The 222937-nt window shown below is 71.1% G+C and carries 208 protein-coding genes and 2 pseudogenes (1 of these 210 cut by a window edge); 114 read left to right on the top strand and 96 right to left on the bottom strand.

The annotated features are described in order from the left end of the window. Nucleotides 1–540, top strand: the 3' end of a protein-coding gene (groL, locus tag ACZ7M7_RS37410; protein WP_369271854.1) for a chaperonin GroEL. 1083 nt of this gene lie to the left of the window's left edge; only the last 540 of its 1623 coding nucleotides appear in the window; its start codon lies off the left edge, out of view; the stop codon is at nucleotides 538–540. 104 nt (nucleotides 541–644) lie between these two features. Here groL and ACZ7M7_RS37405 read toward each other — a convergent pair whose 3' ends face one another. Further along, the gene (locus tag ACZ7M7_RS37405) at nucleotides 645–1058 is read right to left on the bottom strand and encodes a cupin domain-containing protein (RefSeq protein ID WP_383606995.1); all 414 of its coding nucleotides are present in this window, start codon (nucleotides 1056–1058) and stop codon (nucleotides 645–647) included. A gap of 238 nt (nucleotides 1059–1296) precedes the next feature. Here ACZ7M7_RS37405 and ACZ7M7_RS37400 point away from each other — a divergent pair, with 238 nt between their 5' ends. The 3 genes from ACZ7M7_RS37400 (at nucleotide 1297) to ACZ7M7_RS37390 (ending at nucleotide 4938) form a co-directional block, all read left to right on the top strand. Continuing rightward, nucleotides 1297–2424, top strand: coding sequence for an NADH:flavin oxidoreductase (locus tag ACZ7M7_RS37400; protein ID WP_383627033.1), 1128 nt, complete (start codon nucleotides 1297–1299; stop codon nucleotides 2422–2424). 28 nt (nucleotides 2425–2452) lie between these two features. Beyond that, nucleotides 2453–3313 (top strand): metallophosphoesterase family protein, encoded by an 861-nt coding sequence (locus ACZ7M7_RS37395; protein WP_472124894.1) that lies wholly within the window; start codon nucleotides 2453–2455, stop codon nucleotides 3311–3313. 149 nt (nucleotides 3314–3462) lie between these two features. After that, nucleotides 3463–4938: an MFS transporter gene (locus ACZ7M7_RS37390; protein ID WP_472124891.1), complete on the top strand. Its 1476-nt coding sequence runs from the start codon at nucleotides 3463–3465 to the stop codon at nucleotides 4936–4938. Nucleotides 4939–4948: 10 nt separating this feature from the next. On the opposite strand, the gene ACZ7M7_RS37385 is transcribed toward ACZ7M7_RS37390, so the two are convergent. The 5 genes from ACZ7M7_RS37385 to ACZ7M7_RS37365 form a co-directional block, all read right to left on the bottom strand. Then, complete coding sequence (locus ACZ7M7_RS37385) at nucleotides 4949–5518, bottom strand: hypothetical protein (RefSeq protein WP_472124889.1); 570 nt, start codon at nucleotides 5516–5518, stop codon at nucleotides 4949–4951. 152 nt (nucleotides 5519–5670) lie between these two features. Next, entirely contained in the window at nucleotides 5671–6546 is an 876-nt protein-coding gene (locus ACZ7M7_RS37380; protein ID WP_472124886.1) for a hypothetical protein, read from the bottom strand. A 231-nt stretch (nucleotides 6547–6777) separates the two neighbouring features. After that, nucleotides 6778–7311: a DinB family protein gene (locus ACZ7M7_RS37375; RefSeq protein WP_472124884.1), complete on the bottom strand. Its 534-nt coding sequence runs from the start codon at nucleotides 7309–7311 to the stop codon at nucleotides 6778–6780. Nucleotides 7312–7337: 26 nt separating this feature from the next. Continuing rightward, on the bottom strand, nucleotides 7338–7541 hold the full coding sequence (locus ACZ7M7_RS37370) for a DUF397 domain-containing protein (protein ID WP_472124882.1): 204 nt from the start codon (nucleotides 7539–7541) through the stop codon (nucleotides 7338–7340). Next, entirely contained in the window at nucleotides 7525–8364 is an 840-nt protein-coding gene (locus ACZ7M7_RS37365) for a helix-turn-helix domain-containing protein (protein WP_472124879.1), read from the bottom strand. Before ACZ7M7_RS37365 ends, ACZ7M7_RS37370 begins: the two co-directional genes overlap by 17 nt. 116 nt (nucleotides 8365–8480) lie before the next feature. On the opposite strand from ACZ7M7_RS37365, the gene ACZ7M7_RS37360 reads away from it, so the two are divergent. After that, a complete protein-coding gene (locus ACZ7M7_RS37360) occupies nucleotides 8481–8870 on the top strand; it encodes a hypothetical protein (RefSeq protein WP_472124876.1) in 390 nt (129 codons plus the stop codon). Nucleotides 8871–8902: 32 nt separating this feature from the next. Here ACZ7M7_RS37360 and ACZ7M7_RS37355 read toward each other — a convergent pair whose 3' ends face one another. The 4 genes from ACZ7M7_RS37355 to ACZ7M7_RS37340 all read right to left on the bottom strand — a co-directional run bounded on the left by ACZ7M7_RS37355 (nucleotide 8903) and on the right by ACZ7M7_RS37340 (nucleotide 12375). Then, nucleotides 8903–9436 carry a DinB family protein gene (locus tag ACZ7M7_RS37355; protein WP_472124874.1) on the bottom strand — a complete coding sequence of 178 codons (534 nt, stop codon included), beginning with the start codon at nucleotides 9434–9436 and terminating at the stop codon, nucleotides 8903–8905. A 26-nt stretch (nucleotides 9437–9462) separates the two neighbouring features. Continuing rightward, a complete protein-coding gene (locus ACZ7M7_RS37350) occupies nucleotides 9463–10323 on the bottom strand; it encodes an aldo/keto reductase (RefSeq protein ID WP_472124871.1) in 861 nt (286 codons plus the stop codon). A gap of 43 nt (nucleotides 10324–10366) precedes the next feature. Next, nucleotides 10367–11314, bottom strand: a complete 948-nt coding sequence (gene murQ / locus ACZ7M7_RS37345) for an N-acetylmuramic acid 6-phosphate etherase (RefSeq protein WP_472124868.1) — start codon at nucleotides 11312–11314, stop codon at nucleotides 10367–10369. Nucleotides 11315–11454: 140 nt separating this feature from the next. After that, nucleotides 11455–12375 carry a MurR/RpiR family transcriptional regulator gene (locus ACZ7M7_RS37340; RefSeq protein WP_472124866.1) on the bottom strand — a complete coding sequence of 307 codons (921 nt, stop codon included), beginning with the start codon at nucleotides 12373–12375 and terminating at the stop codon, nucleotides 11455–11457. Nucleotides 12376–12438: 63 nt separating this feature from the next. Between ACZ7M7_RS37340 and ACZ7M7_RS37335 the strand changes: the two genes are divergently transcribed. Continuing rightward, the gene (locus ACZ7M7_RS37335; RefSeq protein ID WP_383607261.1) at nucleotides 12439–12837 is read left to right on the top strand and encodes a hypothetical protein; all 399 of its coding nucleotides are present in this window, start codon (nucleotides 12439–12441) and stop codon (nucleotides 12835–12837) included. Beyond that, complete coding sequence (locus tag ACZ7M7_RS37330; protein ID WP_472124863.1) at nucleotides 12834–13103, top strand: DUF4031 domain-containing protein; 270 nt, start codon at nucleotides 12834–12836, stop codon at nucleotides 13101–13103. The genes ACZ7M7_RS37335 and ACZ7M7_RS37330 overlap by 4 nt, the downstream gene beginning before the upstream one ends. Before the next feature lie 42 nt (nucleotides 13104–13145). Here ACZ7M7_RS37330 and ACZ7M7_RS37325 read toward each other — a convergent pair whose 3' ends face one another. The 4 genes from ACZ7M7_RS37325 to ACZ7M7_RS37310 form a co-directional block, all read right to left on the bottom strand. Beyond that, the gene (locus ACZ7M7_RS37325) at nucleotides 13146–13619 is read right to left on the bottom strand and encodes a carboxymuconolactone decarboxylase family protein (protein ID WP_472124860.1); all 474 of its coding nucleotides are present in this window, start codon (nucleotides 13617–13619) and stop codon (nucleotides 13146–13148) included. An 86-nt stretch (nucleotides 13620–13705) separates the two neighbouring features. Continuing rightward, a complete protein-coding gene (locus ACZ7M7_RS37320) occupies nucleotides 13706–14143 on the bottom strand; it encodes a PPOX class F420-dependent oxidoreductase (RefSeq protein WP_472124857.1) in 438 nt (145 codons plus the stop codon). A gap of 40 nt (nucleotides 14144–14183) precedes the next feature. Further along, nucleotides 14184–15302, bottom strand: a complete 1119-nt coding sequence (locus tag ACZ7M7_RS37315) for a GNAT family N-acetyltransferase (protein ID WP_472124854.1) — start codon at nucleotides 15300–15302, stop codon at nucleotides 14184–14186. Nucleotides 15303–15330: 28 nt separating this feature from the next. Continuing rightward, nucleotides 15331–15993 carry an HD domain-containing protein gene (locus tag ACZ7M7_RS37310; RefSeq protein WP_451167427.1) on the bottom strand — a complete coding sequence of 221 codons (663 nt, stop codon included), beginning with the start codon at nucleotides 15991–15993 and terminating at the stop codon, nucleotides 15331–15333. Between the two features lie 414 nt (nucleotides 15994–16407). Here ACZ7M7_RS37310 and ACZ7M7_RS37305 point away from each other — a divergent pair, with 414 nt between their 5' ends. After that, nucleotides 16408–17103, top strand: a complete 696-nt coding sequence (locus tag ACZ7M7_RS37305) for a copper homeostasis protein CutC (RefSeq protein ID WP_472124851.1) — start codon at nucleotides 16408–16410, stop codon at nucleotides 17101–17103. A gap of 456 nt (nucleotides 17104–17559) precedes the next feature. Here ACZ7M7_RS37305 and ACZ7M7_RS37300 read toward each other — a convergent pair whose 3' ends face one another. Beyond that, nucleotides 17560–19608, bottom strand: a complete 2049-nt coding sequence (locus ACZ7M7_RS37300; protein ID WP_472124848.1) for a HelD family protein — start codon at nucleotides 19606–19608, stop codon at nucleotides 17560–17562. 267 nt (nucleotides 19609–19875) lie between these two features. On the opposite strand from ACZ7M7_RS37300, the gene ACZ7M7_RS37295 reads away from it, so the two are divergent. Together ACZ7M7_RS37295 and ACZ7M7_RS37290 are read left to right on the top strand one after the other, a co-directional pair. After that, the gene (locus ACZ7M7_RS37295) at nucleotides 19876–20055 is read left to right on the top strand and encodes a hypothetical protein (RefSeq protein ID WP_328880869.1); all 180 of its coding nucleotides are present in this window, start codon (nucleotides 19876–19878) and stop codon (nucleotides 20053–20055) included. Nucleotides 20056–20164: 109 nt separating this feature from the next. Beyond that, nucleotides 20165–21184 (top strand): annotated as a pseudogene (locus tag ACZ7M7_RS37290) (glycosyltransferase 87 family protein); the annotation flags it as partial. On the opposite strand, the gene ACZ7M7_RS37285 reads toward ACZ7M7_RS37290, so the two are convergent. Continuing rightward, nucleotides 21172–22815, bottom strand: a complete 1644-nt coding sequence (locus ACZ7M7_RS37285) for a DNA repair helicase XPB (protein ID WP_383606907.1) — start codon at nucleotides 22813–22815, stop codon at nucleotides 21172–21174. The pseudogene ACZ7M7_RS37290 and the gene ACZ7M7_RS37285 sit on opposite strands and share 13 nt — an antisense overlap. Nucleotides 22816–22956: 141 nt before the next feature. Between ACZ7M7_RS37285 and istB the strand changes: the two genes are divergently transcribed. Further along, the gene (gene istB / locus ACZ7M7_RS37280) at nucleotides 22957–24174 is read left to right on the top strand and encodes an IS21-like element helper ATPase IstB (protein WP_383606904.1); all 1218 of its coding nucleotides are present in this window, start codon (nucleotides 22957–22959) and stop codon (nucleotides 24172–24174) included. Here istB and ACZ7M7_RS37275 read toward each other — a convergent pair. From ACZ7M7_RS37275 to ACZ7M7_RS37265, 3 genes are all read right to left on the bottom strand, one after another. Then, a complete protein-coding gene (locus ACZ7M7_RS37275; RefSeq protein WP_383606901.1) occupies nucleotides 24152–24367 on the bottom strand; it encodes a hypothetical protein in 216 nt (71 codons plus the stop codon). The two genes, istB and ACZ7M7_RS37275, sit on opposite strands and share 23 nt — an antisense overlap. Nucleotides 24368–24463: 96 nt before the next feature. Next, complete coding sequence (locus ACZ7M7_RS37270) at nucleotides 24464–24592, bottom strand: hypothetical protein (protein WP_362388351.1); 129 nt, start codon at nucleotides 24590–24592, stop codon at nucleotides 24464–24466. Between the two features lie 176 nt (nucleotides 24593–24768). Then, nucleotides 24769–27306 carry a helicase-associated domain-containing protein gene (locus ACZ7M7_RS37265; protein ID WP_472124844.1) on the bottom strand — a complete coding sequence of 846 codons (2538 nt, stop codon included), beginning with the start codon at nucleotides 27304–27306 and terminating at the stop codon, nucleotides 24769–24771. 210 nt (nucleotides 27307–27516) lie between these two features. On the opposite strand from ACZ7M7_RS37265, the gene ACZ7M7_RS37260 reads away from it, so the two are divergent. The 3 genes from ACZ7M7_RS37260 to ACZ7M7_RS37250 all read left to right on the top strand — a co-directional run bounded on the left by ACZ7M7_RS37260 (nucleotide 27517) and on the right by ACZ7M7_RS37250 (nucleotide 30883). Continuing rightward, a complete protein-coding gene (locus tag ACZ7M7_RS37260) occupies nucleotides 27517–29127 on the top strand; it encodes a substrate-binding domain-containing protein (protein ID WP_472124841.1) in 1611 nt (536 codons plus the stop codon). Nucleotides 29128–29202: 75 nt separating this feature from the next. Then, nucleotides 29203–30216: a hypothetical protein gene (locus ACZ7M7_RS37255; RefSeq protein ID WP_472124838.1), complete on the top strand. Its 1014-nt coding sequence runs from the start codon at nucleotides 29203–29205 to the stop codon at nucleotides 30214–30216. Between the two features lie 175 nt (nucleotides 30217–30391). Continuing rightward, entirely contained in the window at nucleotides 30392–30883 is a 492-nt protein-coding gene (locus ACZ7M7_RS37250) for a hypothetical protein (protein ID WP_472124835.1), read from the top strand. Nucleotides 30884–30965: 82 nt separating this feature from the next. Here the strand turns inward: ACZ7M7_RS37250 and ACZ7M7_RS37245 are convergent, their stop codons facing one another. Beyond that, nucleotides 30966–32735 carry a helix-turn-helix domain-containing protein gene (locus ACZ7M7_RS37245; RefSeq protein WP_472124832.1) on the bottom strand — a complete coding sequence of 590 codons (1770 nt, stop codon included), beginning with the start codon at nucleotides 32733–32735 and terminating at the stop codon, nucleotides 30966–30968. Between the two features lie 225 nt (nucleotides 32736–32960). Between ACZ7M7_RS37245 and ACZ7M7_RS37240 the strand changes: the two genes are divergently transcribed. Both ACZ7M7_RS37240 and ACZ7M7_RS37235 read left to right on the top strand, forming a co-directional pair. Further along, nucleotides 32961–33977 carry an ArsR/SmtB family transcription factor gene (locus ACZ7M7_RS37240; protein WP_472124829.1) on the top strand — a complete coding sequence of 339 codons (1017 nt, stop codon included), beginning with the start codon at nucleotides 32961–32963 and terminating at the stop codon, nucleotides 33975–33977. A 69-nt stretch (nucleotides 33978–34046) separates the two neighbouring features. Then, on the top strand, nucleotides 34047–34673 hold the full coding sequence (locus ACZ7M7_RS37235; protein WP_451167405.1) for an HAD family hydrolase: 627 nt from the start codon (nucleotides 34047–34049) through the stop codon (nucleotides 34671–34673). Here the strand turns inward: ACZ7M7_RS37235 and ACZ7M7_RS37230 are convergent. Then, on the bottom strand, nucleotides 34649–34900 hold the full coding sequence (locus tag ACZ7M7_RS37230; RefSeq protein WP_383606885.1) for a hypothetical protein: 252 nt from the start codon (nucleotides 34898–34900) through the stop codon (nucleotides 34649–34651). The genes ACZ7M7_RS37235 and ACZ7M7_RS37230 overlap by 25 nt on opposite strands. A 164-nt stretch (nucleotides 34901–35064) precedes the next feature. Here ACZ7M7_RS37230 and ACZ7M7_RS37225 point away from each other — a divergent pair, with 164 nt between their 5' ends. Further along, on the top strand, nucleotides 35065–35448 hold the full coding sequence (locus tag ACZ7M7_RS37225) for a cold-shock protein (RefSeq protein ID WP_328426909.1): 384 nt from the start codon (nucleotides 35065–35067) through the stop codon (nucleotides 35446–35448). Nucleotides 35449–35560: 112 nt separating this feature from the next. On the opposite strand, the gene ACZ7M7_RS37220 is transcribed toward ACZ7M7_RS37225, so the two are convergent. The 4 genes from ACZ7M7_RS37220 to ACZ7M7_RS37205 all read right to left on the bottom strand — a co-directional run bounded on the left by ACZ7M7_RS37220 (nucleotide 35561) and on the right by ACZ7M7_RS37205 (nucleotide 39332). Continuing rightward, nucleotides 35561–36421, bottom strand: coding sequence for a 1,4-dihydroxy-6-naphthoate synthase (locus ACZ7M7_RS37220; protein ID WP_383626985.1), 861 nt, complete (start codon nucleotides 36419–36421; stop codon nucleotides 35561–35563). Then, nucleotides 36411–37184 carry a futalosine hydrolase gene (locus ACZ7M7_RS37215; RefSeq protein WP_472124824.1) on the bottom strand — a complete coding sequence of 258 codons (774 nt, stop codon included), beginning with the start codon at nucleotides 37182–37184 and terminating at the stop codon, nucleotides 36411–36413. The genes ACZ7M7_RS37220 and ACZ7M7_RS37215 overlap by 11 nt, the downstream gene beginning before the upstream one ends. Then, entirely contained in the window at nucleotides 37154–37627 is a 474-nt protein-coding gene (locus tag ACZ7M7_RS37210; protein WP_383606875.1) for a DUF2771 domain-containing protein, read from the bottom strand. Before ACZ7M7_RS37210 ends, ACZ7M7_RS37215 begins: the two co-directional genes overlap by 31 nt. 277 nt (nucleotides 37628–37904) lie before the next feature. After that, entirely contained in the window at nucleotides 37905–39332 is a 1428-nt protein-coding gene (locus tag ACZ7M7_RS37205; protein ID WP_472124821.1) for an MFS transporter, read from the bottom strand. 324 nt (nucleotides 39333–39656) lie between these two features. Here ACZ7M7_RS37205 and ACZ7M7_RS37200 point away from each other — a divergent pair, with 324 nt between their 5' ends. Further along, nucleotides 39657–40583: a DUF3027 domain-containing protein gene (locus ACZ7M7_RS37200; RefSeq protein WP_383606869.1), complete on the top strand. Its 927-nt coding sequence runs from the start codon at nucleotides 39657–39659 to the stop codon at nucleotides 40581–40583. Nucleotides 40584–40626: 43 nt separating this feature from the next. On the opposite strand, the gene ACZ7M7_RS37195 is transcribed toward ACZ7M7_RS37200, so the two are convergent. From ACZ7M7_RS37195 to ACZ7M7_RS37175, 5 genes are all read right to left on the bottom strand, one after another. Beyond that, nucleotides 40627–41175 (bottom strand): Uma2 family endonuclease, encoded by a 549-nt coding sequence (locus ACZ7M7_RS37195; RefSeq protein WP_472125089.1) that lies wholly within the window; start codon nucleotides 41173–41175, stop codon nucleotides 40627–40629. A 147-nt stretch (nucleotides 41176–41322) separates the two neighbouring features. Beyond that, on the bottom strand, nucleotides 41323–41583 hold the full coding sequence (locus ACZ7M7_RS37190) for a hypothetical protein (protein ID WP_472124818.1): 261 nt from the start codon (nucleotides 41581–41583) through the stop codon (nucleotides 41323–41325). Next, nucleotides 41580–41927, bottom strand: a complete 348-nt coding sequence (locus ACZ7M7_RS37185) for a hypothetical protein (RefSeq protein ID WP_472124815.1) — start codon at nucleotides 41925–41927, stop codon at nucleotides 41580–41582. Before ACZ7M7_RS37185 ends, ACZ7M7_RS37190 begins: the two co-directional genes overlap by 4 nt. 64 nt (nucleotides 41928–41991) lie before the next feature. Then, nucleotides 41992–42849, bottom strand: coding sequence for a helix-turn-helix domain-containing protein (locus tag ACZ7M7_RS37180; protein ID WP_472124813.1), 858 nt, complete (start codon nucleotides 42847–42849; stop codon nucleotides 41992–41994). Nucleotides 42850–43057: 208 nt separating this feature from the next. Continuing rightward, complete coding sequence (locus ACZ7M7_RS37175; RefSeq protein WP_472124811.1) at nucleotides 43058–43531, bottom strand: ATP-binding protein; 474 nt, start codon at nucleotides 43529–43531, stop codon at nucleotides 43058–43060. Between the two features lie 156 nt (nucleotides 43532–43687). Here ACZ7M7_RS37175 and ACZ7M7_RS37170 point away from each other — a divergent pair, with 156 nt between their 5' ends. Beyond that, nucleotides 43688–44563, top strand: a complete 876-nt coding sequence (locus ACZ7M7_RS37170) for a helix-turn-helix domain-containing protein (RefSeq protein WP_472125086.1) — start codon at nucleotides 43688–43690, stop codon at nucleotides 44561–44563. Beyond that, nucleotides 44560–44778 carry a DUF397 domain-containing protein gene (locus ACZ7M7_RS37165; RefSeq protein ID WP_472124809.1) on the top strand — a complete coding sequence of 73 codons (219 nt, stop codon included), beginning with the start codon at nucleotides 44560–44562 and terminating at the stop codon, nucleotides 44776–44778. The genes ACZ7M7_RS37170 and ACZ7M7_RS37165 overlap by 4 nt, the downstream gene beginning before the upstream one ends. On the opposite strand, the gene ACZ7M7_RS37160 is transcribed toward ACZ7M7_RS37165, so the two are convergent. Next, nucleotides 44775–44990: a hypothetical protein gene (locus tag ACZ7M7_RS37160; RefSeq protein WP_472124806.1), complete on the bottom strand. Its 216-nt coding sequence runs from the start codon at nucleotides 44988–44990 to the stop codon at nucleotides 44775–44777. The genes ACZ7M7_RS37165 and ACZ7M7_RS37160 overlap by 4 nt on opposite strands. A 139-nt stretch (nucleotides 44991–45129) precedes the next feature. On the opposite strand from ACZ7M7_RS37160, the gene ACZ7M7_RS37155 reads away from it, so the two are divergent. Next, nucleotides 45130–45861: a DUF7873 family protein gene (locus ACZ7M7_RS37155; RefSeq protein ID WP_472124803.1), complete on the top strand. Its 732-nt coding sequence runs from the start codon at nucleotides 45130–45132 to the stop codon at nucleotides 45859–45861. Nucleotides 45862–46330: 469 nt separating this feature from the next. Here the strand turns inward: ACZ7M7_RS37155 and ACZ7M7_RS37150 are convergent, their stop codons facing one another. Next, complete coding sequence (locus ACZ7M7_RS37150; RefSeq protein WP_472124800.1) at nucleotides 46331–46987, bottom strand: contact-dependent growth inhibition system immunity protein; 657 nt, start codon at nucleotides 46985–46987, stop codon at nucleotides 46331–46333. A 21-nt stretch (nucleotides 46988–47008) separates the two neighbouring features. Beyond that, nucleotides 47009–49063: an RNase A-like domain-containing protein gene (locus ACZ7M7_RS37145; RefSeq protein ID WP_472124797.1), complete on the bottom strand. Its 2055-nt coding sequence runs from the start codon at nucleotides 49061–49063 to the stop codon at nucleotides 47009–47011. 287 nt (nucleotides 49064–49350) lie between these two features. On the opposite strand from ACZ7M7_RS37145, the gene ACZ7M7_RS37140 reads away from it, so the two are divergent. Further along, nucleotides 49351–52479 (top strand): sacsin N-terminal ATP-binding-like domain-containing protein, encoded by a 3129-nt coding sequence (locus ACZ7M7_RS37140; protein WP_383606838.1) that lies wholly within the window; start codon nucleotides 49351–49353, stop codon nucleotides 52477–52479. Nucleotides 52480–52507: 28 nt separating this feature from the next. Here ACZ7M7_RS37140 and ACZ7M7_RS37135 read toward each other — a convergent pair whose 3' ends face one another. Beyond that, nucleotides 52508–52738, bottom strand: coding sequence for a DUF7683 domain-containing protein (locus ACZ7M7_RS37135; RefSeq protein WP_383606836.1), 231 nt, complete (start codon nucleotides 52736–52738; stop codon nucleotides 52508–52510). 187 nt (nucleotides 52739–52925) lie between these two features. Here ACZ7M7_RS37135 and ACZ7M7_RS37130 point away from each other — a divergent pair, with 187 nt between their 5' ends. Both ACZ7M7_RS37130 and ACZ7M7_RS37125 read left to right on the top strand, forming a co-directional pair. Next, complete coding sequence (locus ACZ7M7_RS37130; RefSeq protein WP_383606833.1) at nucleotides 52926–53705, top strand: calcium-binding protein; 780 nt, start codon at nucleotides 52926–52928, stop codon at nucleotides 53703–53705. Nucleotides 53706–53899: 194 nt separating this feature from the next. Then, nucleotides 53900–54820, top strand: coding sequence for a hypothetical protein (locus tag ACZ7M7_RS37125; RefSeq protein WP_472124793.1), 921 nt, complete (start codon nucleotides 53900–53902; stop codon nucleotides 54818–54820). Between the two features lie 97 nt (nucleotides 54821–54917). Here ACZ7M7_RS37125 and ACZ7M7_RS37120 read toward each other — a convergent pair whose 3' ends face one another. Then, entirely contained in the window at nucleotides 54918–57314 is a 2397-nt protein-coding gene (locus ACZ7M7_RS37120; protein WP_472124790.1) for a cation-translocating P-type ATPase, read from the bottom strand. Between the two features lie 103 nt (nucleotides 57315–57417). After that, nucleotides 57418–57714 carry a DUF2530 domain-containing protein gene (locus ACZ7M7_RS37115; RefSeq protein WP_383606825.1) on the bottom strand — a complete coding sequence of 99 codons (297 nt, stop codon included), beginning with the start codon at nucleotides 57712–57714 and terminating at the stop codon, nucleotides 57418–57420. A 148-nt stretch (nucleotides 57715–57862) separates the two neighbouring features. Here ACZ7M7_RS37115 and ACZ7M7_RS37110 point away from each other — a divergent pair, with 148 nt between their 5' ends. Beyond that, nucleotides 57863–59314 (top strand): NCS2 family permease, encoded by a 1452-nt coding sequence (locus ACZ7M7_RS37110; RefSeq protein ID WP_472124787.1) that lies wholly within the window; start codon nucleotides 57863–57865, stop codon nucleotides 59312–59314. A gap of 26 nt (nucleotides 59315–59340) precedes the next feature. Here the strand turns inward: ACZ7M7_RS37110 and ACZ7M7_RS37105 are convergent, their stop codons facing one another. Next, a complete protein-coding gene (locus tag ACZ7M7_RS37105; protein WP_328426929.1) occupies nucleotides 59341–59523 on the bottom strand; it encodes a ribbon-helix-helix protein, CopG family in 183 nt (60 codons plus the stop codon). 155 nt (nucleotides 59524–59678) lie between these two features. On the opposite strand from ACZ7M7_RS37105, the gene ACZ7M7_RS37100 reads away from it, so the two are divergent. Both ACZ7M7_RS37100 and ACZ7M7_RS37095 read left to right on the top strand, forming a co-directional pair. After that, nucleotides 59679–60116 carry a MarR family winged helix-turn-helix transcriptional regulator gene (locus tag ACZ7M7_RS37100; RefSeq protein WP_328426930.1) on the top strand — a complete coding sequence of 146 codons (438 nt, stop codon included), beginning with the start codon at nucleotides 59679–59681 and terminating at the stop codon, nucleotides 60114–60116. A gap of 24 nt (nucleotides 60117–60140) precedes the next feature. Continuing rightward, entirely contained in the window at nucleotides 60141–61496 is a 1356-nt protein-coding gene (locus ACZ7M7_RS37095; protein ID WP_383626954.1) for an MFS transporter, read from the top strand. 57 nt (nucleotides 61497–61553) lie between these two features. Here the strand turns inward: ACZ7M7_RS37095 and ACZ7M7_RS37090 are convergent, their stop codons facing one another. Beyond that, nucleotides 61554–62072: a GNAT family N-acetyltransferase gene (locus ACZ7M7_RS37090; protein WP_383606815.1), complete on the bottom strand. Its 519-nt coding sequence runs from the start codon at nucleotides 62070–62072 to the stop codon at nucleotides 61554–61556. Nucleotides 62073–62097: 25 nt separating this feature from the next. On the opposite strand from ACZ7M7_RS37090, the gene thpR reads away from it, so the two are divergent. Continuing rightward, nucleotides 62098–62670 carry an RNA 2',3'-cyclic phosphodiesterase gene (gene thpR / locus ACZ7M7_RS37085; RefSeq protein WP_383606812.1) on the top strand — a complete coding sequence of 191 codons (573 nt, stop codon included), beginning with the start codon at nucleotides 62098–62100 and terminating at the stop codon, nucleotides 62668–62670. 145 nt (nucleotides 62671–62815) lie between these two features. Here thpR and ACZ7M7_RS37080 read toward each other — a convergent pair whose 3' ends face one another. The 3 genes from ACZ7M7_RS37080 to ACZ7M7_RS37070 are packed head-to-tail and all read right to left on the bottom strand — an operon-like array spanning nucleotide 62816 to nucleotide 64735. Then, nucleotides 62816–63805: an aldo/keto reductase gene (locus tag ACZ7M7_RS37080; RefSeq protein WP_383606810.1), complete on the bottom strand. Its 990-nt coding sequence runs from the start codon at nucleotides 63803–63805 to the stop codon at nucleotides 62816–62818. A gap of 30 nt (nucleotides 63806–63835) precedes the next feature. Next, complete coding sequence (locus tag ACZ7M7_RS37075; RefSeq protein WP_472124781.1) at nucleotides 63836–64498, bottom strand: maltokinase N-terminal cap-like domain-containing protein; 663 nt, start codon at nucleotides 64496–64498, stop codon at nucleotides 63836–63838. 12 nt (nucleotides 64499–64510) lie between these two features. Continuing rightward, nucleotides 64511–64735, bottom strand: coding sequence for a hypothetical protein (locus ACZ7M7_RS37070; RefSeq protein ID WP_472124779.1), 225 nt, complete (start codon nucleotides 64733–64735; stop codon nucleotides 64511–64513). On the opposite strand from ACZ7M7_RS37070, the pseudogene ACZ7M7_RS37065 reads away from it, so the two are divergent. Further along, nucleotides 64678–65046, top strand: a pseudogene (locus tag ACZ7M7_RS37065) (DUF4111 domain-containing protein); the annotation flags it as partial. The gene ACZ7M7_RS37070 and the pseudogene ACZ7M7_RS37065 sit on opposite strands and share 58 nt — an antisense overlap. Here ACZ7M7_RS37065 and ACZ7M7_RS37060 read toward each other — a convergent pair. After that, a complete protein-coding gene (locus ACZ7M7_RS37060) occupies nucleotides 65034–65708 on the bottom strand; it encodes an SGNH/GDSL hydrolase family protein (RefSeq protein ID WP_472124777.1) in 675 nt (224 codons plus the stop codon). The pseudogene ACZ7M7_RS37065 and the gene ACZ7M7_RS37060 overlap by 13 nt on opposite strands. A gap of 136 nt (nucleotides 65709–65844) precedes the next feature. Between ACZ7M7_RS37060 and ACZ7M7_RS37055 the strand changes: the two genes are divergently transcribed. From ACZ7M7_RS37055 to ACZ7M7_RS37045, 3 genes are all read left to right on the top strand, one after another. Beyond that, nucleotides 65845–66819 carry a WD40 repeat domain-containing protein gene (locus ACZ7M7_RS37055; protein ID WP_472124774.1) on the top strand — a complete coding sequence of 325 codons (975 nt, stop codon included), beginning with the start codon at nucleotides 65845–65847 and terminating at the stop codon, nucleotides 66817–66819. A 97-nt stretch (nucleotides 66820–66916) separates the two neighbouring features. Further along, complete coding sequence (locus ACZ7M7_RS37050) at nucleotides 66917–67546, top strand: hypothetical protein (RefSeq protein WP_472124772.1); 630 nt, start codon at nucleotides 66917–66919, stop codon at nucleotides 67544–67546. After that, complete coding sequence (locus ACZ7M7_RS37045) at nucleotides 67543–68094, top strand: hypothetical protein (RefSeq protein WP_472124769.1); 552 nt, start codon at nucleotides 67543–67545, stop codon at nucleotides 68092–68094. Before ACZ7M7_RS37050 ends, ACZ7M7_RS37045 begins: the two co-directional genes overlap by 4 nt. A 144-nt stretch (nucleotides 68095–68238) precedes the next feature. Here ACZ7M7_RS37045 and ACZ7M7_RS37040 read toward each other — a convergent pair whose 3' ends face one another. Continuing rightward, nucleotides 68239–69051, bottom strand: coding sequence for a TetR/AcrR family transcriptional regulator (locus tag ACZ7M7_RS37040; protein WP_383606789.1), 813 nt, complete (start codon nucleotides 69049–69051; stop codon nucleotides 68239–68241). Nucleotides 69052–69152: 101 nt separating this feature from the next. Here ACZ7M7_RS37040 and ACZ7M7_RS37035 point away from each other — a divergent pair, with 101 nt between their 5' ends. Further along, a complete protein-coding gene (locus ACZ7M7_RS37035; RefSeq protein ID WP_383606787.1) occupies nucleotides 69153–70142 on the top strand; it encodes an ATP-binding cassette domain-containing protein in 990 nt (329 codons plus the stop codon). Continuing rightward, nucleotides 70139–70960: an ABC transporter permease gene (locus ACZ7M7_RS37030; protein WP_383606784.1), complete on the top strand. Its 822-nt coding sequence runs from the start codon at nucleotides 70139–70141 to the stop codon at nucleotides 70958–70960. The genes ACZ7M7_RS37035 and ACZ7M7_RS37030 overlap by 4 nt, the downstream gene beginning before the upstream one ends. Before the next feature lie 63 nt (nucleotides 70961–71023). Here the strand turns inward: ACZ7M7_RS37030 and ACZ7M7_RS37025 are convergent, their stop codons facing one another. Continuing rightward, nucleotides 71024–71200: a hypothetical protein gene (locus tag ACZ7M7_RS37025; RefSeq protein WP_472124765.1), complete on the bottom strand. Its 177-nt coding sequence runs from the start codon at nucleotides 71198–71200 to the stop codon at nucleotides 71024–71026. 104 nt (nucleotides 71201–71304) lie between these two features. On the opposite strand from ACZ7M7_RS37025, the gene ACZ7M7_RS37020 reads away from it, so the two are divergent. Beyond that, nucleotides 71305–72876: a cellulase family glycosylhydrolase gene (locus ACZ7M7_RS37020; RefSeq protein ID WP_472124762.1), complete on the top strand. Its 1572-nt coding sequence runs from the start codon at nucleotides 71305–71307 to the stop codon at nucleotides 72874–72876. Between the two features lie 138 nt (nucleotides 72877–73014). After that, complete coding sequence (locus tag ACZ7M7_RS37015) at nucleotides 73015–74109, top strand: serine hydrolase domain-containing protein (protein ID WP_472124759.1); 1095 nt, start codon at nucleotides 73015–73017, stop codon at nucleotides 74107–74109. Nucleotides 74110–74166: 57 nt separating this feature from the next. On the opposite strand, the gene serC is transcribed toward ACZ7M7_RS37015, so the two are convergent. After that, entirely contained in the window at nucleotides 74167–75285 is a 1119-nt protein-coding gene (gene serC, locus ACZ7M7_RS37010) for a phosphoserine transaminase (protein WP_451167364.1), read from the bottom strand. Nucleotides 75286–75465: 180 nt separating this feature from the next. On the opposite strand from serC, the gene ACZ7M7_RS37005 reads away from it, so the two are divergent. The 3 genes from ACZ7M7_RS37005 to ACZ7M7_RS36995 all read left to right on the top strand — a co-directional run bounded on the left by ACZ7M7_RS37005 (nucleotide 75466) and on the right by ACZ7M7_RS36995 (nucleotide 80982). Next, complete coding sequence (locus ACZ7M7_RS37005; protein WP_472124757.1) at nucleotides 75466–78348, top strand: FAD-binding and (Fe-S)-binding domain-containing protein; 2883 nt, start codon at nucleotides 75466–75468, stop codon at nucleotides 78346–78348. Nucleotides 78349–78747: 399 nt separating this feature from the next. Next, nucleotides 78748–79872: a lipid II:glycine glycyltransferase FemX gene (locus ACZ7M7_RS37000; protein WP_472124754.1), complete on the top strand. Its 1125-nt coding sequence runs from the start codon at nucleotides 78748–78750 to the stop codon at nucleotides 79870–79872. Between the two features lie 147 nt (nucleotides 79873–80019). Next, nucleotides 80020–80982, top strand: a complete 963-nt coding sequence (locus ACZ7M7_RS36995) for an EamA family transporter (RefSeq protein WP_472124751.1) — start codon at nucleotides 80020–80022, stop codon at nucleotides 80980–80982. Nucleotides 80983–81854: 872 nt separating this feature from the next. Here ACZ7M7_RS36995 and ACZ7M7_RS36990 read toward each other — a convergent pair. Further along, entirely contained in the window at nucleotides 81855–82838 is a 984-nt protein-coding gene (locus tag ACZ7M7_RS36990; RefSeq protein WP_472124748.1) for a hypothetical protein, read from the bottom strand. Nucleotides 82839–83076: 238 nt separating this feature from the next. Between ACZ7M7_RS36990 and ACZ7M7_RS36985 the strand changes: the two genes are divergently transcribed. The 8 genes from ACZ7M7_RS36985 to ACZ7M7_RS36950 all read left to right on the top strand — a co-directional run bounded on the left by ACZ7M7_RS36985 (nucleotide 83077) and on the right by ACZ7M7_RS36950 (nucleotide 93283). Further along, complete coding sequence (locus tag ACZ7M7_RS36985) at nucleotides 83077–83871, top strand: TIGR03084 family metal-binding protein (RefSeq protein WP_472124745.1); 795 nt, start codon at nucleotides 83077–83079, stop codon at nucleotides 83869–83871. Further along, nucleotides 83868–85565: an acyclic terpene utilization AtuA family protein gene (locus ACZ7M7_RS36980; protein ID WP_472124742.1), complete on the top strand. Its 1698-nt coding sequence runs from the start codon at nucleotides 83868–83870 to the stop codon at nucleotides 85563–85565. Before ACZ7M7_RS36985 ends, ACZ7M7_RS36980 begins: the two co-directional genes overlap by 4 nt. Next, on the top strand, nucleotides 85562–87160 hold the full coding sequence (locus ACZ7M7_RS36975; RefSeq protein ID WP_472124739.1) for an acyl-CoA carboxylase subunit beta: 1599 nt from the start codon (nucleotides 85562–85564) through the stop codon (nucleotides 87158–87160). Before ACZ7M7_RS36980 ends, ACZ7M7_RS36975 begins: the two co-directional genes overlap by 4 nt. A gap of 108 nt (nucleotides 87161–87268) precedes the next feature. Further along, nucleotides 87269–89110: an acetyl/propionyl/methylcrotonyl-CoA carboxylase subunit alpha gene (locus ACZ7M7_RS36970; protein ID WP_472124737.1), complete on the top strand. Its 1842-nt coding sequence runs from the start codon at nucleotides 87269–87271 to the stop codon at nucleotides 89108–89110. An 82-nt stretch (nucleotides 89111–89192) separates the two neighbouring features. Next, the gene (locus ACZ7M7_RS36965) at nucleotides 89193–90326 is read left to right on the top strand and encodes an acyl-CoA dehydrogenase family protein (protein ID WP_383606753.1); all 1134 of its coding nucleotides are present in this window, start codon (nucleotides 89193–89195) and stop codon (nucleotides 90324–90326) included. Between the two features lie 37 nt (nucleotides 90327–90363). Beyond that, nucleotides 90364–91941 carry a 4-coumarate--CoA ligase family protein gene (locus tag ACZ7M7_RS36960; RefSeq protein WP_472124734.1) on the top strand — a complete coding sequence of 526 codons (1578 nt, stop codon included), beginning with the start codon at nucleotides 90364–90366 and terminating at the stop codon, nucleotides 91939–91941. Then, entirely contained in the window at nucleotides 91938–92672 is a 735-nt protein-coding gene (locus ACZ7M7_RS36955; RefSeq protein ID WP_472124731.1) for an enoyl-CoA hydratase family protein, read from the top strand. The genes ACZ7M7_RS36960 and ACZ7M7_RS36955 overlap by 4 nt, the downstream gene beginning before the upstream one ends. After that, nucleotides 92660–93283, top strand: a complete 624-nt coding sequence (locus ACZ7M7_RS36950; protein WP_383626909.1) for a TetR/AcrR family transcriptional regulator — start codon at nucleotides 92660–92662, stop codon at nucleotides 93281–93283. The genes ACZ7M7_RS36955 and ACZ7M7_RS36950 overlap by 13 nt, the downstream gene beginning before the upstream one ends. A 15-nt stretch (nucleotides 93284–93298) precedes the next feature. Here the strand turns inward: ACZ7M7_RS36950 and ACZ7M7_RS36945 are convergent, their stop codons facing one another. Further along, the gene (locus ACZ7M7_RS36945) at nucleotides 93299–94759 is read right to left on the bottom strand and encodes a serine/threonine-protein kinase (RefSeq protein ID WP_472124728.1); all 1461 of its coding nucleotides are present in this window, start codon (nucleotides 94757–94759) and stop codon (nucleotides 93299–93301) included. 275 nt (nucleotides 94760–95034) lie between these two features. Beyond that, the gene (locus tag ACZ7M7_RS36940) at nucleotides 95035–96135 is read right to left on the bottom strand and encodes a citrate synthase 2 (protein WP_383606738.1); all 1101 of its coding nucleotides are present in this window, start codon (nucleotides 96133–96135) and stop codon (nucleotides 95035–95037) included. 289 nt (nucleotides 96136–96424) lie between these two features. Here ACZ7M7_RS36940 and pdxH point away from each other — a divergent pair, with 289 nt between their 5' ends. The 3 genes from pdxH to ACZ7M7_RS36925 all read left to right on the top strand — a co-directional run bounded on the left by pdxH (nucleotide 96425) and on the right by ACZ7M7_RS36925 (nucleotide 99400). After that, a complete protein-coding gene (gene pdxH, locus ACZ7M7_RS36935; protein ID WP_383626903.1) occupies nucleotides 96425–97093 on the top strand; it encodes a pyridoxamine 5'-phosphate oxidase in 669 nt (222 codons plus the stop codon). A gap of 327 nt (nucleotides 97094–97420) precedes the next feature. Beyond that, nucleotides 97421–97831: a RidA family protein gene (locus ACZ7M7_RS36930; protein ID WP_383606732.1), complete on the top strand. Its 411-nt coding sequence runs from the start codon at nucleotides 97421–97423 to the stop codon at nucleotides 97829–97831. Nucleotides 97832–97969: 138 nt separating this feature from the next. Then, the gene (locus ACZ7M7_RS36925; RefSeq protein WP_383606729.1) at nucleotides 97970–99400 is read left to right on the top strand and encodes a PAS domain-containing protein; all 1431 of its coding nucleotides are present in this window, start codon (nucleotides 97970–97972) and stop codon (nucleotides 99398–99400) included. 28 nt (nucleotides 99401–99428) lie between these two features. On the opposite strand, the gene ACZ7M7_RS36920 is transcribed toward ACZ7M7_RS36925, so the two are convergent. After that, nucleotides 99429–100184 (bottom strand): SIS domain-containing protein, encoded by a 756-nt coding sequence (locus tag ACZ7M7_RS36920; protein WP_383626900.1) that lies wholly within the window; start codon nucleotides 100182–100184, stop codon nucleotides 99429–99431. Nucleotides 100185–100427: 243 nt separating this feature from the next. Here ACZ7M7_RS36920 and ACZ7M7_RS36915 point away from each other — a divergent pair, with 243 nt between their 5' ends. After that, on the top strand, nucleotides 100428–101120 hold the full coding sequence (locus ACZ7M7_RS36915; protein WP_383606723.1) for a metal-dependent transcriptional regulator: 693 nt from the start codon (nucleotides 100428–100430) through the stop codon (nucleotides 101118–101120). Between the two features lie 623 nt (nucleotides 101121–101743). Beyond that, on the top strand, nucleotides 101744–102613 hold the full coding sequence (locus tag ACZ7M7_RS36910) for an alpha/beta fold hydrolase (RefSeq protein ID WP_472125083.1): 870 nt from the start codon (nucleotides 101744–101746) through the stop codon (nucleotides 102611–102613). Nucleotides 102614–102706: 93 nt separating this feature from the next. Here ACZ7M7_RS36910 and ACZ7M7_RS36905 read toward each other — a convergent pair whose 3' ends face one another. The 3 genes from ACZ7M7_RS36905 to ACZ7M7_RS36895 form a co-directional block, all read right to left on the bottom strand. Continuing rightward, a complete protein-coding gene (locus tag ACZ7M7_RS36905) occupies nucleotides 102707–104299 on the bottom strand; it encodes a transporter (protein ID WP_472124723.1) in 1593 nt (530 codons plus the stop codon). Beyond that, on the bottom strand, nucleotides 104296–105063 hold the full coding sequence (locus tag ACZ7M7_RS36900; protein ID WP_427845441.1) for an ABC transporter ATP-binding protein: 768 nt from the start codon (nucleotides 105061–105063) through the stop codon (nucleotides 104296–104298). Before ACZ7M7_RS36900 ends, ACZ7M7_RS36905 begins: the two co-directional genes overlap by 4 nt. A gap of 97 nt (nucleotides 105064–105160) precedes the next feature. Beyond that, nucleotides 105161–105823: a bifunctional DNA primase/polymerase gene (locus tag ACZ7M7_RS36895; protein ID WP_383626898.1), complete on the bottom strand. Its 663-nt coding sequence runs from the start codon at nucleotides 105821–105823 to the stop codon at nucleotides 105161–105163. A gap of 490 nt (nucleotides 105824–106313) precedes the next feature. Here ACZ7M7_RS36895 and ACZ7M7_RS36890 point away from each other — a divergent pair, with 490 nt between their 5' ends. Continuing rightward, nucleotides 106314–107699, top strand: coding sequence for a transcriptional regulator (locus ACZ7M7_RS36890; RefSeq protein WP_383606710.1), 1386 nt, complete (start codon nucleotides 106314–106316; stop codon nucleotides 107697–107699). Between the two features lie 203 nt (nucleotides 107700–107902). Beyond that, complete coding sequence (locus ACZ7M7_RS36885) at nucleotides 107903–109729, top strand: hypothetical protein (protein ID WP_472124719.1); 1827 nt, start codon at nucleotides 107903–107905, stop codon at nucleotides 109727–109729. A gap of 40 nt (nucleotides 109730–109769) precedes the next feature. On the opposite strand, the gene ACZ7M7_RS36880 is transcribed toward ACZ7M7_RS36885, so the two are convergent. Further along, nucleotides 109770–111077, bottom strand: coding sequence for an ABC transporter substrate-binding protein (locus ACZ7M7_RS36880; protein WP_472124716.1), 1308 nt, complete (start codon nucleotides 111075–111077; stop codon nucleotides 109770–109772). Nucleotides 111078–111194: 117 nt separating this feature from the next. On the opposite strand from ACZ7M7_RS36880, the gene ACZ7M7_RS36875 reads away from it, so the two are divergent. Both ACZ7M7_RS36875 and purU read left to right on the top strand, forming a co-directional pair. Further along, nucleotides 111195–111695 carry an SCO4402 family protein gene (locus ACZ7M7_RS36875; protein WP_383606701.1) on the top strand — a complete coding sequence of 167 codons (501 nt, stop codon included), beginning with the start codon at nucleotides 111195–111197 and terminating at the stop codon, nucleotides 111693–111695. Nucleotides 111696–111774: 79 nt separating this feature from the next. Next, nucleotides 111775–112656: a formyltetrahydrofolate deformylase gene (purU, locus tag ACZ7M7_RS36870; protein WP_472124713.1), complete on the top strand. Its 882-nt coding sequence runs from the start codon at nucleotides 111775–111777 to the stop codon at nucleotides 112654–112656. A gap of 167 nt (nucleotides 112657–112823) precedes the next feature. On the opposite strand, the gene ACZ7M7_RS36865 is transcribed toward purU, so the two are convergent. Both ACZ7M7_RS36865 and ACZ7M7_RS36860 read right to left on the bottom strand, forming a co-directional pair. Beyond that, a complete protein-coding gene (locus ACZ7M7_RS36865; RefSeq protein ID WP_472124710.1) occupies nucleotides 112824–114095 on the bottom strand; it encodes a zf-HC2 domain-containing protein in 1272 nt (423 codons plus the stop codon). A 104-nt stretch (nucleotides 114096–114199) separates the two neighbouring features. Next, entirely contained in the window at nucleotides 114200–114784 is a 585-nt protein-coding gene (locus ACZ7M7_RS36860) for a sigma-70 family RNA polymerase sigma factor (RefSeq protein WP_328426972.1), read from the bottom strand. 347 nt (nucleotides 114785–115131) lie between these two features. Here ACZ7M7_RS36860 and ACZ7M7_RS36855 point away from each other — a divergent pair, with 347 nt between their 5' ends. Together ACZ7M7_RS36855 and ACZ7M7_RS36850 are read left to right on the top strand one after the other, a co-directional pair. Beyond that, the gene (locus ACZ7M7_RS36855; protein WP_328880941.1) at nucleotides 115132–115512 is read left to right on the top strand and encodes an STAS domain-containing protein; all 381 of its coding nucleotides are present in this window, start codon (nucleotides 115132–115134) and stop codon (nucleotides 115510–115512) included. 177 nt (nucleotides 115513–115689) lie between these two features. Further along, nucleotides 115690–116202 (top strand): EF-hand domain-containing protein, encoded by a 513-nt coding sequence (locus ACZ7M7_RS36850; RefSeq protein ID WP_383606690.1) that lies wholly within the window; start codon nucleotides 115690–115692, stop codon nucleotides 116200–116202. Nucleotides 116203–116205: 3 nt separating this feature from the next. On the opposite strand, the gene ACZ7M7_RS36845 is transcribed toward ACZ7M7_RS36850, so the two are convergent. Then, nucleotides 116206–117714 (bottom strand): class I adenylate-forming enzyme family protein, encoded by a 1509-nt coding sequence (locus ACZ7M7_RS36845; RefSeq protein WP_472124706.1) that lies wholly within the window; start codon nucleotides 117712–117714, stop codon nucleotides 116206–116208. Between the two features lie 156 nt (nucleotides 117715–117870). Here ACZ7M7_RS36845 and ACZ7M7_RS36840 point away from each other — a divergent pair, with 156 nt between their 5' ends. The 3 genes from ACZ7M7_RS36840 to ACZ7M7_RS36830 all read left to right on the top strand — a co-directional run bounded on the left by ACZ7M7_RS36840 (nucleotide 117871) and on the right by ACZ7M7_RS36830 (nucleotide 120853). Then, a complete protein-coding gene (locus ACZ7M7_RS36840) occupies nucleotides 117871–119004 on the top strand; it encodes an acyl-CoA dehydrogenase family protein (RefSeq protein WP_427845475.1) in 1134 nt (377 codons plus the stop codon). Nucleotides 119005–119007: 3 nt separating this feature from the next. Beyond that, nucleotides 119008–119883 carry an acyl-CoA dehydrogenase family protein gene (locus ACZ7M7_RS36835; protein ID WP_472124703.1) on the top strand — a complete coding sequence of 292 codons (876 nt, stop codon included), beginning with the start codon at nucleotides 119008–119010 and terminating at the stop codon, nucleotides 119881–119883. Between the two features lie 493 nt (nucleotides 119884–120376). Next, nucleotides 120377–120853 carry an ATP-binding protein gene (locus tag ACZ7M7_RS36830; protein ID WP_383606678.1) on the top strand — a complete coding sequence of 159 codons (477 nt, stop codon included), beginning with the start codon at nucleotides 120377–120379 and terminating at the stop codon, nucleotides 120851–120853. Between the two features lie 399 nt (nucleotides 120854–121252). Here the strand turns inward: ACZ7M7_RS36830 and ACZ7M7_RS36825 are convergent, their stop codons facing one another. Beyond that, nucleotides 121253–122179, bottom strand: a complete 927-nt coding sequence (locus ACZ7M7_RS36825) for a cyclase family protein (RefSeq protein ID WP_383606676.1) — start codon at nucleotides 122177–122179, stop codon at nucleotides 121253–121255. A gap of 96 nt (nucleotides 122180–122275) precedes the next feature. Between ACZ7M7_RS36825 and ACZ7M7_RS36820 the strand changes: the two genes are divergently transcribed. The 4 genes from ACZ7M7_RS36820 (at nucleotide 122276) to ACZ7M7_RS36805 (ending at nucleotide 126894) form a co-directional block, all read left to right on the top strand. Beyond that, nucleotides 122276–123187: an SDR family NAD(P)-dependent oxidoreductase gene (locus ACZ7M7_RS36820; protein ID WP_472124699.1), complete on the top strand. Its 912-nt coding sequence runs from the start codon at nucleotides 122276–122278 to the stop codon at nucleotides 123185–123187. Between the two features lie 142 nt (nucleotides 123188–123329). After that, nucleotides 123330–124481: an acyl-CoA dehydrogenase family protein gene (locus ACZ7M7_RS36815; RefSeq protein ID WP_472124697.1), complete on the top strand. Its 1152-nt coding sequence runs from the start codon at nucleotides 123330–123332 to the stop codon at nucleotides 124479–124481. Beyond that, nucleotides 124481–125530 carry an alcohol dehydrogenase catalytic domain-containing protein gene (locus ACZ7M7_RS36810; protein ID WP_383626877.1) on the top strand — a complete coding sequence of 350 codons (1050 nt, stop codon included), beginning with the start codon at nucleotides 124481–124483 and terminating at the stop codon, nucleotides 125528–125530. Before ACZ7M7_RS36815 ends, ACZ7M7_RS36810 begins: the two co-directional genes overlap by 1 nt. Before the next feature lie 110 nt (nucleotides 125531–125640). Next, the gene (locus ACZ7M7_RS36805; RefSeq protein WP_472124694.1) at nucleotides 125641–126894 is read left to right on the top strand and encodes an MFS transporter; all 1254 of its coding nucleotides are present in this window, start codon (nucleotides 125641–125643) and stop codon (nucleotides 126892–126894) included. On the opposite strand, the gene ACZ7M7_RS36800 is transcribed toward ACZ7M7_RS36805, so the two are convergent. Beyond that, nucleotides 126802–127821, bottom strand: a complete 1020-nt coding sequence (locus ACZ7M7_RS36800) for a GlxA family transcriptional regulator (RefSeq protein ID WP_472124691.1) — start codon at nucleotides 127819–127821, stop codon at nucleotides 126802–126804. The genes ACZ7M7_RS36805 and ACZ7M7_RS36800 overlap by 93 nt on opposite strands. Nucleotides 127822–127892: 71 nt before the next feature. Between ACZ7M7_RS36800 and ACZ7M7_RS36795 the strand changes: the two genes are divergently transcribed. Beyond that, nucleotides 127893–129200, top strand: coding sequence for an MFS transporter (locus tag ACZ7M7_RS36795; protein ID WP_383626872.1), 1308 nt, complete (start codon nucleotides 127893–127895; stop codon nucleotides 129198–129200). A 53-nt stretch (nucleotides 129201–129253) separates the two neighbouring features. Here ACZ7M7_RS36795 and ACZ7M7_RS36790 read toward each other — a convergent pair whose 3' ends face one another. The 6 genes from ACZ7M7_RS36790 to ACZ7M7_RS36765 all read right to left on the bottom strand — a co-directional run bounded on the left by ACZ7M7_RS36790 (nucleotide 129254) and on the right by ACZ7M7_RS36765 (nucleotide 138108). Then, on the bottom strand, nucleotides 129254–129874 hold the full coding sequence (locus tag ACZ7M7_RS36790; RefSeq protein WP_472124688.1) for a flavin reductase family protein: 621 nt from the start codon (nucleotides 129872–129874) through the stop codon (nucleotides 129254–129256). Between the two features lie 76 nt (nucleotides 129875–129950). Next, a complete protein-coding gene (locus tag ACZ7M7_RS36785) occupies nucleotides 129951–130790 on the bottom strand; it encodes an enoyl-CoA hydratase/isomerase family protein (protein ID WP_472125080.1) in 840 nt (279 codons plus the stop codon). A 55-nt stretch (nucleotides 130791–130845) separates the two neighbouring features. Next, nucleotides 130846–133071: an acetate--CoA ligase family protein gene (locus tag ACZ7M7_RS36780; RefSeq protein WP_472124683.1), complete on the bottom strand. Its 2226-nt coding sequence runs from the start codon at nucleotides 133069–133071 to the stop codon at nucleotides 130846–130848. Nucleotides 133072–133203: 132 nt separating this feature from the next. Then, nucleotides 133204–134574 carry a flavin monoamine oxidase family protein gene (locus tag ACZ7M7_RS36775; RefSeq protein ID WP_472125077.1) on the bottom strand — a complete coding sequence of 457 codons (1371 nt, stop codon included), beginning with the start codon at nucleotides 134572–134574 and terminating at the stop codon, nucleotides 133204–133206. A 408-nt stretch (nucleotides 134575–134982) separates the two neighbouring features. Further along, nucleotides 134983–136188 carry a flavin-containing monooxygenase gene (locus tag ACZ7M7_RS36770; RefSeq protein ID WP_472124680.1) on the bottom strand — a complete coding sequence of 402 codons (1206 nt, stop codon included), beginning with the start codon at nucleotides 136186–136188 and terminating at the stop codon, nucleotides 134983–134985. A 282-nt stretch (nucleotides 136189–136470) separates the two neighbouring features. Next, nucleotides 136471–138108 carry a subtype B tannase gene (locus ACZ7M7_RS36765; RefSeq protein WP_472125074.1) on the bottom strand — a complete coding sequence of 546 codons (1638 nt, stop codon included), beginning with the start codon at nucleotides 138106–138108 and terminating at the stop codon, nucleotides 136471–136473. 183 nt (nucleotides 138109–138291) lie between these two features. Here ACZ7M7_RS36765 and ACZ7M7_RS36760 point away from each other — a divergent pair, with 183 nt between their 5' ends. From ACZ7M7_RS36760 to ACZ7M7_RS36735, 6 genes are all read left to right on the top strand, one after another. Beyond that, nucleotides 138292–138738: a DoxX family protein gene (locus ACZ7M7_RS36760; RefSeq protein WP_383606645.1), complete on the top strand. Its 447-nt coding sequence runs from the start codon at nucleotides 138292–138294 to the stop codon at nucleotides 138736–138738. A 13-nt stretch (nucleotides 138739–138751) separates the two neighbouring features. Further along, nucleotides 138752–139150, top strand: a complete 399-nt coding sequence (locus ACZ7M7_RS36755) for a Zn-ribbon domain-containing OB-fold protein (RefSeq protein ID WP_472124677.1) — start codon at nucleotides 138752–138754, stop codon at nucleotides 139148–139150. A gap of 23 nt (nucleotides 139151–139173) precedes the next feature. After that, entirely contained in the window at nucleotides 139174–139812 is a 639-nt protein-coding gene (locus ACZ7M7_RS36750; protein WP_472124674.1) for a GNAT family N-acetyltransferase, read from the top strand. Between the two features lie 302 nt (nucleotides 139813–140114). Further along, nucleotides 140115–141416, top strand: a complete 1302-nt coding sequence (locus ACZ7M7_RS36745; protein WP_472124671.1) for an RNA-guided endonuclease InsQ/TnpB family protein — start codon at nucleotides 140115–140117, stop codon at nucleotides 141414–141416. A 64-nt stretch (nucleotides 141417–141480) separates the two neighbouring features. Next, the gene (locus ACZ7M7_RS36740) at nucleotides 141481–142353 is read left to right on the top strand and encodes a GNAT family N-acetyltransferase (protein WP_383626851.1); all 873 of its coding nucleotides are present in this window, start codon (nucleotides 141481–141483) and stop codon (nucleotides 142351–142353) included. A gap of 109 nt (nucleotides 142354–142462) precedes the next feature. Further along, a complete protein-coding gene (locus ACZ7M7_RS36735; RefSeq protein ID WP_472125071.1) occupies nucleotides 142463–144040 on the top strand; it encodes a serine/threonine-protein kinase in 1578 nt (525 codons plus the stop codon). Nucleotides 144041–144049: 9 nt separating this feature from the next. On the opposite strand, the gene ACZ7M7_RS36730 is transcribed toward ACZ7M7_RS36735, so the two are convergent. Genes ACZ7M7_RS36730 through ACZ7M7_RS36720 form a run of 3 tightly spaced genes read right to left on the bottom strand, consistent with a single transcriptional unit; the run spans nucleotide 144050 to nucleotide 146375 of the window. Further along, nucleotides 144050–144718: a pyridoxine/pyridoxamine 5'-phosphate oxidase gene (locus tag ACZ7M7_RS36730; RefSeq protein WP_472124668.1), complete on the bottom strand. Its 669-nt coding sequence runs from the start codon at nucleotides 144716–144718 to the stop codon at nucleotides 144050–144052. A 36-nt stretch (nucleotides 144719–144754) separates the two neighbouring features. After that, complete coding sequence (locus ACZ7M7_RS36725) at nucleotides 144755–145180, bottom strand: pyridoxamine 5'-phosphate oxidase family protein (RefSeq protein WP_383606630.1); 426 nt, start codon at nucleotides 145178–145180, stop codon at nucleotides 144755–144757. Between the two features lie 22 nt (nucleotides 145181–145202). After that, complete coding sequence (locus ACZ7M7_RS36720) at nucleotides 145203–146375, bottom strand: thiolase C-terminal domain-containing protein (RefSeq protein WP_383606627.1); 1173 nt, start codon at nucleotides 146373–146375, stop codon at nucleotides 145203–145205. A gap of 91 nt (nucleotides 146376–146466) precedes the next feature. Here ACZ7M7_RS36720 and ACZ7M7_RS36715 point away from each other — a divergent pair, with 91 nt between their 5' ends. Both ACZ7M7_RS36715 and ACZ7M7_RS36710 read left to right on the top strand, forming a co-directional pair. Next, on the top strand, nucleotides 146467–147663 hold the full coding sequence (locus ACZ7M7_RS36715; protein ID WP_472124665.1) for an acyl-CoA dehydrogenase family protein: 1197 nt from the start codon (nucleotides 146467–146469) through the stop codon (nucleotides 147661–147663). Further along, nucleotides 147660–148145, top strand: a complete 486-nt coding sequence (locus ACZ7M7_RS36710; protein WP_472124662.1) for a nitroreductase/quinone reductase family protein — start codon at nucleotides 147660–147662, stop codon at nucleotides 148143–148145. The genes ACZ7M7_RS36715 and ACZ7M7_RS36710 overlap by 4 nt, the downstream gene beginning before the upstream one ends. Here ACZ7M7_RS36710 and ACZ7M7_RS36705 read toward each other — a convergent pair. Next, nucleotides 148140–148766, bottom strand: a complete 627-nt coding sequence (locus ACZ7M7_RS36705; RefSeq protein ID WP_472124659.1) for a LysE family translocator — start codon at nucleotides 148764–148766, stop codon at nucleotides 148140–148142. The genes ACZ7M7_RS36710 and ACZ7M7_RS36705 overlap by 6 nt on opposite strands. A gap of 82 nt (nucleotides 148767–148848) precedes the next feature. Here ACZ7M7_RS36705 and ACZ7M7_RS36700 point away from each other — a divergent pair, with 82 nt between their 5' ends. After that, nucleotides 148849–149301 carry an Lrp/AsnC family transcriptional regulator gene (locus ACZ7M7_RS36700; RefSeq protein ID WP_274240023.1) on the top strand — a complete coding sequence of 151 codons (453 nt, stop codon included), beginning with the start codon at nucleotides 148849–148851 and terminating at the stop codon, nucleotides 149299–149301. Nucleotides 149302–149369: 68 nt separating this feature from the next. On the opposite strand, the gene ACZ7M7_RS36695 is transcribed toward ACZ7M7_RS36700, so the two are convergent. Continuing rightward, nucleotides 149370–150017, bottom strand: a complete 648-nt coding sequence (locus tag ACZ7M7_RS36695) for a TetR family transcriptional regulator (RefSeq protein WP_369271723.1) — start codon at nucleotides 150015–150017, stop codon at nucleotides 149370–149372. A 122-nt stretch (nucleotides 150018–150139) separates the two neighbouring features. Here ACZ7M7_RS36695 and kbpA point away from each other — a divergent pair, with 122 nt between their 5' ends. The 3 genes from kbpA to ACZ7M7_RS36680 all read left to right on the top strand — a co-directional run bounded on the left by kbpA (nucleotide 150140) and on the right by ACZ7M7_RS36680 (nucleotide 154185). Next, nucleotides 150140–150889, top strand: coding sequence for an AfsK-binding protein KbpA (gene kbpA, locus ACZ7M7_RS36690; protein WP_472124655.1), 750 nt, complete (start codon nucleotides 150140–150142; stop codon nucleotides 150887–150889). Between the two features lie 234 nt (nucleotides 150890–151123). Then, nucleotides 151124–153493, top strand: a complete 2370-nt coding sequence (gene afsK, locus ACZ7M7_RS36685; protein WP_472124652.1) for a protein serine/threonine kinase AfsK — start codon at nucleotides 151124–151126, stop codon at nucleotides 153491–153493. A gap of 176 nt (nucleotides 153494–153669) precedes the next feature. After that, nucleotides 153670–154185: a hypothetical protein gene (locus ACZ7M7_RS36680; RefSeq protein WP_472124650.1), complete on the top strand. Its 516-nt coding sequence runs from the start codon at nucleotides 153670–153672 to the stop codon at nucleotides 154183–154185. 1 nt (nucleotide 154186) lies between these two features. On the opposite strand, the gene ACZ7M7_RS36675 is transcribed toward ACZ7M7_RS36680, so the two are convergent. The 3 genes from ACZ7M7_RS36675 to ACZ7M7_RS36665 are packed head-to-tail and all read right to left on the bottom strand — an operon-like array spanning nucleotide 154187 to nucleotide 156541. Further along, on the bottom strand, nucleotides 154187–154963 hold the full coding sequence (locus ACZ7M7_RS36675; protein ID WP_472124647.1) for an enoyl-CoA hydratase/isomerase family protein: 777 nt from the start codon (nucleotides 154961–154963) through the stop codon (nucleotides 154187–154189). Beyond that, a complete protein-coding gene (locus ACZ7M7_RS36670; RefSeq protein WP_383606602.1) occupies nucleotides 154960–155376 on the bottom strand; it encodes a Zn-ribbon domain-containing OB-fold protein in 417 nt (138 codons plus the stop codon). Before ACZ7M7_RS36670 ends, ACZ7M7_RS36675 begins: the two co-directional genes overlap by 4 nt. A gap of 7 nt (nucleotides 155377–155383) precedes the next feature. Then, a complete protein-coding gene (locus tag ACZ7M7_RS36665) occupies nucleotides 155384–156541 on the bottom strand; it encodes a lipid-transfer protein (protein WP_383626834.1) in 1158 nt (385 codons plus the stop codon). A gap of 95 nt (nucleotides 156542–156636) precedes the next feature. On the opposite strand from ACZ7M7_RS36665, the gene ACZ7M7_RS36660 reads away from it, so the two are divergent. After that, nucleotides 156637–158235 carry a FadD3 family acyl-CoA ligase gene (locus ACZ7M7_RS36660; protein WP_472124643.1) on the top strand — a complete coding sequence of 533 codons (1599 nt, stop codon included), beginning with the start codon at nucleotides 156637–156639 and terminating at the stop codon, nucleotides 158233–158235. An 18-nt stretch (nucleotides 158236–158253) separates the two neighbouring features. Here ACZ7M7_RS36660 and ACZ7M7_RS36655 read toward each other — a convergent pair whose 3' ends face one another. The 3 genes from ACZ7M7_RS36655 to afsR form a co-directional block, all read right to left on the bottom strand. Next, a complete protein-coding gene (locus ACZ7M7_RS36655) occupies nucleotides 158254–159621 on the bottom strand; it encodes an O-antigen ligase family protein (protein ID WP_472124640.1) in 1368 nt (455 codons plus the stop codon). Between the two features lie 169 nt (nucleotides 159622–159790). After that, nucleotides 159791–159982, bottom strand: a complete 192-nt coding sequence (gene afsS / locus ACZ7M7_RS36650; RefSeq protein WP_383606590.1) for a regulatory protein AfsS — start codon at nucleotides 159980–159982, stop codon at nucleotides 159791–159793. A gap of 241 nt (nucleotides 159983–160223) precedes the next feature. Next, nucleotides 160224–163184, bottom strand: a complete 2961-nt coding sequence (afsR, locus tag ACZ7M7_RS36645; protein WP_451167287.1) for an SARP-family global regulator AfsR — start codon at nucleotides 163182–163184, stop codon at nucleotides 160224–160226. Nucleotides 163185–163393: 209 nt separating this feature from the next. On the opposite strand from afsR, the gene ACZ7M7_RS36640 reads away from it, so the two are divergent. Continuing rightward, nucleotides 163394–164626, top strand: a complete 1233-nt coding sequence (locus ACZ7M7_RS36640; RefSeq protein WP_427845403.1) for an amidohydrolase family protein — start codon at nucleotides 163394–163396, stop codon at nucleotides 164624–164626. A gap of 57 nt (nucleotides 164627–164683) precedes the next feature. Here ACZ7M7_RS36640 and ACZ7M7_RS36635 read toward each other — a convergent pair whose 3' ends face one another. Beyond that, entirely contained in the window at nucleotides 164684–165583 is a 900-nt protein-coding gene (locus ACZ7M7_RS36635; protein ID WP_472124636.1) for a hypothetical protein, read from the bottom strand. A 315-nt stretch (nucleotides 165584–165898) separates the two neighbouring features. Between ACZ7M7_RS36635 and ACZ7M7_RS36630 the strand changes: the two genes are divergently transcribed. From ACZ7M7_RS36630 to ACZ7M7_RS36605, 6 genes are all read left to right on the top strand, one after another. After that, the gene (locus ACZ7M7_RS36630; protein WP_472125068.1) at nucleotides 165899–166807 is read left to right on the top strand and encodes an LLM class F420-dependent oxidoreductase; all 909 of its coding nucleotides are present in this window, start codon (nucleotides 165899–165901) and stop codon (nucleotides 166805–166807) included. Between the two features lie 12 nt (nucleotides 166808–166819). Continuing rightward, nucleotides 166820–167590 carry an SDR family NAD(P)-dependent oxidoreductase gene (locus tag ACZ7M7_RS36625; protein ID WP_472124633.1) on the top strand — a complete coding sequence of 257 codons (771 nt, stop codon included), beginning with the start codon at nucleotides 166820–166822 and terminating at the stop codon, nucleotides 167588–167590. 117 nt (nucleotides 167591–167707) lie between these two features. Next, nucleotides 167708–168826 (top strand): LLM class flavin-dependent oxidoreductase, encoded by a 1119-nt coding sequence (locus tag ACZ7M7_RS36620; RefSeq protein ID WP_383606576.1) that lies wholly within the window; start codon nucleotides 167708–167710, stop codon nucleotides 168824–168826. Nucleotides 168827–168963: 137 nt separating this feature from the next. Continuing rightward, nucleotides 168964–170694, top strand: coding sequence for an N-acyl-D-amino-acid deacylase family protein (locus ACZ7M7_RS36615; protein WP_383626822.1), 1731 nt, complete (start codon nucleotides 168964–168966; stop codon nucleotides 170692–170694). Beyond that, a complete protein-coding gene (locus ACZ7M7_RS36610; protein ID WP_472124630.1) occupies nucleotides 170691–172154 on the top strand; it encodes an aldehyde dehydrogenase family protein in 1464 nt (487 codons plus the stop codon). Before ACZ7M7_RS36615 ends, ACZ7M7_RS36610 begins: the two co-directional genes overlap by 4 nt. Nucleotides 172155–172216: 62 nt before the next feature. Next, nucleotides 172217–173014 carry an alpha/beta fold hydrolase gene (locus ACZ7M7_RS36605; RefSeq protein WP_472124628.1) on the top strand — a complete coding sequence of 266 codons (798 nt, stop codon included), beginning with the start codon at nucleotides 172217–172219 and terminating at the stop codon, nucleotides 173012–173014. Nucleotides 173015–173029: 15 nt separating this feature from the next. On the opposite strand, the gene ACZ7M7_RS36600 is transcribed toward ACZ7M7_RS36605, so the two are convergent. Continuing rightward, nucleotides 173030–173422, bottom strand: a complete 393-nt coding sequence (locus ACZ7M7_RS36600) for a nitroreductase/quinone reductase family protein (protein WP_472124625.1) — start codon at nucleotides 173420–173422, stop codon at nucleotides 173030–173032. A 111-nt stretch (nucleotides 173423–173533) separates the two neighbouring features. Here ACZ7M7_RS36600 and ACZ7M7_RS36595 point away from each other — a divergent pair, with 111 nt between their 5' ends. Both ACZ7M7_RS36595 and ACZ7M7_RS36590 read left to right on the top strand, forming a co-directional pair. After that, a complete protein-coding gene (locus tag ACZ7M7_RS36595) occupies nucleotides 173534–174361 on the top strand; it encodes an endonuclease/exonuclease/phosphatase family protein (protein ID WP_472124622.1) in 828 nt (275 codons plus the stop codon). A gap of 51 nt (nucleotides 174362–174412) precedes the next feature. Beyond that, complete coding sequence (locus ACZ7M7_RS36590) at nucleotides 174413–174865, top strand: hypothetical protein (RefSeq protein WP_472124619.1); 453 nt, start codon at nucleotides 174413–174415, stop codon at nucleotides 174863–174865. Nucleotides 174866–174974: 109 nt separating this feature from the next. On the opposite strand, the gene ACZ7M7_RS36585 is transcribed toward ACZ7M7_RS36590, so the two are convergent. Further along, nucleotides 174975–176498: a CehA/McbA family metallohydrolase gene (locus tag ACZ7M7_RS36585; protein WP_472124616.1), complete on the bottom strand. Its 1524-nt coding sequence runs from the start codon at nucleotides 176496–176498 to the stop codon at nucleotides 174975–174977. Nucleotides 176499–176724: 226 nt separating this feature from the next. Between ACZ7M7_RS36585 and ACZ7M7_RS36580 the strand changes: the two genes are divergently transcribed. The 3 genes from ACZ7M7_RS36580 (at nucleotide 176725) to ACZ7M7_RS36570 (ending at nucleotide 180894) form a co-directional block, all read left to right on the top strand. Further along, nucleotides 176725–177576 (top strand): LLM class F420-dependent oxidoreductase, encoded by an 852-nt coding sequence (locus tag ACZ7M7_RS36580; RefSeq protein ID WP_383606557.1) that lies wholly within the window; start codon nucleotides 176725–176727, stop codon nucleotides 177574–177576. 63 nt (nucleotides 177577–177639) lie between these two features. Continuing rightward, nucleotides 177640–180252, top strand: coding sequence for a bifunctional FO biosynthesis protein CofGH (locus tag ACZ7M7_RS36575; protein WP_383606554.1), 2613 nt, complete (start codon nucleotides 177640–177642; stop codon nucleotides 180250–180252). A gap of 90 nt (nucleotides 180253–180342) precedes the next feature. Next, on the top strand, nucleotides 180343–180894 hold the full coding sequence (locus ACZ7M7_RS36570) for a hypothetical protein (RefSeq protein ID WP_451167272.1): 552 nt from the start codon (nucleotides 180343–180345) through the stop codon (nucleotides 180892–180894). 51 nt (nucleotides 180895–180945) lie between these two features. Here the strand turns inward: ACZ7M7_RS36570 and ACZ7M7_RS36565 are convergent, their stop codons facing one another. Further along, entirely contained in the window at nucleotides 180946–181452 is a 507-nt protein-coding gene (locus ACZ7M7_RS36565) for a DUF2165 domain-containing protein (protein WP_472124613.1), read from the bottom strand. 109 nt (nucleotides 181453–181561) lie between these two features. Here ACZ7M7_RS36565 and ACZ7M7_RS36560 point away from each other — a divergent pair, with 109 nt between their 5' ends. Further along, complete coding sequence (locus tag ACZ7M7_RS36560; RefSeq protein WP_472125065.1) at nucleotides 181562–184543, top strand: tetratricopeptide repeat protein; 2982 nt, start codon at nucleotides 181562–181564, stop codon at nucleotides 184541–184543. On the opposite strand, the gene ACZ7M7_RS36555 is transcribed toward ACZ7M7_RS36560, so the two are convergent. The 3 genes from ACZ7M7_RS36555 to ACZ7M7_RS36545 are packed head-to-tail and all read right to left on the bottom strand — an operon-like array spanning nucleotide 184479 to nucleotide 186111. Continuing rightward, complete coding sequence (locus tag ACZ7M7_RS36555) at nucleotides 184479–185114, bottom strand: class I SAM-dependent methyltransferase (protein ID WP_472124610.1); 636 nt, start codon at nucleotides 185112–185114, stop codon at nucleotides 184479–184481. The genes ACZ7M7_RS36560 and ACZ7M7_RS36555 overlap by 65 nt on opposite strands. Then, nucleotides 185111–185302 (bottom strand): DUF397 domain-containing protein, encoded by a 192-nt coding sequence (locus tag ACZ7M7_RS36550; protein ID WP_472124607.1) that lies wholly within the window; start codon nucleotides 185300–185302, stop codon nucleotides 185111–185113. Before ACZ7M7_RS36550 ends, ACZ7M7_RS36555 begins: the two co-directional genes overlap by 4 nt. After that, nucleotides 185299–186111: a helix-turn-helix domain-containing protein gene (locus tag ACZ7M7_RS36545; RefSeq protein ID WP_383606539.1), complete on the bottom strand. Its 813-nt coding sequence runs from the start codon at nucleotides 186109–186111 to the stop codon at nucleotides 185299–185301. Before ACZ7M7_RS36545 ends, ACZ7M7_RS36550 begins: the two co-directional genes overlap by 4 nt. 114 nt (nucleotides 186112–186225) lie before the next feature. On the opposite strand from ACZ7M7_RS36545, the gene ACZ7M7_RS36540 reads away from it, so the two are divergent. The 3 genes from ACZ7M7_RS36540 to ACZ7M7_RS36530 all read left to right on the top strand — a co-directional run bounded on the left by ACZ7M7_RS36540 (nucleotide 186226) and on the right by ACZ7M7_RS36530 (nucleotide 188984). Beyond that, complete coding sequence (locus tag ACZ7M7_RS36540; RefSeq protein WP_472124604.1) at nucleotides 186226–186660, top strand: ATP-binding protein; 435 nt, start codon at nucleotides 186226–186228, stop codon at nucleotides 186658–186660. A 224-nt stretch (nucleotides 186661–186884) separates the two neighbouring features. Then, nucleotides 186885–187694, top strand: a complete 810-nt coding sequence (locus ACZ7M7_RS36535; RefSeq protein ID WP_472124601.1) for a helix-turn-helix domain-containing protein — start codon at nucleotides 186885–186887, stop codon at nucleotides 187692–187694. A 174-nt stretch (nucleotides 187695–187868) separates the two neighbouring features. Next, on the top strand, nucleotides 187869–188984 hold the full coding sequence (locus ACZ7M7_RS36530; RefSeq protein WP_472124598.1) for an ADP-ribosylglycohydrolase family protein: 1116 nt from the start codon (nucleotides 187869–187871) through the stop codon (nucleotides 188982–188984). A gap of 842 nt (nucleotides 188985–189826) precedes the next feature. Here the strand turns inward: ACZ7M7_RS36530 and ACZ7M7_RS36525 are convergent. Together ACZ7M7_RS36525 and ACZ7M7_RS36520 are read right to left on the bottom strand one after the other, a co-directional pair. Then, complete coding sequence (locus ACZ7M7_RS36525; protein WP_383606527.1) at nucleotides 189827–191395, bottom strand: sodium:solute symporter family protein; 1569 nt, start codon at nucleotides 191393–191395, stop codon at nucleotides 189827–189829. A 126-nt stretch (nucleotides 191396–191521) separates the two neighbouring features. Next, entirely contained in the window at nucleotides 191522–192307 is a 786-nt protein-coding gene (locus ACZ7M7_RS36520; protein WP_472124595.1) for an SDR family oxidoreductase, read from the bottom strand. A 93-nt stretch (nucleotides 192308–192400) separates the two neighbouring features. Here ACZ7M7_RS36520 and ACZ7M7_RS36515 point away from each other — a divergent pair, with 93 nt between their 5' ends. Beyond that, nucleotides 192401–193240: a hypothetical protein gene (locus ACZ7M7_RS36515; RefSeq protein WP_472124593.1), complete on the top strand. Its 840-nt coding sequence runs from the start codon at nucleotides 192401–192403 to the stop codon at nucleotides 193238–193240. Nucleotides 193241–193254: 14 nt separating this feature from the next. Here ACZ7M7_RS36515 and ACZ7M7_RS36510 read toward each other — a convergent pair whose 3' ends face one another. Both ACZ7M7_RS36510 and ACZ7M7_RS36505 read right to left on the bottom strand, forming a co-directional pair. Further along, nucleotides 193255–195111: an MFS transporter gene (locus ACZ7M7_RS36510; protein ID WP_472124590.1), complete on the bottom strand. Its 1857-nt coding sequence runs from the start codon at nucleotides 195109–195111 to the stop codon at nucleotides 193255–193257. A 197-nt stretch (nucleotides 195112–195308) separates the two neighbouring features. After that, nucleotides 195309–197957: a D-alanyl-D-alanine carboxypeptidase gene (locus ACZ7M7_RS36505; protein WP_472124588.1), complete on the bottom strand. Its 2649-nt coding sequence runs from the start codon at nucleotides 197955–197957 to the stop codon at nucleotides 195309–195311. Nucleotides 197958–198210: 253 nt separating this feature from the next. On the opposite strand from ACZ7M7_RS36505, the gene ACZ7M7_RS36500 reads away from it, so the two are divergent. The 3 genes from ACZ7M7_RS36500 (at nucleotide 198211) to ACZ7M7_RS36490 (ending at nucleotide 200607) form a co-directional block, all read left to right on the top strand. Beyond that, nucleotides 198211–198966: a GOLPH3/VPS74 family protein gene (locus ACZ7M7_RS36500; RefSeq protein WP_328881031.1), complete on the top strand. Its 756-nt coding sequence runs from the start codon at nucleotides 198211–198213 to the stop codon at nucleotides 198964–198966. 377 nt (nucleotides 198967–199343) lie between these two features. After that, complete coding sequence (locus tag ACZ7M7_RS36495; RefSeq protein ID WP_472124585.1) at nucleotides 199344–200201, top strand: helix-turn-helix domain-containing protein; 858 nt, start codon at nucleotides 199344–199346, stop codon at nucleotides 200199–200201. Nucleotides 200202–200415: 214 nt separating this feature from the next. Next, nucleotides 200416–200607 carry a DUF397 domain-containing protein gene (locus tag ACZ7M7_RS36490; RefSeq protein WP_383606510.1) on the top strand — a complete coding sequence of 64 codons (192 nt, stop codon included), beginning with the start codon at nucleotides 200416–200418 and terminating at the stop codon, nucleotides 200605–200607. 141 nt (nucleotides 200608–200748) lie between these two features. On the opposite strand, the gene ACZ7M7_RS36485 is transcribed toward ACZ7M7_RS36490, so the two are convergent. From ACZ7M7_RS36485 to ACZ7M7_RS36475, 3 genes are all read right to left on the bottom strand, one after another. Continuing rightward, nucleotides 200749–201621, bottom strand: coding sequence for a MerR family transcriptional regulator (locus ACZ7M7_RS36485; RefSeq protein ID WP_472124582.1), 873 nt, complete (start codon nucleotides 201619–201621; stop codon nucleotides 200749–200751). Between the two features lie 69 nt (nucleotides 201622–201690). Then, nucleotides 201691–202194, bottom strand: a complete 504-nt coding sequence (locus ACZ7M7_RS36480) for a glutathione peroxidase (protein ID WP_383626788.1) — start codon at nucleotides 202192–202194, stop codon at nucleotides 201691–201693. A gap of 10 nt (nucleotides 202195–202204) precedes the next feature. Continuing rightward, nucleotides 202205–203188, bottom strand: a complete 984-nt coding sequence (locus ACZ7M7_RS36475; protein WP_472124578.1) for an ArsR/SmtB family transcription factor — start codon at nucleotides 203186–203188, stop codon at nucleotides 202205–202207. Nucleotides 203189–203259: 71 nt separating this feature from the next. Between ACZ7M7_RS36475 and ACZ7M7_RS36470 the strand changes: the two genes are divergently transcribed. From ACZ7M7_RS36470 to ACZ7M7_RS36455, 4 genes are all read left to right on the top strand, one after another. After that, nucleotides 203260–204504 (top strand): MFS transporter, encoded by a 1245-nt coding sequence (locus ACZ7M7_RS36470; RefSeq protein ID WP_472124575.1) that lies wholly within the window; start codon nucleotides 203260–203262, stop codon nucleotides 204502–204504. Between the two features lie 55 nt (nucleotides 204505–204559). Then, nucleotides 204560–205903, top strand: coding sequence for a sensor histidine kinase (locus ACZ7M7_RS36465; RefSeq protein WP_472124572.1), 1344 nt, complete (start codon nucleotides 204560–204562; stop codon nucleotides 205901–205903). Beyond that, nucleotides 205867–206511: a LuxR C-terminal-related transcriptional regulator gene (locus tag ACZ7M7_RS36460; RefSeq protein ID WP_383606494.1), complete on the top strand. Its 645-nt coding sequence runs from the start codon at nucleotides 205867–205869 to the stop codon at nucleotides 206509–206511. Before ACZ7M7_RS36465 ends, ACZ7M7_RS36460 begins: the two co-directional genes overlap by 37 nt. 151 nt (nucleotides 206512–206662) lie before the next feature. Continuing rightward, the gene (locus tag ACZ7M7_RS36455; protein WP_383606491.1) at nucleotides 206663–207496 is read left to right on the top strand and encodes an SAM-dependent methyltransferase; all 834 of its coding nucleotides are present in this window, start codon (nucleotides 206663–206665) and stop codon (nucleotides 207494–207496) included. A 46-nt stretch (nucleotides 207497–207542) separates the two neighbouring features. Here the strand turns inward: ACZ7M7_RS36455 and ACZ7M7_RS36450 are convergent, their stop codons facing one another. Next, nucleotides 207543–208109: a CGNR zinc finger domain-containing protein gene (locus tag ACZ7M7_RS36450; protein ID WP_472124569.1), complete on the bottom strand. Its 567-nt coding sequence runs from the start codon at nucleotides 208107–208109 to the stop codon at nucleotides 207543–207545. A gap of 107 nt (nucleotides 208110–208216) precedes the next feature. On the opposite strand from ACZ7M7_RS36450, the gene ACZ7M7_RS36445 reads away from it, so the two are divergent. Continuing rightward, complete coding sequence (locus tag ACZ7M7_RS36445; RefSeq protein ID WP_472124565.1) at nucleotides 208217–209089, top strand: alpha/beta fold hydrolase; 873 nt, start codon at nucleotides 208217–208219, stop codon at nucleotides 209087–209089. A 159-nt stretch (nucleotides 209090–209248) separates the two neighbouring features. Further along, on the top strand, nucleotides 209249–210154 hold the full coding sequence (locus tag ACZ7M7_RS36440; RefSeq protein WP_472124562.1) for a hypothetical protein: 906 nt from the start codon (nucleotides 209249–209251) through the stop codon (nucleotides 210152–210154). A gap of 7 nt (nucleotides 210155–210161) precedes the next feature. On the opposite strand, the gene ACZ7M7_RS36435 is transcribed toward ACZ7M7_RS36440, so the two are convergent. After that, a complete protein-coding gene (locus ACZ7M7_RS36435; protein WP_451167239.1) occupies nucleotides 210162–210365 on the bottom strand; it encodes a hypothetical protein in 204 nt (67 codons plus the stop codon). 47 nt (nucleotides 210366–210412) lie between these two features. Next, on the bottom strand, nucleotides 210413–210634 hold the full coding sequence (locus tag ACZ7M7_RS36430; RefSeq protein WP_328881042.1) for a hypothetical protein: 222 nt from the start codon (nucleotides 210632–210634) through the stop codon (nucleotides 210413–210415). A gap of 426 nt (nucleotides 210635–211060) precedes the next feature. Here ACZ7M7_RS36430 and ACZ7M7_RS36425 point away from each other — a divergent pair, with 426 nt between their 5' ends. From ACZ7M7_RS36425 to ACZ7M7_RS36410, 4 genes are all read left to right on the top strand, one after another. Continuing rightward, nucleotides 211061–211639 (top strand): hypothetical protein, encoded by a 579-nt coding sequence (locus ACZ7M7_RS36425; RefSeq protein WP_472124559.1) that lies wholly within the window; start codon nucleotides 211061–211063, stop codon nucleotides 211637–211639. Between the two features lie 405 nt (nucleotides 211640–212044). Next, nucleotides 212045–212512 carry a DUF5990 family protein gene (locus tag ACZ7M7_RS36420; protein ID WP_451172970.1) on the top strand — a complete coding sequence of 156 codons (468 nt, stop codon included), beginning with the start codon at nucleotides 212045–212047 and terminating at the stop codon, nucleotides 212510–212512. Between the two features lie 393 nt (nucleotides 212513–212905). Next, nucleotides 212906–213109: a cold-shock protein gene (locus tag ACZ7M7_RS36415; RefSeq protein WP_149830319.1), complete on the top strand. Its 204-nt coding sequence runs from the start codon at nucleotides 212906–212908 to the stop codon at nucleotides 213107–213109. Nucleotides 213110–213351: 242 nt separating this feature from the next. After that, nucleotides 213352–214845 carry a DEAD/DEAH box helicase gene (locus ACZ7M7_RS36410; RefSeq protein ID WP_472124556.1) on the top strand — a complete coding sequence of 498 codons (1494 nt, stop codon included), beginning with the start codon at nucleotides 213352–213354 and terminating at the stop codon, nucleotides 214843–214845. Between the two features lie 886 nt (nucleotides 214846–215731). On the opposite strand, the gene ACZ7M7_RS36405 is transcribed toward ACZ7M7_RS36410, so the two are convergent. The 4 genes from ACZ7M7_RS36405 to ACZ7M7_RS36390 all read right to left on the bottom strand — a co-directional run bounded on the left by ACZ7M7_RS36405 (nucleotide 215732) and on the right by ACZ7M7_RS36390 (nucleotide 218398). After that, nucleotides 215732–216151 carry a hypothetical protein gene (locus tag ACZ7M7_RS36405; protein WP_472124553.1) on the bottom strand — a complete coding sequence of 140 codons (420 nt, stop codon included), beginning with the start codon at nucleotides 216149–216151 and terminating at the stop codon, nucleotides 215732–215734. A gap of 1280 nt (nucleotides 216152–217431) precedes the next feature. Beyond that, the gene (locus ACZ7M7_RS36400; protein ID WP_472125063.1) at nucleotides 217432–217518 is read right to left on the bottom strand and encodes a hypothetical protein; all 87 of its coding nucleotides are present in this window, start codon (nucleotides 217516–217518) and stop codon (nucleotides 217432–217434) included. A 14-nt stretch (nucleotides 217519–217532) separates the two neighbouring features. Beyond that, entirely contained in the window at nucleotides 217533–217628 is a 96-nt protein-coding gene (locus ACZ7M7_RS36395; protein WP_472124550.1) for a DUF4259 domain-containing protein, read from the bottom strand. A 305-nt stretch (nucleotides 217629–217933) separates the two neighbouring features. Continuing rightward, nucleotides 217934–218398, bottom strand: coding sequence for a hypothetical protein (locus ACZ7M7_RS36390; RefSeq protein ID WP_472124548.1), 465 nt, complete (start codon nucleotides 218396–218398; stop codon nucleotides 217934–217936). A 245-nt stretch (nucleotides 218399–218643) separates the two neighbouring features. Here ACZ7M7_RS36390 and ACZ7M7_RS36385 point away from each other — a divergent pair, with 245 nt between their 5' ends. The 5 genes from ACZ7M7_RS36385 (at nucleotide 218644) to ACZ7M7_RS36365 (ending at nucleotide 222756) form a co-directional block, all read left to right on the top strand. Continuing rightward, a complete protein-coding gene (locus ACZ7M7_RS36385) occupies nucleotides 218644–218973 on the top strand; it encodes a hypothetical protein (protein WP_472124545.1) in 330 nt (109 codons plus the stop codon). Nucleotides 218974–219173: 200 nt separating this feature from the next. Beyond that, nucleotides 219174–219815 (top strand): HAD family hydrolase, encoded by a 642-nt coding sequence (locus ACZ7M7_RS36380; RefSeq protein WP_472124542.1) that lies wholly within the window; start codon nucleotides 219174–219176, stop codon nucleotides 219813–219815. A 126-nt stretch (nucleotides 219816–219941) separates the two neighbouring features. Beyond that, nucleotides 219942–221129, top strand: coding sequence for a helix-turn-helix domain-containing protein (locus ACZ7M7_RS36375; protein WP_472124539.1), 1188 nt, complete (start codon nucleotides 219942–219944; stop codon nucleotides 221127–221129). Nucleotides 221130–221429: 300 nt separating this feature from the next. Further along, nucleotides 221430–221864 carry a DUF6415 family natural product biosynthesis protein gene (locus ACZ7M7_RS36370; protein WP_472124536.1) on the top strand — a complete coding sequence of 145 codons (435 nt, stop codon included), beginning with the start codon at nucleotides 221430–221432 and terminating at the stop codon, nucleotides 221862–221864. Nucleotides 221865–222261: 397 nt separating this feature from the next. Then, complete coding sequence (locus ACZ7M7_RS36365) at nucleotides 222262–222756, top strand: hypothetical protein (RefSeq protein ID WP_472124533.1); 495 nt, start codon at nucleotides 222262–222264, stop codon at nucleotides 222754–222756. Nucleotides 222757–222937: the final 181 nt, after the last annotated feature.

Here is a 222937-nt window from a genome sequence, read left to right as displayed (position 1 = left end):
AAGCTGCAGGAGCGCCTGGCGAAGCTCGCCGGCGGTGTCGCGGTCATCAAGGCCGGTGCCGCCACCGAGGTGGAGCTCAAGGAGCGCAAGCACCGCATCGAGGACGCCGTTCGCAACGCGAAGGCGGCCGTCGAGGAGGGCATCGTCGCCGGTGGTGGCGTGGCCCTGCTGCAGGCCTCCCAGGTGTTCGAGAAGCTGGAGCTCGAGGGTGACGAGGCGACCGGCGCCAACGCCGTGAAGCTCGCGCTCGAGGCCCCGCTGAAGCAGATCGCCGTCAACGGTGGTCTCGAGGGTGGCGTCGTCGTCGAGAAGGTGCGCAACCTGACGGTCGGCCACGGCCTCAACGCCGCGACCGGCGAGTACGTCGACATGATCGCCGAGGGCATCATCGACCCGGCGAAGGTGACGCGTTCCGCGCTGCAGAACGCCGCGTCGATCGCCGCGCTGTTCCTCACCACCGAGGCCGTCATCGCCGACAAGCCGGAGAAGGCCGCCGCGCCTGCCGGTGGCGGTATGCCGGGCGGTGACATGGACTTCTGAGCCTCTTCGCAAGAAGGCTCGGACCCGGTCCGTCCATAGCGAGGGCGGCACCCCCTGTTACGACAGGGGGTGCCGCCCTCGGGCGTTTGCTCACCCGGCGATGGTCATCCTGGCTGGGCAGCCCGGAGGTGTCGGCGTTCGGCCAGTTCCTCCGCGCCGACCACGGTCAGAACCGGGGAGCCAGGCGGCGCGAACATGGTCACCACCAGCTGCGACTGCGCGTCCGGAAGGTTGTTGGCGCCCTGGTAGTGGATCACGTCACCCCCGGGCTCGAACAGGGCGTCACCGGCCTTGAGCACCCGGGGCGGCTGCCCCTCCAGCTCAAAGAGGATCTCGCCCTGGGTCACGTAGCCGAAGAGCGGCCCCGGGTGCCGGTGCGGCGGCGCACCCGGGTCACCCGGCGCCAGGGTGACCCGGATGGTCCTGGCCTCGGCGCCCGCCGGAATCCGGGCCGCCGCCTCCGGCAGGGTGTTGATCACCTCGACGCCCGGGGGCAGGTGTGCGTGCTCAGCGCTCATGTATTCCTCCAAACAGGGAGTGTCCGCAGAAAGGACCGGACCGCCTCCCCGTCTGTGACAGTCCGCTCCCTGAACGCAGCCGAGCCCGGCCGCGCCGCGCTGTGTGTGGCCGGGGTCACGGCGTATGGGGCGTGATGCGGAATACGCAGCCTTCGGCGAGCAGTTCCTTAAGAAGGTGCAACAATGCGCGTGCACATACTGACCGGTTTACCGATCCCGCTTCCAAGGAGCTCCCCACGTGACCGTCACCGAGCCCACCGCCTCCCGTGCGGCCCAGATCCTGTCCCGGCCGACCGTGATCAACGGTCTGACCGTCCCCAACCGCATCGCGATGGCGCCGATGACGCGGATGTTCTCCCCGGGCGGCGTGCCCGGCGAGGACGTCGTGTCGTACTACTCGCGCCGCGCCGCCGCGGGCGTCGGTCTCATCGTCACCGAGGGCACGTACGTCGGGCACGACTCGGCCGGGCAGAGCGACAGGGTGCCGCGCTTCCACGGTGCGGACCAGCTGGCGGGGTGGGCGAAGGTCGCCGAGGCCGTGCATGCGGCGGGCGGCACGATCGTGCCGCAGCTGTGGCACATCGGCATGGTGCGCAAGCAGGGCCAGCCGCCCTACGCCGAGGCCCCCGCCGTCGGCCCCTCGGGCCTGCGCATCGGCTCCGACGAGCCCACCGGAAAGGCGATGACCCAGAGTGACCTCGACGATGTCATCGACGCGTTCGCCCAGGCCGCCGCGGACGCCGAGCGCATCGGCTTCGACGGCGTGGAGCTGCACGGCGCCCACGGTTACCTCGTCGACCAGTTCCTGTGGGGCGGCACCAACCGCCGTACCGACGCGTACGGCGGTGACCCGGTCGCCCGTACGAAGTTCGCGGCGGAGATCGTGGCCGCCGTACGCGAGAAGGTCTCCGCGGACTTCCCGGTCATCTTCCGCTACTCGCAGTGGAAGCAGGAGGCCTACGACGCCCGGCTCGCCGAGACCCCCGAGGAGCTGGAGGCCATCCTGACCCCGCTCGCCGCGGCCGGCGTCGACGCCTTCCACGCCTCCACCCGCCGCTACTGGGTTCCGGAGTTCGACGGCTCCGACCTCAACCTCGCCGGCTGGACGAAGAAGCTGACCGGCAGGCCCACCATCAGCGTCGGCTCGGTCGGCCTGGACGGCGAGTTCCTGGGCGCGTTCGTCGGCCAGGGCTCCGGGCTCAAGGGCATCGACGATCTGCTGGACCGTCTGGAGGCGGAGGAGTTCGACTTCGTCGCCGTCGGCCGGGCGCTGCTCCAGGACCCCGAGTGGGCGGCGAAGGTGCTGGGCGGCCGCTTCGAGGAGCTGGCGCCGTATGACGCGGCGTCGCTGAAGACCCTGAGCTGAGGCCCAACCAGCCGCTACTGTCGGAGAGATGAGGATCCTTCATCTCTCCGACACCCACATCGAACGGGCCGACGCCCCCAACGCATACGGCGTCAATGCCACCGACTCGCTCCGCCTGATGCTCGCCGAGCTGAGGCATGTGCGGGGCGTCGACGCGATCGTCGTCACGGGGGACATCGCGGACGACGGTGCGGTGGAGGCGTATACGGCCGTGAAGGAGCTCGTGGGCGAGTTCGCCCGCGGCCTGGGCGCGCCCGTGTTCTACACCACCGGCAACCATGACGAGCGCGGCGCCTTCGGGAAGGTGTTGGGCAGCGGCCACCCGGAACCGGAGGTGGTCCTGGAGTCCGAGGCGGGGGAGCGGGCGGCCGTGAGCACCGTCGGCGGCCGGCGGTTCATCACGCTGGACTCGCTGGTGACGGGGAAGGTGTACGGCCGTCTGAGCGCGGCTCAACTCGACTGGCTGAAGGCTGTGTTGAGCACCCCGGCCGAGCAGGGCACCGTCCTCGCCCTCCACCACCCACCGATCGCCCTCGACATATCGGCGACCCAGCCGCACTTCGGCCTGCGCGACCCGGCCGAGCTCGCGACGGCGATCCGGGGTAGTGACGTACAGGTCGTCCTGACCGGGCACTACCACCTCCAGCTCCTCGGCTTCCTGGCCGCGGTGCCGGTCTGGGTCACCCCTGGTGTCGTGAACCGCATCGACCTCACGGCGGCGCCCGGCACGGAACGCGTGGTGCGCGGGGCCTCGGCGTCGCTGGTGGAGCTGGGCGGGGCGGACGGGCCGCTGTTCCACACCTTCCATGCACGCGATCCCCGGGCGCACGAGACGGTGTACGAGTTGGACGAGGAGCGGACGCGGGCGTTCGTGGAGCGGGGGGCCTGAGCCAGGTGCCCGCCTGACCTGGGTGATCCGAGGCGATCTCGGGCGGTCCGGGGCGTGACCTGCATCGCTTGAGTAAGTCAATCAACTGACTTAAGGTTGCCTTGGTCAATTACGTACCTTCACGTTCGTACGCCGACGGAGGCCCCGCCATGTCCCACGCCCCTGCCCCTGCCGCCGAGGCCGGGGGCGGTGCCCCGCCGAGGCCTGACGCCGTGGTGGCGGTACTGGCCTTCGCCGGCATCGTCGTCTCGCTGATGCAGACCCTGGTCATCCCGATCGTCCCCGAGCTGCCACGCCTGCTCGACGCCCCGGCGTCGGACACCGCCTGGGCGGTCACGGCGACGCTGCTCGCCGCCGCCGTCGCCACGCCGGTGATGGGGCGGCTCGGCGACATGTACGGCAAGCGGCGGATGCTGCTGGTCAGCGTCATGCTGCTGGTGGCCGGTTCCGTGGTCTGTGCCCTGAGCGACGCGCTGGTCCCGATGATCGTCGGACGGGCGCTCCAGGGCCTGGCCTCCGGTGTGATCCCGCTCGGCATCAGCATCATGCGCGACGAACTCCCCGCCGAGCGCCTCGGCTCCGCGACCGCCCTGATGAGCGCCTCCCTCGGCATCGGCGGCGCGCTCGGGCTGCCCGCCGCGGCGCTCATCGCGGACAACTTCGACTGGCACATGCTGTTCTGGACGTCGGCCGGCATGGGTGTCGTGGCGCTGGTGTGCGTGGTGCTCTTCGTGCCCGAGTCGAAGGTGCGCACCGGCGGGCGCTTCGACCTGGTGGGCGGCGCAGGGATGGCGGCCGGACTGGTCTGCCTGCTCCTCGGCATCTCCAAGGGCGCCGACTGGGGCTGGACCAGCGGTACGACGCTCGGTCTCTTCGTGGCGGCCGTCGTCGTCCTGGCGGCCTGGGGCTGGTGGGAGCTGCGTACCGAGCAGCCGCTGGTGGATCTGCGGACGACCGCCCGGCGTCAGGTGCTGGTCACCAACCTGGCCTCGATCGCGGTGGGCTTCGCGATGTTCGCGATGAGCCTTGTCATTCCGCAGCTCCTCCAGCTCCCCGCGCAGACCGGCTACGGTCTCGGCAAGTCGATGCTGGTCGCGGGCCTGTGCATGGCCCCGTCCGGTCTGGTGATGATGGCGACGGCACCGGTGTCGGCGGCCATCTCGCGGGCCAAGGGACCGAAGGTCACGCTGATGATCGGCGTCCTGATCGTCGCCGTGGGCTATGGCCTCAACATCGTCCTGATGTCCGAGGTCTGGCACTTCGTCCTGGTCGCCTGCATCATCGGCGCCGGCGTCGGGTTCGGCTACGGCTCGATGCCCGCCCTCATCATGAGCGCCGTGCCCGCGTCGGAGACGGCCGCCGCGAACAGCCTCAACACGCTGATGCGCTCCCTCGGTACGTCCACGGCGAGCGCCGTCGCGGGCGTGATCCTCGCCCAGATGACGACGAACCTCGGCGGGTACGCCCTCCCGTCCGAGAACGGCTTCAAGGTGGTCCTGGCGGTGGGCGCCGGGGCGGCGTTGCTGGCGTTCGTGGTGGCGTCGTTCATTCCGAAGGCGGAGCCGGCTGCCGTCAAGGAGCCCGTGGCGCAGGCGGCGGCGCCGGCGGGAGCGGCGGCCAAGTAGTGGCTGCCGGCTACAGGTTGCCCAGCGGCTCGATGTCGACCTTCACCGGCGTGCCCCACACGCGCAGCACCTCGTAATCGGTGAACTCGTGCACGAGCCGGTAGGCCATGGCGGGGCGCGGCCCGCGACGCTGGGCGGCGATGTACAGCTCGGCCTCCCGGCGGTCGCGGCGCGGCGTCCCGCACAGCTGCCACTCCTGCCCGTTCCACAGCTCCGGCAGCCAGCGCTGCTGGGGCTGGGGGCGGTCGCCGCGGACGCCGTAGCGGGACGGGGCGGTGTCGGAGGGGCGCGGTGCTGCGGGGCCACCGTTGTACTCGGCGCGGCGGGCGGCCCGGCGGCGGGTCTCGCAGAGCAGGCAGAGGTCCTGGGCGTTCTCGTCGACCGGGCCGTTCGGGTGCTCTGGGCAGCGGGTGGTGGGGGCGGCGCCGGTGACGCTCTCGTCGAGGAGGTCGAGGGCACGGCGGAGGTCGGCCTTGACCTCGTGGAGTCTGGCGTCCGGGGTGTCGGCGGTGAGGGATTCGCCGTGCTCGCCGAGGAGGCGGAGGGCTCGGCCGAGGGCGGTGAGCTGGGCGTGGTTCATGCAGTGGCTCCGGGGCTTGCGGGGGCCCTGGTCAGGTGCCTCCTTGTGTCATGAACTCGTCGTGAATCGCCGACGGGCCGGACGGAGTGCGTAACGGTCCATGTGAAAACCGTACACACCTGCTGGTGTGTGCAGTGGATTCCGGGTGTTCGTCACAGGCCTGCCCCCTGTCGGCGTCGGGACATCGCGGCACGGATCTCCGCCGCGTGGGCTTGGATGGCCGAGGAGTGCAGGGCTGCGTTGTCGCGGCCGGAGGCGCGTTCACCCCGGCACGCCCCGCAGGTGCCGCCCGGCAGGGCCTCCGGACGGCCGGGCACTCCGCAGTTCGCGCACTCCAGGATGCGGCGGGGAGGACGTGGGGCCGGTGCGTGTTCGGGTGGGAGCTTGTCGGTCAGGCGGCGGCGGAGGAGGGCGGCCGGGTGGTGGACCGGGGTGGGGAGCCCGGTCGTCAGGGCGCGGAGTACGTCCGTGTCGGTGGCGCCTCGGGCGTACCAGTCGGCGACCAGAGGCGCGAGACGCGCGCATTCGGCCTCCGAGAGCGACAACGCCGGGACTTCGCGGCCGAGGGCGGCCAGGAGGATGTGCGCGCGGGAGCGGGTCGGGCGGGGGCTGTGATCCGGGGGCTCCTGCGGTACGTCACCCCGGGTGAACGTCGCCCACCAGTCGTCGTCGCGGGCGGTACGGGTGAACCACGATCGGGTGATCCATCGCGAGCTGCCCTCCCCGGTGATCCGTTCGCGGCCTCGGCGCAAGTGGCCTGCCCGCTGGAGGTTGTTGAGGGCGGTGCGGAGGGCGCACTGTCCGTACGGGAGCTGCTTGGCCAGCGTCTTTACGGAGATGTCGGCGCCGTCGGGGAGGCGGTCGATGTACGCGGCGATGGCGGCTTCGCGGGGTGGGAGGGCGGCGAAGTCGTGGTTCGTGCGGGGGTGTTGATCGGGCGCGGAGCGTTTGCCGTAACCCGGGTTCGCCATCGGGTGCGGGGACGCGTGCGCGGGCAGGGAGGCAGCACTAAGCTTGGCTTCAGCCATGCGATCGAACTTGTCCTTCGATCTCGTAGGTCAAGCCCCCGCCGGTGTTGGTAGCACCTGGTGGGGGCTGTTCGTTATGCGGGCACGCTAGATGATCGTGACTGTGCGTGGCAAACCGAACGCATCACGTCAACTCGCTGGGTGGGAGGGTGGGTTGAGGCCCTCCCACCATTCCTCGGAAAGAGGGCTCGGGGCTGGTCGCTTGAGCTTCGGGCCGGCTCTGGCGGTACGTCAGCCCATGCTCTTCGCGCCGTCCAGGGCCTCGCGGATGATGTCGGCGTGGCCGGAGTGCTGGGCCGTCTCCGCGATGATGTGCAGCAGCACCCTGCGGGCCGACATCCGAGCCCCGGGCTCAGTCCAGGGAGCCTTGGGCAGCGGATGGGTGACGTTCAGGTCGGGCAGGGCCGCGACCAACTCGTCCGTCCGGTGGGCCACTTCGTCGTACGCCGCCAGTACGCCTTCCAGCGTCTCGCCGGGCAGCATCCGGAACTCGTCGGCCCGCTTGGCCCAGTCGGCCTCGGTCATGGCGGTGAAGTCGGGCATCGCCGACGGGCCGTCCAGGATGAAGTCCGCCCAGTGCCGCTCCACCGACGTGACGTGCTTGACCAGGCCGCCGAGGCACAGCTCACTGGCCGTGGTCCGCTCTGCCGCCTGCTCGTCGGTGAGGTCGCGGGTGGTGAAGCGCAGGAAGTGCCGCTGCTTGACCAGCGCCTCCAGGAGGTCGGCGCGCTCGTCGGTGACGGTTTCGTTCGTGGTCTCCATCATGAGACCTACGGTAGGAACCCTTTAGGTCAGTTTCTGACCGCGTTGACGAACGCCGCCCAGGCGGAAGCCCGGAACACGAGCTTCGGGCCGTGGGGGTTCTTGGAGTCGCGGACGGGGACGAGGGCGGGGTGGCCGTCGGCTACCTCGAGGCAGTCGCCGCCATCCCCGCCGCTGTGGCTGGACTTGTGCCAGGTGGCCGTGCTCAGGTCGTAGTCAGGGATGTTCCTCATGGGCGTAATCCTGCGCCAACGCCTCGATGAGGGCTAGGGACTTCTCCGGCGAGTGTGCGGAGGCTGCGAGGAGCTCGAAGGTGAACCTCAGGTGGGCGGCGGTGGCCGGGTCGTCCTCCAGCCGTCCCGTGCCGACGCCCTCGAAGTACACCAGCGGAGGGGCGTCCTCGAAGTCCATTAGCTTCAGGGGGCCCTGCATCGCCATGTGCGCTCCCGCGCTGAAGGGCAGTACCTGCATAATGACGCGGCCCCGTCGGGCCAGGTCCGCGACGTGACGCAGGGCTTCCGCCATCACCGCTCGGCCGCCGGCCACCCTACGCAGTGCTGCCTCGTCAAGCACCGCCCACAACAACGGTTCTGTTGGGTCGTCGAGTAGTCGGGTCCGGGCCATCCGGGCATCCACCCGCTCATCGACGCTCTCCTCCGGCGCTGTTGGGCCATACGCGCGTGTCACAGCCCGTGCGTACCCGCGCGTCTGGAGCAACCCGGGGATCAGCATCGGCGCGTACATCCGGATCGCCACGGCCCCCGCCTCCGCCTCCGCCGCCTCCGCGAAGTGCTCGGGATAGCGAGACCTGGCCGAAGCCCTGCAGTTCCGCTGGAAGAAATCCCCCGTCCCCAGCGCCTCATCCAACACCCGCGCCTGATCCGGCTGTATCCGCCGCGTCCCGGCCTCCAACTGACCGACGAACGAGCCGCTCGCGAACAGCCGTTGGCCCAGCTGCTCCTGGCTCAGCCCCGCCTTCTCGCGCGCATGGCGCAGCTCCGCCCCCAGTAGCGCCCGCGGCGATGACGACGGGTCGAGGTCCTTCGGTCCTGGCATGTGCAACTCCCGGTCCACCGGACGTGGTTGTTGGGACGTCCCGTATGGCCAGGTTAGGCACACGACCGACACGCTGTGTTGCGAATCGCAAACTCAGCGTGGACGTGGAGGCAAGGGTGCGGTCGACCGAAGAAGTCGTGGTGTCCCTGAGGGAGGCCCTGGTGGGCGCCGGCGTTGTACTGCCGTCTCTGTGCGTGGATCCGGTGACCGGCGCCGGTGACGAGCCGTTCCCGCTCGTGGATCTCGGGCGCTGCAACGTCCGTGTCGCCGAGAAGCTCGCGTCCGTGGTGCGCGGGGAGCGGCCGGTCGTCGGCAGTCATGCCGTGGACGCGCGGGACGGGCGCATCGGCGAGGTCAGGGGGCACGTGGGCGGCAGGGTGCAGTTGCGACCCGTAGGGGGTGGGCGGGAGTGGGACTGTCCCATGGAGGCGCTGGAGGCCGCACCGCGGGCGGAGGTGTTGCGGGCGCAGGTTCAGAGCGCCAACCGGGAGGGCCGGCTGCCCTGAACCAGCCGCGGTGCGACCACGTACCCGTCCGGTCAGCCCATGCTCTTCTGGCCGTCGAGCGACTCCCGGATGATGTCGGCGTGGCCGGCGTGCTGGGCCGTCTCGGCGATGATGTGCAGCAGCACCCTGCGGGCCGACCAGTGGGCGCCGGGCTCGAACCACGGGGCCTTGGGGAGCGGGTGGGAGGCGTTCAGGTCGGGGAGCTTGGCCACCAGCTCGTCGGTTCGGTGAGCCACTTCCTCGTACGCCGCGAGTACTCCTTCCAGCGTCTCGCCGGGCAGCATGCGGAAGTCGTCCGCCCGTCGGGCGAAGTCGGCCTCGGTCATGGAGTCGAAGTCGGGCATCGCCGACGTGCCCTGCTCGATGAAGTTCGCCCACCTGCCTTCCGTCGACGTGACGTGCTTGATCAGGCCGCCGAGGCACAGCTCGCTGGCCGTGGTCCGCTGTCCCGCCTGTTCGTCGGTGAGGTCGCGGGTGGTGAAGCGCAGGAAACTCCGGTGCTTGGCCAGCGTCTCCAGGAGGTCGGCGCGCTCGTCGGTAACGGTGTTGCTCGTGGTCTCGGTCATGGGACTCACGTTAGGAACCATTTAGGTCAGGTACTGTCCGCCTTGCCGAACGGGGCAGACTTCCGCGTCAGACGGTCGTACTGGTCCTGGGTGAGCCGTACGGCGGCGGCGCCGACGTTCTCCTCCAGGTGCGCGATGCTGCTCGTCCCCGGGATGGGGACGATCACCGGGGAGTGGGGGAGGAGCCAGGCGAGGACGACCCGGGTCGGGGTGGCGTCCAGTTCCTTCGCCACCGCGGCGATCTCGGCCGTCGCCCCCGACTGTCCGGCGGCGACCGGCCGCCACGGCAGGAAGGCGATGCCCGCCTCAGCGCACGCTTCGAGTACGGGCTCGTGCTCGCGGTCGAGGAGGTTGTAGCGGTTCTGCACGCTCGCGATCTCCGTGACCGCGCGCGCCTCGGCGAGTTCGGCGACGTTCACCTCGGACAGGCCGATCCGGCCGATCTTGCCCTCGTCGCGCAGGTCGCGCAGGGCGCCGAGCTGGTCGGGGAGGGGCACAGCGGGGTCCAGGCGGTGCATCTGGAGCAGCTCGATGCGGTCGAGGCGGAGGCGGCGCAGCGCCTCGTCGACCTGGTCGCGCAGGTCGGCGGGCTCGCCCGCGTGCCGCCAGCCCTCGCCCGAGGTGGTGTGGCGGATGCCGACCTTCGTGGCGATCACGAGGTCGGCCGGGTACGGGTGGAGCGCCTCGGCGAGGAGATCCTCGTTGGCGCCCCAGCCGTACAGGTGCGCCGTGTCGATCAGCGTGACGCCGAGCTCGACGGCCCGCCGGGCGACCGCGACGCATGCGGCGCGTTCCTCAGCGGTGTCCGACCCCAGACGCATCGCGCCGAACCCGAGCCGTCGTACTTCCAGATCGCCGCCGATGCGGAACGTCTTCGGTGCCGTCATGTGGCCACGCTAACAGGGGAGTTGATACGACGGGCGCGCTCGGTCAGTGGCTCTCCGCCCGCCCGGCCGCGCCCATCGCCACCCGCAGATGCCCCTTCGCCGCGGCGAGGAGCCCGGTGGCCGTGGGGCCGTCCACCGCCGCCAGGAGGATCAGGATCGCCGTCTTCACCTCGCCACCCGCCTCGGTCAGGGCGCGTTCGATGTCGGTGTCGTCGGCGCCCGTGGCCAGGGCGACGATGCGGTGGGAGCGGGCTCGTAGCTTGTCGTTGGAGGCTCGCACGTCGACCATCAGGTTTCCGTAGGTCTTGCCCAAGCGGATCATCGTGATCGTCGAGAGCATGTTGAGGACCAGCTTCTGGGCCGTGCCCGCCTTCAGGCGTGTCGAGCCGGTCAGGAGTTCCGGGCCCACGACGATCTCGATGCCGTGCTCGGCCGCGGATGCCAGGGCGCTGTCCGGGTTGCAGGACAGGCCGATCGTCAACGCGCCCTGCGTGCGGGCGTGTTCGACCGCGCCGATGGCGTACGGCGTACGCCCGGAGGCGGAGATGCCGACCACCGTGTCGATGGGGGTGAGCGCGAGGGCGTCGAGATCGGTGCGGGCCAGGTCCTTGGAGTCCTCGGCGCCCTCGACCGAGACGATCATGGCCTCGGGGCCGCCCGCGATGAGGCCGACGACCTGCGAGGGGTCGGTGTTGAAGGTGGGCGGGCACTCGGAGGCGTCGAGCACGCCGAGGCGTCCGGCGGTGCCCGCGCCCGCGTAGATGAGGCGGCCGCCCCGTGCCATCCGTTCCGCGACGGCGTCGATGGCGGCGGCGATCTGGGGGAGGCGCTGCGCGACGGCGGTGGGTACGGCCGCGTCCTCGCCGTTCATGAGCCGGGCGATGTCCAGGGTGGGGAGGCGGTCGATCTCGGCGAGCTCGGGGCGGAACGCCTCGGTGGTCAGGGTCTCCAACTCGGCGCGAAGCTCACGGGGGTTGGATGCGGAGGTCATGAGAGACGGCTCTTTCTGAGGTACGGAGTGCTGTCTGACGCCCGGGGGAGCGGGGCTGTGTTCAATGTGCGGCTACCGCCGCGCGGGCGCGACCGGCCACGACGGTCCCGCAGACGACCACACCCCTCCGGTCCTGCGGTCTAACGACGGTGCCGGTGCGCCAGCGCCTCGTAGGACGCGGCCAGCGCGGGCGCCGCCGTGTCGTACGTCCGCTGGGCGACCCCCACGAACAGGCAGTCCACGACAAGCAGCTGACTGGTACGGGACGACATCGCGGCGGGCCGCAACTCGCTCTCCCGGGCCGTCGACGTCGTGAGGATGTGGTCGGCGTACTGGGTGACCGCCCCGTCCGGACGCCCGGTGATGGCGACGGTCGTCGCCCCGTGCTCGAACGCGACGCGCAGCGGCTCTATGACGTCCCCGGTGGACCCGGAGTGGGTGATGGCGATCGCCACGTCACCCGCGCGCAGCTGCACCGCGTTCGTCACGGCGAGGTGCGGATCGCTGTGCGCGTGGGCTATGAGCCCTATCCGCAGCAGCTTCTGGGCGAGGTCCTGGGCGACCAGCCCGGACGCCCCGACGCCGTACACGTCGATCCGGCGGGCGGCGGCGGCGGCCGATACGGCCGCGCCGAGCTGGGCGGTGTCGAGGCCGGCGGCCGTGTCGGCGAGGGTCTGCTGCTCGTCGTAGGCGAGCTTGGCCACCACGTCCGCGATCGGGTCGTCCACCGCGATGTCGGTCGTTATGGCGGGGGAGCGGCCCGACTGCTGCTGGGCGGCCAGGCCGGCGAGGGCGAGGCGCAGATCGCGGTAGCCGGGGTAGCCGAGGAGCCGGGCGGTGCGCACGACGGTGGCCTCGCTGGTGCCGGTGAGTTCGGCCAGGCCGGTGACCGTGAGGGCAGCGCATCCGGCAGGATCGTTCGCGACCGCTTCGGCGACGCGCTGCATGGAGCGGGTCATCGACGGGGCGAGCGTGCGCACCTTGGCCGCGAGGGCGGCGGGCGCCGGGGCCGGACCGGTCGGCCCCGCACGCCCGAAAGTTTCCTTCACGTCATTGGTCACCTTTGAAAAATATTTCCACCCCGTGCCGTGGTCAAGAGTGCGCACAATAGGACCATGGAACCCATCAGTCCGCTCAGCCCGCTGGAACAGGCGCTGCACACGGCCCGCGCCCTCGTGCTCGCCGACCTGGTCGCGGGCGAGGTCGCCGAGGCGGACGTCGTGTCGCTGGTCGAGGAGTCGGTCGTACAACGGCGTTGGTGGGTGGAGCAGTGGCCGGACGGCGTGGAGTTCGTGGCCGGGCTGGTCGCCCAGGACGTGCAGGACGCGCTGCTGGACCGGTTCGGGCGCTGGCCGCTGTGCCCGGTGTGCGGCGCCGGCGATCCGCATGCGCTGGAGGTCGAGCCGGAGCTGGGGCCCGATCCGCACTGGGTGTGCCACAAGGCGGGGGTGAAGGTCGCGGCGGTGGGGTCGCTGGGGGCGGCCGGCGCGGGCGGGGCGCAGCCCTCGGGAGAGAGCGCGTGACGATCTACATCGACCCGCCGACCTGGCCGGGGCACGGGCGGATGTGGTCGCACCTCGTGAGCGACCTGTCGTACGACGAACTGCACGTGTTCGCCGACGGTTTGGGCGTGCCGAGGCGGGCCTTCGAGCGGGACCACTACGACGTCCCGTCCCACCGCTATGCCGATGCGGTGCGGGCGGGTGCCGTGGAGGTCAGCAGCCGTGAAGTGGTGCGGCTGTTGCAGGGGGCGGGGTTGCGCAGGCCGAAGGGGCGGGAGGCGGGCTGACGCCCCCCTGACCGCCCCCTGGGCCGGCGGGATGGGTCCCGGCTACGCGAACTGGCCGGGCTGGTAGTCGCCGGCGGGCTGCTGGATGAGGACGTTCATCCGGTTGAAGGCGTTGATGAGGCCGATCAGGAACACCAGAGAGGCGAGCTGCTCCTCGTCGTAGTGCTTGGCGGCGTTGTCCCACACCTCGTCCGAGACCCCGCCGGCCGCGTCCGCGATGCGCGTGCCCGCCTCCGCCAGCTCGAGGGCGGCGCGCTCGGCCTCGGTGAAGCAGGTGGCCTCCCGCCAGGCCGCGACCATATTGAGACGCAGCCAGTCCTCGCCCGCGGCGACCGCGTCCTTGCTGTGCATGTCGGTGCAGAAGCCGCAGCCGTTGATCTGGCTGGCGCGGAGCGTCACCAGGTGCTGGGTGGTGACCGGCAGTGTCGAGTCGTGCACCACCTTGCTCGCCGAGGTGATGTGCTTGATGACCTTGCCGGCGCTGGGGATTCCGAAGATGTTCAGTCGGGCGCTCATGGCCAACTCCCTTGCCGTTCGTCGGTGGTTACACAGCTATGACGGACCGGCTCGGAGCAATGTGACATGCGTGGGTGTGACCTGGGTCACGGCTGAGGGTTCGGGGCGGAGTGCTCGGCCCGGCGCATGGGGTACCAGGTCTCCCCGGCAGGCCGGGGCGGGTCCGACAGGTTCCAGCTCCATGACAGCGTCGGCGTGATGCGCAGGTAGTGGCCGGGTCCCACCATGCCGACCCGCTCCACGGGACCGTCCGCGACGCCGTACACCCGGATGCCGCGGGCGATGAACGGCTCGACGGAGACCATGTCGTCCACGACGAAGGCCACCTTGTCGCGGCCGCGGACGACATTGCGGAACTTGCGGGTGCCGAGGACCTCCTCGCCGGGCCCGCCCACCCAGAAGTGGGTCCCGTCGAACTCCAGGGCCACCGGCACCACGTCGGGCTGCTCGTCCGCGCAGAGACTGGCGAGACGGGCCAGAGGGTTCGAGGTGAGGTAGGCGATCTCCTCGGCGGTGAACGACATGGCGGCTCCCTGCGGCGGTGCGGGTCGGCTCCGGCCCAGGCTAGGCGGCCGAGGGGTGCCCGCGACGGACGTAGAGCCGCAGGGAGTGGTCCATGTCGTGCTGCTCCTGGACCGCCCGCTCCTCCTCGACGGTCGTGCGTACGTATCCGGCGCGGGAGACGACGCGCTGCGACGGGACGTTGTCGTCATCGATTGCCGCGCGAAGAAGGCGTACGTCGTCCCGGGCCAGGGCCCACTCCGACAGCGCGCTCAGCGCTTCGCTCGCGTAGCCGCGTCCGCGGACGCCCTCCACGAGGTCGTAGCCGACCTCTGCCGTGCCGTCCTCGTCGGGGGCGCCGTGAAAGCCGATGCCGCCGACCGCGAGGCCGTCCTCCCGCCGTACGAGGACGAACAGGCCGAACTCGGGGCGGTGCACCCCCTCCTCGTACGCCTTCGACGTCATTCCGGCGGCCTCCCGCGTCCCCTCGAAGGGGCCGCCGACGACCCACGTGAACCCGCCGTCGCCGCCCGCGCTCAGGTCGGCGGCGGCCGCGGGGGTGACGCCCTGGAGGGTGAGGCGGTCGGTGGGGAGGACGAGGTTGTTGCGCCAGCGCCACTCGGTGACCGGCGCGCGGCCCGGCCGGTCGCCACGGCCGGTGGCCCAGAGCAGCGTGCGCCAGGGGTCGGAGCCGGGCCGGACGTGCGGAAAGATCGTCGTGAGGACGAACCCGGGCAGTTCCGCGGGCGGTTCGTACGTCACCCCGAGTCCCTCGGCGATGTCGTGCGTGTGCAGCAGCACTTCGGCGACGCCCATCGCGGCGAAGCCCTCGCGGTTCGCGCTGCGGAAGGGGTACGGGTGGAAGGCGCGGACCTCGCGGGGAGCGGTGCGGACGGCGGCGGTGAGGAGGGCGCCGGTCGTCTCGATGACGTGGATCAGACCTTCGTTGCCGGTGCCCTCGTCGAGGCTGATCTCGAAGGGGACGTAGTCGTCCTGGGCGCGGCCGGCCAGGTTGGCGGCGTAGGCGATGAGGTCCTCGGCGATGTGGAACGCCGTCTTGTGGCAACTCCACTCCAGCCGGCCGGCCTTCGCCCCACCCCAGTCCCGGTCCACCGCCGTCCGCAGCAGCGCCACGCTGCTCGCCACGGCTTCCTGTACGCGTTCCCCGCCCATGTCTCGCATGCCGTGCAGGCTACGGCGGCGGGGATCGTCAGAGCGACAGCATTTCCAGCTCGGCGGCGAGGTTGTAGCGGGCGGTGGCCTCCCACTTCTCCTTTCCGTACGGCGTGCTGAACAGGCTCGGCAGGTCCAGGAGTTGGCGCAGGATCGCGGCGCGGCCCTCGCGGAAGGCGTCGTTCGGGACGAAGTGGTACTCCTCGCGGACGGCCGCCGTGTACGCCGCATACGCGGACGGCGGCGCCGCGAGGATCGCCAGGTCGGCGTCGCACAGGACCTGGCCGTCGGGGTCGTCCGGCGCCGGGGCGTGGGTGACGGTGAGCCGGACGAGGCGGGCCACCTCGGCGGTCCGCTCCGCGGGGACCCCGGCTTCCACGAGGGCGCGTTCGGCGAGGTGGGCCGAGCGCTCCTCGTTCTCCGAGCGGTCGGGGAGGTACACCGCGTCGTGAAACCAGGCGGCGAGCCGCACGACGTCCGCGTCGCGGGCGTGCCCCGCCAGCTCGTCGATGCGGTCCAGGACCGCGGTGAGGTGGGTGAGCGTGTGGTAGTGCCGCTGCGGTTCCTGCCAGCGGGTGAGGAGGCTTTCGGCGTAGGGGGCGGGGTCGGGGGTGGTGGTGGGCGAGCGGGTCGCGTTCAGGGCTTGCGTGAAGCGGGTGCGGAGGGTGTTGAGGGCGGCGGGGCTGTGGAGGTCGGCCATGGGGTCATTGTCGCGGGGGTGGTGGGGATTGCCTGGGTGGGTGGTCGGTTTCGGGGGGTTGAGCGTGGTGGTGGTTGGTGTCGGGGTGCGGGTGGGTGGGGGCCGGTCGCGCAGTTCCCCGCGCCCCTGAGGGGGGTGCGGGTGCCGTTTGTCGAGCAGCGGCCCGGGGACTCGGGGAGCCGGGGCGTATGCCGGGGCCAGGCCTCCATGCCGACCTGGACGACGTCGACGAGCCCCTGCGCCTGGGCGACCCGATGGCCCCGAGTCCCCCGGCGCGGTACAGCCGGCGGGGGCGGAGGCGGGGGAGCTGAACATCTTCGGGTGACCCTGCACGTCCTTCGGCGAGCCTCCACCCCGTACCCTTGGATTGGACTAGACCTGTAGCCGTCGTCGAATGCCGAGGAATGGGGTCCCATGAGCAAGCGTGCAGTCCTGGAGGTGATCGCCCTCGGTGTCGAGGACGCGGTCGCCGCCCAGGCCGGGGGTGCGGACCGGCTCGAACTGGTCACCGACATGGCCGCCGACGGGCTCACCCCGCCGGTCGAGACCTTCGCCGGGATCCGGGCCGCCGTCGACATCGACCTGCGCGTGATGCTGAGGCTGGCGGACGGGTTCGCGGCGGGGGAGGTGGGGCGGCTCGTGCGGGTGGCGCGGGAGCTGCGGGACGCCGGGGCGGACGAGTTCGTGCTCGGGTTCCTCGACGCCGACGGCGGGGTGGACCTCGAGGCCGTCGAGCGGCTGGTGAGTGAGCTGGACGGGTGCCGGTGGACGTTCCACCGGGCCATCGACCGGGCCGCCGACCGGGACGCGCTGCGCAAGCAGCTGGACGGCATGCCGGGCCTGGACACCTACCTCACGGCCGGTTCGCCGGCCGGCGTCGACGACGGCCTCGCCGTCCTGCTCGCCGAGGCGGCGAGGGCCGGGGAGCCCGGGTACGAGCAGCGGATCCTGGTGGGGGGCGGGCTGCGCCTCGACCACGTACCGAGGCTGCTGGCGGTGGGGATCGACGGGTTTCACATCGGCGGCGCGGCCCGGCCGGACGGCTGGGAGGGACCGGTGTCGGTGGGAGCGGTGGCCGAGTGGCGGGCTGTGCTGGACGGAGTTTCGTAGGCGGGGCCGACGGGGGGCTGGGAGGGGGACGGGCCGCGCGGCCCGTCCCTCATGAACAGGACTGCTCGTACCTAAGGGGCGCGGGGAACTGCCCTCAGGGGCGCGGGGAACTGCGCGCCCAGCCCTCACGCACCCGCACCCCGAAACAATCCGCCGCCACCCCCGGGCCTCCCGTCTCCGCGCCCGCCGGCTCCCGGGTCCCTGGTCGGCAACGGCACCTGCACCCCCCTCAGGGGCGCGGGGAACTGCGCGCCCAGCCCTCACGCACCCGCACGCCGAAAAAATCCGTCACCGCCCCGGGCCTGCCGTCTCTGCGCCGGCCGGCTCCCGGGGTCCCTGGTCGGCAACGGCACCTGCACCCCCCTCAGGGGCGCGGGGAACTGCGCGACCGGCCCCCACGCACCCGCACCCCGACACCAACCGCCACCACCCCCGGCCAACCCCCGGAGGGACCCGTCACCCCAACTGCCCCGGCAAGTCCGCCGCGTGCACCACGATCAACCCCGACACCGCCCGAGTCAGCGCGACATACAGCCGCCGCAACCCCGTCCGCTCATCCGGCTCCCCGTCCACCACCGCCTGCGGCTCGTCCAGTACGACGTAGTCGTACTCCAGACCCTTCGCGAGCGACGCCGGTACCAGCGTCAACCGGGTCTGCTCGGTCGTCTCCTCGCCGGGCGCCAGACAGGTGATCCCCGCAGCCGCGAGCCCCTCCGTCAGCACCGGGACCCGCGCATCCGCGGCGATCAGTCCGATCGACCCCTCCCGGCGCAGCAACTCCCCGCACGCGGCGATGACTTCGGATGCCTCCGACACCTTACGGACCTCGAAGAACCCCGGGTTCTCACGGATCGACGCCACCGGTGTCAGGCCGGGCGCGATGTGGGGGAGGAGGCGGGAGGCGTAGGCGATGACGTCCGTCGGGACGCGGAATCCGGCCGTCAGCTCCTCGATGACCCCCTCCGACTTGCCGAGGTGGGCCAACGCCTCGTCCCAGCTCCGCGTCGCCCAAGGGGTCGTGCCCTGCGCCAGATCCCCCAGCACCGTCGCCGAACCGGTCGTGCAACGCCGGCCCACCGCCCGGTACTGCATCGGCGAGAGATCCTGCGCCTCGTCGAGCACGACATGGCCGAGGGACGACGTACGCGCCACGATGTCGTTCGCCTCGTCGATCAGCACCGCATCCGCCGCGGACCACTTGGCGGCCTTCACCGACCGCGCCGGCTTCGCCCACAGGATCGTCTTCTGCTCGTCCTCGTCGAGGAGCCCGGCCGCGTGTTCGGCCAGGAAGTCCGCGTCGGCGAGCAGCCGCAGCACCAGCTTCGCCGGCTCGACCGGCGGCCAGATCGCCTTGACCGCGGCCTTCACCGCGCTGTTGCGGGCCACCGCGTCCTGCACCCGGTCGTCCGGCGCCTCCCCCGACCGCTCCATCTGCACCAGCACGGCGTGCGCGATGCGCTGCGGGAGGGCCTCGCGGGCAGCGCCGTAGCGGATGTCGCGGGCGAGCAACTCACGGACGGTCTCTTCGAGTTCGTACGCCGGGACACGCCACCGCCGCGATCCGCGTACGACGACCACCGGCTCCGTCGGCATGGTCACGTGCGCGTACACCGCACGCCGCAGCACCTCCGCCATCCTCGCGTTGCCCTTGATGACGGCCGCCGCCGCGTCGTCCGTACCGCGCACCTCGACGTGCGCCACGAGGTCGTCCACCGTCGCCTGCCGGACACTCAACTCGCCGAGCGCCGGGAGGACTTGCTCGATGTAGTGCAGGAAGGACCTGTTCGGCCCGATGACGAGCGTGCCGGTGCGGGCGAGGCGCTCGCGGTGGGCGTAGAGCAGATAGGCCACCCGGTGCAGGCCCACCGCCGTCTTCCCCGTGCCCGGACCGCCCTGCACGCACACCGTGCCGCCGAGCCCCGACCGGACGATCTCGTCCTGCTCCGGCTGGATCGTCGCCACGATGTCCCGCATCGGGCCGACGCGCGGGCGTTCGATCTCCTGCTGGAGCAGCTTGCTGGTGCGGGCCGCCTCCGCCGGGTCGGAGAGGTGCTCGTCCTCGTACGCCGTGAGGTCACCGCCCGTGTAACCGAAGCGGCGGCGCAGCGCGATGTCCATCGGGTCGTTCTTGGACGCCCGGTAGAACGGCTGGGACACCGGTGCCCGCCAGTCGATGACCATCGGGTCGCCCTCGGCATCGTGCACATGCCGGCGCCCGATGTAGAAGCGCTCGCCCTGCGCACCCTCGGCCTCGGAGGCGCCGGGAGCGTGCAGGTAGTCGAGCCGGCCGAAGAACAGCGGGGTGTCGCTGAGGTCGGCCAGGGCCTTGATGCGCTCGTCGATCTGGTGGGCGAGGACTTCGGCGTTGACCCAGTTCGCGGTGACATCGCTGATGTCGAGGGACTCGACGTCCTCACGCATGGCGCGCAGGGCGGCACGGGACACGGACAGGTGGGAGCGCTCTCGCGAGAGCGGGGCGAGTGGGTCGTCGGCGGGCGTGGACAAGGGGGTGCCTCCGGAGGGACCTACAGGTAGGTGATCGAGAGAGCCGACCGGTTTCCGTCCGGGCGGCGGCACTCCGCGGGGGGAGGCGGGCAAGAGCGGAGATTTTAGGCGAAGGGGAAAGGCAATCGCCAACGAATATTCCGACCCCTAGGGGACGCCGCCTCCTCCCTGGGGGGACGGCATCCGCCCGGAGGTGTACGGAGGCGGTACGCCGCTTCGGTCCCCAGGCCGATGTCGTCTTTATGTCCGCGAATCCATCATGGAGACATGAGCGCAGCAACCATCCATCCAGCACCCGTGGGCCCCCGTGGAGCCACAGCGCTTCAGGGGCACCACCGTCATCGCCTCGGTGAAGCCCTGCGTGCCGTCAAGGTGTTCGCAGGTGCGGCCTTCGACGTGATCGTCCTCGGTGAGTACGGCGAGGAGGCGGGCGTCCGCCGTAAGTGACGCCTAGGGTCACTGAGTGACCCGCCGATCACATTCCGCAACTCCCTACTGCCTTCTGGCGGTTTCCCTACTCGCTCTCACGGCACTCTGCACCCATCAGCCCCTCCCGATGGCCGACGCGCTGGTGTACCGGGCGGAAGGCGAAGCCGTCCTCCGCGGCGAGGATCTCTACGGCTTCACCGTCACGCAGTGGCAGCTCCCCGCCACCTACCCACCCTTCGCGGCCCTCCTCTTCGTCCCGACGGCGCTGATTCCCCTCGCCACCCTCAAGGCGACCTTCCTGGCGGGCAACGCGCTCATGCTCGCCGTACTCGTCCACCTCTCCGCCCGGCTGGCAGGCGGCCCTGCGAAGCTCCGCCTGCCCGCCCTGTGTGCCGTCACCGCAGTGGCCCTCTGGCTGGAGCCGGTCCTCCAGACGCTGCTCTTCGGCCAGATCAACCTCGCCCTGGTCTGCCTGGTGCTGTGGGATCTCACGCGGCCGACGGGCGCCCGCTGGAAGGGTGCGGCGGTCGGCATCGCCGCCGGGATCAAACTGACTCCGGCGATCTTCATCGCGTATCTGCTGCTGCGCGGGCGGCGCCGGGAGGCGGGCGCGGCTGCCGCGGCCCTCGCGGGGACGGTCGCGCTCGGCGCCCTCGCCCTGCCCTCCGCGAGCCTCGACTACTGGACCCGCCGCCTCTACGAGACGGACCGCGTGGGCAAGGTCTGGATCGTCGACAACCAGTCCCTGCAGGGGATGGTCGCCCGGGCCCTGGGCGACCCGGCGCCCGGCCTCGCCTGGGCTCTCCCGGCCGCCGCGGTCACGGCAGTGGGGCTGTGGCTGGCGGCGCGGGCCGCCGAGGAGAGCCACGCGATCCTCCTGACGGCCTTCACCGCCCTGCTCGTCTCGCCGATCAGCTGGTCCCACCACTGGGTGTGGTGTGTCCCGCTGACCGCCGTACTGCTGACGGAGGGCCGCTCCCGCCTCGCGGCGGCAACGGCCCTCCTCTTCACGGCCCGCACGATATGGCTGCTCCCGCACGAGGGCGCCCGGGACCTCCGACTGCCCTGGTGGCAGCAGCCGGCGGCGTCGCCGTACGCGCTCTGTGCGCTGCTCGGCCTCGCCCTCCTGGCCTGCTACCCCTCCGCCAGGATCTCGTCCGCGTCCATGATCCGGTACGCGTACCCCTGTTCCGCCAGGAAGCGCTGGCGGTGGGCGGCGAAGTCCTGGTCGATGGTGTCGCGGGCGACGACCGAGTAGAAGTGGGCCTGGTGGCCGTCGGCCTTCGGGCGCAGGACGCGGCCGAGGCGCTGGGCCTCCTCCTGGCGGGAGCCGAAGGTGCCCGAGACCTGGATGGCGACCGTGGCCTCCGGCAGGTCGATGGAGAAGTTCGCGACCTTGGAGACGACGAGGACGCTGATCTCGCCCTCCCGGAAGGCGTTGAAGAGCTTCTCGCGCTGCGCGTTGGAGGTCTCGCCCTTGATGACCGGGGCGTTCAGATGCTCGCCCAGTTCGTCGAGCTGGTCGATGTACTGGCCGATGACCAGGATCTGCTGCCCGGCGAACCGGCGGACGATGGCCTCCGTGACCTTCCGCTTGGTGTCGGTCGTCGCGCAGAAGCGGTACTTCTCCTCCTGCTCGGCGGTGGCGTACGCGAGCCGCTCGGCGTCGGTGAGGTTGACGCGGACCTCGACGCAGTCGGCGGGCGCGATGTACCCCTGCGCCTCGATCTCCTTCCAGGGCGCGTCGAACCGCTTCGGGCCGATCAGGGAGAAGACGTCCGACTCGCGGCCGTCCTCGCGGACCAGGGTCGCGGTCAGGCCCAGGCGGCGGCGGGCCTGGAGGTCGGCGGTGAACTTGAAGACGGGTGCGGGCAGCAGGTGCACCTCGTCGTAGAGGATCAGGCCCCAGTCCCGGGAGTCGAAGAGCTCCAGGTGCGGATAGACACCCTTCCGCTTCGTCGTCAGCACCTGGTACGTGGCGATGGTGACCGGGCGGATCTCCTTCTTCGTACCGCTGTACTCGCCGATCTCCTCCTCGGTGAGCGACGTGCGCTTCATCAGCTCGTGCTTCCACTGCCGGGCCGAGACGGTGTTCGTGACGAGGATGAGGGTCGTCGACTTCGCCTGGGCCATGGAGCCGGCGCCGACGAGGGTCTTACCGGCGCCGCAGGGCAGCACCACGACCCCGCTGCCGCCGTGCCAGAAGTTCTCCACCGCCTGCTTCTGGTAGGGCCTGAGCGCCCACCCGTCCTCGTTCAGCTCGATCGGGTGCGCCTCGCCGTCGACGTAACCGGCGAGGTCCTCGGCCGGCCAGCCCAGCTTCAGCAGGGTCTGCTTGATCTGGCCGCGCTCGGAGGGGTGCACGGCGACGGTGTCCGGGTCGATGCGGGTGCCGACGAGCGGTGCGATCCGCTTCGAGCGCAGCACCTCCTCCAGGACCGGGCGGTCGGTGGTGGTGAGGACGAGGCCGTGCGTCGGGTGCTTGGAGAGGGTCAGACGGCCGTAGCGGTCCATCGTGTCGGCGATGTCGACGAGCAGCGCGTGCGGCACGGGGTAGCGGCTGTACGTGACCAGCGCGTCCACGACCTGCTCGGCGTCGTGCCCGGCCGCGCGGGCGTTCCACAAACCGAGCGGCGTCACCCGGTAGGTGTGGATGTGCTCGGGTGCCCGCTCCAGCTCCGCGAACGCGGCGATCGCCCGACGGCAGTCATCGGCCCGCTCATGATCGACTTCCAGGAGCAGGGTCTTGTCCGACTGGACGATCAGTGGTCCGTTCACGTGCGTATGTCCTTCCGCTCGGCCACCCGACCAAACGTCCAGTGTGCCTGATCGATTCCTGATCGAATCCGGAGTCCTACAGGATGTCTTTTCATTCCTGTGAGTGGCGTGGTTTCACCTGTACGGCGGTGGCTGCGAAGAATGCCGACCGTGCAGCCCATCTCGCGTGATCCGTCCCCCACGACCACCACCCTCGGGTACGCCCTGTTCGCCACCCGCTGGCTGCAGGCCCCGCTCTACTTCGGCCTCGTGGCCGCCCAGGGGGTGTACGTCTACAAGTTCTTCAACGAGCTGTGGACCTTAATCCTCCGCTGTGTGACCGGGCAGGCGACCGAGAACTACGTCATGCTCGCCGTGCTCAAGCTCGTCGACGTCGTCATGATCGCCAACCTGCTGATCATGGTGATCGTCGGCGGCTACGAGACATTCGTCTCCCGCATCGGCCTTCAGGGCCACCGCGACCAGCCGGAATGGCTCTCGCACGTCAACTCCAACGTGCTGAAGGTCAAGCTCGCCACCGCCATCGTAGGTATCTCCTCCGTCCATCTGCTCCAGATGTTCGTGGACGTCCACCACACCTCGCGGCACGCACTGCTGTGGGGCACGGTGATCCACATGGCGTTCATCGCCTCGGCGGCGATCCTGGCGTACATGTCGGGGCCGATGGCCGCGCAGAGTGAGCGGGGCGCTCAGCACGCACACCAGACGCACGTCCCCGAGGAACCCGCAGCGAAGGTCTTCGTCCCGGCGCAGGCCCCGGCACGTGACGACGAGCCGAGCGCCGAGGAGCGGGTGCGTGCCGCCGGTTTCCCCGCGCGCAAGCTGCTGGAGGAGTTCGACTCCGAGCACCCGCACTCCTTCGACCGGGATGCCGTGGCCCGGCTCGGCAAGCTGGACTTCGTCGCCGCCCGCCGCAACGTGGTCTTCGTCGGACCACCCGGCACCGGCAAGACGCATCTGGCCGTCGGCCTCGGCGTACGGGCCTGCCAGGCCGGCCACTCGGTGCGGTTCGCGACCGCCGCGGAGTGGGCCGCCCGGCTGGCCGGGGCACGGGACGCCGGACGGCTCGCCGAGGAGCTGGCCGCGCTCGACGAGCACGCCGTGCTGATCGTCGATGAGGTCGGCTACACCCCCTTCGAGGCGGGGACCGCGCCGCTGTTCTTCCAGCTGGTCGCGCACCGCTACGAACGGGCCTCGCTGATCGTGACCGGCGACCGCCCGCTCGGCCGCTGGGAGGAGATCTTCGGCGGCCCGTCCGCGCTCGCGATGGTGGACCGGCTGGCCCACCACGCCGAGGTCGTACGGATCGACGGCGACAGCTATCGGCTGCGCCGCCCTAGCGCAGCGTGGGCAGACTGACGTTGTTGATCAGCGGTCCCTCGACGGTGAGGCCCTCGGTGATCAGGGACTCGCCGGCGGGGGCCGGCAGGGGCAGGGGGAGAGCGGAGGCGGCGGCCGCCGCCTCCGGGGCGAGGACGGTGACCAGCGCGCTCGCCGAGATGAGAGCGGCGACGGCTGCGGAACGGGCGCGCGCGGGGCGCTTGGCAGGCATGGGGGCGTCAGGGCCTTTCACATACGGAGGGCGGGGCGACCGGCGGGCGGGCCGGCCCTGTGCGCGGGCCGGCCCGATGGCTGCGCTGCGGTCGCGTCAGACCTGCGGCGTCTCGATGACCAGCCCGGCCACGTCGACGCCGATCGCCGCGGCCTGAGTGGTGAAGGCACCGATCATCAGGGCTGCGGCGGCCAGGACGGTGGCGAGACGACGAGCTGTGCGCATGGACAACTACCTCTCTGTTGCTCTCACTTGAGCGTGATCAGGACAGGAGGTGGCTGCCCTGCGCCACCCGGCGCGATGCGGACACACCCGGAAGGTCCCCCGAGAGTTGGAAAAACCCGGCGTGGCGTACATGAACGGCCGCGTACCCCCGAACGGGTGAGCCGCCGGGCCCGGCCTCAGATCTGGTCGTCCGCGAGCTCGGCGACGCCGGTGATCCGGTGCAGCGGATACGTCCGCACCTCGTCCGCGGTGTGGTCGTACGCCGTCACGAACCCGCCCTCGACCCGCACCGGCGCGATCACCCGCTGACTCGCGGCGCCCTCGGCGTTGACGTACCCGATCCACAGCGCCTCGCCGGTCAGGACGGCGGCCTGCATGGTCGCGAGGGTCTCGGCGGAGGTGGTGCGGGGAAGCTCGCCGCCGGTCATCGCGGCGGAGTCGCCGGTGGCGGCGGGCTTGCGCGGTGCCGTGGAGGCGAGGTCGCCCGCCCGGATGGCGCGGATCGCGGCCGTCAGCAGGGTGGCGTCCGGCGTCGGCGGGCCGTCCGGGACCGGCTCGGGCGCCGTGCGCGGCGGGGTGCGGTGGGCGTCGGCGCGGGTGATCAGGACGTCGCCCTCGGCCGACTCGGCGGCCGGCGCGAAACCCATCGCGCGCAGGCCCTCCAGCAGCGCGGCCGGGTCCGCCTGGGCGGCCAGCACCGTCGGCGCCAGGCGGCGCAGACGCAGGCCCGCGGCCCGCTTGTCGGCGAGGATCTCGTTCAGCACGGCGTCGTCGTCGCAGCGGACGTACGCCGACGCGGCGCCCACCCGCAGATGCCCGTGCCGGCGGGCCACGTCGTCGATCAGATACGCGAGCGGCTGCGGTACCGGCGTACGCGCGTGCTCGGCGAGGAAGGCGTGCAGGTCGGAGGCGCTGCGCCCGGCGTCCAGGGCGCGCCGCACCGACCCGGGTGTGAACCGGTACACCGTCGCGCCGCCCTTGGACTCCACGTCCGCGAGCACGTCCAGCATGGCGGCGAGCGGCCGTTGCAGCGGCCCGGGCGCCACGGCCGTCAGGTCGGCCTGGAGGAGGACGTGGTCGAGCGGCTCGGGGAGGAGCGGGGCGAGGAGCCGGGCCGCGGTGGCCGAGGCGGTGGCCTGCTCGGCGGGGGAGAGGGGCTCGGGCGGCGGGGCCGGGCGGTGATGCACGGGGAGTTTGTCGCCGGGACCGGCCGGCTCCTCGGGCAAGGGCTCCGGCAGCGGCATCCCCAGCAGCGCCCGCCCCTGCGCCGACAGCGCCCCGCGCCCCGTGATCCCCAGCATCTCCGCCTCGCCGAGCGTCCACCGGGCGAGGCGGCCGCGCAGGTCGTCGTCCCGCTGGGGCCCGCGCAGCGGCCGCTCCCAGCGCAGCCGGGCCAGCACCGACTCGGCGGACGGCGACGCGCCCTCCGGCAGTCCGGCGAGGAGGGTCAGCACCCGGTGGCGTACCTCGGGCGCGGCGGAGCGGTCCAGGCCCGGGCCCAGCGCCGACAACGTACGGTCCTTGGCGTCCCGCCCGCCGATCACCCCCGACGTGCGCGTCGCCGTCAGCCATGTCTCCGCCAGCAGTGCCCAGCGCTGCGCGGCGGGCTGCTCCAGCCACTCGTCGTAGGCCGGGGTCGCCGCGTACCGCTCGTCGGCCTCGCCGTCGGAGGCCAGCAGTCCGGCGGCGTAGGCGAGCTCGACCCAGAAGGCGGCCAGGGGTTCGGACATGTCGAGGGCGACGGCGGTGCGCTTGAGGTCGCGCACGCTCAGGCCGCCCGCCCGCAGCACCGTCGGACCGCCCTCGTCCCAGTCCTTCAGCAGCTCCTCGACGGTCGCCAGCGCCGTGTACGCCTGCCCGGCCGCGGTCGCGTCCACAACCTGTGGACGGTGTGTCGCGCTCGCCTCGACCGGCGGCGGCAACGGCTCGGTGGTGCGGTGCGCCCGGCCGGCCCGCAGATGCAGGGCCACCTCGCGGGGGAGTACGACCGTGCCGGGTGCCGTCGGCAGGAGGAGGCCGCGGTCCAGGAGCCAGCGCAGGCGGGGCGCGGGGTCGGCGGTGACCTGGCCGTACGGCGGACCCCACACGAGCCGGGACAGGACCTCCCGGGACTCCTCCGGCGCGTCGGTGAGCAGGGCCGCCATGCGCCGCCGGTCGCCGAACAGGGCCGTGAGTGACGACACGGCGGACACGGCGTCGTGGGTCGAGGGCAGCCCGGCCGTCGTGACGATCTCCTGGATACGGCCCGGCGACATGCCCGCGGTGGCTTCCTGCACGGTCGGGCCCAGTCCGGTGGGGGACGGGTGCTGCGGCGAGGGCGCGAGCAGCTCACGTGCGGTGCGCACGAGCCGCAGCCGGTCGTCGGCGCCCCAGACCAGGGCCTGGTCGCGCAGGGTCGCGAGGGCGTGCGGCAGCGCCCCGGTGACCGCCGGATCGCCCTCGTCGCCGGCCATCAGCGAGAGCAGTTCGTCGTACGTCGCCGGATCCGCCGCCACCGCCAGCGCCTCCGCCGTCTGCAGCGCGCACCGGTCCAGCCGCTCCAGGGCGCGCACCACGGAGGCCCGGGTGCCGGCGCGGGTCGCCAGCTGCGTGAGGTCGGTGGGGACGGGGGTGATGAGATCGGGCCGGCTGCGCAGCAGCACGGCCAGGGAGGCGTCGTCCCGCACGCGGAGGGCTTCCGCGAGGGAACGGGGCGGTGCAGCCGGGTCGCTCATCCGACCAAATCTAGCGGGTGGTGGCCGGAGCAGGGGGTGTGCCGGCCGCCCGGACCGCCGCCCGGACGGCGAACGGAACGTTTCGCAAATGGCCTCCGGATGAACATCATCCGGAGGAATCCGGCACCCCTGGCACCACGTCATCCCCACTCGTCACCCTGGGCTCCCGGTCAACTACTTCACGGCTCAATGGAATTGGGGGTTCCAGCAGTGAGCGAGCAGGTCGAGCAGTGGATCGCGATCCTGAGTCTCACGTTCCCGGTCGCGGCATTCCTGTGGGAGTTCGCCATCGTCGGCCGCAAGCGGCTCGGCTACCGGGTGCAGATGGACACCCTCGCCGCGGACGACACCCAGTCCGAGCACGCCGAGATCCTGGAGCAGTTGCAGCGCGACGGCCACCGGCTGAAGGACCCCTCCTTCGTGCTGCTGCGCATCGAGAACGCCGGATCCGCCCCCATCGAGGCCAGTGACTACCTGACCGACGAGAACGACCCCAGCGGCATATGGGTCACCTTCCGCCGCCGGCAGGTCGCGGGGCTGGTGGCCACCGAGCTGAGCCAGCGCGAGCTGCGCCGCTTCTTCAGGCGCGGGGCCCCGGGCTTCGGCTTCCGCAACAACCCGGCCAGGCGCGAGGGCGTCATCGAACTGCCGAAGGTCAAGCTGCCCCGGGGTGCCGAGTACAAGGTGCTGGTGATCCTGGAGAGCTGGCAGGGCGACGACAGCGCCGACCCCTTCCCGAAGCCGGACATCGTCGGCGCCGTCGGCACCGACCGGCGCTGGTTCGACCCGCTGGTGAAGGTGTTCCGGTTCAAGCTGGCCAGGACCGAGAGCCACCTGTTCGCCTCCCGGCCGGCCTGGTTCGCCATCGCGTTCCTGACGGCGGCCGTGGCCCTCCAGGCGTTCTTCACGCTGTTCCTGCGCGAGGACCGCAGGCCCCCGCTGGACTGCGTCGGCGGCACGCTCCGCCTGCACGGCTCCACCGCCTTCGCACCCGCCGTGCGGGCCGCCGCCGAGGACTACCTCAAGCGGTGTGAGGGGGCGGGCGTGTCGATTCCGCTCGCCGACGACACCTTCAAGGGCAGCACCGACGGTGTGACCGACCTGGACCAGGCCGGCAAGAACGCCGGGATCCAGGTCGGCGACGGCCTCGCCGACCACATCGCGTTCACCGACGGCCTCGCCTCCGACGGCCACCCCCGGCTGGTCCCCGAGCCCGTCGCCTTCTCCGTGTTCACCCTCGTCGTCAACAAGGACGCGGGCGTGGAGAACCTGAGGCTGGCCCAGATCCGCGACCTCTTCGCCGGCCGGGTGACGAACTGGTCCCAGGTGGGCGGCAACGACGTCCCCGTCCACCTGATCAACCGCGACCCCGGCTCCGGCACCCGCAGCACCCTCGTCGCCAAGGTCCTGGACGGCAGGGAACCGCCCCAGTTCACGGTGACCGACTGCGCGGCCCTCAAGTCCGGCCGGTACGGCCGCTGCGAGGTCACCAGCACGGACACCATGCTGAACACCAGCGCCTCGACGCCCGGTGCCATCGGCTACAGCGAGGCCGCGGGAGTCGCCGGCCACAAGGCCGCCGACCGGCTCGTCAACCTGAAGATCGACGGCAGGGAACCCACGGCGGAAGGCGTCGAGGACACCAACTATCCCTACTGGCAGACCGAGTTCGCCTACACCTACGGCGAGGCCCCGGCCGGCTCCGTCGCGGCGGCCTTCCTGAACTTCCTCACCCAGCAGAGCGGGCGCGACATCCTTCACGAGCACGGCCACGGCCTGTGCTCCGAGGCACAGGACGCGGGGGAGTGCCGGCCGGTCTGACCCGCACCGCACACCCTGTGCTGCGCTAACGTCGTCCCCACGGGGCTTCAGCACACCCACCCCGGAGGGGACTTCGTGGGGATCGAGAGCGACCAGGTCGTCTACGAGTATCTGAGCCGCGTCGGTGACGTGGCTCAGCAGCGTCAGCTGCCGTCGGCCACCCGCATGCGTCTGGTCAACGAGTTGCGGGGCGAGATCGACCGGCGCCGTGCCAAGGCAGCCGTCGACAGCCCCGCCGCCGTCCGCCGCATCATCGCCCGGCTCGGCACGCCGGACGAGATCGTCGCGGCCGCCGGGGGAACCGCCTCCGAACCGCAGGCGCCGGTGGCCTACGTGCCCGTACAGCCGGAGGGCCGGGACGAGCACGCCGAGGAGGAGCGCCCCAAGGGCCTGCGCCGGCTCGTGCCGCGCCCTCGCCCCGCGCAGGCCCCGACGGCACCCGACGACGCGCCCCCGCCGCCCCACCTCGCGAGCACGGCCGACCTCGGGGGCAGCGCGCTCCAACCGGACTGGTGGCGGGTGGACAGCAGCGCCTTCGGGCCCGGCGACGACGTCCCCGGCTTCGTCGGCGGCGTCGAGATCCCGGAGATGCTCAGGCGCCCGCCCACCAAGGAGCAGGAGGCGGCGCTGCTCCGCAAGAAGGCACCCGTGGAGGAGCCCGAGGAGGCCGCCGCGGAGGCCGACGTTCCCGAAGCGGACCCCACCCCCCGGCGCCGCCGTCTCGTCCCGCGACGCCCGACGCTGCCCACTAGCCGCTGGAGCAACCCCCTCCTGCTGCTCTCCGCCGCCCTCCTCGTCGCCGGCGCCGTCCTCGGCAACCTCATCGCCCTGCTGCTCGGCTGGCTCATCGCCTGGGGCTCCCGGCGCCTGAGCGACGCCGAGACCAAGTGGGCGGTCGTGATCCTGCCCGGCCTCGCCCTCACGGCCGGCATCGCCTGGCTGTGGGGCCGCACCAACGGCCGCTGGGGCGACCCGATCGCCGAGGGCCACATGAACGCCGCCCTCTCGGACACCTGGCCCTGGGTGCTGCGCGGTGCGGCGGTGGCGTCGGCGGTGTTCATCGTCTGGCGGTCACAGCGGCGCCCCTAGCCCTTGTCCTGAGCCCTTGTCCTGACGCGTGTTTCGGCCCTGCCCGAAAGCCCTGTCCCCCCTTCCCCGGCACGCGGCAGCGTGTACGCAATCAACGGGGAAGGCGCACCGGCCCCACAACTGCGGTGCGGAACGGGGAACACACATGCACTCCGCTTCAAAGGCCCTCATTCTCATGAGTGCCGCGGCCGTGCTGACGACCGGCGGCGTGAGCACGGCGGCGGCGCAGTCCGCCACCGGAGCCCACCTCACCGGTGCCGCCTCCGTGGCCTCGGCCCAGGACAGCGAGGCGATGCTGGCGGCGAGGGCCAAGGTGACGGCGAAGAAGAGCGGGATCGGCAAGGCATCCGCCACCTTCAACTGGAAGGGGCAGAACCGAACCGGCAAGTTCAAGATCTACGTCAACGACACCAGCTGCGACGGGTGGGACGCCTTCACTTTCCTGCAGTTCAAGATCAAGAAGCACGGCCAGTTCAAGGTGATCACCGGCAGCAGCCGCCCCTATGACTACACCTGTCAGCAGGGTGGTGGCGAGCGCGAGACGCTCGACCGCTACATCACCTCCTACAAGCTTCACAGCATCCGCATCGCCGTGTGCCAGAACGACACGGCGGGTAGCGGAGACACCTGCAAGTTCGGCAAGTGGAAGAAGAACCCCAAGTACTGAGCGCGGAACCACCCCGCGAGCAGCGCAGTGACTGTGCGCCCGGCCTCCTGGAAGGGGCCGGGCGCACACACGTCTTCGGGGTTCACTCCGCGAGGTGCTCGATCAGCACCGGTTCCTCGCCGATGCCGATCCGTTCGCCGGGGCGGGCGCGCACCGTGCTGCCGTCCATGTGACGCAGGCGGTGCGCGCCCTTGTGGTCCAGTGACACTTGGGCCCGCCCCTGAACGGACCAGCGCACGGTGAACGGTGTGCCGTCCCGACCGTTCCGCTGGAAGCGGCAGGAGTACATGCCCGGCGGCAGGTCCATGCGCGTGCCCCGCCCGCAGGCGCTGATCCGGGCGCCGTCCAGCCACGCCGCCAGTCGTCCGACGCGCTTTCCGGGCTCTGCCGGGGGGCCGCCCACCGGCTGGACGATGATCGGCACATGGGTGCTGCCCCAGTTGTAGAAGTACATCCGCCGCACGCCGTAGTGCCTCCCGTAGAGCCCCGAAAGATAGAAGCGCACCGCGTAGTCGCCGGCGTGGCGGGCATCGAGCGGCGGCGTCGAGTTGATGTCCCACTCCGGGCCGGTGTTCCACAACTCGATGTCGTGCACGTTCTCCTCGTGGAGGAGGTTCCGCATGCTCCGCGAGAGCTCGATGATCTCCTCCGGCCGACCGTCCCCCTTGCGCGGCGGCATCTTCAGCGCGGCCGCGTCGCAGTGTGCGTAAGCGCCCGTCCGGGCGAACTCCCGCAGCAGCGCCCGGCCTTTTCCCGTCCACAGCGATCCGAAGGACGGGCAGGCCAACCGCGCCTTCGGGTCGATACGGCGGATGATCCGCGAGGCGCGCTCAACCATCTCGGCGAGGGTTTCGAGGCTCCCCGCGTACATCAGAGGGTGGCTGGGGTAGTCCCACAGCTCGTACGACTCGATACGGCCCCGATAGCGCGTGGCGAGCTTCTCCACAAAGCGGTCCCAGACCTTCAGGTCGTCCGGCGGCGACGCTGTCGAGTCGGCGAAGCCGGACTTCCGGCCGTCCGGGGCGGCCCACCAAGGTGTGCCGGCGATGGTGAACAGGACGGGCAGCCGCTCCCGCTCGGCGGCCTTGACCAGGCGCTCCAGCGTCGTCCAGTCGTACCTGCCCGGGGAGGTTTCGATGGTGCCCCAGCGGGTTTCGCTGTTCCACAGCCGTACTGAGCCGGTTCGGAAGCCGGGCATACGGCCCGTGTCGCTGTTGATCGTCATGCCTATGAACTCGGGTGCTATCGGGCGTGGGGCCTCGCTCCACTCCGGTCCCTCGGGGCGCTGCTCGCCGCCGGTGCCGGTTCCGTCTCCTCCGGTGTTCACCGTGGCGGGGCCGGGGGCGCCCGCGACGTCCCGGCCCCGACCGCCGTCGTACGTGGGGGTGCTCCCGGACGAGGTGATGACGAGGGCGAGCAGCAATACCGCCGGGCGCAGCCAGGTGCGCGCCACTAAGGGCAGCCGGGCGCCGAACCCGTGCCCGCCGCTGCCGGCGTCGTTGCGGCCGGCCTCCGTCGGGTGCGCGTGCGTCGGCGGGTCTGCCGGCTCCACCGACTCCGGTAACTGCTCACCCTGGTGCCCTGTGTCCCCCGCAGTCTCCCGGCACCACGCGCGGTAGAGCCGGTCCAGCTCCGCCGGGCTCGCCCCGCTCACGCGGGCCACACGCTCGACCACGCCGAACGTCCCCGGGACGGTGATGCCCTGGCAGTAGCGGTGGATGGTGGACCGGCTGAGTCCCGTGCGATGGGCCAGCGCCGCATAACTGCGCCCGCTGCGCCGCTTCAGGTCCTCCAGTAATTCCGCCAGTTCGGATGGTCCAGAGCGTCCTGTCGCTCCGCCGTCGGACAGCATCGCATCCCCGATTCCTCGCCCCCGATGTGTGGGACGCGTGTACCGACTGTCTCACCGCCGCGAAAAACCGCAGCTGGTGTCCGTACCTCCGTCCCACCGTCCCATCTGCCCGTTTCTTCTTGTCAGGAACCAGTCGGCGGAGCAAGGTCACGGAGACACCGCTCGGTTCACGGGGGAGCGGTGTCCCACACGCTTGGCACATCGGGAGACAGCACCATGCTGCGCATGCACTTCACCGCGGGAGACATCGCCCGCACGCGGGTCGCCGACGGGCCGGATCCTTTCTGGGAATCCGTGTTGAGCCTGCACCGGGTGTGGGAGAAGCCCCCTGAGCCCGACCTGACCGGCTGGCGCAAGCACGTCATCCGGAACGCGCAAGCGCCGCTGCGCCTGCTGCTGCCGCTGGTTCCCGCCCGCGGCTACTTCCCGGACTTCCTCACTCCCGCGGCGAGCGCCGAGGGCTTCGAAGCGGGCCTGGACGCCCTGCTGTCCACACCACGGCACGAGCTGCGCGACCAAGTGGGTCAGTTGGCGGCGAGCGGTTCTCCTCTTGACGGATGGGCCCGCACGGTCGCCGAGGGCACGGCATCGGCGCTCCGGCGGCTCGGTGAAGCCCTGCGCGACTACCAGCGCATCGCGCTTTGCGCGTCGTGGCAGCATGTCCGCGCGCGGACCGAGCGGGACCGCACCTGGCGCGCCCGCACCCAGTGGTCCAGCGGTACGGACGCCTTGCTCCGTACCTTCGGTCCCGGCATCCGCTGGTGTCCGCCCGTGCTGGTGGCCGACTATCCGGTGGACAAGGACCTTCATCTCGAGGGGCGCGGGCTGCTGTTGATCCCGTCGTACTTCTGCCGTCGCAGGCCGGTCGCGCTGGCCGACCCGTCCCTGCCGCCGACGCTCGTCTATCCGGTCCTCCCGGGCCATCCGGCAAGGTCTCCGGCGGCTGGGGCGCTCCTGACGACCGACGCCGTGGGCTCGCATCTCGCGCGCCTCCTCGGACACACCAGGGCCGCGGTCCTTCAGTCGCTCGGCAGTGATTGCAGCACCAGTGAACTGGCCCGGCGTGCCGGGGTCTCCGTCTCCTCGGCCAGCGAGCACGCCGCGGTCCTACGCGGCGCCGGTCTGGTCTCCAGCACCCGGCAACGCAACGCCGTGCGTCACTCGCTCACCCCGGTCGGCCTCGCCCTCCTCGACGGCCGCGCCCCCCAGGCACCGGGTGAGCTCTCCCACCACCGCCGGTAGGCCCGTCAGCGAAGAGGCCGGCCTCGACGAGCCACCTCGCCGGGCCCCGGGTCACAGGGCGCAGGCACAATGACCCATATGGCACTCACCGTCGGCTTCGACCTCGACATGACCCTCATCGACTCCCGCCCCGGCATCCATGCCTGCTACACGGCGCTGGCCGAGCGCACGGGGACGTACATAGACGCCGACCTCGCGATCACGCGGCTCGGGCCGCCGCTGGAGGAGGAGCTGGTCAACTGGTTCCCGGCGGAGCAGGTTCCGGCCATCGCCGACCGGTACCGCGCGATGTACTCGACGATCGCCATCGCCGCGACCCCCGCCCTGCCGGGCGCGCGTGAGGCGATCGCCGCCGTACGGGCCGCCGGCGGGCGCGCGATCGTCGTCACCGCCAAGTACGAGCCGAACGCCAAGCTGCACCTGGAGCACCTCGGCATCGAGCCGGACGCGGTGATCGGCAATCTCTGGGCCGAGCAGAAGGCGGTGGCCCTGCGCGAGCACGACGCGGGCGTCTACGTCGGCGACCACGAGGGAGACGTACGCGCCGCCCGCGCGGCCGACGCCCTGTCGGTCACGGTGGCGACGGGGCCGTTCAGTACGGATCAGCTGGGCGCGCTCGGCGCGGACGTGGTCCTCACGGACCTGACGGAGTTCCCGGGCTGGCTGGCCCGCTACCTCGAAGCGCCCCGCGCCTGACGCCGTCCGGCCGCGACCGACTGCAGCACGCCGATACCGGCGACGAGGAATCCGACGCCCATCAGCATGCTCAGTCCGAACATGTAGGTCGGAAATGGCGTCGTACCGAGCAAAAACGGGGCCACCGTGACCAGAGTGGCCACGGCACCGATGAAGAACAGGACCGCACCGGCACGGATCAGTCGGTCGCCGGGGGCGGCGGAATTCGTTTGGGTTTTGTCACGCACCGGACCAGGGTAGTTCCCTGCGCGAAGGAACAACCGGGCGACGTCTTGTCACCGGCTCCGGGAGCATTAGCCTTGGTAGCGGCGGGTCATGGTCGACCCGCTGAGTGCTATCAAGAGCCGTTTTCAGAAGCAGTTTTCCGACGAGTACGAGGACGAGGACAGACGTGCCTACCGGCAAGGTCAAGTGGTTCAACAGCGAGAAGGGCTTCGGCTTTCTCTCCCGCGACGACGGCGGTGACGTCTTCGTCCATTCCTCGGTCCTCCCCGCCGGAGTCGACGTACTCAAGCCGGGACAGCGAGTGGAGTTCGGGGTGGTCGCCGGTCAGCGCGGTGACCAGGCCCTCTCGGTCACCATCCTCGACCCGACCCCCTCGGTCGCGGCGGCCCAGCGCAAGAAGCCGGACGAACTGGCGTCCATCGTCCAGGATCTGACGACCCTCCTCGAGAACATCACGCCGATGCTGGAGCGGGGCCGCTATCCCGAGAAGACCGCCGGCAAGAAGATCGCCGGCCTCCTCCGCGCGGTCGCCGACCAGCTCGACGTATAGCTCCCGCGCACCCCTGGAATTCCTGGAGGAATCCGGCGCATCCCGGCCGAGGGGCGGCACCAGCCCCTCGGCCGCGGCACGTGTGCGCAGCCCGCGCACGGCCGGGTGGGGTTCAGGGGAACGACAGCGCTTCGGGCCCGAGCGCGGGTGTCAGCCCCTCCGCTGCCGCGCGTGTCAGCAGGCCCCGCACGGCCGCGTAGCCGTCGTCGCCGAGGTCGGCCGTGAACTCGTTGACGTACAGGCCGATGTGCTGGTCGGCGACGGCCGGGTTCATCTCCTGGGCGTGCTCCATGACGTAGGCACGGGAGGCTTCCGGGTCGTCCCAGGCGGCCCGCACGGAGGTGCGGATGGAGTCGGCCAGGAGCGTCAGCTGCCGCGCGCCCAGGGAGCGCTTGGCGATGATCGCGCCCAGCGGGATGGGCAGCCCCGTGGTGGTCTCCCAGTGCTCGCCCATGTCCGCGAGCTTGTGCAGCCCGTAGTTCTGGTACGTGAAGCGCGCCTCGTGGATGACGAGCCCCGCGTCGACCTTCCCGTCCCGCACGGCGGGCATGATCTCGTGGAACGGCATGACCACGATCTCGCCCACCCCGGCGGGCAGCGTGTCCGCGGCCCACAGGCGGAACAGCAGATACGCCGTCGACTTCTCGCTCGGCACGGCGACCGTACGGCCGCCGAGGTCCACGTCGGGCTCGCGCGTCAGCACCAGCGGGCCGCACCCCCGGCCCAGCGCGCCGCCGCAGGGCAGCAGGGCGTACTCGTCGAGGACGTACGGCAGCACGGCGTACGACACCTTCAGCACGTCGAACTCGCCGCGCTCGGCCATGCCGTTGGTGATGTCGATGTCCGCGAAGGTGACGTCGAGCGCGGGGGCGTCGGGCACCCGGTCGTGGGCGAGGGCGTCGAAGACGAAAGTGTCGTTCGGGCAGGGCGAGTACGCGATCCGCAGGGACTGTCGCTGCTGTTCACCGGTCATGTGGTTGCCAACTCTCCAGGACGGGCGTGAGCTTCCCGAAGGCCTCGGTGAGGGCCGCCAGCGCGTCTCCGATGCGCCAGGCGGCGCGGTCGCGCGGGCCCACGGGGTTGGAGATTGCGCGCAGCTCCAGCACGGGCGTGCCGTGCGCGGCGGCGGCCTCGGCGACACCGAAGCCCTCCATGGCCTCGGCCAGGGCGCTGGGGTGGCGCTCGCGCAGCCGCGCGGCGCGGACGGCGGTGCCGGTCACGGTGGAGACGGTGAGGACGGCGCCGGAGCGTGCGCCGGTGGCGGCCGCCGCTTCCCGTACGAGTGCTTCGGGCGGACGGTGGGTGACGGTGCCGAAGCCCAGCTCGGTGACGGGCAGGAAGCCGTCGGGGGTCTCGGCGCCCAGGTCGGCGGCGGTGATCTCGTCGGCGACGACGAGGGAGCCGACGGGGGCGTGGGGCGCGAAGCCGCCGGCGATGCCGGTGGAAACGACCAGGCCGTAGGGCGCGCCGTCGCGGGCGGCCCTGGTGAGGGCCGACGCGGTGGTGGCCGCGGCCCGGGCCGGGCCCACTCCGACGGCGATGAGGTCGACGACCGGCCGGCCGCGGCCGGTCGCAGCGGGTGCCGGGTCGGCGGACCCCAGCAGCACCCGCCCCTCGTCCGCGGCTGCCGCGAACGCCTGGGCCACCGCGTCCCTCTCCACGGGGACGGCGGTGGCCACCAGCACGTGCAGCCCAGCGGCAGGGATCAGCTGTCCTTCTCGAGCTTGAAGGACCACAGGCCCGTCACGTCCTGCTCGCCCTCCTTGATGGAGACCAGCGTGGAGTCGCCGCTCGCGCCGTACTGGGCGTTGAAGAACACGCTGCCCGGGACGGTGCGGTAGGTCTTCGTGCTGGAGTCGGTGAGCGGCTGGCCGTTCATGAGGATCGTCCAGCCCTCGTCCGCGATCTCCGGGTCGACACCGAAGCGCACGGTCTCGTCCGGGTCCACCTTGATGGACTCGATGCCCTTGCCCTTCAGGCAGCCGGCCAGGTCGGCGGTCTTCACGACCTCGCCCTCGCCGCCGCAGGTGGCCTGCGAGTGCACGGAGGAGGTGCCGACGGTGACCGTGGCCAGCGGCGTCGGCTTGTCGCAGGCCGACAGGACGAGCAGTCCGGCGGAAACGGCGCCGGCGGCGGCGAGCGCGCGGCGGCGTCGCACTTCGGATTGCAGCGTGGTCATGGGCGAAGGCTATCGGGAGCGTGTGACGCTCTCCCTACGCGGGGTGCGGCGTGCCGTGCGCCTTGCCGGCGGACGGATTGTGTCAGCTCACGCGCGGGTGGCTGTGGCCGCCGTGCGGGGCCGAGCCGATCATGCCCTCGACGCCTGTCGGGCCATCGGGTGCTTGATGGTGGTCAGCCGGCCGGTGGGCCCGGGGAACCCCTGAGCGGCGGCACGATGCCGATGGCGGTACGCGGGGGTCGGTGTGGCGTGGGGCCTTGCCGGCAGACGGATCGTGTCAGGTCACGCGCGGGTGGCTGTGGCCGCCGTGCCGTGCCGAGCCGATCAGGCCCTTGATGGTGGTCAGCCAGCCGATGGCGACGATCGTCGCGCCGACCAGCAGCCCCAGGGAGCCCTTCAGCGGCAGCACGATGCCGATCGCGCCGCCGAGCACCCAGGACACCTGCAGCAGCGTCTCGGAGCGCGCGAACGCCGATGTACGGACCAGTTCGGGCACGTCCCGCTGGATCAGCGCGTCCAGGGACAGCTTGGCCAGCGCCTGGGCGAACCCGGCGGTCGCCGCCAGGAACGCCACCACGATCGCACCGAAGAAGATCGCGGCGGTGATCGCCGCGAGCAGCACGAAGCCCACGACCGTGACGATGATGATCTCGGGCGCCCGGGAGCGCAGCCATGCGCCGACCGCGGTACCGCAGGCGTTTCCGACCCCGGCCGAGACGGCCACTATGCCCAGCGAAACGGCCGCGCTCTGGCCGGACATCGGGTGCTCGCGCAGCAGGAACGCCAGGAAGAAGATCAGGAAGCCGGAGAGGCAGCGCAGGGCGGCGTTGGCGCCGAGGGCGTGGGTGACGGCGATGCCGACGGTGCGCAGCCCGGGGCGCTTGACGGGCCGGCGGTGCGGCCCGTGCAGATGCTGCTCGTCGGCCGCCAGCAGGGCGGTGTCCTCGCCCTTGGCCGAGTCGACCTTCGGCGGCAGGGTGAAGGACAGGATCGTACCGGCGATGAAGATCACGAAGGCGCCGTAGAGCGGATAGCGCGGCCCGAGTGCCTGGAGTCCGGCGCCGATGGGGGCGGCGATGCCGGTCGCCAGGAGGCCGCCGAGAGTGACTCTGGAGTTGGCCTTCACCAGGGAGAAGCGGGGTGGCAGGAGCCGGGGGACCACGGCGCTTCTGACGACGCCGTAGGCCTTGGACGCGACCAGGACGCCGAGCGCGGCCGGATACAGCTCGATGCTGCCGGTGGCGACGGCCCCGGCCAGCACCAGCGCGAGCATCGCCCGGGCGAACATGGCGCCGGCCATCGCGGCGCGGCGGCCGTGCGGGATGCGGTCGAGGAGGGGGCCGATCACGGGCGCGAGGACCGTGAACGGCGCCATGGTGATGCCGAGGTAGAGGGCGACCCGGCCGCGGGCCTCGTCGGTGGGGACGGAGAAGAAGACGGTGGAGGCGAGGGCGACGGTGATCATCATGTCCCCGGCCCCGTTCACGGCGTGCAGTTCGATCAGCTTGCCGAGGCCGGACTCGCCGGCACCGTGCGCGTGGGTGGCCTTGCGGATGCCGCGTGCCGGGCCGGTGAACGGGAGGTGCAGGGCACGGCCGAGCGCACGGAGGGAGCCGCGCTTCCGGCCCGTTCCGCCACCTCGATCACGGCCGCCCTTGGCGCCACCGATGCCGGTGGCTCCTTGGGGCTGCCTCGCGGTTGCCACGACGCAATAGTGCCCCGAGATGGGGGTGGGTAGTGCGGTTACGGCGCGTATGGGGGGCAGGGACTCGGATCGGTTCGGGGCGACTCACGACCCGGTGGCAAGGGTTCCGCCACCCGCCGCGCACGGTGAAAGGGCCGTCGGTGTAGGCCCAGCGCCCGCGAGCAGGTAGCGTGCGTATCTCAGCCATCCCGCACAATGGATGACGTAGGTGCGCCCGAGCGTGATTCGGACGCGGACGTCGACGCGGCCCACAGGTCCGCTCCGTCTGCTCCGTCGCCTCAAGGCACCGCACCCGAGAGACGGCGTAGGAGAGAAGCGATACCTGTGAGCGCAGCGACAACGCGAAGCCGCACCCCCGACCGTCTGTGCGCCGAGGCGGTCGACCTCGCCCGCAGTGCCGCCGAGGAGGCCGCCGCGCCCGGCGTGGTCGGCGAGCACGCGAGTCTGGTCTCCGAGGGCGACCGTGTTGTCACGCACTTCTTCGAGTGCAAGGAGCTCGGGTACCGCGGCTGGCGCTGGGCGGTGACGGTGGCCCGCGCCTCACGCGCGAAGATCGTCACGCTCGACGAGGTGGTCCTCCTGCCGGGCCCGGACGCCCTCCTCGCGCCCGAGTGGGTGCCGTGGAGCGAGCGCCTGCGCCCCGGCGACATGGGCCCGGGCGACCTGCTCCCCACGGACGCCGAGGACCTCCGCCTGGAGCCCGGCTACACCGGCGAGGACGAACCGGGACCGAATTCGCCGGTCTCGCACGAGATGGCGGAACTGGTCGAGGCGGAGGACGCGGACGTCACCGCGACCGCCCCCGCCCACCTGCCGGCGGCGCCCTCCCGCGGCTCGATCGCCGCCGTCGCCGAGGAACTCGGCATGCGCCGGGCCCGCGTCCTGTCCCGCTACGGCCTGCACGTCGCCGCGGACCGCTGGGAGGAGACGTACGGCGCCAAGACCCCCATGGCCCAGGCGGCCCCGGCCTCCTGCGTCACCTGCGGCTTCCTGGCCCCGATCGGCGGCTCACTCGGCCAGGCCTTCGGTGTCTGCGCCAATGAGTTCTCCCCGGCCGACGGCCGCGTGGTGTCCTTGACGTACGGCTGCGGCGGCCACTCCGAGGCCGCGATCATGCCCAAGCCCCCGCGCCCGGCTCCGCCGGTGATCGACGAGACCCGCGTGGACCCCTTCCCGCTGCGCCCGGCGCCGGACTCGGGATCGGTGTCGGTGGGGGCGGACGGGGACTCGGGGGAGCTGGGGCACTCGTAGTACGCGGTGACGAGCCGGCGACGGCTTCTCTTCCCGGCCGAGGTCAGGGCACGAGGATCTTGAGGTCGATGTCGGTCGGGAAGGGCACGGCGGCCTTCAGACGCTCGCGGTGGATTCCGGTGGCCACGTACGTGCCGGTCATGGTGTCGAGTTCGTAGGTGTGGACGGTGGGTGCGCCGGCCTCGTCCTCGACGCGCCAGAAATGGGGGATCCTGGCCTGTGCGTACTTGAAGGGCTTCAGGGACCGGTCGCGGTCCGCGGACTCCTCCGAGACGACCTCGATGACCAGGGCGACGTCGGCGGGCGCGTACCAGGTGCGGTCGGGGTCGTATGCGGCGGTGGTGACCAGGATGTCGGGCTCCGGTCGGCTCTTCTTGTCGAGCCGGACGGTCATCTCGCGCTCGGGCTCGAATCCCCCGGGTGACGCTTGCCGAAGCGCGAAGGTCAGGTTTTCCACCAGCCGGGAGTGCCAGGAGCGCTGTGGCGAGATCCTGAAGATCAGGGCTCCGTCGATGAGTTCGGTGTGCCGTGGTGCTTGCGGGAGATTGTCCAGGTCGTCCGCCTCCCAGCCGCTAGGCCTGGGCGGGATCATCCAGTCGGGAAGTTCGGCGGTCAAAGCTCCTCCGGGCGCTTCAGGGGAGCGGCGGTCAGAGGCACAGGGGCTCGTGGATGTCGCTGAGGGCCTCGCCGGTTCCGGGGCAGGGGTCGAAGGGCTCGACCTGGTCGCCTCCAGGACGGTTCAGAAGCCCAGGTAGGTGATCTGGACGACGTAGACCCGCTCGCTTCGCACGACCACTTGGTACCGAATCATGCCCCCTCCGGAGACGGGGATTTGGCGGCCTTGAGGGTCGAAGCCCTCATAGGCCCGGCCGTGGACATGCAGAGCCTCAGCCGCCCTGACCAGCTCGTCGGCCGTACGGTCGATGGCGGCCAGGAAGTCCGGCGGAAGGGAACGGGCCGCCTCTTCGGCTCCGAAGGCGTACTCCCATTTCCAGCTCACTCGCGAATCGCCTTCATCGATTCGTCGAGAACGGCGCTCAGCTCACGAAGGGCTTCCCACGCGATGGCCGGATCCTCGTGTTCCAGGTTGCCCTGCGCCTGGGTGTAGCGCGCGGACAGGTCTGGGCGACGGGCGATCTCGATCTCCTGAGCCCAGCTGAGGACCCAGCTCTGGACTGGGTTCAGAGACTGCCACTCGACCGCCTTGGCGAAGGCCTCATCCTTCCTGGCCTGCATCTCTTCCAGGCGGCCTGGCGCGACGACGGCGAGGGCGGCACGCAGGGCATCAGGGGTCTGCTCAGGACGAGGGATCAGTTCGTTTCCGTGGTCGGCCTGAGTGCTCATGGTGTCCTCCCGAGGGTGCCCCGGCCAGAGTATCCGGGCGAGTGAGGAACGGGCCGGAACGGGCTCAGGTGGCAGTGGCAAGGGGTGTGCGGCAGTCACGGCAGAGTCCTGGGGTGGGTGAGCGGAAAGGGCGGTCGCAGCCGTCGCAGTCCTGGAAAGGGAGCCGGACGGTCGGCGGTGGTGCTGGGGTGCGGAACGGGGGCGGGGGTGGCAGCTGGGTGGTGAGGCGGTGGGCCAGTAGGGCCGCTGGGCGGCACAGGGGCTCGGGGGGCAGGTCGGTGGTCAGGGTGTGGCGTACGGCGGTGGGGGTGACGTCGCGTTCCAGCCAGGCGGCGACGCCGGGGGCCAGGTGTGCCGTGTCGCAGACGGAGAGCAGGAGGCGGGGGTCGTGGCGGCGGAGGTCCGTGAGGAGGTCCGTGGCTGTCTGGAGGAGTGTGGGGGCCGGGTAGGAGGGTTGCGGTACGGCGGGGAGGGGCTTGCGGGGGGCCGGGTTTCGCGTCCTGCGGGGCGGCGCCGGGTGGTCCTGGGCGTTGCCTTGGCGGCCGGGCTGGTTGCAGGAGATCGTGCGGGTGACGATGCGGCCGTTGGGGATGCGCCGGCGTTCTCGGCGCAGGTAGCCGTGGGTCTCCAGCTCGCGCAGGGCGGCGGCGATACGGGTCGTGCCCTCGGGGAAGCGGGCGGCGAGGGTCTTGATGTCGACGCGGGCGCCTGCGGGGAGCGACTGGATGTGGACGCCGAGTCCGATCGCGAGCCCGGACAGCTCCGGGTGCTGGGCGAGGTGGTTGCCGATCACCGTGAAGCGGGTGGTGTGGCGGGCGTTGTCGTGGATGAGGCCGCCCGCGTGAGCCTGACCGTGGGGGTGGTTTTTGGCCGCGATACGGGACTGGGCGCGCGGGGGCGCGCTAGGGTTTTGGGTGTCCATCGGGAAGGTTGGCTTCCTTGGTGGTCAGGCCCTCGCACTGGGATTGCCGTCCCGGCGAGGGCCGTCGTATGTCTGGGGCATATCTGCGGTTGTGCTGCGCCGAGCGTAAGTCAGGCAACCTGCCCAGAATCCAGCCGAGTTGGTGATGTTCACCCGGTTGGGTGAGTTTGCGCCGTGGGCGGGAGGGGTGGGGCTTGGTGAGGTTCTTTCACTGGTCTGTTCGTTGAGGGAGGCCGCCCGTGCCACCGGAGAACGGGTTTCCGGGTTCCGGTGGCAATGTGACTTCGGCCCAGACCGTCTTGCGTGGCGGCAGCCCTGGTGACGCGCCCCAGCGGTCGGCCAACGCCTCGACGATGGCGAGCCCGCGGCCGGACTCCGCCTCGGGGGTGGGGTGTTGGGGGTGCGGGAGTTGGTCGCCACAGGTGTCGGTGACTTCGATACGGAGGGTGCCGCCGACGACGTACAGGAGCAGCAGGAAGTCCCGACCGGGGACGCGACCGTGCGTGACCGCGTTGGTGGCCAGCTCGGCCACGAGGTGCGCCGCCGGGTCCAGCGGCAGGCCCCAGCTGCGGAGTTGCTCGGTGGCGAGGAGCCGGGCGAGGCGGGCGCCGCGTGGGGTCGGGGACAGCTGCACGCTGAAGTTGCGGATGAGGGTGGTGAGTTCGGGGGATTTCTGCGTCACGTCACTCAGCGTGGTGGTGCGTGCTTACTGTGAACAGTGACTCGGCGGGTGCGTACGGTGACTGTCCGGAGCTTGTCCGGTCGTGTCCGGGCTGTCGGGGCGTTGAGTGCGGGTAGGGCGCTGCTGCACCAGGGCGGTACGACGGAGGGGTACGGCATGACGGTCGAGGCGGACACCGGGCGGCTCAAGACGGAGGCGGACGAGCCGGGTTGGGAGGTGGATCCGGACGACGAGTGGGGGATCGCGGTCATCGCGACCGTCGGGCGGCAGCTGAAGCTGCGGCGCGAGGCGGTGGGGATGCGGGCCGCCGAGTTCGGGGTGGCGGTGGGGTACGGGGAGGACCTGGTCTACAAGATCGAGGGCGGGAAGCGGATTCCTCGGCAGGAGTACCTGGTCAAGGCGGATGAGGTGTTGGGGGCGGGTGGGCTTGTCGCGGCTACTTGGGAGGACGTCAAGAAGGTCCGGTATCCGAGGAAGGTTCGGGCGCTGGGGGAGATGGAGGCCAAGGCGGTCGAGATCGGCGTGTACGAGTGCAACAGCGTCCACGGGCTTCTGCAGACACCCGACCATGCAAGGACCCTGTTCGAGGCAGCGCAGCCGCCGTACTCGCAAGACGACGTGGAACGAATGGTCGCCGCCCGTCTGGCCCGACAGTCCGTCTTCGACCAGGACCCGGCCCCGTCTGTCCATTTCGTGCTGGAAGAGGCGGTGATTCGCCGACAGGTCGGAGGCACAATGGTGTGGCGTCGGCAGCTCGAACGTCTGTTGGAGGTGGGGCGGTTGCGTAACGTCACGCTTCAGTTCATGCCAACGAAGAGCGACGCCCACCCGGGTTTGGACGGCAGGATCGAGCTGCTGAAGTTCCCGGACGGTACGGCAGTGGGGCGCTCGGACGGCGCCTTCAATGGACGCCCCATCACCGATCCGAAACAGATCCGCATCCTTGATCTGCGGTATGGCACCATCCGGGCTCAGGCTCTCCCGCCCCGAGAGTCGCTGGCCTTCATCGAGCAACTGCTGGGAGAAACATGATCCGCAAGAGCGCTGCCGGGGACGCCTCCGAACTGGTGTGGTTCAAGAGCAGCTACAGCAGCGGCACCGACGGCAACTCCTGCGTCGAGATCGCGGTAGCCCCCCGCACGATCCACGTCCGCGACTCCAAGTACCGCCACTCCAGCCCCCGCCTAGCCCTCGCCCCGCAGGCCTGGGCCGACTTCGTGTCGTACGCGGCCAACTCCCGTACCTAGGCGCGGCGGGCGCGGCGGATCAGCCAGGACGCCGTGAGGTACAGCGCGGTGACTCCCGCCCAGAGGGCCAGGAACTGGACCGCGAGGAGCCTGTCACCATCGCTCCAGATGAAGGCGGTCATGCCCAGACCGCCGATCCACCAGAGGAACACGATGATCGCGAGGACCCCCCAGGCCAGTTCGCCGAGTGTCTCCTTGATCAAGTCCAGCATGGTGCGGCACTCCCGTGCGGATGAGATGTCTGCATGATCAACCGCACAGCAGGCTCTCACGCCGTGTCAGCCACCTGAAAAGGGAGTGCACGCGTTCGAGCCGGTGGGATACGTTCCTGCCTGTTCGAAGGGGGAACTCGTGGCGAAGCTGAATCAGATCATCGCTGTCGAAAAGGGTGTCAAGAGCAAGTCGCTCCAGGACATCACCGCAGCGCACCACAAGGTGCAGAAGCCCGCGCTGCTGGCCGGTATCTCGCGTACGTACCAGCCGAAGGACGAGGAGGGCGAGCAGCTGCCGCCGGAGTCCACGCGCGTGCAGGTGCAGGCGGAGGACGTGCTGCGGGAGATGTCCGCGTCGCTGACCCGGCTGTTCGACGTGACCGCCACGAAGGACTGGGCCAACTGCTCGGCACGCGCGGACGTGACGGTCGACGGGCGGACGGTCGTCGCCGACGTTCCGGTCAGCTACCTCCTCTTCCTGGAGAAGCAGCTCACCGACCTGCACACCTTCGTGAAGAAGCTTCCCACGCTCGACGCCGCCGAGGCCTGGTCCCCCGACCCGTCCACGGACTGGTGGAAGACGGACCCGGTCCGCACGATCCGTACGAAGAAGGTTCCGCGCAACCACGTGAAGGCGGAGGCGACGGAGAAGCACCCGGCGCAGGTCGAGGTGTACTACGAGGACGTGCCCATCGGGTACTGGACGACCGTGAAGTTCTCCGGCGCCCTTCCGGCGCGGCGGGTCAATGAACTGGTGGAGCGGGTCGAGAAGCTCCAGCAGGCCGTGAAGTTCGCCCGCGAGGAGGCCAACGGTGCCGAGGTCACCGATCAGCGGGTCGGCGACGCGGTGTTCGGCTACCTGTTCGGCTGACGCCGGTCAGGGTAGCCTCCATGATCGCCCCCGCGTGCGAGCGCGGGGGTGCGCAACAGGCGCGGGCCGGAATGAGGACCGGTTCGCGCGATGAGCGCAAGCTGACACTGAAGTTCAGCCTGAAAGACGCGGTGACAGTGAAGGTTCGAGTCCTTCCCCCGGCACTACGACACCCATCCGGGCCGGGGTAGCCCAACATGGCAGAGGCAGCCGCGATCAATCTCAGACTCTCGCTCCAGTCTCAGCATTGCCGCCGATCGCCGGATCGACCGGGGCCGGACGAACGCCGTCGGATGCGAGTTCGACTCTCGCCTGCAGCTCTCTCGCGCTGCGGTAGTTCAAAGGAAGAACACGACGGCCTGATGACTGATCCGTCCTCTTAAACGCCGCCGGCGTGCGCAATTGGGTGGCATCCCCAGGGGCCCGGGAGCTGGATACGACTCCCGGGCTCCGCCACGTCCAGGTATCGCTATGCGGCAGTGATCCGCCGGCGGATGAGTTCCAGCCATTGCCGGAGTGTCGTCCCCTCTGGCGGCAGGAGGTCGAGGCCCAACGCCGTGGTTGCTGTGTGGAGTTCCTGATCCGAGGCCACCATCGTCAGAAGCTCCGTGATCTCCCGTGCCGCCTGTGCACGGTCTTCCGGTACGGCCTCGACGACGTACTCATCGACAGCCGCCTCGGGAGAGGCGTAGAACTCTGAGTAATTCCGGTGCAAGTAGGCGCCGAGGAACTGACTCAAATCGGGGAAACGCTCGTTCCATTCCCAGGCGTTCTGCGGGTTTGTCTGGGGGACTCGTGACGGGTCTTGCAGGAATCGCTGGAGGTGTTCCCGCGCGACGCGCAGGCAGTCCTCCACGCTGGTGCCCATCGGAGGGCGGATGTGGGGAATGTTCTCCACGTCGTCCGCGATCTCTTCGGAGAAAAGTCCGATGGAGAGTAGCTCATCGATTTGCTGGACGGCTGTTGCGGCGCGGGCCGGGTCACGAGCGGCAATTCTGAGATACGAGGCCAGGCCGGGGCCCGGTGCCTCCGCGGTGTCAGTGAATGTGAAGCCGGTGTATGCGTAGGCGTTCAAAAGGTCGCTGAGTTCGTAGAACCGCGGCTCTGACGGAAGTGCCTGACTCATGAGTTGCTCCAAGCGTGCGCGCTAGGGCTGGGGGAAGGATGTGAGGACGCGGTATCCGGAAGGCGCCGTCGGGTCTGCCTTGAGAATGACGCGGACTCCTCGTACCCATTGCGTAGGCTGCCCATGGGTGAAGTCGTAGCGAGTGAGGTGGAGTCCTGTGTTTTCGGTGAACTCTGCTTCCAGTCGCAGTGGTGCTTTTGCGCCCCTGGCCAGCCAGTTGGATATCTTCCGTTGATTCTCCCTGGCGGTGAGGGTCTTGTCGGTGAAGCGTTGTGCCGAATCGACGTCAACGTAGCGTGAGTCCTCCGCAAGGCCAGGATTTTCACGGAAGCGCTTACGCATTCCGGCTATGGTCTTGTCGACATGTCTGTCGATGGTATGGCCCTTGCTCTGGCCCCCAAGGCTCTTCCCCTCGTCACCACGGACATCCGCACGGTGCTCCGGCTTCTGGCGACCCTTCCGCTTGCTCCTCGGCCAAGCGTTGTAGTCCCCGCCGGACCCGTTCGATGCACCCAGCCCCATGAGAACGACGCCGGCTGTACCCAGCACCCCGGCACTCAGCGCCGCCTCCGCCGTAAGCGCGCCGACCACCCCGCCTCCGGCCAGCGCGAGGCCTCCCGGTGGGAACAGGGCCAGCAGGGAGAGAAGGAGGAGGGCGAAGCCGAGGTGGACCAGGAAGGTGTTCAGGGCGTCGAGGAGGTGGAGCGTGCGGATGGTTCTGCCGGCGGGGCCCGCGTCGCCTAAGCCGTGCCATAGGAGGAATACGCCGGTCGTCGCCGACCCCAGTGCCGTTCCGAGGCGGAAGCGGTGGGCCGCGACCACTTCCCCCAGGGGCTGGGCCGAGGCCAGCCGCCAGGTGCGGAGGAGGGTGACCAGCTGGTACGCGATCCAGGCCAGGGCGGCCATGCCGAAGCCCATGAGGATCTTCGGTCCCGCACCGGTGCTGAAGAACTCCTGGAGGCCGGCGGTGGAGGTGAACGAGCCGACGCCCAGGAACAGCAGTGCCGGGAGCATGAGCACGCACGGGATCAGCAGCAGCCATCGCTCCCGGGTACGCCGGGCCGCTCGGGTCGCCTTCAGCCACGCGCGGATGTTCAGCGACTGCCAGGCAGGCCCGTTGTCGGACGCGTCCATCCGCGCCGTGATCCCGGCGACGACCCGACGTAGGTCCCTCGTTTCGCCGGGCGGCGACGCCTCGGCGGCTGCGTACAGCAAGGAGCGCCGCAGCCTGACGTAACGAAGGACGACCAGCAGGCTCCAAGGCAGACGCCAGGCCGCGTACCGCAGCAGAGCTCCCAGGCTGTCGCCGTCGGCACGTTCGGATGTGAGCAGTACGTCGGGCATGGTGCCCTTGGCGCGGTGGAGCCGGCGCAGGTCCGCGGCCATGGCGATGGCCAGGCACACGAGTGGCGCGGCCCATGCCAGTCCGTTCAGGGACTCCAGCCATTCCCGGGCCCCAGCGGCGTGCTCCTGCACCGCGTAGTTGTTCACCGTGTGGTGCGCGGCGGCAGCCGCGATCGGGAGGATCGACAGCAGGCGTGTCCAGCCGTGCGCGCGCCACAGCAGCCCGACCCCGAAACCGGCCATGGCCGTGAGCACCAGGTGCGCGAACGTTTCCGTAACCGGAGGGCCGCCCAGGTCCAGTTGGCTGAACGGGGCCGGGAGCCACGACGTGAGCACCTGCCCCAGGCCCGGCACATACGGCGGGGACAGGCTGTCGGGGACGATCCAGCCCTCGCCGCGAGGGATCGCCCGGTCCGCGTCCAGGCCGAACCGGAGAACCGCCTCCAGCAGCCCGAAGCCCGCCCCCAGCGCCGCGCCCACCACGACGAAGTCGGTCAGCCCCCACTGGCGGCGGACCCGCAGGCTCAGCCCCGCCAGCAGCAAGGGGGAAACCTTGAGTAACTCCTCCACCCAGGGAGCCACCGTGTAGCCGGTGGTGTTCACCACCGTCACGAGGGACCGGCCCGACTGCTCCGCGTAGAGACGGGTGTAGGCGAGCTGCACCAACGCCGTCGCCACGCCGCACCCGTACACGCCCACGGCCAGGGCCAGCAGCACGGTCGACAGGCGCACCGAACGCGTCGGTAAGGAAATCGCGAAAAGTTGCAGTACGCCCCAGACGGCCGCCACCGCCATCACCAACGTCACGCCAGGCCCCCGATGCACCGGAACAACATTCGATTCGCGATAGTGAACGCGATGCTAGGCAGTCGATCGTCGGTGCGGCAAGGGAGTTGTGAGACGGCAGTCGCGTGAACCGGCCAAGGAGGTCGGAACGCGCGTCCCCGGTGGCGCGGGCGGGCGGCGCGCGCTCGTCCCATGAGCGGTACCTTCATCGTCAGCCGATGAGGAGAGTCAACGTGAGCAAGTTCGTGCGGCCCGCGGCCGAAGGTGCCGACCCCTTCGGTACGGCCCGTCTGCGCCGCGGGGTCCTGGACGCCTGGGCCACCAGCCCCGCCCGTTTCCGGGAGGACGCCAACGCCGAGGAGGACCTCGTCCTCGGCGGGTACCGGGACCGGCTCGTCGTCGAGCTCGCTCAGAACGCCGCCGACGCCGCCGCCAGGGCGGGGGTGCCCGGAAAGCTCCGGCTCACCCTCCGCGAGGGTGTTCTCGTCGCCGCCAATACCGGTGCTCCGCTGGACGCGGGCGGCGTCGAGTCGCTGGCCACCCTGCGCGCCTCCGCCAAGCGGGACTCGGCCTCCGTCGGCCGGTTCGGTGTCGGCTTCGCGTCCGTGATCGCGGTCACCGACGAACCCGCCGTCGTCGGGCGGCACGGCGGTGTCCGGTGGTCCCTCGCCGAGGCCCGCGAACTGGCCCGGGAGACCGCGGCACACAGCCCGGGACTGGGCGACGAGATCCGGCGGCGGGACGGACATGTGCCGCTGCTGCGGCTGCCGTTCGCCGCCGAGGGCACCGCCCCGGACCCCTACGACACCGTCGTCATCCTCCCCCTGCGCGACACCGCGGCCGCCGACCTCGCCGAGCGGCTGCTGCACTCCGTCGACGACGCCCTGCTCCTCGCCCTGCCCGGCCTCGAGGAGGTCGTGATCGAGGTCGGCGACGCCGAGCCGCGCACCCTGCGCCGCGGTACCGACGGTCCCTTCACGGTGGTGGAGGACTCCACCAACGGCGTCACCCACTGGCGTACGGCCGCCGCCCACGGCCCGCTCACGCCCGAACTGCTCGCCGACCGCCCGGTCGAGGAGCGGCTGCGCCCCCACTGGTCGCTCACCTGGGCCGTCCCGGTCAACGCCAACGACAGCACGCCCGCCCGGCCCCGCACCGCCCCCGTCGTGCACGCGCCGACGCCCAGCGACGAGGCACTCGGCGTCCCCGCCCTCCTCATCGCCTCCTTCCCCCTCGACACCACCCGCCGGCATGCCGCCCCCGGCCCGCTCACCGACTTCCTCGTGCAGCGGGCGGCGGACGCGTACGCCGAACTGCTCGCCGACTGGCGCCCGGTCAGCGACGGCATCATCGGCCTCGTGCCCGGCCCGCTCGGCAAGGGCGAACTCGACGGCGCCCTGCGCCAGGCCATCCTGGAGCGGCTGCCCCGCACGTCCTTCCTGCCGCCCGCCGTCGAGCCCCACGACCCCGACCCCGACTCGGAGCTGCCCGAGTCCCTGCGGCCCCGGGACGCCGAGGTGGTCGAAGGCGCCGGCGCCGACACCGTGCAAGTTCTCGCCGAGGTACTGCCCACCCTTCTCCCCGCCGGGCTCGAACGGCGTGTGGAGCTGCGGACGTTGGGCGTCGCCCGGGTTCCGCTGACCGACGCGATCGACCGCCTCGCCGGGCTGGAGAAGGCGCCGGGCTGGTGGCGGCGGCTCTACGACAGCCTCGCCGGGGTGGACCCGGACCGGCTGTCCGGCCTCCCCGTGCCGCTGGCCGACGGGCGCACCACCATCGGACCCCGGCAGATCCTGCTCCCCACCTCCGACGGCGCCCCCGTCGCCCCGGAGATCCTGGCCCGCCTCGGCCTCAAGGTCGCCCACCCGGACGCCGCCCACCCGCTCCTGGAGAAGCTCGGCGCCCTGCCGGCCACGCCCCGCGCGGTCCTCACCACGCCCCAGGTGCGCGCCGCGGTCGCCGCCTCGCTGGACGAGGACGGCGCGCTGAGCTGGGAGGAGGACACTCCCGACGCCGAGGAACTGGCCGACACCGTCCTCGCCCTCGTGCGCGAGGCAGGCCTGGAGCCCGGTGACGAGCCCTGGCTCGGCGCCCTCGCGCTGCCCGACGAGGAGGGCGAGCCCGCACCCGCCGGCGAACTCGTCCTCCCCGGCAGCCCCTTCCACCAGGTCATGCGGGACGGCGAACTCGCCACCGTGGACGCCGAACTGGCCGAGAAGTGGGGCGAGCAGCCGCTCGCGGCCTGTGGTGTCCTCGCGAACTTCGCGCTCGTGCGCGCCACCGACGTCGTCCTGGACCCGGACGAACTGGAGCCGCGCGAGGGCGACTTCGCCGAGCCCGACGACGCGGGTCTGCTGGACGCCGTGGACGTCTGGAGCGAGGACATCCTCGACCGCTTCCCGGACACACCGGTACCGCCGGTCGCCACCGAGCTGATCGCCGTACGCGACCTGGACCTGGTGGACGACGACAAGTGGCCCCAGGCACTCGCGCTGCTGGCCCAGCCGCCCCTGCGGGACGCGCTGACCCAGCAGGTGCGGATCCTGTTGCCCGACGGCACGCACGAGGTCGTACGGCCGTACACCGCCTGGTGGCTGCGCGGTCACCCGGTGCTGGACGGCCGCCGCCCGGCCGGGCTCCTCGCCTCCGGCGGCGACCCGCTGCTGCGCGGCCTGTACGACGAGGCCGACGCGACCGGCTTCGAGGACGAACAGGTGCTGCGGGCGCTCGGGGTGCGTACCTCCGTCGCCGCGCTGCTGGACGAGCCGGGCGGCGCCGCCGAGCTGCTCGACCGCCTCGCCGACCCGGACCGCCGCGTCACCTCCGCCCAACTGCACGCCCTGTACGGCGCTCTGGCCGACCTCGACCCCGAGCAGGTGACCCTGCCGGACGAGCTGCGGGCCGTGATCGACGGGCGGGTCGAGGTGGTGGACGCGGCGGACGCGGTGGTCGTGGACTCGCCCGACCTGCTGCCGTTCACGGAGGGTGTGCCGCTGCTTCCCGTACGGCCTTCGCGGGCCGCCGAGCTGGCCGAGCTGTTCCAGGTGCGGCGGCTGAGCGAGTCCGTCACCGGCGACGTGGACTCCGAGGGCACCGAGCACGACGTACCGGAGCCCGTACGGGTACTGCTCGGGGCGCGGACTCTTCGGTCGTACGTCGAGCACGAGGAACTCGTCGTCGACGGCGTGGAGATCGACTGGCGCCACACGAACGACGGCACCCTGCACGCCTCGACCCTGGAGGGCGTCGCCGCGGGGCTGGCGTGGGCGGCGGGGCAGTGGCCGCGCCGGTTCGAGGTGGCGGCGCTGCTGGAGGATCCGTCCCGGACGGAGGAGCTCGCTCGGGACCGGTGGTTCGACTGAGGGGCGGGGCCTGAGCGTTCCCCGAGGATCAGTCCGCCACCGCCTCCAGGAAGTACTCGAAGCGGTCCAGGTCGAGGGTGATGCCGGTCAGGCCGCGGAACCCGTCCGCGTGGTCCGGGCCCAGCGGATACACGTCGGTGAGCTGCGCAGCCGGCATCGCCAGCAGCGCCCCGAATGCCTCCGCGGCCACGGACGAGACGTCGGTCTCCGACTCGGGCCTGTCCTCGTCCTTGGCGTAGCGGGTGAGGAGAAATCCCACGGTGCCTCCTTCCGGCTGATCTTGAAATTTCTCGCACAAATCTCTCACGAGTCGTACAACCTTTCGTACGCGTCGCGAATCTGATCATCGGAGTCACCCGACTCTCTGATCACTTGGGCCCCGTACGCACCCGCGAGCCGCTGGGTGTGACCGGGCGGGGCCCCTTTGCAACGTGGGGAAACAACACATGCGCATGCGTGCCACCCTCGGCGTCGTCACCGGCGCCCTGGCCCTTTCCGCTCTTGCCGTCCCGGCCGCCCAGGCCGACGAGGTCGAGGGCGACACGGCGATCTCGAACGTCGTGGTGAACGGTGGCAAGGCGGCGGTCGTCGGGTCGACCGCGAAGAAGACCATCACCGTGACCTTCACCGTCAAGGACAACTCGGGCGTCGACTGGGCCCAGGCGATCCTGTACCACGGTGCGAACATCGACAGCTCCGACTCCGGTGCCGTGGCCAACAGCAGCGACGGCCGTGCCACCTGCACGGTGGTCAACGCCACGACGTCGAACTGCAAGTCGTCCTTCGACCTCGAGCCGGGCTACAACCTGATCAACAAGGTGGCCGGCGGCTGGAAGGTGTGGGCGCTGGCGGCGGGCAACGACGCCGACTACGTCCAGAAGGACAACGCCAAGAGCTTCCAGGTCCAGCGCGCCTCGAAGCTGACGGTCAACGCCTCGCCGGAGCCGGTGACGAAGGGCAAGACCATCACGGTCACCGGCAAGCTGACCCGCGCCAACTGGGACCTCGGCACCTACTCGGGCTACGCCACGCAGTCCGTGAAGCTGCAGTTCCGCAAGAAGGGCAGCAACACCTACAGCACCGTCAAGACCATCAAGACCAACTCGAAGGGCGACCTGAAGACCACGGTCACCGCGTCGCAGGACGGCTACTTCCGTTACAGCTTCGCGGGCACGAGCACGACCCCGACGGTCAACGCCACGGGCGACTTCGTCGACGTGCGGTGAAACCGGGCAATCGCCCCGCGCTCACTCAGCGTCAGTAACGCTTACGCAACATCCACACCAGCGGCACAACCCTCCACTCGTGCCGCATATCTGATCTTGTGAGTCAACAGACTCCAACGATCACTCGGCCCCGGTGTGATCGCGAGACACGGTGTTCGGCGATCCACCGGGGCCCTTCTCCACGTGGAGAACGCATGCGCATACGAGCCACTGTGGCCGCCGTCTCCGGCGCCCTGGCCCTCTCCGCCCTCGCCGTGCCGGCCGCGCAGGCCGACGACACCGTGAGCCGCGCGGACGTCGCGAAGATCCGTGAGGCCGCGCACGCCGCGTCCGGCAAGAGCGCGTTCGGCACCCGCGCCCCCGGGGAGGACGAGCCGTACGCCCTGGACGTCACCCTCTCCGACTTCAAGGTCGCCAAGGCGGTCAAGGTCGGGACGACCAACCACGTCTCCACCAAGGTGACGTACAAGCTGACCCACGGTGCGGACCTCGACATCACCGCCGAGGACTTCTACACCGACCCCTACCTCTACAAGGGTGCCTTCGACGCGCCGGACAACATGCTGTTCGGCAACAACTACGGCAAGTGCACGCCGACTTCGTCGACCACGGCCAACTGCTCCGGCACGATCGACGTCTACCCGGCCGACGGTGAGCTGTGGAACGCGGACGCGGGCAGCTGGAAGGCCGGCGCGATGGCCATCGCGTTCAACGGTCAGGACCCCTCGGCCGACACCTTCGACATCACCAAGGTCGGATACGCCGACAAGGGCGACCTCGCCACCACCCTGATCCAGCGCAACTCCCAGCTGACGGTCAACGCTTCGCCGGAGCCGGTGACGAAGGGCAAGACCATCACGGTCACCGGCAAGCTCTCCCGGGCGAACTGGGAGGACAACAAGTACCACGGCTACACGAACCAGTCGGTGAAGCTGCAGTTCCGCAAGAAGGGCAGCAACACCTACAGCACCGTCAAGACGATCAAGTCCAACTCGACGGGCAACCTGAAGACCACGGTCACCGCGTCGCAGGACGGCTACTTCCGTTACAGCTTCGCGGGCACGAGCACGACCCCGGCGATCAACGCCACGGGCGACTTCGTCGACGTCCGGTAGGACAACCCCAGGGGCGCGGGGAACTGCGCGACCGGCCACAACGGTCGCGCAGTGACCCACGGCCTCATCCCTCCCCGGCCGCAGCCGAGCGCAGCGGCTAGGCGGGAACGCGGCGGTCGACCCATCTCCACGCGAACTCCAGGGCGACCGCCGCCACCGCCGAGATACCCACCGCGATCCACGGCATCGTCATGCCCACCAGCCGCAGCGCGAAGAACTCCTGCAGCCACGGCACCACCAGCACCACCAGGAATCCGAACCCCATCGCCGCCACCAGTGCGACCCGCCACCACGTGTACGGCCGGGCGATGATGACCAGCACCCACATCGCGATGAGGAACAGCGTCAGCGTGGCGACGCTGGTCTCCGCGTCCAGCGCGCCCTCACCGGTGTAGTAGTGACGAGCGATCAGATACGTCGCGAAAGTCGCCACCGCGGCCACCACCCCGCCCGGGATCGAGTACCGCATGACCCGCCGTACGAAGTGGGGTTTCGCGCGCTCCTTGTTGGGCGCGAGGGCCAGGAAGAAGGCGGGGACGCCGATGGTGAGGGTGGACAGCAGCGTCAGATGGCGCGGCAGGAACGGGTACTCCACCTGCCAGCACACCACCATCACCGCCAGCAGCACCGAGTAGACGGTCTTGACCAGGAACAGCGTCGCCACGCGCGTGATGTTGCCGATGACCCGACGCCCCTCGGCGACCACCGACGGCAGCGTCGCGAAGCTGTTGTTGAGCAGCACGATCTGCGCGACCGCGCGGGTGGCCTCGGACCCGGATCCCATGGCCACACCGATGTCGGCGTCCTTCAGGGCGAGGACGTCGTTCACGCCGTCGCCGGTCATGGCGACGGTGTGCCCGTGGGACTGCAGCGCGCCCACCATGTCCCGCTTCTGCTGCGGGGTGACCCGCCCGAACACCGTGCCCTCGTCGAGGGCCGCAGCCATCCCGTCCCGGTCCTGCGGGAGCCGGCGCGCGTCGACCGTCGTGCCGGTCAGCCCGAGCTTGGTCGCCACCGCGCCCACCGACACCGCGTTGTCCCCGGAGATCACCTTGGCGCGGACGTTCTGCTCGGCGAAGTAGTGCAGGGTGTCGGCGGCGTCGGGCCGCAGCCGCTGCTCCAGTACGACCAGGGCGGCGGGCTTGGCCCCCTCGGCGACCTCGGGATCGTCGAGGTCGCGGCCGACCCGGGCGAGCAGCAGGACCCGTAGGCCCTGTTCGTTCAGCCGATCGGTTTCGGCCAGTGCGGGATCGTCGCCGCCGAGCAGGACATCGGGCGCGCCCAGCAGCCACGAACTGGCCTCGCCGTTGCCCTCGCTGAAGGTGGCGCCGCTGTACTTGCGGGCGGACGAGAAGGGGAGGGACTCGGTGCAGCGCCAGTCATCGGCGTCGGGGTAGGCGTCGATGATGGCCTGGAGGGAGGCGTTCGGGCGGGGATCGGACTCGCCGAGGGCGCCCAGCACCTTGCGTACGTACTCCTCGTCGTTGCCGGCCAGGGGCCGCAGCTCGGTGACGTCCATGCCGCCCTCGGTGAGCGTGCCGGTCTTGTCGAGGCAGACGGTGTCGACGCGGGCGAGGCCCTCGATGGCGGGCAGTTCCTGCACGAGGCACTGCTTGCGGCCGAGCCGGATGACGCCGATGGCGAAGGCGACCGAGGTGAGGAGCACCAGCCCCTCGGGGACCATCGGCACGATGCCGCCGACGGTCCGGGCGATCGAGTCGTCGAGCGCGTTGTCCTTGGCGACGAGCTGGGTGATGATCAGGCCGGTCGCGGCCGGGACCATCATCCAGGTCACGTACTTGAGGATGGTGGAGATGCCGGAGCGCAGCTCGGACTGGACCAGCGTGAAGCGGGACGCCTCCTCGGCGAGCTGCGCGGCGTAGGCCTCGCGCCCGACCTTGGTGGCCTGGAAGGCGCCGCCCCCGGCGACGACGAAGCTGCCGGACAGCACCTGGTCCCCCGGCTGCTTGACGACCGGGTCGGCCTCGCCGGTGAGCAGTGACTCGTCGATCTCCAGCCCGTCCGCCTCGACGCACACGCCGTCCACGACGGCCTTGTCGCCCGGCCCGATCTCCATCAGGTCGTCGAGCACGATCTCCGAGGTGACGACCTCGCCGGCGATCCCGTCGCGCCGCACGGTGGGCCTGGCCTCGCCGATCACGGCGAGCGAGTCGAGGGTCTTCTTCGCCCGCCACTCCTGGACGATCCCGATGCCGGTGTTGGCGAGGATCACGAAGCCGAACAGGCTGTCCTGGATGGGCGCGACGAACAGCATGATCACCCAGAGCACGCCGATGATCGCGTTGAACCGGGTGAAGACGTTGGCGCGCACGATGTCGGTCATCGACCGGCTGCTGCGCACCGGAACGTCGTTGACCTCCCCCCGGGCGACCCGCTCGGCCACCTCGGCGGCGGTCAGCCCGCCCGTCGCCACCGGGGCGCGAACGGGGTGCACAGGGTTGTCCACTTCGGCGCCCGCGTCGGTATGCGTCATGCCTTCGACGGTACGTGCGGATCTACGCCTTCACCCGCCGAGTGCACGGAAGTTCCGACCTGGGGAGGACCGGCGTCGTGCCGTGGTCGTACGCCGCGATACCTCAGGACGACTGGGGTTCGCCCGTCGTTTCCCGGCGCTCCTGAAGGGCCGCCGCGCGCTTGAGGGCGGCGTCGCGCCTGCGGACGTACCAGATGCCGATGAGCCCCAGCCCGCCGCCGGCCAGACAGGTCCACACCCACCAGGCCTGTCCGCGGTCGTCGAACCAGCCGTAGAAGGGGAGCTGGACGACGAAGAGGACGAACCAGAGGATCGTGCCGCCGGTGATGGTGGCGACCACGGGGCCCTCCAAGGGCTCCGGCGCCTCGTGCTTCGGGGATCCCGAGAAAATACCGGCCATGGGGGACAGCTTACGAGGCGATCGGATCCGGTACGAAGCGATCGCGTCCACGCGCATCTACGCGCGGAGATAGCAGATCCAGCCCCTATATGTTCATACTGAAACGGTTTGAGTCTGACCACTTCTCTTCGTAGGAACAACCAAAAGCATGCCCACCTCGGCTCCTGCCAAGGCCCCCACCCCTGAACAGCCGGGAGCCGGGCCCACTTACGGCGCACTCGACCGCTTCTTCAAGATCTCCGAACGCGGCAGCACGCTGCCCCGTGAAATCCGCGGCGGCCTCGCCACCTTCTTCGCGATGGCCTACATCATCGTGCTGAACCCGATCATCCTCGGCAGCGCGAAGGACATGTACGGGCATCAGCTCGACAACGGACAGCTCGTCACCGCGACGGCGCTGACGGCGGCCTTCACCACCCTCCTCATGGGTGTCATCGGCAACGTGCCGATCGCGCTCGCCGCCGGTCTCGGCGTGAACTCGGTCGTCGCGCTCCAGCTCGCGCCCCGGATGTCCTGGCCGGACGCCATGGGCATGGTGGTCCTGGCCGGCTTCGTGGTCATGCTGCTCGTCGCCACCGGACTGCGCGAGCGCGTCATGAACGCCGTGCCCTACGGCCTGCGCAAGGCCATCTCCATCGGCATCGGCCTGTTCATCATGCTGATCGGCCTCGTCGACGCCGGTTTCGTCTCCCGTATCCCGGACGCCGCCCAGACCACGGTTCCGCTCCAGCTCGGCGGCGACGGCCACCTCAACGGCTGGCCGGTGCTGGTCTTCATCCTCGGCGCGCTGCTCACCCTCGCGCTGATCGTGCGCAAGGTCCCCGGCGCGATCCTCATCTCGATCGTCGCGATGACCGTGCTCGCGGTCGTCATCGAGGCCGTCGCGAACGTGCCGTCCTGGGGCCTGACGACCCCGAAGTGGCCCGGAAACCCCGTCGCCAGCCCCGACTTCGGCCTGATCGGCGAGGTCAGCCTGTTCGGCGGGTTCGACAAGGTCGGCGCGCTGACCGGCATCCTCTTCGTCTTCACCGTCCTGCTGTCCTGCTTCTTCGACGCCATGGGCACGATCATGGGCGTCAGCGACGAGGCGAAGCTGACCGACGCCCAGGGGCAGATGCCGGGCATCAACAAGGTCCTGTTCGTCGACGGCCTCGCCGTCGCCGCGGGCGGCGCCAGCTCCTCGTCGGCCACCACGGCCTTCGTGGAGTCCACGGCCGGCGTCGGCGAGGGCGCCCGCACCGGATTCGCGAACGTCGTCACCGGCGCCCTGTTCGGTGCGGCGCTGTTCCTGACGCCCGTCGCCACCATGGTCCCGTCCCAGGCGGCCACCCCGGCCCTGCTCGCGGTCGGCTTCCTGATCCTCGCGAACTCCGTCAAGGAGATCGACTGGGCCGACTACACGATCGCGATCCCGGCCTTCGTGACGATGGTGATGATGCCGTTCACCTACTCGATCACCAACGGCATCGGCATGGGCTTCATCACCTTCGCGGTGCTGCGCCTGGCCGCCGGGCGGGGCCGGGAGGTGCCGATCGCGATGTACGTCGTGGCGGCGGTGTTCGGCTTCTACTACCTGATGCCGGCGCTGGGCCTCACGTAAGGCGGTCTCTCACGTGGGCCCGTTGCTCACGTGCGCCCGTAGAACTTCTCTGTCTCTTCCACGGCGGCCTGGAACCGTTCGTCGAAGTCATCGCGGATGAGCGTTCGGACCACATAGTCCTGGACGCTCATTCCTCTTTTCGCCGCATGCTGTCGGAGCCGTTCGAGCAGCTCATGGTCTATTCGCAGGCTGAGCACGCTGGTCCCCATGACCACGAGGGTCGCGGCACTCTTCGGTGCGGTGTGTCACGTTCCGCTGCCGGATCACCCATATGAGTGATGTCACGCTTCAGTGGCCCGGCTCACGGGCATCCATGCGTGTCCCTGGTGGTCTTTAGCGAGGGTAATGAGTTACGCTAAAGAACATGTCGGACCTTACCCATGGCGACAACGCTGCCGCCGTGAACTCCCTGCGCTCCGCCGTCATGCGACTGTCGCGCCGGCTCAAGCACCAGCGGGTCGACGAGTCGCTGAGCCCCACCGAGATGTCGGTTCTGGGCACCCTCTCCCTCTGCGGCAAGGCCACCCCTGGTGAGCTCGCCCGCAAGGAGCACGTCCAGCCGCCGTCGATGACCCGTATCGTCGCCCTGCTGGAGGCCAAGGGACTGGTCCGGCTGGAGCCGCATCCGGAGGACCGGCGCCAGAAGGTCGTCACGAAGACCGAGCAGGCCGAGGCGATGCTCGAGGAGAGCCGCCGTAAGCGCAACGCCTTCCTGGCCACCCTGGTCGAGGGTCTCGACGAGGACGAGTGGGCGAAACTGCGCGCCGCCGCCCCCGTGCTGGAGAAGCTCGCACACCTGTAAGCAGCCAAGAGGAGGCGAACCCTTTTGAGTACGGGATCCGGAGCAGACTCCGCCCCCGCACCGACCACCCACGACTCCCCGCCCGCCCCGGGGCCCCGCAAGTCCTCGATGTTCAGCTCGCTGAAGGTCAGGAACTACCGCCTCTTCTTCCTCGGCCAGGTCGTCTCCAACACCGGCACCTGGATGCAGCGCATCGCGCAGGACTGGCTGGTGCTCAGCCTCACCGGCTCCGCCACCGCCGTCGGCATCACGACGGCCCTGCAGTTCCTGCCGATGCTGCTCTTCGGCCTCTACGGCGGCGTCCTCGTCGACCGTCTGCCCAAGCGCCGCACGCTGCTCGTCACCCAGACGTCGATGGCCTTCACCGGCATCGCGCTGGCCGTCCTCACCCTCTCCGGGCACGTCCAGGTCTGGCACGTCTACCTGGCAGCCTTCGTCGTCGGTCTGGCGACCGTCGTCGACAACCCGGCCCGGCAGTCGTTCGTCTCCGAGATGGTCGGCCCGGACCAGCTGCAGAACGCGGTCAGCCTGAACTCGGCGAACTTCCAGTCGGCCCGCCTGGTCGGCCCCGCCGTGGCCGGCCTGATGATCACCGGCGTCGGCACCGGCTGGGCGTTCCTCGCCAACGGCCTGTCCTTCGTCGCACCGCTCGCGGGCCTGCTGCTGATGCGGGACCGCGAGCTGTACGCCGTCCAGCGGGCACCGCGCGGCAAGGGGCAGATGCGGGAGGGACTGCGGTATGTCGCCGGGCGGCCGGAGCTGATGTGGACCATCGTCCTCGCCGGGTTCGTCAGCACCTTCGGCTTCAACTTCCCCGTCTATCTGTCGGCCTTCGCCGACGACGTCTTCCACGCGGGCGCCGGCTCCTACAGCCTCTTCAACACCCTGATGGCGGTCGGCTCCCTGGCCGGCGCGCTGCTCGCGGCCCGGCGCGGTACGGCCCGGATGCGGGTGCTGGTCGCGGGGGCGTTGGCCTTCGGCACGATGGAGATAGTGGCCGCGTTCGCCCCGTCCCTGTGGCTGTTCGCCCTGCTCATGGCCCCGATAGGAATGTTCGGCATGACGGTCAATGTCACCGCCAACAGCAGCATCCAGATGGCCACCGACCCCAGCATGCGGGGCCGGGTGATGGCCCTCTACATGATGGTGTTCATGGGCGGCGCGCCGCTGGGCGCACCGATCGCCGGCTGGGTCACGGACGCGTACGGCGTCCGGGCGGGCATGGCGGTGGGCGGCGCGATCACGGCTGTCGCCGCCGTGACGATCGGCCTGGTCCTGGCGCGGGTCGGTGGCCTGCGGCTGTCGGTGGGCTGGAACCACGGGCATCCGCAGGTGCGGTTCGTGCCGCGGGAGCGGGAGCAGCTGGCCACGGCTGCCTGAGGGCCGCCCGACGGCGATTTGAGGGGCGGGTGCCTGCGGGCCCCGCCCCTGCGGGGGTCAGACCCGGCGGGCCAGCACCTGTCCCGGCCAGTCGTCCGTCCCCCGGTAGGTCTCGGTGCGGACGAAGCCGTGGCTCTCGTAGTAGCGGACGAGCTTGCCGTCGTCGCCCGCGTAGCAGTCCACCCGCAGCAGCGAGACGCCCGCCCGCCGGGTCACCTCGGTGGCGTGGGCGAGCAGGGCGCTGCCCGCGCCGTGGCCCTTGAAGCGACGGTCGGAGGCGAGCCAGTGGATGTACCGCTCGGGCTCGCCGGGCGAGGCGAGATGGGCCAGGGAGGGGCCGGGCGAGTCGGCCAGGGTGAGGGTGGCGGCCGGCACGCCGTCCACCTCGGCGATGAAGACCTCGCCACCTGCCGTGCTCCGCGTCACCGACTCCACGGTCCGCGCGCTCTCCGACAGCGGCTTCGTCCCCCACTGCCCCGTGCGCCCCTGTGAGACCAGCCACTCGACGCAGCTGTCGAGCATGCCGAGTATCACGGGGATGTCGTCGGATCCGCCTTCTCTGATGGTGATCGTCATCCGGTCATGGTGCCAGGCTGGACCCATGAGACTCTTCGCCGCCGTGCTGCCACCCGAGGACGTGGCCCGCGAACTGGCCACCGAGGTCGCCGAGTTGAAGAAGCTGCCCGGCGCGGACGCGCTGCGCTGGACCGGCCGCCCCGGCTGGCACTTCACGCTCGCCTTCTACGGCGAGGTCGACGACGACCTCGTACCGGACCTGTCGGCCCGCCTGGAGCGCGTCGCGCACCGTACGGCCCCGTTCCGGCTGGCGCTGCGCGGCGGCGGCCAGTTCGGGCACGGGCGGGCTCTGTGGGCGGGCGCGGAGGGGGACCTGGCGACCTTGCGGCTGCTGGCGGACCGGAGTGAGGCGGCGGCGCGGAAGGCCGGGGTGCCGATGGGGGAGCACCGGCGCTACAAGCCGCACCTGACGGTCGCGAGGAGCCGGTCGGCGGTGGACGTACGGCCGTACGTCGCGGCCCTCGACGCATTCACGAGCCGCACCTGGACGGTGGACGAGCTGGCGCTGGTGCGCAGCCACCTGCCGACGTCCGGGGTGGCGGGCGAGCAGCCCCGGTACGAGGCGGTCGCCCGCAGGCCGCTCGCAGGCGCCGGTTAGGCTCGGACACGTGAACCCGAAAACCCGGAACCGGATCATGGCCGGTGTGCTTGTGCTGATGTTCGTCGTGGTGGCGCTGGCGGCGGCGCTCGGCAGGTAGGCGATACGCGTAGCCGGCCGAGCGCCACTGCGCCCTCGGTGACCGTTACCAGGCGAAGGCCTCCGGAGACGGCCCCGGACCCGGGAAGATCTCGTCCAGCCCCGCCAGCAGCTCCTCGCTCAGCTCGAGCTCTGACGCCCGCAGTGCGGACTCCAGCTGCCCGGCGGTGCGCGGGCCGACGATCGGGCCGGTCACGCCCGGCCGGGTGAGCAGCCAGGCCAGGGCGGCCTCGCCGGGCTCCAGGCCGTGCTTGTCGAGCAGGTCCTCGTACGCCTGGATCTTCGCGCGTACGGCCGGGTCGGCGAGGACTTCGGCGGCCCGGCCGGAGCTGCGCCGCCCGCCCTCGACCTCCTTCTTGATGACGCCGCCGAGCAGCCCGCCGTGCAGCGGTGACCACGGGATGACGCCGAGGCCGTAGTCCTGTGCGGCCGGGATGACCTCCATCTCGGCGCGGCGCTCGAAGAGGTTGTAGAGGCACTGCTCGCTGACGAGGCCGATGGTGCCGTGGCGCCTCGCCGCGATCTCGTTGGCCTGGGCGATCTTGTACCCCGGGAAGTTGCTGGAGCCGACGTACAGGATCTTGCCCTGCTGGACGAGGACGTCGATCGCCTGCCAGATCTCCTCGAAGGGGGTGGCGCGGTCGATGTGGTGGAACTGGTAGACGTCGATGTAGTCGGTCTGCAGCCGCTTGAGCGAGGCGTCCACGGCGCGCCGGATGTTGAGGGCCGACAGCTTGTCGTGATTGGGCCACGGCTCGCCTTCGGTGCCCATGTTGCCGTACACCTTGGTCGCGAGGACGACCTTGTCGCGCCGCTCGCCCTTCGCGAACCAGGTGCCGATGATGCTTTCGGTACGGCCCTTGTTCTCGCCCCAGCCGTACACGTTCGCCGTGTCGAAGTAGTTGATGCCGGCGTCCAGCGCCGCGTCCATGATCGCGTGACTGTCCGCCTCGTCGGTCTGCGGACCGAAGTTCATGGTGCCGAGGACGAGCCTGCTGACCTTGAGTCCCGTGCGTCCGAGCTGCGTGTACTTCATGAAGTGCACGCTAGCCGCGTGGAGTGCGCTCTAGGCAAGGGTCCCAAGGGTGATGTGCAGGGCGGCGAACAGGGCTCGGGCCCGGGTGCCGTCCGGCAGCTGCCAGGCGCCCGTGACGTGGCCGTCCGCGTCCTGAGGGACCTCCGTGGCGGGGCGCAGGACCCGGTGGAGGCGGAGCACGACCGTGCCGTCGGATGTGCGCAGCTCGGTGCCGTCCTGGTCGTCGGTCGCCGTGGTGGTGCCGGGGGCCGCGGACGGGGAGCCTTGACCCGTGTAGGCGCGGGTGACCTCCCGGTCGGGCGCGTCGCTGATGCTCTGGGCCTGCGCCTGGGCCCGGCCCTCGATCAGGGCCAGCAACTGGGTGACCAGCACGGGGTCGTGGCAGCCGTCGTAGGCCCAGCGCTGCCCGAGCACGCCGTGTTCCATGGTGCCGATGAGGGCGTGGTCGGCTCCGTCGAGGGGGGCGCCGCGGTAGCTGAGCGGCACGAGGTAGTGGACCGGTCGGGCGCCGGAGGCATCCGTGGCGACCATGAACTCGATTCCGACCTCGCCCGCGGGGTCGTCCAGCCGGAATCCGCCGGCCTTGGTCAACTCCGGTTCGCCGGCGCCGACGTACCAGGGGCGGGTGGGCAGCCAGGAGGCGAGCAGTTCGAGCTTGGTCGGCTTGAGGGTGGTGTGGTGGATGACGGCCATGGCCACACCCTCTCATCGGTCCCGGGGGAAGTCAGAGGTCTTGAGGGTGAGCTCGACGACTGTGTCACCGAGGTCGAGGTCGTCGCCGAAGTCGGCCTTCGTCTCGGTGGCGTAGTCACCGTTCTTGGGGTGCGTGTAGAGGTGACAGCGGCCCTGGTAGGGGTCGGCGATGAGGTAGACGGGACGGCGCCCCGCTGTACGGCCCCCCGCACGCCGACCTGCTCGCCCCCGTCCCACCCGCGGACCTGAGACACGCGATCACCGCCGGAGTACCCGACCTGCTCCCGGAGTTGGACACCGACACCCGCAACGTCCTGCTGACCCTCGCCCGGATCTGGACCACCCTCGCCACCGGGGCGATCCGCTCGAAGGACGCAGCCGCCGACTGGGCGCTCGCCCGGCTCCCCGCCGAACACCGCCCCGTCCTCGCGCATGCCCGTGCCGTCCACCTGGGCGACGAGGAGGAGTGCTGGGGCGACGACGTCCTCCCCGGCGTGCGCCCCTGCGCGGACCACCTCGTCCGGGCGATCGAGCGTCAGACCTCGTAGGGCTCGCCCAGGTCCCACGCCTGGTACATCGCCTCCGCGAAGGCCTCCGCGATCTTGTGCTCGCCGCTCGCGTTCGGGTGGGTGCCGTCGTACGTGTCGAGGTTGATGTCGTACGACGGGGGAGGCGACGCCAGGAGCAGCGGTGAGCGGGGCTCGTCCAGGTCGGCGACCGCCTTCGCCAGCAGTTCGTTGAAGCGGCCGACCTCCGCGGCGAAGGCCTCCTCCGAGGCGGCGCGGACGTTCGGGATCACCGGCAGGACGACGATCCGCACCCGGGGGTTCGCGGATCGCGCCCCGGCCACGAAGGTCCGGGCGTTCTCCGCCGTCTGCTCGGCGTTCGTGTAGAAGCCGAGGTCGATCAGGCCCAGCGACACCAGCAGCACATCCGCCCGGCACGACCGCACCGCCTCGCCGATCACCGGCGCCATGTGCAGCCAGCCCTCGCCCCAGCCGGCGAGGTGCGCACGGGGGAAGTCGGGGGCGGCGTACTCGTACGACGTGGGGGAGTCCGTCGCCTTGTCGTGCAGCGTCTCGCGCGGGCCGACGAGGGCGAACGGGCCGCCGTACGTTTCACGCAGGTGCTGCCACATGCGGTAGCGCCACGTGTGTTCGCCGGCGCTGCCGATGGTCATGGAGTCGCCGACGGGCATGAACCTGAGCATCCGCTCATGATGGACGATCGCTACCCATCGGTATGGCCGGGCGCGGTGTGAAGCCCGACACGCCCCCGTACCCCTCGGGCGCCGCCCCCGGCCGCCCCGGCCTCCGAACCGCCCGGCCGAATGGCAGGCTTGGGGCATGCGTCGACCGCTCGCCATCCTCGCCGGGGTCCTCCTCACCGGTGCGCTCACCCTGCCCGCCTCAGCCGCCGACGGCGACGAGGACTTCACGATCAAGGACCCGCGCATCACGGAGTCCAGCGGCCTCGCCGCCTCGCGTCAGCACCCCGGCATCTACTGGACGCACAACGACCAGGACACCGGCGCCTACCTCTACGCGGTGGACAGCAGGACGGGCGAGACGGTCGCGACGATCACCATGACCGGGGTGGGCACCCCGCGGGACGTGGAGGCGATCGCCATGGGCCCGGACAACCAGCTCTATGTCGGCGACATCGGCGACAACGACGGTGTGCAGTGGCCGTATGTGTGGGTCTACCGCCTCCCCGAGCCCAAGACGCTCAAGGATCAGACGATCCGTGCCACGCAGTACGTGGTGAAGTACTCCGACGGCACCCGCGACGCCGAGTCGCTCGTCGTGCACCCCAAGACCGGCCGCGTCTACATCATCGACAAGCAGGAGGACGGCGGGCACCTGTACGAGGGCCCGGCCGAGCTGTCCGCCTCCGGCACGAACGTCTTCAAGCCCGCCGTCCCCGTCGACATGTGGGCCACCGACGCGGCCTTCTCCCCGGACGGCAGGACCCTCGCCGTTCGCGGCTACTTCGGCGGCGTCGCCTACGACTGGAACGGCGGCAAGCTCAAGCGGCTGGAGCGCATCAGCGTGCCCCTCGGGCAGGGCGAGTCCGCGAGCTACTCGACCGACGGCACCAAGCTCATGCTCGGCAGCGAGGGAGCCGGCAGCTCGGTCGTCGCGGAGGACGCCCCCGGGGACGCCGCCCCCTCCGACTCCTCCTCCGGCGGCGGCAGTTCGGCCTCCTCCGACGACAGCGGCGACAACGGCACAACCGGCGACCTCAAGGTCGGCGCCATCGCCGTGGTCGTCGCGTGTGTGGTCGTCTTGGGTCTTCGGCGGCTCTTGCGGAGAGGATGAGCGGAGAGCGCGCACGATCGGTGAACGGGCAGACCGGCCCTGATAACGTCACCCGGTCCCAGCCGCCGATCTTGCTCCAAGGACCCTCTCGCCCAGCATGGACAGTCCACCCGTGGCCCCCGATGTCGCCCAAGTGCTCAAGCACAACCGCACGCTGCTCCGCCGGCACACAGCCGCGCGCCTCGCGCTTGCCGCGGGGCTGTTCGCGGTGCCGTTCGTGGCGCACTGGGGCGGATATGACGCCGCGCTGCCCGTGTTCGGCGTTCCGGCCGGGATGTTCGTGCTGATCTTCCTGTTGCTTCGGCTGGGGAGGGGGTCGCGGCTCAGGGTGTGTGAGAAGGTGCTGCGCACCTACCCCCTGGAGTACCGCACGCGGGTGGCCAAGAAGGGCTCCGAGTGGAAGTACATGGGCGATGTGCACACCGTCCGGCTCACGGTGCGCGGGCAGCACGGCGCACCTTCGCTGCGTGCGCTCAACGCCTCGACGGTGTGCCGGTGGCCGAAGGGGGCCGAGGAGGGCGGCGCCTGGTTCGCCGGTGACCTGGCCTTCGGCGGCGTCATGATCGTGCCGGCGAGCAACGCCATGCTCTTCGTGCAGCCCGCGCCCTGGGAGAAGTACGAGCAGGAGCGCGTGCAGGCCGGCCCGCAGCGCAGGGAGCTTGCCGAACAGGCGGGAATCTCCCGGCTGTTGGAGCTGAAGGAGTTTCGCGGAACGGTGCTCGGATGAAACGCGTCCTCGGCTGGGTGTGCGGCGTCCTCCTCGCCGTCGTCACCGGCTTCTGGTTCGTCACCGCGACCGCCGACATGGCCCTGTCCGCCGGTGTCTACGGCACGCCGGGCACGTACCAGGTGGAGCGCTGCTACGACACCGACCACACCCGTAAGAACTCCGAATACGACTGCCACGGGGACTTCACGCCCGACGGCGGCACCGCCGACGACGCCACCTACGTGCGGCTCGAGGACACCGGGCACGACTACCCGGACGGCACCGAGTTCGACGCCCGCCAGGGCTTCGAGCCGGACACGGTCCAGCGGGTCGGGTTCTGGGGCGTCGTGGGTGAGCTCTGGCAGGTGTCGATCTGTGTGGCCGTCCTCGCGGTCCTCGCGTACCAGGCGATCAAGCCGCGCGGGGCGGACCGACGCGGCGAGGCGCACCGCCGGGAACCCTCGCGGCGGCAGCGGGTGGCCGACCGGGTCGGGTACGCGGTCCTGGTCGCCGTCCCCGTGGGCCTCCTGAGCTTCATCGCCATGATCGCGGAGCCATCGCCCTAGCCTCGCCCCAGGGTCTGTCGCCGTCGCGCACCGCCTCACCGCCCACTGGGGACAACAGGTCTTCGTCAGGGCGGAGGACCACACCCGCGTCAGGCTCAGCCTCGCCGGACACGAAGCCCTGCCGGAGCCGTCGACGGCACGTCCCTAGAGCTGTCCCTTCACTTCGCCGCCGGCCTCGTCGGCCGTTCCCGCGCGCCGGGCGACGAAGACCTCGAGACCGTCCAGGATCCGTTGCAGGCCGAACTCGAAGTGGTCGAACTCGTTGCTCCAGGTGTTCTCGTCGAGTGAGGCGAGCAGGGGGTACCGGCCGGAGGCCATGATCTTCTCCAGCATCGGGGTCTGGGCCTGCCAGAACTCCGCGTCGGTCAGACCCGTGCGGTGCTCCGCCTCCTGTGCGTACAGCTGGGTGCGCGCGGCGCCGACGACGTAGCCGTCGATCATGATGATCGCGGAGACCAGTTCGGGGTCGGGCAGACCCATCGGCTTGATGCGGTCGAGGACCTTCTCCATGCCGTCGAGGGCGCTCGGACCGAGGATCGGGCGGGACTGGTTGACCTGGAGCAGCCAGGGGTGTCGGCGGTAGAGGTCGAGGGTGGCGCGGCCCAGGGCCTCCAGGGCCGAGCGCCAGCCGCCGTCGCCCAGGTCGGCCGGGTTCTCCGACGGACGCTGGACGCGGTCCAGCATCAGGTCGAGCAGCTCGGCCTTGCCGGGGACGTAGCGGTACAGCGACATCGTGCCCGTGCCGAGCTCGGTGGCGACCCGGCGCATGGACACCGACTGCAGGCCCTCGGCGTCCGCGACCCGGACGCCCGCTTCCACGATCTGGTCCAGCGTGAGGGTCGGCTTGGGCCCCCTGCTCGGGCGTCGGCCGGCGTCCCACAGCAGCTCCATCGTGCGGGCGATGTCACCGCTGCCGCTGGTCTCCGTACCGCTGGTGCCGCCCTTGCCGCTCGTCATGCACTTCAGCTTAAGTCCTCCGAAAAAAATTGGGTACGGTGTACGCGCAATCGGGTACGGTGTACTCAGTTACTGGTGCTCGGCTATCGAGAGGGGGACCCATGGGCGACGACGGACACGGCGGAGACGGATACGCAGTGCGGGCCGAGGGGCTGGAGAAGCGGTACGGCGAGAAACGCGCCCTCGACGGCTTCGACCTGGCCGTCCGTGAGGGGACGGTGCACGGCCTGCTCGGCCCGAACGGCGCCGGCAAGACCACCGCCGTACGCATCCTGTCCACGCTGATCAGGCTGGACGGCGGCCGGGCGACGGTGGCCGGGCTGGACGTGGCCCGGCAGTCGCGTGAGGTGCGCGCACGGATCGGGCTGACCGGGCAGTACGCCGCCGTGGACGAGGTGCTCACCGGCCGGCAGAACCTGGAGATGTTCGGCCGGCTCTTCCACCTCGGCGGCAAGCGGGCCAAGCTGCGGGCCGTCGAGCTGCTGGAGCAGTTCGACCTGGCCGACGCGGCCGACAAGGGCGTCGGCAAGTACAGCGGCGGCATGCGGCGCCGCCTCGACCTCGCCGCCTCGATGATCCTCGCCCCGGCCGTCCTCTTCCTCGACGAGCCGACGACGGGACTGGACCCGCGCAGCCGCGGCGAAGTCTGGGACTCCGTCAGGGCGTTGGTGGCGAGCGGCACGACCGTACTGCTGACCACCCAGTACCTGGAGGAGGCCGACAAGCTCGCCTCGCACATCACCGTCATCGACCAGGGCCGGGCCATCGCGGACGACACCCCCGACGGGCTGAAGAACCTCGTCGGCGGCGACCGTATCGAGGTCGTGGTCGCCGAGCGGTCCGACATCCCCCGCGTGGTGAAGGTGGTCGCCCGTGTCTCGGACGGCGAACCCGAGGCGGACGAGGAGGAGTCGCGGGTGCACGCCCCGGTCACCGACCGGGTGTCCGCCCTGACGGAGGTCGCGCGGACGCTGCAGGACGAGGGCGTCCAGGTCGAGGACATCGGGCTGCGCAGGCCGAGCCTGGACGACGTCTTCCTGCGCCTGACCGGACACCGCACCGAGAAGACCGAGAAGGAGGCCGTCGCATGACCGCCGCAGACCTGAGCGTCCCGGCCACGCGCGGCCGGCTGTACTGGACCCTCGCCGACGTCTGGAACATCGTCCGCCGCGGTCTGACCCACTATCAGCGCCAACCGGTCAACATCGCCTGGCAGCTGGGCTTCCCGATCCTGTCCGTCCTGCTCTACGGCTATGTCTTCGGCAGCGCCATGAAGGTGCCCGGAGGCGGGGACTACAAGGACTTCCTGATGCCGGGCATGTTCGTGATGACCATGGCGTTCGGCTTCATCAACACCGCGACGCTCGTCGTCTACGACTCGACCAAGGGCGTCATCGACCGTTTCCGCTCGATGCCCATGGCCTCGTCGGCCGTCGTCGCCGGCCGCGGGATCACCGATCTGCTGGCCGCCTGCGCGGAGTTGGCGATCATGATGCTGACCGCCTTCGCGATGGGCTGGCGCCCGGACGGCGGATTCGGCTTCCTCGGTGCGTTCGGGCTGCTGCTGTGGCTGCGGTTCGCGCTGATCTGGATCGGTGTGTGGCTGGGCCTGCTCGTGCCCAACCCGGAGGCCGCGGGCGGACTGTTCGCCGTCGCCTTCCCGCTCACGATGATCTCCAGCATCTTCGTCGCGCCGCAGCTGATGCCGGACTGGCTGGGCTGGGTGGCCGCCTGGAACCCGATCTCGTCCACGGCGGCGGCCAGCCGTGAGCTGTTCGGGACACCGGCCGGGAGCGGGGACTCCTGGGTGGAGCAGCACGCGCTGCTGATGGCGGGGGTGTGGCCGGTGATCCTGACGGCGATCTTCCTGCCGCTGGCGGTGCGGAGGTTCCAGAAGCTGAGCCGCTGAGCCGCTGGGGCACGCGACACAGCCGCGCACCGGGCCGGACGAACTTGGCCTTGACCTCGCCGGCTATGCGGAGCCCGGCAACCCGGCCGGGCTTCCTTCCTGCACCTGCCGCTCCCCACCATCGCCGCTTGTTCGGTCCTCGGCCGTGGTCCGCTCGCGCAGCGTGCGGGTCCAGGTGTTCATGAAGCCGGCCGCGCCGGTCTCGTCGCCGGGAATGACGGACGGGCGGATGCCGCGCACCTCCTTGACGTGCCCATGGCGCGTTAGTTTCCTGGGAGGTGCGCGGTGCGTGGGAGCGCTCCCAACCGTTCCGGGGCCGCGCCTTCCGGAGAGGAACAAGGGACATGTTCCGCAGCTTGCGAAGAGCGCTGTGCGCTGCCGCGGTGGCTCTGCTGTTACCGCTGGACGCAGGTGTGCAGTCGGCCGGTGCGGCGGGTTCGGCGGGTGCGCCGGCGGATGCTTCGGCGGGTGCCTCGGCGACCGCCGAGGCCGGTGCCGGCTACTGGCACACCAGCGGCCGGCAGATCCTGGACGCGGCCGGGCAGCCGGTCCGAATCGCCGGGATCAACTGGTTCGGCTTCGAGACCGGCAACCACGTCGTCCACGGCCTGTGGACGCGCGACTACAAGAGCATGCTCGACCAGATGAGGTCGCTGGGCTACAACACCCTGCGCCTGCCCTTCAGCGACGACATCCTCAAGCCCGGCACCATGCCGGACAGCATCAACTTCGCCGACGGCAAGAACACCGACCTCCAGGGGCTTTCGTCCCTGCAGGTCCTGGACCGGATCGTGGCGTACGCCGGTCAGTCCGGCCTGAAGATCGTCCTCGACCGGCATCGCCCCGACGCGGCCGGCCAGTCGGCGCTCTGGTACACGGCGTCCGTGCCCGAGTCGACGTGGATCGCCAACCTGAAGGCGCTGGCGTCGCGTTACGCCGGCAACCCGACCGTGGTCGGCATCGACCTGCACAACGAGCCGCACGACCCCGCCTGCTGGGGCTGCGGCGACACGACCAGGGACTGGCGCCTTGCGGCCCAACGGGCCGGGAACGCCGTCCTGTCCGTCAACCCGCAGCTGCTGATCATGGTCGAGGGCGTCCAGTCGTACGAGGGTGTCAGCGGTTGGTGGGGCGGCAACCTGATGGGCGTGGCCCAATTCCCGGTCCAGCTGGACGTCCCGAACCGGCTCGTGTACTCGGCCCACGACTACGCCACCAGCGTGGCCCAGCAGCCCTGGTTCACCGACCCGTCGTTCCCCGAGAACATGCCGGGCGTCTGGGACAGGTACTGGGGCTACATCTTCAAGCAGAACATCGCCCCGGTGTGGCTCGGCGAGTTCGGTACGACCCTCCAGTCGACGGTGGACCAGAAGTGGCTGGCCGCGCTGGTGACGTACCTGCGGTCGACGTCGACGTACGGCGCGGACTCGTTCCACTGGACGTTCTGGTCCTGGAACCCCAACTCCGGTGACACGGGCGGGATCCTGAAGGACGACTGGCAGACGGTGGACGCCGTGAAGGACGGCTACCTGGCGAGCATCAAGGCGCCGGGATTCCCGGGCGGCGGCGGGGGCGACCCCGACCCGGACCCGGATCCCGACCCCGGCGGAGGAACGGCCGCCTGCAGTGCCGCCTACGCCGTCAGCAGCGACTGGGGTGGCGGCTTCAACGCCGAGGTGAAGGTCACCAACACGGGCACGGCGCCGGTCAACTCCTGGAAGGTGACCTGGACCTGGGGCGGATCCCAGCGGGTGACCTCCATGTGGAACGCGACCTACACCCAGACCGGGGCGACCGTGACCGCGTCCAACGCCGTCCACAACGGGGCGGTCCCGGCGGGCGGTTCGGCGAGCTTCGGGTTCGGGGGCGCGCCCGGGGGCGGGGGTGTGCCGAGCGTGAACTGTACGGCCGCATAGGGGAGGTGGCCGTACCCGAGAAGGGCGCTCGGTGAGGGCCGGGTGCCCTTCGCCGTCCGGATCATCGCGCTTGATCTGAGATTACGTAATGACGTAATCTCGTGGAAACGGCTGGTGATCTCGACGGGGGAGCAATCCATGGACCGAAGGAAGTTTCTTGGCGTGGCGACGACGGCGGCAGGCGCGTCGCTGCTGCCCGGCAACGCCGCAGCCGCCGACGACGCACTGCCCAAGCTCGTCAGGCGATACCTGGACCAGGCGCTGTCTGCCGGCAGCCCGAGTGTGATCTGCGGTGTCATCCACGGTCGGCGCACACACGTCGAGGGCGCGGGCGCAGCGGCGGGGCGGTCGGCGCCGGACGGCAGGACGGTGTTCCAACTCGGCTCGATCGCCAAGACGCTCACCGCCACGGCACTCGCGCGCGCCGTGGGCACGGACACAGCCCGCCTGGACTCGCCGCTCGTGCTGCCCGCCCGGTTCCCGATCCCGCGCAAGGGGACTCGGCGGATCACCCTGGCCCACCTGGCGACCCACACCTCCGGTCTGCCCTCCCTGCCGCCGAACCTGCTCGCAGAAGCGGACCCGTACGACCCCTACGCGCACTACACGCTCGACGACCTGGCCACCGGACTGCGCAGCACGGAACTGAGCACCGAGCCGGGTGCGGTCCACGCGTACTCGAACCTGGGGTTCGGTCTGCTCGGCCAGGCGCTGGCCTTCGACGACGTCGACTCGATGCTGCGGCACCGGGTGGCGGCGCCGCTCGGCATGGTGGACACGACGACCACCCTGCGGCCGGACATGGCGTCCCGCAAGGCTGTCGGGCATCTCGACGGAGAGCCCGTTCCCGACTGGCACGACCGGGTTCTCAGCGCGGCCGGGACGTCGATGTACAGCACCGCTGACGACATGGTGCGCTTCCTGCGCTCCCAACTCCGGCCCGAGCGCTCGCCGTTGCGGGACGCCATCGAACTGACCCAGCGGCCCCGGTTCACGGTCGACCGGAACCTGCGGCTCGGGCTCGGCTGGCACCTGAGCCGGCTGCCCGACGGCCGCACCATGACCTGGCACAACGGCGGCACCGGCGGATTCAGCACCTGTGCCGCGTTCAGCCGGCAGAGCGGCACGGCGGTGGTGATGATGGTGAACACCTTCAGCGAGGAGACCGAGACCGCCGCTCGCCCGGTCGACGCCCTTACCTTCCGCCTGTTCGGCGAACTCGGCGCGGCCTGAGTACGACGAAGGGCGCCCGGTGTTCGCCGGGCGCCCTTCGTCGTCGTGGGAGAGCGACTACAGCTTCTCGATGACGTAGTCGACGCACTTCGTCAGGGCCTCGACGTCCGCCGGGTCGATCGCCGGGAACATCGCGACGCGGAGCTGGTTGCGGCCGAGCTTGCGGTAGGGCTCGGTGTCGACGATGCCGTTGGCGCGCAGGACCTTGGCGACGGCGGCGGCGTCGATCTCGTCCGTGAAGTCGATCGTGCCGATGACCGCCGAGCGCTTGGCCGGGTCGGTGACGAACGGGTTGGCGTACTTGATGTCCTCGGCCCAGCCGTACAGGTTGCGGGCGGAGGTGGCGGTGCGGCGGACGGCCCAGTCCAGGCCGCCCTGGCCGTTGATCCACTCCAGCTGCTGGTTGAGCATGAAGAGGGTGGCGAGGGCCGGGGTGTTGTACGTCTGGTTCTTGCGGGAGTTGTCGATCGCCGTGGGCAGCGAGAAGAACTCCGGGATGTGGCGGCCGGAGGCGTGGACGCGCTCTGCGCGCTCGATCGCGGCCGGGGAGAAGACGCCGATCCACAGGCCGCCGTCGGAGGCGAAGGACTTCTGCGGGGCGAAGTAGTAGACGTCCGTCTCGGACACGTCCACCGGGAGGCCGCCGGCGCCCGAGGTGGCGTCGACCAGGACCAGTGAGCCCTCGTCGGCACCCGCCACGCGCTTGATCGGCATGGCGACGCCGGTCGAGGTCTCGTTGTGGGTGAAGGCGTAGACGTCGACGCCCGCCGCGGCGACCGGCTCCGGGTGCGTGCCGGGGTCGGCGGAGATGACGTCCGGCTCGGCGAGCCAGGGAGCGAGCTTGGCGGCCTTGGCGAACTTGGAGCTGAACTCGCCGAAGGTGAGGTGCTGCGACTTGTTCTCGATCAGGCCGTGCGTCGCGATGTCCCAGAAGGCGGTCGAGCCGCCGTTGCCGAGGACGACCTCGTAGCCGTCGGGGAGCTGGAAGAGCTCGCTGATGCCCTCGCGCACCTGGCCGACCAGGTTCTTGACCGGGGCCTGGCGGTGGGAGGTGCCGAGCAGGGAGGTTCCGGTGGCGGCCAGCGCGTCCAGCGCTTCCGTCCGCACCTTGGAGGGGCCCGCGCCGAAACGTCCGTCGGCGGGCTTGATGTCAGCGGGAATCTGGATCTCAGCCACGGGGGGAGCGTAGCCGTTTCGGGAAACCTTGGTGAAACCTCGTCCGTCGGGTGAGACGGCGTTTCAGCGCGCGTCTGACCTGGGGGCTGCCGCCCCCAGACCCCCGCTTCGGCCTGAACGGCCTCGTCCTCAAACGCCGGACGGGCTGGAATGCCGGACGTCGGCTGGTTTGCTGGAGGGATGACGGATCTCGAAGCTGCGCTGCGTACCGTCGTCCGGGGCGAGGTCGGGTTCGATGTCACCTCCCGGGCGTTGACGACCATGGACGCGTCCAACTACCGACGCGTCCCGCTGGGTGTGGTGGCGCCGCATGACGCCGACGACGTCGCAGCCGTGCTGGAGGTGTGCCGGGACCACAGGGTGCCGGTCGTGGCACGCGGCGGAGGTACCTCGATCGCGGGACAGGCCACCGGCACCGGTGTCGTGCTGGACTTCACCCGCCACATGAACCGGCTCGTGTCCCTGGACGCGGACACCCGTACCGCCGTCGTCCAGCCCGGCCTCGTCCTCGACCGGCTCCAGGACGCCGCCGCCCCGCACGGGCTCCGCTTCGGCCCCGACCCCTCCACCCACAGCCGCTGCACGCTCGGCGGAATGATCGGCAACAACTCCTGCGGCTCGCACTCGGTGGCGTGGGGGACGACCGCGGACAGCGTGCGGGAGCTGGACGTGATCAGCGGGCGTGGGGAGCGGCTGCGGCTCGGGCAGGGGTGGGCCGGTGCGTCGCAGGGGCTGCGGGAGCTTGTGGAGGGGGACCTGACCCGGCTGCGGACCGGCTTCCCCGAACTGCCCCGCCGTATCTCGGGATACGCGCTCGACGCCCTGCTGCCCGAGAAGGGCGCCGACGTCGCCCGTTCCTTCTGCGGGAGCGAGGGCACCCTCGGGATCCTCACCGAGGCGGTCGTACGGCTCGTGGAGGCGCCACGCGCGCGTGCGCTCGCCGTGCTGGCGTACCCCGACGAGAGCGCCGCCGCGGAAGCGGCCGCCGGGTTGCTGCCGTACGGGCCGCTGACCGTGGAGGGCATGGCGCAGGACCTGGTCCCGGAGTCGGCCTCCGCCGTACTGCCGCGGGGCGGGGCCTGGCTGTTCGTGGAGACGGGCGGCGAGTCGGAGAGCGAGGCACGCGCACGTGCCGAGGGGATCGTGCGGGCCGCCGATGTCGTCGACGCGGTCGTCGTCACCGATCCGGCCGGGCAGCGCGCCCTGTGGCGCATCCGGGAGGACGCGAGCGGCACGGCGACCCGGATGCCGGACGGCAGCGAGGCCTGGCCGGGCTGGGAGGACTGCGCGGTGCCGCCCGCGCGCCTCGGGGCGTATCTGCGGGACTTCCGCGCGCTGCTGACCGCCCACGGCCTGCGCGGCACGCCGTACGGGCACTTCGGGGACGGCTGCATCCACGTCCGTATCGACTTCGACCTGCTGACGGAGGCGGGCGTCGGTCGCTTCCGGCGCTTCTCGGAGGAACTCGCCGAGGTCGTCGTGGCGCACGGGGGCTCGCTGTCGGGGGAGCACGGGGACGGGCAGGCGCGCGCCGAACTGCTGCCGAAGATGTACGGGGAGGAGATGGTCGCCCTCTTCGAGCGGGCCAAGGGCGTGTGGGACCCGGATGATCTGCTCAACCCGGGGATGCTCGTGCGTCCCGCCCCTCTCGACTCCAACCTGCGCTTCTCCGTACTGCCGAGCAAGCCCGTGGACGTCGCCTTCGGTTACCCGGCCGACGGCGGGGACTTCTCGGCGGCCGTACGGCGGTGTGTCGGGGTCGCCAAGTGCCGTACGACGTCGGCGACCGGCTCCGCGGTCATGTGCCCGTCCTTCAGGGCCACCGGCGCCGAGGAGCACTCCACGCGCGGGCGTGCCCGGCTGCTGCACGAGATGCTCGCCGGGGAACTGGTGACCGACGGGTGGCGCTCGACGGAGGTGCGGGACGCGCTCGATCTGTGCCTGGCCTGCAAGGGGTGCCGGTCCGACTGTCCCGTCGAGGTCGACATGGCCACATACAAGGCGGAGTTCCTGCACCACCACTACGAGGGGCGGCGCCGCCCCGCCGCGCACCACAGCATGGGGCGGCTGCCCCAGTGGCTGCGCGTCGTGGCACGCACGCGTACCGCGGCGCCGGTCAACGCCCTGGCCGCCGTACGGCCGTTGGCGTGGATGGCGAAACGGCTCGGCGGGATCGCTCCCGAGCGGGGGATTCCGCGGCTGGCGGCGCGCACGTTCAGCCGGTGGTGGGAGCGGCGCGAGAAGCCCCCCGCCGGCTCGGACGGCGTGCTGGTCATCCTGTGGCCGGACACCTTCACCGAGCACCTCGCGCCGTCCGTGGGCCAGTCGGCCGTACGCGTGCTGGAGGCGGCCGGGCTGCGGGTGGCGCTGCCGCCGACGGTGCGGCTGCGGACGCCGCCCGGGAGCGACGGTGCGGAGGTGACCGTGGCGCTGGATCCGGTGTCCCTCCTACGGGGCCGGGAGCGGGTCTGCTGCGGGTTGACGTACGTCTCGACCGGGCAGCTCGACCGCGCCCGCGCGGTGCTGCGGCGCACGCTCGACCTCATGGAGCCGGTGCTGGCGACAAACGCCCCGGTCGTCGTCCTGGAACCCAGCTGTGCCGCCGCCCTGCGCGCGGACCTCCCGGAGCTCCTCCACGACGACCCACGGGCCCGCCTCCTCGCCGACCGCGTCCTGACCTTCGCGGAGACGCTGGAGCGCCACGCTCCCGACTGGACGCCGCCCCGCGTGGACCGGCCGGCGGTCGGACAGACGCACTGCCATCAGCACGCGGTCCTGGGGGACGCGGCCGACCGCCGGCTGCGCGAGGCCGCCGGGCTCGCCGGGGACCTGAGCGGCGGCTGCTGCGGACTCGCGGGCAACTTCGGCTTCGAGAAGGGGCACTTCGAGGTGTCGGTGGCGTGTGCGGAGGAGCGGCTGCTGCCGGCGGTGCGGGGAGCGGGCGAGGACGCCGTGGTGCTGGCGGACGGGTTCTCCTGCCGGACGCAGTTGGAGCAGCTGGCGGGTGTGCCGGGGCGGCATCTGGCGGAGGTGCTGGCGGAGAGGTTGGACGGGGACGGGTGACCCGGCGGGAGTGAGAGCGCTCGGGCCCGGGGGCGGGTGATTCGGGGGAGTTGAGTGTGCTCCGGCCCGGGGGTGGCGGGTGCTTTCCGGCCGGGGGCGGGTGGTGCGGGTAGGTCGGTGTCCTGGGCTGGAGGCGGGGGCGTGGGGGCTCGTCCGGGTCGGTGTGCGTGCTGGGTGTGGGGGCGGGGGTGGGTGATTCGGGGGAGTTGGGTGCGCTCGGGCCGGGGGTGGCGGGGGCTTCCGGCCAGGGGCGGGGTGGTGCCGGTAGGTCGGCCTCCTGGGCCGGACGCGGGAGCGCGGCGGCTTGCGCGCGCCCGCGCCGCGCTGGGCGCGCGGGGCCGGGGACGGCTGCTTACGCTGGCCGGACACCGATACTGCCGCCCACAGGGAGCCCCGCACATGGCCCTCCGCGTCCAGTCCATCTCCCGCGACGAACATCTCGCGTTCGTCGCCGCCCGCCCGTCCGCGAGCCATATGCAGGTCCCGTCCTGGGGAGACGTGAAGCCGGACTGGCGGGCGGAGAGCCTGGGATGGTTCGACGAGGAGGGACGGCCGGTGGGGGCCGGGCTCGTGCTCTACCGCCCGCTGCCGAAACTGAAGAAGTACCTCGCCTACCTCCCCGAGGGCCCCCTCGTCGACTGGCACGCCCCCGACCTGTGCGAGCGCTGGCTCGAACCGCTGCTCGCCCACCTCAAACGGCAGGGCGCCTTCTCGGTCAAGATGGGCCCGCCCGTCGTCGTGCGCCGCTGGAGCACCGAGGCGGTGAAGGCGGCCATCGCCGACCCGGCCGCCGTGCGGCTGCGCGACGCGGAGCCGACGTCGTACGAACCGGGCGCCCTGGACATCGCCGAACGGCTGCGGCGGGCCGGCTGGCGGCAGACCGAGCCGGGCGGCGAGGAGGGGTTCGCGGCCGGGCAGCCGCGGTACGTGTGCCAGGTGCCGTTCGCCGGGCGGTCGCTGGACGACATCCACCGCGGCCTCAACCAGCAGTGGCGGCGCAACATCAAGAAGGCCGAGAAGGCCGGGGTGAAGGTCGTGCGCGGCGGCTACGAGGACCTGCCCGCCTTCTACGAGCTCTACGCCGAGACCGCCGAGCGCGACCGTTTCATCCCGCGCCCCCTGCCCTACTTCCAGCGCATGTGGACCGCGCTCACCGCCGAGCACCCCGACCGGATGCGGCTCTACCTCGCCCACCACGACGGCGACACCCTCGCCGCCGCCACCATGCTCACCGTCGGCGACCACATCTGGTACTCCTACGGCGCCTCCACCAGCCACAAGCGCGAGGTCCAGCCCAACAACGCCATGCAGTGGCGCATGATGTCCGACGCCCACGAGCTCGGCGCCGCCGTCTACGACTTCCGCGGCATCACGGACACCCTGGAGGAGTCCAACCATCTGCTGGGCCTGCTGCGGTTCAAGGTGGGGGCGGGTGGTGAGGCCGTCGAGTACCTGGGGGAGTGGGACTTCCCGCTCAACCGGCTGCTGCACAAGGCGCTGGATCTGTACATGGCCCGGCGGTAGCTCGCGCGGGGTCGGCGGAGCCCGCCCGTCCACACTCTGGGACAGTGGCATAACAGGTTCACACACCTGACGATGTCCACTACCTTGGACTGGGCAGTACAGCCCGCTGAACAGACCCCAGCCCCCGAGCCGAGCACTGGAACGCCCGTGAGTACCCCTGATGCCGCAGCCGTCGCCGCCGCAGCCGCCACGTCCTCGCCGACCCGCGGCCGGGCCGTTCCCGAGCCGACGGCCGGCGGCCCGCACCGCTGGGGCTCCTTCGGGCCCGTCGGGCTGGTGCTCGCCGGCGGGATCTCCGTGCAGTTCGGCGGCGCCCTGGCGGTGAGCCTGATGCCGCGGGCCGGTGCGCTTGGTGTGGTGGCGCTGCGGCTGCTGGTCGCGGCGGTCGTCCTGCTGCTGATCTGCCGCCCCCGGCTGCGCGGCCACTCCCGCACGGACTGGGGCACGGTGGTCGTCTTCGGCATCACGATGGCCGCGATGAACGGCCTGTTCTACCAGTCGGTCGCCCGCATCCCGCTGGGCCCCGCGGTCACCCTCGAGGTGCTCGGCCCGCTCGCCCTGTCCGTGCTGTCCTCGCGGCGGGCGGTCAACGTCGTCTGGGCCGCCCTCGCCCTCGCCGGGGTCTTCCTCCTCGGCGGCGGAGGCTTCGGCAGCCTCGACCCCGTAGGTGTCGCCTTTGCCCTGGCTGCGGGCGCCATGTGGGCGGCCTACATCATCTTCAGCGCCCGCACGGGCCGACGCTTCCCCCAGGCCGACGGCCTGGCGCTGGCGATGGCGGTGGGAGCCGTACTGTTCCTCCCCCTGGGCCTCGCCGAATCGGGCACGAAGCTCCTCGATCCCGTGACCATCGGCCTGGGCGCAGCCGTGGCCATCCTCTCCTCGGTCCTCCCCTACACCCTCGAACTCCTCGCCCTGCGCCGCCTCCCCGCAGCGACCTTCGCCATCCTGATGAGCCTGGAACCGGCCGTCGCCGCCGCCGCAGGCTTCCTCATCCTCAACCAGTCCCTCTCCGCCCTGCAGGCCCTGGCCATCGCCCTGGTCATCGCGGCAAGCATGGGCGCGGTACGAACGCAGGTGCGGCAGGGGAAGGCACCGGCGGAGAAGGCCTAGACGGGGTCGCGACGCGGCGGCCCTTCACCTTCCGGACCGGCTCGAGGCCTGGCCGTGATGCCTGCCCCCGGCCTCGGCGCATCAGCAGTCCCCGACGGCCGTGGCTGAGAGGGGGGCGGCGCACATGGGTGCGGTGCGGGCACTGGTGCGGCTGGGAGGGCGTCGGCGGAGAAGGGCTACACGGCGACCCTTCGTCGCCCGGACCGGCTTGCGGCCCGACCGTCACGCCGGGTCCTGGCCCTGGCGCATCCGGAGTCCCTGCAGGCCGATGGCGTGCTGGGTGCGCGGTCGGTGGGTTTCCGCACGCCGACGGCCGTCGCTGGACGGGGCGGGGTGCCTGGGTGCGGTGCGGGTACCGGTGCGGCGGGGGAAGGCGCCCCCCGGCAGAGAAGGGTTTGGGCGGGGTCGCGGCTCGGCGCCCCTCAGCCCCCGGGCTGGCTCGTGGCCCGCCGGCACGTCGGGTCCTGGCGCGGTCGGTGCAGTTCCCGCACGCCGACGGCCGTCGCTGGGACGGGACGGGGTGCCTGGGTGCGGTGCGGGTATTGGTGCGGTGCGGGGACGGTGCCCCGGCGGAGAAGGGCGGGGCGGGGTCGCGACCCCGGGCCCCTCGGCCCTCCGGGCCGGCTCGCGGCCCCGCCGTCACGCCGGGTCCTGGCCGTGGCGCATCAGCAGTCCCTGCGGGGCGATGCCGTGCTGGGTGTGCGGTCGGTGGAGTTCCCGCACGCCGACGGCCGTCGCTGGGATGGGGCGGGGTGCATGAGTGCCGTGTGGGCGCCTGTGCGGCGGGGGAAGGTGCCCCCGGGAGAGAAGGGTTTAGGCGGGGTCGCGGCTCGGCGCCCCTCAGCCCCCCGGACCGGCTTGCAGCCCGGCCGTCACGCCGGGTCCTGGCCCTGGCGCATCAGCAGTCCCTGCAGGCCGATGCCGTGCCGGGTGCGTAGTCGGTGGAGTTCCCACAGGCCCACCGCCGTCACCGAGACGGGGGCGCCCAGCATGAACACGATCCGGACCGCCACCGGCACGCCCGTATAGGCGCCCGTGAAGAGGTCGATCAGGGCCATCTCCCAGACCAGGGTCATGGCCAGCAGCGGCGGCATCGTCTCGTGGATGTCGGCGGTGCGGAACACGTGGAGGAGGGCCAGGCCGATGCCCGCGATGACGAAGGGCAGCACCCACACGAAGGTGAGCAGGATGCCGGTGTAGGTGAGGACGGTCATCACCGGGTTGGTCGCGAAACGGCCCTCGACGAAGCCCGTGAGCACGGAGGCCGGGAACACGAACACCGCGGCCACGAGGGCGACCATCGCGCCGAAGCACTTCGCCGCCCGACGCAGCAGCTCCCGCCGGGCCGAGGCGGCGGCCAGGGCGAGCAGGACACCCACGACGACCGGGAAGGTCACGCAGAGCACCAGGACGCTGATCCAGGACTGGTTCAGACGGTCGCTCGCGACGTTGCCCACCGAGTCGGCGACCCTGACCGAGTCCGCGATCTTGTAGGTGACCGACATCCACACGACCGCCGCCAGCCCCACCAAGGTGCGGATCCGCTGCATGCGGGCCACGACCGGGTCCTGGACGATGCCGGGCCTGGACGGCTTGAACACCCTGCGTGCGAGGGGGACGGGACCGATCTGCCGCCACAGCCGCGTGAGGGGCCCGGGCGGGGCGGTCGGCAGGTACGGATACGGCGGATACGGGTACGGCGCGTTGGGCTGCGGCGGGTACGGGTACGGCGCGTTGGGCTGCGGAGAGTAAGGGTGCGGGACGTGGGGCGGATACCCTCCGGCCGGCGGCGGCGGGGGCGGCTGCTGGCCCTGTGGGTTGAAGGGTGGCTGCCCGCCCGGATTCCAGTTGCTCATTCTTGTGATTCCCCCGAGGTGTGAGCGATGCGTTGCTGAAGCAACACGCGCGACGGCCGAGTGTATTGATGGCACGCCGCACGGACACCCTTCCCCCGGTGAACACTTCTCAATTAATGCAAGCATGCTTGCTTGTTTTCATGAGCGCTGCCATGCTCCTCACCACGCCGCATCACCCCGCACCACGCACACCGCCGCACCACCCACGCACACCGCCGTGCCCCGAGGGGAGCGCCCCGTGTCCGATCCGACGCCCGTGTTCGACGATCTGCGCGAGGAGAGCGAGGAACTCGACCGGCTGGTAGCCGAGTTGCGCCCCGAACAGTGGGCGCTCGCGACTCCGGCGCCCGGCTGGAGCGTCGCCCACCAGATCGCGCACCTCGCCTGGACGGACCACTCGGCGCTGCTGGCGGTGACCGACGTGGAGGCGTTCCACACGCTGGTGGAGAAGGCGCTGGTGACGCCGGGGTCGTTCGTCGACGAAGGCGCGGACGAGGGGGCCGCGCTGCCGCCCGCCGAGCTGCTGGCGCGCTGGCGGGAAGGGCGGGCCGCCCTCGACACGGCGCTGCGCGAGGCACCGCACGGCACCAAATTCCCCTGGTACGGCCCTCCTATGTCCGCCGCCTCCATGGCCACGGCCCGGCTCATGGAGACCTGGGCCCACGGTCTGGATGTCGCCGAAGCGCTGGGTGTGGTGCGTACCCCCACCGACCGGCTCAGACATGTGGTGTGGATCGGCGTACGGACCCGCGACTTCGCCTTCGGTGTGCACGGGCTCCCGGCGCCTCCCGACCCCTTCCGTGTCGAACTCGTCGCGCCCTCCGGTGCGGTGTGGGCATACGGCCCGGAGGACGCTTCGCAGCGCGTCACCGGCCCCGCCCTCGACTTCTGCCTCCTGGTCACCCAGCGCGCCCACCGCCGCGACCTCGCCCTGCGCGCCGAAGGCTCCGACGCCGACCGCTGGTTCGACATCGCCCAGGTCTTCGCGGGTCCGCCCGGCGCGGGCCGCGCACCCAAGGGGGCGGCCCAGTGACCTCGCCACCGGCCGGGCCGGTCCTGCGCATCGGCAACGCCTCCGGCTTCTACGGCGACCGCTTCGACGCCATGCGCGAGATGCTCACCGGCGGCGAACTGGACGTCCTCACCGGCGACTACCTCGCCGAACTGACCATGCTGATCCTCGGCCGGGACCGGCTGAAGGACCCCGGCGCCGGATACGCCCGCACCTTCCTGCGCCAGCTGGAGGAGTGCCTGGGGCTCGCGCACGAGCGGGGCGTCAGGATCGTCGCCAACGCGGGCGGGCTCAATCCGGCCGGACTCGCCGACGCCGTACGGAAGTTGGCCGATCGGCTCGGCATCCCTGTACGCGTCGCCCATGTCGAGGGAGACGACCTCAAGGACCGGTATCCGGACAGCCTCGCCGCCCACGCCTACCTCGGGGGCTTCGGCATCGCGGCCTGTCTGGGCGAGGGCGCCGACGTCGTGGTGACCGGGCGGGTGACGGACGCGGCCCTGGTCACCGGGCCCGCGATCGCCCGCTTCGGATGGGGCCCCGGCGACCACGACCGGCTCGCGGGTGCCGTGGTCGCGGGACATGTGCTGGAGTGCGGGGCGCAGGCGACCGGCGGCAACTACGCGTTCTTCGACGAGGCCGGCGCCACCCGCCCCGGCTTCCCGCTCGCCGAGCTCCACAAGGACGGCAGCTGCGTCATCACCAAGCATCCCGGCACCGGCGGCCTCGTGGACGTCGGCACGGTGACGGCCCAGCTGCTGTACGAGACGGGCGGCGCCCGGTACGCGGGACCGGACGTCACCGCCCGGCTGGACACCGTACGGCTCACCCAGGACGGCCCCGACCGCGTCCGGATCGACGGCGTACGGGGCGAGGCCCCGCCCCCGACCCTCAAGGTCGGCCTCAATCGCCTCGGCGGCTTCCGCAGCGAGGTCGTCTTCGTGCTGACCGGACTGGAGATCGAGGCGAAGGCCGCTCTTGTGCGGCGGCAGATGAGCGAGGCGTTCGCCAAGTCACGTCCCGACGACGTCCGTTGGGACCTCGTCCGCACCGACCAGCCCGACGCCTCGACCGAGGAGACCGCGAGCGCGCTGCTCCGGCTGGTCGTCCGGGACCAGGACCAGGAGAAGGTCGGCCGGGTGCTCAGCGGAGCCGCCGTGGAACTGGCGCTCGCCAGCTACCCCGGCTTCCATGTGCTGTCGCCACCGGGAAAGGGCACCCCGTATGGGGTCTTCGAGGATGTGTACGTCCCCCATGGTGACGTACACCATGTGGCCGTCCTCCACGACGGCCGCCGTGTCCCCGTGCCGCCGGCCCACGACACCCTCGTACTGGAGGAAGCGCCGCAACCACCGCTGCCCGACCCGCCGCTCGCCGCGGAGCCGACCCGTCGCGCCCCGCTCGGCCTCGTCGCCGGCGCCCGTAGCGGCGACAAGGGCGGGAACGCCAACGTCGGTGTCTGGGTGCGGACGGACGACGCCTGGCGCTGGCTCGCGCACGAGCTCACGGCCGAGCGGTTCCAGGAGCTCATTCCCGAGAGCCGTGAGCTGAAGGTCACCCGGCACGCGCTCCCCGACCTCCGCGCCCTCAACTTCGTCGTCGAGGGCATCCTCGGCGAGGGCGTCGCCGCCCAGCACCGCTTCGACCCGCAGGCCAAGGCCCTCGGCGAATGGCTGCGCTCCCGTCACCTGGACATCCCGGAGAGTCTGCTGTGACCGTCCTGCCCTCCACCCTGGACACCTACGGCCCCGACCACCGGGCCCACCGCGAGACCATGCTCGCCAAGCTCGCCGACCTCGACACCGAGCACGCCAAGGCGCTCGCCGGCGGTGGCCCCAAGTACGTCGAACGGCACCGGGGGCGCGGCAAGCTGCTCGCCCGCGAGCGCATCGAGCTGCTCCTCGACCCCGACACGCCCTTCCTGGAACTGTCCCCGCTGGCCGCCTGGGGCAGTGACTACGCCGTGGGCGCGTCCCTCGTCACCGGCATCGGTGTCGTCGAGGGCGTGGAGTGCCTGATCACGGCCAACGACCCGACCGTGCGCGGCGGAGCGAGCAACCCCTGGTCGCTGAAGAAGGCCCTGCGCGCGAACGACATCGCGCTCGCCAACCGGCTGCCCGTGGTCAACCTCGTCGAGTCGGGCGGCGCCGACCTGCCGTCCCAGAAGGAGATCTTCATCCCCGGAGGCGCCATCTTCCGGGACCTGACACGGCTGTCGGCGGCCGGGATCCCCACCGTCGCGGTCGTCTTCGGCAACTCGACGGCGGGCGGCGCGTACGTCCCCGGCATGTCCGACCACGTGATCATGGTCAAGGAACGCGCCAAGGTGTTCCTGGGCGGCCCGCCCCTGGTGAAGATGGCGACCGGCGAGGAGAGCGACGACGAGTCGCTGGGCGGCGCGGAGATGCACGCGCGCGTGTCGGGCCTCGCGGACTACTTCGCCGTCGACGAACCGGACGCGCTGCGGCAGGCGCGGCGCGTGGTCGCCCGGCTCAATCACCGCAAGGCGTACGGCGATCCGGGCCCCGCCGAACCCCCCAAGTACTCCGCCGACGAACTCCTCGGCATCGTCCCCGGCGACCTCAAGACCCCCTTCGACCCGCGCGAGGTCATCGCCCGGATCGTCGACGGCTCCGACTTCGACGAGTTCAAGCCGATGTACGGCACGAGCCTGACCACCGGCTGGGCGGCCCTGCACGGCTATCCGATCGGCGTGCTGGCGAACGCCCAGGGGGTCCTGTTCAGCGAGGAGTCCCAGAAGGCGGCCCAGTTCATCCAACTGGCCAACCAGCGCGACATCCCTCTTCTGTTCCTGCACAACACCACCGGCTACATGGTGGGCAGCCAGTACGAGCAGGGCGGCATCATCAAGCACGGCGCGATGATGATCAACGCGGTCAGCAACAGCCGCGTGCCCCATCTCTCCGTCCTCATGGGCGCGTCCTACGGCGCCGGCCACTACGGCATGTGCGGCCGCGCCTACGCCCCCCGCTTCCTGTTCGCCTGGCCCAGCGCCAAGTCGGCCGTCATGGGCCCCCAGCAGCTCGCCGGCGTGCTGTCGATCGTCGCCCGGCAGTCCGCGGCCGCCAAGGGGCAGCCGTACGACGAGGAGGGGGACGCCGCGCTGCGCGCCATGGTGGAGCAGCAGATCGAGTCGGAGTCGCTGCCGATGTTCCTGTCGGGACGGCTGTACGACGACGGCGTCATCGATCCGCGCGACACCCGCACCGTCCTCGGTATGTGCCTGTCCGCCATCCACACGGCCCCCTACGAGGGCGCACGCGGTGGCTTCGGCGTCTTCCGGATGTGAGGCCCCCTTTTGCGGCTAAACCGCCGCCGCTCTCGCGGACCTGGTTGCTCGCCGCGGTGGTTCCTCAATTGATGGTTGCGGTGATCTAGTGGAAAGAGAGCACTCCTCATGATCAGAAACCTTCTGGTCGCCAACCGGGGCGAGATCGCCTGCCGCGTCTTCCGCACCTGCCGTGAATCGGGAATCCGGACGGTGGCCGTGTACTCGGACGCCGACGCGAACGCCCGCCACGCGCGCATGGCCGACACGGCCGTACGGCTGCCGGGGGCGGCGCCGTCCGACACGTATCTGGACGCCGGACTGATCGTGAAGGCGGCCGTGGCGTCCGGCGCGGACGCCGTGCACCCCGGCTACGGCTTCCTCTCCGAGAACGCCGACTTCGCACGCGCCGTCCTCGACGCGGGACTGGTCTGGATCGGCCCGCCGCCGGAGGCCATCGAGGCGATGGCGTCCAAGACGCGGGCGAAGGAGCTGATGGGGCTGGCCCCCCTGGGGGAGGTCACCGAGGCCGATCTCCCCGTCCTGGTGAAGGCGGCCGCGGGCGGCGGAGGGCGCGGCATGCGGATCGTGCGCCGCCTGGAGGACCTGAGCGCCGCCCTGGAGAGCGCTCGCTCCGAGGCCGCGAGCGCCTTCGGCGACGGTGAGGTCTTCGTCGAGCCGTACGTCGAGAACGGCCGTCACGTCGAGGTCCAGGTCCTCGCCGACACCCACGGCACGGTCTGGGCCCTCGGCACCCGGGACTGCTCCCTGCAGCGCCGCCACCAGAAGGTGATCGAGGAGTCCCCGGCGCCCGGACTGTCCGCGCAGCTCACCGACGAACTGCACGCGCTGGCCGTACGCGCCGCCCGCGCGGTCGACTACGTCGGCGCCGGCACCGTCGAGTTCCTGGTGGCCGGCGACAAGGCCCACTTCCTGGAGATGAACACCCGCCTCCAGGTCGAACACCCCGTGACGGAAGCCGTCTTCGGCATCGACCTGGTCGCCGAACAGATCCGCGTCGCCGAAGGCCACGCCCTCACCGACGACCCGCCACGCGCGCGTGGCCACGCCGTCGAAGCCCGCCTCTACGCCGAGGACCCGGCCCGTGACTGGGCCCCGCAGACCGGCACACTGCACCGGTTCGCGGTACCCGACAGCGTCCGACTGGACACCGGCTTCAGCGACGGCGACGACATCGGCGTCCACTACGACCCCATGCTCGCCAAGCTCGTCGCCCACGCACCCACGCGCGCGGAGGCGGTCCGCAAGCTCGCCGGCGCCCTGGACCGGGCGACGCTGCACGGCCCGGTCACCAACCGGGACCTCCTCGTACGCTCCCTGCGCCACGAGGAGTTCACGTCCGCCCGCATGGACACCGGCTTCTACGACCGCCACCTCACCGACCTCACCGAGCCGACCCCCGACCCGCACGCCCCCCTGGCCGCCGCCCTCGCCGACGCCCACGGCCGCTCCCGATTCGGCGGCTGGCGCAACGTGCCCTCACGGCCGCAGACCAAGCGCTACGAGGCGGCCGGCGAGGAGATCGAGGTCCACTACCGCCACACCCGCGCGGGCCTGGAGGCGGACGAGGTGCGCGTCGTACACGCCGACGCCGCCCTGGTCGTGCTCGACGTGGATGGCGTACGCAGGAACTTCGAAGTCGCTCGGTACGGCGACGAGATCCACGTCAACGCCACCCGCCTCACCGCCCTGCCCCGCTTCCCCGACCCGACGGCCCAGCACGCACCGGGCTCCCTCCTGGCCCCCATGCCGGGGACGGTCGTCCGTGTCGCCGACGGCCTGACCGAGGGGACGGCCGTGCAGGCCGGACAGCCGCTGCTGTGGCTGGAGGCGATGAAGATGGAACACAAGATCACCGCGCCGGCCACAGGCACGCTGAGCGCCTTGCATGTAGTGCCCGGCCAGCAGGTAACGGTCGGCTCGTTGCTGGCGGTAGTGCAGGAGACCTAAGGGGCGAGGGGCCGTATCGATATGCGGCTACCGCCGCGTGAGCGCGACCAGCCACAGACAACCCGCACCCGGGAGGAGTCCCATGCCCACCACTCTCGAAACCGAGGAACACAAGGCCCTACGAGCCGCCGTAGCCGCCCTCGGCAAACGCCACGGCCGCACCTACGACCGAGAAGCACTCTGGTCCGAAGCAGCCAAGCTCGGCTACCTCGGCGTCAACCTCCCCGAGGAGTACGGAGGCGGAGGCGGCGGCATCGCCGAACTCTCCATCGTCCTCGAAGAACTCGGCGCCGCAGGCTGCCCCTTGCTGATGATGGTCGTGTCGCCCGCCATCTGCGGCACGGTCATCGCCCGCTTCGGCACGGAAGCCCAAAAACAGGAGTGGCTCCCCGGCCTCGCCGACGGCACCCGCACCATGGCCTTCGGCATCACCGAGCCGGACGCCGGCTCCAACAGCCACCGCATCACGACCACGGCTCACCGCGACGGAGCCGACTGGCTCCTCACCGGCCGCAAGGTCTTCATCTCCGGCGTCGACATCGCGGACGCGACCCTCATCGTCGGCCGCACCGAGGACGCCCGCACCGGCAACCTCAAGCCCTGCCTGTTCATCGTCCCGCGCGACGCCGAAGGCTTCACACGCCGGCAGATCGACATGGAACTCAACGCCGCGGAGAAGCAGTTCGAGCTGACCCTCGACGACGTACGGCTCCCCGCCGACGCCCTGGTCGGCGACGAGGACGCGGGCCTGCTCCAGCTCTTCGCCGGCCTCAACCCCGAACGCATCATGACGGCCGCCTTCGCGATCGGCATGGGCCGGTACGCCCTCGCGCGTGCCGTCGAGTACGCGCGCGACCGCACCGTCTGGAAGGCCCCCATCGGCGCCCACCAGGCCATCGCGCACCCCCTCGCCCAGGCACACATCGACCTCGAACTGGCCCGCCTGATGATGCAGAAGGCGGCCTGCCTGTACGACGCGGGCGACGACGTCGGCGCGGGCGAGGCCGCCAACATGGCCAAGTACGCGGCAGGGGAGGCCTGCGTGAAGGCCGTCGACCAGGCCGTGCACACCCTCGGCGGAAACGGGCTCACCCGCGAATTCGGCCTCGCCTCGTTGATAACCGCGGCGCGCGTGTCTCGTATTGCTCCGGTGAGCCGGGAGATGATTCTCAACTACGTCTCCCACCAGACCCTGGGCCTGCCCAAGTCGTACTGACGGGCACCCTGTCGGCACCGTGTCGCGAGGAGGAACCGTGTTCCGCAGCGAGTACGCAGACGTCCCGGCCGTAGCACTCCCCATCCACGATTTCGTACTGGGCCGGGCGGCCGAGTTCGGTGACGCACCCGCGCTCATCGACGGCACGGACGGCACCACCCTCACGTACGAGCAACTCGACCGCTTCCACCGGCGGGTGGCCGCCGGCCTGGCCGAGGCGGGCCTCCGCAAGGGCGATGTCCTCGCCCTGCACAGCCCCAACACGGTCGCCTTCCCGACCGCCTTCTACGCCGCCACGCGCGCGGGTGCCTCCGTCACGACCGTGCACCCGCTCGCCACGCCCGAGGAGTTCGCCAAGCAGCTGAAGGACTCGGCGGCCCGCTGGATCGTCACCGTCTCACCGCTGCTGGAGACGGCACGCCGGGCCGCCGAACTCGCGGGCGGCGTGCAGGAGATCTTCGTGTGCGACAGCGCGCCCGGACACCGGTCGCTCATCGACATGCTGGCGTCCGCCGCACCCGAACCGCAGGTCGACGTCGACCCGGCGGCGGACGTCGCGGCCCTGCCGTACTCCTCCGGCACCACCGGCATCCCCAAGGGCGTGATGCTCACGCACCGCCAGATCGCCACCAACCTCGCCCAGCTCGAACCCGCCATATCCGCCGCCCCCGGCGACCGCGTCCTCGCCGTGCTGCCCTTCTTCCACATCTACGGCCTGACCGCCCTGATGAACGCGCCACTGAGGCTGGGCGCGACGGTCGTCGTGCTGCCCCGCTTCGACCTGGAGACCTTCCTCGCAGCCATCCAGAACCACCGCATCACCGGCCTGTACGTGGCCCCGCCGATAGTCCTGGCCCTCGCCAAGCACCCCCTGGTCGCGAATTACGACCTGTCGTCGCTGAAGTACATCGTCAGCGCCGCCGCGCCCCTGGACGCGAAGCTCGCGGCCGCCTGCTCGCAGCGCCTCGGCCTGCCGCCGGTCGGCCAGGCGTACGGCATGACGGAACTGTCCCCCGGCACCCACGTCGTCCCGCTGGCCGCCATGCACGACGCGCCCGCCGGAACCGTCGGCAAACTCATCGCCGGCACCGAGATGCGCATCGTCTCCCTCGACGACCCCGACAAGGACCTCGGCGCCGGCGAGTCCGGTGAGATCCTCATCCGCGGCCCCCAGGTCATGAAGGGCTACCTCGGCCGCCCCGACGCCACCGCCGCGATGATCGACACCGACGGCTGGCTGCACACCGGCGACGTGGGCCATGCGGACGACGACGGCTGGCTGTTCGTCGTGGACCGCGTCAAGGAACTCATCAAGTACAAGGGCTTCCAGGTGGCCCCCGCCGAACTGGAGGCCCTCCTGCTCACCCACCCCGGCATCGCCGACGCGGCGGTCATCGGCGTCTACAACGAGGACGGCAACGAGGTCCCGCGCGCGTACGTCGTCCGCCAGCCGACCGCCACGGACCTCTCCGAAGGGGAGGTCATGATGTACGTCGCCGAACAGGTCGCCCCTTACAAGCGCGTCCGCCAGGTCACCTTCATAGACGGCGTCCCGAGGGCCGCCTCCGGCAAGATCCTGCGCCGCGAACTGCGGGCACTCAGGGAGGACATGTGACGCTGATCGTCCGTACACGCGCACGGGGCGTCGAGACCCTCACCCTCGACTCCCCGCACAACCGCAACGCGCTCTCGGCGGCCCTCGTCGGCGAGCTGACCGACGCGCTGACGGACTGCGCCAAGGACGCCGACGTACGCGCGATCGTCCTCACCCACACCGGCAACACGTTCAGCGCGGGAGCGGACCTGCGCGACCCGCCGTCGCCGGACGCGCTGGTGGCGCTGCTGAGGCAGATCGTCGAACTGCCCAAACCGGTCGTCGCCCGCGTCACCGGCCACGTCCGCGCGGGCGGCCTGGGCCTGCTCGCGGCCTGCGACATCTCGGCCGCCTCCGCGCAGGCCACCTTCGCCTTCACGGAGGTCCACATCGGTGTCGCCCCCGCGGTGATCTCGCTGCCCCTCCTGCCCCGCACGGACCCCCGCGCCCTGGCCCGCTACTACCTCACCGGCGAACGCTTCACGGCGCCGGAGGCGGCCCGCATCGGCCTCCTGACCACGGCGGGCGACGACGTCGACGAGACACTGACCCCCCTCCTGGACGGGCTGCGCCGGGCCTCCCCCCAGGCCCTGGCCGAGACGAAAGCACTGCTCACGGCTAAGGTGCTGGAAGCCTTCGACCGGGACGCGGCGGACCTCACCGCGCTCTCGGCCCGGCTGTTCTCCTCCGCCCAGGCCCGTGAGGGGATGACGGCCTTCCTCGAAAGACGGGATCCCGCATGGGTGGTGTGACCACAGTCGGCGACCGCGCGGACCGCGCCGACCGCGTTCCGAAGCAGGACCGCAGCCGCGCCACCCGGCAACGCCTCCTGGAAGCCGCCGTGGCCTGCCTCGCCGAACACGGCTGGGCGGGCTCCACGGTCTCCGTCGTCGCCGAACGCGCGGGCGTCTCCCGGGGCGCCGCCCAGCACCACTTCCCGACCCGCGAGGACCTCTTCACGGCGGCGGTCGAGTACGTCGCCGAGGAACGCTCGACGGCCCTGCGCGCCCTGTTCCCGCAGGGCGCGGCGGGCGACCGGCGCGCGGTCGTCTCCGCCCTCGTGGACCTCTACACGGGCCCCCTGTTCCGCGCGGCCCTGCACCTGTGGGTGGCCGCCTCCAACGAGGATCAGCTAAGGCCGCGGGTCACGGAGCTGGAGGCCCGAGTCGGCCGCGAGACCCACCGGATAGCCGTTGACCTGCTGGGCGCGGACGAAGCCCGCCCCGGCGTACGGGAGACGGTCCAGGGCCTGCTCGACATGGCCCGCGGCCTGGGCCTCGCCAACCTCCTCACCGACGACGCGGCCCGCCGCGACCGTGTGGTGACGCAGTGGGCGGTGCTGCTGGAGGAGGCGCTCGGCTGAGGCGCCCGCCGTCCGTCAGTCGTCGCCGCTCCCGTCGTCGTCGCCACCGTCGTCGTCCTGCGGCTCATCGCGCTGCTGCTGTTCCAGCTCCTGCTGCTCGCGCTCGGCCTGCTCCAGCCTTTCCTGCTCCTGCCCGGCCCGCTCCCGCTGCTCCCGCTTCTCTTGCTCCCGCCTCGCCACGTCCGGCTCTTCCTGCTCTTCGGCAAGGGGCCTGCCCGACTCCGCCGCCGGGACCGGGGAGGCGGTCGGGGACGGGATCGAGACCGGCGGGGATGTGGATGCGGAGGCGGGCGGGCTCGGCGGGGCCTCGGAGTTCGTGCCCTCCGTCGCGGTGTTGTCAGGCGAGAACCACAGCATGCCGAGGAGCATCGCGGCCGCGAAGAGCACCGCCGCGGCCGCCGCGGCCGCCACCCGCGGCCGGCGCACGAGGAGCGCGAGGGACCCGGGCCGCGCAGGGCTCGGTGCCCGGGAGGCGGACCGGGAACGGGATTGCGACCGGGACCGGGACCGGGATCCCGATCGTCCGGTGGAGGCCGGCCCTTGGGCGGAGGGCAGCATGTACGTGGTCGGACTGCTGGTGTCGCCCACCTGCGACGCGGCGGCCGCCGCCGACGCGACCGCAGGCCGGGACGGTGACGTGGCGTCGGGCAGCGGCTCGGGGCGGCCCAACCAGGCACCGTCGGCGAACCAGTCGGCGGCCTGCTGGGCGGCGGGCCGGTGCTCGGGGTCCTTGGCGAGCAGGCCGAGGAGGTAGCTCTCGAAGGCGGGCGGAAGCCCCGGGACGCCCAGTTCACGGGGCGGTACGGGCACGGCGTCCAGATGCTGGTGAAGGATCGCGACGGCCGTGTCGGCGTGGAACGGCGGGCGTCCGGTGAGGAGTTGGTAGAGCACACACCCCAGCGCGTAGACGTCTGAGGCCGGGCCCGCCGGCTTCCCCAGCGCCCGCTCGGGGGCGAGATAGAGGCTTGTGCCCACGATCTGCCCGGTGGCGGTCAGCGCCGCGCCGGGGTCGTCGAGGAAGCGGGCGATCCCGAAGTCGCCGATCTTGAGGGTGCCGTCGGCGGCCAGGAGCAGATTGCCGGGCTTGATGTCCCGGTGGACGATGCCCTGCCGGTGCGCGGCGGCCAGCCCCGCGGCGGCCTGGGCGGCGATGCGGGCGACGCGTTCGGCGGGCAGGGCGCCGAACTGCGACGCCACGCGCGCGAGGCTGTCGCCCTCGACGAGCTCCATCACCAGGAAGAGCCGGTTCTCGTGCTCGCCGAAGTCCCGGACGCCGACCACGTTCGGATGGGCGATCCGTGCCGCCGTCTGCGCCTCGAGACGGAACCGGGAGGTGGCGGTGGGATCGGAGTCCTGGGGCAGCAGGAGCTTGACGGCCACGGGCCGGCCGAGCGTCTCGTCGTGGGCCCGCCAGACCTCCCCCATCCCACCGCGCCCGATCGACTCGCTCAGCCGGTAACGGCCCGCTATCAGCACCTGTTCTCATCCTCATGCCGGGGGACGTCTCGATCGCCGCAGGCATGAACTCACCACGTGGGAACGGGTGATGGTGGAAGGCGCCGCAGCCGCCCCAGCATACTGGCGGAGTGGATCAGTCACGGTCCGTATGCCGAATGCCGGCATCACCGGCGGCCGAGCGGCATCACGCGGAGCTGATCCGCTCCGCGTGACGCCCGTTCGGGATCAGTGAATCAGTGCATGGATCGGTGCCTGGATCGGTACCTGGATCGGTGCCTGGATCAATGGGCGGCTCAGTGCGCGATGTCGGCGTAGCCCTCGACCGCGCGCGGGTCGCGCGGGCCCGGGCCGATGTAGCGCGCGGACGGGCGCACGAGGCGGCCGGTGCGCTTCTGCTCCAGGATGTGCGCCGACCAGCCCGCCGTACGGGCGCAGGTGAACATGGACGTGAACATGTGCGCCGGGACCTCCGCGAAATCCAGCATGATCGCGGCCCAGAACTCCACGTTGGTGGCCAGGACCCGGTCCGGGCGCCGATTGTGCAGCTCCTCCAGGGCGGCCTTCTCCAGTGCCTCGGCGACCTCGAAGCGGGGCGCGCCCAGCTCCCGGGCGGTGCGGCGCAGCACCCGCGCGCGGGGGTCCTCGGCGCGGTAGACGCGGTGGCCGAAGCCCATCAGGCGGTCGCCCTTGTCGAGGGTCTGCTTCACATACGCCTCGGCGTCGCCGGTGCGCTCGATCTCCTCGATCATGTGCAGGACCCGGGACGGGGCACCGCCGTGCAGCGGTCCGGACATGGCTCCCACGGCACCGGAGAGCGCCGCGGCCACATCGGCGCCGGTCGACGCGATCACGCGGGCCGTGAAGGTGGACGCGTTCATGCCGTGCTCGGCGGCGGACGTCCAGTACGCGTCGACCGCGGCCACGTGCTTGGGGTCGGGCTCGCCGCGCCAGCGGATCATGAAGCGCTCGACGACGGACTGCGCCTTGTCGATCTCGCGCTGCGGCACCATGGGCAGGCCCTGACCGCGCGCGGACTGGGCGACGTAGGAGAGGGCCATGACGGCGGCTCGGGCCAAGTCGTCCCGGGCCTGCTCCTCACCGATGTCCAGGAGGGGCTTCAGCCCCCACACCGGGGCCAGCATGGCGAGCGCGGACTGGACGTCGACGCGGATGTCGCCGGAGTGCACGGGAATCGGGAACGGCTCGGCGGGCGGCAGACCGGGCCGGAAGGCACCGTCGACGAGCAGCCCCCAGACGTTGCCGAACGAGACATGGCCGACCAGGTCCTCGATGTCGACGCCCCGGTACCGCAGAGCGCCGCCCTCCTTATCCGGTTCGGCGATCTCCGTCTCGAACGCGACTACTCCCTCGAGTCCGGGTACGAAGTCGGACATCAGGCGGCTCCTCGTGATGTGTGCGACGGATGGGGTTGTGGGTGGAACGACCACGTGTCACTCAGCAGAGATGGACATACGCCCCGTCGGATCCACGGTCACGGGGACTCGCGGTCCGGGGTGTACCCCTGTGATGCCCCGTGCGGCCGGCGGTCACCCAACCGCGACGACAACAGCACGATAGTCCCTGAGTGTCATCTTCGGGAGGGCCTTGCGGCACTCAGTGCCATGCGCGCCGAAGGGAGGCACCGCGCCGTACGGCGTCCGTCACATACGGCAGGATGACCGCGTGACCGACCGAGACGCCGTCCCCCTCGACCCCGCCGCGATGCGCAAGCAGTACCGGGCCGAGGGCCTCGCCGAGACCGACCTGGCCGCCACGCCGGTCGAACAGTTCGCGCGCTGGTTCAAGCAGGCCGCGTCCGAGGCCCACCTCTTCGAGCCGAACGCGATGATCGTCTCCACCGCGGACGCCGAGGGGCGGCCCAGCTCCCGCACCGTGCTGCTGAAGCACTTCGACGAGCAGGGCTTCGTCTTCTACACCAACTACGACTCCCGCAAGGCCCGCGACCTCGCCGAGAACCCGTACCTCTCCCTGCTCTTCCCCTGGCATCCGATGGCCCGCCAGGTCATCGTCACGGGCGTGGCGCGGCGCACCGGGCGCGACGAGACGGCCGCGTACTTCCGCAGCCGCCCGCACGGCTCCCGGCTCGGCGCCTGGGCCAGCGCCCAGTCCTCCGTCATCGCCACCCGCGCCGACCTCGACGCCTCGTACGCCGAACTGTCCGCCCGCTATCCCGAGGGCGATCAGGTGCCGGTGCCGCCGAACTGGGGTGGCTTCCGGGTGGCACCGCAGGCGGTGGAGTTCTGGCAGGGGCGCGAGAACCGGCTGCACGACCGGCTGCGGTACGTGGCGGAGCAGGACGGGAGCTGGCGGGTCGAGCGCCTGAGTCCGTGAGGTCGGCACGCCTGCCCTGAACGCAGACGACCCGCGAGCTCGGGTTCCTCCGCCGTGGCGGAGGAGCCGGCCGGACGTACCGGCGAGCTCGCGGGTCGGGTGACTGCTGGGATTGGGCCGGCTGCACGCATCTGTCACGTGCTGGTCCGGCACCGCACTGGGTGGGGTGACGGGCCGCTAGCCCGCAGCCACCTCACGCGTCCGGTATTCATACATCTGCCGAACCACCTCCCTTCTCGTGTGCTCCACACCCTAGGAAGCACGTCGGCCCCGATCAACCTCTTTTTTCCCTGTACCTGTTTGCGCTGGTCACCTAGCGTTCCGTGCATGACAAAGCAGCAGCCGGGGCGGCAGGCGATCCTCAGTGGATCGACCTTCGAGGAGCAGATCGGGTACGCCCGTGCCGTGGTCGACGGGGACTGGGTGCACGTGTCGGGGACGACCGGGTTCGACTACGCGACGATGACGATCGCCGAGGACGTGGTGGAGCAGGCCGAGCAGTGTCTGCGGAACGTGGGCGCCGCGCTGGAGGAGGCCGGCTGTTCGTTCGGCGACGTGGTGCGGGTGCGGTACCTGCTGCCCGAGCGGGCCGACTTCGAGCCGTGCTGGCCTGTGCTGCGGCGCTGCTTCGGGGACGTGCGGCCGGCGGCGACGATGATGGTGTGCGGGCTCGCGGATCCTCGTATGAAGATCGAGATTGAGGTGGACGCGAGGAGGGGATGCGTGCCTCATGTCTGATCTTCCGATTTCCGCCACACAACGATTCCTTCAATCTTGTGGGAACTCGGTGTGTGCTGCGTCACGTTCCAGTTAGATGATTGCGAGTGAGCGAACCGACGCGTCGTACGTGCGGACGCAGCTTGGCAGGGGGTCCAGGTGAGTGCTTCCCGGCGTAGTGGGACCACCGACGAGCTGGGACCGGACGAACCCGAGCGGGACGGTCCGGAGGGTTCGTCGGCAGGTTCCGAGGGTTCGGCAGGCGGTTCCGATCTGCTGGCCGCGCTGCTGGACGGGATGGACGCGGCCCTGTGCGCCTTCGACGCGGACGGGGTCGTCACCCATTGGAACCGTGAGGCGGAGCGGATCCTCGGGTGGAGTGCGGCCGAGGCCGTGGGACGGCACGGGTTCGCCGGGTGGGCGGTGCGCGAGGCCGACGCCGAGGAGGTGGAGGGGCGGCTGATGTCCGCCATGCACGCTCCGGGGCGGCAGGTGCACGAGTTCGCCCTGCTGACCAAGGACGGCGGGCGGGTTCTCGTACGGACGCAGTCGGCGGCCGTCCGCGGGCCCGACGGTAAGCCCGCCGGGGTGTACTGCGCCTTCAGTGAGGTGCACACGCAGATCGATCTCGAGCGGTCGATCGCGCTGAGCGAGGCGTTGTTCGAGGACGCGTCGTGGGGCGTCGTACTCGTCGACGCCGATCTGCGGCCCGCGGTGGTGAACGCTCATGCGGCTCGGGCACTGGGTATCGGCCGTACGTCCGTGCTCGGGCGGCCCCTCGGGGAACTGCTCGCCCAGGGCGTCGAGGAGCTGGAGAGCGCGCTCACGCATGTGCTGGCGGAGGGTGCTCCGCCCGCGCCGGCCGAGATCTGGGTGAGCGTGCGGACGCCGGAGGGCGAGCGGCGGCGGTGCTGGCGGTGCGGCTTCGTAAGGCTGGCCTCCCCGCTCGCCGAGGAGCCGGTGCCGCTGGGGGTGGGCTGGCTCTTCCAGGACATGACCGAGGCCAAGCAGGCGGAGCAGGAGGCCGCGCTGCTGAGGTTCCGGACCAACCAGCTGCATCGGGCCGCGCGGGCCGCCGCGGAGTGCGAGAACCCCGCCGACGCGGCAGCCGTGCACCTGGACTTCGCACTGGCCGGGTTCGCCGATCACGCGCTGATCGACCGGGTCGCGGGCGGGGCGGTGCCGGATGCGGAGACCGCGGAGCCGGTACGGCTCGTCCGGGTCGCCGTGACGCCCTCGGGCGCGCCGGGGCCGAGTCTGCTCGGCGGCGAGGCCGGCCTGCCGGTGCGCTACGCCGAGGGGCATCCGGCGTTGCAGTGCGTGGCGCGGGCCGGGTCGGTGCGGGCCGATGCGGGCCGGATGCCGACCGAGCGGGCGCGTGAGTGGGCTGTGGGGCGGCAGTGGCCCGCGGACTCGGTGCACGCGCTGTGTGCGGTGCTGCGGAGTCGGGGGCGGACGGTGGGGGTCGTGACGTTTCTGCGGGGCGCCGGGCGCAGTGCCTTCGAGCGGAGCGACGCGGTGTATGCCGAGGATGTGGCGGTGCGGATCGCTTCCGCTCTGGATCTGGCGGGGGTTGTGGGGCGGGACTAGGTCGTATCGGGCCGCCGGCCGCGGGCCGCTACTGCCGGTAGAAGATCCGGTCGCCGTACTTTTCGAACACCTTGCCGTTCCAGTCGTGACCGCCGTCGACGTTGCCCGAGCGCAGGAGCGGGGGCTCGATGCCGCGGTCTGCCAGGGAGGCGGCCGCCGTGGCCATGACGGCCTGGAGGAGGGCCGCGGTGACGACCGTGGAGGCGGGGGCGAAGGGGGCCGGGATGGTGTCGAGCGTGAGCTCCGCGTCGCCGATCGCGATCTTCGAGTCGAGGACGATGTCGCAGTGGTCCTTGAGGTAGGTGCCGGAGACATGGCGGGAACTCGTCTCCGAGGCATACGCCACCGAGGTCACGCCGATGACCCTGGCGCCCAGGGCGCGGGCTTTCATGGCCATCTCCACGGGTAGGGCGTTGCGGCCGGAGAGGGAGATGATGACGAGCGCGTCGCCGTCCCGGAGGGGGGAGCTGTCCAGGACCGCGCTCGCCAGGCCGTCGACGCGTTCGAGGGCTGAGCCGAGGGTGGCGGGCATGACGTCCACGCCTACGACGCCGGGGACCGCGAGCAGGTTCATCAGGGCGAGGCCGCCCGCGCGGTAGACGATGTCCTGGGCGGCGAGGGAGGAGTGACCGGCGCCGAAGGCGAAGAGGCGGCCGCCGTCGGCGACGGTGTCGGCGAGCAGGGTGCCGGCCGCCTCGATGTTCTCGGCCTCCTCGTCGCGGGCCCGCTGGAGCAGGGCGATGGCGGCGTCGAAGAACTGGTCGGCCGGCGTGCTGTCGCTCATGCGGGGCCCCTTCGGGGGTGGGGGTGTGTTGCGGATCACCGTGCGGTCTGGACCAGTGTGGTGTCAATACGGTGTGCCGCCGGTGGCCGGGCCGGGTGCATACCCTCGTGTAACCCGCTGGTTTCAACGGCGCGGCACGGTTGTCAGTGGTATCCGGCAGAATTGACTACAGGGCCAGCGCACGCGCCGTGGAGCTGTCTCGCTTCCGGCTGAGCTAATCGCAGAGCTAATCGAGGGGCACGTATGTCCGGACTGATCGACACCACGGAGATGTATCTCCGCACCATCCTCGAGCTGGAGGAGGAAGGTGTGGTCCCCATGCGCGCCCGTATCGCCGAGCGGCTGGACCAGAGCGGGCCGACCGTCAGCCAGACGGTGGCGCGGATGGAGCGTGACGGGCTGGTGTCCGTGGCGACCGACCGGCATCTGGAGCTGACGGACGAGGGACGGCGGCTGGCCACCCGCGTCATGCGCAAGCACCGCCTCGCCGAGTGTCTGCTCGTCGACGTGATCGGGCTGGAGTGGGAGCAGGTGCACGCCGAGGCGTGTCGCTGGGAGCACGTGATGAGCGAGGCCGTGGAGCGGCGCGTGCTGGAGCTGCTGCGGCACCCGACCGAGTCGCCGTACGGCAATCCGATCCCCGGCCTGGAGGAGCTCGGCGAGAAGGACGGTGCCGATCCCTTCCTCGACGAGGGCATGGTCTCGCTGGCCGACCTCGACCCGGGCGCCGAGGGCAAGACGGTCGTCGTCCGGCGGATCGGTGAGCCGATCCAGACGGACGCGCAGCTGATGTACACGCTGCGTCGGGCCGGCGTGCAGCCCGGCTCGGTGGTGAGCGTGACCGAGTCGGCGGGCGGCGTGCTGGTGGGCAGCGGCGGCGAGGCGGCCGAGCTGGAGGCGGACGTCGCCTCCCATGTGTTCGTCGCCAAGCGCTGACGACAGGTCGTCCCCGCTTCTCGTGGGTGTGTAACTCCCGGTGAACAAGCGGGAGTTGTGGCGATTCTGGATCTCGCCCATTCCAAGATCCAGTAGGTCGAATCGCAGCGCTCCGGCGATTCGCGTGCGAGGCTGTCGCGTGAGGCATATGACCTGAGATCTCTGGGCCGGCATCGTCAGCGATGCGGCCGGGGAGGGGGCGCGACGATGTGCCGTGAGTGTGGAGAGGGCCCCGGCGCCACACGGCGCCGGGGCCTGTCCTCCCCTGTGCTGACCCGGAGCCCCGAGCTCCCAGGGTCATTCCCCTCGGACCGTTTTCCCCGAGCGGTCCGCCTCCCGCTGAAGATCTCCCCTCGACGCCGGCGATCAATCCTGGAGGGGGGTCACTCGAATGAGGGGTGTTGGCCGCGAGCGCCGTATTTTCGAATAGGGGTTCGATAGTCTGCGGTGACAGGTCAGGCGGAACGTGCGCTTCAGAAGTGTGCGCATAAGATCACGTCAGACACACAGGACATGCACATCGCGGCAGATTCGGCAGGCACGACAGGCAGGCAAGCAGGACACGGTTCACAGGACCGGTCGGCTCGAGCGGTCCGAGCGGAGCTAGGGGGGTGCCAGGACCAATGGTGCGGCGCATCGACGTGACCGGCGCGGGCGGCGTACGTCTCGCGGCCTGGGAGTTCGGCGACCCTCCCAAGACCGACCCCGCCAGGGAACATGAGCGCACGCCCGGTGTGCTGTTACTGCACGGCCTGATGGGCCGCGCCTCGCACTGGACGTCCACCGCCCGCTGGCTCTCCGAGCGGCACTGTGCCGTGGCGCTGGACCAGCGCGGCCACGGCCGTAGCGAAAAGCCCTCGCAGGCCTCCTTCACGCGCGAGGCGTACGTCGACGACGCCGAGGCGGCCCTCGAGCAGCTGGACCTCGCCCCCGTCGTCCTCATCGGCCACGCCATGGGCGCGCTCACCGCCTGGCAGCTCGCCGCCAGGCGGCCCGACCTGGTGCGGGGCGTGATCATCTGCGACATGCGGGCGTCCGCGCTCGGCTCGGCCTCGCAGCGGGAGTGGGCGGACTGGTTCAAGGCCTGGCCCGTTCCCTTCGCCACGCTGGCCGATGTGCGCAAGTGGTTCGGTGAGGACGACCCCTGGGTCGAGCGGCCGAATCCCGCGCGGGGCGAGTTCTACGCCGAGGTGATGCACGAGTGCGAGGACGGGTGGCGGCCCGTTTTCGATCCGGACCAGATGCTCAGGTCCCGGGAGACGTGGGTGTTCGACGCGCACTGGGAGGAGCTTGCCCAGGTCCGGTGTCCGGCGCTGGTGGTGCGTGGACTCGACGGCGAGCTGGGGCGGGCCGAGGCGCAGGAGATGGTGCGGGTGCTGCCTCGGGGGGAGTATGCGGAGGTGGCCGACGCGGGTCACCTCGTGCACTACGACCAGCCCGAGGGATGGCGGGGGGCCATCGAGCCCTTTTTGGACGCGGTGCGCACGGGGTGACGCCGGGCGCCTGTGAGCTCGGTGCGTGCTGAGCGGCGGCTACGGGTAGTTCGTGGCTTGTCGCGCAGCCCCCGCGCCCCCGAGCAGGGCCCGCTATCCCTTGCTCACTGCCGTCAGGATCTCCGGGAGGCGGGCCGCCGTGCGCGGTGCCGCCAGGCGTAGTCCCAGCAGCGTGATCGCCGCCCCGTAGACCGCCCCGCCGGGCAGCAGCAGCCAGGTCCAGTCGTCCCCGCCGTCGCTCACGTTGAGCCAGATCGTCACCGCGATCACGGGGGCGCACAGGAGGGCCGCCGCCATCATGCCCCCGAAGATCGAGATCCACGCGAGGCCCGTCTGGCCGGGAGCGACGTTCTTGTAGCCCTCCTGGGGGATGGAGTACGGAAAGCGGGCCGAGGTCCAGGCGCCGGTCGCCAGCATGGCGCCGAGGAGGGCGAAGGACAGGCCGAGGACCTCGGGCAGCTTGGGCCAGTCGCCGAGGAGCGCTGTCGTCAGGACGGTGACGAGGACGGCGTACGGGAGAGTGATCAGCAGCAGCGCGAGGGCTCGGCCGCGCAGCTCGACGTAGGCGTCCCGGGTGGACGAGATCGTCATCGCGACCATCCAGAACGCGGACGTGTCCTGCCCGAACTGGTTGTACATCTGGATGCCGAGCATTCCGGCCGCGAAGCAGGCGAAGTAGATCGAGCCGGTGCCCTGCAGGGCGTTGAACAGCGGCACGATCAGGCCGATGGCGAGCGAGGTCACCCAGGCCGCCTTCGTCTTCGGGTCCCGCCAGACGTAGCGCAGACTGCGTTCCATGATGGTGCCGGTGCGGCCCGGCGGGAGGAGGCGGGCGAGGCCCGTCGAGTTCCGTTCGCGTACGGCGGACTCCGTGACCGCCTGGAGCGTGGAGCCGTCGGGGGACGTCATCAGCTTGGTCAGGTGGCGTGACCATACGGCGATCAGGGCCACCAACGCGCCGGCACTCAGGGCAAGTTGGAGGAGACCGGTCCCGTACGCACCCTCGCTCACCGACTCCACCGCCCCGATCGCGGACGCCGGCGGCACCCACCGCAGTACATCCGCCGCCGGATCGAGCTGGGCGAGCCCCGACGAACCCAGGCGCTGCGCCCCGAAGTTCACGACCTGCGCCCCGATCGCGATGACCAGCCCGCTCAGCACCGCCAGATCGCGTCCCTTCCGGCTGGTCAGCAGCCGGATGTTGGCCGCGGCGACGGCCCGCGCGAGCGCCACGCACACCAACAGGGCCAGCACGACGGCGATCACTGCGACGACGTACGCCCAGCCGCCCCGCGCGAGCGCGATCACCGAACCGGTGAACAGGCACACGGTGAACAGGGGGCCGATGCCGACGAGGGAGGCCGCGAGCAGTGCCCGCACCAGGGGCTGGGGGCGCAGCGGCAGCATCACCAGCCGGGTCGGGTCGAGGGTCTCGTCGCCGCCGGGGAAGAACAGCGGCATCACGGCCCAGCCGAGTGCCAGGACTGCCACCAGGAGCACGACCACCGAGTCGGCGTGCGCGGTGCCGCGCAGCATGATCAGGCCGAGCAGCTGCAGCGCCGCGAAGAGGAGGACCACGACGGCCGAGGCGATGTAGGCGGCCCGTCGGCCACCGGACTGACGCAGGCCGTTCCGCAGCAGCGACAGCTTCAGCCGTACGACGACGCCGGTCACGTCGGCGCTCATCGGGCCCCGCCCAGCCAGTCGAGGTCGGACCCGGTGTCGCGGGCGTTCGCGCCGACGAGTTCGAGGAACGCCTGCTGCAGCGAGGCCGCGTCGCCGCGGACCTCGGCGAGGGGGCCGTGGGCCCGGATGCGCCCGGCGGCCATGACGGCGACCCAGTCGCACAGTGACTCGACGAGCTCCATGACGTGGGAGGAGAAGACCACGGTCGCGCCGGAGGCGGTGTAGCGCTCCAGGACGCCCCGGATGGTCTGGGCGGAGACCGGGTCGACGCCCTCGAACGGCTCGTCCAGGAACAGCACTTCGGGATTGTGGAGCAGCGAAGCCGCGAGGCCGATCTTCTTGCGCATACCGGTCGAGTAGTCGACGACCAGCTTGTGCTGGGCCCCCGCCAGATCGAGTACGTCCAGCAGCTGGGTGGCCCGCTTGTCGACCTCGGCGCCGGGGAGCCCGCGCAACCGGCCCGTGTACGCGAGCAACTCCCGCCCGGAGAGCCGCTCGAAGAGCCGAAGCCCTTCGGGCAGCACCCCGATGCGCGCCTTCACTTCGACGGGGTCCCGCCACACGTCGTGCCCGACGACCTCGACGGACCCCTGATCGGGCCGGAGCAGTCCGGTCACCATGGAGAGGGTGGTGGTCTTCCCGGCCCCGTTGGGCCCGACCAGCCCGATGAACTTCCCAGCGGGCAAATCCAGGTCGATACCTGCGACAGCGACCTGCTGCCCAAACCGCTTCCAGAGCCCACGTACCCGAACAGCCGACGTCATGGACGCCAACCCTAAGGGGCGCGGGGAACTGCGCGAGCAATCACGATGAGCCCGCAGTCGCCGAACAACCGAACCTGGCAGATGAGAAGGCGCCCGGCTACCGGTCCCGTCCGCAGGCATACGCAAGCGGCGAGATCAACTCCTCCGCATCCGGCAGCCACCGGTTCGCCGGCGTGGGCCGACAGGCCCACTGCACAGCCCCCCGAGACCCGAACCGCGTGGGCGGCCCGGCGACATACGCCCCCTCGCCCAGCGCGATCAGGTCCAGCGACCCGACCGACCATCCCAGCTTGCGCACCAGCTCGGGCACCTTCACCGACGCCCCCGGCAGCACGAAGAAGTGCATCCGACGGTCCGGCGTCAGCGTCACCGGCCCCAGCGTCAGCTCCATTCGCTCCATCCGGGCAAGCGCGAGAAACCCGGCCGTCTCCGGGACGGAGATCGCGTCGAAGGTGCGCCCCGTCGGCAGCAGGATCGACGCGTTCGGCTGCTTCTGCCACATCCGGCGGGCGACCGTCGCGCTCCCGGTCGCCTGCGTCGCCCAGTCCGGGCGGGCGGGGTGCGCGCCGGGCGCGGGGCACGCGGTGTCGTCGCAGGAACAGAGCTGCACGCCGTCCACGGCCTCCAGCCAGGTCCCGGGGAACACGTCCCAGTGACGCTCCTCGGCGTAGCGAACGGCGGTCTCCAGCAGCGTTTCGCCGCGCTGCTTCGGAATCTGTGCGGCTTCGGTGGCCGGGATCGTCTCTTCCACGCCCAACACAACTCCCGCACCCACCTCGGGTTACGGGCGTCCAGACCCTGCCGCCAATCTCCCGCCTGCCCTGAGGCGTCTGGCACGCGCATCTGCCGCGTTGTCGTCGGTCGCCGACGCTCCGCGTCGACTCCCTCCTTCGCCTTGCAGCTGCACGCACCAGACGCCTCAGGGCCCGCCCTTCGGGCGGACGACGGGAGATTGACGGCAGGGTCTGCGCGCGGGGGAGGAGCATTGATTCCTCATCTGGGGCGCATGGGTGCACGTGTGGGGGCGCGCGGGAGGATCCGTGGCCGGAGCTGGGTAGCCCACTGTGGGGTCGGCTTGCGCCTTTACCCCGGCAATCCTCACAAGCCTCGCATTTTCGGTATGCCGACGGGGCATTGATCTTCACGGCCGGAATCCTGCGGTGCACAGCCAGTGCCCCGGGCCGGATTCGGTGGTGGAGGACACATCAACTCGGTGCGTGGGCAGGCACCGCAGCCACAGGGGGTACGCCATGGCCGCAAGGCCTCTCGTCGCGCGACAGCCGAACGAACGGCTGCAGGCGCTCATCCAGGAAGCGGGCTGCTCGAACGCCGGGCTGGCCCGCCGGGTCAACATGTGCGGTGCCGAGCACGGTCTCGATCTGCGCTACGACAAGACGTCCGTGGCCCGTTGGCTGCGCGGACAGCAGCCGCGGGGACGGGCGCCGGCGATCATCGCCGAGGCGCTTGGCCGCAAGCTGGGCCGGACGGTCACGATCGACGAGATCGGCATGGCCAACGGCAAGAACCTCGCGTCCGGCGTCGGTCTCCAGTTCTCGCCGACGGTACTGGGAGCCATCGAGCAGGTCTGCGAGTTGTGGCGCAGCGACGTCGGGCGCCGGGACTTCCTGTCCGGCTCGTCCGTCGCCGCGTCCGCGCTGGTCGAGCCCAGCCGCGACTGGCTGATCTCGTCGCCCGACTCGCAGGTGGCGCGCTCGGCGGGGCCGCGGGTGGGGCAGTCCGATGTGCAGGCCGTGCGCGCGATGACCCAGGCGCTCGTGGACCTGGACCATCAGTACGGCAGCGGGCATGTGCGCCCGGTCGTCGTGCACTACCTGAACAGTGTCGTCTCCGGGCTGCTGGCCGGGTCGTACCGGGAGGCGATCGGGCGGGAACTCTTCGCCGCCGTCGCGCGGTTGACCGAACTCGCCGGGTACATGGCGATCGACACCGGGCAGCCGGGGCTCGCCCAGCGGTACTACATCCAGGCGCTGCGGCTGGCGCAGGCGGCGGGAGACCGGGGGTACGGCGGGTATGTGCTGGCCGCCTCCATGAGCCACCTCGCCGCGCAGCTCGGGAACCCGCGGGAGATCTCGCAGCTCGCGAGGGCGGCGCAGGAGGGGGCGCGGGGGCGCGTGACCCCTCGGGCGGAGGCCATGTTCTACGCGGCCGAGGCGCGAGGGCATGCGCTGATGGGCGACGCGCGCGCCGCCCAGGCGGCGTCCGGACGTGCCGTGACCGCGCTGGAGACGGCGGATCCGGAGTCCGGGGACGACCCGGCGTGGATCGCGCACTTCGACGAGGCCTATCTCGCCGACGAGTTGGCGCACTGCCACCGCGACCTCGGTCAGGCCGAGGCGGCGGCGCGGCGCGCGGAGGAGTCGCTGGCCGGCCTCCCGGAGACGAAGGCACGGCGCCGGGCGATCGGCTATGTGCTGCTCGCCACAGCGCAGGTGCAGCAGCGCGAGGTCGAGCAGGCCTGCCACACCGGTCTGAAGGCCGTGGAGCTGCTGGGGACCCTGCGTTCCAACCGGGGCGCCGAGTATCTGGAGGACTTCCAGCAGCGCCTGGAGCCCTATCGGGACGAGCCGGTGGTCAGGGAGTTCGGGGCGCGGCTGGACCTTCCGGCGGCGGCGTGAAACCGCGGGGTACCAGGGCGTGAACGGCAGGGAAATGAAGGCGACGGTGACGAAAGGGGGACGTATATAGCGGATGGGGGCCCGGGAATTGTTACGGCGGTCACAGGGACCCAGGTCACGTCCTGGGCGGCGTGGCACCCGGCTCGGCGGAGCCGGTAGCGTGACCCGACGATTCACAAGGTCCCCCATTGGTAGGAGTCCCGGTGACGCAGAGTGGACGGGGCGAGGAGCCCTCGGCGCGACCCGCGCGCGAAGGCATCGTGCTGCCCTCGGACGGTGGTGAGCCGCTGCTGCCGGGTATGACGGGCGCGCAGGCCGGCCGGCCGACGTCGGTGCCGGCCACGCCGCCGACCGCACCCCCGCCCTCGGCACCGCCCGGCGGGCAGGCCTGGGGCACCCCGTGGGGACCTGACCAGAACCAGTACCCGGCCCCGCCGCCGGCCGCGCCGGGCCAGGCCTGGGGCACCCCGCCCGACCAGTCCTGGGGCGGGCAGGAACAGCAGTACCAGTCGCCGCCCCCGCAGCAGTGGGGCGCGGCGCCGGACGCCGCCGGGGGCGTGCAGGGCGCGCCGTCGTACGGTCATGGCGACCCGGCCGGGTCGCAGATGCCCGCGCCGCAGCAGCCGTACGGGCACGGCGGTCCACCGGCTGCGCCGCCGCCGCCCGCGGGCGGTCAGGGGTACGCGAGTGCGCCGCTGCCGCCCGAGGGGCACGGCACGCACGGGGCGCTGCCGTCCGCCGGGGCGCAGACGTACGGCGCTCCCGGCCAGGGCGGCGCTCTGCCGTCCGCCGGGCACGGTGACCCGGCCGCGCAGTACGGAGCCCCGGGCTCCAACCCGTCCTTCCCCGAGGCCGGTTCGGGAGGCTACGCCGCCCCGATGCCCGCGGCCGACGAGGGCGCCACTCAGTACATACCGCCGGTCGCCGCCGCCCCAGGGGGCGCGGACGACCAGGCCACCCGTTACATACCGCCCGTCGCGGCGTCCGCCGCCGACGAAGGGGCGACGCAGTACATCCCGCCGGTGGGGCCGGGGGCGTTGCCGCCCGAGGCGCCCAGTGAGCACACGCAGGTCCTGGGGCGGGCCCGGCAGGGCGGCGCCGGGCCGATGCCGGCCGCTGCCGGGAACGATGCCGACGCCACCCAGTACATCCCGCCCGTGACGGGTCAGCCGGGCGGGGTGCCGCAGGCGGGGCAGGACCGGCAGCCGCTGTCCGACTTCGACAACCTCTTCCGCAGCGAGCCGGCCGGTGCGGCCCCCGCCGGTGCCACCCAGCAGATGCCGCGTATCCAGCAGCCCCAGCCGCGGGGCCGGCACGAGTCGGGGTACTTCCCGCCCGGCCCGTCCGGCCGGGGCACCGACGACGTCGGCCGCGGAGGCCGCGGTGGCGGCCGTACGGGATCCAAGGTGCCGCTCATCGCGGCCGTCGGAATCGGGATCGCCGTCCTCGGTATCGGTGCGGGCGCGATGCTCGCCGCCGGGGGCGGGGACGATCCGAAGGGCGACGACAACAAGCCCGTCTCCGCCACGGCCCCGGCGAACGAGGGTTCGGCGTCGCCGTCCGACGATCCGGCCGAGCAGCAGGCGATCGCCCTGGACAAGCTGCTGGCCGACAGCGGCAACAGCCGTACCGCCGTGATCAACGCGGTGGCCGCCGTGAAGACCTGCGACAACCTCGCTCAGGCCGCCACGGACCTGCGGGGCGCGGCCAAGCAGCGCAACCAGCTGGTCACCGACCTGTCCAAGCTCTCCGTCGACCAGCTCCCGAGCCACACCGAGCTGACCACCGCGCTGAACAAGGCGTGGCAGGCGTCGGCGTCCGCCGACAACCACTACGCGGCGTGGGCGGACCAGGTGGCGGCCAAGAAGGGGCAGCTTTGCAAGAAGGGCCAGGCCCGCTCCACCGGCCAGACCCAGGCCGGCAACCGCGCCAGCGGCACCGCCAGCACGGAGAAGAAGACGGCCGCGCAGCTGTGGAACACGATCGCCAAGAAGTACGGCCTGACCGAGCGCCAGCCCACCCAGCTGTAGTACGGGGCGGGGACGTCGACCGCCCGGAAGGGCCGGGCGGTCAGTTCACGTCGGCGTTCTGCAGCGTGCTCGTCACGTCGATGAAGCCCTTGCGGGCCGCCACCAGCTGACCGTCCCGGACGACCTGGAGAGTCACCTTGCGGTTGACGAGACGGGGATAGCCGACGGTGGCGAGGACGTCCTGGAACTTCCACTGCAGGGCCGGTGTGAGCCCGCCCGTGGAGACCTTCAGGCCCTTGTTCAGCGCCCCTCGTACGGAGTTGGCGGTCACTTCGGCGTCGCCCAGCGACTCGACGACCTTCTTGAACACCGTGTAGGCGATCCAGGTGGTCTGCACGCCGGCGTCCGCGGGGTCGATGCGGTTGTCGCCGAAGGCCTGCTCGCTGATCACCTTCTTCATCGCGTCCCAGCGCGGGTCGCTCGTGACCGGGTACCAGGCGGAGATGTACGAACCGTCGTACACCGACGCCCCGCCGGTCGTGTTGATCACGGTCTGGTCGACGCTGCCGAGGACGGCGGCGGTGCGCACGTCGCGGTAGTCCTCGCGGGAGCGCCGGAAGGAGTCCATGAAGGTGCTGGTGCGGTCGCCGAGGGCGGGCACCACACAGCCCTTCTCCACCAGGTCGGTGGTGGCGTACTCCAGCGCCCGCTCCGACTGGCTCCCGTACTCGGTGGCGTCCTCCGCGGCCAGCTGGTCGGCCGAGGACGAGTGCCTGCCCGCCCGGAGGCCGGAGTCGAGCAGCGGCGGCAGCTCGTCGCCCGCGATGCTGTCGGGGCGGACCAGCGCCACGGGGCCGCACGAGCGGGCCAGTTCCCTGCCGAGGCCCGCCAGGAGGGTGGGCTGGCCGCCGTTGACGGGGTAGGACAGCGGGCTGGTGAACTCGGCGTTGGTGACGCCGTAGCCGCCTATGTACGGGATTCCGGCGCTCTCCAGCGAGGGCAGGAAGGTCTCGCCGAACTGGCTGTAGGAGCCGATGACCGCGACGGCGTTCTCCTCGACCGCGCGGTCGGCGCACCGCGCCGCGGCCACGCTGTCGTTGCGGTCGTTGCAAGTGAGGACCTCGAGCTTGCGGCCGCCGAGGCCGCCGTGGGCGTTGATCCAGCGGGCGTACGCCTGCGCGAAGGCGGGCATGCCGGGTTTGTTGGTCGCCTTGGTGCCCTCCGGGGCCCAGGTCATGACGGTGATCGTGTCATCCCCGGCGCCCCCCGTGGCACCGGGGATGACCCCGCATCCGACGGCGAGCGACGCACACGCCACCACGGCAGCCGCAGAGCGTGTGGCTGCTCTGACGGGCCGGTCGGTGATCGTGGGGAGGAGCGTGCTGCGGGTGCGTCGCCTGCCGGTCATGGACACGCACGATTCCGCCACACAACAAACCGCGGCATCACCCATGGTTATCAAGGGGTGACCGGAAGGTGAATTACGGGGGCTGGTGAGGCCGCTGTGGCGGAGAACGTACGATCGATGACCGTGCAAGGTTCGGATAGCTCTTCCCGTCGCGCCCGTCGCTCCTCCACCATGGGCGGCATGCCACTCAACGACATGCCGTGGTGGCGCTGGCGCAGCAATGTGCGCTCCGCGCTGCACATGCTCTCCGACCAGACGTTCCAGCGGGACGTCTGGCTGGCCGGTGTCGACGGGTACGGCGACGTCACCGACGCCGTGTACCGCCTCGTCGAGGACACCTGGCTGGACAACTGGTCCGCCGAGAAGTACGTCGGCACGATATTCCGGGACTCGCAGGAGGCGGCGCTCGTCGACACCGCCGTGCTGCGTGTGCTGCGGATCATGCACCAGGTCGGCCCGGACGCCGCGGTCTCCGCGTACGTACAGAACGAGGGGTGGCCGGAGGCGGTGCGGGCGGCGCGGGACGCGCATGTCCGGATGGCCACGGCCGACGGCGAGGACCCGGACGCCCCGCCGCGCACCCTCGAGGTGCTGCGGATCATGACGCGCTCCGCGTGATCATGTCCGGGCCCGGTGAGCGGTCCGCGTAACGGGACGACTGCCCGCCGAGGGGGCCGGATATGGGACCCTGTGCTGCATGAACCAGCAGTCCACCCGAGCCGCGGTCCCCGCCGACCAGTACGTCCTCATCCTGTCGTGCCCCGACAAGCAGGGCATCGTGCACGCCGTGTCGAGCTACCTCTTCATGACCGGCTGCAACATCGAGGACAGCCAGCAGTTCGGTGACCACGACACGGGACTGTTCTTCATGCGCGTCCACTTCTCGGCGGAGTCGCCGGTGACGGTGGACAAGCTGCGGGCGAGCTTCGCGGCGATTGGGGACTCCTTCCAGATGGACTGGCAGATCCATCGGGCCGAGGAGAAGATGCGGGTCGTGCTGATGGTCAGCAAGTTCGGGCACTGCCTGAACGACCTGCTGTTCCGGGCGCGGATCGGCGCGCTGCCGGTGGAGATCGCCGCCGTGGTGTCCAACCACACGGACTTCGCGGAGCTGGTGGGGTCGTACGACATCCCCTTCCACCACATCCCGGTGACGAAGGACAACAAGTCCGAGGCCGAGGCGCAGATGCTGGAGCTCGTGCGCGAGGAGGGTGTGGAGCTGGTCGTGCTGGCCCGCTACATGCAGGTCCTCTCGGACGACCTGTGCAAGCAGCTGAGCGGGCGGATCATCAACATCCACCACTCCTTCCTGCCGAGCTTCAAGGGCGCGAAGCCGTATCACCAGGCTCACGCCAGGGGCGTCAAGCTGATCGGCGCCACGGCTCACTACGTCACCGCTGATCTCGATGAGGGGCCGATCATCGAGCAGGAGGTCGAGCGGGTGGGGCATGACGTCACGCCGGACCAGCTGGTGGCGATCGGGCGCGATGTGGAGTGCCAGGCGTTGGCTCGGGCCGTGAAGTGGCATGCCGAGCGGAGGATTCTGCCGAATGGGCGGCGGACGGTTGTGTTCGCCTAGCAGCTCGGGGGCTTCTGTCTCGCGGGCGGCTGCAGCCAGTCGGTGGCTTGTCGCGCAGTTCCCCGCGCCCCTGAAGGCGCGTCCACTGCACGTACCTCAAGGGGCGCGGGGAACTGCGCGAGGAACCACGAACCACCCGCAGCCGCCGACGAAACCGCAACCGCCCCTTACATCCGGCTCAAGCTCGCCGCAGCGAACAGCACATCCCTGATCGCCTCCCGGTCACCTACCTGCCCGGCCGCCGCTTCCGCCGGAGGCACATGTCCCGCCGCCAGCCGGCAGAACTCCGCGCCGTCCAGGGCGACATGCGCCACCTCGTGCTCGGCGGAGCCCACCGCCGCCGGGGAGTCCAGCGGAATCAGCCACTCCCCACCGCCGGAGCCCTCGATCTCCAGGCGCAGGCTACGGCCGGGCTCTCCCGCCGGGACGAGATGGCGGTGCCGGTCGGGAGACGGCGCCGCAAACCCGGCCCGGCGCCGCGCGGCCAGCACCGTCGGCAGCATGCGGGCCGCCAGATCGACCATGTGGTGCAGATCGCGGCCGACCGGCGCCTCGTACGGATAGTCCACCGCGTCGGCGATGTCCTCCGCGTGCACCCAGCACTCGAAGGCGCGGTCCAGCATCGCGTCGCGCAGCGGCAGCTCGAAGTCGCCGTAGGCCACGGACAGTTTGCCGGTGCCGCCGCCCGCGAAGGACACCGTGCGGACCAGGGCGTGGGTCTGTTCGCGCCAGGGTGCGCGCACGGCGCGGGTCGGCGGGAAGTGCGAGGCCCGCCAGTACGCCTCCGTGCGCCCGGACGGGGTCGGCCGGTCCGCGGCGACGTCGCCCATCGGGTCCTGCAGGCCCAGCGCGAGCGCCACCAGCCCGTCGACCGTCAGCAGATGCGCGATGACGCCCGCGACGGTCGTACGGCGGCTCGTCGGCTCGTCCTTCTCGAACCACCGCAGCCGCACGGGCGCGTGCCACTCGGCGTCCCCGAAGTCCTGCAGCAGGGCGTCGAGGCGGGCCGTCTCGGCGTCGTACGGCGACGCCCACTCGGGCACCGGGATGCGCGGCGGGCGGCGATCCAGGCAGCCCTGCAGGACGCGGGTGCGCAGGGCCGGGTCCAGGTCGAGGCTCTCGGCGGGGTGCAGCAGGCCCACGGCCTCGCGCAGCCGCCGTGCCTCGTCCGCGCAGGAACCGCAGTCGCCGAGGTGCTCCTCCACGGCCGCCGTCTCCTCCGGCGAGCAGGCGGCCAGCGCCCAGGCGCCGAGGAGTGCCTTCAGGACGCGGTGCTCGAGGACGAGCGGGGCGGCCGGGCGGGGCGTGGGGGTGCCGAGGTCCCCCAGGGCGGGCAGGGGGCGTCCGGTGTCCTCGACGGAGGCGCGCGGGAGCGGTATGCGGGGCGGCTGGTCGGGGGCCGGCTTCGGGTGCTGTTCGTCGCCGTTGCCGCTGCTCATGCCGGAGGCTCCGCGGGGGAAATCTCCGGAGCTGTTCTCCTCCTGGTGCTTTTCATGATCCTTGTCCGGGGTGGGGTCAGGGGAGGAGTTGTCGTGCGCCTCGTTCACACCGCACCCCCGTATCCCGGTGGCGCCCCGGGGGCGGCTCCCGCGTCGTGGGCGGTGGACAGCAGCTGCAGGCCCAGGCGCAGCCGGCGGCGGGCCTCGTCCTCGGTGACGCCGAGGTCGGCGGCGGTCTGGCGGTAGTCGCGGCGCTGGAAGTAGGCCAGCTCCAGGGCGGCGCGCAGCGGGACGGGCATGGACTGGACGATGTAGTCGGCGCGGGCGGCGACCGAGGCGTGCCGCACCTTGCGCTCCAGCTCCTCGGTGGAGCCCCGGCCGGCCTGGACGAGGGCGGCGGTCTCGGTGGCGCGCAGCCGCTGCACGGCCAGGCGGTGGGTCAGCGTGGCGACCCAGGAGCGCAGCGGGCCCTGCCTGGGGTCGTAGCTGTCCGGGTGCTCCCAGACGTGGGCGAAGACGTCCCGGGTGATGTGGTCGGCGGCGCGCTCGTCGCCCAGCACGGTGTGGGCGAGGCCGTGCACGAGCGAGGCGAACCGGTCGTAGAGCTCGCCGAGGGCGGCCGCCTCGCCGCGCGCCAGGCGCTGCTGCATCTTGCGGTCCCAGCGGGGCAGTGCGTCCTTCTTCGCCATCAGGCCCCCCTCACCGGTCCGCCCGGTCCAGCGTGCGTCCTTCGTCCCCCCGAATGTAGTCGGCACGTCCGACAGCGCACGCCCCTTTGTCGCAATGTGCGCCCCTTGAAGAGTCATGGCTGGTGACGTACCTCGCACTCGTGATAGAGGAGCTTGCGCCCGCCCTCGCACCCGCTCGGCTACCCGACCATCGTGCGATCAGACTCGATCGAACAGGATCGAATGCGATTGAAACAAGCCTTTTCTGATCGGTGACCGTTTTCTGGACGGTGTTTCAGGGAACAGCCGCTGGGCAGCCGCGCTGCAAGGAAGCGTAGGTATCGCTTCCGGTTCGGCGAGCGAGGGGCGTGGTGGTGACGTTGAAAGTGACCGGCGGCGAGCGAGGCGACTGGGCTGTGCTCCAGGTGTCGGGCGAGCTGGATCTGGTGACCTCGCCGGTGATGCGTCAGCACATCCATGACGTGGTGGCCGAGGGGCGCCACAGTCTCGTCCTGGACCTCTCCGAGGTCCTGTTCTGCGACTCCAGCGGCGTCGGCGTCCTCATCGCCGCCCGCCGGCTGATCCGCTCCTGCCAGGGCAGCCTGCGGCTGATACTCCCGGCGCAGGGCGCGGTGGACGGCTCGCACGTGAACCGAGTGCTGGGGGCGCTGGGCGTGCGTCGGCTCTTCGAGGTGTACCCGGACGTGGCGGCGGCGGTCGCGGACGACGCCCGGCCGCTGTCGGCCTGAACAGCCCCGGTCCGGTCGGTCCCCCGAAAGACCCGGAAGCCCCGCAAGTGCCACACCGTTGTCCCAAAATTCCCCCGGTCTTGGCACAACCGCCGCTTTCCGGCGCCCGGACGGCTCCCGGCGTCGTACGCTCCGTGGCAGATGCACCCCACATGACGTAAGGCGGCCCGATAAGACATGGTCAGCAGCGAGTACGAGCGCAGGATCGCGGCCCGGTTCGCCGGCTTCGACCAGGACGGCAACGGCTACATCGACCGCGAGGACTTCAACGCGGCGGCCAAGGCCGTGCTTGCCGAGTTCGACACCACCGCCCGTTCCGACAAGGGCCAGGCGCTCTACATCGGCGCCGAGGCGTTCTGGCAGGGCATGGCCGGGATCGCGGACCGGGACGGCGACCAGCGCATCACCCGCGAGGAGTTCGTGAACGGCGCGGTCAAGCGGCTGCGCGACAACCCGGACCGGTTCGCCGAGATCGCCCGCCCCTTCCTGCACGCCGCCCTCGCCGTGGCCGACCCCGACGGTGACGGATCCGCCACCGTCACCGACACCGCGCGCGTGCTCGGCTGCCTCGGTGTGGCCCAGGACGTCGCCCGGGCGGCCGCCGCCTCGCTCGACACGGACGGCGACGGCAAGGTGACCGAGGACGAGACCGTCACCGCGTTCGCCCGCTACTTCACCGTCCCCGAGTGACCGCTAGACGGACTTCGAGAAGCGCTCCCTGAGCTTGTACTTGAGCACCTTGCGCAGGGTGTCGTTGCGTGGAAGGGCGTCCACCACCTCCAGCTGCTCCGGCAGCTTGTGCGTCGACAGCCCTTCCCCGCGCAGATACGACGTCAGCGCCTCCAGGGTCAGCTCGTCGGCGCCGGGCGGCTGTTCCACGACCGCGCACACGCGTTCCCCGCGCGCCGCGTCGGGCAGCCCGATGACTGCCACGTCCCCGACCGCGGGATGCCGGTGCAGCAGGTCCTCGATCTCCTTCGCCGAGATGTTCTCGCCCTTGCGGATGATCACGTCCTTGAGGCGGCCGGTGAGCACCAGATGCCCGCTGTCCGTCAGCCGCCCGAGGTCACCGGTCCGCAGGAACCCGTCCTCGTCGAAGGCCGACGCCGTCTGCGCCGGGTCCAGATAGCCCCGGCAGACCGCCTCCCCGCGCAGCCGCACCTCGCCGTCGAGGATCCGTATCTCCATCTCGCGCGGCGGCCGTCCCTCGGTCGTCGCCAGGTTCCACGCCGTGTCGTCCGGCGCCCCCATCGTGATCATCGGCACCTCGGTCATGCCGTACCCGTGGGTGAGCTGCACCCCCATCTCACGCACCACGGCGTGATACAGCTCCGGCGGCTTCGGCGCCCCGCCGCCCGCCAGCAGCCGCAGCGAGGGGACGGCCTTCTCACCGGCCGGGAGCTTGCGCTGCTCCGCCAGGAACATCGAGTAGAACGCAGTGGACCCGCCCGCGATCGTCACCCCGTGCCGGCGGTACCCCTCCAGCGCGGCCGGCAGCGCGAACTGCTCGAACATCACCGCGGGGAAGCCGTAAAGCAGCAGCATCACCATGTAGTCCGGGCCGCCGATATGGGCGTACGGGAAGGCGATCGAGCCCACATCGGCGGACGTGGGGCGCAGGGCGTGCGCCAGGCAGGAGCCGCCCGCGATCAGTGAGCGGTCGGTGTGCAGGACGCCTTTGGGGTCGGACGTCGTTCCCGAGGTCCAGTAGATCCAGCGCACCGAAGTGCCCTCGGCGGGCGGCGGGGGCAGGACCGCGGGATCGCCGTCGGGCAGGGTGTCGTACGCCTCGAAGATGCCCTTCGCGCCCAGGCGCCGTGCCATCTCGGTGTGGTCGAAGCCGCGCCACTCGCCCGGCACCGCGAAGAACTCCGCCTTCGACTCCCGCAGCGCGAAGCCCACTTCGCGGTCCCGGTATAACGGGATGACCGGCGACTGCACGGCACCGAGGCGCGCCAGGGCGAAGGACAGCAGGGCCGTCTCGACACGGGTGGGCAGCTGCCAGGCGACGACCGTGCCGGGGCGTACGCCCATGTCGTACAGGCCGGCGGCCACCCGCTCGGCACGCGCGCGTAGGGCGCCGAAGGACAGCGTGCGGTCCTCCTGGAGGAGGGCGGGGCGGTCGGGGGTGCGGTCGGCGCGGCCGGTGACCAGGTCCCAGAGGGTGCGCGAGGAACTCAGGGCGTGAGCGGTGTCGTTCATGACAACCCCCTGCGTCAGCTGACGGTCAGTCAGATCGTGGGCAGAGCGTAGGGCTCACCGCCTTGTCGGTCCAGGGGTGCGGGTCTAGCCTTCCGGTGGCAATGCAATCTGACGCTGCGTCAGATACGTGCTCTTCCGGCGGAGGGGGACCGGCCCGTGGATCTGGCGTACACGCCCGAGGAAGAGGAGTTCCGCGCCCGGTTGCGGGAGTGGCTGCGCCAGGCGCTGCCCACGCTGCCCCCGAAGCCGTCCCCCGACGACTGGCCGGGGCGCCGTGCCTACGACCTCGGCTGGCAGCGCAGACTCCACGACGCCGGATACGGAGACGTCCACTGGGGCGCCTCCCCGACCGTGCGGCTGATCTTCCTGGAGGAGACCGAGAAGGCGGGCGCGCCCTATGTGGGGGCCGGGTTCGTCGGGCTGCTGCACGCGGGGCCGACCATCGCGGCCGAGGGAACGGCCGAGCAGCGGGCCCGCTGGCTGCCGCCGATCCTGCGCGGGGACGAGGTCTGGTGCCAGGGCTTCAGCGAGCCGGACGCCGGAAGCGACCTCGCGGCACTGCGCACGCGCGCGCGCAGGGACGGCGACGACTACGTGGTGAGCGGGTCCAAGATCTGGACCTCCCATGCCGAAGTGGCCGACTGGTGCGAGCTGTTGGTGCGCACCGACCCCGAGGCGCCCAAGCACCGCGGGATCAGCTGGCTGGCCATGCCCATGGACGCGCCGGGCATCACCGTACGGCCGCTGAAGACCCTGGCCGGGTCGGCCGAGTTCGCCGAGGTGTTCCTCGACGAGGTGCGGGTGCCGGTCGTCAACCGGGTCGGGGCCGAGAACGACGGCTGGCGCGTGACGATGGTGACCCTCTCCTTCGAGCGCGGTACGGCCTTCGTCGGCGAGGTCGTCGCATGCCGGCGCGTACTGCGCGAACTCGCCGTCGAGGCCCGCAAGAACGGGCGCTGGGACGATCCGGTGCTCAGGCGGCGGCTGGGGCGGCTGAACGCCGAGTTCCGGGCGCTGTGGCGGCTGACGCAGTGGAACGTGAGCGAGGCGGAGCGGACGGGTGGCGTGCCCGGAGTCGGGGGTTCGGTTTTCAAACTGAGGTATTCGCACGCCCGTCAGGAGCTCTACGACAGCGCGGCCGACGTACTGGGCCCGGACTCGCTGGACCTGGACCGGTCATGGGTGCTCGACCGGCTGTCCTCGCTGTCGTACACGATCGCCGCCGGCACCTCGCAGATCCAGCGGAACATCGTGGCCGAGCGGATCCTCGGACTGCCGAAGGGGCGATGACGGATGCGTTTCCAACTGACCGAGGACCAGCTCGCGTTGCGGGGCGGCGTGCGCGAGCTGCTCGCGCGGCGCTTCGGGCCGCAGCAGCTCAGGGCCGCCACCGACGAGCCCGGCCGCCTGGACCGGGCGCTGTGGCGGGAGCTGGGCGCGGCCGGGTTCTTCGCGCTACGGCTGCCGGAGGCGCAAGGCGGCGTCGGACTCGAGCTGCCCGAGTCGGTGTTGGCCTTCGAGGAGGCGGGGCGGACGCTGCTGCCCGGGCCCCTCGTGGCGACACACCTCGCCGCCGGGACGGTGCCGGGAGCGGCCACCGGGGAGACGGTCGTGGCGGCCGTCGGCAACGGGCTGGTGGAGTGGCTGGAGCAGGCGGACGTCGTACGGGGGGACGCGGCGGGGGCCGTACTCCTGCGGTCGGTGGACCCGCTGACGCCCCTGCACCGGGTGCCCGGGGCCGTCGCCGTGGACCCCGTCGCCGTCCTCCTCACCGCGGCCGAGCAACTGGGCGGCGCCACACGCGCGTGCGAGCTGGCCGTGCAACACGCCCGGACGCGTGAGCAGTTCGGGCACCCGATCGGAGCGTTCCAGGCGATCAAGCACCTGTGTGCGGAGATGCTCGTGCGCACCGAGACGGCCCGTGCCGCCGTCTACGCGGCGGCCGTCACGGCCGACCCGGCCGACATCCACGCCGCCCGGCTGCTCGCCGACGAAGCTGCCGTGCGCGGGGCCCGCGACTGCCTCCAGGTGCATGGCGGCATGGGGTTCACCTGGGAGTTCGAGCTCCACCTGCATCTCAAGCGCGCGTGGGTCCGGACGCACCGTGCGGGCGAAGCTACGGAAAGTGAGGAGAGTCTGGCCGCCGAACTCCTCGCACAGCCGATCTAAGAGCCCCTGGTCTGCGGCATCGCCCAAGGCGCCTGCACGGATGTCGCGGATTGTGGCATACCGGAATTACGGAGCGTTGATATCGGGTTGTGTCCTACGTGTGACTCGTCACGGCCTGGAGTCGGCGGTCCGCTCCGGTACCTTGTGTGAGATGCGAGTGGTTCCGAGCACGAGCCATCCCGGAGTTGCCCTTGAGGCGGCCCCGGATCCGGCGGTGCTCGCCGCTGCTTGCGGGGCGGGAGGGCACTCTGTCCCCGCCTGTTCGACTCCCCACGACAAGCGTCGCACAGTATGCCGCAGGGGTACTCCTTCGCGCTGGAATATGCCCGAAGCGCTTGTTGGGGTGACTGTACGTCAACCATGCTGTCAGCTAAGGGATTCACGTTGCGTGACCCTGGCTTTGGCCATTGTTCTGGCCATGAAAAGAATGGCTAGGATCGTGGCCCTCGTGAGGCGCGGGGCTATGTGTCCGCCGGTTCGGATGGTGTGAGCGGTGCAGGTGCTTCAAGTGCAGCTGGAGATCCGGCCCGATCCCGCTGAGGTGGGACGAGCCCGGCGGTGGGCCCGCTCGCGGCTCGCGGGTTCCGGGATAGAGGCCGACGAACCGCTCGCCGAGACGCTGATCCTGCTCGTCTCCGAACTGGTCACCAACGCCGTGGTGCACACCGGTTGTCCGGCCGTGCTCCGGCTGTCGCTGCAGGGAGCAGCACAGGGCTGCGCCACCGTGCGGCTGGAGGTGGCCGACCGCAGTGACCGTGCGCCCGTGCCGCGATGCGTCGACGGCGACGCGACGGGCGGCCGCGGACTCGCCCTCGTCGACGGCCTCGCCGACCGCTGGGGCTGGAGCTCCGAGGGTGCCGGCAAGCGGATCTGGTGCGAACTGGACCGTGGCGCGAAGGCGCAGGGGGCGACCTCCGCCTACGGGAGCGGGGCCTCGGCCTATGAAGGGTTCGCCTACGAAGCGGTCTGACGGCGCACGGGGCTGCAATTTCACCGAATCCGGTGCACGGTTGCAGAACGCGCTGTATCTCCAGCTCGGGCGAGCATCGATGCGCCTGGACATGCTCCTATGCGCGTCTCCTGCAAATAGGGCGTAAGTAACAAATCCCCGACTGGGTGTTGACGCCGCGTATTCGGTTGATCACGCTGGTGGTCAGCGATTCGCCGCGAGGGGACGACGAGGGCTTCGGTGACGGAGGCCCTTGCCGAGTGTGGGTCGTGATTCGGCGTCGGTTCTCCCGGGGGCCAGGAGGGCAGGGGCGGGCACGCCGGAGTCGGATGGCGGCGCGCGGTGCCGTGCTCGGGGCGGATGGGGGCACCTCCCGCTCGGGTGGAGCCGATTGGGGAGCCGCGCCGCCAACCGGCCTCGTCAGAGCACGGCCACGGGTGCGACCGGAGTCCCCGTACCGCCGACGAAGGGTTCGGGCATCGCCGACAGCAGGAACGCATAGCTGCCCTCTTGTCCACAGGCTGTGGACAACTCTTCGAGATTCCAGTTCTGACCCTGGATCATCCCCATTTCCACCAGGTCCAGCGCATGCACGGGCAGCCACAAATCATCTTTCTCGGGCGGAAAGATCTCAAACGTGAGGGTGTCGTTCGCGACGGCCGCCACATCGCGCGCGTGGAACCACTCCGGTGTACGGATCGACAGGCCGGGCGACGGATAGCCGTACGCGTGCTTGTCGCCGGAGAGATAGACCTGAACCTGCCCCGTCCTCACGAGCACGATGTCGCCGCCACGCACGCGCGTGCCCGCGAGCTCCTCTGCCGCCTCCAGGTCCTCCGGCGTGACCGCGTGTCCGCCGTCGAGTCGCGTGACGCCACGCGCGCGGGCCACGTCCAGCAGCACCCCGCGCGAGACGATGTGCCGCGCCTTGTCTATGCCGCTGAACTCGGCGCCGCCGTGCGGGGTGATGGTGTCGGCGGGGCGGCCGTTGTAGAGCCGGCCCGAGTGCGAGACATGGGTGAGTGCGTCCCAGTGGGTGGCGGCCTGCAGGCCCATGGTCACGGCGTCGTCGCTGCAGGCGACTGTTCCCGGGCCGAAGATCTCCTGGTTGATCTGCACCATGGCGTGCAGCGGGTTGATGCGTCCGGGGATCATCCCGGTCTGCACACCGTCCTGCTGGAGGGGCAGCGCGAGGGGGATGCGACGGCCCGTGCGGACGCAGGCGGCGGCCTCGCGTACCACCTCGTCGGTGATCAGGTTCAGGGTGCCGATCTCGTCGTCGGCGCCCCAACGGCCCCAGTTGTTCACGCGCTTGGCGATCTCGTGAAACGCGTCCGGCAGTGACATGAGTCCTCCCCGGGGGCTTGTCTCCGTGTATCTGACGGGTCGTAGAATCAAGTCGAATCTAACGGACCGTCAGAAACTGCGGGAAGGGGCCGGGGTATGGGGAACTTCTTGGCAGGCAAGGTCGTCGCCGTCACGGGCGCCGGGCGGGGCATCGGCCGGGCGGTCGCGGTCGCGGCTGCCGCCGAGGGTGCGCGGGTCGTCGTCAACGACTACGGGGTGTCGGTGGAGGGCGGCTCGCCCACGAGCGAGATCGCCGAGGCCGTGGTCAAGGAGATCGAGTCGGCCGGCGGGGAGGCGGTCGCCGTCGCCGACGACATCTCCACGATGGCGGGCGGCCAGCGGCTGGTCGACGTCGCGCTGTCGTCGTACGGGCGCCTCGACGGGGTCGTCTGTGTCGCCGGGATCCTGCGTGAACGGATGCTGTTCAACATGACCGAGGAGGAGTGGGATCCGGTGATCGCCACTCATCTGAAAGGCACGTTCACCGTGTTCCGGGCCGCTTCGGCGGTCATGCGCAAGCAGCGGGCCGGGACGCTGATCGGGTTCACCAGCGGCAACCATCAGGGGTCGGTGTCGCAGGCCAACTACAGCGCGGCGAAGGGCGGGATCATCTCGCTGGTGCGGAGCGCTGCGCTGGGCCTGCACCGGTACGGGGTGACCGCCAATGCGGTGGCTCCGGTGGCTCGTACGCGGATGTCGGCCGGGGTTCCCATGGAGCTGGCGGAGATCGGGGAGCCGGAGGACGTCGCGGCGCTGGTTGTCTACCTGCTCTCGGACGGGGCGCGGGAGCAGGGCGTGACCGGGCAGGTCTACACGGTCGCCGGGCCGAAGATCGCGGTGTGGGCGCAGCCGCGGGAGCTGCGCTCGGCCTATGCGGTGGAGGGTTGGACGCCGGAGCGGATCGCGGAGGTTCTGCCGGGATCGGTGGGCGTGGACCCGATGCCGATGCTGGAGCGGGTGCTGGAGATGAGGCGGGCTGCGGCGGAGGGGTCGCGGCCCAACGCCTGAGAGCTCGAGCGCGAAAGTTGTAGGGCGGCCGCGGGTGGTTCGTGGCTTGTCGCGCCCACCCCGGCGGAGCCGCATATCGACACAGCCCCGCGCCCCCGAAGGAAGGGCGTTGTTCCTGGCCGGAAACTACAAGGAGACCCCTATGGACTTCGGGTTCGCGGCGGAGGACGAGGCGTTTCGTGCGGAAGCGCGGGCGTGGCTCGGTGAGTACGCCAAGGATGCTCAGGATCGCCGCAGTTGGGAGAAGGTGCTGGGCAAAGGCGGGTGGATAGGGCTCGGTTGGACCGAGCACGGGTACGGCAACCGGCGCGCCACCCTCACTCAGCAGGTCGTCTGGGCCGAGGAGTACGCGCGGTCGGGGGCGCCGGCGAGGTCGGGACACATCGGGGAGAAGCTTCTGGCGCCCACGCTCGTCGCGCACGGGACCGAGGAGCAGAAGGCGCGGTTTCTCCCGGCGGTCGCGGCGGGGGACGAGTTGTGGTGTCAGGGGTACAGCGAACCCGGCGCCGGGTCGGATCTCGCGGGGGTCCGGACCAAGGCCGAGCTCGGGCCGGACGGGGTGTACCGGGTCACCGGGCAGAAGATCTGGACGTCTCTCGCCCATGAGGCCGACTGGTGTTTTGTGCTCGCCCGTACGGATCCCGAGTCGAGCCGGCATCACGGGCTGACCTTTCTTCTTGTGCCCATGGACCAGCCGGGGCGGATAGAGGTGCGGCCCATTCGGCAGATGACGGGGACCAGCGACTTCAATGAGGTGTTCTTCGACGGGGCACACGCCCGCGTGGAGCACGTCGTCGGGGGCGAGGGCGGTGGCTGGCGGGTCGCGATGAGTCTGCTCGGGTTCGAGCGGGGGGTGTCGACGCTGGCCCAGCAGGTGGGCTTCGCCGCGGAGTTGGCGCGGGTGGTGCGGGCGGCCGTGGAGTCCGGGGCGGTCGAGGATCCCGTGGTGCGTGAGCGGCTTGAGCGGCAGTGGGCCGAGCTGCGGGTGATGCGGTGGAACGCCTTGCGCACCCTGGGGCGGTCCGGGGACGCGGGAGCGCCCAGCGTCGCCAAGCTGCTGTGGGGTGGCTGGCATCAGCGGCTCGGGGAGCTGGCGGTGCTGGTGCGGGGCGCGGCTGCCGGGGTCGGGCCCGCGGAGTGGTCGCCCTCGGCACCGTACGAACTCGACGAGGCGCAGCAGCTGTTCCTCTTCTCCCGGGCCGACACCATCTACGGCGGGTCCGATCAGGTTCAGCGCACGATCATCGCCGAGCGCGTGCTCGGTCTGCCCAGGGAGCCCAAGGGGGTCGTTTGATGCGCGGTGTGCTGTTCGACGGCAAGCAGGTGCAGGTCGTGGACGATCTGGAGGTGCGGGAACCGGGGCCAGGCGAGGTGCTGGTCGCGATCTCGGCGGCCGGGCTGTGCCACAGCGATCTGTCCGTGGTGGACGGGACCATTCCCTTCCCGGTTCCTGTGGTGCTGGGCCATGAGGGCGCGGGAGTCGTGGAAGCGGTGGGTGGGGGAGTCACCCATGTCGAGCCCGGGGATCATGTGGCTCTGTCCACGCTCGCCAACTGCGGTACGTGCGCGGAGTGCGACCGGGGGCGGCCGACGATGTGCCGGCAGGCGATCGGGCGGCCGGGGCGGCCGTTCCGGCGGGGTGAGCAGGCGGTGTTCCAGTTCGCGTCCAACTCCGCCTTCGCGGAACGGACCGTGGTGAAGGCCGTACAGGTGATCCGCATCCCGAAGGACATTCCCATGCCCGCTGCCGCGCTCATCGGGTGCGGGGTGCTGACGGGCGTGGGCGCCGTGCTCAACCGGGCGAAGGTGGACCGCGGGGACAGCGTGCTCGTGATCGGTACCGGCGGTATCGGCCTCAACGTCCTTCAGGGCGCGCGGCTCGCGGGTGCACTGCGGATCGTCGCCGTGGACGCGAATCCGGCGAAGGAGGCGGTGGCGCGGCAGTTCGGGGCGACGGACTTTCTGACCTCGACGGAGGGCGTGCGGGAACTGCTGCCGACGGGGGCGGACCATGCCTTCGAGTGCGTGGGGCGGGTGGAGCTCGTCCGGCAGGCCGTCGACCTGCTCGACCGGCACGGGCAGGCAGTTCTGCTGGGCGTTCCGCCGGCCGGCGCCGAAGCCTCCTTCGTCGTGTCCTCCATGTACCTCGACAAGTCCATCCTGGGCTGCCGGTACGGGTCGTCCAGGCCACAGCGGGACATCGCGCTGTACGCCGAGCTGTACCGGGACGGGCGGCTGCTGCTGGACGAGCTGGTCACGCAGACGTATCCGGTCGAGGAGTTCGAGAGGGCGGCGGCGGATGCGGAGGCGGGGAAGGTGGCGCGCGGGGTGCTCACCTTCTGAGCTCCGGTCCGTGCGGGGCGGTTCGCTTGCGCGGGGACGGCTGAACGACGTTTTCCACAGGCCCGGAAATCGGCTGCCGCGTTGTCGGTGGCGGCACCTACCGTCATCCCATGACCTATCGAGACGTCGCCTCCCAGCAGGTTCTGGTCTGGGCCTGCACCGCGGTCGCCTCCCGTATGCCGGTCGCCATGACGCCGTTGGCCCTGGTGTTCCTGGTGCGGGAGCGGCCCGGCGGTTACACGCTGGGTGCGGCGCTCGCGGCGGCCTATGTGATCGGCGAGATCATCGCTGCTCCGGTCCTCGGGCTGCGGTTCGATCCGGCGCGCGGTCGGCGTCACCTGGCCGTCGGGCTCGCGGGCGGGGCGGCGGGGTTCGTGGGGCTCGGGGTGCTGGCCGGAGCGCACCCCGTCGTGCTGGCGGCGTTCGCGTTCCTGGCCGGTGCGGCGCCGGCCGCGGTCGCCGGCGGTCAGCGGGCGCTGCTGACCACGCTGGTCCCGGAGCGTGCCGTGGCGCAGGCGCTGTCCACCGAGTCGATGCTGATGTCCGGCGTGTGGGCCGTCTCCCCGGTTGCGGTCGCCGGCCTCGCCCTGGGAGTGTCGCCACGGGGGCCGCTGCTCCTCGGGGCCGTGCTGATGGCGGTCTCGATCGCCGGCCACTGGCTGCTGCCCGCAGGCTGGGCCAAGGGAGGAGAGGACGGCGACGCGGGCCGGCCGAAGCCTCGCGTGCTGATACGCGCCTGGCCGGTGTACGTCACGGGCGCGGCCAGTCTCACCCTGCTCGGCCTCGCCGAACTCACCCTGCCCGCCCTGCTCGAACAGCGCGGCATCGGCGTCGGCTGGTCCGGCCCGATGCTGGCGGGCATGGCGGTGGGAGCGGGGGTCGGGGCGTTCCTGTACGGACTCAGATCGTGGCCGGGGCGGCTGCGCACGCGCAGTGTGGTGCTGATGTGCGTCATGTCGGTCTTCGTGACCCTCGCGGCGCTGATACCGGGCGCCGCGGGGATCGCAATGGCCCTCGTCCTCGCAGGCACGGTCCAGGCGGGCGCGCTGATCACCCGCAACCTGTCCCTGCGCGAGGCCCTGCCGCCGGGCGCTCTGGCCGCGGGCTACTCCGTGATGTATGCGGCTGCCGGTGCGGGTTACGCGGCGACGGGTTCCCTCGCGGGCGGCCTGCTCCAGGTGGTGACGCCGTCCACGGCGATCGTGGCCGGCGTGGCGCTGACCCTGCTCCTGTCGGCGCTCGGCTGGTGGGGCGAGGCGCGGCGGGACGGCTCAAGGGCCGCCGATGACCTGGACGTCGGCCTGGCTTCCGGTGCGGAAGGTGCGGCGGTAGTTGGTGGGTGTGACGCCGAGCGCAGTCTGTAGGTGCTGGCGCATCGACTGGGCGGTGCCGAAGCCGGCGTCGGCGGCCACCTGGTCGACCGAGAGGTCGGTGGACTCCAGGAGGTGCCGGGCGCGTTCGACGCGCTGTTGGGTGAGCCACTGGCCGGGGCTGACGCCGACCTCCTCGCGGAAGCGGCGCGTGAAGGTCCGTACGGACATGGACTCCTGCTCGGCCATGTCGCGCAGCTGGATCGGCTCGTGGAGGTGGCCCAGCGCCCAGGCGCGGGCGCTGGTCGTGGACGCCTGCTGCGGGTCGGGGACCGGGCGGTGGATGTACTGGGCCTGGCCGCCGTCCCGATGGGGCGGTACGACCGTGCGGCGGGCCACCTCGTTGGCGATCGCCGTGCCGTGGTCGCGGCGGACCATGTGCAGACACAGGTCGATCCCGGCCGCGACGCCGGCCGAGGTCAGCACGTCGCCCTCGTCGATGAACAGGACGTCCGCGTCGACCTTGATCCTCGGGAACAGCCGCTGGAAGCGTTCGGCGTCGGCCCAGTGCGTGGTGGCCGGGCGGCCGTCGAGCAGGCCGGCGGCGGCGAGGACGTAGACGCCGGTGCAGATGGAGGCGAGCCGGGTGCCGGGGCGGATGTGGGCCAGCGCGGCGGCCAGCTCGTCGGTCAGGACGCCCTCCTCGAAGACCGGGCCGAGCTCGTACGACGCCGGGATGATCACGGTGTCGGCGGTGGCCAGCGCCTCCGGGCCGCAGCCCACCTGGATGTCGAAGTCGGCGTCCGTCCTGACGGGGCCGGGCGGCCGGATCGAGCAGGTGACGACCTCGTACAGATGCCGTCCCGCGGCGTCCTTGGGGCGGCCGAAGATGCGGTGCGGGATGCCCAGCTCGAAGGGGAGCAGCCCGTCCAGGGCGAGGACGGCCACACGGTGCGGTCGGAACTCCGGCTCAGGGCTCATGGCCCGATCCTAACGAATGCTGTCCTTCGGGCCAATGGATCCGCGGCGGCGCAGGCCCGAAGCTCGTTGTCGTGACGCAGACAACCGAAGCCGCCGCCGTCGACCGGACCCCGCCGAAGCCCGGTCGTAACCGTATCCACCGTGCCTGGTTCGTCGCCGCCGTCGCCTTCGTGACGATCATCGGGGCCGCCGCCTTCCGCTCCGTGCCGGGGCTGCTCATCGACCCGCTGCACGAGGAGTTCGGCTGGTCGCGCGGCACGATCGGGGCCGCCGTCTCCATCAACCTGGCCCTGTACGGCCTGACCGCCCCCTTCGCCGCCGCCCTGATGGACCGCTTCGGCATGCGGCGCGTGGTCGCGGTCGCGCTCACCATGATCGCGATCGGCTCGGGTCTCACGGTGTGGATGACGGCCGCCTGGCAACTGCTGCTGTGCTGGGGCCTGCTGGTGGGCCTCGGGACCGGTTCGATGGCGCTGGCGTTCGCCGCGACGGTCACCAACCGCTGGTTCACCGAGCGGCGCGGTCTGGTCACCGGCATCCTCACCGCCGCCTCGGCCTCCGGCCAGCTGATCTTCCTGCCCGTGCTGGCCCTGATGGTCGATGCGGGCAACTGGCGCCCGGCCGCCGTCACGGTAGCCCTCGCGGCCCTCGTGGTGGTCCCGTTCGTCTGGCTGCTGCTGCGCGACCACCCGGCCGACGTGGGTGTGGCGCCGTACGGCGCGAAGGAGTTCGTGCCCAAGCCGCCCCCCGCCCGGGGCGCCGCGCGCCGGGCGGTGACGGTGCTCTTCTCGGCGGCCCGCACCGGCCCCTTCTGGCTGCTCGCCGGAACCTTCGCGATCTGCGGCGCCTCCACCAACGGCCTCATCCAGACCCACTTCGTGCCCGCCGCCCACGACCACGGCATGCCCGTCCCGGCCGCCGCCTCGCTGCTCGCGGTCATCGGTGTGTTCGACGTGGTCGGCACGATCGCCTCCGGCTGGCTCACCGACCGCTTCGACTCCCGCCGACTGCTCGCGGTCTACTACGCCCTGCGCGGCGTCTCCCTGCTGTTCCTGCCGATGCTGCTTTCCTCCACGGTCCACCCGTCGATGCTCTTCTTCATCGTTTTCTACGGCCTCGACTGGGTCGCCACCGTCCCGCCCACCGTCGCCCTGTGCCGGGAGCACTACGGCGAGGACAGCGCCATCGTCTTCGGCTGGGTCCTCGCCTCCCACCAGGTCGGCGCCGCGCTGGTGGCCTTCCTCGGCGGGGTCGCGCGGGACGTCTTCGGGACGTACGACATGGTCTGGTACGCCTCGGGCGCGCTGTGCGCGGCGGCGGCGCTGATGGCGCTGGTGATCCGGCGACGGCCGGCGGCGCCGGTGGTGGCGGTGGCGTGACGGACGGGGGTGGCGGTGCGGCAACCGGACAGTGCGTCGGTGCGTCGCCCGGCCTAGAGGAACCGCCCCTTGTGGAACAGCAGCGGTGCCTCGTCGCCCGCGCTCGCCCCCAGGGCGTCGACCCGTCCCACGACGATGAGGTGGTCGCCGCCCGTGTGCACCGCGTGGATCGTGCAGTCGATCCACGCGAGCGTGCCCGCGAGGCGGGGCGAGCCGGACACGGGGGCCGCGTCGTACGTGACCCCCGCGAACTTGTCCGTGCCGCTCATCGCGAAGGCACGGCACAACTCGCCCTGGCCGGCACTCAGGACGTTCACGCAGAAGACGCCCGCGCGGGCGATGCGCGGCCACGTCGTCGACGTACGGCCGACCATGAAGGCGACGAGGGGCGGGTCGAGGGAGAGGGAGGAGAAGGACTGGCAGGCGAAACCGGCGGGGGCGGCGCCCTCAAGGGCGTCGGTGACTTCCGGATCGGTGGCGGTGGCAGGTGCCGTGACAACGGCCACCCCCGACGCGAAGTTCCCGAGCACCCGCCGGAACTCTGCCTGCGGGACCGGCGCCCGCTCGTCCTCGCCGACACAGCGCAGCGCCGGGCGCGGCAGCGCCTGTACGGGCGGTGCGTCGGCCGACCTGAGGTAACGGACGGCGGCGGCGGCCATTCCTGCGTGTCCCATCACAGCACCCATTGAAACTGACGGTTCGTCAGATTGGAAGGGACGTGCGAGGGAGAACGGCCGCACCCTTCGCGCCTTACCGCCCCCTGAACTCGGCGCTCCTGCGCGCCACGAAGCTCGCCACTCCCTCCCGGGCGTCCTCCGTCGTCATGTTGATCTCCTGTGCGGCCGCCTCCGCCGCGAAGGCGGTGGTGCGGTCGGAGTCGAGGGAGGCGTTGACGAGCTGCTTGGTGAGGGCGAGGGCGCGGGTCGGGCCGGTGGCGAGGCGGGCCGCCCAGTCCCTGGCCGTCTTGTCCAACTCCGCGTCGGGTACGACCCGGTTGACGAGGCCGAGCCGCTCCGCGTCAGTGGCGGTGAGCGCGTCGCCGAAGAACATCAGTTCCTTCGCCCGCCGGGGGCCGACGAGGCGGGGGAGGAGATAGGCGCCGCCGCCGTCGGGGACCAGGCCGCGGCGCACGAACACCTCGATGAACTTGGCGGATTCGGCGGCCAGTACGAGGTCGCAGGCGAACGCGAGGTGCGCGCCGAGGCCCGCCGCGGTGCCGTTCACCGCGGCGATCACCGGCTTCTCGCAGTCGAGGACGGCCGAGATCAGCCGCTGGGCGCCGAGGCGGATCGTGCGGGCGACATCGCCGGGGACCCGCTCGCCGGCCGCGGACCCGCCCCGCAGATCCGCGCCGGCGCAGAAGCCGCGGCCCGTTCCGGTCAGTACGACGGCCCGTACGTCGGGGTCCGCGGAGGCGTCCGCGAGCAGCTCGATGATGCGTTCTCGCTGGTCAGGGGTGATGGCGTTGAGGGTTTCGGGGCGGTTGAGGGTGATGCGGCAGACCTGGTTGTCAGTGGCGTGCTGTACCAATGAATCGACTGAACCGACCGAATCGACGGTAATTCCGGAAGCACGGGGGGAATCGGGCATGTCCATCTCATCCTCAGGATTCATGCGGTCGCTGCTCATGCGGTCGGCGTTCATGTCAGCGGCACACCACCAGCGCGTCCAGCGCCACCGCGCCCTGCCCCCTGGGCAGCACCATCAGCGGATTGATGTCGAGCTCCGCGAGGTCGTCCCCGAGTTCCAGCGCCATGCGCTGCACACGCAGGACGACTTCCACGAGCGCGTCGAGGTCCGCCGGGGGCCGCCCCCTGACCCCGTCGAGGAGGGCCCGCCCGCGCAGTTCGGCGCACATGTCGCGGGCCTGCTCCTCCCCGAAGGGCGGCACCCGTACCGCGGTGTCGCCCAGCACCTCCACGAGCACCCCGCCGAGCCCGACCGTCACAGTCGGTCCGAACAGCTCGTCGTGCGTGGCGCCCACGACCATCTCGACGCCCCGCTCGACCATCTGGCAGACCAGGACACCGTCCAGCGAGACGTCCTCGTAGCGGGCGATGTCCGTCAACTCGCGGTAGGCGTCCCGGACCTGGCTGGCGGAGGTCAGCCCGATCTTGACCAGGCCGAGCTCGGTCTTGTGGGCGATCCGCGCGCCGGACGCCTTCATCACCACCGGGTAACCCACCAGCCCCGCGGCCCGTACGGCCGCCGCCGCGCTGGTCACCAATTGCTCGCGCGGGACGCGGATCCCGTACGCCCGCAGCAGCTGCTTCGCCGAGTGCTCGCTCAGCTGCTCGCCCGGGCGTATCAGTGCCTGCGCCTTGCGGAAGGACGGCGAGGGCATGCGCGGGGCCTCGTCGAAGGGGGAGCGGTAGCCGGTGACGAAGCGGTGGTGGTCGAGGTAGGCGCGGACGGCGGTGATGCAGTTCGCCACCGTCCGGAAGGTGGCCACGCGCGAGGAGCCGAGCAGGACGTCGCGGTACGCCGGCTCGGTGCCGACCGGCGACCCCCACACCACGCACACCAGCTTGTCCGTCCGCTCGGCGGCGTCCACCAGGTCCTGGACGAGCCGGTCGCTGAGGGGCGGGAAGGGCCCGGTGACCGGGCAGATCAGGATGCCGACCTGCGGGTCGTCGAGGATCGCGTCGATGATCTTCCGGCCGCGCCAGTCCCCGACCGGATGCCCGCCGTTGTCGACCGGGTTGGCCACGCTCAGGTACTCGGGTATCCACTGGTGCAGCTCGGTCTGCTTGGCCTCCGAAAGCACGGGCAGCGGCAGCCCCGCCTCGGTCGCCAGGTCGGCGAAGTGCGCGCCCGTGCCGCCCGAGATCGAATACACGACGACGCCGTCGGCGCGGGGCGGACACGCGCGGGCCAACAGGGTGGCGGTGTCCTGGAGTTCGTCGAGGCCGTCGACCCGGATCACCCCGTACTGCCGCATCGCCGCGTCCACCACCGCGTCCGCGCCGGTCAGCTTGCCGGTGTGTGAGGCGGCCGTGCGGGCGCCGGTCTCGGTGCGGCCCACCTTCACGGCCACGACGGGCACCTTGCGGCGGGCGGCGCGATCGGCGGCGAGGAGGAAGGAGCGGCCGTCCTTGAGGCCCTCGACGTAGCAGGCGATGGCCCCCACATCGGGCTGCTCGGAGAAGTAGGAGATGAAGTCGGCGGTCTCCAGGTCGGCCTCGTTGCCGGTGGGCGCCCAGTGGGTCAGGCGGATGCCGAGCTCCTGGAGGGCGAAGACCGGGCGGCCCTGGTGGCCGGACTGCGTGATCAGGGCGATCGCGGGACCCTCCAGATCGTCCCGGAACCGCTCGAAGGCGTTGAGGTTGGTGTTGGGGCCGAGGAGGCGCATGCCGGACCGTTCGACGGCGGCGGTGAGCCGGTCCTGGGCGGCGGCGCCCTCCTCGCCGGTCTCCGCGAACCCGGAGGCGAAGACGACAGCGAACTTCACCTTGGCCTCGGCCAGTTCCTCGACCACCGGAAGGGGGTCGGCGACCAGCAGCACGGCGAGATCGATCTGCTCGGGCAGATCGGCGACGGAAGGGAAGCAGGGGGTGCCGAACACGGAAGCACGGCTCGGATGCACCGGATGGAGCCGGGCGCCGACCCGCTCGGACCAGGCGATCAGCTGGCGGGTGACACCGGTGTTCGGCCGGCCCTCGGCGTCCGAGGCGCCGATCACGGCGACCGATTCCGGCCGGAAGAAGCGGCCCAGATCGGGCACGTCGGAGTACAGCGGTCGGCCGCTGACGTCGAGATCGTCGACCTCGGCCGGCCGGCCGTGGACGGCGGGCCCGGGCTGCTCGCCACAGGCGATGACCCGGGCCCGGCGGGAGTCGGTGGTGAGGGTGCCGTGGGTTGATCCAAGCATCGGTCCGCCCGCTCCTGTGTGACAGCGATTAACTGACGCAGTGTCAGATTAAAGGAACTGACACCGTGTCAGGAACGGCTGTGCACACAAAGTTGGGCGGCGATGTCGGAGGCCCCGGCGTGCGGGCCCCGCTCACAGCACCGCCAGCACCTCCTTCGCCGCCCGCTCTCCCGACCGCACCGCCCCGTCCATGAAGCCCATCCAGTGCGTGGAGGTCTCCGTCCCGGCCCAGTGGATGCCGCCGACGGGCGCGCGCAGGGCGGGGCCGTACTGGGTCAGGACGCCGGGAGCGGCGATGGAGACGGGGCCGCCGCGGGTGTAGGCCTCGTTGTTCCAGCGTTGCAGCACGAAGGAGGTGGGGGAGGCCGCTTTTTCGCCGAAGTACGTCGCGTAGTCCTTCAGTACGGCCGCCCGGACCTCCGCCTCGCTCGCCGCGTCCAGCTTGCGGGCCTCGTCGGCCTCGATGAAGCCCATCAGGGCGCCGTAGGAGGCATCGGGCGGGGAGTTGTCGAAGGTGGAGCTGATGACGCCGGTGTCGCTGACGACCTGGCCGTTGAAGCCGTCGGCGCGCCAGAAGGGGGTGTCGTAGATCGCGATCGCCTTGCCGACCGAGGCCATCGGCAGGCGCTGGGTGAGCTGGTCACGGGCGGCGGGGAGGAGAGGGGCGTAGGTGATGCGGGCGGCGAGGGGCGGGGGTACGGCGACGACGACCTTCCTGGCGGTGACGGTGATGCCGTCGGCCGTGACGACGTAACTGCCGCCGGACCGGGCGATCGTGCGCACCGGGGCGCTCAGCACCACGCGGTCGCCGAGCGTGGCGGCGAGTTTGACCGGTACCAGTTGCGAGCCGCCGACGAAGCGCAGTTCCTGGGCGCCGTTCGCGGTCTCGGTGAGGCGTTCCAGGGTGCCGGGGGTCGACGCGTTGCCGGCGGCGGCGATGTAGAAGAGGACGAACAGGAAGGAGAGTTCACGGGGCTCGGCCGAGAAGATCGACGTACAGGCCACGTCGAAGAGGAACTTGGCCGACGGGATGACCGCGTTGGCGCGCAGCCAGGTCTCGAAGGTCTGCCGGTCCCACTCGTCGGCCTTCGCCGCCGTCCAGGGCGCGTCGACCGGGATCTTCTTGGCCAGGTCGTTGAGCGTGGCCTGCACGATCGCGGCGTTGGCGAGGCCGGCCGCGTCGATGGGCGGGACCGCGCCGAGGATGCCGTCGGTGGCGTAGGGGGTCTTCCTGCCGTCCTTGTGGAGGAGGTTGTTGCCGGTGTTGTAGGTGGTGAAGGTCTGCACGCCGAGGGAGTCGGCGAGGGCCTTGATGCGGTCCTGGGTGGGGCCGATGAACTCACCGCCGCCCTCGGTGACGCCGCCGCCCGCCAGGTCGAGGCCCATCACCCGGCCACCCACGCGGTCGCGGGCCTCCAGGACGACGACCGACTTGCCGGCCGCCACCAGATCGCGGGCCGCGGTGAGCCCGGCCAGGCCGGCGCCGACGATCGCGACATCCACGTCGCGGGTGGCCGCGGAGGCGGGGCCGGCGCCGGTCGCGCTGAGAGTCGCGGCACCGGCCGCGGCTGCCGCACCGCCGAGGAGGGAACGCCGGGAGAGCTTGGAGGTCTTGAGGGCCTCGGGGGCCTTGGGGGCTGAGGAAGTCCGGGAAACCCGGGAGGTCCGGGAAGCCCCGGAGGTCCGGGAAGCCCCGGGAGTCCGGGCGACCCGGGGGAGTTGTCTTTCGCTTGCCACGTGCGTCCTCCGTCGTAGCGAGAGGGAGTGGAGCCGGAAAGGTGAACAGGGCTCACATTCTGGCTCCGTGCGGTGGCGCGGTACAGCCCTTGCGTCACTTCTGACTCTCAAGTAACGCGGGATATGGGTAAGGGAGTTGAGGTGGGCGAAGGGAAGGAGGGGCAGGGCGCGGGGTCAGACCGGCAGCCGGGAGACCTGTCCGCCGCCGTCCCTGTCACCGTCAGCGCCGCGGGCGACGGCCTTCGCGATCTTCTGCGCGTCGATCGCCATTTCGCGGAGGTTGCCGCTGATGGGGTTGGTGTAGCCGGTGAAGTACAGGCCGGGGGCGCCGGCGGGGGTGCGGGCGCCCTGGACGACCGGCCTGCCGCGGGCGTCGAGGACGTCGAGGTGGCCCACGAGGCCCTCCAGGGCGCGCACGTAACCGGTGGCCGCGATGACGGCGTCCGGCGAGACGCGAGTGCCGTCGGCGAGGAGGACCTTCCCGTCCTCGAAGCCGTCGACGGCGGCCACGATCTCGATGCGGCCCTTGCGTACGGCGTTGATGAGGCCGACGTCGAGGACCGGGATCGCGCCTTCCTTGACCCGGCTGTAGAGCCCGGTGTCGGGGCGCGGCAGCCCCTGGGCCGACAGGTCCGGCACGCTCAGCTTCGCCACGGGCCTGGCGAGCCGGTCGACGAGCCCGACCGGCAGCCGTCGTACGAGGATGCTGGTGCGCTGGGCGGGCCACCCGGCGGTGGAGCGGCGCACGATGTGCGGCACCGTACGCACGGCCAGCCGCACCCGCGAGGCGCCGCCCTCCACCAGGTCCACGGCGATCTCGGCACCGGTGTTGCCGATACCGACGACCAGGACGTCGCGGTCGGCGTAGGGCGCCGGGTTGCGGTAGTCGCCGGCGTGCCGGAACTCGCCGCTGTAGGTGTCCAGGCCGGGCCAGTCCGGGATGCGCGGGGTGTGGTTGTGGCCGGTGGCCACGACGACGGCGGCGCCGGTCAGTTCACGGCCGCCGGTGGCGTGCAGCAGCCAGCCGGAGCCGTCGGCGGCGGGCTCGACGCGGGAGACCTCGACGCCGGTGACGATCTCCAGGTCGTGGAACTCCGCGTACTTCTCCAGGTAGCGCGACACGTCGTCCCGGGACACCCAGCGCCCGAACCGACGCGGTATCGGCAGCCCGGGCAGGCCCGACAGCCGTCGGGTGGTGTGCAGATGGAGGCGGTCGTAGTGGCGCCGCCAGGAGGCGCCGACCTGGTCCGACTTCTCCAGCACCACCGCACGCAGTCCCCGGGCGCGCAGCGCGTGCGCGACGGAGAGTCCGCCGGGGCCGCCGCCGATGATGTAGACGGGGCGGTCCGTGGGGGTCGGGGACGCTATGGAGTCGGCCATGTTCGGGAGCGTAATCACGCAGCCGGTTGATGGGTCTCGGTCAAGCCCGGAATTGGTTGCGGATCGATCACGGCTGTAGGAGGGGTGGGTGGGATCTGTGGCGTAGGTCTCCTGGTTGTGGGGGTGAGGTGGGGGTCGGGGTGGGGGCGGAATGGCAGGACGCCGGGCCCCGCAGGTGGGCGGGAACTCGGCGTCCTGGGGCGGTGGCCGGAGTCATGACGGGAGACCGGTACCGCGTTCTGAGGGGCCGGCTGCTCGGCCTCGACAGCGTTGCCCCGGGGGCTACCCGGCGGCTCGCTCGGTCTTGTGGCCGCTGATCCTGGCGATCCACTTGATGAAGTCGCCGGGGTCCGCGTTGGCGCCGTGGCCCTCGTCCCAGTAGTAGAGGTGGCTCACGTCGTCGCCGAGGGTGTGTGCGGCGGCGGCGAGGTTGGCGGAGACGGTGTGGGAGGTGTCGGAGTCGTTGGTGCCGAGGCGGATCCACCAGTGCTTGGTGCGGTGTGGGTTGGGCTTCGAGACCAGGTAGGGCATCGGGTTCATCAGGCGCAACGAGGCGGGGAGGTCGCTCGCCACCCGCTTGCTGCTCAGGCCCGTGGTGTCGTTCTTGGCGCCGTAGGCCGTGAAGTGGCGGGCCTGGGTGGTGCCGAGGCCGAACAGGTTGTTCTCGCCCGTCGACAGGTCGAAGGCGTCGAAGGCCGGCGTGGTCTTCTTGCGGGCGCCGACGTGGGTGAGGAAGTCGGCCCAGGAGAAGGCCGCCTTGCCGCCGGACCAGGTGATGAAGGGGTTGGAGGAGAGGTACGACTCGCGGTCCGCGTCCGACAGGGCCGCCAGGTATGTGGTCGCCGACGGCTCCAGGTACTGCTTCACCAGGTACTCGTCGTAGTTGCGGGCCGTGAGCGTGCCGAAGCCGCCGAGGCCCCGCAGCTTCAGGGACGCCTGGTACTCGGCGAACTGCGACCGCAGCTCCTTCGACACCGTCCGGTCGACCTTGGAGCCGGAACTCGTGGCGTTGGAGCCCCAGTTCCACTCGTAGGCGCCGTCGGCGTGCTCCAGGTCGGTGATCGGGCACCAGGCGCCGGTCGCGAAGATGGCGTCGCTCGCGTCTGCCGCGCCGATCTCCTTGAGGTACTTGTCGTAGAGCGGGCTGTCGCCGGACGCGCCGAGCAGGGAGGACAGGGCGCCGCCCGCGCTGGTGCCGGAGGAGACGATGCGGTCGACGTTGCCGGGTATGCGGCCCTCGTTGAACCGCACGTACCGGACGGCGGCCTTGAGGTCCACGATGGCCGCGGGGGCGACGCCGTAGTACTCGCCGGCGGAGTTCTTGAGCGTACGGCCGCGGGCGCCGGGCTCGACGACGACGTAGCCGGCCGCGAGCGCCAGCTTGGGGAGGCTGACCATCCCGCCCTGGGCGTTCACCATGCCGTTGCCGCCCGAGGCGACCTCGCCCGAGGCCGACGCGGAGGCGCTCGGCGACGCGGAGGCGCTAGGCGTGCCGCCGCCCGGCATGCCGGTCATGCCGCCCCCGCCCACGCCCGTCGCGTCCGCGACCGACGACGGCATGTAGCCGCCGACCGAGTTGGCGAACAGGATCGGGGCGCGTGTGGCGTCGACGGCCGTACCGTCGATCTTCACGGGGACGCTCACGTTCAGGCTCTGGTACTTCTCGTCGACCGGCTTCGCGACGTAGGTGATCGCCTTGTGGAAGTGGTACTCCACCTCGTGCTCGGCCCCGTCGGCGTCGGTGATGGTCGTCGTCAGGGTCGAGTAGGCGTCCTTGTCGAAGAGCAGGGCGTCGGACGAGGACGACCCCGAGGACCCCGGCGCGCTCGTGCCGCTCGTGCCGCTCGACGCGCTCGACGCCTGCGCGGTCAGGGCGACGCCCCCGACCGCCGCGACCCCGGCGGTCGCCCCGATCCCCATGACCACGCTCCTGCGCTTGACTGCCCTGTGCCTCACGTCCGGCTCCCTCGGCTCACTCGGTGTCCTCGGCTTGCGTCTGCGAACCTAGCCGGACTGTGGACAAGATTGCCAACAATCCGCGGGACTCATCCGGGATGCACAGGCGATTGTCAGGCTCCTCCAATCTGACGTACCGTCAGATCCATGGACGCGATCTGGCTCACAGGTGCGGAATGGCTGGCCGTGCTCCGAATAGGCCTCGGGCTGTGGTGGCTGGAGAGCTGGCGGCACAAGGACAAGAAGAGCTGGTTCGAGGGGGCGGGGATCTCCTGGGCGGCGGAGGTGGCGGCCAAGCACCGCTGGAACGCCGTACGGTCCGGCTTCGGGGCCGTCGTGACACCCCGGCCGCGGACGATGGCGTACGTCGTGCTGTACGCGGAACTCGCCCTCGGGCTCGGGCTCATCCTCGGGTTCCTGACCCCGATCGCCCTCGTCGGCGGGCTGCTGCTCAACGTCCTCTACTTCACCCTCATGATCCACGACTGGGGGGAGCAGGGGCAGAACTCGATGATGGCGCTGATCTCGGTGGTCGCGCTGTTCGGGATGTCATGGCAGTCGTGGTCGGTGGACGGCGCGCTGGGGTTGTTCTGATGAGGGAGCTCCGATGAGCGGGCAGCGATACGACCTCCCCGAGGCCGACGCCTTCACCCGCACCTACTGGGACGCCGCAGCGCAGGGGCAGTTGCTCATCCGGAGGTGCCGCGCCTGCGCACGCGCCCACCACTACCCCCGCGAGTTCTGCCCCCACTGCTGGAGTGACGACGTGACGTGGGAGGAAGCCGGCGGTCGGGCCACGCTCTACACCTGGTCCGTCGTCCACCGCAACGACCTGCCGCCCTTCGGGGAGCGGACGCCGTACGTCGCCGCCGTCGTCGATCTCGCCGAGGGGCCGCGGATGATGACCGAGGTCGTGGAGTGCGGGGACGTCGGACGGCTGCGGGCCGGGATGGAGCTGTCGGTCGTCTTCCGGGACGGGGTGCCGGTGTTCCGCGCTGCCGGCTGACCGGCGCGGGGTTCAATGGCCGCATGCCTCACGCCGACATACGCCCCACCAGCCACCCGCACCCCCACCCCGACCTGCACGGCCACGGCCTGCGCCTGCGCCCCTGGGACCCGGAGTCCGAGGCCGACGCCGCGACCTGGTTCCGGGGCCGCAGCGACCCGGAGTTCCGGCGCTGGAACACCCCGTTGAGCATCGGGACCGACCCCGACAGCGCCCTGGAATCCCTCCGCGACACGGCACGGAGTACGCGGGAGGGCACCTCCGTGTCGTACTGCGTCACCGACGCGTCGACCGGTACCCCCTTCGGGCACATCGGCGTCAACGTCATCGACCGGGTCATGCGCTCCGCCCGCGTCGGCTACTGGGTTCTCCCCGAGGCCCGTGGCCGCCGTGTCGCCACCCACGCGCTCTCCCTCGTCACCCGGTGGGCCCTCGCCGAGCCGGGCCTGGGCCTGTACCGGCTCGAACTCGGCCATGCCGTCGGGCACGAGTCCTCCTGCCGTATCGCCGAGCGCGGCGGCTTCCGGTACGAGGGGACCCTGCGGGGCGCGATGTGGGAGGCGGGGAGGCAGGATGCCTACCGGGACGTACATCTGCATGCCCGCCTAGCGTCGGACCCGGACCCGCAAACGGACCCCGATGCCGCCCCGGACGTCCTGTAGGCCCATCTGGGAGTGGGGTCTTGTGTCGGCTCGGTGTCCACCGTTCTTTCCGGGCAGGGTGCCCAATCCTTCGGGGCCAGGGTGTATGCCCGTTCCCGCGTAGGGGGGCCGGGGAAGACGAATCGCCGCCAGAGCGACTCGGTGTCTTGGGCCAGACGGCGCTGAGGCCGACCTCAAGCGGGTGTACCAACTCGGAGTTGAGGGCTCGGTGGGGCGGGGTGGCGGCCGGGAGCCGTCACTCGGACGGGTGGTGTTGATCGATGGCGTGCACGGTTGGGGAACGCGCGGGCTAGGTTCGCGGCATGTCGCGTTTCCGGATGTATCCGACGCCCGCGCAGGCAGAGCAGATGCTCACGCACTGCGCGCACGCCCGGTACGTGTGGAACCTCGACGTCGAGCAGCACGCGCACTGGCGCAGGTGGCGCAAGCCGGCGCCTGGCTTCGAGGAGCAGTGCCGCCAGCTCACCGAGGCCCGGCGCGAGAGCGAGTGGCTGGCCGCGGGGAACGCTGATGTGCAGCAGCAGGCGCTCAAGGACTTCGGCAAGGCCAAGAACGCCCGCTTCACCTCCGGGTTCGGTGAGCCGACCTGGCGCAAGAAGTTTCGTCACGAGGGCTTCCGGGTCATCGGCACCGACCGGGTGCCTGAGCACAACGAGGACGGCACGGCGAAGCTGAACGCGAAGAGCGGCAAGCAGGTCATGAACCGGTCCGTCGTGGTGCAGAAGCTGAACCGGCGGTGGGCACAGGTCAAGGTGCCCGGCTGCGGCTGGGTGCGTTTCCGGCTCAGCGTCAGGGACAAGGGCGCGCATCTGCCCGACGCAAAGACGTTCCGGGTCACCTTCCGCAACGGGCAGTGGCACATCGCCTTCGCCGTCATCCCTGAGTCGATTCCCGCACCCGGCACGGGCGAGGTCATCGGCATCGACCGGGGCGTGACCATTACGGCCGCCATGTCGGACGGCCGCACGCTGAACTGCCCGCAGCTCACCGTCAAGGAACGCGCTCAGATCCGCAAGCACCAGCGGCGCGCAGCACGGGCGAAGAAAGGCAGCCCCGAAAAGACGGCCGAGTATGCGAAGGCCGCCAGGCTTAAAGCCAGGGAGGCGAACCGGCGTAAGGACTGGTGCGAGAAGACCAGCACCATGCTCGCCCGCACATGCGACCTGATCCGGTTCGAGAAGCTGAACATCAAGAACATGACCCGCTCGGCAAAAGGAACCGTCGAGCAGCCCGGCAAGAACGTGGGCCAGAAAGCCGGGCTCAACCGGGGCATCCTCGCTCAGGGCTGGGGCCTGCTGCGGCAGCGCACCGGGCACAAGGCACCCGGCCGGGTCGAAGACGTTCCCGCCCCCTACACCTCTCTGCGGTGCAGTGCCTGCGGATGGATCGAGAAGAAGTCGCGCAAGAGCCAAGCCGACTTCCAGTGCGTATCGTGCGGCTTCACCTGCAACGCGGACACCAACGCAAGCATCAACGTCGCGGCAGGACAGGGCGGGGTCCCCCGCCCCCGGCGAACAGCCGGTGCCGGAGGGGTGACAACGGCCACCGGCCGTTCGAGCGCCCGTGAACCTCAACCCGCCTGGGTTGGAATCCCCCTCTTTTGAGAGGGGGAGGATGTCAAAGCGGAAAAGGGTGCACACTCGGTGCCGCGTCGCGGGATCATGAGGTATGCGCCCGGACGACTGGTACTGCACCCAGGATCTCACCGGCTTCCTCGCCCACGCCGGTGGCTTTCTGCGCTCACGCCCCGATCTGCACACCGTCGTCCTGACGGTGACCGAGACGCTGCGCACCAGCGGGTTGCGTGCGTACGGTGACGAGGCGCCGGTCTTCGGGGTGCTGGAGGTGGGCGGGCAGGTACGGGCCGCCTATTTCCGCACCCCGCCCTACCGGCTGAACGTCACCCCGCTCACCCCCGACGAGGCCGACTCCCTCGCCGCCCACCTGGTCGCCCTCGGCCACTCGGTCCCCGGCGTCATCGCGGCCCGCGAGACCGCCGAGGCCTTCGCCACCGCCTGGCGCCGGCACGCGGGCGGCAGGGCCTCGGTCAGCCAGAGCCAACGCCTGTACCGACTCGGCAACCTGGCCCTGCCGCAGCCCCTCCCGGCGGGCCGGGCACGGGTCGCGGGCAAGGAGGACCGGGAGCAACTGACGCGCTGGTACGGCGAGTTCATCGAGGCCGTCGGCGACCACGCCGCCCGTGACGCCGCCGCATGGGCCGACTCACGCATCTCCTACGGAGGCATCACCTTCTGGGAGGACGCGGACGGCACCCCCCTCGCCATGGCCGGCGTGACCCCGGTGGTCGCCGGGCAGGTCCGGGTCGCCCCCGTCTACACCCCGGCCCACCTGCGCGGACGCGGCTACGCGGGCGCGGCCACGGCCCAGGTCAGCCGGGCCGTGCTCGCCTCCGGAGTGCGCGAGGTACTGCTCTTCACGGACCTCGGCAACCAGACGAGCAACAGCCTCTACCAGCGCATCGGGTACCGGGCGGTGGCCGACTTCGCGGCGTACGACTTCCGGGGGACCCGGGGCTTCTAGGCGTCCCCGGCCGTCGAATCCACGCGCGCTAAGGTGCATCTGCAATCTGTTCGAAAAGTGCTCAGGTGTACGGGGAGAAGTAGGTCTCACGGTGTCCGATCTGGGGAGGGTGTCCGAACTGGGGCGGCTCATTGCGAACCGCTACCGGTTGGTGGAGCGCGTCGGACGCGGCGGCATGGGCACCGTGTGGCGGGCCGAGGACGAAGTGCTCAACCGGCACGTCGCCCTCAAGAAACTGCACGTCCCGCCGCACCTGCACGACGACGAGATCCAGCGGCTCTACGAGCGCACTCGCCGTGAGGCCCGCAGCGCCGCCCGGATCACCCACCCCCATGTGATCGTCGTGCACGACGTCGTCGACGACGAGGGCCTGCCGTGCATCGTCATGGAGTACATCCCCTCGCTCACGCTGGGCGACGTCCTCAAGAAGCAGGGCACGCTGCCACCGGGCGACGCCGCCCGGATCGGCCGCAGCATGGCCGCCGCCCTGCGCGCCGCGCACGACGTCGGCGTGCTGCACCGGGACGTCAAGCCCGCCAACGTGCTGCTCGGGAACGACGGGCGCATCGTCCTCACGGACTTCGGGATCGCCGTGGAGTCCGGATCGCCCTCCCTGACCAGGACCGGGGAACTGGTCGGTTCGATCCAGTACCTCGCGCCGGAGCGGCTGCGCAGCGGGATCGCCGAGCCCGGCCCCGCCTCCGATCTGTGGTCGCTCGGGGCGACGCTGTACGAGGCGGTCGAGGGGCGGCCCCCGTTCGGCCGGGACACGGCGATCGAGACGGCGTACGCCATCGCCGCCGACACCTACGACCCTCCGCGCAACGCCGAGGACCTGGCCCCGGTGATCGAGGGGCTGCTGGTGAAGGAGCCCGACCGGCGCATGGCCGCCAAGGAGGCCGAGCACCTCCTGAGCCGGGTGGCCGGCGAGGCGACCGCCCCGCTCGATCCGCCGACGAGACCGGAGCGGATGCCCGCCACCCGCACGGCGGCCCCCACCACCCCCACCACCCCCACCACCCCCGTCACCCCCACCACCCCCGACGCCGCGCCGGGGCGGAAGCGAGGCCGCCGCACGGCCCTGTGGATCGCTTCGGCACTGGTGATCGCCGCCACCGTGACGGGCGCTGTGCTGCTGCGGCCGGGGGGCGGTCTCGCGTCGTCGGACGACGACGCCCCGCGGTCCCCTTCCCGGCCCGCGTCCGGCACCTCTCCGGCGCCGAGCGCCTCCCCGTCGCCGGTTCCCACCGGGTACCACCTCGTGAAGGCCGGCCAGAACTTCTCCGTGCCCGTGCCGGACGGCTGGAAGGCCCAGAAGGTGCCCAAAACCGGTGAGGTCGCCTACATCGACCCGACCGGGCTGGTCGGCCTGCGGGTCGAGGAGGTCGAGTTCGCGGGGGCCGACCCGCTCCAGCACTGGCGCGACACCGAAGAGGCCCAGACGCGGCGCGACAACGCGGGCTACGAGCGGGTCAGGATGAGCCGCACGACCTTCCGTGGCCGGACCGCCGGGTACTGGGAGTTCACCTTCCAGGGCAGGGTGCGCGGTTTCCGGGGGGTCGAGCTGGCCATCAACGGTGCCGACAACACCCAGTACGCCATCTACCTCTCCGCACCGGACGCGCAGTGGGACGAGTACCGCCCGGTGTTCGACACCGCCGTCAACGGGATCCGGCTCCCCGACTGACGCCGACCGCTAGGGCCAGAGCAGCTCCCTCACCCAACCGTCCTCCCCGCGCCGGTAGTCGAGCCGCACATGCCGACGCCGCGCGTCGCCCTGGAAGAACTCCACCTCGTCGGGGCGCAGGTGGAACAGCGTCCACGTCGGCACGGGAGCGTCGGGCTCGCGTCCGGCCCGTTCCCAGGCCGACTCGGAGGCCCGCGCCAACTCCTCCAGTGACCCAAGGACCTGGCTCTGGCGGCCGGTCAGTGCCGCCGCCAGCGCGCCGGTCGAGCGGGCGTGCAGGTCGGCCTGGCCGTCCTGGGCGGGGGCGGCCGACACCGGGCCCCGCACCCGCACCTGGCGGCCCTGGGCGGGCCAGTAGAAGCCGAGTGCCGCGTACGGGCGGGCCGTCAGCTGGCGGCCCTTGCGGCTGTCGACGTGGGTCGCGAAGGACCAGCCGGAGGCGTCCGCGCCGTGCAGCATCACCGTCCGTACGTCCGGCAGGCCGTCCTCGCCGGCCGTGGCGAGGGACATGGTGTGCGGTTCCACCTGCCCCGCCGCCACCGCCTCGGCGAACCAGGCCGTGAACAGGGCGAGCGGGTCGGCGGGTGCGGTGGCCGGGTCGAAGGCAGGCAGCTCGGTGACCGCCGGGTCCCACACCCGCAGCGACCTCAGCAGCTCATGAAGAAGGTCATCTCCCATGCATCGATTGTCACGTGCCGCGGCGGCCGCACCGGCTCACAGCTGACCGAGGTCGGACGACACCCAGCGTTCGGGTCGCATGTGGATGACGATCTGCTCGCCGTGGTTCTTCCAGGCGAAGTCGACATAGCCGTCGACCTTGTCGGCCGGGAGATAGCGGGCCGAGACCTCCCGGAGCTGTTCCAGGGTGGCGGGGGTGGTCTCGATGACCGGGCCCTCGACCGACGCGTACCGGACGGTGGGTTCGACGCGGTCGACCATCAGGGTGAACCGGCCGGACGCCTGGATCAGCTGGTTCTTCCGGGAATCCAGCCCGGTCAGGACCCATACGTTGCCGCCGGGCTCGTACTGGTACCAGACCGGCACGGTCAGTGGAGCGCGCCCCGCGCCCGCGTCGACGGACAGCGCGGCGACATGGGGCTCGGCAAGGAACTGTTCGCGTTCTTCTCGGGTCAGGGCCATGCCTGCAGTCCTCTCGATCGGCTCAATCCCTCCCCAGTACCAACGTCCCCGACGAGCAGAACCATCCCCCGGTCGCCGAAGCGACACCCAGACGGGGCAACGCCCCGCCCCGCCCGCGCACCTGACGCTCCCCGCCCTCGCCCCGCAGCTGCCGCACCGCCTCCACCAGCAGGAACAGCCCCCGCATCCCGGGGTGCTGGGCCGAAAGGCCGCCCCCGTCCGTGTTGACCGGAAGTTCCCCGCCCCGCACCAGCAGCCGCCCCTTCTCCACGAACGCGCCGCCCTCGCCCTTCCCGCAGAAGCCGAGGTCCTCCAGCGTCACGAGGGTCATGTAGGTGAACGCGTCGTAGATCTCGGCGAAGTCGATCTCCTCCGGGCGCACCCCGGCCCGCTCGAAGGCGAGGCGTCCGCTGACCGCCGCCGGGCCCACCGTGAAGTCGGGCCACTCGGACATCGCCGCGTGCGAGACGTGCTCCCCGGTGCCGAGCACCCACACCGGAGCCGTACGGCAGTCCCGTACGAACTCCTCGGCCGCCAGCAACACCGCCGCCCCGCCGTCGGAGCGGATGCAGCAGTGCAGCTTGGTGAAGGGGTCCGCGATCACCGGCCCGTCCAGGACGTCGTCGACGGTGATCGGGTCGCGGAACATCGCGTCCGGGTTCAGGGCCGCATTGGCCCTCGCCTGGACGGCGACCTCCGCCAACTGCTCGATGGTCGTGCCGTGTTCGATCATGTGGCGGCGGGCGGCCATGGCGTACTTGGCGATGAGCGTGTGACCGTACGGCACCTCGAACTGCAGGGGGCCCCGGGAGCCGAAGGACAGGTTCCCCGTCCGCCGGCCCGCCCTGATGTCGGCGCGGGCCGTCGAGCCGTAGACGAGGAGGACGGCGTTCGCGTGCCCCCTCGCTATCGCGTCCGCCGCGTGGGCGGCCATCACCTCCCAGGTGGAGCCGCCGACGGAGGTGGAGTCGACCCAGGTGGGGCGCAGCCCCAGATACTCGGCCACCTCGACGGGGGCGAGGGTGCCGAGCCCGGCGGACGCGAAGCCGTCCACCACCTCCCGGCCGAGCCCCGCGTCGGCCAGGGCGCGGCGGGCCGCCTGCGCGTGCAGGGCGTACGGGGTCGCGTCGTCCACCCTGCCGCAGTCGGAGAGGGACACCCCGACTACGGCGACTTTCCGGCTCCCGGGAGTCATGCGAGGCCTCCAACCTCTCTGCGGTCAACCTCTGTGCATATCGTTGCGACCCTCCTAATATGACGGCCCGTCAGATACGGAGGGAAGAGCCATGGACGCCAGCTTCACCCCCGAGCAGGACGAGATTCGCCGCACCCTCCGCGAGCTGCTCCACAGCCGCTGCGGTCCCCGCGAACTGCGCGCCGCCGTCGACACCCCCGCCGGCCACGACCCGGCCCTGTGGACCGCCCTCGCCGAAGAGCTCGGCCTGCCCGGGCTCGCCCTTCCCGAGGCGTACGGCGGTGTCGGCTGCACGGCGACCGAACTCGCCCTCGCCTGCGAGGAGACGGGCCGTGCGCTGGCCCCCTCCCCGCTGCTCGCCACCGCCGTCCTCGCCGCACCCCTGATCGCCGCCCTCGGCACCGAGACCCAGCACGCCGCCCTGCTGCCCCGCCTCGCCTCCGGCACGCTCACCGCCACCCTCGCCGTCCCGGGCACCGCGCTGGCCGCCGCGCTCGCCCTGACCGGCGACAACGGGGGTGACTGGGCCGGCGGCGGACGTGCCGGCGGCGTGCAGGCGCGGCGGGTGGAGGGCGGCTGGCGGCTGTACGGGCAGGTCGACCAGGTGCTGGACGGGCACAGCGCGGGGCTGCTTCTGGTCGCCGCGCACGCCGGGGGGTTCGCCAAGTCACGGACGCTGCTGTTCCTGGTGCCGGGGGACGCGGCGGGGGTCGTCCGGGTGCGGCAGACCGCCCTGGACGCCACCCGGCCGCAGGGGCGGGTGCAACTGCGGGACGTGGCGGCCGAGTTGCTGGGGAAGGAAGACGGTACCGGCGTGCTGAGTGCCCTGGCCGGTGCGGGGGACGCGGTCGCCGCCGTCCTCGCCTGTGAGGCCGTGGGCGCCGCGGACCGGGCGCTGGAGCGGACCGTGGAGTACGTGGGGCAGCGGGAGCAGTTCGGGCGGGCGATCGGGTCCTTCCAGGCGGTGAAGCACCGGTTGGCGGACGTGTACGTGCAGGTGCAGGCGGCACGCTCGGCGGCCTATTACGCGGCCTGGGCGGTCACCCACGAGGAACGGGTCGGCGGGCTCGGGCTCGCGCAGGCCCTGGAGGCGCTGCGGGTGGCGTCCGCCGAGGGGATCCAGCTGCACGGCGGCATCGGTTTCACCTGGGAGCACGAGGCGCACCTGTACTTCAAGCGGGCCGCCGGCGACGAGCTGCTCTTCGGTCCGGTGCACCGGCTGCGGGCGCGCGCCGCCGAGGCGGCCCCGCTCTTCGAGATGTCCGACGCCCAGGAGGTGGCGGTGTGATCCGGGTCCCCGTGGTCGTGCGCGCGGTGCAGAAGGTGTCCTCGACGCGTGGCTTCGCCAAGGTCGCCCCGTACGTCATCCCCGTCCTCGACCGTGCCGTACACCGGGTCACCCGCGGGAAGGTGCTGCTCAGCGCCCAGATGCTGCCCGGCGTGATCCTGACCTCCACCGGCGCCCGCAGCGGCCTGCCCCGGCGGACGCCGCTGGCGTGCATGCCCGAGGAGGACGGCCGTTCCTGGATCCTGGTCGGCTCCAACTTCGGCCGCGCCGGCCACCCCGCCTGGACCCACAACCTCCTCACCCATCCCGACGCCGAGGTCAGCTGGAAGGGCCAGGACGTCCCCGTCACGGCCCGGCTGCTGGAGGGGGAGGAACGGGCGGCGGTGTGGAAGACCGCGTTGGGGTTCTGGCCGCCGTATGCGACGTATCAGGCGCGGGTGGAGCGCGAGATCCGGCTCATCAGGATCGTCCGCAGGTCATAGCGTCGCCAGGCGCTGCACCAGCAGGAAGGCGCCGATTCCGAGCATCGCCGCGCCGGACGTGCGGGTGACCGCCCGTGCCGCGGCCGGGCGGGCGCCGAGGACGGCGCGGGCGGCCAGGCCCACGGTCAGGTAGACGGCGGCGCAGCACGCCATGTGGAGCAGGCCGAGTACGGCGGTCTGGGCGGGGACCGGTAGGTGGTCGCCCTTGGTCACCAGGAACTGGGGCAGGACCGAGAGGTAGAGCAGCAGGCCCTTGGGGTTGAGGCCGCTGATCGTGGCGCCGCGCAGGAAGACGCGGGCCGGGCTGCTCGGGGCCACGGCCTCCTCGGAGGCCCCCGGTGTGCCCGGGCGGCGCAGCACGCTCCAGCCCAGCCACACCAGGTACGCGGCACCGGCCGCCGTCAGCGCGGTCAGCAGACCCGGCTCGCTCGCCACCAGCACCGCGAGGCCGGCCACCGCGAGGACCGTGTGCAGTGCGTACCCGGTGACCAGACCCGTCACCGCCATCAGCGGTGAGCGCTCGCGCAGCCCGGCGGAGATCGCGTACGCCCAGTCGGCGCCCGGTACGCAGACGAGCAGCAGGTCGATGGCGAGGAAGGAAAGGAGCAGTCCGGAGTCCATAGTAGGGACATTAGGCGGGAATGGCCCGAAAGTGTTGTCGAAGTTTGCTCATGATCGCGGGTTGTGAGCAAATATCTTCTTCATGGACGACGTGGACCGGAAGATTCTTGCCGAGCTGCAGCAGGATGGGCGGCTGACCGTGACCGAGCTGGCCGGGCGGGTGCGGCTGAGCGTCTCGCCGTGCCACCGGCGGCTGCGGGAACTGGAGCGCTCGGGGGCGATCAGCGGCTACCGGGCCGTGGTGGAGCCGGCGGCGGTGGGGCTGACCTTCGAGGCGCTGGTCTTCGTGTCCATGCGGCAGGAGGACCGGGACACGGTCGCCGAATTCGAGCGTGCGATCGCGGACATCCCTCATGTCCTGGACGCACAAAGGCTGTTCGGGGAACCCGACTATCTGCTGCGGGTGGCCACCGCCGACCTCGCTGCCTTCCAGCGGCTGTACGACGAGCGGCTGGCGACCCTGCCGGGAGTGCAGCGGCTCACCTCGACGCTGGTGATGAAGCACGTCGTACGGGATCGTCCGCTGCCCGAATAGGACGGCAGGCGGCGGCCCACGTCGGGTGAGTCGCCGCCTGCCAGACAGGACTTGCTCAAATCGGGGAGCTACTTCGTCGGCTTCTTGCCGGTCACACCCAGATGTACCAACAGGGCGAGGTTCGGCTTGAGTTCGGCCTGCTTGACGCCCCAGGTCTGGAAACCCTTCTGGTGCGAGGCCACCGCCGCGAGCATCGCGACGATCGAACCCGCGACCGCGGCCGGGTTGACGTCCTTGTCGACCTTGCCCTTGGCCTGCAACTGAGTGACCGACTCGGCCAGGGAGTTGTTGACCGAGTTCAGGATCTTCATGCGGATCTTGTAGAAGCGTTTGTCCCCCTCGGACGCACCGAGGTCGACGACCCGCAGGATCGCGTCGTTTCGCCGCCAGAACTCCAGGAATCCGTCGACGAGTTCCTGAGCCGTCTGCCAGCCGGCCTTGCCGACCCAGCTGCGGCCCTCCACGAGCTCGGTCAACCCGGCGCCCTCGGTGGCCATTTGGTCCGCGATCTCCAGGACGGCACCCTCGACGTCCGGGAAGTACTGGTAGAAGGTGGCGGGCGAAGTGCCCGCCTTCCGCGCGACATCTATGACTTTGACGTCGCGGTACGGGGAGGAGCTGAGCATCTCGCTGAGGCAGTCGAGCAGCTTCTGCCGGGTCGCCTGCCCACGCCGGCCGGCCACGCGGCCGTCGACGGTACGCACTTGTCCTGTCATGTCGTCAGCTTACCGAGGCGTGATCGGGGCGCGATTCGGCCGACTGCAAATGGGGTGCACGGGGATCGCGAGACTGGTGTGCCTGGTCTGCGAGGTGCGTGGGACGCCGTTACTTTTGCCGCATGGCCGAAAACAGGGCATCCGCGAACGGAACGGGATACACGGAGGGCGTTCCGTGCTGGGTCGAGGCGCAGCTCGCCGATGTGCAGGCGGGCAAGCGCTTCTACGGTGAGCTCTTCGGGTGGGACTTCGAGGAGGCCTACGACTCCACCGTATGGGCCCGGCTGGACGGCGATCGGGTGGCCGCCCTCTCCCGCAAGACGGACGGGCGGATGCCCACCGTGTGGACGGTGTACTTCGCCACCCCGGACGCGCGGGCGCTGACCGGGCGGATCCGCACCGCCGGGGGACAGGTGGTCACCGCGCCCGTGGAGGTCGGGGCGGGCCTCGGGACGGCCGCGCTGGTCACCGACCCCGAGGGTGCCGTCTTCGGGCTGTGGCAGGAGGGCGAACATCCGGGCTTCGGGCGGCGGCACGAGGCCGGCACCTTCGGCTGGGTGGAGCTGTACGCGCGGGACATCGAGGTCGCCAACGACTTCTACGGCGGGCTCTTCGCCGACGCCCTGTTCGGGCCGGACGCGAAGCCGGACTTCGGGCGGGCGGCGGTCGCGGAGCGCTTCTCGGCGATGATGCCGCCCCACTTCCTCGTCCACTTCCGGGTCACGGACTGTGAGGAGATCCTCGGCACGGTGAACCGGCTCGGCGGGCGGATCCAGGTGCCGCCCTTCGAAACGTCGTACGGGAGGGCCGCCGTGGTGACCGACGATCAGGGGGCGTCCTTCGCGGTTCTGGAGCGGGTTGCCAAGGACTGACGGCACTCCTGCCCCGGGTGGCTCAGGCGTCCCACTATGCGAAACCGCGCTTCCGCGGGGCGACGGGCTGTGGTTTTGTCCCAAGACACCCCGTTCCGCCCGCGGGTTCGCCACCACGCCTCCGGACAGGAAGAATCGGGGTGCGTGCCGCCAAGGCGGTGCGGTGGTGAGACGCTGCACGGGGTCGCGTACATAAGCGGATGACGGGGCCCGTACGGGGAGGTGGCAGGCAGAGTGGTGGATCAGCTGACGCAGCACGATCCGCGCAGGATCGGGCCGTTCGAGGTGCTCGGACGGCTGGGTGCCGGCGGCATGGGGCTGGTCTATCTTGCGCGCTCGGCGTCCGGGCGGCGCGTGGCGATCAAGACGGTCCGTACGGAACTCGCCGAGGACCAGCTGTTCCGCGTCCGCTTCACGCGTGAGGTGGAGGCGGCCCGGGCGGTCTCCGGCTTCTACACGGCGGCGGTCGTCGACGCCGACCCGCGGGCGGCCGTGCCGTGGCTGGCCACCGCGTACGTCCCCGCGCCCTCCCTCGAGGAGATAGTGAACGAGTGCGGGCCGCTCCCGGCCCAGGCGGTGCGCTGGCTGGCGGCCGGTGTGGCGGAGGCCCTGCAGTCGATCCACGGCGCCGGTCTCGTCCACCGCGACCTCAAGCCGTCCAACGTGCTCGTGGTCGAGGACGGCCCCAGAGTCATCGACTTCGGAATCGCGTCCGGCGTGTCGAACACCCGTTTGACCATGACCAACGTCGCCGTCGGTACCCCCGCCTACATGTCGCCCGAGCAGGCGAAGGACTCCCGCAGCGTGACCGGCGCGAGCGACGTCTTCTCGCTCGGCTCGATGCTGGTGTTCGCCGCCACCGGACACCCGCCCTTCCACGGTGCCAACCCCGTCGAGACGGTCTTCATGCTGCTGCGCGAGGGCCCCGACCTCGAGGGCCTCCCGGACGAGCTGCGCCCGCTGATCGAATCCTGTATGCAGATGGAGGCCACGGCCCGCCCCAACCCGGCCGACCTCCAGGCCCAGCTCGCCCCCCACCTCTTCGGCTCCGGCACCGACGACAGCGGTACGGCGTCCGCGTGGCTGCCCGAGCGCGCGGTGGGCCTGATCGAGGCGCGGCGCGGCGGCCGTCCGGCGGTGAAGCCCGCGCCGTCCTCCGGCCGCAGCGGGGGCCGTATCGCCCCCGCGCCGGTTCCGCCGCCGCCCGCGCACGACCCGGCGGTTCCGGGCCCGCAACCGGCGCCCGTACCGGTCGGCGCCCCCGACACCGGCCCGGTGCGGCTGGCCGGCGCCGCGGTCCCCATCGGCCCCGGCCCCCGCGTCGCCGACGCCCGCGCCGCCGCCATGCAGGCGCCCCCGCCGCAAGCCGGCCTCGTCGCCTCCTGGACCAAGCCCCGCCCCGGCGTCAACGGCACGGACCCTGCCGTCGGCCCCGCCGTACCGGCACCGCCGCCGGTGGCCCCCGAACCGGCGGCCGGCTGGCGGCCCTGGCGTTTCCGCATGTCGAACGACGTCTGGGGCACCCCTTCCGTCGCCGACGACCTCGTCTACGTCACCTCCTTCGAGGTGCACGCCCTGGACGTGGCCACCGGCCGCCGCCGCTTCAAGACGCGGGACGTCGCCTGGTCGATGGCGGTCGCCGACGGCCGTATCCACGCCTCCGACGGCCCGACCCTGTTCGCCCTGGACTGCCGTGAGGGCGCCGACCTCTGGCGTCTGCAGACGGACGCCTGGGTGTACTCCCTCAAGGCCGAGCGCGGCACGGTCATCACCGGCACGCGCGGCGGCGGTGTCCAGGCCTGGGAGGCCTCCAACGGCCAGAAACTGTGGGAGATCACCGGGGCGCAGACCGACTTCGAGTCCCCGGAGGCCGGACCGGCGCTGTACGACGGCACGGTGTACGTCTGGCAGGACGCCCGGCTGAAGGCCCTGGACGCCCGGACGGGCGACGAGCGCTGGTCGTACCCCATCGGCGACGCCGCCTCCTGCGGCGGGGTGCCGGTGCGCGTGGCGCAGGCGCACGACGGCTATGTGTACGTGTCCGCCGGGACGCGGGTGCTCGCGCTCGACGTGGTGAGCGGCCAGGTCCGCTGGCACTTCGAGGCCCCGGCGGTCTTCCTGTGCCCGCCGGCCTTCGTGCCGGGCCCGGCGGTGACCGGCGGCGGCGTGTATCTCGCGGACTACCTCGGCACGGTCTACGCCCTGGACGCCACCGACGGCCGCGATCGCTGGCGCATCGCCACCGAGGCCCGCGCCTCGATCGATCCGGTGCTGGTGGCCGGGGGCCACGTCCACGTCGGCAGCGGCAAGGGGCTCTACACCCTGGATGCCGTCACCGGGACGCCGAAGTGGCGTTTCCAGGCGGGCGGCGACATCGTGGGCGCGCCTTCGGTGGCGGAGGGCCGGATCCACTTCGGCTCCACCGACCACCTGCTCTACACCCTGAAGGCCGACGACGGCCGGCTGCGCTGGAAGCTCGCGACCGGTGGCGAGATCACCGGCTCGCCCGTGGTGCAGGACGGCGTCGTGTACGCGTGCAGCAAGGACCGCTGTGTGTACGCCCTGGACGCCGAGAAGGGCACGGGCACGGCCCGCACCGCGTAGGCATCGCTTGTGACGGCCGTCGTACCGGCGCACGGAAGGGTCCGGACGGCGGCCGTCCGCGAAGGGCGGCCATCTTCACCGCTCTTGCACGAGACGTTACGCCGGGTAAGCGGTTCCTGCCATGCGGCCGCTGCTAACGTGACGTGCTCACGATCACGACAACGGGGGTTGACCACGTGAAGCTTCGCCATGTCCGCGCTGTGGCCGTCTGCGTGGGGGTCGTCGTGGCCCTGACGGGCGCACGGCACTCCAGCGGCGGTGGCTGCGACAGCAACTCGAACTCCGGCAGCTCGTCGAGCAGTTCGGGCGGCACGAGTGGTGGCAGCACGCACTACGACGACGATGACGACGACTACTCGTCCACCGGTGGCTCGGGCGCCGACGCGACGGCGACCGCCGAGGCCACCCAGGACGTGAAGATCCAGAGCTGTGTGTTCGACGAGAGCCGCGGCATCGTCGCCCGGGTCGAGGCCACCAACTCCAGCAGCGTCACGACGTACACCTACGAGTTCGGCGTCACGTTCAAGGACCCGTCCGGCGGTTCCGTGCGCACCAGCGCGTCCACCATCCCGTACGTCTCGCCGGGCTCCACGGACACGCTGGACGTGGCCGCCGCGTACGTCCCGGATGCCGGGGCCGGCACCAGCGGCGTCACCTGCGAACTGGGTGACGTGACGCGCACGGCGGAGTAGCTCACCGAACCCGGTGGTCGCGGCGCCGCGCCCGGAACAGCTCCGTCTGCCGTTCACCCGGCAGGTTGCCGAGGGCAATCAGGTGCGGTGCCTGGGCGAAGGCGTGGGCCAGGGCGGCCTCCTTGGCCGCCCACAGCGCCCGTACGGTCCCCTGCACACCCTCCGGGGGGTACCCGGCGATGACGACGGCACAGTCGACCGCGCCGGCCAGCGCCCCGCCGGGCTCGGTGACGTCCGACACGAATCCGATCTCGTGCGCCCGTCGCGCCGACATCCGCTCCGCGCTGCCCATGAGCGCCATCCGCGCGGCCTCTGCGTACGGCATGCGCAGCGCCATCAGCATCGACTCGTAGGCGCTGACCATGCCGTAGGTGGTGTGCGGGTCGAAGAAGGTGGCGCTCGGGTCGGCGACGAGGAAGTCCGCCTCGCCCAGGAGGTAGAAGGCGCCCCCGCAGGCCATGCCCCGCACGGCGGCGACGACCGGCTTCCACAGGTCGTTCGCCTTCGGCCCGACCCGCAGCAGCGGATCGTCGGTCATGTACGGCGAGCTGGGCTGCGGGACGACGGCCTCCCGGTCCAGCCCGGTGCAGAAGGCCCGCTCCCCGGCCCCGGTGAGCACGACGGCCCGTACGGTGTCGTCGAACCGCAACTCCCGCCACGCCGCGACCAGTTCGTCGCGCATGGCGAGGTCGATGGCGTTGAGGCGCTCCGGCCGGTCGAGAGTGACGACGGCGACGCCGGTGTCCTTGTCGGTCTCGGTCCTGACGGCGGGGTTCACGGCCGCTCCAGGACCCACTGCACAAGGCCGGACCCGCTGAAGACGGCCTGGACCTTGGCGCCGATGCGGATCCGGTCCGGGGGCAGAGAGTTGAGAGGGGCGTCGGGTTCCGTGACGAGGTTGCCGACCAGGCGGATGCGGGGCGCGTCGGCGAGTTCGACGATCACGACGTTGTACGGCGCCTGCTCCGCGTAGTCCGGCAGCAGGGGCGGATGGGGGACGACGTACGACCAGATCCGGCCGTGCCCGCCGACCTGCCGCCACTCGCTCGCGAAGGACTGGCAGTGCGGGCAGCAGGGGCGGGGCGGGAAGCGGAGTTCGCCGCAGTCGGCGCAGGCCTGGATGCGCAGCTCGCCCTGGGCGGCGTACTGCCAGAAGGGGGCGCCGTCGGGGTCGGTTACGGGGGAGAGCATCCTTCGATCAACTCCTCAGGAGCAGCGCGGAGGTGGGGACGCCTTCGCCGGCGGTGACGAGACAGGTGGTGGCGTCGGGGACCTGCGCGGTGCTGGTGCCACGCAGCTGCTTGACGCCTTCGTTGATGAGGTTGAAGCCGTGGACGTAGGCCTCGCTGAGCCCGCCGCCCCCGGTGTTGAGGGGCAGCAGCCCGCCGATCTCCAGGGCGCCCCCTTCCGTGAACGCCCCGCCCTCGCCCCGCCCGCAGAAGCCGTACCCCTCCAGCGAGAGCGGTATGAGAGCGGTGAACGCGTCGTAGATCTGGGCGACGTCCACATCCTGTGGAGTGAAGTCGGCGTGCTTCCACAGGTGCCGGGCCGCGGTCCACGCGGGCCCCGTGAGCGGGTCGTCGTTCCAGTAGTTGACCATGCCGTGGTGCTGGGCGGGCAGCCCTTGGGCGGCGGAATGGACGTAGACGGGGGTGTGCCGGCAGTCCCGGGCACGCTCCCGGCTGACGATCACGCACGCCAGGGCTCCGTCGGTCTCCAGGCAGTTGTCGAAGAGGCACAGGGGCTCGCTGATCCACCGGGAGGTCATGTACATCTCGCGGGTCAGGGGCCGTTCGTACATCACCGCGGCCGGGTTCTGGTTGGCCCGGTTGCGGCAGGCGAGGGCGACGTTGAAGAGGTGATCCCGCGTCGCGCCGTACTCGTGCATGTAGCGGCGGGCGAGCATGGCGATCTCGTCGGCGGGGCGCAGGAGGCCGTACGGCCGGGTCCACTGGGCGGGTGTGGGCAGTTGAGCGGTGGTGTTGCGCCAGGGCCGGGGACCGCTGCCCCGCTTCCTGGACCGCCAGGCGACCCCGACCGTCGCCTGCCCGGCGGCGATGGCGGCGGCGAGATGCGCGACCGTGGCACACGAACCGCCGCCCCCGTAGCCCACCTTGCTGAAGAAGGTGAGGTCACCGAAGCCGACGGCCTTCGCCAGCTCGACCTCGTCGGTCTCCTCCATGGTGTAGCTGGCGAGCGCGTCGACCTCGCCCGGCGCTATGCCGGCGTCGTCCAGGGCGGCCGCGACGGCACGGCAGGCGAGGGTTCTCTCGTCCTCGCCGAGCCGCTTGGCGAAGGGCGTCTGTCCGATGCCGACGATCGCGGTGGCGTCCTTGAGTCCGTTGACTCCGGTCATGCTGCGAGCACCTCCGCATGCTGAAGCGGCTGCTGACAGGGCGTCAGGCTACAGCTAATCTGACGGACAGTCAGCTACTGGGTCTGGAGGCTGTGGTGCGCGGTGACTTGGAGTGGGCCAGCATCCCGGAACTCGTCCGGTCCGCGGCCGAGCGGTTCGCGGACGTCGAGGCCGTGGTCGAGGGCCGTACGCGGATCTCGTACGCCGAACTGGGCGCCCGCGTCGAGCGATCGGCGGCGGCCTGCCTGGCGAACGGCGTCGCGCCGGGCGACCGGGTCGCCATCTGGGCACCCAACACGCTCGACTGGATCGTGTCGGCGCTGGGCGCGGTGTCGGCCGGGGCGGTGCTGGTGCCGCTGAACACCCGCTTCAAGGGCACCGAGGCGGCCGATGTGCTGCGGCGCAGCGGGGCGCGGCTGCTGTTCGTGACGGGCACGTTCCTCGGGACGTCGTATGTGGCGTCGCTGCGCAGGGCGGTCGCGGAGGGGCCGGGACTGCCGGAGCTGGAGCAGGTGGTCGTGCTGTCGGACGACGCCCCGGCGGACTTCCGTACCTGGAAGGACTTCCTGGCGAGCGGGGACGGGGTGAGCGCCGCGGACGTGCGCGCGCGTGCCGAGGCCGTGGACGGCTCCTGCCCCTCGGACATCGTCTTCACGTCCGGCACGACGGGCCGCCCGAAGGGCGCGGTCATCACGCACGCGCAGACCCTGCGTGCCTACGAGGTGTGGAGCGACCTGGCGGGACTGCGGCGGGGCGACCGCTACCTCATCGTGAACCCGTTCTTCCACACCTTCGGCTACAAGGCCGGGGTGATCGCCTGCCTGATGCGGGGCGCGACGATGATCCCCCAGCCGGTCTTCAACGTCGGCACGGCCCTGGCGAACATCGCGGCGGAACGGGTGTCGGTCCTGCCGGGCCCGCCCACCCTGCACCAGTCCCTCCTGGACCACCCGGCCCGCGACGCCCACGACCTCTCCGCGCTGCGGCTCGTGGTGACGGGCGCGGCGGTCGTACCTCTGCAACTGGTGGAGCGGCTGCGCGGGGAACTCGGCGTCGAGACGGTCCTCACGGCATACGGCCTCTCCGAGGCCAGCGGCATCGTGACGATGTGCCGGCGCGGCGACGACCCGTCGGTCATCGCGTCGACGTCGGGCCGCGCGATCCCGGGCACTCAGGTGCAAGTGGTCGGCCCGACGGGCGGACCGGCGCCGGCCGGCACCCCCGGCGAGGTCCTGGTCCGCGGCTTCAACGTGATGCGCGGCTACTACGAGGACGAGGCGGCCACCGCCGAAGTGCTGACGGAGGACGGCTGGTTGCGCACGGGCGATGTGGGCGTGCTGGACGCGGCGGGCAACCTGCACATCACCGACCGCATCAAGGACATGTACATCGTCGGCGGCTTCAACGCCTACCCGGCGGAGATAGAACAGCTCCTGGGCCTGCATCCCGACGTGGCGGACGTGGCGGTGATCGGCGTCCCCGACGCACGGCTGGGCGAGGTCGGGAAGGCGTACGTGGTGCGGCGGCCCGGCGCGGTGCTCACCGGGGACGACCTGATCGCCTGGGCGCGGCGGGAGATGGCGAACTACAAGGTGCCCCGGACGGTGGAGTTCCTGGGGGAGTTGCCGCGGAACGCGAGCGGCAAGGTGGTGAAGGGGGAGTTGCGGGGCGGGGCGCGCCGCCGCTCGGGGTAGGACCGCGGGGACTGCCCCTCAGGTCGCCGCACCGACGCGCTGGGGCCCGTGCCGGGGCCGCTTCACCTGCGCCGGGACCACAGTCGTGGGCGTACCGGAGCCGCGGCGCCACCCGGCCGGCGCCTCGGCCATGACGACGGCGAGCACGCACCAGAAGAGCACATCGATCCGGTCCAGATTGGCCGGGTGGTCCATCATGCTCGCCAGGAAGAACCCGGTCAGCGAGGCCAGCCCGACCGTCCCGATGACCGACTTGGCTCGGGCGGCGCGGGCCGCGCAGGACAGGGCGACGACGGCCACCGCGGTCATGGCGAGGAGCCCGAGAGGCCCCGTCTCCACCAGCTGGTTGAGCCAGAGGTTGTGCGCGTGGACGAAGACCCGCTCGCCCGGCGCGGTGGCGGATATGACGGCACCGGAGCGCCCGAGCCCCACGCCGAGGGGGTTGTCGGCGGCGAGCTGCAGTGCGGCTTCCCACGCCTGTCCCCGCACCCCCAGCGAGTTCCCGGCCCGGGACACGGCCCAGATGGCGCCGGCCGCCGCGAGCAGGGCCACGGCACCCAGGGCGGCGAACAGCCGGCGCTGTGCCCGGTCGGCGAGCCGCGGTGCCATCCAGTAGGCGCCGCCGAGCACGAGAAGCCCGGCGGCAGTTGCGACGTACCCGGCACGCGAGAAGGTGGTCAGCAGGGCCCCGTATCCGATGACGACCAGCACCACGATCGCCGTACGGGCCGTCCGCTCGTCCACGCACACGGCGGCGAGCAGCGCGAACGGCAGGAGCAGCACGAGGAAGGCGGCCAGCAGGTTCGGGTTGGAGAAGGTTCCGGTGGCCCGGATGAGGATGCCGTCCCCGGCCGCGTCACAGGCGACGTCGGTGAGCAGCCCCGTCCGGCAGAAGCCGGTCGGCGTCTCGTTGGTCACCTGGGAGAAGGCGGTGGTGGAGGCCGCCGCGACGCCGGCCAGCGCGAGGATCCCGATCGCCCGCCACGACTCGGTCTGCGTACGGCGCACTCCGACGACCAGGTAGTAGCAGCACACGACGGTCAGCAGGCCGCGCAGGGGCGCCGTAGCGTGCCCGCCGTGGTACGTCGTCGCCCCCGCGGCCACGACCAACAGGCCGACCGGCACGTCCAGTCGCGTCCTGAAGTCCCGCAGCCGGGCCCGCGCCCGCCCCCGTACGCGAACGACGAGGGCGATCAGCCCGGCCAGCAGGGCGAGGCGCGTCGGCGTGACGATCCCGACGACCGACTCGACCGGGTCGTCGGGGAAGAAGTCGGTGCCGGAGTCGAGCAGCACGACAGCCACCGCAGCCAACGGCACGAACTGAACGAACCTGACAATCGCCGACGGCCGCCCGGGACCGGCCGGCACGCTCTGGTCGGATGCCATGGCACCCGAGCCTGGCGGGCGGGTGCGACGACGGGGTGTCGGGAGGGGGAACGGGGCACAGAGCCTTGGCGGACGCCGGTCCCCCCATGCCCCGGCCCTGCCCCCGGACACACCTCGGCCGCAGCGGCTCCCCTCCGCGCCGCCGCGGCCGATCCCCGTGAGATGAGGCTTACTTGTCGTTCAGGTCCAGTGCGGCGGGGCCGGCCGGCATGGCGTTGTTGAGGGTGGTGATCTCCTCGGCCTTGGCGGGTTCGCTCGGCATGGCGTTGTTGAGGGTGGTGATCTCCTCGGCCTTGGCGGGCTCGCTCGGCATGGCGTTGTTCTGCGGAGAGACGGTCGCGTCCTTCTTCTGGTCGCTCATGGGCTCGTGGTCCTCTTTTTCGGTGATGAGTGAGGAACGCCCGCCCGGAAACTCCCCCGAGGATTGCCGGGCGGGCGTTCGGAGCCGCACATTAACCGGTCAGGCTCCGGCCGGACCGTCTGCCCCCCGACGCGACGGTCTGACTGGTACGAGCATGCCGGGTCGGGATAAACGAACGCTGAACGCGGACGCCGTCCCGCAACGGCCCGCTGAGCCACCGTACTTCTACGCCGTCCGACGTCTACGCCGCAGCGGCCGAGGTGAGCAGCGCCCGCACCTCGTCGGCCTCCGCAGCGCTGTTCTGCTCGTAGAGGTTGAGCGCCTCGCGCCAGCACGCCCGCGCCCGGTCCGCCTGACCGAGCGTGGCGAGGGCGCGCCCCAGCAGTGTCAGGACGTTCCCCTGCATCCGGTCACCGCCGATGCACCCGAGGGCGAGGGCCTGTTCGGCGTGCTGGGCGGCTGCGGCCGGGCGGCGGTCGGCCAAGTGCACTTCGGCGATGCGGAAGTGGGTGACGCCCTCCCAGAGCCGCTGCCGGTGGTCGTTGAAAATGCCGAGGGCGTCGCAGAACCGGCTGAGCGCCTCGGTGTAGCGGCCCGCGCGAGTGAGCGCGACGCCCAGCGCGAAGTGGCCGTTGGCCAGGCGCACGGTCCGGCCGATCTCGATGTGGGCGGCGAGACCGTGCTGGGCGATCTCCACCGCCTTCGCGATGTTGCCCATGCCCAGGTAGGCCCGGGACAGATTGCCCAGGGCGGTGGCTTCGAAGGGCCGGTTCCCCGCTGCTCGCAGACCTTCGAGGGCCTGGTCGAAGAAGACCTTGCCGTCGGCGAACCGGCCCTCGTGCAGACAGATGAGTCCCCGGTTGTTGGCCACCCAGCTGACGGCGGTGGCGTCGTGCGCGTTCGCCGCGAGCTCCATGGCGACACGCGCTTCCTCCTCCGCCTGCCGGATACGCCCGGAGACCAGGAGGACATCGCTGAGAACCGTCCGTGCCCTGCCCTCCGCCCGGTCGTTGCCGAAGTCCCGGGTGGCCCCGCACGTGGCTCTCGCCGTCATCTCGTACTGATGCGAGTTGGCCCCCGACTCGGTCAGGTCCTTGGCCGCCCAGAGCAGATCGACGGCCCGCCGCAGCCTGTCGGTCCCCGCCGCCTGCCGTACGCAGGCCAGGAGCTGCCCCGCCTCCGTGTACAGCCAGTCGAGCGCCGCCGCCTGCCCTGTGAGACGCAGCCCCGGATAGCTCGTGGGCTCCAAGTCGTCGATCAGCCGGTCCCCGGGGTGCTCGATCGCATACACCTGTGCGGTGGTCGCCAGATAGAAGTCCAGCAACCGTGACAGGGCATCCTCCCGCTCGCTCGGGGGCTGTTCGTCCCTTTCCGCACACGCACGCGCGTAGAGCCGCACCAGATCGTGGAACCGGTACCGCCCCGCCGCCGCCGACTCCAGCAGCGACGTGTCGACGAGGGACTCCAGGAGGTCCTCCGCGTCCTCCGCCGGTAGGTCCAGTACCGCCGCGGCCGCGGCCAGGGAGATGTCGGGGCCGTCCGCGAGGCCCAGGAGGCGGAAGGCGCGGGCCTGGGCGGGGTCCAGGGCGCCGTAGCCGAGTTCGAACGTGGCCTTGACCGCGAGATCGCCGGCCTGGAGCTCGTCCAGTCGGCGCCGTTCGTCGGCGAGCTTGGCGGCGAGGACCGAGACGGTCCAGGTGCGGCGGGCCGCGAGGCGGGACGCCGCGATGCGGATCGCCAACGGCAGGAAGCCGCACGCCGCGACCACGTCCAGCGCGGCCTCCCGCTCGGACGCCACCCGTTCCTCGCCGACGATCTTCGTGAAGAGGGACAGCGCCTCGTCCGGGGACATCACGTCCAGGTCGACCAGGTGGGCGCCCGCGAGGTCGACCATGCGGACCCGGGAGGTCACCAGCGCCGCGCAGCCCTCGGTGCCCGGCAGCAGCGGCCGTACCTGGGCGGCGTCCCTGGCGTTGTCCAGCAGCACCAGGACCCGGCGGCCGTCCAGGACCGAGCGGTACAGGGCCGCGCGCTCGGCCAGCGAGTCCGGAATGGCCGAGTCCGCCGTGCCCAGGGCCCTCAGGAAGGACCCCAGTACCGTCTCCGGCTCGGCCGCCCGCGGGCCCGCGCCCTGCAGGTCGACGTACAACTGCCCGTCGGGGAAGGCCGAGCGCGCCTGGTGGGCCACGTGCACGGCGAGCGTCGTCTTGCCGACCCCGCCGATGCCCGCCAGCGCCGACACCGCCATCACCCTGCCCTCGGACGAGGCGAGGACGTCGCTCAGCTCGGTGACGAAGGCGGAGCGGCCCGTGAAGTCGGGCACGGTCGCCGGGAGCTGGGCGGGCCGTACCGGCATCACCGGCGGGTCGGCCACCGGGGCCGACGGTTCCGCGAGGCCGGGGTCGGCCTGCAGGATCCGCTGCTGGAGTTCCTTCAGGTCCGGACGTGGGTCCACGCCGAGTTCGTCCGCCAGCAGGCGGCGGGTGTCCGCGTACACCGCCAGCGCCTCCGCCTGGCGCCCGCTGCGGTACAGCGCGAGCATCAGCAGTTCACGCAGCCGCTCGCGCAGCGGGTGCTCCGCCGTCAGCGCCGTCAGCTCCGAGACCGCCTCGGCGTGGCAGCCCTGCTCCAGGTCCATGTCGAGGCGGGACTCCAGCAACTGCAGCCGCCACTCCTCCAGACGGACCCGCTGGGCCTCCGCGTACGCCCCGGGGACCCCGGCCAGGACCTCCCCGTCCCACAGCGCCAGCGCCCGGCCCAGCACCTCCCGGGCATGGCACAGATCCCCGGCGTTGCGCGCCTTCTCCGCCTCCGCCGCCAGCTCCTGGGCCGCCGCAAGGTCCAGCGCGCCCTCGGCCAGGCCTCGCACCGCGTAGCCGCCCGACTCGCTCACCAGGACCCCGGGGTCCAGCACCTTGCGCAGCCGGGAGGCATACGTCCGGACCGCCGCCAGCGCCTGCGAGGGCGGCTCCTCGCCCCACAGGGCGTCGATCAGCTCCGCGGCGGTCGCCGTACGGCCCTCGCGCAGCAGGAGGGCGGCGAGCAGGGCGCGTTGCTGGGGGGAACCGGTGGGGAGCTGTTCCTCGCCCCGCCAGGCGCGTACCGGTCCGAGCACACCGAAGCGCAGCTCCGCCGCCTGCTCCGCCGTATCTGCCGAGGAGCCGGGACGCCTCTGCTCCGGCACTCGCGGTACCCCGTCCATCGCAGTCCCCCTAGGACCTGTTTACATCCCCGCCAGTTTGCCTTGTTCATGGCAGATGCGTCAGCTGTGGAGGGGGTGATCACAGCCAGGCGCGCGGGATATCACAAGGTCCTCACACGCTCTCCGCGCGGCGTTGGCCGCTCCTCGGACGCGCCCCACCCGCTCCGGTGTAGCTGACGGACCGTCAGATCGGCGCTACCGTGACGGACATGGACACCGAGACCGCGTTTCCCCTGATCATCTCCGTCGACGACCACACGGTCGAGCCGCCCACGGTCTGGCAGGACCGGCTTCCGAAGAAGTACCAGGACACCGGGCCGCGCATAGTCCGCGCGCCACTGAAGGAAATGACCTTCCTGGGCGGGCGGTTCAAGCCCGTCATGGGCCGGCCGGGCGACGACGGGCCCATCGGCGACTGGTGGGTGTACGAGGACCTGCAGCGGCCGCTGACCCGCCTCGACACCGCCGTCGGGTACAGCAGGGACGAGATCAAGCTGGAGGTCATCACCTACGAGCAGATGCGCCCGGGGTCCTACGACGTCCCCGCACGCCTCGCCGACATGGACGTCAACCACGTCCAGTCCGCGGTCTGTTTCCCGACCTTCCCCCGCTTCTGCGGCCAGACCTTCACCGAGGCGCAGGACCACGAGCTGGGCCTGCTGGGCGTCCAGGCGTACAACGACTGGATGGTGGAGGAGTGGTGCGGTCCCGCCGCGCAGGGCCGGCTCATCCCGCTCACCCTCATCCCCCTGTGGGACGCCGAGCTGGCGGCCGCGGAGGTCCGCCGCAACGCCGCGCGGGGCGTGCGGGCCGTCGCCTTCTCCGAGATACCCCCGCACCTTGGGCTCCCGTCCGTCCACACCGACTACTGGGACCCGTTCCTCGCCGCCTGCGACGAGACCGGCACCGTCGTCGCCATGCACATCGGCTCGTCCAGCCGGATGCCCTCCACCTCGGCCGACGCCCCGCCTGCCGTCGGGTCCACCATCACCTTCGCCAACTGCTGCTTCTCGATGGTCGACTGGCTGATGAGCGGCAAGTTCGAGCGCTTCCCGAACCTCAAGGTCATGTACGCCGAGGGGCAGATCGGCTGGATCCCGTACATCCTCGAGCGCGCCGATGTGGTGTGGGAGGAGAACCGTGGCTGGGGTGGGGTCGCCGACAAGGTGCACCGGCCGCCGTCCGAACTGTTCGCCGACCACGTCTACGGCTGCTTCTTCGACGACGCCTTCGGGCTCAGGAACCTGGACTCGATCGGCGTCGGAAACGTCCTGTACGAGACCGACTACCCCCACTCCGACTCCACCTGGCCGAAGTCGCGCGAGGTCGGCGAGGCGCAGATGGGGCACCTGGACCCGGACGTGGTCGACCGGATCGTACGGCGCAACGCGATCGGGCTGCTGGGCCTGACGGACGACGGGCTGTGGCCCGGGAGGGCATGAGCAGGCCGCGGTCCCGGGAAGGGACCGAGGCCGCAACTCGTGGGCAGGCCGGTGGCGTCAGCCGAGGAACACCGACGAGATCCTGTCGTCGAAGTCGACCGAGGCCAGGTCGGCGATGTTGCCCTGGACCACCTTGGAGTCGCCCTTGCAGTCCTTCTCGGACCAGATCTTCAGGGTGCCGGAGGCCTGGAGGGAGGAGGCGGAGTCGTCGCGGCCGACGTTCTGGCACCCGGCCCCGGCCAGCCCCTCGGAGGGGTCGCCGAAGTTCGGCTCGTCGGAGAGGGTGACGCCGGTCGCGGGGGCCACACCGTCCTGCCCGTCACCGGCGCCCCCCTCCTCGCCGCCGGCGCCGTCCTCTGCCCCGGCTCCCGCCTTCTCGCCGTCCGGCGTCACGCCGAACCAAGTCCCGCCCACGCCCTGCCCGTTGGTGTCACCGGGCTTGAGGTCCTTGCTGAAGCGGTAGACCGGCCAGCCGCCGACGGTCACCTGCAGGTTGCCGTCGGCGCGCTTGACGACGCCCACGTCGGACTTGTCCACACCGTCGATGAAGATCTTGCCGCCGGGGGCGACGAGGACCGGCGGCCAGGTGGTGGCGCACTCGCCGGCGCAGTTCGACCTGGACGGGTTCGCGGTGTCCTTGTCGAAGCGGTAGAGGGTGAAGCCGGCGCCGTTGACGACGACCGGGTCCAGATCGCCCGCCCGGGCCGCGCTCAGCTGCACCCACTTCTTGGCGACGGGCTTGCTCGCCGGCTTCCCCGGGCCGTTGGCCCAGTCGCCGGTGCCGGGGGCCGCGTTGTTCTGCTTGGCCGAACCGCTGGTGAAGCTCAGGCTCCCCTGCGCGGCGGCGGCCCCCTCGCGGGCGCCGGACGCGGCGGTGTCGGTGCCGTTGCAGGCGGTCAGCAGCAGGGCCGCGGCGGCGGTGGTGGCGGCGATCGCGGCGATGCGGTTGCGGATCATTCTCGGTCTCCCCGTTGTCCCGGCGCCCGGACCTCCCGGGCAGCCACCGCCGAGTACGAACCCCTCGCCGGCCGCCCTCACCCGGTGACCTGCCTGAGACACGAACACGACGGATTGGGGTCAATCGGACGAAGATCGCGACATTCCACAGGCCCGGCGGGGCGCCCCGCGCGGGCGGCAGCAGTTCCGCGTCCACCCCTTGTCTGTTGCGGCGCCAGCCCCGACGATGACGCCCGGAACGGATATGACGGTTCGTCAGATCGAGGAGGGTGTGTGTCCATCCAAGTCCCGCCGGACGGGCGGACGCTGTTCGGGATGCAGCTCCCGGTCCAGTCCCAGAGCACGATCTACGCCGAGCCCTGGGAGGCGGCCGCCGGTCCCGGCGACCTGAGGGCGATCGCCGTCGCCGCCGACCGGGCCGGCTTCGACTACATCGCGAGCTGCGACCACGTCGGCGTCCCGCGCCGTCTCGCGCCCGCGATGAGCACGATCTGGTACGACCCCGTCGCCACCCTGGCCCACCTCGCCGCCGTCACCGAACGCGTCCGGCTGCTCAGCCATGTCGCCGTGGTCGGCCTGCGCCATCCGCTGGCCACCGCCAAGCAGTACGCCACGCTGGACCACCTGTCGGGCGGCCGCCTGATCCTCGGCGTCGGTGCCGGGCATGTGCGCGAGGAGTTCGAGGCGCTCGGGCACGATTTCCGGCAGCGCGGGGCCGTCCTCGACGAGGTGATCGACGCCCTGCGCGCCGCGCTCGGGCCGGAGGAGTTCCCCGAGCACCACGGGAAGTTCTACGACTTCGGGGGGCTCGGCCAGTTGCCCCGGCCCGCCCAGCCGCGCGTACCCGTCTGGGTCGGCGGATCCTCGCCCCCCGCCGTACGCCGGGCCGCGCTCAAGGGCGACGGCTGGCTGCCGCAGGGCGACCCGCGCGACCGGCTGCCGGAACAGATCGCCACGCTGCGGAGGCTGCGCGCGGAGGCCGGCATCGAGAAGCCGATCGTCGTGGGCGCCATCACCGAGCCGCTGTACGTGGGCCGGCCCGACTGGGAGGTGGGGCGGCGGACGATCACCGGTGCGCCGGAGGCGCTAGCCGAGTCCCTGCGGGCCTACCGCGCGATGGGCGTGCATCAGATCCAGGTGCGCTTCCGCTGCCGGAGCCGGGACGAACTCGTGGACCAGATAACCGCCTTCGGGGCCGAGGTCGCCCCGCACCTCGACCAGTGACTGGAGTGAGCCATGGGCAAGCTGGACGGCCGCGTCGTGATCGTCACCGGCGCGGCACGCGGACAGGGTGAGCAGGAGGCGCGGCTCTTCCGGGAGGAGGGCGCCGAGGTGGTCGTCGCCGATGTGCTCGACGAGCAGGGCGAGGCCCTCGCGAAGGAGATCGGCGCGCTGTACGCGCATCTCGACGTGGGGGAGGAGGCGCACTGGCGGGCCGCGGTGGCCGCCGCGAAGAGGGCGTACGGCCGGGTCGACGGGCTGGTCAACAACGCCGGCATCCTGCGCTTCAACTCCCTCGTCGACACCCCTCTCGACGAGTTCATGCAGGTCGTGCGGGTCAACCAGGTCGGCTGCTTTCTCGGCGTCAAGACGGTCGCGCCCGAGATGGAGGACGGCGGCACCATCGTGAACACCGCCTCCTACACTGCCGTGACGGGCATGGCGGCCGTCGGCACGTACGCGGCCACCAAGCACGCCATCCTCGGCCTCACCCGCGTCGCCGCGCTGGAACTGGCGCCGCGCGGCATCCGGGTCAACGCGATGTGCCCGGGCGCGATCGACACCGCCATGTCCAACCCGGCCCATCTGGACCCGGGCGCGGACCCCGAGGAGACCTCGAAGGCCCTCGACGGGCTCTACCGCAAGCTCGTGCCTCTGGGGCGGATCGGACGGCCGGAGGAGGTGGCCCGGCTCGCGCTGTTCCTGATGTCGGACGACTCCTCGTACGTCACCGGGCAGCCCTTCGTGATCGACGGCGGCTGGCTGGCCGGGGTGAGCGTCATCTGACGCATGGGCGTCATCTGATGGCCAGTCAGCTATTGACGGTGCACGTGAGCGGTGCCACAGTCGGCGGAAAGTGAATCTGACGGAACGTCAGAAACGACGTGGGGACGGTGAACCTCCTTGGAATTCGGGCTCTTTGTACAGGGATACGTGGGCAAGCGCGCCGAAACCGACCCGCTCGCCGAGCACAAGGCGCTGATGGAGGAGACCGAGTACGTCATCCAGGCGGACAAGTCCGGCTTCAAGTACGCCTGGGCGTCGGAGCACCACTTCCTGGAGGAGTACTCCCACCTCTCCGCCAACGACGTGTACCTGGGGTACCTGGCGCACGCGACGGAGCGGATCCATCTGGGGTCCGGCATCTTCAACCCGCTCGCCCAGGTCAACCACCCGGTCAAGGTGGCCGAGAAGGTCGCCATGCTCGACCACCTCACCGAGAACCGCTTCGAGTTCGGCAGCGGGCGCGGCGCCGGCTCGCACGAGATCCTCGGGTTCATACCGGGCGTGACCGATATGAACTACACGAAGGAGATCTGGGAAGAGACCATCGCCGAGTTCCCCAAGATGTGGCTCCAGGACGAGTACGCCGGCTTCCAGGGCAAGCACTGGTCGCTGCCGCCGCGGAAGGTGCTGCCCAAGCCGTACGGGAAGTCGCACCCCGCGATGTGGTACGCCGCCGGGTCGCCGCCGTCGTATGCGATGGCGGCGAAGAAGGGGCTCGGGGTGCTCGGCTTCAGCGTGCAGAAGGTCTCCGACATGGAGTGGGTGCTGGAGCAGTACAAGACCGCTGTCGTGAACGCCGAGCCGATCGGTGACTTCGTCAACGACAACGTGATGGTGACGACCACGGCCATCTGCGCGCCGACGCACGCCGAGGCGATCGAGACCGCCGTGAACGGTGGGCTGCACTATCTGCCGTCGCTGGTGTTCCGGTACCACGACACGTTTCCCCGGCCCGAGGGGTTCCCGGTGTGGCCGGAGACGCTGCCCCCGTACACGCCGGAGTTCGTGGAGCTGCTGATCGAGGAGGAGTTGCTGATCTGTGGGGACCCGGACGAGGTGCTCACGCAGTGCAAGCGGTGGGAGCAGGCCGGGGCCGATCAGTTGAGCTTCGGGTTGCCGGTGGGGGTGCCGAAGGAGGAGACGCTGCGGACGATTCGGTTGATCGGGGAGCACGTGATTCCCAAGATCGACACGGATCCCGTGCATCGGACGTCCCGTTTCCGGCAGAGCGCCTAGTCGCCGTGGGGCTGCGGGCCGTTCGCGACTGCGGGTGCGTTGGGGCTGGTCGCGCCCACGCGGCGGAGCCGCATTCGACACAGCCCCGTGCCCCTGGAGGGGCGCAGCCCGCACCCGGAATTTGAGGAGGAGCCGTCATGCTCGATCACGTCATCAAAGGCGCGACCGTCGTCGACGGGACGGGTGCGCCCGCCTACACCGCCGACGTCGGCGTACGGGACGGCCGTATCGCCGCCCTCGGGACCATCACCGAAGAAGCCCGCACCAGCGAGGACGCCGCCGGGCTGATCCTCGCCCCCGGGTTCGTCGATCCCCACACCCACTACGACGCCCAGCTGTTCTGGGATCCGTACGCCACCCCGTCCCTGAATCACGGGGTGACCACGGTCGCCGGCGGGAACTGTGGGTTCACCCTGGCGCCTCTCAACCCCGCGCGGCCCGAGGACGCCGACTACACGCGGCGGATGATGTCCAAGGTCGAGGGCATGTCGCTGGTGGCGCTGGAGGAGGGGGCGCCCTGGAGCTGGCACAGCTTCGGGGAGTATCTGGACGCCCTGGAGGGGCGGATCGCGGTCAACGCGGGCTTCATGGTGGGGCACTGCGCGCTGCGGCGGTACGTCATGGGGCCGGACGCGGTCGGCGGGCAGCCCTCCTCGGAGCAGCTGGCCGCGATGGTGAGGCTGTTGCGGGAGGCGATGGAGGCGGGGGCCTGGGGGCTGTCCACCACCCAGTCGACCTCGCACTCCGACGGCGACGGGAAGCCGGTGGCCTCCCGGCACGCCGGGCCGGCCGAGTTGCTGGCCCTGGCACGGGCCGTCGGGGAGCACGAGGGCACGCAGATCGAGGCCATCGTGGCGGGCTGCCTGGACCAGTTCAGCGACGACGAGATCGACCTCTTCGTGGAGATGACCGCCGTCGCGGGCCGCCCCCTGAACTGGAACGTGCTCACGATCGACGCGGCGGTTCCCGAGCGGGTGCCCAGGCAGCTGGAGGCGAGTGAACGCGCCCGCAAGGCCGGTGGCCGGATCGTGGCGCTGACCATGCCGATCCTCACGCCGATGAACATGTCACTGGGCACCTTCTGCGCCCTGAACCTGATCCCCGGGTGGGGGCCGGTCCTGGGGCTGCCCGTCAAGGAGCGGATCGCCAAGCTCCGTGACCCGGACGTGCGGGCCGAGATGCTGCTGCGGGCCCGGTCCAAGGAGGCGGGAGTCTTCCGGCGGCTCACCCACTTCGGGCGATACGTCATCGGGGACACCTACAGCGCGGCGAACCGCGGGCTGACCGGGCGGGTCGTGCAGGACATCGCGGCCGAGCGCGGGCAGGAACCCTTCGAGTGCCTGGTCGAGATCTGCGCGGCGGACGATCTGCGTACGGTCCTGTGGCCGATGCCCACCGACAACGACCCCGACTCCTGGGCGCTGCGCGCCGAGACCTGGCGGCACGAGGACGTCATGCTGGGCGGCTCGGACGCCGGGGCGCATCTGGACCGGATGTGCGGGGCGCCGTACACGACCCGGTTCCTCGGGGACTGTCTGCGCGGGCGGAAGCTGGTCGGCCTCGAGCAGGCGGTGAAGATGCTCACCGACGACCCCGCCCGGCTGTTCGGCCTCCGTCACCGGGGGCGTGTCCAGGAGGGCTTCCATGCGGACCTGGTCCTCTTCGACCCGGAGCGGATCGACGCCGGCAAGGCCACTCTGGTGCACGACCTGCCGGGTGACAGCCCGCGGCTGGACTCCAAGGCGATCGGCGTACGGGCGGTCTGGGTCAACGGCGTCGAGGCGATCCGCGACGACGTGGTGACCGGGGCCGTGCCGGGGCGCGTGCTGCGCTCGGGGCGGGACACCAGGACGGTGGCCACCCGGTGAGCTTCAAGGCCGTCGACCGGCAGCGGTTGTTCGTCGGGGGTTCGTGGGTGGAGCCGGACGGCGGGTACTACGCCGTCGTCGATCCGGCGAGCGAGGAGACCGTCGGGTGGGCTCCGGAGGCGTCGCGGGATCAGGTGCACGCGGCCTGTGCCGCGGCCCGCGAGGCCTTCGGGCCGTGGTCGCGTACCTCGCCGGAGGAGCGGGCGGCCGTGCTGGGGAGGGCGGCGGACATCATCCGCGACCACCTGATGCCGTATGCCGAACTGGCCCAGGCCGAGACCGGGGCGACCACGGGGACGGCCCGGGGCATGCAGGTGGGCGTCGGGGCGGCCCGGTTCCGGCGCTACGCGCGCGTGGAGCCCGCCGAGTGGGCGATCCCGCCGCAGATCAACGAGGCCGGGCCGATGGGGAAGGCCGGTGTGATGGGTGCGCTGGCCGTCCGCCAGCCCGTCGGGGTCGTCACCTGCATCACGTCGTACAACAACCCGTGGGCCAACCCGGCGGGCAAGATCGCGCCCGCGCTGGCCATGGGCAACACGGTGGTCGTGAAGCCCGCCCCGCAGGATCCGCTGTCCGTCTACCGGATGGCGGAGGCGCTGGAGGCGGCGGGGGTGCCGGCGGGTGTGGTGAACGTGGTCTGCGGGCGTTCCGTGGCGGTCGGCGAGGCGGCCGTCTCCTCCCCGGACGTCGACATGGTGAGCTTCACCGGCTCCACGGCGGTCGGGCAGCGCATCGCCGAGGTGTGCGGGCGGGACATGAAACGCCAGTTGATGGAGCTGGGAGGGAAGGGCGCGGCGGTCGTCCTCGACGACGCCGACCTGGGGTCCGCCGTGGCCGGGATCGGGACGACGTTCTCCTTCTACAGCGGGCAGATCTGCACGGCGCCGACGCGGGTGCTGGCCCAGCGGGGCGTGTACGACCGGCTGGTCGAGCAACTGGCGGCGTACGCACGCCGGTTGACGGTCGGCGACCCGCGCGAGGCCGCCACGATCGTCGGCCCGGTGATCTCGGGGGAGCACCGGGACCGGGTGGAGTCGTACGTCGAGACGGGCCGGAAGGAAGGCGCCGTGGTGGTGGCGGGAGGTGAACGGCCGCCGTACGAGCGGGGTTTCTACGTGGCGCCGACCCTGCTCGCGGACTGCACCAACGACATGCGGGTCGCCCGGGAGGAGATCTTCGGGCCGGTCGTCTGCGTGATCCCCTTCGACGACGAGGAAGAGGGCATCGCCCTCGCCAACGACACGGACTACGGCCTGATCGACTACGTCTGGTCCGGTGACGTCGCCCGCGCCTTCCGGGTCGCTCGGCGGCTGCGGGCCGGGGGAGTGGGCGTGAACACCGTCGGGCGCAACATGGAGGCGCCGTTCGGCGGGTTCAAGAGGAGCGGAGTCGGGCGGGACGTCGGCTCGTACGCCCTGCACGCGTACAGCGAGGTGCAGGCGATCGTCTGGCCGGGGTGAACCGCGGGGATTGACCGGACGCAGTCTGTCACCGGAGCCGTGTGCCGGGCAGAGTCTTCCGCATGGGACACATGGTGCAGGTCAAGGGCGGCGAGGTCTGGGTGGACGACGCGGGCGCGGACGGCGGGGCCGTGGCCGGACCGCCCCTGGTGCTGCTGCACTCGGGGGTCGGCGATTCCCTGATGTGGGAGCCCGTACTGCCCGGCCTGGCGGCCGGACGTCTCCGGGTGATCCGGTACGACGCCCGCGGCTTCGGGCGGTCGCCGGCGCCCACCGGCTCCTACACCCAGCTCGACGACCTCAGGATCGTCCTGGACCACTTCGAACTGCCCCGGGTGGTCCTGGTCGGCTCCAGCATGGGCGCCAGGACGGCCATCGACCTGGCCCTGAGCGACCCCGGCCGGGTGGCGGCGCTGGGTCTGCTGGTGCCCGGCGTCAACGGCTACGAGGGCCTGGAGGTGCCGGAGGTGACCGACGAGATCGGCCGGCTGGCCACCGCCCGTGACATGGACGGCCTGGTCGCCCTCGCACTGCGGATCTGGGGCGCGGCGGGCGCCGACCCCGACACCGAGGCCGAGCCCCTGCTGCGGGCGGCGATTCCCGCGTGGTTCACGACCTACGGCCACGAGACCGAGGGCGGGCGGGCCTTCGACCGGCTGGGCGAACTCGACCTGCCCTGCACGCTCCTGCTCGGAGAGCGGGACCAGCCCGAGGTGATCCGCTGCAACGAGGCGATGGCCGCCCGGATCCCCGGCTGCCGGCTGGTCCGGCACCCGGACTGCGACCACTTCCCCACGCTGCGGGCGCCGCGGGACGTCGTACGGCTGGTGACGGAGCTGTGCGAACGGGCGTCGGCCTGACCGGCGCCGTACGCGTCAGCCGGTGAGGTCCACCCGGATCGTCAGCAGATCCGCCCCGAACGCCCGCACCCCGGCGCTGTTGACGCGGGGCAGGCCGCGCAGGCGGGCGATCGGGTCGTCGTCGGGCAGCAGATGCGCCGTGCCCGTGTGCCACCGCCCCTTGATCCGCACCCGTACCCGCGCGTCGGCCTTGATGTTGCGCACGTACTGCGACCGCTCCCCGAACTCCGACACCAGCCAGAACGACTCCCCGACCCGGCGTCCGCCGACCGGGGTGCGGCGGGGCACGCCGGAGGTGCGGCCCGTGGTCTCCAGCAGGGTCTGGGTCGGCAGGCGGCGCATCACGGCGTTGAGCCGCCGCTGGAAGGCCCTGACATTCCGGTATTTGGTCTCTGCGGGGCTGGACATGGTGTGCCGTTCTCCTGACTCGAAGCGGTGCTGATGCTCTTCAATGTCCCTCATGGAGGGTCGAACGAACGGTGGAGCCTCGAACGGTTCCTCTATGAGAGACGGTGGCCCATGCGGGTGGTGACCTGGAACCTGTGGTGGCGCTTCGGGCCCTGGGAGGCCCGGCAGAAGGCGATTCTCGCCGAACTGCGCGATCTGCGCCCCGACGTGGTCGGCCTGCAGGAGGTGTGGGCGGACGACCGCGAGAACCAGGCCGAGTGGCTGGCCGCCGAACTCGGCCTGCACTGGGCCTGGGCCCCGTCCCCCGCCCCCGAGCGCTGGCGCCGGCGGATCGGCGACCCCACGGTCGACATCGGGAACGCCGTGTTGAGCCGCTGGCCGGTCGTCGACCGGCGGACCCTTCGGCTGCCGGCGCCCCCGGACGTCGACGACGGCCGCCTCGCCCTCTTCACCCGCCTCGCCACCCCCTCGTACGACATCCCTTTCTGCACCACCCACCTCACCTCGGCCCTGCACGCCTCGGCCGTGCGCTGCCGGCAGGTCGCCGCGGTCGCCGAGTTCGTCGCCGAGAACCGGGGTGACACGCCCTTTCCGACGGTGGTCACCGGCGACTTCAACGCCTGGCCGGACTCCGACGAGATCCGCCTCTTCGGCGGCTACCGGACCACGCCGGTCATCCCCCGCCAGGTCTTCTTCGACGCCTGGCAGTACGCCACCCCGGACGCCCCCTCCGCCACCTGGGACCGCTCGAACCCATACGTCGCCGACAGCCGGGAGCCGAGCGCGCGCATCGACTACATCCACGTCGGGCCGCCGGGCACCGGCGGACTCGGCCACGTCCGCTCCGTACACCGCGCGTGCGACGGCCCGGTCGACGGCATCTGGCCATCCGACCATGCGGCGGTGGTCGCCGACCTGGAGGCCTCGACGACGCCCTGATGCATCGATATCCGGGCGACGAGCGGGCTCCGCGCTCGGCAGACTGCCGGCATGTCCACCGACGTGAGCGGAATGATTGAGTGCAGACCTCTGGCCCGGATCTTTGACGAGGACGACGAGGACGCGGTCTGGCACGCCGCCATTGACCTCATCCTCCTCAACACCGGCAATGCCTATGACGCCCTTGCCTGCCTGTTCGGCGTCCGCAACTCCTTCGGGTTCCAGCCGCTGACCGAGGACCGTGGCCTGCCGGAGGACGTCTCGGACGGACTGCGGGAAGCGTACGACTCCTGGGGTGGACCACAGGACGCGCAGGGAACGACGTGGATCAGCTGGGTCGAGTTGGCAGCCGCCGACTGGGACGAGACCGACCGTTCCGGCAAGCTCAGTCGAAGCGCCGTCGCCGGGGAGGGAACCCACTGGGCCCCGGTCTGGCACGTGATGAGGACGCTTTCCGAGCTGCATGGCCCGGAGCACGTGCGACTCGTGGTCTGGTTCGACTGATCACGGACGTCCTCCGCCCGGACTGACCTGAGCGCGTCGGCGGGGGCGGGCTCTGCAAGCCACCCCCCTCCGGTCGTGCCACGTCGGCGGTGCCGCGCAGCGCCGGTCGCTACGAACGCCCCAGGAAGATCGGATTCGTGACCGCCGCCAGTGCCCCCGGCAGGGGGCCCACCGCTGTCTCGTGGCGCAGTTCCGCCCGTACGTACGCCGCGTAGGCGGGGGTCGTGCGCCATTCCACGACGCCCGAGCCCGAGACCGGCAGTGGGGGGCTGGTGAACAGGACGCCCTGGTCGGTGACGAAGCGGACCGTGCAGCGGGGGGCGCCCGTGGCCTCCAAGCGGACGGTCACCGGCGTGCTGCGGGGGACCTCCAGACGCTCCCCGATGCCGGCGTGCTCACCCTTGCCGCCGGACACGCCGAAGGTCAGCGAGACGTTCTTCGACTCGGCGATGTACGACCGCCCCGCCTTGATCCCCTCCTGGATCGCCTCCCGCGTCAGATCGTCGGCCAGCACGACCGTCTGGGGCGTGCCGACCGGGTCGGGGTCGCGGTGGGCGTCGCTGTTGCCCATCGCCGGGATCCATGCGTCGGAACCCGAGCGCACGGACGCGACCAGCGTGCTGTCCCAGTCCGCCAGGGCCATCTCGTCGTCCGGGGTCCACGGCCCGTTCCAGACCTCGATCGCGTCCGCCTCGCCGAAGCCGAACTTCCAGTTGCAGCCGACGCAGGTGGCGTGCGGGTGGGCCGGGACGACGAGGCCGCCGGACTTGCGGATCTGGCGGGCGAACTTGCCGAAGCGGTTGTCCCGGGCGCGGTAGCGCCAGTCGACGAAGGTGCCGGGGTCGATGCCGAGCGCCACGACGTGGCCGTTTCGGGTCGTGACCTCCTCGCCGAGCATGATCAGGAGGTCGTCGCCCGCCGCGTCGGCCCAGTGCGCGTGCGCCGAGTGCGTGTTGTGCTCCGAGCTGTTGATGAAGTCCAGGCCGGCCGCGCGCGCGAGGGCGGCGATCTCGGCGGGCGTACGGCGGCCGTCGGAGTACCAGGAGTGCAGATGGCAGTCGCCCCGGTACCAGGCCCGCCCGCGCCCCTTCGCCCGCTCCGGCGGGTACGCCGGCTCGACGGACTCGGCGGGCTCGCCGTAGGTGAGCGTGATGGTGACCTCGTACGGCAGCCCCTGCGGCGCCACCGTGTACGGGCCGAGGGCGATGTGCCAGGTGCCCTCCCGGACCGGACCCGGGATGTACCCCGGCGTCGCCTCGTCCGCCCGGATGAAGAACTCCGTGCGCGCCCCGCCCGACCAGCCCCTGAAGCCACGGCCGCCGAGCTCGGTGCCGCGCCAGTCGAAGATGCCGATGTCGAGGGCGTTGCCCGGGGTGCCCGCCGGGACGGACGGCTTCTCATAGGTGTAGGAGACCTTGATCTCCCGTACCCCGGACGGCACTTCGACCGGCAGATACACGAAGTCGGGGGACCCGGGCGGCAGGGTTCCCCGCACGGTACGGGTCTCGGCGTCCTGGGTGTCGTCGGCACCGCTGGCGAAGGTCACGCTTCCCAACGTAAGCGCGGCGGCGGCGCCCGTCACGAACAGTGCGCGTCTTCCCAGGCCGGCGCCCGCGTACTCGTCCTCGCACATGCTGCTGCTCCCCAGGTCGTCGTGAAGGACTTGGCATGGGTGGTGCAGGGTGGTGCGTGCAACTCTGGTATTCAGCCGTGAACTGCCGTGCAAGGGAAGGGAATCGGCAGACAATCGGAAGCTGTCCGGGCTCCGCGGGACGCACGAGGGGGGATCTGTACGGAGATCCATATGTGCCGACCGGTCGGTATCGACATTGCAGCGTCGGCACGGTACAGATGCAGTCATGCGCATCTCCGTCACGATCTTCCTCACCGACGAGACCATCACCCCGACCCGGCTCGCGCGTGAGCTGGAGCAGCGCGGGTTCGCGGGGCTGTACCTGCCCGAGCACACCCACATCCCCGTCGAGCGGACCACCCCGTACCCGGCCGGCGGCGATCTGCCGCCCGAGTACGGCCGCACCCTCGACCCCTTCGTCGCCCTCGGCCAGGCCGCCGCCGTCACCGAACAGCTGGGCCTCGGCACCGGCATCACGCTGGTCGCGCAGCACGACCCGATCGATCTGGCCAAGCAGATCGCGACCCTGGACCACCTGTCCGGCGGACGGTTCACGCTCGGCCTGGGCTTCGGCTGGAACGTGGAGGAGGCCGCCGACCACGGCGTCGCGTGGGCCACCCGCCGCGACCTCGTCCGGGACCGGATGGCCCTGATGCGGGCTCTGTGGGCGGACGAACCCACCGCGTACGAGGGTGATTTCGGCGCCGTACGGGCGAGCTTCGCGTACCCCAAACCCGTACAGAAGCCGCGCGGCCCCAAGGTCAACGGCCCCCGCACGCTCATCGGCGGAGCGGCCGGCCCGAAGCTCTTCGCGCACATCAGCGAGTACGCCGACGGGTGGCTGCCGATCGGTGGCCGCGGACTGTCCGAATCTCTACCCCGGCTCCGTGCGGTCTGGTCCGACGCCGGCCGCGACCCGAACGCCCTCCAGGTCGTGCCGTACGCCGTGTTCCCCACCCCCGGCAAGCTCGCGCACTACGCGGAACTCGGCATCGAGGAGGTCGTCGTGCAGCTGCCCCCGGCGGGAGAGGCGGAGGTGCTGCGGGTGCTGGACGACTGCGCGGCCTTCCTCGGCTGACCATCGCGCATCCGTGCCCGACTGCCCTCCCGGCACTGATCAAGCCGACCGTATGCTCGAAGGATGACGACACCCGAGACCTCCGGAACCGGCCCCACCGACCGCCCCGGCGGCACCGGCCCGACCGAGAACTCCATGCGTCGCGCCCTCAAACGCGCCCGTGACGGCGTCGCCCTCGACGTCTCCGAGGCGGCCGTACTGCTCCAGGCCCGCGGCGAGGCCCTCGACGACCTCGTCGCGTCGGCCGGCCGGGTGCGGGACGCGGGCCTCGAGGCGGCGGGCCGGGCCGGTGTCATCACGTACTCGAAGAGCGTCTTCATCCCCCTCACCCGGCTGTGCCGGGACAAGTGCCACTACTGCACCTTCGTCACCGTCCCCGGCAAGCTGCGCCGCGCCGGGCACGGGATGTTCATGTCGCCGGACGAGGTCCTCGACATCGCCCGCAAGGGCGCCGCGCTCGGCTGCAAGGAAGCCCTCATCACCCTCGGCGACAAGCCCGAGGACCGCTGGCCCGAGGCGCGCGAATGGCTCGACGCGCACGGCTACGACGACACCATCGCCTACGTCCGCGCCATCTCCATCCGCATCCTGGAGGAGACCGGCCTGCTGCCGCACCTCAACCCGGGCGTCATGACCTGGACCGACTTCCAGCGTCTGAAGCCGGTCGCCCCGTCCATGGGCATGATGCTGGAGACGACGGCGACCCGCCTGTGGTCCGAGCCCGGCGGCCCGCACCACGGCTCCCCGGACAAGGAGCCGGCCGTCCGGCTGCGCGTCCTGGAGGACGCCGGCCGTTCCTCCGTCCCCTTCACGTCCGGGATCCTGATCGGGATCGGGGAGTCGTACGAGGAGCGGGCCGAGTCCCTCTTCGCGCTCCGGAAGGTCTCCCGGGCCTACCACGGCATCCAGGAACTGATCATCCAGAACTTCCGCGCCAAGCCGGACACCGCGATGCGCGGCATGCCGGACGCGGAACTCGACGAACTGGTCGCCACGGTCGCCGTCGCCCGGCACATCATGGGCCCGAGCGCCTGCCTCCAGGCCCCGCCCAACCTGGTGGACTCCGAGTACGAGCGCCTCATCCACGCCGGCATCGACGACTGGGGCGGCGTCTCGCCGCTCACGATCGACCACGTCAACCCCGAGCGCCCCTGGCCGCAGATCGAGGAGCTCGCCGAGCGCTCGGCGGCGGCCGGCTTCGAACTGCGCGAACGCCTCTGCGTCTACCCGGAGTTCGTCCAGCGCGGCGAGCCCTGGCTGGACCCGCGACTGCGCCCGCACGTACGGGCACTCGCCGACCCGGAGACGGGCCTGGCCCGTGCGGACGCCGTGGTCGAGGGGCACCCGTGGCAGGAGCCGGAGGAGGTCTTCGTCGCCTCCGGCCGTACGGATCTGCACTCCACGATCGACACCGAGGGCCGTACGTCCGACCGCCGCGACGACTTCGACGAGGTGTACGGCGACTGGGGTGCCCTGCGCGAGGCGGCGGCGCCCGGGATGGCGCCGGAGCGCATCGACACGGACGTACGCCAGGCACTGGCGACCGCGGCCGACGACCCGACCCGGCTGACCGACGAGGAGGCGCTGGCGCTGCTGCACGCGGACGGCCCGGCGCTGGACGCGTTGTGCAAGGTCGCCGACGACGTCCGTAAATCGGCGGTCGGCGACGACGTCACGTACATCGTCACGCGGAACATCAACTTCACCAACGTCTGCTACACGGGCTGCCGCTTCTGCGCCTTCGCCCAGCGCAGGACGGACGCGGACGCCTACACCCTCTCCCTGGACCAGGTCGCCGACCGCGCCCAGCAGGCCTGGGAGGTGGGCGCGGTGGAGGTCTGCATGCAGGGCGGCATCCATCCGGACCTGCCCGGGACGGCGTACTTCGACATCGCGAAGGCGGTGAAGGAGCGGGTCCCCGGCATGCACGTGCACGCCTTCTCGCCCATGGAGGTCGTCAACGGCGCCACCCGCACCGGCATGTCCATCCGCGAGTGGCTGACGGCGGCCAAGGAAGCCGGGCTGGACTCCGTCCCCGGCACCGCCGCCGAGATCCTCGACGACGAGGTCCGCTGGATCCTGACCAAGGGCAAGCTGCCGACGGCGACGTGGATCGAGGTGATCACCACGGCACACGAACTCGGCATCCGGTCCTCGTCCACGATGATGTACGGCCACGTCGACCAGCCCCGTCACTGGCTCGGCCACCTGCGCACCCTGGCCGGCATCCAGCAGCGCACGGGCGGCTTCACGGAGTTCGTGACGCTGCCGTTCATCCACACCAACGCGCCGGTGTACCTGGCGGGGATCGCGAGGCCCGGCCCGACGATGCGGGACAACCGGGCGGTGACGGCGATGGCCCGCCTCCTGCTCCACCCGTGGATCCCCAACATCCAGACCAGCTGGGTGAAGCTGGGCACCGAGGGCGCGGCGGAGATGCTCCGCTCGGGCGCGAACGACCTGGGCGGCACGTTGATGGAGGAGACGATCTCGCGGATGGCGGGGTCGTCCTACGGCTCGTACAAGTCGGTACGCGACCTGGTGGCGGTCGCCGATGCGGCCGGGCGCCCGGCCAGGCCCCGCACCACGCTGTACGGCGAGGTGTCGCAGGAACGGCAGCGGGCGGCGGCGGCCTCGGACGGGCACCTGCCGGAGCTGTTGCCCGTGCTGGACTGAGACGGAGACGGCACAGGACCGTGTCGCGGGGGTCGGTACGATGATCCGACCCCCGCTGGAGGGGTTCCGTAGCTGAGGAGATGCGTGCCCGTGCCTGCTCCCAAGGTCTGGGTGACCGGTCTGACGGTGGGCGCGATAGCCGCCGTCACCGTCCTCGCCATGCAGGCCGACAAGGGGCCGCACCCGACGGCCTCGGCGGCCCGCCCGAGCGCGTCGGCGGCGGCGGGGGCCAGTCCCGCCCCGACGAAGTCCGCCGCGCCCGCAGCCGTACCTGACGGCTCGGGCACCGGGCGCCGGGTCGTCTACTCCCTCGCCGAGAAGCGGGTCTGGCTGGTCGACGCGAGCGACGCGAGCCGCCGTACCTTCACCGTCTGGCCGGGCACCGTGAACCCGGACCCCGGCAGCTACACGGTGTCCTCGCGCAACGAGGCCACCACGGGCTCGGACGGTGTGCAGATCGAGAACATCATCTACTTCGCCGCGAAGTCCGGCATCTCCATAGCCTTCTCCAACGCCGTCGACGGCTCCTCGCCCCCGCCCGCCGCGGGCAAACAGACCGGCGGGGTCCGGATGCGCGCGGCGGACGGGGCGGCGTTGTGGACGTTCGGGGAGACGGGCACGACGGTCGTCGTGGTCAAGTAGCGGCGGCCCCGCTCGAACCGCGGTGATCCCGCTCAGCCGGTGGCCGGCCGCTCAGCCGGCGGACTTCTCCTTGCCGGACGCCAGGTTGACCACCAGCAGCACGACCCCGCTCAGCAGGAACACCCGCGTCGCCGCGTCGAGCCCGTTCCAGTCCGCCGACTGCCACATCGAGAACCACTCCCCGCCGATGGCGATGAAACCGCCGCCGAACAGCAGCATCAGCATCAGCAGACCGTAGGTGGAGAAGCGCCGGGCACTCAGGTCGTCGCGGCGCAGCCACAGCCAGGTGCCGTATATGAGGACGAGTGCGGCGACGGTCTCCCAGACGATGATCGCGACGTACGCCGCGTCCTGAAGGCCCTTGCTGGTGATGGCTCTCCACATCAGGTCCTCGTCCTTGAACGTCGTATCCATCGCCAGGACGTGCCGCACGAACTGCTGGTTGGTCCCGAAGTCGGTGATGTTCCCGAAGGCGACGAGGGCCGTGTAGAGAGCGACGGTCGCGGTGAGGAGGGTGGCCGCGAGATGGAGTGCGGTGCGTGGGGGTGTCGTTGACATGATGGTCATCTTCCCTGTGGAGGCCCTGTGCTCCATAGGCATTGAGCCAGAATGATGGCGTAGGGCAGCCGAGCGGGAGGATCCACGCGTGGGACAGGCGCGGCCGTCGATGCAGGAGCTGATCGGCCGGCGCAGTCGTGCCGGATTCGTGGGCCGCAGTGCCGAACGCGCGGCCTTCCGGGCCAACTTGGACATCCCGCCGGAGGACGAGCGGCACCGGTTCCTCTTCCACGTGCACGGAAACGCGGGCGTCGGCAAGTCCTTCCTGCTCCGCGAACTGGAGCAAGTCGCCCGCGAGCGCGGCGCCTTGACCGCGTTCGTGGACGAGAGCGCGGGAAGCGTGCCGGAGGCGCTGGAGGCGATGAGCCGGCAATTCGTCGCGCAGGGGCGGCGGTTGAAGGACCTGGACCGGCTGCTGGCCGCGCATCGGGAGCGCAGGCACGAGGCGGAGCTGGCGGCGATCACCGCGCCGCCGTCCGAGCCGCCGGCGCCCTCGGCGGGCAGCATGGCGGTGGCGCGGGCCGGCCTGGTGGGACTGGGCATGGTGCCCGGTGTCGGCGCCTTCACCGGGATGGTCGACGCCGCACAACTGGCCCAGGGCGCGGACCGCTTGCGCTCCGGACTCGGTGCCCGCTTCCGCACCCACGAGGACGCCCGGCTCGTCCTCGCCCCCGAGAGCGTGCTCACTCCGGTGCTGCTGGAGGAGCTCGCCCAGGCCGCCTCCGCCGTGCCGTGGATCGTCCTGTTCCTCGACACCTACGAGCGCACCGGCCGGTTCCTCGACGCGTGGCTGCACGCCGTGATGACCTCGGACCTGTACGGCCCCCTCCCGGCCACGGTCGTCGTGGTGACGGCAGGCCAACTCCCCTTCGACGCCACCCGCTGGGGCGGCTTCGGCGACTTCATGACCGACGTGCCGCTCCTGCCGTTCACGGAGGCGGAGACGCGGGACCTGCTCGCGGGCAGGGGAGTGGTGGCCGAGCCCGTGGTGGGGGAGGTGCTGCGCCTGACGGGTGGTCTGCCGGTGCTCGTGTCGACGCTCGCGGAGAGCCGCCCCACCGATCCGGCCGACGTGCGGGACCCCAGCGCCACGGCCGTCGAGTGGTTCCTGAAGCGGGCGGAGGACGCGGTGCAGCGGTCGGTCGCGCTGGCCTGCGCGCTGCCCCGGCGGCTGGACGCTGATGTGTTCCGGGCGGTCGTGGGCGACTCCGATCCCGAACTGGACGGCCTGTACGCGTGGTTGCGTGGCCTGCCGTTCGTCAGCGAGCGGGGCGGCCGGGTCCGGTACCACGACGTCGTACGGGCGCCGATGCTGCGGTTGCAGCGGCAGGAGGCGCCCCGCACCTGGGCGGCCCGGCAGCAGGCGCTCGCCGCCGTGTTCCGGGAATGGCGGGCCGAGGCGGAAGCCGGACGGGACGCCGAGGAGCTGTGGGCGGACGAGGCGTGGCGGGAGCTTCGGCTGGCGGAGCTGTACCACTTGCTGTGCGCCGGTGAGCGGGCGGCGTTGACGAGCGTCCTCGGCGATGTCGTCGATGCCTGCGAGCAGGGAGAGTCCGTCGCCGAGCGGTGGGCTCGGGTGCTGGTGGAGGCCGGATCGGACGCCGAGACCCGGGCGGTGTCCCAGTGGGGCAGACGGCTCGCGACCGCCCTCGGCAACGGCGGGACGCCCGCGGCCCTCGAACTGGTCCTGCGTGCGACGGGATTCGATCGGACGCCGGTGCCCGCGGGGGCGGGGGCGGTCGGGACGGGGTACGGCATGGCGGCTGCGGCTGCCACCGGGCCGGTTGCGGGGGCCGCCGGGTGGGGTGGTGCCGGGGTTTACGGGGGGAGTGGCGCGGGGGCTGCCGGGCGGGGCACCGCGGCATCCCCGCCAGGGGCCGCAGGGCCCGGAACCGGGGGCTCCGCATGGGATCGGCTGGCCAGGAGGCGCGCCACCTCGGCCAACACGGCAGCCACCCGGCCGGGCAGTTCGGCCGAGGCCCAGTCCCGTGAGACGCAACAGCACGCATCCGAGGACCAGGGCGCCAACCCGTGGCGGGCCGAGCCGCCGGGGGAGCGGGGTGAGGGGGCGCAGGCCGAGCCGCAGGGGCAGGGTCCCCAGGTGTCGCAGGCCGGGGTGCAGGGTCAGGGCCCCCAGGTGTCGGGGGTCGAGCCACCGGGGCAGCGCACTGAGGTGCCGCAGGCCGAGTCGCAGGGTGAGGGCCCTCAGGCGCCGGTGCAGGGAGCCCTGCCGTGGCAGGCCGTACCGCAGGATCGGCGTGTCCAAGCGGTGCCGCACGCCATGACCTCGCCCGGTACCCCCGTGCAGGACGCGTCGGCCGAGGCCGGCTGGCGGGTCGCGCTGGCCCCCGTCATGGCGGCCCGTGCCTACCGCGCCCGCGCCATCGCCCAGGACCTCGCCGGCGACCGGCGCGCGGCCGTCGCCCTCCTGAACCGGGCCCTCGAACTGGTCCCCGACGACCCTCGCAGCCTTGCCCTGCGCGGGGAGTACCACCGTGTGCTGGGGCGCCACGACGAGGCCCTCAGCGACCTGGACCGGGCCCTCGAACTGAACCCCGCCGACGCCTTCGCCCTGGCCTCCCGCGGCGCCACCCGGCTCAGTCGGGAGGGTCTCGACGAGGCGCTGACGGACCTCGACGGGGCCGTTTCGCTGAAGCCGGACTACTCGTGGGCCCTGATGCGCCGGGCCCGGGTGCACCGAGCCCTCGGCGACCAGGCGCGACAGCTGGCCGACCTCGACCGGGCCGTGGCGGTGGACCCCGACTGGGCCTGGGCCCGCTGCGAGCGCGGTGACGCCCTGCGCGCCGCCGGCCGTGACGACGACGCCCTCGCCGACTACGACCACGCGCTCGCCCGGGAACCCGACTACAACTCCGCCCGCGCGAGCCGAGGCGCCTCGCTGGCCAACCTGGGCCGCCACGAGGAGGCGCTCGCCGATCTGGACCGGGTGCTGGCAGCCAACCCGTCGTACACCTGGGCGGCGGATCAACGGGCCGCCGTGCTCCGTCAGCTGGCGGCCGAACCGGCTACTCCCGAACGCAGCGAAGGAACAGATGAGGCTCGGGCTCGGCACCGGGATGGTCAGGCGTGAACAGCACGTCCTCGGTGGACAGCACTCTCAGTCCCGCCGCGGCGACCATGTCGGTGAAGTCCTCGGCCGCGAAGCTGGTCGCCCGCACGTTCTGCCCCATGAAGACGACTTCGACGTCCTCCACGTCCGCCGGCACGGTCGCCAGCACCATGCTGCCGCCGGCTCGCAGCGCCCGTGCCAGCCGAGTCACGAGAGCCTCCTGCATGGCGCGGGACATCTGCAGCAGAGAGAAGTACACGCAGACTGCGTCGAACGCACAATCCCGAAGCGGGACTTCATGGATGTCGGCGTGCCGGAAGGTGGCGTCGGGCACCTGCCGGGCGGCGAGGTCCACCATGACCGGAGACACGTCGACCCCCAGCACGCCATGGCCCGCCGCGGCGAGCGTCTCGGCCGTGGGGCGCCCGGTCCCGCTCCCGACGTCCAGTACCTGGCTGCCCGGTTCGAGCCGCCCGACCAGCCACGCCAACGACGCCCGGTGCGTCTCCGAGCCCGCGAACGCCCTCTCGTATGCGGGCCCCAGTGCGTCGAAGACGGCGGCGGCACGCAGTGCCTGCGACTCGTCGGTCACGGCATCGTGCTCATGCCGTCGATGAACTCCGCCCAGGAACTCGCTTCGAATGCGAGCCGTGCGCCGTCCTTGTCCTTTGAGTCGCGGACGTGGACGCCGGCGTTGGCGGGGGATATGGCGACCTCGACGCAATCGGGGCCGTCGTTGCTGCTGTAGCTGCTCTTGAACCACTCCAGGGTGGAGGTCATGTTTCTTCTCCCAGGACTTTCTCGATGAAGGCCAGCGATTCACGTGGCGTCAGAGCCTGCGCCCGGATCATTCCATAGCGCATATCCAGGGTCTGGACCTCCCGGGGATCGCTGATCACGCGACTGTGCAGCTGTGCCTCGGAGTGCCCCAAGGTCTTGCCGTCCTGGAGCTTTAGCAGCCTGATCGGCCCGCCCATTCCTGCGTGGTCCTCACGGTCCGTGGGCATCACCTGAATCGCGACGTGCCTCAACGCACTGATCTCCAACAGGTGTTCGAGCTGCTGCCGGAGCACCATTCTGCCCCCGACGGGCCGCCGCAGCGTCACCTCTTCCTGGACAAAAGTGAGCAGCGGGGCGGGCATCCGCTCGAAGACGCGCTGCCGCGCCATGCGGGCGGCGACTTGGCGGTCGATCTCCTCCTCCGAGAGCGCGGGTCGGCGCATGGCGAACAACGCCCTTGCGTACTCAGGGGTCTGGAGCAGGCCGTGCATGTTGTGGTTGGCGTAGGCGCCCAACTCCACCGCCTCGTCCTCCAGCTTGGCCAGATCCCGAACCTTCTTCGGATACCGGGCCCTCTCCACGTCGTCCTTCATCGCCGAGAGCTTTCCGCCCGCCCCGAGCACCTCATCGGCCTTGTCCAGGAAGTCCGGCTTGGGAATCCGTCGGCCCCGTTCCACCGACGAGACCATCTCCTCGCCGTACCCGATGGCGGCGCCCAGTTCGGCCTGGGTCATCCCGGCGGCCTCGCGCCACATCCTGATCTGCCGTCCGACCGTCCTGAGAACGGCCTCGGCCTCCTCGTCCTCCACGTCTTCCCCTCCCGGCGTACGAGCCGTACGACCCCGTCGCCCATCCGTACAGTCACGCTGCGTACCGAGGTCATGACTGTTCAGCGTAGGAGTCGGCTCGCCACGCTGGGTGACATGAGCCAGAAATCCCTCGCCCAAGTCACCTGCCCCACGCACCACTTCACGGTTCAGCTGTCCGCTACTCGAAGAGGTGCTCGACTCGCGCGCCTGCTCACCGAGCGCCAACTGGACGACTGGGGCGTGCCGTTCGAGGGGGCGGTGCACGTCGTGGCCGAGCTGGCGTCGAACGCCGTACTCCACGGCCGCGTCCCCGGACGGGACTTCCGGCTCAGGCTGAAGCTGAGCACCGACGGCACTCTCCGTATCGAGGTGACCGACGCCCGGGGTGACCGGATCCCGCAGGTCCGGGACGCGGCGGGTGGCGAGAGGGAGTCGGGACGAGGGCTGCTGATCGTGGCGGCGTACGCGGACCGTTGGGGCGTCGATGAGGCTCTGGCCAACTGCAAGACCGTGTGGGCTGAAGTGACGCCGGATCGCGGAGGGGCGTGACCCGGCGGCTCCCGACGCAAAGACCAAAGAACCGGGGAAAGAACCGAACCCACCCCCACCGCCCCCGTCGATCACCCGCAGGGGTGAACATCGCCAACTCGGCTGGCGCGCAGGGGCGTTCGTGGTGCAGCGTCACCCAGAGACAACCGCACACATGAATCGGCCCCCGCCGGGACTGGCATCCCAATGCGAGGGCCTAACACCGAGGAAGTACGGCTTCCCCAATGACTGAGATTCAGCCTAGCGCGCCCGCGCGCGCCAAGTCCGGCCATTCCGCCGGAGGCGTCGAGCACGTCAACGAACCCCACCACGACCAGTTCGTCGTGGTCGGAAACCACCTCGCCCAGCACCCTGAGCTGTCCCTGACGGCGATCGGGCTGGCGGTCCACATCCAGTCGCTGCCCGCCCGGACCCCGGTCGGGATCAAGACGCTGGCCGCGAAGTTCCCCGAGGGGGAGATCCGGGTCGCCGCCGCCCTGCGGGAGCTGGAGGCACACGGATACCTGGCGCGCACCAAGGAGCGTCTTCAATCCGGCCGAGTCGTGACCCGGACGATCTCGTACAACAGGCCGGGCGTCGCCGTGGCCCGAGCCGCGATGAAGCCCGCCGCACCCCGCCCGGCTCCGCCGTCCCCCGGCTCGAAGACGTCGGCCTCCGCGTCCGGTGCCGCCCTCGATGCCGCCCTTGATGTCCTCGCGGGCCTGCGCGCCCACGACCCCCGCCTGCTGCTGGCCGAAAGAGACGTGCACCGCTTGGCCCCGACCGTCTCCGCCTGGCTGGACAGGGGCGTCCCGCCCACCGCCGTGCAGCGCACCCTGACGAACGCCCTGCCCAAGGACCCCATCCTGAACCCGGCAGCGTTCCTCGCCCACCGCCTCCGGGCGCTGCTGCCACCACCGCTCCCCGCCCCGGCACACCCCCCGCCCCCCGTACGCCCGGACCCACTCCAGACCTGCGAGGGATGCGACCGGGCGTTCCGTTCAGCGGGCCCGGGCCGCTGCCGGGACTGCCGTCCGGTGGATGTGGCGGCGTAGAGAGTCGGACGGGAGCCCTGTACGGGGCATAGCCGATCACTCCGGACCACTCCGGATCACTTCGGTCCACCTCGGGCACATTCCGCATACCGATCCGCCCCGTGAACCGACCGTCCCCGGTCGATTACAGTGTCGAGCCGTCGTACACACGGTCGCTGCAACGGGGAGGTCCTGATGGGTGCGATAGCCGGCGCCGTCTGGGGCCGTACCGAGCAGCAGGACTTCCGCAGCAGGGTGCGCGGCACGCTGCTCGGCGTGGCCGTCGGGGACGCCCTCGGGGCGCCGGTCGACGGCTTGGGCCTCGACGAGATCCGGGAGCAGTACGGCGCCGAGGGGCTCCTCGATCTCGGGTTCGGGTACGGGCGGCGCGGTGCCGTGACGCATCTCACGCAGCTCACGCTGTTCAGTGTCGACGGGCTGATCAGGGCGCAGGTCCGGCGGGACACCGGCGCCTGGCATCCGCCGACCGATCTGCACCGGGCGTATCTGCGGTGGGCCGCCACGCAACACGACTGGGGGCCCGACGAGCGCCGCAAGGACGACGGCTGGCTGGCTCGCGAGGAGTGGCTGTACGCCCGCCGCGATCCCACCCGCGCGCTTCTGATCGGCCTCGGTGACGAGGCCATGGGCACCCTGGAGTCGCCCAAGAACGCCACCGAGCTCGGGCCCGAGGCCACCGCACGCTCCGCGCCCTTCGGGTTGCTCGTCGGCTGGGAGCCGCAGCTCGTCGTCCAGCTCGCCGTGGAGTGCGCGGCGCAGACCCACGGCCACCCCGTCGCCTACCTGTCGGCGGGCGCGTACGCGGTGATCGTGCACGCGGTCGCCTCCGGGGAGAGCCTCGACGGGGCCGTGCAGCGGGCGCTGGCGCTGCTGGCCGTGCGGCCCGGGCACGAGCCCGTGTCGGACGCGCTGCAGCACGCGCTGGGTGCCGTACGGCAGGGCATGCCCACCCCGGCCCGGGTGGAGGAACTCGCGGCCGACGGCTCGGCGGACGGGCTGCTCGCGGCCGCCGTGTACTGCGCCCTGGTCGGCGAGGACGTCCGCCACGGCCTCTGCCTCGCCGTCAACCACGACGGCCCCTCCGCCGCCGCGGCCGCCCTCACCGGCGGCCTCCTCGGCGCCCTCCACGGCGAAACGGCCCTCCCCCCGGCCTGGCTCGCCGAACTGGAGGGCCGCCCCACCATCCTCGAACTCGCCGACGACTTCGCCATGGAAATGACCCAGGGCCCGGCACTGCACAGCCCGGCGGGAGCGTCACCGGGCTGGCTGGCGAGGTACCCCCGCGGCTGACCGCAAGCGGGAGGAACCAGGGGCAGACCCCCACGCTGTACGCCCGCCGGGGCGCACCCACCCTGCTCACCCCGGTCCGCGTCCCGCGCCCGCCTCCGCCCCGTGCCCGGCGCATCTCCGGCCCGCGCCCGCCCTGTGCCCGGCCCGTCTCCGGCCCGCCCCGGGCCCGTGCCTGGCGCATCTCCGGCCCGACCCCGGCCCGCGCCTGGCGCATCCCTGGCGCATCCCTCTCCCGCGCCTGGCCCGTGCCTGCCCCGCGCCCGGCCCGTCTCCGCCCTGTGCCCGGCCGGTCCCGGCTCGCCTCCGGCCCGCCCCGGCTCGCCTCCGCCCTGTGCCCGGCTCGCCTCCGCCCCGCCTCGGGCCCGTGCCTGGCGCATCTCCGGCCCAACCCCGGCCCGCGCCTGGCGCATCCCTGGCGCATCCCTCTCCCGCGCCTGGCCCGCGCCTGGCCCGCGCCTGGCCCGCGCCCGGCCCGCGCCCGGCCCGTCTCCGCCCTGTGCCCGGCCGGTCCCGGCTCGCCTCCGGCCCGCCCCGGCTCGCCTCCGCCCTGTGCCCGGCTCGCCTCCGGCCCGCCTCGGGCCCGTGCCTGGCGCATCTCCGGCCCAACCCCGGCCCGCGCCTGGCGCATCCCTGGCGCATCCCTCTCCCGCGCCTGGCCCGCGCCCGGCCCGTCTCCGGTCCGCCCCCTGCCCGTCTCCGACCCGCCTCCAGTCCGCCCCGGCCCGCCCCCGACTCGACTCCGGCGACGGCCCGGCCTCCGGTCACCCCGATCGCCAGGGCAACGACAAGGGCGGCCCCCCCCGCCGTGCGAGTGGCCGCCCTGCCCCAATCGTCCCCCGTCCTCAGTCCTTGGCGCGGACCACGTCCTCCCTCGCGTCCGCATCCGCCGGCACCGCAGCGGCAGCGCCCCCGTCCCCGTCCGTGTTGATCCGCTCGACGATCGCCATCCGCTCCGGGGTGTCCTCCGGCTTGATGAAGCCGATGAGGATGTACAGGACCAGGGAGACCGCCAGCGGGATGGAGACCTGGTACTGGAGCGGCACCCCGCCCTCGATCTGCCAGCTGATCGGGTAGTTGACCAGCCAGAAGGCGAGCAGGCCCATCGACCAGCTGGTCAGTGCCGCCGTCGGGCCGGAGCGGCGGAACTGGCGCAGCAGGCCCAGCATCATCGGGATGGCGATCGGGCCCATGAGACCGGCGACCCACTTGATCACGACGGTGATGATGTCCTTGAAGGTGGGGGAGTTGACCTGGGTCGCCACCGCCATGGACAGGCCGAGGAAGACGACCGTGGTCACCCGGGCCGCGATCAGACCGGACCGCTCGCCCCACGCCCGCGCCTGCTTCGACAGCACCGGCGCCACGTCCCGGGTGAACACGGCCGCGATCGCGTTGGCGTCGGAGGAGCACATGGCCATGGTGTGCGAGAAGAAGCCGACGATCACGAGGCCCAACAGGCCGTGCGGGAGGAGCTGTTCGGTCATCAGGCCGTACGAGTCCGAGCCGTCCGCCTTCTGCGACTCGACCAGCAGCGGGGACATCCACATCGGGAAGAACAGCACGACCGGCCAGACCAGCCACAGGATCGCCGACAGCCGCGCCGAGCGCTCGGCCTCCCGCGGGGTGGCCGTGGCCATGTACCGCTGGGCCTGGTTGAGCATCCCGCCGTTGTACTCGAAGAGCTTGATGAAGAGGAACGCGAGCAGGAAGACGGTCCCGTACGGCCCGACCAGCGGCTCCCCGTGTCCCTGGAGCTCCGGCCGGTCCCAGGCTTCGAAGAAGCCGATGCCCTTGTCGTTCAGTTCCATGACGACCGCGATGAACATCGCGACGCCGGCCAGCAACTGGATGATGAACTGGCCGAGTTCGGTCAGCGCGTCCGCCCACAGGCCGCCGATGGTGCAGTAGACGGCCGTGATGGTGCCGGTGATGAGGATGCCCTGGTTCAGCGACACACCCGTGAACACCGACAACAGGGTCGCGATCGCGGCCCACTTCGCGCCCACGTCCACGATCTTCAGCAACATGCCGGACCAGGCCAGCGCCTGCTGGGTCTTCAGGTCGTAGCGGTTCTTCAGGTACTCCAGCGGAGACGCCACATGCAGCCGCGACCGCAGCCGGTTGATCCGCGGCGCGAACAGCTTCGACCCGATGGCGATGCCCAGCGCGATGGGGAAGGACCAGGTGACGAAGGACGTGACGCCGTAGGTGTAGGCGATGCCCGCGTACCCGGTGAACATCACCGCGCTGTATCCGGACATGTGATGCGAGATCCCGGACAGCCACCACGGCATCTTGCCGCCCGCGGTGAAGAAGTCACTGACGTTGTCCACCCGCTTGTGCGACCAGACGCCGATCGCCACCATCACGCCGAAATAGCCGATGAGCACGGCCCAGTCGAGACCGTTCATGTGCGCCCTCCCAGGGTTCAGCCCGGCGCTCATCGTGGGCGCTGTCGCGTGAACACGACAAGCTGGTGACAGGTCAAGGGGAGGTAAAATCATTCGGCATGCTGGTCTTGGTTCACCTATATGAACTCAGCGCATCAGCTCCCCTGCGTTGACCAGCAGTGACTGTCCGGTGATCGCCCTCGCCCTGTCCGAGGCCAGGAACACCGCCGCATCCGCCACATCCCCGTCCGTGGCGAGGTCGGGCAGCGCCATCCGCTCGGTCAGCCGCCCCAGCACCTCGGACTCCTCGACGCCCTCCGTGTGCGCGGTGAACTGCACGTAGGCCTGGACCGGCGGCCCCCACATCCAGCCCGGCAGCACGGTGTTCACTCGTATCCGGTGCGGCCCCAACTCCCGCGCCAGCGAGTACATCGCGCTCGTCAGCGCCCCCTTCGAGGCCGCGTACGCCGCCTGCCGCACCTGCGAGGGGGCGGCGACCGCGGACTGCGTCCCGATGAACACCACCGACCCGCCGCACTCCTTCAGTGCCGGCAGGCAGGCCCGTGTCATCCGCAGCGAGCCCAGCAGATTGACGTCGACGACCGACTGCCAGGTGTCGAAGTCGGCGTCCTCCAGCCCGCCGAAGTAGGAGTCCCAGGCGGCCACATGAACCACCCCGTCGATCCCGCCGAACCGCTCCCGCCCCAGCGCGACCAGCGCCTCGCACTGCCGCTCGTCGGTGATGTCGGTCGCCCGGTACGCCGTGTGCGCCCCGTCGGGATCGATCTCGCCGGCGCTCTTTGCCAGGTTCGCCTCGGTGCGCGCCCCGAGCACGGCGTTCCCGCCGTCCCGGACGACCGCCGCGGCGACCTGATGGCCCAGCCCGGCGCCGACTCCCGATACGACGACGGTCTTGCCGTTGAGCAGTGACATCAAGGCCTCCCAGACTCTGGCGGATTATCTGACGGAGCGTCAGAGTATGGGCGTCCGAGGGAGGACGGAAGCCACCGGAAGGAAGGGAACGGCATGAGCGAGGACACCCGCAGCGAGACGTACGCCGAACTGGCCGCCGTCGGCCCGTACGGAGTCCACCCGGGCCACGCCCTGATCACCATGGTCGAACCGCACCCGGGCCACGAGTACGCCTACAACCGCTGGTACGAGGACGACCACTACTACGCCGGCGCGATGGCGATGCCCTGGATGTACGCGGGCCGCCGCTGGGTCGCGACGAGGGACCTCCAGCTCCTGCGCCACCCCGAGAAGTCGGCGATCGCCCAGCCGGTCACCGCCGGCTGCTACATCTCCACGTACTGGATCACCGCGGGCCGCTACGCCGACCACATGCGCTGGACGGTCGGCATCAACAAGCGCCTCAACCGCGACGCCCGCGTCTACCAGGACCGCACCCACGTCTTCACGGCGTTCCAGGACCACGAGGCCACGGTGTACCGCGACGGCGCGGCGGGCCCCCGCGACTTCCACGCCCTGGACCACCCCTACGCGGGCCTGGTGGTGCAGGTCATCGACGCCGACTCCCCGGAGCAGCGCACCGAGCTGCTGGAGTGGCTGCGCTCCCGCCACCTGCCCAAGCGCCTGGCGGGCTCCCCGACGGCGATGGTGACGATCTTCCGACCCACGCCTCTCCCGCTCGACCGCATGTCGTACGTCAAGCAGGTCGAGGGCGTCGACACCCGCCTGACCCTGCTGTGGTTCCTGGAGGCGGAACCGAGGGAGTGCTGGGAGGAGCACTTCACAGGCCTGGACGCGGTGGTGGAGGAGGCCGGGCTGGGGCGGGTGGAACTCGTGGCGCCGTTCATCCCCACGGTGCCCGGCACCGACCGGTATGTGGCCGACCTGCGCTGATCAGCGCAGGCCGGTCAGCGCAGCTCCTCCGGACACGTCGTCCCGCGCGAGAACGCGTACGGCGCCGCGAGCCGGTACTCGCCCGCCCGCGGAGCGAGCAGCATCGTCCACCTGTCGCCGAGCGCGTCCTCCTCCGTCTCCATCAGACAGCCGTTGACGTTGTCGTACGACTTCGGCTGATCGTCGGGACGGTTCCTGGACGCCTCCGTCTCCTTCGGCGGGTCCAGCTTCTTGCCGTCGGCGTCGACGAGGCTCAGCCACGGCGAGTAGGGGATGCGGATGAGGACCGGCCCCGGCTTGCTCACCCGCATCGTCATCTCGCCCTGCTCGGCCCGCTCGACGACGGTGTTCGGCTCGGCGAGCGGCGCCGGGGCGGTCACCTCGAACAGCTGCCAGTTGGCGTCGCCCCACACCTGCTTCAGATAGGGCAGCCCACGCTGCACCAGCTCCCGCTCCCGCTCCGCCCCCGAGCCGTCCGGCTCGTCCTTGGGGAGCACCACGTAGTGCACGGCCCAGCGCTTGAGCCACTCGCGGTAGTTCGCGGAGTTGAGGGTGTCGTCGTAGAAGAGCGGGTTGCGCTCCATGTCGGCCTGGCGGTTCCAGCCGCGGGCCAGATTGACGTACGGCGCGAGCGCGGAGGCCTCGCGGTGCGAGCGGGCCGGCACGACCTCCACCCGGCCCTTCTCGGCGCCGACCTCCTGGAGCTCGTTGACCAGCGGCGCCAGCTCGCGCGCCCAGGACGCGGCGGGGGCGGCGTGGATGATGTCGTCGACCGTCTTGTAGCCGATCCACCCGGCGAAGGTGAGCAGGGCCAGCACGGCCGTGTACCACTTGCGTGAGCGCGGCACCGTGTAGGGCAGCACGGCCACCAGGGCCGTCCCCGCGAACAGCATCGCCAGGCGCGTGATGTTGGAGCCGATCTGCGAGCTGACCACCCAGACCAGCACGACCGCGAGGCCGTAGACCGCGGACACCAGCCGGACCGTCTTCCAGTCCTCGGGCACGAGCACGAAGGTGACGACGGCGAACAGCAGCGGCAGCAGCACCGAGCCGATCACCATCGGCTGGGTGCCCGAGAAGGGGAACAGCCACGCCGACACCGCGACCACGGCCGCCGGCGCCAGCCCCAGCGCCCAGGCGCCCGGCCGCCGCTTCTGGAGGAACAGCGCCACCGCCACGAAGCCCACGAACAGCCCCGCGACCGGTGACGACATGGTCGCGAGCGCGGCCAGCGGCGCCGCGCACAGCGCCTTCGCCCAGCGCTTGTAGCGCCAGCGGTACGGCCAGCAGAACACGACGGCGACCGCGCCCAGCGCGAACATCGTGCCGAGCCCGTACGTCACCCGCCCTGAGATCGCGTTGGCGATCAGCCCGAGGACCCCGGCGAACGAGGCCCACAGCGGATTGCGCACCGACCGGCTGCGCAGCAGGACCAGCGTCAGCAGACCCGCGGAGATCGTCCCCGCGATCATCATCGTCGTACGGACACCGAGCACCGACATCAGATACGGCGACACCACGCTGTACGACACCGGGTGCATACCGCCGTACCAGGCCAGGTTGTACGCCGAGTCCGGATGCCGGCCGACGAACTCCGCCCACGCGTCCTGGGCCGCGAGGTCGCCCCCGCTGCTTGCGAACGTGAAGAACCAGATGATGTGAAGGAGCCCGGCCAGGGCCGTGATCGACAGCACCGGGCGGCGCAGCAGGCGCTCACGCAGGGTGAGGAAGGCGGCGGTCAGACGCGAGGGCGGTCTGTCCTCCGTGCGGCTCGGCCCCTCTCCCGAGCGTGGCGCGGGCACGCGTATTCGCGGACCGGCTCCCCGTCCCGGATCGGCGTCGTCGGCGCGTGTCGGCTCCGCAGTGGCCACGTGTGAGGCACTCCCCGTACTGTCCCGTCTTCTGTTCTGGCCGCGTCCCGTTTCCCGCGCGTTGTCGGCCTTGTCCCCGAAGGTTCCCCGACCGCGTCTTGTGGGCGACGACCTGCCCGATTCGTGACGCTAGCACGCAGCCCGCCGACAGGCGCTGTCGGCGGGCTGCGTCAGGGTGCCGTGGTGCCGTCCCCGGGTCAGGCGATGCGGGTCAGCTTGTCCGTGAAGCCCGGTTCGACAAGCTCCGACTGGAGGGCGACCGGGATCTTGACTGCGCCGCTGCTGCCGTCACCCACGGTGAGCGTGCCCACCTTGGTGCCGGCCGTCGCGGTGTGCGGTACGGGGTCGGAGGCGAAGGTCAGCTTCACCTGCAGGCCCGACCAGCCGACCGCCGTGACGTCCTTGGTGGCGACGACCGGGGTGCGGCCGCCGAGGTCGTCGTCGACGTACCCGACGACATCGCCCTTCTTCAGGATCGTCGCCGACTCCAGCGTGTCCTGCGCTGCGCGGATGAGCTGGTCGCCCGAGTCGAGAGCGGCGGCGAGGATGCCGCTGCCCGTGTCGGGCTGGCGCACCACGGCGCCGACGATGGTCCGGGTCTCGCCGCCGATCTCCTTCTTCGCGGCGAACACGAGGTTGCCGAGGGCGGAGGTGGTGGTGCCGGTCTTGATGCCGACGACGTCGTTCTTGCCGACCAACTGGTTCCAGTTGCCGTGGTTCTTCCCCTTGTAGTCGTCGTACGACATCATCGCGGCGACCTCGCGGAAGGCGGGGTACTTCATGGCCGCCTTGGCCAGCTTCACCTGGTCCACGGCCGTGCTCACGGTGGTGTTGTTGAGCCCGGACGGGTCGGTGTACGTCGTGTTCGTCATGCCGAGGTCCTCGGCGGCGGCGTTCATCTTCTCGACGAACGCCTTCTCCGAACCGGCGTCCCAACGGGCCAGCAGACGGGCCACGTTGTTCGCAGATGCGATCAGGATGCTTTCCAGGGCCTCGCGCTGGGAGATCTTGTCGCCGGCGGTCACGCCGACGGTGGACTCCTGGCCGGCGTCCGACTGGTCCTCGGCGGCCTGGTCGATCGCGATCTTCGGTCCCTCATCGCCGCTCTTGAGGGGGCGGTCACGGAGGACGACGTACGCGGTCATGACCTTGGCGACACTGGCGATCGGGACGGGCTTCTGGTCACCGGAGGAGCCGAAGCTGCCGATGCCGTCGACGTCCAGCGCGGCCTGACCCTCGGTGGGCCAGGGGATGTCGACCTTGCTGCCGCCGAAGGTGTAGCTGTCCTTCGCGGTGAGGTCGAGGGTGGGGGCCGGGAGCGGGCGCACGTTCTGCACGACCGCGAAGACGATCGCGAGCAGCAGGACCAGCGGGGTCCAGATCTTGACCCGCCGGATGGCCGTGCGGACCGGGGTGTCCGGGGGCGGCGGCGTGTTCGTCAGCTCGGCGAGCAGGTCCAGCGGGGGCCTGGGGGGCAGGGGTTGCTGGGTGGTGCGCTCGGGGCCGATCTGGGGGACCACGGCGGTGGCGTCCGGAGCGGGGGCCTTCGGCGTTTCCGGGGTTGGGGCCGGTGCCGGTGCCGGCACCGGTGCCTTGGGGGCTTCCGGCCTGATGTCGGGCTTGAGTGCGACGAACTTGCTGGTGCGCTCGGAGGGGGTCTCCGGCGCGGGGGCCTTCAGCGTGGTGGTGGGCTGGTCCACCGGAGGCTGCTTGGCGGGGCGTTTGAAGATGGCGGTGGGTTGATCGACGGCCTTGGCCTTGGCCTTGGCCTTGGCTTCGCCTTCGGCCTTCGTGTTCCCACCCGCACCACCCGTGCGGCTCTCGTCGTCGGCTGCTGGTGGCTCCTGGGGGGCGTCCTCGCCGTCGGCGGCCGCGGGTGCGGGTGCGTCAGGCGTACCGCCTTCGGCGGCCTCGGGGGAGTCGTCCGAGTCGGCGTCAGCGGCGTCGGCAGCCTCGGAGGGCTCACCCGAATCGTCTGCGGCGCCCTCGGCGGAGACGGCGTCCTCGGCGCTCTTGTCCTCACCCGGCGTCGCCTTCTCGCCCTCGGGCTCGTCGGTGTCCGAGGAGGCCACCCAAGCCGCGACAGCCGCCCTCAGCCGATCGTTGCCCTCGGCGGGTGCGCCGGAATCGGCATCCTTGCCCTCGGCCTCCTGCGAGGCGTCGGCGTCCGTCGCGTCGGCGCTCTCGGAGGTGTCCTCCATGTCGTTCCCGGCCGCGTCGTGCGCTTCCTCCGCGTCGTCGCCCGCGGCGTCCGCGCTCTCGGTGCTGTCGGCCACGGTGTCCGTAGCCTCGGTGTCGTCATCCGTAGCGTCCGCGCTGTGGGTGCTGTCCGCCGTGTCGTCTTCGCTCTCGGCGTCGTCGGCCCCCGCGCCCGTGTCCTCGGCGTCGTCGCCCGCGGCGTCCACGCTCTCGGTGCTGTCGGCCGTCGCGTCCGCGTCCTCGGCGTCGTCAGCCGTAGCGTTCTCCGTCTCGGCGTCGTCGCCCGCGGCGTCCACGCTCTCGGCGTCGGTCACGGTGTCCGTGTCCTCGGCGTCGTCAGTCGTAGCGTGCGCGCCCTTGGTGCTGTCCGCCGCATCCCCGCCCCCGGCGTCCTCGGCGGTGCCCCCCGCCTCCTCCAGCCGCGTCCTGACCGCGTCCAGGTCCTCTCGTGACAGGACCCTCGTCGCCGTGTCGACGCCGCCGCGCGGTGCCGTGGCTTCGCGGGCCACTGCGAGGCGTGGGTCGAGTCGTTCGCCGGCTTCCTGCCGGGTGGGACTATCGGGTTCGGGAACCGGGGCCGTGCTCCCCGACGTCGGTTCTGCCGACGACTCGCGCTGCTTCGACCTGTCGGGGGACTCGCCCGCCACCGATGCCTCCTCCATGTGCCGCCGCACGGCCTCCGTGCGGCATCCGAACAGTGAGCCGTCACTCGGACACCGTGCCCGTACGACCCCCCGTGCCGCTGTCCGAACCATGTACCAGTGTCCTGTGCGCGGCACTCCACTCACCCGCTAGACGAGAACGACATACCTACCGGTTCCCTTACGAACCGGTCACGCACCCTCGACAGATGAATGTGAGAGGGGTCACCCTGTCTTTCATCCACGCGGGGAGGCATGGATGGGCAGGAGCCGCAGAACAATTCCGGAGGAGCTTCTGCTGCTGGCGTTGGACCCGACCACGGGTACCACCGCACAGCCGCAGTCGCTCGACCTCGGTCTGGCCGGAGCACAGCTAGTGGAGCTGGCGCTGGCCGGACGGATAGCCCCAGACGGGGATCGTATCGCCGTGGTGGCCCCACGGCCGACTGGAGATCCAACACTGGACTGTGCGTTGGAGTTGCTGCGAAGGCGTGGCGCTCCCGTGCGTGCCGTCCACTGGATCGGCGGGCCCCGGCTGGGGTTGCGCCAGACCTACCTCTCGCATCTGGAGCGGTGCGGCATGGTGCATGCCGTGGCCGGTCAGATGTGCGGGGTGTTGCCGACGACTCGCTATCAGGCGACGGACAACGCCATCAGCCGGGAGATCAGGGCCCGGCTGGATTCCGCGATCCGCACCGGCGTACCGCCGGACCCACGGACCGCGGCACTCGCCGCACTGGCACACGCGGTCGGCCTCGGCAAGCACCTGTATCCGGGGAACGAGGGACGGTCGTCCCGGTCCCGGCTCAGGGACCTGATCAGGCACGACCCCATGGGCGGTCTCGTCGCGCACGCCGTGATGGACGTCCAGAACGGTGCGGCCGCACAACCGCGCCGCAGCCCGGCCCCGGCCGGCCGTCAGGCCGCCCCCGGAGGCAGGGCCGCAGCGGAACCCGCCCGCGGTGTTCCGGTGCAGCCGCGCCGCGGATCCATGGCGCGTGTCGTGGCCCACTGAGCCGCAGTTCCACGACCCGCACCACCGGACCACCCGGGCTGTGCACCCGGCTTGCTCGACCACGCACCACCACGCACCGCCATGCACCGACACGCTTCACACGCTCGCACTCGCACGCCACGTGCAGCGCCGCACCGCAGTCACCGAGACCGGTTCGGGAGCCGCTGGTCCGCGCGGGGTGACGGGACCGGATGCCCGGACGACGGCATCGGTCCCGCCGCCCCGCGCGGCCGCATGTGCGGGGGTCCTGGCGAACTGGCGTGTATCCAGCGCATATCCACCGTTTCCCAGCGGTAGTAAGCACCTTGGTGGCAGTCTGCTCAACAGCAGATACGCAAAGTGGCAATCGCAGGCAGGCAGCCGGAGGTGCACGTCCCGTGGCGTCCAATGTCAATCCCACCGTCAGGCGACGCCGGCTGGGCCAGGAGCTGCGCAGGCTCCGGGAGCTCAAGGGCATGACGGCCGAAGAAGTGGCCGAACGGCTGCTGGTGTCGCAGTCGAAGATCAGCCGGCTGGAGAACGGCCGGCGCAGCATCAGCCAGCGCGACGTCCGCGATCTGTGTGGGGTCTATGAGGTGGAGGACCACCGGATCGTCGACTCCCTGATGCAGATGGCCAAGGATTCGCGACAGCAAGGATGGTGGCACTCGTTCGGCGACATCCCCTACAGCGTCTACATCGGGCTGGAGACGGACGCTGCCAGCCTGCGGGTGTACGACCCGCAGGTCGTTCCGGGGCTGTTGCAGACGAAGCAGTACGCGGAGGCCCTGATCGCCGGGGCGTTGCCGGAGACGGCGCAGGCCGAGATCGAGAAGCGGGTCCAGGTGCGGATGCGCCGACAGGAACGAATCTCCACCGCGGAGAACCCGCTCCGGCTGTGGACCGTCCTGGACGAGGCCGCCCTGCGCCGGGTCGTCGGCAACCGCTCCCTGATGCGCGACCAGTTGGAGCAGCTCGTCGAGCAGTCCCAGCTGCCGCACGTCACCGTGCAGGTGATCCCCTTCGACATGGGCGCCCACCCGGGCCTCAACGGGCAGTACGCGATCCTCGAGTTCCCGGACGCGGCCGACTCCAGCGTCGTCTACATCGAGGGCGTCACCAGCGACCTGTACCTGGAGAAGGCGAACGACGTCCAGAAGTACAGCGTGATGTACGAGCACCTGAGGGCGCAGGCCCTGAACGTGGAGCAGTCACGGCAGTTCATCGCGGACATCGCCAAGGAGTACGCGCGTTGAGAAGCGCCGTACGGTACACCGTCCCCAGCCCGGGGCGGAAGACTCCAATGGAATATGCCACCCAGCCGAGTGAATAGTCGCTTCGTCGGCCGATGTTGGCGAGTAGCGTCGATCACGCCACCGAGTAACAAGGTTGGCGCGAATCGCGCTGCGGGTCCGGTCCGGACGCGCAGCGCGGTGACAGCAACTCAACATCTGGCAATTCGGAGCAAACATGGCAATTCGTCAGGGTGCCACGGACACGTGGACCAAGTCCTCGTACTCCACAGGGAACGGCGCGTGCGTCGAGATCAAGTCACCGGCCGCTGCGGCCATGGCGGTACGGGACTCCAAGGTTCCCGAGGGCCCGGTCCTGGCGTTCCCCGCGGACGCGTGGAACACCTTCGTGGCGTCGGTCAAGGCGTAAGGGGCGGGTCTAGCTGATCCTCACCCCTCAACCGACCGCACGATCGACAACTGCACAAGCACCACAGGAAGAGCCCTCTCGACCAGCCCGCCGTCCTTGCCGAGAGGGCTCGGCCGTGCCCTCACCCGTGGGCCGGCCGGATCACCTCACCGGGAACGCCACGTCACACACCGGGTCCTGTGCCCCGGCGCCGTCCCAGTCCGCCACGAAGTACACCTCGCGGCACGGGCCCGCCTGCCACAGCCCCTCCTTCGCCATCCACTCCTCCACCGCCTCGAAGGCGGCCAGGATCTGCGGGTGGGCCACCTGCGCCTTGGTGATCCGGGTGAAGGCGAGCCGGTGGGCCGGCTCCACCCGTACCTTCGTCTCCCGCGTCCGGCCCTGCTTCTCGAGCCAGGCCCGGGCCGCCGCCCCGTCGGCCACGGGCACGCACGACTCGGCCGGTCCGTCGCTCTCCGTCGACACGTCGGAGTGGTAGACGACGAACGGTGGCGCCGTGATGCCGCCGCACTCGTGCGCCGCCGACTCCAGCCGGCCCAGCGACGCCTCGATCCACGTCGGCAACTCGTCCGCCAGCACATGCCGCATCTCGGTGATCAGCACCTGCTCGGGCACCTCAACCGTCTCGACCACGAACTTCCCGTACATCTCGGAGCTCCTCCCCGACAGTCGTCCACGGAGGTACTCGGCCAGCGTCCGCTGCCCCGCCACCCGCGCCTCGACTTCCGCCCAGTACGCGTCGAGCCGGGCGGCCGCCGCGGCCCCGTCCGGGGCCTCGACGATCTCCGCGATCCGTGCGAGCGGCATGTCCAGCTGGCGCAGCAGCGCCACCAGACGGGCACGCTCGACCTGGTCGGCGCGGTAGTAGCGGTAGCCGCTGGCCTCGTCGACGTGCGCCGGGGCCAGCAGTGCGAGGCGGTCGTACAGCCGCAGGGCCTTGGCCGACAGCCTGGCCCGCGCGGCGAACACGCCGATGGTGAGCAGTTCGTCGTCCACGGCCTCATCCTCCGTCACCGGGCGGCCTGTTCCGCCCGGCGACAAGGACGCTCGGCTCTGCCCCTGGGGCAAGGTCAAGGGGCCGCGTTATTTGATCGCGGACTCCACCGCGGCCACGACCTCCGCCGCCTGAGGCTCGGTCTGCGGCGAGAAGCGGGCGGCGACCTTGCCGTCGCGGCCGATCAGGAACTTCTCGAAGTTCCAGCGGATGTCCCCGGTGTGCCCCTCGGCGTCCGCGAAGCCGACCAGCCGCTCGTACAGCGGGTGCCGGCCCTCCCCGTTCACCTCGACCTTCTCGGTCATCGGGAAGCTCACGCCGTACGTCGCCGAGCAGAACTCGGCGATCTCCTCGGCGCTGCCGGGCTCCTGCCCGAGGAACTGGTTGCAGGGCACGCCGAGCACGGTGAAGCCGCGCTCCGCGTACTGCTCCTGGAGCTTCTCCAGGCCGGAGTACTGCGGGGTCAGGCCGCACTTGGAGGCCACGTTCACGATGAGCACGGCCCGGCCCGCGTACTGGGCGAGATCGGCGGTGCCGCCCTGGAGGGCATCGATGTCGACGTCGAGGGGGGAGCTGCTGTCAGTGGTCGTCATGAAACGGATGCTAACTCCGGTACGTGTCGGGCCGGTGCCGGGCCTCGACGAGGACGTCCCCCGCCGCCGTCCGCTCGTACAGCACCGACCGCCCCGCCCGCCGCCGCTCCACCAGCCCCGCGTCCAGCAGCACCCGCACATGCCGTCCGACCGAGCCCAGCCCCTGCCCGGTCACCGCGACCAGCTGGGTGGTGCTGAGCGGCGAGTCGAGGAGGACGAGCACCTCGGCGCGCGCGGGCCCGAGCAGCGCGCCGAGGCTCGCGGGGACGCTCCGCGCGCCGGGGTCGGTGAGCGCGCCCGCGCAGGGATAGACCACGGCATACCGCTCGGGCGCCTCCCAGGACACCCAGCCGCCCCTCGGCGTGACCGGCACGAAGACGAGCTCGGCGCCGGAGATCTCGCGGGGCGGGTACTCGTGCAGGTTCACCTGGAGCCGGTTGTCACCGAGCCAGCGGGTGCGACCGGGGCGCAGCGAATCCAGTACGGCGGCCCAGCCGCCCCGGCTCACCTGCGCGGTCCGGGCGACCACGTCCGCCTCCAGGACGCGCCGGCGCCGGCCCCAGTCCGGCCGTACGGTCTCGGTCCAGACGTACTCGATGAGCGCGGCGGCGCGTTCCGGCAGATCGTCGCGGTCCAGTACGGCGGGCAGGGGGCCGGCGAGGGAGACGGTCAGGTTGGCGCGGGCCTGGCGGGGGTCGGCCGCGCGCACCCGTGCGACGCCCGCGTCGAGGGGCTCGCCGTCCCTCGGGGTCGGGGTGAGGAAGTCGGCGATCCAGTCCTTGCCGAGCCCGGCGCGGACGAGGTGTGCGGTGACCGGGTCGGCGGCGAGGCGAGCCCGGTAGGCGGGCCGGTGTGCGTCCAGCCAGGTGCGCTCGCCGGGGTGGGCGGCGGTCCCCGAGTGCAGCAGTTTCAGCGCGGCGAACGTCTCGGCGAGCGGGGAGATGAGGAACCGGCTGCCGGCCAGGGTGTCGGCGTTGATCTGCCACCAGCCCATCGGTCACCGCCACCTTTCGCGTCTCCGCGAAACAATAACGACCGGATTCCTGAGCTGCGCAGACTCCGCGCATGCGCAGCTACCGACAGCTCTTCCGGACAACGGAGTTCACTCCCCTCTTTCTCACCTCCGCCCTCCACACGGCCGCCTCCACCGTCGGCGGTCTGGCCATCGGCACGCTGGTGTACGCGGCGACCGAATCGCCGCTGCTGGCCGCGGTCAGCATGTTCGGCCCGCAGCTGGCCCAGGTGGTGGGTGCCACGACCCTGCTCTCGGCGGCGGACCGGCTCGCGCCCCGCGCGGCACTGACCGGCATCGCCCTGTCGTACGCCCTGGGTACGGCGGCGATGGCGACGCCGGGCGCGCCGATCTGGGCGCTGTTCGCCCTGATCCTGCTGCTGGGGCTGATCGCCTCGCTGGGCGGCGGCGTGCGGTGGGGACTGCTGAACGAGGTCCTCGCCAAGGACGGCTACCTGATGGGCCGGTCCGTCTTCAACATGATGAACGGCCTGATGCAGATCACCGGCTATGCGACGGGCGGTGCGCTGGTCGCCCTGCTGTCCCCGGGGGCCACGCTCCTCGTCTCCTCGGCCCTGTACGCCGCGGCGGCCCTGGTCACCCAACTCGGCCTGACCCGTCGCGCGCCCCGCGCCGCGGGCCGCCCCTCCGTCTCCGCGACCTGGCGCAGCAACGCCCTGCTGTGGTCCTCCCGCCCCCGCCGCCACCTCTACCTCGCCCTGTGGATCCCCAACGGGCTGGTCGTCGGCTGCGAGTCGCTGTACGTCTCCTACGCCCCGCACGCCGCCGGCACGTTGTTCGCGTGCGCGGCGTTCGGGATGTTCGTCGGTGACATCACGGTCGGCCGGCTCCTCCCCAAGGACCTGCGCGCCCGCCTCGGCGTACCGCTGCTGTTGCTGCTGGCCACGCCCTACCTGCTGTTCTTCCTGCACCCGGCGCTGCCCGTGGCCGCCGTCGCGGTCGCCGTCGCCTCGGTCGGATTCGGGGCGAGTCTGGTCCAGCAGGAGCGGCTGATGGCGGTGACGCCCGACGAACTCAGCGGTCACGCACTGGGGTTGCACTCCGCCGGAATGCTCACGACGCAGGGGGTGAGCGCGGTGCTGGCCGGAGCGGTGGCCCAACTGACCTCGCCGGCCACGGGGATGACGGTCATGGCGGCGGGGTCGGTCGCGGTGACGCTGGCGCTGGTGGGCGCGAGCCTGCGGGACGCGCAGGAGGGCGGGCTGGTGGTGGCGGGCCGTCGGCCCAAGAGGGGAGTTTTTTCCACCGACTTCGCACCCCGACCGCCGCAAGAATGAGGTCACGGGCGCTTCGGGCCCCGTAGCGAACAGGCAGCGGAGAGGAGCGAGTCGTATGGACCCCACGACGCAGGTCGGGGTGCACCGCCCGCCGGACGACGTCCCGGACGAGATCCCCGACAAGATCAGGGGGTTCTCCGTCGCGGCCGGACTGGTGGGGCTGCGACGCGCCCTGGTCCTGTGCTGGACGGCGTCGGCGGCCTTCGGCCGGTCGCTGGCGATCTCCGGGGCGATCTGGCTGGTGGGACCCGGCCTCGGCCTGGTGCCGCGTGCCATGGAGGGCGTGCGCAGCCTCGCCGCCCGCCGACGCGAACTGGCGCTGCGCTGGTCCGGCGTGGAGATACCGGGCCCGCCCGGCCCGCTGCCCCCCGCACCCCGGGGCGCCTCCGGGGTGGCCGCCCGCTACCGGTGGATCATGACCGATCCGCAGACCCGGCGGGAGTACGTCTGGGTGCTGACCGACCCGCTGGCCGGCGCGTTCTTCGCCTTCTTCCCGATCGCCCTGATCCTCAGCGGCGCGTGGGGCCTCTTCCTCGCCTTCTTCGGTGTCGGGCTGTCCGCCGAGTGGGACGGGCTCTGGTACCACTTCATCCCGATCGAAGGCCGGGCCACCGCCGTACTCGCCGGGGTCCTCGGCTTGTCGCAACTGCCGCTGGCCCTGTGGGCGGCGCCGCGGGCCGTGCGCCGGCACGCCCTGTACACCCGCGCGATGCTCGCCCCGAGCGAGAGCGAGCTGATGGCCGGCCGCATCCAGCACCTGGCCGCCACCCGCTCCGACGCCGTCGACACGCAGATGGCCGAGATCCGCCGCATCGAACGCGACCTGCACGACGGCGCCCAGGCCCGCCTGGTGGCGATGGGCATGACCCTGAACGCCGCGGAACACCTGCTGGAGACCAACCCCGAGGCGGTCCGCGCCCTGCTCATCGAGGCGCGCGAGTCCTCCTCCAAGGCGCTGGAGGAACTGCGCAACCTGGTCCGCGGCATCCACCCGCCGGTCCTCGCCGACCGTGGACTCGCCGACGCGGTGAGGGCGTTGGCGATGGTCTGCCCGGTCCGTACCGAGGTCGAGGTCGACCTGCCGGGCCGCCCCGAGATGCCGGTCGAGTCCGCCGCGTACTTCGCCGTCTCGGAAATCCTCACCAACGTCGCCAAGCACTCCGGCGCCGACCGGGCGTGGATCGAACTCCGTTACGATCGCGGGATGCTGCGCATCACCGTCACCGACGACGGGCACGGCGGCGCCGACGCCTCGCGCGGCAGCGGTCTGCGGGGCATCGAACGCCGGCTCGCCACCTTCGACGGGGTGCTGGCCGTGAGCAGCCCCGTGAACGGACCGACCATGGTGACGATGGAGCTGCCGTGCGTATTGCCCTCGCCGAAGACCACTTCCTCCTGAGGGACGGACTCATCCGCCTGCTCGGCGCCCACGGTCACGAGGTCGTCGCCGCCGTGGACAACGGGACGGAACTGCTGGACGCGCTCGTCAGCGAGCGGCCGGACGTCGCGGTCGTCGACGTCCGGCTGCCTCCGACGTTCACCGACGAGGGGCTGCGGGCGGTGCTGGCGGCCCGGGAGCGGATGCCGGATCTGCCGGTCCTGCTGCTGTCGCAGTACGTGGAGCCGCTGTACGCACGTGAGTTGCTGGCCGGGGGCGGCCGGGGCGTCGGCTACATGCTGAAGGACCGGGTCACCAACGGCGCCCAGTTCCTGGACTCCATCCGCCGGGTGGCCGAGGGGGGCACCGCGATGGATGCCGAGGTGATTTCCAAGCTCCTGGTCCGCAAGGAGCGCGACGAGGCCGTGGGCAGCCTCTCCGAGCGCGAGCGCGAGGTCCTGGAGTGGGTGGCGCAGGGGCGCTCCAACGCGGGAATCGCACAAGGCCTGTTCATCTCGGAGAAGGCCGTCGCGAAGCACATCGGCAACATCTTCACCAAGCTGGGGTTGCTGCAGGCGGACGCCGACAATCGGCGGGTGCTGGCGGTGCTGGCGTATCTGGATCAGTGAGGGGCCGCCGGAGGGCTGGGGGTGTGGCCAAAACTTCACGGTGTGTGAGGCGTATCTGCTCAACTTCCTTATGTGCAAGCGGAGTTGGCCTACGTTGATTGCTGTTTGAATCACCGGCGACGCCCCCCACCGACTCCCAGGAGGCCCCACCGTGCCCGACGAACCCACCACCCCGATCGGCGCCGCCGCTGCGGAGGCACGGGCCCGGATCGACACCACCAAGCCGCACTCGGCGCGCTTCTGGAACTACTTCGTCGGCGGCGAGGACCACTACGAGGTCGACCGGCGGATCGGGGACGAGATCAAGAAGATCTTCCCGGGGCTGGCCGACGTGGCCGTCAGCAGCCGCCACTTCCTGGGCCGTGCCGTACGTCACCTGACCGGCGAGGTGGGCATACGGCAGTTCCTGGACGTCGGCACCGGCCTGCCGACCGCCGACAACACCCACCAGGTGGCCCAGCGCGTGGCCCCGGACGCCCGGATCGCGTACGTCGACAACGACCCCGTCGTGCTGGCCCACGCGAGCGCCCTGCTGACCAGCACCCCGGAGGGCATGACGGCCTTCCTGGATGCGGACCTCTACGACCCCGAGGCGGTCCTGGAGGCCGCCGGAGCCACGCTCGACCTCTCCCGCCCGGTCGCCCTGATGATCCTCAACACCCTCGGCCACGTCGCCGACCACGACCAGGCGTGCGACCTGGTACGGCGCCTCCTGGCCGGCCTGCCCTCGGGCAGCCACCTGGTGATCAGCGACAGCACGGCCACCAGCGAGGGCATGATCGCCGCCTCGCAGGCGTACAACGCGAGCGGCGCCGTGCCGTATCACGTACGCAGCATCGGCGAGATCGCCGCCTACTTCGACGGCCTCGACCTGGTGGACCCGGGCATCGTCCAGGTCCCCGAGTGGCGCCCCGACACTCACGGCCCGACGGACCCGGCGACGGCGGCCGTCGACGCGTACTGCGGGGTGGGGCGCAAGCTCTGAGGTGCGGTGCGCGCGCCTTCGGCCGCCTTGCTCCTGCTTCGGTCGCCTAGTCGGCCTTGTGGCGCTGGTAGTGGCGGGCGACGCGCACCCGGTTGCCGCAGCGGGCGGCCGAGCACCAGCGGCGGCGCGGATGGGTGGGCAGGAAGACCATCACGCAGTCGTCGGCCTCGCACTTCCGGATCCTGGCGACCGCCGGATCGGCCAGCAGCTCGGCGGCAGCCTCCGCGAGGCAGGCGGCCAGCCGCAGCCCCGCCGCCCCCTCGCGTCGCCGCGTGGCGGCCACCGCCGCCCCGTCCCACGCCAGCTCGTGGATCGCCGGCGCGGCACGCTGCGCTTCGTTGAGTGCCGCCAGGTCGGCGGCCGGGGGCTGCTCGCCCCGGCGGACGTGATCGAGGGCGCGGGCGGTGTGCTCCCGTACGGCGAGCACCGCGGCCAGGTCGGCGGCTGTGACACCGGTGCCTTCTCGCGGTACGGCCTCCGGGAGGCGGTCGGCCTGGAGCTCCCACCAGGCCCGCAGCTCGTGCGGCGTGGTCAGCAGGTCGCCGACGGCCGTGCGGGTGTTGACCAGGTCCAGGGCCAGGGGTTCTCCGGTCAGCGGTAGGGGATCGCTCATGGCGCTAATGCTACATGGGCAAGTTGACACGTTAGTCGACTCAGGGTTATACCGGAAGTGCACCTAATGCATCCACGACCTAAGAAGCAATTAGGCAGGGGTCAGTCATGCTTGCTGCAACCGCCCGCACCGTCCATCGCCACCTGGAGATCGAGGGGGTCCGCGTCTTCTACCGGGAGTCCCTCCCCGACCGCACCGACGCCCCCGTACTGCTCCTCCTGCACGGCTTCCCGTCCGGTTCCCACCAGTTCCGCGGCCTCATCGACGCGCTCGGCGCGGACTACCGGCTGATCGCCCCGGACTACCCCGGCTCCGGCCACACGCAGGCCCCCGACGACTTCACGTACTCGTTCGACCGGCTCGCCGACATCACCGAGGGCTTCATCCAGGGCCTGGGCCTGGACCGCTTCGTGATGTACGTCTTCGACTTCGGCGCCCCCGTGGGCTTCCGCATCGCCGAACGCCACCCCGAGTGGATCGCGGGACTCGTGGTCCAGAACGGCAACGCCTACGTGGACGGCCTCTCGGACATGGCCCGCGACCTGCTCGGCCTGACGCCCGAGACGCCCGGCGCCCACGACGCCATCCAGGACATGCTCACCCTGCAGACCACCCGCGGCCAGTACGAGACCGGCGTCGCCGCACCCGACCTGGTCGCCCCGGACGGCTGGACCCTCGACCAGCACTTCCTGGACCAACCGGGCCGCAAGGACGCCCAGCAGGCCCTGCTCTTCGACTACCACTCCAACGTCGAGCGCTACGACACCTGGCACGCCTGGCTGCGCCGCCACACCCCGCCGGCCCTCATCACCTGGGGAGCCCACGACCCCTTCTTCACCGAGCTGGGCGCCCGCGCCTACCTTCGCGACCTCCCCGACGCCGAACTCCACCTCCTCGACACCGGCCACTTCGCCCTGGAGACCCACCTGGGGGAGATCGCCCCGCTGATCGCGGACTTCGCGGACCGCGCCTGGAAGTGATGTGACCGGTTCGGCCGTGCCGGTGCCCGCCGTGCGTGTGTCTGCGATGCCCGCGCCCGCCGTTCGACCGTCGCCGCACATAGGTACCAAAGGTGCGAAAATCGACACGGGTCTCTGTTGACCTCTGTGACGTGGCGAGGGACACGGAGAGGGATGCCGATGGACCGGGACCGGGACGTGGACCTGGACACTGTCGCCGACGAGCTGTACGGCCTGCGACCGGAGGAGTTCATTCCCACCCGCGCCGCACGAGCGGCCGCAGCGCGCACGGCCGGTGACCGCGCCCTGGCGACCGAGATCGGCAAGCTACGCCGCCCGAGCCTGTCGGCCTGGGCCAGCAACCTCCTGGTCCGCGAGCGCCGCAGCGAGGTCGAGCCGCTGCTCCGCCTCGGCGAAGGCCTCAGGCAGGCCCACCAGGACCTGGACGGAGCGCAACTGCGCGAGCTCGGCCGACAGCAACGGATCCTGATCGGCGAGCTGTCCCGGCAGGCCGGACAACTCGCCGCTCAGGCGGGCCACCCGATCAGCGACGCCGCCCGTCACGAGGTCGAGAACACCCTGCACGCCGCCCTCGCGGACCCCGAGGCGGCCGACGAATGGGCGAGCGGCAGACTCACCAAGCCCTTCAGCGCGGCGACGGACTTCCCGGCGGTGACGTCCCCCGCGACCGCTCGCCGCACCCCACCGTCTCCGGCCGCCGAGTCCCGCACTCGCCGGCCCGCCCCTCGCGACACCAAGGCCGGCAAGGAACACCGCCGCCGCCTCACCCAGGCCCGCAAGGCCGCCGACACGGCCGCACGAGAACTCCGAGCCCAGGAGGACAAGACGGCAACGGCAACCCGGCAGGCCTTCGCAGCGAAGAAGCACCTCGACGAGACCCAGCAGCGCGTCACCGAACTGACCGCCGAGCTACAACACGCCAAAACCGAACATCAACAGGCCCGCACCGCCGAACAGGAAGCCCGCAACGAGGCCCGCACGGCCGACCGCCGGCTTCGAGAGGCTCGGCGGCGGGCGGAGGGCGCTACGGGGGAGGTGGAGGGGCTGGAGGCGGAGAGCCCGTGAAGCGCTGTCAAGCCGCCTTGGGTCCGGTGGCACGCGTGCCCGAGGCGGGCTCCTGTGCATCGTCGGGAAGGAAGCTCTCGTCCTCCCCGAAGTCCGGGGCCTGGAAGGGGTTGGTCGCCGGAGGCGGCGATGCCGCGTCGGAACGGCGGGGCTGCCCTTCCGGAGCGGAGAACAGCGAGGTCAGTTCGATGAGAGGTCTCTCCTTCGTCACAGGTCCCCGAGGGGACCTGCTGTGCCGTGACCGGGCACAGAGCGGTACTACAGCTTGGTCATCTTGGCGTACGGGCTCAGGATCCGTATCGGCGTGGAACCGAAATCGACGAGCGCCGCGATTCCGGCCTCGATACCGATCACACGACCGAGGCCGTACATGTCGTGGGTGACCTTGTCGCCCACGGCGAAGTGCTTGGGTGCAGGCGCAACCGGGGCCTTGAAGGGGCTGGTGGGCAAGTGACGCTTCGGAGCAGCAGGCTTTGTCATCGCACCCAGTATGCGCCTAGGAGCAACCCCTTCGCTGCCCCTGTCCACGTCCAAAACCTGACAGGGACTCGGACGGGAGCAGCCACCTCTCGGACGAGACGGAGCGCAATGCCGCTGACCAGGGGATTCCGCTTGGCGAGGCCCTCTGGAGTCGATCATTCCCGAGAATGAGCGGTCAGCCGGGTCACGTTCGAATCGCGTAGCCCAGCGCTGGGCGCGGGCGCCTGTAGCGCGGGTTGGACGCCTTGGCTGCGGCGCGTGCCGATTTGGGTGCATTGAGGTGAACACAGCTGAAGTGGCGGTCGGCAGGCCTGCCTTGTAGGAACCTGCCTAGACTCGTAGATCATGTCGACATCCCCCACGTACGGCCCCGCCCCCACCGCCACTGTCATTCACTAGGCCCAGCGAGTCGCCCGACAGGGGTTCGTGATCGGCGGGACCTTCATGGTGATGGGCGCCCTCTTCCTGGTCTTGGCGGTGATCGTCACTGCTGGGCTCAACGGCAACGACCCTCAGCCGGTGGGACTCGTGGCACTGCTCTTCGCGACCATCGGTTACTCGGGCTTCAAGATCTTCCGCTCTGCCCTCACGCTCCGCCCGCAGGCCGTAAGCGTCGACGAGACAGGGCTGTGGCTGCGCAACAGTGCAGGCCAGAACGTCATCCGCTGGGACTCGCTCGCCGCGGTTGCCGTCCATTGGAGCGAGAACGACCGGAGGGCCAGGCAGTACTCGATCGACCTGTGTCCGAGCGGCCCGATCGACCGGGACGACCCGGTCCTGTGGGGCCTGGTCCGCGACGAAGACCCCATCCGCCCCGGCCTCCCGCACCTGCGCTATCGCTTCGCGACCTCGGGCGCGTACGCCAGGTACCGGGAGCCCCTGGTGGAGGCGATCCGGAGCTACGCCCCACACCTGTGGCTCGGCGAGACGCAACGCGAGCCGGGCCACTGCGGTTCTCCTGACTTCGAGGGACACCGGGAGCGCACTGCTGGCAGCGTGCGCTGAGGGTATCGGCCTGGGGGGCTTGTCGGTCGATGTCGGTTGACGCGTTCCGGTTGGCTGTCGCCACGGCGCTTCCAGTTCGTGAGTTCGTGAGTGAGGCCGTCCAAGCCGGACCTGGCGATCAGGATTCGGACGGCCGCATTCACCTTGCGGCACGCAGCCAGAGCGAGAGCGTCGGTGAGATGATCCGGCTCTGGACGGACTTCGCCCGCACAGGCAAGGCGGGATCGAAACCGACCGCCCGGACGGCCACGAACGCTCGGTCCTTCGCCTCCGGGCCCGGCGGCATCTTCGCGAAGGGCCACGAGTGCGGCTTCTGGAAGTCCCTGTACTCCGGACAAGGCAGGCCCAGCAGTACGAAGGTCCTGCGGCGGACCCTGCGCGGACGAGGGCGGGATGATGGCGGCCATGCGTATCCGCATCGACGCCGTCGACCTGCCCGGCCTCACCCGCCCCCCGAGTGTTGACGGCAGAGTCCCCGCCTACGTCAACATCCACGTCGCCGTGCAACGCCGCGACCGTCCGGCCGAACTCCTCGATCCCCAGCCCGGCGATGCGCCGTCCGCGACGTGGACCCTGGAGTGCGCCACGAGCGCCTCGCCGACCGGCATCGAGATCAAAGGCCCCTACGTGCAGGACCGTCTGGGCCGAAGGTTCATCTACCTGTCGTGGGGCACGGTCGACGAATCGGGCACCTTCACGATGTTCCGCCGGGCCAAGCTCATGCTCGACGTCATCCCCGCCGACGTACTCGCCGCCGCCGCACGCGACGGGCTGCTCGTCGGACGCCTCGGCCTGACCGACGCGCAGGGCGGGCCCTTGTGCGCACGCGTCGAGCCCCCTCACATCACCTGGACCGCCGCACGCGCCGACTAGGAGCGGCTCCGGGCCGATGTGACCTTCATCGCCATCGTCGGGTCTCGGCGCGTTCTCCGCTGTCCCATCCGTTGATGACGACGGCGGTGGCGCATGGCTCATCGACGGAGGTCACGGCGCTGTGGCCGGAGGCGTTCGGCAGGAACATCACATCCGCGCGGACCAATATCTGTATCCGCGATGTGAGAAATAGGTGCGGCGCACCGCGAGTATTCCCCGACCGCCGACCCGGGCGGAACCAGTGATCGCTCGGGTCCGATCGCGTCATGCTAACGTCGATCCAAGTTGCAGGTGTGGTTGCCAGAGGGTTCATTTTCCGACGGGTTGATCAGCACGGCGACGCGGAATCCGCACAAGGCGAATTCCGAACATCGTCCCCGAAGGAGAAAAGACATGGCTACTGGCACCGTGAAGTGGTTCAACTCGGAAAAGGGCTTCGGCTTCATCGAGCAGGACGGCGGCGGCCCCGACGTCTTCGCCCACTACTCGAACATCGCCACCCAGGGCTTCCGCGAGCTGCAGGAAGGCCAGAAGGTGTCCTTCGACATCGCTCAGGGCCAGAAGGGCCCGACGGCGGAGAACATCGTTCCCGCCTGACACCGGCAGCAACGCATACTTCGCAGCTGGGGCCCGCACCTTGGGGTGCGGGCCCCAGCTCGCTGCATTTCAGGGCGCGCGACGGGAAGGCCCCACCAGGTCACCGAACGGTGACGTATTCCCCGTCGATACGACTCGGCGCCCATCGCCTCCGGCTCGTTCTCGCGATTCCCTGCGCAGTTCATTTTGCTGCGGAAATTCCTTGCTACGTGCCTACGTGCTCACATCGAGGAAGGTTCCGCTTGAACCGCGCACGCACCGCCCGCACGACCCGTACCAATGACCGCTCCCGGGGTACCGCCGCCAGGCGCTCGGGGGCTCCCCGGCGTTCCAAGGGCAACGATCGCCGCCAGACCTCACCCCAGGGCGAGTTCGCGCTGCCGGTGACGGTCACGCCCGCGCTGCCCGCCGTCGAGTCGTTCGCCGACCTCGCCCTGCCGGCGCCGATGTTGGCCGCACTCGGTCACGAGGGTGTGACCGTACCGTTCCCCATCCAGGGGGCGACCCTTCCGAACTCCCTCGCCGGGCGCGACGTGCTCGGCCGCGGCCGTACCGGGTCGGGCAAGACCCTCGCCTTCGGCCTGGCCATGCTGGCTCGGACAGCGGGTCGGCGCGCCGAGCCGCGGCAGCCGCTGGCCCTGGTCCTCGTGCCCACCCGCGAGCTGGCCCAGCAGGTCACCGACGCGCTCACTCCGTACGCCCGCTCCCTGAGGCTGCGGCTGGCCACTGTGGTCGGCGGAGTGTCCATCGGCAGGCAGGCCAGTGCACTGCGCGCCGGCGCGGAGGTCGTCGTCGCGACGCCGGGGCGGCTCAAGGACCTCATCGGCCGTGGCGACTGCCGGCTGGACGACGTCGCCATCACCGTCCTCGACGAGGCCGACCAGATGGCCGACATGGGCTTCATGCCGCAGGTCACCGCCCTGCTCGACCAGGTGCGCCCCGAAGGGCAGCGCATGCTCTTCTCGGCCACCCTGGACCGCAACGTCGACCTGCTCGTCCGCCGCTACCTGACCGACCCGGTGGTCCATTCCGTCGACCCGTCCGCGGGTGCGGTCACCACGATGGAACACCACATACTCCACGTGCACGAAGCGGACAAGCACCGCACGACCACCGAGATCGCGGCACGAGACGGCCGGGTGATCATGTTCCTGGACACCAAGCACGCCGTCGACCGGCTCACCAAGCACCTGCTGAAGAGCGGCGTCCGCGCCGCGGCCCTGCACGGCGGCAAGTCCCAGCCGCAGCGCACACGGACCCTCGCCCAGTTCAAGACCGGGCACGTGTCGGTACTGGTGGCGACCAACGTCGCGGCGCGCGGGATCCACGTCGACAATCTCGACCTGGTCGTCAATGTCGATCCCCCCACCGACCACAAGGACTACCTGCATCGCGGCGGCCGTACCGCCCGAGCCGGGGAGTCCGGCAGCGTCGTCACCCTGGTGACCCCCGACCAGCGCCGCAGCATGAACCGGCTGATGGCCGCAGCCGCCATCACCCCTCAAGTCACCGCGGTACGTTCGGGTGAGGCGGAACTGAGCCGCATCACCGGCGCTCAGGCCCCGTCCGGTGTTCCCGTAGTCATCACCGTGCCCGTCGCGGAACGCCCCCGGCGCACCGCGTCTTCCGCGACTCCCTCGTCCCGAGGCCGCCGCGACCGCGCCGCCCAGGGGCGCGGTCGCGGCGGAGCCGGGCGACGCAGGGGACAGCGGCCTTCCTTCGACTCGGCGGGCTAGAGGCATCGGTCAGAAGCCCACCCGGGCCGAACTCGCCCTTCACCGCGGCAGTCCACGTACCCGGACCGGCCCCGAGGACGCGTTGCACAACGGGACGCTCGGACGCACAACTTCCCGCCGGCGACCTGCCGTAGGCGGCGGGCCGCCGACCGCGACCGATCACCAGGTGCAGCCCGTTGATGACCGGCTGCTCGGCTACCAGCCCTTCGGGCACCGGCAGTTGCTGGGCGAAGGCGGTGACAGCCTGGCGCTCGGAGCCTGGCGCCCACGTCGGAGGCGCGCAGGTCCTTCAGACGCTGGGCGTGGACCTTCAGTTTCTCCGCGAGGCGGCGGCACCGCTGACTGACGCTCGACGGCACGAGCGGGACGGTGCCGTCGGCTTCGCCTGAGAACACGAAGGCGTCGCGGGCGAGTTCACCGCCGAGCGACTCGCAGCGTTCCTCGGCGCGGGATCGGTGGACGGCCGGCACGGACATGGACGCTGACCTGATGGCCGGATACGCCCGCGCCGGGTGGGCTTGGACTTGGTGTTTGCCATGGCCTGGAACCTACTGACGGCTTATGCCACGGCCACACGACGAACAGCGCGCCTACCCACAAGAGGTAGACGCGCTGGTCAGGCATGGTGCCCCGGCAGGATTCGAACCTGCGACACCCGCTTCAGGAGAGAGGCTGGGTCGTCCTGTGCGTGACCTGCGAGCGACCTGGCCGAGCTCGCGGCCACGCTTGTGCCCGCGAGTACCGGCTATTGACCGCCGCTGACCCCTATATCTGGCACGGCTGTGGCACGCGAAGACTCGTTGCTGCCGTCCCCGGGCTGGGACGCCCGTTGCGATCGAAGGGCGGAGAAGGTCGGACACCGCACTGTGCCTTCGTAGCTCGCCAGTCAGAGGCTCTCGGCGCCCGCCTCGTACTCCTTCGCCTGAGTAGGTGTCAGCAGGTTTGACACGCGGATGAGGATGCCGCCGACGATGTAGTGGTACTCGGTCGCACTGGGCATGGACTTGGCGATCGTCTCGATGTACTTCGCCCGAGACTTTGCCTCATCCTCGGTCTTGAACACCTCGACGCTGCCGCCGCGCTCAATTGCGTCCTTGTCCAGGCCCTCGACGTCCGCGGCGGCGATACGGCTGTCGGAGAAGGCAGTTTTGCTGGTGTAGCCGCCCGGCCGCCCCAGCAGATGGTTCGGGTCGTTGGCCTCGGTATAGACCTGGATGAGCTTCAACTCCGGGATCGCCTTACCCAGCCTGGCCACAGCCTGCTGTGCGGTCAATGCGTCAGACTTCTCGGCCGAGGCCGCGTTCACGGAGCTTGTGCTCTTCGGGGATGTACTCGATGAGCTGTCGCTGGAGCCGGTGGGGCTACAGCCGACTAACAGCACGCCGGCGAACGCGAGTCCGGCTGTGGCGGTACGAATATGCATGATCCCCCCAGGAGTGCTCAGGTAGGGGCACACTACATCGCAGTGACGAGCTCTCTTTGTCGCCGCTGCAATGCGACCTGATGTTGATCGTTCTGTGCGGGTATGCAGCCCTCAGATGTCTCAAGCAGGGGGGCGCATGAGCAGGATTCTTGATCAACTCCCGACGCTGCTGGGGGTAGTAGTGGGGGGTCTGATGTCCTACGTGGTTGGGGCACTGGCAGAACGCAGCCGATGGCGTAGGCAGCAGGAGACCCGTTGGGATGGCCAGCTTCTGCAGGCGTATAGCGATTACGGGTATGCGGTGAAGGAATGCGCTTCACGCTACGTGCGGCTTGCCGCCTACCGCGGACTAACTAACCATCCGGCGCCTCTGGAACCGACCGAGGCGGAGTTGGAACTGGCGGCGAACGCCGAGGGCCGGCGTGCGGCCACGGTGGAGGGCCTCACACTCCTGACCAACGCGCAGACTGCTGAGGCGGTGCAAAAGCTCAACAGGTGTGTTTGGCACCTCGAGTGGCTCGCCCGGGGTCAGGTGTCCGGCAACCCTTCCTCTTGGGCTCTGGCCTTCAGTGACTACCGAACTGCACGGGCAGCGTTCTACCAGCATGCTCGGCGAAGCCTGCAGATAGCCGAGATGGGGCCAGTGAGCGAAGCGCCTTGGCCTCCGCCCTGGCGGCCTGTGCATGAGCCTTCTGACCCGTAGTTCTACAGAGATCGGTCACTGGAGGTCATGCAGGCTGCGAGAGGGCTGCCGGTCGCGTGCTGCGTGGCATTCGTCAACATCGGCCTCCGAGTGGCGACGCCTGAGGGAGGGCCGCATGTTGCACTCGGGCGCACTGACACGGCCATTGGTTGACGCAATTGGTGACAGCCCGCCCCGGCGGCCCAGTGACCTACGAACCTGCGCTGCAGAACGGTGTACGGGGGGCCCTCTGATCCGTAAACGATCCTCTTCATCCGTTGCCGTCCGGCCACATTGATGTCAGTCGTGGATGTCATGGCCGTCTGGCTGATGCTTGCCCCTCTTGCTACCGGTGTAGCCATCGATGAGCGCGCGGCCGGGCTGGGACGAGTCAGACTTCGAACAGCGCGCCCCCGTGCGTCTGAGGCGTCGGATCGAGTACCCGGCGCATCCGGCGAATGCTGTCGCGCCACCACCTGCGTTATTGCGCGGCGATCAAGGCAGCGGCGGCTACGGCCTCCTCGGCGTCGGGCGCCTCTAGGTAGTGCTGGTTGCCGGCGGTGCGCATCAGAACCCTGCGGATCAGGTTTCACGTTCTCCCTCACCAGCGTCGTCCAGGTCGTTGGCGAAGTCTGCGGCGGTGTCGTTTTCGAACGGACCGATGTCCCAGGTGCCCATGGCGCCCCTCTCAGTTGACTGACCGGGATCTTCGCACCGACGACTGATATCGGGACAAGGAGCTCACTCCGTCACCGCCGAGCGACCGGGGCGGCGCGGGAACATCAGCTTGGGAAGCTGCGGGCATTCGATGCCTGGCCGGGCAATGACCTGGAGGAACGCCCCGGTTGCCGCCTCCTCAGGCTGGGCCGCTTTCACTGCGATTCCCCGCTGTTCCCCGCCTCATCTGGTGCGCTTGTGGTGCGGCCCGCCCAGGGCCCGGTTCTGACGGACTGACCGTACGTGCAGGTGCATTGGCAGGCGCATCAGAGATGGCGCTTGGACGTTCTGACCAGTCGACTGATGTCGTCACGGGTCTTGACCCTGCGCTGGTCCAGTTCGGTTCTGCTGTCCGTCTTGCGCAGGGCTGTTACGTCCTCAAGTACAGCTTCTGCCGCCTCGCTCAAGGCCTCGTCATCGGTGAGCATCTGCACCCGGAAGAGAGCTTCTTGGGCGCTAGAGCGCAGGTCGTATGCGCGGGCTCGCACCACGCCGGGGTCCTCGTGTGGTGGTTGTTCGCGTTCGCATAACCAGAGATGTACCAGGCAGCGGCGGTAGTTGATGAGTGCGCCGGCGTAGGCGCAGTAGGCATCGAGTCGCTCCTGGCGGAGCCTCTCATGGCGGGTGAACTGATGCCCCTTGTCGGTGGTGCGGTGCTGAAACGCCAGGGTGAGCCCCGAGCCGAGCAGGGCCCCCAGAACGGCTATGGCACTGGCGATGATGGTCTCCACACCCCAAGCTGATCACGTATCGCCGACCGGGCGCAGTACCCGCTCTGCTCTCACGTCAACACGATTTCCAACTGTGGTGGTGGGCTGACTGGCGGCGTGCATGGGCGTTCATGGGCAGTCGGTCATCGCGGCGGGGGGTGGCTTCGGGTCTCGTCTGAAAGACCGTGAACGGCGCTGAATGAGACGGAAACTGAGACGGACGGCGGGGCCGGGCACGCTAGCATCCTCGGCGTCCAGGAGGTGTCATGGCACTGGTCCGTAAGGGATCACGACGGATCGTTGTCGACGGCACGGTCTACCGCTGGCGGCTGCGAGGCAGACCGACGTACTGCCAGGGCTTGGCCTGGTCGCCGTGCACGTTCGCGGTCGAGCATGCGGATGCCCCAGGGGCAGCGCTCGTGGTCACCACCAACCAGCCGCATCCGAGCAACTGGATCGGTCGCGACGCCGGACCTGTGCTGCCCTCCGGCGTTGCCGCGGCCGTTCGGCTTGCCCTGCGTGAGGGTTGGTCCCCAACGGTTCCGGGCTCCGCGTTCCACCTTGACCAGTCCGCCGGCTTCACGTCCTCGTACTGAGCGGTGCAGCGAGTGAGCACCGCTTTAGGAGTTCGCTCCAACTAGAGCTAGGCCGGGCCTAGCTGCGCACACGAGTGTCGCCAAGAACCGTCCAACGCCGCAGCCGTCCGCAGTCGTTGATGTCAGCGTTGGATGTCAGCGGAACACCTGCGGCGTGCGGATCGCGTCGTCTTGTTCGGGTAGGCCCTAGGCTTCCCGGGGTGATTGAGACCGTTGTTCTCGATGTCGGCGAGACCATCACCCGCGACGACCGGTACTGGCACTCATGGGCAGACTGGCTCCGGGTCCCACGCCATACGCTCTCCGCGCTGGTCGGGGCCGTGGTCGCCCAAGGGCGCGACAACGCGGATGCCATCCGGCTGGCGCGTCCCGGAGTTGACATCGCCGCCGAGTATCACGCTCGTGAGGCCGCGGGGCGTGGCGAGGCGCTCGATGAATCGGATCTGTACGACGACGTACGGCCTGCCTTGTCCCGGCTCCGTCAGCTCGGGGCTCGCGTCATCATCGCCGGCAATCAGACCTCCCGCGCCGGCGACCTGCTGCGTGACCTCGATCTGCCCGCGGACCTGATCGTGACGTCCGGGGACTGGGGTGTGGCCAAGCCTCACCCGGAGTTCTTCCAGCGGGTGTTGGAGGTGGCGCAGGCCGCGCCGGAGCGGACGTTGTACGTCGGTGATCATCCGGCGAGCGACATCTTCCCGGCCAAGGCAGCCGGACTGCGTGTGGCGCACCTCAGGCGCGGCCCCTGGGGGCATCTGTGGGCCGATGACCCCGAGGTGGTGGCTGCTGCGGACTGGAGGATCGACAGCCTCACGCAGCTCGCGTCGACAGTCGCCAACTGAGCGGAGTGCGGGTCGTGCTGTCGCGGCTACGTCGGTGAGGCGACGCGGGCATTCGGCTGAGCGCTGTGTCACCACGCCGGTACCTTGCGTGATGGACGCTCGCAGGCGACCTCAACTGGAGTCCGTATGACCGACCTTGCTCGCGACGGAATGGGGCGGCGTATCGCCTACTACCGCAGCGTCGTTCGGCCGAAGATGACGCAGCAGCGGCTCGCCGACGTCGCCTGCGTCTCTCTCGGCACCATCCGCAAGATCGAGCGTGGGGAGCGCGGTGTCACCGATGCGACGTTAGAGGCGATTGCCGGGGCCCTCGGTGTCGACCCCGGTCGGTTCCGCGCCGATCGTGGCCGTGCGAAGTCCGCCGTTCAGGCCGCGTTACCCGTGCTGTCTGCTGCAATCGCCGCCTATGACGTCCCCGACGACGGGCCGGTCCGGGCTCTCCCTGAACTCCGTACGGCCGTTTCGGAGGCGGAGCGGTGGCGGCTGGCCGCCCAGTACACGCGCATCGTGCGCGACGTACCCGGCCTGCTCGCCGAGCTGGCCCGCGCATACCACCGGGCGAGCAGCGAGGAGCGGCGCGAACCGGCCCGCCTGTTGGTCAGTGCCTACCGCTCGGCGGACTCCGTCGCGTTCAAGTTCGGCGCCCGGGATCTGTCGGCGCGCCTCGTGGAACTCATGCGGTGGGCCGTTCCCGAGGCCGAGGACCCGCTGCTGGCCGCCTCCGTCGCCTATGTGAGGACGGAGACGTTCTTCGCCGCACACGCCTACGCGTCCGGACTACGCGCCTTGGAGCAGGCCTTGATCGCCGCACCCTCCCCAGGTGCACCGCTTGAGATGGCCATGAGAGGAGCGCTTCACATGCGTGCCGCGGTCATCGCCGGCCGGGCGGGGGATGCCCCAGCAACTCGGTCTCACCTCGCGCATGCGCGTCTCCTGGCCGATCAGGTCTCCGAAGGTGTCTATTACGGCACCGCGTTCGGTCCCGACTCCGTTCGTGTCCACGAGGTGTCGGTCGCTGTCAGCCTCGGAGCCGAGCATGTCGGGCAGGCCCTCGACCTGGCGCGCGGCTGGAGGCCGCCCGCCGAGCTGCCGGCAGAACGCCGCAGTGGCTACTACATCGAACTCGCCCGCGCACAACTCTGGTCCGGACTTGTGGAGCATGCGTTCGAGTCGTTGAAGGTTGCCCGCAGGATCGCCCCGCAGCACACTCGCGAGCACCCATGGGTCCGTGAAGACGCCGCCACGCTGCGCCGGTTGAAGCGCGCGGACTCCGAGAGCCTCACCAATTTCGCCGAATGGTGCGCGGCCACCTGAACGAGCCTTCCGACCTACCCCTCGCCGGGGTACTTGTAGTCCTTGCTCGCCCCGACCATCTCTGCCACGCGCAGTAATCAGCAGTTGGATGGGAGCGGCGACATCATGCGAGCTTCAGCCCCTACCGAGCCCGGGGCCAGGATGACCATCCGCGTGTACCGGATGGATCGCTACGGGACGGTCACCGAGGACCGCGGAACCGTGAGAGTTATGCCCGGCGATGAGCCACCTCCGACCACCAGCGCGCTCCCACCATGCAGATGCCCGCGCTGTCGAGGGCCGCGGACCGGGCCGGACCATGTGACCCATGTCGACGACGAGGCGCTGACACTCGGCACGGTTTCGATGCGCGCCGCGGCCACCTGGCTCCTCGATCGGTCGACGATGCCGGGTCGCGAGACCCTCAAGTTGTTCGATCAGGACTTCCGTCTCTTCCTGTTGCTGGTGATCCCGTGCATCGAGCGACTGACCGACGGCTGGCCGGAGGATCATGCAACCGTGAAAGCGGCCCGGGCCGGTGTCGGCGAGGCACGCAGTCGTCTCATCGAGGCCGCGAGCAAGGATCTGACGGCAGAGTTCGTGAGGGTCGGGCGACTGGCCCGCTCCGCTGTGGCCCTGTGCGATCACTTCGACGCCCTCAGCGGGGACAGGATGTGTCCGGCCTGCGATCGGCGGATCGGGAACGGGGCGGCGGGAACCCGGAACTGCCTCGCTGACCATGGTCGTCATCTCTGACGAGGCCGCCCGTGGATGAGACTCCCGACGGCCGGCCAATGGTGCGTTGTGGCGTGACGCTCGCCCAATGAGCAGAAAAACAAACAACCCCCGGGTCACTGACCTGGGGGTTTCGCATGGAGCGGGTGACGAGAATCGAACTCGCGCTCTCAGCTTGGCAAGCTTGGGTCTCCGGACATGGGCCGCCCTGCTGACCTGGGAAGAGGGAGCCTGGCGCTTTGGTGAGCCGTCACTCGATGCCCCTGTATTCCCCGTGGTTCCCCGCACGACCTGGCAGGAGTCTGGCACGACGTCCTCGCCCCGATGAGTTTCGCAACGGGAGGCGTATGGGGAAGCGCGCTGAGTGGGCAGAGTCCGCAGAGCAGCGACGTGGGGGGTTGCGGTGGATTGGGCTACGGTGATCACCATTATCGGAGGAGTGGCGACCGCTTTGATCGGCGTAGTGGCCGGCTCACTGCTCACCAGTCGGACCGAGCGCAGACATTGGTCACGTGACAAGCAGATCGAGGCATGTGCTGCCGTAGTTGCAGAGTCCACCCGCATTCAACTGGCACTACGGAGAGCCTGGCGTGAAGGCGAGACGGTGGATTGGATTCCCTGGAACGTTGCCTTAGGCACTGTCTGGATGGTCGGCACGCCGGCCGTTGTGGCTGCTGCGGCAGCGATCGACGAAGTGTTCTGGGAGTATGGCGATCAGTTCGTGCAGCGGACGGCGACCAGTGAGGAGCTTTGGGCCGAGGCGCGGGACTGCATGGAGACTGCACGTCTCCATTTCATAAACGTCGCCCGCCTACAGGTGGATCCGCGGCACACACGCCTTGCGCATGGGCCGGTAAACCGCCCCTCGCGATCAAGCTTCTCCGGCTACGGATCTCCGGATCCTGACATTTAGCCAGTGCGAGATAGTTCGCTGGATCCGAACACCGCCTTAGGAGCGAGGTGAGGCGCGTGTGGGTTGCGTCCAGGGAGATGGTGTACGGGTTCGACCTGATCCGGGGGTTTGCTCCGGCGTTGGGATGATGCCCGCATAGCTGAACGGCCACCGGCTGATCTTCGAGGTGTCGAAGCCCGAA

It is taken from the genome of Streptomyces sp. NPDC111606, from assembly GCF_055656945.1.
Note: the sequence above shows the minus strand (reverse complement) of the source record. Positions and strands in the feature narration are given on the sequence as shown.

What these genes read in the sequence shown, in the direction of transcription:
- ACZ7M7_RS37405 (WP_383606995.1), bottom strand. Translation starts at nt 1,058, where the DNA reads ATGAGCGCTGAGCACGCACACCTGCCCCCGGGCGTCGAGGTGATCAAC.
- ACZ7M7_RS37395 (WP_472124894.1), top strand. Translation starts at nt 2,453, where the DNA reads ATGAGGATCCTTCATCTCTCCGACACCCACATCGAACGGGCCGACGCC.
- ACZ7M7_RS37390 (WP_472124891.1), top strand. Translation starts at nt 3,463, where the DNA reads ATGTCCCACGCCCCTGCCCCTGCCGCCGAGGCCGGGGGCGGTGCCCCG.
- ACZ7M7_RS37385 (WP_472124889.1), bottom strand. Translation starts at nt 5,518, where the DNA reads ATGAACCACGCCCAGCTCACCGCCCTCGGCCGAGCCCTCCGCCTCCTC.
- ACZ7M7_RS37380 (WP_472124886.1), bottom strand. Translation starts at nt 6,546, where the DNA reads ATGGCTGAAGCCAAGCTTAGTGCTGCCTCCCTGCCCGCGCACGCGTCC.
- ACZ7M7_RS37375 (WP_472124884.1), bottom strand. Translation starts at nt 7,311, where the DNA reads ATGATGGAGACCACGAACGAAACCGTCACCGACGAGCGCGCCGACCTC.
- ACZ7M7_RS37370 (WP_472124882.1), bottom strand. Translation starts at nt 7,541, where the DNA reads ATGAGGAACATCCCTGACTACGACCTGAGCACGGCCACCTGGCACAAG.
- ACZ7M7_RS37365 (WP_472124879.1), bottom strand. Translation starts at nt 8,364, where the DNA reads ATGCCAGGACCGAAGGACCTCGACCCGTCGTCATCGCCGCGGGCGCTA.
- ACZ7M7_RS37355 (WP_472124874.1), bottom strand. Translation starts at nt 9,436, where the DNA reads ATGACCGAGACCACGAGCAACACCGTTACCGACGAGCGCGCCGACCTC.
- ACZ7M7_RS37350 (WP_472124871.1), bottom strand. Translation starts at nt 10,323, where the DNA reads ATGACGGCACCGAAGACGTTCCGCATCGGCGGCGATCTGGAAGTACGA.
- murQ (WP_472124868.1), bottom strand. Translation starts at nt 11,314, where the DNA reads ATGACCTCCGCATCCAACCCCCGTGAGCTTCGCGCCGAGTTGGAGACC.
- ACZ7M7_RS37325 (WP_472124860.1), bottom strand. Translation starts at nt 13,619, where the DNA reads ATGAGCGCCCGACTGAACATCTTCGGAATCCCCAGCGCCGGCAAGGTC.
- ACZ7M7_RS37320 (WP_472124857.1), bottom strand. Translation starts at nt 14,143, where the DNA reads ATGTCGTTCACCGCCGAGGAGATCGCCTACCTCACCTCGAACCCTCTG.
- ACZ7M7_RS37315 (WP_472124854.1), bottom strand. Translation starts at nt 15,302, where the DNA reads ATGCGAGACATGGGCGGGGAACGCGTACAGGAAGCCGTGGCGAGCAGC.
- ACZ7M7_RS37310 (WP_451167427.1), bottom strand. Translation starts at nt 15,993, where the DNA reads ATGGCCGACCTCCACAGCCCCGCCGCCCTCAACACCCTCCGCACCCGC.
- ACZ7M7_RS37305 (WP_472124851.1), top strand. Translation starts at nt 16,408, where the DNA reads ATGAGCAAGCGTGCAGTCCTGGAGGTGATCGCCCTCGGTGTCGAGGAC.
- ACZ7M7_RS37295 (WP_328880869.1), top strand. Translation starts at nt 19,876, where the DNA reads ATGAGCGCAGCAACCATCCATCCAGCACCCGTGGGCCCCCGTGGAGCC.
- istB (WP_383606904.1), top strand. Translation starts at nt 22,957, where the DNA reads ATGCCGACCGTGCAGCCCATCTCGCGTGATCCGTCCCCCACGACCACC.
- ACZ7M7_RS37275 (WP_383606901.1), bottom strand. Translation starts at nt 24,367, where the DNA reads ATGCCTGCCAAGCGCCCCGCGCGCGCCCGTTCCGCAGCCGTCGCCGCT.
- ACZ7M7_RS37270 (WP_362388351.1), bottom strand. Translation starts at nt 24,592, where the DNA reads ATGCGCACAGCTCGTCGTCTCGCCACCGTCCTGGCCGCCGCAGCCCTG.
- ACZ7M7_RS37265 (WP_472124844.1), bottom strand. Translation starts at nt 27,306, where the DNA reads ATGAGCGACCCGGCTGCACCGCCCCGTTCCCTCGCGGAAGCCCTCCGC.
- ACZ7M7_RS37250 (WP_472124835.1), top strand. Translation starts at nt 30,392, where the DNA reads ATGAGTGCCGCGGCCGTGCTGACGACCGGCGGCGTGAGCACGGCGGCG.
- ACZ7M7_RS37245 (WP_472124832.1), bottom strand. Translation starts at nt 32,735, where the DNA reads ATGCTGTCCGACGGCGGAGCGACAGGACGCTCTGGACCATCCGAACTG.
- ACZ7M7_RS37240 (WP_472124829.1), top strand. Translation starts at nt 32,961, where the DNA reads ATGCACTTCACCGCGGGAGACATCGCCCGCACGCGGGTCGCCGACGGG.
- ACZ7M7_RS37235 (WP_451167405.1), top strand. Translation starts at nt 34,047, where the DNA reads ATGACCCATATGGCACTCACCGTCGGCTTCGACCTCGACATGACCCTC.
- ACZ7M7_RS37220 (WP_383626985.1), bottom strand. Translation starts at nt 36,421, where the DNA reads ATGACCGGTGAACAGCAGCGACAGTCCCTGCGGATCGCGTACTCGCCC.
- ACZ7M7_RS37210 (WP_383606875.1), bottom strand. Translation starts at nt 37,627, where the DNA reads ATGACCACGCTGCAATCCGAAGTGCGACGCCGCCGCGCGCTCGCCGCC.
- ACZ7M7_RS37195 (WP_472125089.1), bottom strand. Translation starts at nt 41,175, where the DNA reads ATGATCCCGCCCAGGCCTAGCGGCTGGGAGGCGGACGACCTGGACAAT.
- ACZ7M7_RS37185 (WP_472124815.1), bottom strand. Translation starts at nt 41,927, where the DNA reads ATGAGCACTCAGGCCGACCACGGAAACGAACTGATCCCTCGTCCTGAG.
- ACZ7M7_RS37180 (WP_472124813.1), bottom strand. Translation starts at nt 42,849, where the DNA reads ATGGACACCCAAAACCCTAGCGCGCCCCCGCGCGCCCAGTCCCGTATC.
- ACZ7M7_RS37170 (WP_472125086.1), top strand. Translation starts at nt 43,688, where the DNA reads ATGACGGTCGAGGCGGACACCGGGCGGCTCAAGACGGAGGCGGACGAG.
- ACZ7M7_RS37165 (WP_472124809.1), top strand. Translation starts at nt 44,560, where the DNA reads ATGATCCGCAAGAGCGCTGCCGGGGACGCCTCCGAACTGGTGTGGTTC.
- ACZ7M7_RS37160 (WP_472124806.1), bottom strand. Translation starts at nt 44,990, where the DNA reads ATGCTGGACTTGATCAAGGAGACACTCGGCGAACTGGCCTGGGGGGTC.
- ACZ7M7_RS37150 (WP_472124800.1), bottom strand. Translation starts at nt 46,987, where the DNA reads ATGAGTCAGGCACTTCCGTCAGAGCCGCGGTTCTACGAACTCAGCGAC.
- ACZ7M7_RS37130 (WP_383606833.1), top strand. Translation starts at nt 52,926, where the DNA reads ATGCGCATGCGTGCCACCCTCGGCGTCGTCACCGGCGCCCTGGCCCTT.
- ACZ7M7_RS37125 (WP_472124793.1), top strand. Translation starts at nt 53,900, where the DNA reads ATGCGCATACGAGCCACTGTGGCCGCCGTCTCCGGCGCCCTGGCCCTC.
- ACZ7M7_RS37120 (WP_472124790.1), bottom strand. Translation starts at nt 57,314, where the DNA reads ATGACGCATACCGACGCGGGCGCCGAAGTGGACAACCCTGTGCACCCC.
- ACZ7M7_RS37115 (WP_383606825.1), bottom strand. Translation starts at nt 57,714, where the DNA reads ATGGCCGGTATTTTCTCGGGATCCCCGAAGCACGAGGCGCCGGAGCCC.
- ACZ7M7_RS37110 (WP_472124787.1), top strand. Translation starts at nt 57,863, where the DNA reads ATGCCCACCTCGGCTCCTGCCAAGGCCCCCACCCCTGAACAGCCGGGA.
- ACZ7M7_RS37105 (WP_328426929.1), bottom strand. Translation starts at nt 59,523, where the DNA reads ATGGGGACCAGCGTGCTCAGCCTGCGAATAGACCATGAGCTGCTCGAA.
- ACZ7M7_RS37100 (WP_328426930.1), top strand. Translation starts at nt 59,679, where the DNA reads ATGTCGGACCTTACCCATGGCGACAACGCTGCCGCCGTGAACTCCCTG.
- ACZ7M7_RS37090 (WP_383606815.1), bottom strand. Translation starts at nt 62,072, where the DNA reads ATGACGATCACCATCAGAGAAGGCGGATCCGACGACATCCCCGTGATA.
- thpR (WP_383606812.1), top strand. Translation starts at nt 62,098, where the DNA reads ATGAGACTCTTCGCCGCCGTGCTGCCACCCGAGGACGTGGCCCGCGAA.
- ACZ7M7_RS37080 (WP_383606810.1), bottom strand. Translation starts at nt 63,805, where the DNA reads ATGAAGTACACGCAGCTCGGACGCACGGGACTCAAGGTCAGCAGGCTC.
- ACZ7M7_RS37075 (WP_472124781.1), bottom strand. Translation starts at nt 64,498, where the DNA reads ATGGCCGTCATCCACCACACCACCCTCAAGCCGACCAAGCTCGAACTG.
- ACZ7M7_RS37060 (WP_472124777.1), bottom strand. Translation starts at nt 65,708, where the DNA reads ATGCTCAGGTTCATGCCCGTCGGCGACTCCATGACCATCGGCAGCGCC.
- ACZ7M7_RS37055 (WP_472124774.1), top strand. Translation starts at nt 65,845, where the DNA reads ATGCGTCGACCGCTCGCCATCCTCGCCGGGGTCCTCCTCACCGGTGCG.
- ACZ7M7_RS37050 (WP_472124772.1), top strand. Translation starts at nt 66,917, where the DNA reads ATGGACAGTCCACCCGTGGCCCCCGATGTCGCCCAAGTGCTCAAGCAC.
- ACZ7M7_RS37045 (WP_472124769.1), top strand. Translation starts at nt 67,543, where the DNA reads ATGAAACGCGTCCTCGGCTGGGTGTGCGGCGTCCTCCTCGCCGTCGTC.
- ACZ7M7_RS37040 (WP_383606789.1), bottom strand. Translation starts at nt 69,051, where the DNA reads ATGACGAGCGGCAAGGGCGGCACCAGCGGTACGGAGACCAGCGGCAGC.
- ACZ7M7_RS37035 (WP_383606787.1), top strand. Translation starts at nt 69,153, where the DNA reads ATGGGCGACGACGGACACGGCGGAGACGGATACGCAGTGCGGGCCGAG.
- ACZ7M7_RS37030 (WP_383606784.1), top strand. Translation starts at nt 70,139, where the DNA reads ATGACCGCCGCAGACCTGAGCGTCCCGGCCACGCGCGGCCGGCTGTAC.
- ACZ7M7_RS37020 (WP_472124762.1), top strand. Translation starts at nt 71,305, where the DNA reads ATGTTCCGCAGCTTGCGAAGAGCGCTGTGCGCTGCCGCGGTGGCTCTG.
- ACZ7M7_RS37015 (WP_472124759.1), top strand. Translation starts at nt 73,015, where the DNA reads ATGGACCGAAGGAAGTTTCTTGGCGTGGCGACGACGGCGGCAGGCGCG.
- ACZ7M7_RS37005 (WP_472124757.1), top strand. Translation starts at nt 75,466, where the DNA reads ATGACGGATCTCGAAGCTGCGCTGCGTACCGTCGTCCGGGGCGAGGTC.
- ACZ7M7_RS37000 (WP_472124754.1), top strand. Translation starts at nt 78,748, where the DNA reads ATGGCCCTCCGCGTCCAGTCCATCTCCCGCGACGAACATCTCGCGTTC.
- ACZ7M7_RS36990 (WP_472124748.1), bottom strand. Translation starts at nt 82,838, where the DNA reads ATGAGCAACTGGAATCCGGGCGGGCAGCCACCCTTCAACCCACAGGGC.
- ACZ7M7_RS36970 (WP_472124737.1), top strand. Translation starts at nt 87,269, where the DNA reads ATGATCAGAAACCTTCTGGTCGCCAACCGGGGCGAGATCGCCTGCCGC.
- ACZ7M7_RS36965 (WP_383606753.1), top strand. Translation starts at nt 89,193, where the DNA reads ATGCCCACCACTCTCGAAACCGAGGAACACAAGGCCCTACGAGCCGCC.
- ACZ7M7_RS36950 (WP_383626909.1), top strand. Translation starts at nt 92,660, where the DNA reads ATGGGTGGTGTGACCACAGTCGGCGACCGCGCGGACCGCGCCGACCGC.
- ACZ7M7_RS36940 (WP_383606738.1), bottom strand. Translation starts at nt 96,135, where the DNA reads ATGTCCGACTTCGTACCCGGACTCGAGGGAGTAGTCGCGTTCGAGACG.
- ACZ7M7_RS36930 (WP_383606732.1), top strand. Translation starts at nt 97,421, where the DNA reads ATGACAAAGCAGCAGCCGGGGCGGCAGGCGATCCTCAGTGGATCGACC.
- ACZ7M7_RS36920 (WP_383626900.1), bottom strand. Translation starts at nt 100,184, where the DNA reads ATGAGCGACAGCACGCCGGCCGACCAGTTCTTCGACGCCGCCATCGCC.
- ACZ7M7_RS36915 (WP_383606723.1), top strand. Translation starts at nt 100,428, where the DNA reads ATGTCCGGACTGATCGACACCACGGAGATGTATCTCCGCACCATCCTC.
- ACZ7M7_RS36910 (WP_472125083.1), top strand. Translation starts at nt 101,744, where the DNA reads ATGGTGCGGCGCATCGACGTGACCGGCGCGGGCGGCGTACGTCTCGCG.
- ACZ7M7_RS36905 (WP_472124723.1), bottom strand. Translation starts at nt 104,299, where the DNA reads ATGAGCGCCGACGTGACCGGCGTCGTCGTACGGCTGAAGCTGTCGCTG.
- ACZ7M7_RS36900 (WP_427845441.1), bottom strand. Translation starts at nt 105,063, where the DNA reads ATGACGTCGGCTGTTCGGGTACGTGGGCTCTGGAAGCGGTTTGGGCAG.
- ACZ7M7_RS36890 (WP_383606710.1), top strand. Translation starts at nt 106,314, where the DNA reads ATGGCCGCAAGGCCTCTCGTCGCGCGACAGCCGAACGAACGGCTGCAG.
- ACZ7M7_RS36880 (WP_472124716.1), bottom strand. Translation starts at nt 111,077, where the DNA reads ATGACCGGCAGGCGACGCACCCGCAGCACGCTCCTCCCCACGATCACC.
- ACZ7M7_RS36875 (WP_383606701.1), top strand. Translation starts at nt 111,195, where the DNA reads ATGACCGTGCAAGGTTCGGATAGCTCTTCCCGTCGCGCCCGTCGCTCC.
- purU (WP_472124713.1), top strand. Translation starts at nt 111,775, where the DNA reads ATGAACCAGCAGTCCACCCGAGCCGCGGTCCCCGCCGACCAGTACGTC.
- ACZ7M7_RS36865 (WP_472124710.1), bottom strand. Translation starts at nt 114,095, where the DNA reads ATGAGCAGCGGCAACGGCGACGAACAGCACCCGAAGCCGGCCCCCGAC.
- ACZ7M7_RS36860 (WP_328426972.1), bottom strand. Translation starts at nt 114,784, where the DNA reads ATGGCGAAGAAGGACGCACTGCCCCGCTGGGACCGCAAGATGCAGCAG.
- ACZ7M7_RS36850 (WP_383606690.1), top strand. Translation starts at nt 115,690, where the DNA reads ATGGTCAGCAGCGAGTACGAGCGCAGGATCGCGGCCCGGTTCGCCGGC.
- ACZ7M7_RS36845 (WP_472124706.1), bottom strand. Translation starts at nt 117,714, where the DNA reads ATGAACGACACCGCTCACGCCCTGAGTTCCTCGCGCACCCTCTGGGAC.
- ACZ7M7_RS36835 (WP_472124703.1), top strand. Translation starts at nt 119,008, where the DNA reads ATGCGTTTCCAACTGACCGAGGACCAGCTCGCGTTGCGGGGCGGCGTG.
- ACZ7M7_RS36825 (WP_383606676.1), bottom strand. Translation starts at nt 122,179, where the DNA reads ATGTCACTGCCGGACGCGTTTCACGAGATCGCCAAGCGCGTGAACAAC.
- ACZ7M7_RS36820 (WP_472124699.1), top strand. Translation starts at nt 122,276, where the DNA reads ATGGGGAACTTCTTGGCAGGCAAGGTCGTCGCCGTCACGGGCGCCGGG.
- ACZ7M7_RS36815 (WP_472124697.1), top strand. Translation starts at nt 123,330, where the DNA reads ATGGACTTCGGGTTCGCGGCGGAGGACGAGGCGTTTCGTGCGGAAGCG.
- ACZ7M7_RS36810 (WP_383626877.1), top strand. Translation starts at nt 124,481, where the DNA reads ATGCGCGGTGTGCTGTTCGACGGCAAGCAGGTGCAGGTCGTGGACGAT.
- ACZ7M7_RS36805 (WP_472124694.1), top strand. Translation starts at nt 125,641, where the DNA reads ATGACCTATCGAGACGTCGCCTCCCAGCAGGTTCTGGTCTGGGCCTGC.
- ACZ7M7_RS36800 (WP_472124691.1), bottom strand. Translation starts at nt 127,821, where the DNA reads ATGAGCCCTGAGCCGGAGTTCCGACCGCACCGTGTGGCCGTCCTCGCC.
- ACZ7M7_RS36790 (WP_472124688.1), bottom strand. Translation starts at nt 129,874, where the DNA reads ATGGGACACGCAGGAATGGCCGCCGCCGCCGTCCGTTACCTCAGGTCG.
- ACZ7M7_RS36785 (WP_472125080.1), bottom strand. Translation starts at nt 130,790, where the DNA reads ATGCCCGATTCCCCCCGTGCTTCCGGAATTACCGTCGATTCGGTCGGT.
- ACZ7M7_RS36780 (WP_472124683.1), bottom strand. Translation starts at nt 133,071, where the DNA reads ATGCTTGGATCAACCCACGGCACCCTCACCACCGACTCCCGCCGGGCC.
- ACZ7M7_RS36770 (WP_472124680.1), bottom strand. Translation starts at nt 136,188, where the DNA reads ATGGCCGACTCCATAGCGTCCCCGACCCCCACGGACCGCCCCGTCTAC.
- ACZ7M7_RS36765 (WP_472125074.1), bottom strand. Translation starts at nt 138,108, where the DNA reads ATGGGGATCGGGGCGACCGCCGGGGTCGCGGCGGTCGGGGGCGTCGCC.
- ACZ7M7_RS36760 (WP_383606645.1), top strand. Translation starts at nt 138,292, where the DNA reads ATGGACGCGATCTGGCTCACAGGTGCGGAATGGCTGGCCGTGCTCCGA.
- ACZ7M7_RS36755 (WP_472124677.1), top strand. Translation starts at nt 138,752, where the DNA reads ATGAGCGGGCAGCGATACGACCTCCCCGAGGCCGACGCCTTCACCCGC.
- ACZ7M7_RS36750 (WP_472124674.1), top strand. Translation starts at nt 139,174, where the DNA reads ATGCCTCACGCCGACATACGCCCCACCAGCCACCCGCACCCCCACCCC.
- ACZ7M7_RS36745 (WP_472124671.1), top strand. Translation starts at nt 140,115, where the DNA reads ATGTCGCGTTTCCGGATGTATCCGACGCCCGCGCAGGCAGAGCAGATG.
- ACZ7M7_RS36740 (WP_383626851.1), top strand. Translation starts at nt 141,481, where the DNA reads ATGCGCCCGGACGACTGGTACTGCACCCAGGATCTCACCGGCTTCCTC.
- ACZ7M7_RS36730 (WP_472124668.1), bottom strand. Translation starts at nt 144,718, where the DNA reads ATGGGAGATGACCTTCTTCATGAGCTGCTGAGGTCGCTGCGGGTGTGG.
- ACZ7M7_RS36725 (WP_383606630.1), bottom strand. Translation starts at nt 145,180, where the DNA reads ATGGCCCTGACCCGAGAAGAACGCGAACAGTTCCTTGCCGAGCCCCAT.
- ACZ7M7_RS36720 (WP_383606627.1), bottom strand. Translation starts at nt 146,375, where the DNA reads ATGACTCCCGGGAGCCGGAAAGTCGCCGTAGTCGGGGTGTCCCTCTCC.
- ACZ7M7_RS36715 (WP_472124665.1), top strand. Translation starts at nt 146,467, where the DNA reads ATGGACGCCAGCTTCACCCCCGAGCAGGACGAGATTCGCCGCACCCTC.
- ACZ7M7_RS36705 (WP_472124659.1), bottom strand. Translation starts at nt 148,766, where the DNA reads ATGGACTCCGGACTGCTCCTTTCCTTCCTCGCCATCGACCTGCTGCTC.
- ACZ7M7_RS36700 (WP_274240023.1), top strand. Translation starts at nt 148,849, where the DNA reads ATGGACGACGTGGACCGGAAGATTCTTGCCGAGCTGCAGCAGGATGGG.
- ACZ7M7_RS36695 (WP_369271723.1), bottom strand. Translation starts at nt 150,017, where the DNA reads ATGACAGGACAAGTGCGTACCGTCGACGGCCGCGTGGCCGGCCGGCGT.
- kbpA (WP_472124655.1), top strand. Translation starts at nt 150,140, where the DNA reads ATGGCCGAAAACAGGGCATCCGCGAACGGAACGGGATACACGGAGGGC.
- ACZ7M7_RS36670 (WP_383606602.1), bottom strand. Translation starts at nt 155,376, where the DNA reads ATGCTCTCCCCCGTAACCGACCCCGACGGCGCCCCCTTCTGGCAGTAC.
- ACZ7M7_RS36665 (WP_383626834.1), bottom strand. Translation starts at nt 156,541, where the DNA reads ATGACCGGAGTCAACGGACTCAAGGACGCCACCGCGATCGTCGGCATC.
- ACZ7M7_RS36655 (WP_472124640.1), bottom strand. Translation starts at nt 159,621, where the DNA reads ATGGCATCCGACCAGAGCGTGCCGGCCGGTCCCGGGCGGCCGTCGGCG.
- afsS (WP_383606590.1), bottom strand. Translation starts at nt 159,982, where the DNA reads ATGAGCGACCAGAAGAAGGACGCGACCGTCTCTCCGCAGAACAACGCC.
- afsR (WP_451167287.1), bottom strand. Translation starts at nt 163,184, where the DNA reads ATGGACGGGGTACCGCGAGTGCCGGAGCAGAGGCGTCCCGGCTCCTCG.
- ACZ7M7_RS36640 (WP_427845403.1), top strand. Translation starts at nt 163,394, where the DNA reads ATGGACACCGAGACCGCGTTTCCCCTGATCATCTCCGTCGACGACCAC.
- ACZ7M7_RS36635 (WP_472124636.1), bottom strand. Translation starts at nt 165,583, where the DNA reads ATGATCCGCAACCGCATCGCCGCGATCGCCGCCACCACCGCCGCCGCG.
- ACZ7M7_RS36630 (WP_472125068.1), top strand. Translation starts at nt 165,899, where the DNA reads ATGCAGCTCCCGGTCCAGTCCCAGAGCACGATCTACGCCGAGCCCTGG.
- ACZ7M7_RS36625 (WP_472124633.1), top strand. Translation starts at nt 166,820, where the DNA reads ATGGGCAAGCTGGACGGCCGCGTCGTGATCGTCACCGGCGCGGCACGC.
- ACZ7M7_RS36615 (WP_383626822.1), top strand. Translation starts at nt 168,964, where the DNA reads ATGCTCGATCACGTCATCAAAGGCGCGACCGTCGTCGACGGGACGGGT.
- ACZ7M7_RS36605 (WP_472124628.1), top strand. Translation starts at nt 172,217, where the DNA reads ATGGGACACATGGTGCAGGTCAAGGGCGGCGAGGTCTGGGTGGACGAC.
- ACZ7M7_RS36600 (WP_472124625.1), bottom strand. Translation starts at nt 173,422, where the DNA reads ATGTCCAGCCCCGCAGAGACCAAATACCGGAATGTCAGGGCCTTCCAG.
- ACZ7M7_RS36595 (WP_472124622.1), top strand. Translation starts at nt 173,534, where the DNA reads ATGCGGGTGGTGACCTGGAACCTGTGGTGGCGCTTCGGGCCCTGGGAG.
- ACZ7M7_RS36590 (WP_472124619.1), top strand. Translation starts at nt 174,413, where the DNA reads ATGTCCACCGACGTGAGCGGAATGATTGAGTGCAGACCTCTGGCCCGG.
- ACZ7M7_RS36585 (WP_472124616.1), bottom strand. Translation starts at nt 176,498, where the DNA reads ATGTGCGAGGACGAGTACGCGGGCGCCGGCCTGGGAAGACGCGCACTG.
- ACZ7M7_RS36580 (WP_383606557.1), top strand. Translation starts at nt 176,725, where the DNA reads ATGCGCATCTCCGTCACGATCTTCCTCACCGACGAGACCATCACCCCG.
- ACZ7M7_RS36575 (WP_383606554.1), top strand. Translation starts at nt 177,640, where the DNA reads ATGACGACACCCGAGACCTCCGGAACCGGCCCCACCGACCGCCCCGGC.
- ACZ7M7_RS36565 (WP_472124613.1), bottom strand. Translation starts at nt 181,452, where the DNA reads ATGTCAACGACACCCCCACGCACCGCACTCCATCTCGCGGCCACCCTC.
- ACZ7M7_RS36560 (WP_472125065.1), top strand. Translation starts at nt 181,562, where the DNA reads ATGCAGGAGCTGATCGGCCGGCGCAGTCGTGCCGGATTCGTGGGCCGC.
- ACZ7M7_RS36550 (WP_472124607.1), bottom strand. Translation starts at nt 185,302, where the DNA reads ATGACCTCCACCCTGGAGTGGTTCAAGAGCAGCTACAGCAGCAACGAC.
- ACZ7M7_RS36540 (WP_472124604.1), top strand. Translation starts at nt 186,226, where the DNA reads ATGAGCCAGAAATCCCTCGCCCAAGTCACCTGCCCCACGCACCACTTC.
- ACZ7M7_RS36535 (WP_472124601.1), top strand. Translation starts at nt 186,885, where the DNA reads ATGACTGAGATTCAGCCTAGCGCGCCCGCGCGCGCCAAGTCCGGCCAT.
- ACZ7M7_RS36530 (WP_472124598.1), top strand. Translation starts at nt 187,869, where the DNA reads ATGGGTGCGATAGCCGGCGCCGTCTGGGGCCGTACCGAGCAGCAGGAC.
- ACZ7M7_RS36525 (WP_383606527.1), bottom strand. Translation starts at nt 191,395, where the DNA reads ATGAACGGTCTCGACTGGGCCGTGCTCATCGGCTATTTCGGCGTGATG.
- ACZ7M7_RS36520 (WP_472124595.1), bottom strand. Translation starts at nt 192,307, where the DNA reads ATGTCACTGCTCAACGGCAAGACCGTCGTCGTATCGGGAGTCGGCGCC.
- ACZ7M7_RS36515 (WP_472124593.1), top strand. Translation starts at nt 192,401, where the DNA reads ATGAGCGAGGACACCCGCAGCGAGACGTACGCCGAACTGGCCGCCGTC.
- ACZ7M7_RS36500 (WP_328881031.1), top strand. Translation starts at nt 198,211, where the DNA reads ATGGGCAGGAGCCGCAGAACAATTCCGGAGGAGCTTCTGCTGCTGGCG.
- ACZ7M7_RS36490 (WP_383606510.1), top strand. Translation starts at nt 200,416, where the DNA reads ATGGCAATTCGTCAGGGTGCCACGGACACGTGGACCAAGTCCTCGTAC.
- ACZ7M7_RS36480 (WP_383626788.1), bottom strand. Translation starts at nt 202,194, where the DNA reads ATGACGACCACTGACAGCAGCTCCCCCCTCGACGTCGACATCGATGCC.
- ACZ7M7_RS36475 (WP_472124578.1), bottom strand. Translation starts at nt 203,188, where the DNA reads ATGGGCTGGTGGCAGATCAACGCCGACACCCTGGCCGGCAGCCGGTTC.
- ACZ7M7_RS36470 (WP_472124575.1), top strand. Translation starts at nt 203,260, where the DNA reads ATGCGCAGCTACCGACAGCTCTTCCGGACAACGGAGTTCACTCCCCTC.
- ACZ7M7_RS36465 (WP_472124572.1), top strand. Translation starts at nt 204,560, where the DNA reads ATGGACCCCACGACGCAGGTCGGGGTGCACCGCCCGCCGGACGACGTC.
- ACZ7M7_RS36450 (WP_472124569.1), bottom strand. Translation starts at nt 208,109, where the DNA reads ATGAGCGATCCCCTACCGCTGACCGGAGAACCCCTGGCCCTGGACCTG.
- ACZ7M7_RS36445 (WP_472124565.1), top strand. Translation starts at nt 208,217, where the DNA reads ATGCTTGCTGCAACCGCCCGCACCGTCCATCGCCACCTGGAGATCGAG.
- ACZ7M7_RS36440 (WP_472124562.1), top strand. Translation starts at nt 209,249, where the DNA reads ATGGACCGGGACCGGGACGTGGACCTGGACACTGTCGCCGACGAGCTG.
- ACZ7M7_RS36430 (WP_328881042.1), bottom strand. Translation starts at nt 210,634, where the DNA reads ATGACAAAGCCTGCTGCTCCGAAGCGTCACTTGCCCACCAGCCCCTTC.
- ACZ7M7_RS36420 (WP_451172970.1), top strand. Translation starts at nt 212,045, where the DNA reads ATGCGTATCCGCATCGACGCCGTCGACCTGCCCGGCCTCACCCGCCCC.
- ACZ7M7_RS36415 (WP_149830319.1), top strand. Translation starts at nt 212,906, where the DNA reads ATGGCTACTGGCACCGTGAAGTGGTTCAACTCGGAAAAGGGCTTCGGC.
- ACZ7M7_RS36400 (WP_472125063.1), bottom strand. Translation starts at nt 217,518, where the DNA reads ATGCGCACCGCCGGCAACCAGCACTACCTAGAGGCGCCCGACGCCGAG.
- ACZ7M7_RS36395 (WP_472124550.1), bottom strand. Translation starts at nt 217,628, where the DNA reads ATGGGCACCTGGGACATCGGTCCGTTCGAAAACGACACCGCCGCAGAC.
- ACZ7M7_RS36385 (WP_472124545.1), top strand. Translation starts at nt 218,644, where the DNA reads ATGGCACTGGTCCGTAAGGGATCACGACGGATCGTTGTCGACGGCACG.
- ACZ7M7_RS36375 (WP_472124539.1), top strand. Translation starts at nt 219,942, where the DNA reads ATGACCGACCTTGCTCGCGACGGAATGGGGCGGCGTATCGCCTACTAC.